Genomic DNA, 230,686 nt, shown 5'->3' with positions numbered 1-230,686 from the left:
TGTTGCCGTTGATCTTCACCAGGAAGTTACGGCCGATGATCATCGGTTCCAGTTCGGTGTGGTTGATGTTGGCGGGAATGATCGCGCGACCGCGGGCGATCTCTTCACGGACAAATTCGGGCGTGATGATTTTCGGCACGCTGGCGCCGAAGCTGTGACCGGCGTGTTGCTGGTCCAGCAAGCCAGCGGCGCGGGCCACTTCCAGCTTCATGTTTTCGCGGATGGCAACGTATTCCATCTCGGGCGTGATGATACCTTTGCGGGCGTAGTGCATCTGGGTGACGTTGCCACCGGCCTTGGCGCGACGCGGGTTGTTCACGTGAGCGAAGCGCAGCTTGGTCAGCTCCGGATCTGCGAGGCGTTCCTTGCCGAAGTTCGAGCTCAAACCCGGCAGACGCTCGGTGTCGCCACGGGCTTCGATCCACGGCGAACGCACGTCAGCGAGGCCTTTGCGCACGTCGATGATGACGTTGGGATCGGTATAGGGGCCCGAGGTGTCATACACCACCACCGGCGCGTTGATTTCGCCGCCGAAGTCGGTCGGGGTCACGTCCAGACTGATTTCGCGCATCGGCACAAGGATGTCGGGGCGAGAGCCCTGGACATAGATTTTTTGCGAGCGGGTAAACGGCTGAACCGATTGCTGATCGACCTTGGCCGAGTCACTCAGATTGGTTTCGATTTTTGATTTTGTAGTCATCACGGGCTCTCCAGACACACATCCAGGCAGTGGATTTTTGTCGGAGCGAACCTGTAAACGAATGGACGCACGGGCGCTGGGAAAACCAGCTGGTGCTGTGCTCGGTGCTCGAGGGGTGTTCGATTGTCGAACAACATCCCGGACGAAGCACAAGAGGACTCGCCGGGTGACGAGAAATCTTGTTCCCTACGCAGGCGCTAACCTGATCAGGTTCAACGGGATCCGAAATTATTCGATCTCAGCCTCATAGCAAGGCACCCCGACAAGAACCCGGCCAGTCTAGACACAACCGGCAAAGAACGCCAACTCCGCAGCAAACACCATGATGAATGGCGCAATTAACGGATTGTTGCCGTGCCTGCGTGCAACTACACTCGCTACGCCGTGCCGCGCCTTGACGCTGCAGGGCGCCGCGCCGTAGCCTTGGCGCTCAAATTATCAGCGTAATTTTTATGGATGGCCTCATGCTGCGCAAACTCTCACTGGCCCTTGCCGTGTCTTGTGCGTCCAATGGAATGGCCTGTGCAGCAGAAGCGCCTTTATCGACCAAGACTGACCTGGTCAGCGTCTATCAGGAAGCGGTGGACAACAACGCCGATATCGCCGCTGCCCGCGCCCAATACGGTGCTCAGAAGGAAGTCGTGCCCCAGGCCCGCGCCGGGCTGTTGCCCAACCTGTCAGCCGGTGCCGACCTGAACAACACCCGCACCTCGCTCGACCAGCCATCGCTGACCTCGACCCGCAGTGGCACGGTGTATCAGGCGACTCTCGCGCAGCCGATTTTCCGCGCCGATCGCTGGTTCCAGTTACAGGCCGCCAAGGACGTTAACGAACAGGCAGCCTTGCAACTTTCGGCCACTGAACAGAACCTGATTCTGCAAAGTGCCGAAAGCTACTTCAACGTGCTGCGCAGCCAGGACACTTTGGCCTCGACCAAGGCCGAAGAAGCGGCGTTCAAGCGTCAACTCGACCAGTCCAACGAGCGCTTCGACGTTGGCCTGTCAGACAAGACCGACGTGCTGCAATCCCAAGCCAGTTACGACACGGCGCGGGCCAACCGGATTCTTGCTCAACGTCAGGTGGATGATGCGTTCGAAGCGCTGATCACCCTGACCAACCGCCAGTACAACTCGATCCAGGGCATCGTCCACACCTTGCCGATCCTGCCGCCGGCACCGAACGATGCCAAAGCCTGGGTCGACACCGCCGCCAAGCAGAACCTGAATTTGCTGGCCAGCAACTATGCGGTGAGCGCCGCCGAGGAAACCCTCAAGCAGCGCAAGGCCGGGCACGCGCCCACCCTGGATGCGGTCGCGCAATACCAGAAAGGTGACAACGACGCCCTCGGTTTTACCAACCCGAACCCGAACGGCGTGCGTTACGGCGGCGATGTCGAGCAGCGCACGGTTGGCCTGCAACTGAGCATCCCGCTCTACAGCGGCGGGCTGACCAGCTCGCAGGTGCGTGAGTCCTACTCGCGGCTGACCCAGTCTGAGCAGCAACGCGAAGCGCTGCGTCGTCAGGTCGTGGAAAACACCCGCAACCTGCACCGCGCCGTCAACACCGACGTCGAGCAGGTACAGGCCCGCCGACAGTCGATCATCTCCAACCAGAGCGCGGTGGAAGCGACCGAAATCGGTTATCAGGTGGGAACGCGCAACATCGTTGACGTGCTCGATGCCCAGCGTCAGCTGTACACCTCGGTGCGTAATTACAACAACACCCGCTACGACTACATCCTCGACAACCTGCGCTTGAAGCAGGCCGCCGGCACCTTGAACCCGGGGGATTTGCAGGACCTGACGCGTTACCTCAAACCCGACTACAACCCGGACAAGGATTTCCTGCCACCGGATCTTGCCAAGGCGGCGGCGGAGCAGTTGAGGGCTAATCCGGCTCAATAAAAGCAAAAGATCAAAAGATCGCAGCCTTCGGCAGCTCCTACATTAGGATTGATGCACACCCTGTAGGAGCTGCCGAAGGCTGCGATCTTTGTTTTTTCTAACGCTCGATCAACCGCCCCAACCCATCCAGCAACCGCTGCAACGCCCCCTGATTGGTGCGCATCACTTTCAGCCCCGCCTCTGCCATCCGCTGCGCATCACTCGGCAATTCGAACAGCCGCTGCACTGCCAGCGCCAGACCTTCGGCATCATCGACCTCGGCCAACGCCCCGGCACTGCGCAACTGCGCGGCGATTTCGAGGAAGTTGAACAGGTGTGGCCCGCTGAGCACCGGTTTGGCCAAGGCCGCCGGTTCCAGCAGGTTATGACCGCCGTTGGGCACCAGGCTGCCGCCGACAAAAGCGCTGTCGGCCAAGGCATAGAGAAACAGCAACTCGCCCATGGTGTCGCCCAACAGCACCGAAGTGTCTGCGGTAACCGGCTCGCCCGTCGAACGCCGCACCGTGGCGAATCCCTGCTGCCGGCACAACTCGAACACCGGGTTGAAACGCTCCGGATGACGCGGCACCAGAATCAGCAAGGCATCGGGATGATTGGCCAGCAGCCGACGATGGGCAGCCAGCACCACGTCGTCTTCGCCTTCATGGGTACTCGCGGCGATCCATACCGGACGCTCTTGCGCCTGCCATTGCCCACGCAACTCGCCGGCACGCTGCAGCAGTTGCGGGTCTATGGTCAGGTCGAACTTGATCGAACCGGTCACTTCGACGGTTTCCGGGCGCGCGCCCAAATCGCGGAAGCGCTGTGCCTCGGCTTCGGTCTGCACCGCGAACAGGCTCATCTCGGCGAGCATCGGCCGGGTCAATTTAGGGAAGCGGCCATAGCCCTTGGCTGAGCGTTCGGACAGTCGTGCATTGGCCAGCGCCACGGGAATCCCGCGTTTGGCGCATTGGTGGATATGGTTGGGCCAGAGTTCGGTTTCCATGATCACCGCCAGTTTCGGGCGGGCTAGATCAAGGAATCGCGCCGCGGCGCAGGGCAAGTCGTAAGGCAGATAGCAGTGCTGAATGCGCGGCTCGTTGGCGAACAGTGCCTGGATGCGCTCGGACCCGGTCGGGGTCATGCAGGTGACGGTGATCGGCAGCGAAGGATAACGCTGCAGCAAGGCGCGGATCATCGGCGCGGCGGCGATGCTTTCGCCCACCGACACCGCGTGTACCCAGATACCGCCCGGCTTCATTGCCGGTAGCGCGAGGGAGAACCGTTCGCCAATACGCTTGGCGTACGCCGGTGCTTTGCGCGCCCGTAGCCAAAGCCGAATCGCCACCAATGGCAGCCCCAGGTAAAACAGCGCGGTGTAGAGAGTTCTATTCATGGCGGCGGAGTTTATCGGTTTTTTAGCCGATCGCCTGCAAGTGCACGGCAAAACGTTCAGCCAGCCAACGGGCCGCCGGGCCGAGGGGTTCGTCGCGGCGCCAGACCAGTTCGACAATCAACGCTGGCGGCGTCCATTCGCTGACCAGTTCGACCATCTGATTCTGATACGCCGGGTACTGCACCACATGTCGCGGCAACCAGGCCCAGCCAAGGCCGCGCATCACCCATTCAGCCATCACATAGAAACTGTCGGCGCGCCAGACCTGCGGGCTGGCCGGCTCACTGCCGGGATAGACGCTGGATTGCGTGGACATCAGCAACTGTCGATGCTGCGCCATTTGCTGGCAATCGACCTGCGCCTGCTTCGCCATGGGATGCCCGACGCCGCACACCGTCACCATTTCGACGCTACCCAGCACCCGCCGCTCGAGGGCTTCGGGAATTTGCTCATGATAAAACAGCAAGCCCAGATCAGCCCGGCGCTCCACCAATTTGCGCGCGACATCACCCTGGGCGGCGCTGGTCAGCTGCACTTCGAGGCTGGGAAATTTTTCTGCCAGGGCCTCGAAGCTTTCAACCACCGCTTGATAGGGCATTGCTTCGTCCTGAGCCACACGCAGACTCGCTTCCTGGCCGCGCATCATCGCCAGCGCCCGGCCATTGAGGCGCTCGCATTGGCGCAGCACTTCCCGCGCCTCCTCAAGCAGGGCGGTGCCGGCTTCGGTGAGTTTCGGCTGACGACCACTGCTGCGATCGAACAGGCTGACGCCCAGGTCCTCTTCCAGCAGCGCAATCGAACTGCTGACCGCCGACTGTGCCTTGCGCTGATCCCGCGCCACCGCGGAGAACGAACGCTGTTCCGCGACGCTGACAAACAAGCGCAGCTGTTCCAGATTCCATTGCATGTTCATGGCTCAACCCATCTTCAGAACAGATAGGTAATGACTTTACCGCATCTGGCGAATCTCTAGAATGCCGACCTCAGAAAGCAACGCTTCACACGAGGATTGACCCATGACCGCTTACTACTACCTGGCCATCGCCATCTGCGCCGAAGTGATCGCTACTGTTTCGATGAAAGCGGTCAAAGGTTTCAGCACGCCACTGCCGCTGCTGCTGGTCATCGTTGGTTACGGCATTGCTTTCTGGATGCTGACCCTGGTGGTGCGCAGCGTTCCGGTGGGCGTGGCCTACGCGGTGTGGGCCGGCATGGGCATCGTGATGGTCAGCGTTGCGGCGCTGTTTATCTACGGGCAGAAGCTGGATGTGCCGGCGATGCTGGGGATGGCGCTCATCGTATTGGGTGTCGTAGTCATCCAGCTTTTCTCCAAAACCGCCGGGCATTAAAACCCGAAGTGCGATCCATTGTGGGAGCGGGTTTGCTCGCGAAGAGGGGTTGTCAGTCGACATCTATGTTGCCTGACACACCGCTTTCGCGAGCAAGCCCGCTCCCACAGGTTTTGCATCCATCCGATTGATCACCAACAATCCCCTTTTCTTCGAGTCTGTATACTGCGCCCTCGTCTTGAACACTGAGGTCGCTGCATGCCATCCGTTATTTCCACCGACGTTCTGATTGTCGGCGCTGGTGTCGCCGGCCTCTGGCTGAATGCGCGTCTACGCCGTCAGGGTTTTTCGACCGTGCTGGTGGAAAGCGCCAGCCTCGGTGGCGGGCAGAGCGTGAAGTCCCAGGGCATCATCCACGGCGGCGCCAAGTACGCGTTGCACGGCGCCCTGACCGGCGCCTCGGAAGCCATTGCCGACATGCCGCGTCGCTGGCGTGAAGCGCTGGCCGGCGACGGTGAGCTGGACCTGTCTGGCGTGCGTCTGCTGTCCGACGCCCATTACCTCTGGTCCCCCGGCACCCTCGCCGGCAACCTCACCAGTTTCTTTGCCAGCAAAGCCGTGCGCGGTCGGGTCGATCAGGTCAAGGGCGAACAATTGCCGCCAGCCCTGCAAGACAAGCGTTTCAAGGGCAAGGTCTATCGCCTGGCGGAATTGGTGGTCGATGTGCCAAGCCTGATCCAGCGCCTGGCCGATCTGGCTGGCGACGGCTTGCTGGCCGGTCAGCACATCGAACCGTTGTTGGAAAACGGCGAACTGGTCGGCTTGAAAGTCGACGAGCGCGAGATTCGCGCCCAGCGCATCGTCCTCAGCGCCGGTGCCGGCACCGCCGATCTGCTCACGGCGCTGGGCCTGAGTCAGCCGGCCATGCAGCGCCGCCCCCTGCACATGATCATCGTCAAAGGCCCGGGCCTCAAACCGCTGTACGCCCATTGCCTGGGCGGCGGGCCGAAGCCGCGCATCACCGTGACCACCCACCCGGCCGCCGATGGCCAATGGGTCTGGTACCTGGGAGGCGATATCGCCGAAGCCGAAGGTGTGGCCCGCGATCCTGCGGCGCAAATCGCCACGGCGAAAAAAGAACTCGGCAACCTGCTACCGTGGATCGACTTGAGCACCGCGCAGTGGGCGACCTTGCGAGTGGAGCGTGCCGAGCCGCTGCAATCAGGCCTGACCCGCCCGGACAATGCCTTCCTCGCCGAGCAAGATCGCCTGCTGGTGGGTTGGCCGACCAAACTGGCCCTGGCTCCGGACTTCGCTGACCGCGTCCTCGCCGCACTGCAACGCGACGGCATCCAGCCGAGCCATCCGGCGCCGCTGCCGGAACTGCCAAAACCGCCGATGGGCGTCCCTGCCTGGGAGCAACTGCTGCCATGAGCCAACCCACCCTGCACGATCTGCATCGCCCTTTGGGCAGCACCGGCCTGCTGGTTTCGCCCTTGGGCCTGGGCACGGTGAAACTTGGCCGCGATCAAGGGGTGAAATACCCCAATGGCTTCCAGATCCCCGGCGATGACGAAGCGCGCATGCTGCTCAAACTCGCGCGCGACCTGGGCATCAACCTGATCGACACCGCGCCGGCCTATGGCCGCAGCGAAGAGCGTCTTGGCCCGTTGCTGCGGGGTCAACGTCAGGACTGGGTGATCGTCAGCAAGGTTGGCGAAGAATTTGCCGACGGCCAGTCGCACCACGACTTCAGCGCCGCCCATACGCGCCTCTCGGTGGAACGCAGCCTGCAACGCCTGGAAACGGATGTTATCGATCTGGTGTTGGTGCATTCCGACGGCAACGACCTGGCGATCCTCAATGGCAGCGAGGTCTATGCGACCCTCGCCGAGCTCAAGCGCGAAGGCAAGATTCGCGGCTTCGGTTTTTCCGGTAAAACCGTCGAAGGCGGCTTGAAGGCTCTGGAACAAGGTGATTGCGCGATGGTCACCTACAATCTGAACGAGCAGAACGAGAAGCCGGTCATTGACTATGCTGCTGCTCACGGCAAAGCGATCCTGGTCAAAAAAGCCTTGGCCAGTGGCCACGTCTGCTTGAGTCCGGGTGTGGACCCGGTGCGCGCCAGCTTCGAGTTGTTGTTTGAACACCCGGGTGTGGCCAGTGCTATTGTCGGGACCATCAATCCGCTGCACCTCGCCCACAACGTCGCGACCGTTGCCCAGGTCCTTCATAGGGTCTGTTGACGTTTGGTGACGACCGCGACGCCGGCCCTTCGGGTTGCGCGCCAAACGTCAACAGACCCTAGCCATTGATGCCGCCCACGCGGCCTTAAGCAGGAGCCGACATGCCGCGTACGCTGATAAGAAAGAACCCGAGCAACTTCAAGACCCTGCCGTTATTCGTCGAAGCGACACCCGAAGGCCTGAGTTACCAGAGCGTCGGGATGCCGCTGAATTTCTCCCAGACCCTGCAACGTCGCCGCCCGGTGACGGTGCCCGACAGCGAGCGGTTTGCCCTGGAACTGGCGAATCTTGGGGTTTCTGTGCGCCTGACTCTGCATTGGCAGAATCGCGATTACTGGGTGTTGGTGCGTCAGCGTCGGCAGGACCGCGGCGATGTGGTGCTCAAACTGATCTCGGGTTACGTGCCGGCCCATGAACTGACCCTGCCGCTGCACACGGCGACCCAGGAAATCGCCGAAGAGTGCCTTCTGGAAACCCCGGAAGGCTGGCTCAGCGGGCGTTTCAACGACACCTGGCTGCCCGCACCCTACTCATCCGCCCTGCATTACCGCGAAGCCCTGCCGTTTCGCCTGACACCGCTGTCCGGCTCGGCACGGCCGGTGCGCTGCGCCAACATGCCGCTGATCGAGCGTCCTCGGGCCTACGTGCATTTGCCGACCGCGTCGCTGCAATTGATCTACGACTTGCGCCTGGATGTGCCCAAGGAAGCCAAATCCCTAAGCCTGTTTCATGTCGACGAACGACTGGAAGGCGATCAACTGGTGGCCCGGCTCGATCGCAAACGTCCCGATTTGTATCTGATGCCACTGCAGGACGGCCAGCCGATGGCCGAGCTGTATACCCTGAAAAAAGATCAGTTGTACCCGGCGAGTACCCGCGGGCTATATCTGGCGGAGAGTTTTGCCCGGCAAGAAGGGTGGCTGGTGAAGGATGAGCGGATTCGCTGGAAGGACTGGGTGCGGCAACAGGGTTTGACCCCGCCGGGGAAGGATTCGGGTTTAGCCCGCCTGCATGGAAAAGCAAAGCAACTGCTGAAAAGAATCGTGCCGCGCAAGGCCGCACGATAAAGAAACCTGTGGCGAGGGAGCTTGCTCCCGCTCGGCTGCGTAGCAGTCGTAAAACTCGCGACGCGATCAATCTGAAAAACCGCGGTCTATGGCTTTGGGGCCGCTTCGCGACCCAGCGGGAGCAAGCTCCCTCGCCACAGTGACCGCGCCGTTTCAGTGATTGCGGATCTTCTCGACAATCGCCGTGGTCGAGCTGTTTTCCACCAGCCCCAGCACTTTCACAGTCCCGCCGTAAGCAGTGACGATGTCTGCGCCAACCACTTGCTCGATCCCGTAATCGCCGCCCTTGACCAACACATCCGGCTTGACCTCGCGCAACAGGTTTTCTGGCGTGCCCTCAGGGAAGCTGATGACCCAATCCACGGCGCCCAGACCGGCCAGTACGGCCATGCGACGGTCGACACTGTTGATCGGCCGACCCGGCCCTTTCAAGCGGCTCACCGACGCATCGTCGTTGACCGCCACGATCAGACGATCGCCTTGGGCACGCGCCTGTTCGAGGTAGGTCACGTGGCCGGCATGCAGGATGTCGAAGCAGCCATTGGTGAACACAATCTTCTCGTTGTGTGCACGTGCATCGTCGACTGCCAGCAACAGCTGCTCCAGCCCCAACACACCACGCTCGGAACCTTCTTCACGCTGGATCGCACGACGCAATTCCGGGGCACTGATGGCCGCGGTACCGAGCTTGCCGACCACGATGCCTGCCGCCAGATTGGCCAAGGCCACCGCGTGGGGCAGTTCTTCGCCAGCAGCGATCGCTGCCGCCAGGGTAGAAATCACCGTGTCACCGGCGCCGGTCACGTCGAACACTTCACGGGCACGGGCCGGCAGGTGCAGTGCCGGATGATCCGGGCGCAGCAAGGTCATGCCGTGCTCGCCACGGGTCACCAGCAAGGCGCCGAGGTCGAGGTCGTGCATCAGCTGTGCGCCCTTGCTCACCAGCTCGTGTTCATCGGCGCAACCACCGACGATGGTTTCGAATTCGCTGAGGTTCGGGGTGATCAGGCTCGCGCCGCGGTAGATCGAGAAATCCTTGCCCTTGGGATCGGCCAGCACCGGAATCCCACGAGCACGGGCAGCCTGGATCAGCACCTGATGGTTTTTCAGCGCGCCTTTGCCGTAGTCGGACAGCACCAGCACCTTGATGCCTTCGAGCAACTCGTCGACTTGCTCGCCCAGCGCCAGGGCGTCGGTTGCGAAAGGTTCTTCGAAGTCGATACGCAGCAATTGCTGGTGACGGCTCATCACCCGCAGCTTGACGATGGTCGGCTGGTGGGCGATGCGCTGGAACAACGCCCGCACGCCGGCGCCTTTGAGGCTGTTGACCAGGCTGTCGGCAGCCTCGTCGTCGCCGGTCACGCCGACCAGCGAGGCCGGCGCACCGAGCGCGGCAATGTTCAGGGCAACGTTGGCGGCACCGCCCGGGCGGTCCTCGATTTGCTCGACCTTGACTACCGGTACCGGCGCCTCAGGGGAAATCCGTGAGGTACCACCATGCCAGTAACGGTCGAGCATGACATCGCCGACCACCAGGACAGGGGCCTGATCGAATCGTGGCATGGATAACTTCATGGAAACTCCAGGGGCAATAAAAGCGTCGCGGATAATAACATAGCGAAAGAATGCGGCCGCACCCGAGCACACAGGCTCAGCGGCGGTCATTCTGTGGAGGGGCATCCAGCGGACGCACCCAGAAAAGTTCATGTCGGCGCACCGCTTTGCGGAAGAACTCGTCTTCACCTGTGCGGGGCCAGCAACGCCCGGCCAACAACCGCTGAATCACCCGGCGCAGACGTCTTTTGAGCGGTGGACGGCCCTGCAAGTCGTGCTGCATGCCTAAGGCCATGGCTTTGTCCATGCGGGTTGGCGCGTCCAGCAACGGACTCCATAGCCCATCAGCCGGCAACGGCTCGATGGTCGGCGGCAGGGCAATGCCATAACCCGCCGGGCCCATCGGCCAGCGGTCGTTGTCGTGCAGGTGATTGGCATAGAGCAGCAGGGTGCGCGGGCGCCAGGTACTGAGTTCAATCGCGTCCATCAAGGCGAGCGTGCTGGCGACATGATCGCTGTGGGGATCCAGTTCGGGATGGGGTGTCAGCACCGCGTCGGGACGGTGATGCTCAAGCAGATGCGCCAGATCAGCTACCAGGTTGCGCCAATGGGGCTGACCATCGACGTCACCCGGCAGGCGCAGGGCATTGTGCCGACGCACGTCACGTATATCGCTCTCCCCCGACTCCCGGGAACCGAAGCTTTGCTCCGGCTGCTGCGCCATCGCATTCAGTTGTAAGCAGTAATAGCCCAATTGCACACACTGTTGTTGCGCCACCCCACCCCACAGCGGCACTGCCAGGCTATCCCAACTGCGCAGGCGCCCCTTCAGACGGGCGGCCTGAGCGGTGTCGAGGCCCATATCGCGATAGTTTTCGGCCTCAATCTCGCCTTGGGTCAGTGTGACGATAGCCACCTCGGACGCCCGGCTATAAAGACCAAAAGCCGCCAGTTCAGCATCATCGGCATGGGGGGCGATGATTAGCAGACGCTGCTGAGCAAAATCCGGATTATTCAGGGCGTGCAAAGTTGCCTGTGGCGCCAGGCTGCAAAAGCGTCCACGTAAGGTCAGGGTCCCGGCAGCCAGCGCCGAACCTTGCCCGGACAGATTGAGAAAACGCTCTCCCGCAACACCTCGCTCCAGATCCTGACGGTCGTCACCGATCCATACCTGGGGGTCAAGAAAGCGACCCAGCCAATGGCTCTTGACCCGCACCTGCAAAACCAGGGTTTGCGCCACGCCAAAGTCCCCCGTCACCTGCAAGGCACCATTGACCAGGGTGGTGGGGAACTGCGGCGTATCCGCCGGGAAGTCATAGCGATAATCGTCGCCTGGGGCATAGAACAGATGGTCGGCGAACCAGGCTTCATGGGCGATCCAGCCCAACAGCAGGAACAGCGGCAACGGCCACCAGGCGACAAAAATGCCAAATAATAATGCAGCCAACAACGCACCGATCAGCACCACACGTTTGCGTTGGCGATGGCGTTTAAGCAATTGTTGCTTGCGTGCGCTCATGACTGCCTGTCCTCGCTCAAACCTGATAGACCGGAACCCGGTGACACCAGCGATCCTTGTATTCGCGATCGGCGCGGCCGAACGAGTAACGCAGCGGCTTGCCCACGGCGCGGGCCTGCTCCCATGCGGCTTGGGTGTTGACGAAACTGAGTACACTGCCAGGGCTGAACTCGCGGTTTTGCGGGTCGACACCGCCGTTAATGTATTCCAGGCTGACCCACTTGGGCGCCTCGACCCGGTACAGAATCTGGATCGCCACCGGTTCGTCGTTCAGGTAGATCAAGGACCCGGTCATAAACTCACGCAACAGGCTGAACACTTCAGAAAGACGCGCCTTGCCCGGTGCTTCAAAGTTCCAGCGGCGCTGGAACAGGTCAGCATAGATGGTGGCCTGTTCGCTGGCGCTCAGCTCCAGCATCGGTCGGATGATGCCACCCGCCTCTTCAAGCAAACGCTGGTCACGACGCTGGTTGTAGCGAAATTTCTTACTGTAGTCCTCTGGTTCACGAGCCAGCGCCAGGCCTTCAGGTTGCTCAGCGAGACCGGTGATGTTTGGGGCATTGAGCTCGGACACATAACGCGCGCGATGCCGCACACGAACCTGGACGTCTTCGGCAACCGGCAGGATGATCTCGGCATTGCCAAGATCGAGCAGGCCACGTTTGCCTTCACGCTTGAGCACTTCCTTGGACAAGGCCACATGACGGCCCCAGGTCGGCATCGCGGCGCACAACTCACCGTCGACGAACCAGCCCAGATAACGCACCGGGATGCCTACCAGCCCTGCCAGACGCTCAACCACCTCGGGATGAGTCGCCACGCTGCCGCCGAACTGTTGCCAGGCCTGGCTATAAGCCGTTGCATCGATGGGCGCCCAGCCGCTTTCTCTCCAGGCTCGCCAGTAACTCAAAATCAAACGTGGGACTCCGTCATCGCCTCGTCGGTGCTTTCGACGAAGTCCTTCTCGTGCAGGCGTGCGTAGTGACCGTTCAACGCCAACAACTCGGCGTGGGTGCCGCGTTCGACGATGCGGCCCTGATCCATCAACAGGATCAGGTCAGCCTTCTCGATAGTCGACAAGCGGTGAGCGATCACCAGCGTGGTACGGCCCTTCATTACTTGTTCCAGAGCCGCCTGAATGTGGCGCTCGGATTCGGTGTCGAGAGCCGAGGTAGCCTCATCGAGAATCAGCAATGGCGCATTCTTGAGCAGTGCCCGGGCAATCGCCAGACGCTGGCGCTGACCGCCGGAAAGCAGCACACCGTTTTCGCCCACAAGGGTGTCGTAGCCTTGAGGCATTTGCTCGATGAACTCGGCGGCGTAGGCATCTTCGGCTGCCTTGCGCACATCTTCAAACGGTGCGCCGGCGAGGTCGCCGTAGGCAATGTTGTTGGTGACACTGTCGTTGAACAGGGTGACCTGCTGGGTCACCAGGGCAATGTGACGACGCAGGTTGGTCAGCTTGTATTCCTCGACATCCATACCGTCGAGCAGGATCTGGCCCTTGTCGTGGTGATAGAAACGCGGAATCAGGTTGGCCAAGGTGGATTTGCCGCTGCCTGAACGCCCCACCAAAGCAACCATCTGGCCCTCTTCGGCGGTAAAGGAAATATCGTTGAGCACGAGTTTCTCGGTGCCCGGGTACTGGAAGCTCAGGTTACGCACTTCCAGGCGACCGCTGACGCGCACCATTTCCTTGGTGCCCGTATCGACTTCCGGTTCTTCGTCGAGCTGCTCGAAAATGCTCTCCGCACCGGCCAGTCCTTTCTGGATCGTGGCGCTGACTTCCGACAACTGACGAATCGGCTTGGGCAACAAACCGGCAGCGGTGATGTAAGCAACCAGTTCGCCAGCAGAGGCATCGCCGCGAAGGTAGAGCACCAGATACATCAACACGGCCATGCCGATGTAAATCACCAGTTGCAGCATTGGGGTGTAGATCGATTGGGTGCGGGTCATGCCCAGGCTGCGGTTCATGTTGTCGGCGCTGGCCTTGTGGAAACGCTCGATTTCGTAAGCCTCACCGCCAAAGCTGCGAACCACGCGGTAGCCCTGGATCGTCTCCGAAGCCACATGGGTCACATCGCCCATCGCCACCTGGATTTTCTTGCTTTGCTTGCGAAATTTTTTGCTGGCGCTACTCACCAGAATCGCGATGACCGGCAGGATCGCCAGCAATACCAGGGTCATTTTCCAGTTGCTGTACAGCAGGTAACCGAACAGGAACACCACCGTCAGGCCTTCACGGATCACCACTTTGATCGCATCGGTGGCGGCACCGGTGACCATGGTCACGTTATAGGTAATACGGGAAATCAGGTGACCGGAGTTGTTGTTGTCGAAGTAGCGGTTAGGCAGGGTCAACAGGTTGTCGAACAAGGCGCAACGCAGGTCGTGGACCACGCCACGGGCAACCTTGGCCAGGTAATAGTTACCCAGAAATGAGCCGATACCCTGGTAGACGGCAATCAGCACAATCAATAACGGTACGCCGAGTACCAGCGAGACACCCAGAAACTTGGTGTCATTGGGTTTTTGCAAGGCGTCGAGAAAATGTTTGAGCATATCCGCCAGCATCGGCTGGCTAGATGCGAATAGCACGAAGCCGACAATACTGAGGGCGAAAGCGCCCCAGTACGGGAGCACGTATTTCAGCAACCGCAGGTAAATCTTCATGCTTGATTGCTGGTCGGAATTGGCCATTCGGCACGCCTCGTACGTTTGAAAAAGACAGACAACCTGTGGATTGTAACAGCGAACGAATTACAACATAGGCTCAGCCCGGACGCGGTGCCGAAAACGCTTCAGCACTTCGCTACCGGGCCAGGAGTATCAGTAGCTGAAACACTCCAGAGGGAAGTTTTGGTTTGATTGCTGCCACGAGTGGCCAATACGATACTCAAGGCAATCGGTAACCAGGTGATCAACCAGTCCGCGTTGGGCTTGAGCCAGAGGCCGATGCCATCGGTCATCAACGACGTCCCGGAAAACACCCAGAGCGCCAGCAACACCTGCCCCAGTGGCTGCGCGCGCGAAACCCAGCCACGCCAGCCAACCACCAGCCACAGCCAGCCGAACAGCAGTAGGCCAGGCACACCGAGCCGCACACCGATATCCAGAAAAAGATTGTGGGGATGTTTGAATGCCTGTCCGATTTCAGGGACAGGAATCAGGTACTCATGAAATCCCAACCCCATCACCCAGTGGTCCAGCATCAATTGAACGCCACCGCGCCACAGCTCGGGACGAAAAGAAACGCCACGCTGCATGAGGATTTCCGGCTTGAATACAGCGATGGACGCCAACCCCAAAACCGTCAAAATCATCAGTCCGCTACCCAGGCGCGTCGGTCGCGCCACGCCCATCACGAACAGGCAGGCCAGCAAGCCGATCCATACACCACGGGTTTGGCTAAAGCCCAGGAATAACGCATACCCCAGCGCCGGAATCAGCAGCAACACCATCACCCAGGGATTGAAGCGCTTGGTCTGCAGCGTGAAAACGCCAAGAATCGCCAGAGCCCCCACCCCGTGCGCGGCCATGATCGCAGTGTCCCACAAGCCAATGGCAATCAGCCTGCCGCTAAACGGCTGAGCGGACGTTTCATAAAAGTAGACCCAGGAAGCCGCGGCAAAAAAACCGCCGATAATCGATGCGTACAACAACATGGATTCCAACCGCCACTTGCGGTTCTGGGCAGCCAGTAGCACGCCTAAGAGGGCAAGGGACACGTAGAGCGTCACCTTGCTTTTGCCGACGACGTTAGCGCCCCCCTCAACCATCAGCACCAATAATGTCCAAGCCACGAAAATGGCGAAGAGGATGCACTCCGGTTGCTTGAGCATCATCCGAAAATCCCGATGGAACAGCGCCAACATGGCGGGTAACCAGAGCAGGAAAATTATCATTTGGTGATAAAGCTTATTGTCCGGCAGTACCCATGCCCCGCACAGCAGCACGAGAAGACCGATAGACGCCCACGCCGCCAGGGCATTCCTATCGATAAGTTTTTTCATTCCTGTCAGCATTCGGCTTTACCCAGCATTCGATTGGCGACCCGCTGCAACTGGGCCTTGTCGGCGTTCTTCCAGCCCCCCTTGATGCAATAGTGCTCGGAGAGGTAGTGGAGAAAGTTACGCCTCAACCGCTCATCGAGTGGCCATTGCGGGAATGCACGCGCCAGTTCCATCACCTGCTCGGCGTTGTCGGCATGCATTACCAACCCCTCGATATTGAAAAACGCCTGACCCAGGGTCAGCACCGGCTTACCCAAAAGCAGGCTTTCCAGGCCGACCGTCGAGTTCAGCGTGATCACAAACTGGCTGGACTCGATCAACTGCTGAGTGGCATTACCGTTGGCGAACAACAGACGCTCGTGAGTACGCTCATGCAACTCAGGATACGTTTCGCGACTGGATGGATGCTCCTTGAACACCACTGTCAATCCAGTCTCTTTGGCCAAGCGCTCGCCCAAGGCGAACATCTCGCGCATGTTCTTGATCCAGGGAGAAAACAGCCGAACCTGACTATCGCGGTCGTCCTGGAACGGAATAAAGACGAACTGCTCCGGCAGCACAATCGGTGCCGGGCCACTGGTACGAGGCTGGCGTGGAATCAGCACGGGCGCTGCCTGATTTTCAGGAACCGGATAAGGATAGTTGAGATAAAAACCGGCCTCGCGCGGAACGGCGTTCAGGTAGTTCACGCCCCGCGGATCAACGGTTGTGGTATCGGGCAACAAGCCGTTCTCGAAAAAGAACGTCTTACAACCCGGCGGCGCCAAGGCCGTCAGCAATCGGCAGTAACGATGGGAACCATTCCAGAACACCAGCGCGTCGGGGCGCTCACGATCAAGCAAAGCCTGGGCACGCAGCGCCATCCAAATCAGCTCAAGACGTAACAACAGACGATACAAGCGACCATCGCTTTTGTTCTTGACGCGTCGCTCCTCGCATTTTTCTTCGATCAGGCTCAGCCAGTCGATTCGCGAAAGCACTCTGGAAGTCTGCGACAACCTTGGCCAAGGCATCTGTGGTGGGGTAACGACTTTACCTTGTAGCTCGGTCTCGTTGAGTAACCGATTGAAATAGAGGCCTTGATGCTTGGCCAAGGAAATGAACAGCATTGTCGTCATAGGGTGTCCAAAAAATAGGCCGCATCCACCCGCCAAAGCGCAATATAACCATGTGCGACAAGTCCGCAGACATCAACACCCTGTTATTCGCCCGTCCGCGTATGGAAGTATAAAACCAAGAATCAGAAGCAAGCACTCTGTGGTATTGCGCCAGGCACCCCCGTGAACGGGCAACTGCCTCTTAAAAAGTGCGGCGATTGTACCACAGCGGTTTTTTGCAGCATGCGCACTGCGGTAACATAGGCGGCTGCCCATCCCATCAGGCCAAGCCTTTGGAGCCTTGATGCAAACGCTCGACCATACCGCTTATCTCAACATGCGCGAGGGCGCCGACGTTCTCGAGGCCGATGGTAAAGGGGATAAAGTTTTGTGCCTGGCCGATGGCTCGATGCTCAAGCTGTTTCGCCGCAAACGCCTGCTGACATCTGCGCTTTGGGCGCCTTACGCCCGGCGCTTCGCCAACAACTGCCGAGCACTGCGCGAACGCAATATCGAATGCCCAACGGTACGCCAGGTTTATCGCATCCCCAGCATCGAGCGCGATGCCGTGCATTACGATCCTCTGCCAGGTCGCACGCTGCGTCAGTTACTAGGCACCGATAACAACGAATTTCTTCGAGCACAACTGGGTGAGTTCATTGCACGCCTGCATGAGGACGGCATCTACTTTCGCTCAGCGCACTTGGGCAATGTGGTATTGACGCCTGAAAACACGCTGGGGCTGATTGACATCGCCGACCTGCGCGCCTATCGCAAGCCCCTGCGCAAAGGCCTGCGCCTGCGCAATTTCAAGCATATGTTGCGCTATCGCCAGGATCGCGAGTGGCTACTCAAGGACAACCAGTTCCTTGAGCATTACCTGAACCACCAACGCGTGTGCAATGGACGGGAACTGAGCCTGGCGCTCACCCCTTAACCCTTCAAGCCATCAGTGTCAGCCGGCGGCAGACAGCCTGAAGGTCTCGAAGTCACGCGCAGGGTCTGTGCCTCGCAGCAAGTTATCAACCAGTTGAATGGTCTTTGCCAACCCCTGAGAACCGTATACCAGGTGGTAATCGGCAAAACGCCGGGCCTGGGCCACATGCCCCGGATAATCCTGCTCAAGCGCTTGTAGCTGGCGGGAAAACTCATACTCATCGCGCACTTGAGGCCCAAAAAACAGCGAGTGAGAGAAAATATCCACATCGCCGCCCGCATTCACATGGATGACCGGCCGGCCCGCCAGCCCTGCCTCGATACCAGCATTGGACATGATATTGACGACAACGCTGGCCTGCGCCAGAGCGTCCGCCAGTGAACACTTGCTGTCCAGCAAGTCGATGTTGGCTAACTGCGCAGCGGCATCGTTCCAGAATTGCGCCTTGCTGCGCGGATGACGCTTGAACAGCACGCGATAATGCGGATGCTGCTCGGCCCAGTCGCGCAGTAACTGATAGGTGCGCTGGTAGCCCGACTCTTTTTCCCGATCAGGGCCAACCCCCAGAATCAACAACGTATGGAGAGCAGGATCGGCAACTGGCAGATCATAGGTTTCATCGGCGAGGTAAGAACCGATCAACACCACCGTCGACTCACCGAACCGCAATGCTCTTTCTTGCAAGGCAACCAGCGAACTATGGCCAAAGACGCCGTAATAGTCGTAATCGTTCATCCCTAATCGCCGTGAAGATTCCAGCGTCGTGGCATGGGCCAGTTGCAGCAATCGGGCACCACGCGCAGCCAATGCCAAGCGCAGGAATGGCGCATGAAGACTACCGTTGCGTTCGTTGATCAGCACCTTGGGCGAATACGTCATCACCAACCACTGGGCATGGGCGGCGTACACCAGATAACGCAGCGGCACAGACTGCGGCGGCGCCAGGAGCATGCGCTGGGCGCAGGCGTCCGATGGAGAACGTAACGCGGCCTCTGTCAGGTGGTGCCCACGCTTGCGCAGGCCCTCGATCAGAATATTCTTGCGTTGCAACGCCATGGACTTTGGCGCCGAATGCAGCAACAGCACCTCACAGGGCGCAGAGACAACCGAACCACTCAAGCATGCTTTGGCGCGAATCCCGACCGCCACATCCACCAGCACATCACGAACCAGACGCAACAAGCTGCCACAGCGACCATGACGCTCGCGCAGCAGCTTCCAGCGATAACGATCCAGCTCACGCGCTTTTTGTGCCCAGCATCCCTCAGCCTGGAACACAATTGCGTCAGATGGCGGCGCACTCACTTGAACAACAACCGGATGGCCTTGCGGGTGTAGGACCAGCGTGTGAGCGAGCGCAGATCGGCGCGCACGGCGCGGGCGTAAAAAGCCTTGGCGTTGACATAATCGCCGGCACTGTAGCAATCGCGGAACAACGACAGGCAGCGCTGAGCCAGGAAAGCCTGGCGCAGGTCCTGCAGTTCTTGAGGCATGCGTACCGAGGAAAATACCTCGTCAACCATCCCCACGCCTGCCGCCAGGCTTTGCTTGAGGTCATGCCGCATGCTGTCGCCATGCTTGTAGATCAACGCCAGCGGCTGATCGAGCACACTGCACGGGAAACGCGCCAGCACCTGCGCAAACACCGGAATATCCTCAACGTTGCGCAAGTGCTCAGGATAGTTGCCCGGCGCGAACACTTCGCGATGCATGGCGCAGGCGCCGTTGGACAGCGATACCGTCTTGTCCAGCAAGTAGCCACGCACACGCTGGCGCGGGGTAGCTGGCAAGGGTTTGACGGCGTGCTGGACACGACGACCGTCGTCGAACACCGACCAGTGACCGCCAATGATCAAACGGCTGTCAGGGTTGCTGGAGATATGCCGGGTCAACGCAGCCAGCGCACCAGGCGCCATCTCATCATCGGCATCGAGGAAGATCAGGTATTGCCCCCGAGCCTCCTCGATCCCGCGATTACGCACCGAAGACAAACCGCCATTGGGTTTGCGCAGAGCTCTAAAGCGTCCCGCATGTTCAGCCAGGAGCTGCTCCAGAACTTGCGGCGTCGCGTCAGTGGACCCGTCATCGATTACCAGCAACTCAGCCTGGGCATCACCCAACTGCGCCAACACCGAATTCACCGCACGCGGCAAGGTTTTGGCGTAGTTATAAGCAGGAATAACGATACTGATCAGCACGTCAGTCAACCGCATACTCGTTCGCACCTTCTTTGACCACCAGAATGTCTTCCATGATCAGGTACTGCAGGTCGGAACCGAAGAACATGTTCAAGGCATCGGTCGGCGAACAGATCATCGGCTCGCCACGACGGTTGAGCGAGGTGTTCAGCGACACGCCGTTACCGGTCAGCACTTCCAGCGCCTTCATCATGTCGTAGTAGCGCGGGTTGTATTCGCGCTTCAACACCTGGGCCCGGGAGGTGCCGTCTTCGTGGACGACTTCCGGCACGCGGGTTTTCCACTCTTCAGCCACTTCGAAGGTGAAGGTCATGAACGGCGCGGGGTGATCGATCTTGATCATTTGCGGCGCAACGGTGTCGAGCATCGACGGGCAGAAAGGCCTCCAGCGCTCGCGGAACTTGATCTGGTGGTTGATGCGGTCAGCCACACCGGTCGCACTTGGGCAACCGATGATCGAACGACCGCCCAAGGCGCGCGGACCGAACTCCATGCGGCCCTGGAACCAGGCCACCGGGTTGCCGTCGACCATGATCTTGGCGATGCTTTCCGGCATATTCTCAAGCTTGCGCCATGCAGGCTTGCTCGGGTGACGGGCACAGGCGGCGAGTACGTCCTCGTTGCTGTAGGACGGGCCGAGGTAGACGTGTTCCATCTTCTCGACCGGTACACCACGGGCGTGGGACACGTAAGCCGCCGCGCCAACCGCGGTACCGGCATCACCGGAGGCAGGCTGAACGAACAACTCTTTGATGTCGTCGCGGGCAATGATTTTCTGGTTCAGCTTGACGTTCAACGCACAGCCACCGGCGAAGGCCAGTTTGCCGGTTTCCTTGAGCACATCGCCCAGGTAGTGGTCGATCATCTGCAACGCCAGTTTCTCGAACAGCGCCTGCATGCTCGCGGCGTAGTGAATGTACGGCTCGTCGGCGATGTCGCCTTCGCGCTTGGGCCCCAGCCACTCGATCAGCTTCGGCGAGAAGTAGAAACCTTTGCCCTTCTCTTTATAACGGCGCAGGCCGATGACGTTGGCGTAGTCGGTGTTGATCACCAACTCGCCGTTTTCGAACGAGGCCAGACGCGAGAAATCGTATTTGCTGGCGTCGCCGTACGGCGCCATGCCCATGACCTTGAACTCACCGTCGAGCATCTCGAAACCGAGGAACTCGGTGATCGCGCCGTACAGGCCGCCGAGGGAGTCCGGATCGAAGAATTCCTTGATCTTGTGGATCTTGCCGTTTTCGCCGTAACCGAAGAAAGTCGTGGCGTACTCACCCTTGCCATCAATCCCGAGGATCGCGGTTTTCTCTTTGAAACCGGAGCAGTGATAGGCACTGGAGGCGTGGGCAAGGTGGTGCTCGACCGGCTCGATCTTGATTTTCTTCGGATCGAAGCCCAGTTGCTCGAGGCACCAGACAATCTTGTTGCGATAGCGCTTGTAGCGACGGTTGCCCATCAGGATCGCGTCGAGGGCGCGGTCCGGGGCGTACCAGTAACGCTTGGCGTAGTGCCAGCGAGCCTTGCCGAACAAGCTGATCGGCGCGAATGGAATCGCTACCACATCAACGTCGGACGGCTTGATGCCAGCCTGCTCGAGGCAGAACTTCGCCGATTCGTAAGGCATGCGGTTCTTTGCATGTTTATCGCGCACGAAGCGCTCTTCTTCAGCCGCCGCGACCAGCTTGCCGTCGATATACAGGGCTGCGGAAGGATCATGGCTAAGGGCGCCGGACAGGCCAAGAATCGTCAATGCCACAGGGGTCTAGCCTCTTTAGTCTGCATGCAGGCGCAACGCGCCTCAAAAATTAATGTGCCCTCGCAAGGGGCGAGAGACAGCTAAAGGGCGGGATTATAGCTTAAACGTGCCGGGAATGACCCTGCCCTTATCAGCACCATGAAGATGACGTCGAGCCCACGCGCTCGCCTTCGCTTATCCGCGACCCGGACACCCGTAAATCCTGATATTGCCGTCGGTTGCCTGCCGGTTGGCTGACAGTTCCGGCCTCTTCGCGAGCAAGCCCGCTCCCACATTAGGTTTATGTTGAACACAAATTTTGTGTACGACCGAGAACCACTGTGGGAGCGGGCTTGCTCGCGAAAGGGGCGAAGCCCCGATTCAGGCAGCGCTGGAGATATCTTTGGGCAATCGCTGATCAATCACCCGATACAACGCACTACTCTCGGGCCAATTGCGCATGAACCGCGCCCGATCCCGCGCATACGCCGGGGCAAAGCTACTGAGCGAGCTATGCTGACACATCGAATCCAGGTCGATCAGCGCCCAGCGATCCTGCTGCCAGAACAGGTTATGGCCCTTGAAATCGCCATGGCTGATGCGCTCGCGAATCAGCTCGGCGAACAGGTGATCCAGGGCCTGCAGCTCGGCTTGCGGCGCTTCGCCGCTTTCCACGTAGGGTGCGAAGCGCTCGATGATGTCCGGCCCCGGCAAATATTCGGTCACCAGGTACGCCCGGCTGCGCAGCCAGAGAAAACGCTTCTCCAACAATGCCAGTGGCTTGGGCGTGGCGATGCCCAGGAATGCCAGGCGATTGCCTTCACGCCATGAGTGCCAGGCACGGCTCGGGCGCCAGAAACGTTTGAGCCAATGGGCAAAGCCCTTGATGTTGTAGCGTTTGACCAGCAATGTGCGACCCGCCACTTCGACCTTGCCGACGCTCGCGGCGCCGCCGGTCTTGTACAGATGGCCGTGATCGAGCAAGGCATCGGCCTGCTCCAGCACCGGCAACATCGCCGCCTCTTCTTCACGGCGAATCGCCCGCAAGCCGAACGCCCCGCGCTGGACGCAGAACAACGTGCATTCGCGGCCGACCTTGATCAGGAAATCCTTCAAACGCCAGCGACGGACCTTGTCGATCTGCTTCTGCAACGCTTCCATGGGCAAGGCATGCTCGCCGTTTCCCAACAAGTAATACACCAGCAATTCTTCGGTGAAAGGTTCCAGCGATTTGGGCAACTGGGCGAAAAACACCCCGAGGTTTTCCAGGACTTTGTGCTGCGACAGTGGCTTGCCAGCCGTCTCGGCACAGATGCCGGCGCCATCGATCAAATACAACTGACCGCCATGACGCAGCAGGTTGTCCAGATGCAGGTCTTCCTGCCACAGGCCTTTGCTGTGCAGATGCGCGATCGCACCCAACGCCTCGGCCAGCACGGCTGATTGTTCATCCGCCAGCACCGGCAAGTGTTCGACCTGTTTCCAGGCGTCCCCCAGGCTCTCGGCGCCCTCAAGGAAATCGAACAACAGCCAGCCGCCCTCGCCGTCCTTCAGGCCATCCGCCAATAACAACGGCGTGGTCAGCCCCTGAGCGGCGAGCAAACGCACGCCGTCCAGTTCACGCTGAAAATGCCGCGCCGCTTTACCGCCGACCAGCAATTTGGCCAGCACCGGCCGGCCGCGCCAGACGCCGGCGCCCACATAACGCTGCCCCGGCAACACCCGCAGCAGGCTCAGCAATTGCAACTCTGCAGGCCCCGCGGCATCGGCCAGTGGAATGTTCAGCGGCAGGCTCGGGCTGCGGCCGGCGTTTTTCAGTTCGGACAAACGCATCAACGCGTCTCCTTGTGACTGCGCCGCGCACTCAGGCGCGATACCCAACTGTCCACCAGCGAACTGTTCAAGGGTTGATCCAGATAAGCCGCCAACAACTCGCGCAGCTGACTTTCGCTCCATTCCGACGCCCGACGCAGCAACGGCTCCAGGTCCTTGACCCGATCACGTTGGCCAAACAGCAATGGCCGGGTTTTTTCCAGGTCGATCAACTGAGCCTGGTAACCGTCACCGGTGGCCTGGAGAAAAATATGCTTGGGATAGAAGCACCCGTGCAGTTGACGCACCTCATGCAGGCGTCGCGCCAGTTGCCCACAGGCTTTCAGAATTGCCGTGTGCTGCACCGCGCTCAGGTCGGACCAGCGCTGCAACAGTGAATCCAGATCATCCCAACCGTCCAGCGCACGGGTCAGCAGAATCGCCCGGACTTCGCCGCCGACTTTGCGCTCACCGAAGAACGCCGCCTGCAACGCCGGAATGCCCAGCTTCTGATAACGCCTGATGGTGCGAAACTCACGGGCAAAACTCGGCTCGCCAAAGGGAGAATGCAATGTACGTGTCAGGTAGTTGCACTGGCGCTTGAGGTAGTAACCATGACCTTCCAGCTCTAGCCGAAATACACTGCTCCAGCCACCACCGACGGTATTGGGTTCATCCACCGCCTCGAGCTGTTTGGCCCAGAGTGCGTCGAAGGTGCCAAGGCCATGACGCTCAAGCAGCGCACGGTCTTCAGCAGCCAGAAAATCAGTCATTCGCGCCCCTCGAAAAATCTCACCACGTGCCGAATCCGCTTCTTGTCGGCGGCATCGAGCCGGGTGCTTTGGCGGTATTGCAGATAGAAGCGCAGGCGCTGGGTGGCCGACAGATGATACTTGGCCACTTTGTCCAGACACGCCAGGTCCTTGGTGATCCGGTACTTGAGCCAGAAGCCGCGCCAGAAATCACCGTTGGGGCAGTCGATCAGAAACAGCCGCGCCTCATCGTCGATCAGCAGGTTGCGCCATTTCAAATCATTGTGGGTAAAACGATGATGGTGCATGGTCCGGGTATAGCCCGCCAGCTGCCGACTGATGTTGTCGACCCAGGCGCGGTCCGCCAGTTTCGGATCATGTCGACCTGCCAGGGCCGACAAGTCTTCGGTATTGGGCAGCTCGCGCGTGATCATCGCCCCACGGTCGTATGCCGCGCCGCGCCGTTCCAGCCCCCAGGCCACTACTTCGGCGGTGGGAATGCCCCATTTGGCGAAACGCTTGAGGTTCTGCCATTCGGCTTTCACCCGCGGCTTGCCCAGGTAACGGCGCAGGCCTTTACCTGCGCCTGTGTAGCGCTTGACGTAATAATTGACGCCATTGCGCTGGACGCGAATGACCTCGGACAGTGGATCACGGGTCAGTCGCTCGCCTTCGAGCGCGAACACCGCGTCAAGACTGCCGAAGTCTTCTGCCAGATCGCTGTAAGCAGGTTCCAGTGTCCAACCCGACATCAGAGCGCATCCCCGTATCGCTGCTTACGCTCGTAGAGCTTGTTGGCCTTGCCTTCGAGCCATGCCAGAAGTCCCGCTTCTTCAGCCAGAATCTGGCGCAGGGGCTGTTGGAAGTACCCCTTGAGGAAACGCAGTTTGTCGCGACGGGTCAGGCCAATGTCGAGCGCCGAAAAATACAGCGCCGCCAGGTCCTTGTTACGCCAGCGTTGGGTAATCGTCGGACGGGTCTGGGCACGGTGCAGATCGATCACCGACAGCTTGAAGTCGTCGGCTGTCACTGGTTTATCGGTGTGCAGCAGGAAGTGACAGATGTAGCAGTCGCGGTGGTTAACCCCGGCTCGGTGCATCATGCCGGTCATGCGCGCGACCTCGGCGATCAAGGCGCGCTTGAGTTTTGGCTCGGGCGGTTGCTTGACCCAGTCGATGCTGAAATCTTCGAGGCTGACGGTGGGCGCCAGCTCTTGCGTGACGATGAACGAATGCTGGTCCGCCGGATTGCTGCCCTTTTCGCCGTAAGCGACAGCGGTCATGGTCGGCACGCCGACTTCTTGCAGGCGCTGAATGGCCTTCCACTCCTGGCCCGCGCCAAGCACTGGCAGCTTGGCGGTCAGCAGGTTTTTGAAAATCTCGCCCCAGCCGATGCCACGGTGGATTTTCACGAAGAACCCGTGACCGTCTACTTCAGTACGCAGTGTCCGGCGCGCTTCAAGCTCGCGGTACACCTCGCCCTTGAGGGCCTCGACTTCGGCGAACGGATCGCGCCCGGCCCAGAGGCTCTTGAACGGTTCAGCCAGCATCAACTTCATTAAGCGTGCTCCGCCAGAATCACATCGGCCGCGTGCTGCGGCATGCTGTAGAGGTCGGCCGTCTCGGCGAAAGCCAGACCGTTGCGGCTCCAGGCCGCCCGTGCATTTGCGTCATTCAACATGCCGGTCAGGTATTGCGTCAGTTGCGCCTGATCGAAGGGTTCGTCCAGCACCAGGCCTGCGTCGGCCTCGGCGATGTAATGGGCATAGCCGCACACCGCGCTCACCAGCACCGGCAAGCCGGCCACTACCGCTTCAAGCAGCACCGTCCCGGTGTTTTCGTTGTACGCCGGGTGGATCAACAGATCGGCACCGAGCAGGAAACGCGGGATATCGCTGCGCCCCTTGAGGAACTGCACGTTGTCGCCGAGCCCCAATGTGGCGCTCTGCAACTGGAATACTTTGGGGTCGTCCTGGCCAATTACAAACAGCCGGGTGCGCTTTCTCAGTTCGGCGGGCAAGGCGGCCAGCGCCTTGAGGCTGCGGTCCACGCCTTTGGTCTTGAACCCGGAGCCGATTTGCACCAGCAACAGTTCATCATCTTTCAGGTTGAATTCGCGACGAAACCCGGCACGGATCTCGGCGGCATTGGTCGGCGCGCGACGGTCCAGAGAAATGCCCGGCGGCAGTAAATGGAAACGCGCAAGCGGCGTGTCGTAATGCTTGATGAACAGCGGCTGCTGGACTTCGGAAATCATCAGCACTTCGGTTTTGGCGTCCTTGGCGAACACCGCGCGCTCGTACTCGGCGAAGTGCCGGTAGCGGCCCCAACGACGGTACAGCGAGTTGCGCAGGTTTTGCGCCTTGTCTTCGAAGCAGCCGTCGGCAGCGTAGTAAACGTCCAGGCCGGGCATCTTGTTGAAACCGATCAGGCGGTCCACCGGACGTTTGACCAGATCGGCCTCCATCCACTCAGTGAGCTTCTCATTGCGTCGATGATTGAAGAACGCCTTGACCGGTGCCACCAGTACTTCGAAACCTGGTGGAATGTCGCCTTCCCAGATCAGCGTATAGACGCGAATCTGATGGCCGCGTTGCTGACACTCCAGGGCGATGCGCATGAAGTCGCGCTGCAAACCGCCAAAGGGAAAGTACTTGTACAGGACAAATGCCAATTGCATCAGCGCAGCTCCTCAGCCAGTAACAACGTGCTCAGTCGGCTCGCGACACGCTCGGGATTCAGACGCGTGAAGCACAGGGGCCACTCGCGTTTCAGGTCGAACCGACGGGCATCGTCGGCCGTCGGTTGATAGGTGCATTTCTTTTGCAGGCACGGTGCGCAGGGGAAGTCGCTGGCCATGTGAATCTGCGACTTGCCGTACGCGCCGGTCAGGCCCGGGTTGGTCGGGCCGAACAGCGACAGGGTCGGCACGTCCAGCGCCGCAGCGAGGTGACCGAGACCGGTGTCCACCGCTACGCAGGCTTGCGCTCCGGCCAGGACTTTGCCTACACCCGCCAGGTTCAGTTTGGGCAGCACCTCGACATGTCTCATATCTTTGGCGATGCGCTCGGCGCGGGCCTTTTCGACCGGATTACCCCACGGCAGCTTGACCGCTACGCCAAGGTAACCCACCCGCTCGGCCAACTCGCGCCAATAGGCTTCGGGCCAATGCTTGGTGTCCCAAGTGGTGCCATGGAGAAACACCACGTACGGATTCTTGCGCGGCAATTCCACCAGTCGTTCGATGTTCAGGCCATAGTCGCCCAGGCCTTTAGGCAGGTCGTAACCCAGTGCCACTGCGAACAGCTGGCGCACTCGCTCTACCGCGTGCTGCCCACGGGCCACGGCCAGACGTCGGGAATAGAAGCGCGCAGCGATGGGTTCGCGGGCCGAGTTTTTGTCCAGCCCGGCCACTGGTGCTTTGGCGTAGCGAGTCAGCAACGCGCTTTTCAGCAAGCCCTGGGCATCGATCACCAAGTCATATTTGGTCGCACGAATGCTTTGCTTGAAGCGCTTCCACTCGCCACTCTTGATGGTCTGCCAGATGTTCTTGCGCCAGCGACGGATCGCCACCGGAATCACCTTGCCCACGGCCGGGTGCCAGGTCGGAATCTCGGCGAAGCCTTCTTCCACCACCCAGTCGAACGTGATGCCGGGGATCGCCCGCGCCGCGTCGGTCAACGCTGGCAACGCGTGAATCACATCGCCCAGCGAAGAAGTCTTGATCAACAGTACCCGCAAACTATTTGACCTCGACCACAGTGCCCAGCAACCGCTGCAAGGCTTCGTTCACCGCTTTGGGCATGAGTTGGCGCAAGCAATTGTAATGACCGAAACGGCAGGTGCGATCGAAGCACGGACTGCATTCGATGCCCAGGCGCACGATCTCGACGTGCTCGGCCAACGGTGGTGTGAAACCCGGCGACGTCGAGCCGTACACCGCCACCAACGGGCGGTTCAGCGCGGCAGCCACGTGCATCAGGCCGGAGTCGTTGGAGACCACCGCATCGGCGCAGGACAGCAGATCGATGGCCTCGGCCAGGGACGTGTCGCCACTGAGGTTCACCGACTCTTCACGCAAACCCGGAATCAGCCGCGCACGAATGTCTTCGCCCACCGCATGATCGTTTTTCGAGCCGAACAGCCAGACCTGCCAGCCTTCACGGATCTTCGCTTCGGCGACCTTGGCATAGTGCTCGGACGGCCAGCGCTTGGACTCGCCGAACTCGGCGCCAGGGCATAGCGCCAACACCGGACGGTCGAGGGCCAGACCGAACTTGGCCAGCGCGCCGTCGCGGGTCACCGGGTCGATCTGCAGGCTCGGCCGTGGATACGGCTTCGGCAATTCGACGCCGGGCTCGAAGGCCAGGGCCATGAAGCGTTCGATCATCAGCGGGTAACGTTCTTTGTCGAGCGTGCGCACGTCATTGAGCAGGCCGTAGCGGAATTCGCCACGCCAGCCGGTGCGTTTCGGGATACCGGCAAAAAAGGGCACCAGCGCCGACTTCAAGGAATTGGGCAGCAGGATGGCCTGGTCGTACTGACCGGCCAGGGATTTACCGATGCGCCGACGCGTCGCCAGCTCCAGCACGCCGTGGCCGAGCGGGAAGCTCAAGGCCTGGCGTACTTCGGGCATGCGTTCGAGAATCGGCCGGCTCCACTCGGGGGCCAGCACGTCGATTTCGCACTGCGGGTGGCGCTGCTTGAGACACTGGAAAAGTGTCTGCGCCATCACCATGTCACCGACCCAACTGGGCCCAACGATCAGAATTTTCATGTGGTTTCCAAAAACGAGCCGGGGAGGCATACGCCTCCCCGCCTCGAGAATCCAGCACCTTCGGGGTGAACCGTCAGGTCATTTGGACGAGCCGATTGGGGCTCGTCGGATCAATTTTTGTGCACATCCATGCGATACAGCTTAGCTGTCCCAATCTACCAGCCACTGCAGATCTACTGTGGGAGCGGGCTTGCTCGCGAAGAGGCCGTCACATCCAGCATAAATGGTGACTGACACTCCGCTTTCGCGAGCAAGCCCGCTCCCACATTTGAATCTCGTTGCCTGCTCAGCTTAACCCCAGCTCGCGCCAGATCCGCATGACCTGCCGTCGTTCATCTACGAACTGGTCGCCCGGTATGACGCCGGAGTCCTTCTGCAAGGCCTCCCGGTGAGCGGCGGAGCGGAAGGCCTTATAGGCTTCACGCAACAGGCTGGCGTCTTCGGCGGGCATCAGCCCGACCTCCTCCAACCCTTCCAGAATGCGGATATTGTCGGTATAGCGCAGCAATGACGGATGCGCTTCAGACCATGCCAGAGCCGCGTATTGCACCATAAATTCAATATCGACGATACCTCCGGCATCCTGCTTGAGATCGAACGGCGCCGTGGCGTCAAAGGCATTTGCCGCGGTGCCCGCCGCCGTGCTCTTGCTGCCGAGATTATCGCGCATCTTGGCGCGCATTTCGCTGACCTCCTGGCGCAAGGTCGGCAGGTCCCGCGGCTTGGCCAATACTGCGGCGCGAACCTTCTCGAAGGCCTGGCCGACATCCTGACTGCCCACCAGCACCCGTGCCCGCACCAACGCCTGGTGTTCCCAGGTCCAGGCTTCGTTTTCCTGATACCGGGCAAACGCCCCCAGGGAACTCACCAGCAAACCAGACGCACCGGACGGCCGCAGGCGCATGTCCACTTCATACAGCTGGCCGGAGTTGGTCTGCGCCGTCAGCAAATGAATGATGCGCTGCCCGAGCCGGGTAAAAAACTGTGCGCCATCGATCGGCTTCGGCCCGTCGGTTTCCGCCTGCGGATCGCCGTCGTGGATGAACACCAGATCCAGGTCCGAACTATGCCCCAGCTCCAGGCCGCCGACTTTCCCATAACCGACAATGATGAAACCAGGGTCGCACAAGCTGCCGTCGGTGCGCAGCGGCGTGCCGTACTTGGCCACGGTCTGGCGCCAGGCCAGGGCCAGCACTTGTTCGAGGATCGCTTCGGCGAGCCAGGTCAGGTAATCACTGACCTTCATCAAGGGCAGGCTGCCGGCGATTTCCGAGGCGGCGACGCGCAAGCGGTGCGCCAGTTTGAAATGCCGCAGGGCTTCCATTTGTTGCTCGAGGTCATCTTCGGGAATCCGCGTCAGACGCTCGCGCAATTCAGCGGCCAATTCCGGCGCCAGCGGCGGCTTGAACAACCGGCCTTCGTTGAGCAATTCGTCGAGCAGCAGCGGAAAGCGCGTGATCTGCTCGGCAATCCATGGGCTCGCGGCACACAGCGTCAGCAGGCGGCGCAGGGCTCCGGGGTTCTCGGTCAACAACACCAGATAGGCGGAACGACGCGCGACAGCTTCCACCAGCGGCAGCACCCGCTCCAGCACCAGATCGGGATTGGCATGTTCCACAGCCTGAGCCAGCAAGCGCGGAATAAAAGCATCGAGGCGTTCCCGCCCCAGGCGCTGCATGGCGCGCAATTGAGGGCTGCCGCGCAGACTGGCCAAGGCTTTCAGCGCCTTGGAGGCGTCGGCGAAACCACCCTCTTCCAACTGACGGCACGCGGCCTCCTCATCCTGCGCCTCCTCCCACAGCGGCAGCCATTCCCCGCCGACCACCACTTCGCTCTCGGCGCCGTCCTCTTCATCAGGATCGGCGATCACCTGAGCAAAGTGCCAGGCCACCCGGCCACGCCAGTACATCAGCTGTTCATGGAACGCCGTCCAGTTGGCAAACCCGAGCATAAAGGCAATGCGCGCCTGATCCTGTTCGCCCTCCGGCAGCATCTGGGTCTGGCGGTCGGCAATGGCCTGGATCGCGTGTTCGGTGTAACGCAGAAATTCGTAGGCTTCGCGTAACTCGCTGACCACCGCTGGCGGCAGGTAACCCTGACCTTCGAGGGTGCTCAGTACTTTTAATAGAGGACGCTGCTGCAGACTCAGGTCGCGGCCACCGTGAATCAGCTGGAAGGCCTGGGCGATAAATTCGATTTCACGAATGCCGCCGGAACCGAGTTTGATGTTGTCGGCCATGCCCTTGCGCCGGACTTCCTGCTGGATCAGCTGCTTCATGGTGCGCAGCGCTTCGATCGCCGAGAAGTCCAGGTAACGCCGGTAAACGAACGGACGCAGCATCTCTTGCAGTTGCGCGCCCGCCACCTGATCGCCGGCCACCACGCGCGATTTGATCATCGCGTAGCGTTCCCAGTCGCGGCCCTGATCCTGGTAATACTGCTCCAGCGCATTGAAGCTCAGCACCAGCGCGCCGGACGAACCGTAAGGCCGCAAGCGCATGTCGACGCGGAACACAAAACCGTCGACGGTCATCGGGTCCAGGGCCTTGATCAGACGCTGGCCGAGACGAATGAAAAATTCCTGGTTATCCAACGACCGCTTCACACCCACAGTTTCGCCGCCCTCGGGGTAGGCGAAAATCAGGTCGATATCCGACGACAGATTCAGCTCCACGGCGCCGAGCTTGCCCATGCCGAGGACGACCATCTGCTGCGGCTCGCCGCTGCGCCGCCCGGTAGGCGTGCCGAATTGCTGGCAATGGCGCTGATACAACCACTGGTAGGCCTGATCGATGCTGGCATCGGCCATGTCCGAGAGGTCGCGGCAGGTCTGGATCAGATCAGCCTGGCGGGTCAGGTCGAGCCAGATGATCCGCACTTGGTGGCGTGCGCGCTGACGACGCAAGGCGCGGCCGAGCTGGTCGTCGGTTTCGGCAGCGCTCACTGCCGTCGCAATCTGTGCGCACAATTCGCCCGGCGCAAAGCCACGGTCCAGCTCGCCGGACTGCACCAGTTCCAGCAACATCAAAGGGTCACGCACACTCTGTTCGATGACAAAGTCGCTGGCCGCGGTGACGCGGGCAAATTGCGCCCAACGCTCAGGCGTCCAGGCAGACAGGCCATGATCGTCGGGAAGAAGCGCGACGGCCGTACGGAACGACTGCTCGGCACGGGTGACAAAGGGCAGGAGTACGCCGGGCAGTTCGGCAAGCGAAGGGAGGCTCATGGTCTATCCTTGATCGGCGTGTGAAGGGCTGCATGTAGTGATTTGTGAAAATGCGCTACCCGACCGACTGTCGAACAAAGGTTAGAAATAGCTGAAATTTGTTTATTTTTGGCAGCGATCATCAAGCCTTCACCTTTTTTGGTTGGCAAAAGACCAACCTTAACGATTATTCTCACAACGCAGCCGGAGGCCACAAGCCGATCTTCTGTAGTTTTACTACTCGTCTATACATTCGAAAGGCTGAAATGCCCGATGATTTGTAGTAAAACTACACGCCGCCGGAACATACCTCTCGGCAATCCAAGAATTTATATCGTCTGCCCACAAGGCCAGTCGCAAACTCAGGCAACCGATTCTGGAAGCCTTTCCGCCCTGGAGCAAGCCATGCAAGACCTCGATCCCGTCGAAACCCAGGAATGGCTGGACGCCCTGGAATCGGTTCTCGACAAAGAAGGCGAAGACCGTGCTCACTATCTGATGACCCGTATGGGCGAACTCGCGACCCGTAGCGGTTCGCAGCTCCCTTACGCCATCACCACGCCGTACCGCAACACGATTCCCGTCACCCACGAAGCACGCATGCCTGGCGACCTGTTCATGGAACGCCGCATTCGCTCGTTGGTACGCTGGAACGCGATGGCCATGGTAATGCGTACGAACCTGAAAGATTCTGACCTGGGTGGTCACATCTCCAGCTTCGCCTCCAGTGCGACCCTGTATGACATCGGCTTCAACTACTTCTTCCAGGCTCCGAGCGACGAACACGGCGGCGACCTGATCTACTTCCAGGGCCACACCTCGCCAGGCGTCTACGCCCGCGCATTCATGGAAGGCCGCATCACCGAAGACCAGATGAACAACTTCCGCCAGGAAGTCGACGGTCAGGGCCTGTCGTCCTACCCGCACCCTTGGCTGATGCCTGACTTCTGGCAGTTCCCGACCGTATCCATGGGTCTGGGTCCGATCCAGGCGATCTACCAGGCTCGCTTCATGAAGTACCTGGAACACCGTGGCTTCATCCAGCCGGGCAAACAGAAAGTCTGGTGCTTCCTGGGCGACGGCGAGTGCGACGAGCCGGAATCCCTGGGCGCGATCTCCCTGGCCGGCCGCGAGAAGCTGGACAACCTGATCTTCGTCATCAACTGCAACCTGCAGCGCCTCGACGGCCCGGTTCGCGGCAACGGCAAGATCATCCAGGAACTCGAAGGCGTGTTCCGCGGTGCTCAGTGGAACGTGACCAAAGTCATCTGGGGCCGTTTCTGGGACCCACTGCTGGCCAAAGACGTCGACGGTATCCTGCAACGCCGCATGGACGAAGTCATCGACGGCGAGTACCAGAACTACAAAGCCAAAGACGGCGCGTTCGTGCGTGAACACTTCTTCAACACGCCAGAACTCAAGGCGATGGTTGCAGACTTGTCCGACGACGAGATCTGGAAGCTCAACCGTGGCGGCCACGACCCGTACAAGGTCTACGCGGCGTACCACGAAGCGGTCAACCACAAAGAACAACCGACCGTCATCCTGGCCAAGACCATCAAGGGTTATGGCACCGGTGCCGGCGAAGCGAAAAACACTGCGCACAACACCAAGAAAGTCGATGTCGACAGCCTGAAGTTGTTCCGTGATCGTTTCGATATCCCGGTCAAAGACGACGAACTCGAAAACCTGCCGTTCTTCAAACCGGAAGAAGGCAGCGCCGAAGCCCGTTACCTGAGCGAGCGTCGTACCGCACTGGGCGGTTTCGTGCCTCAGCGTCGCGCCAAGAGCTTCAACATCCCGACCCCGCCACTGGACACCCTCAAGGCGATCCTGGACGGCTCGGGCGACCGTGAAATTTCCACCACCATGGCCTTCGTGCGGATCCTCGCGCAACTGGTCAAGGACAAGGAAATCGGTCCGCGCATCGTACCGATCATCCCGGACGAAGCCCGTACCTTCGGTATGGAAGGCATGTTCCGTCAGCTGGGCATCTACTCGTCCGTCGGCCAGCTCTACGAGCCAGTCGATAAAGACCAGGTGATGTTCTACAAGGAAGACCAGAAAGGTCAGATCCTCGAAGAAGGCATCAACGAAGCGGGCGCCATGAGCTCCTTCATCGCTGCCGGTACTTCGTACTCCAGCCACAACCAGCCAATGCTGCCGTTCTACATCTTCTACTCGATGTTCGGCTTCCAGCGTATCGGCGACCTGGCCTGGGCCGCTGGCGACAGCCGCACCCGTGGCTTCCTGATCGGCGGTACCGCCGGCCGGACCACGCTGAACGGCGAAGGCCTGCAACACGAAGACGGACACAGCCACATCCTGGCTGCCACCATCCCGAACTGCCGCACCTACGATCCAACCTACGGCTACGAGCTGGCGGTGATCATTCAGGACGGCATGAAGAAGATGACCGAAGAGCAACAGGACGTCTTCTACTACATCACCGTAATGAACGAATCCTACCAGCAGCCCGCCATGCCGGCCGGTGCCGAAGAAGGCATCAAGAAAGGCATGTACCTGCTCGAGGAAGACACCCGCGAAGCGGCGCATCACGTTCAGCTGATGGGCTCCGGCACCATCCTGCGTGAAGTCCGTGAAGCGGCGAAGATCCTGCGTGAACAGTTCAACGTCGGCGCCGACGTGTGGAGCGTTACCAGCTTCAACGAACTGCGTCGCGACGGCCTGGCCGTCGAGCGCACCAACCGTCTGCACCCGGGCCAGAAGCCTAAGCTGAGCTATGTGGAAGAGTGCCTGAACGGCCGTAAAGGTCCGGTCATCGCCTCTACCGACTACATGAAGCTGTTCGCTGAGCAAATTCGTCAGTGGGTCCCGTCCAAGGAATTCAAAGTCCTGGGCACCGATGGTTTCGGCCGCAGTGACAGCCGCAAGAAGCTGCGTCACTTCTTCGAAGTCGACCGTCATTTCGTGGTGTTGGCAGCCCTGGAAGCCTTGGCTGACCGTGGTGATATCGAACCTAAAGTGGTGGCTGAAGCCATCGCCAAGTTCGGTATCAACCCGGAAAAACGCAACCCACTGGACTGCTGAGGAGACACTCTGTGAGCGAACTCATTCGCGTACCTGACATCGGCAGCGGTGAAGGTGAAGTAATTGAACTGTTTGTGAAGGTCGGCGACCGTATCGAAGCCGACCAGAGCATCCTGACACTTGAGTCGGACAAGGCGAGCATGGAAGTGCCTGCGCCGAAGGCCGGTATCATCAAGAGCCTGAAAGTGAAGCTGGGCGATCGCCTGAAAGAAGGCGACGAGCTGCTGGAACTAGAAGTCGAAGGTGCCGCTGCGCCGGCTCCTGCACCTGCCGCTGCGCCAGCTGCCAAGGCTGAAGCTGCGCCTGCTGCCGCCAAAGCGCCGGCCGCTCCAGCGGCAGCGCCTGCTGCTGCCAGCGTTCAGCAAGTACACGTGCCGGACATCGGTTCGTCGGGCAAGGCCCAGATCATCGAGATCCAGGTCAAGGTCGGCGACACGGTCGAGGCTGATCAGTCTCTGATCACCCTGGAATCCGACAAGGCCAGCATGGAAATTCCATCGCCTGCCGCTGGCGTGGTCAAGGCCATCAGCGTCAAGCTCAACGACGAAGTCGGCACCGGCGACCTGATTCTGGACCTGGAAGTGGCGGGTGCTGCTGCACCGGCCGCGGCCGCGCCAGCCCAGGCTGCTGCGCCTGCTGCCGCTGCTCCAGCGCCAGCCGCGGCGGCTCCGGCGGCTCCGGTTGCCGACACTGTTCAGGACATTCACGTCCCGGACATCGGCTCGTCGGGCAAGGCCAAGATCATCGAAGTTCTGGTCAAGGCTGGCGACACCGTCGTTGCCGACCAGTCGCTGATCACTCTGGAATCCGACAAGGCGAGCATGGAAATTCCATCGCCTGCCGCTGGCGTGGTGGAAAGCGTTTCCATCAAGCTGGATGACGAAGTCGGTACCGGCGACCTGATCCTGAAGCTGAAAGTCAAAGGCGCGGCACCTGCTGCGGCTCCGGCTCCAGCCGCTGCTGCTCCGAGCGCTCCTGCCGCTGCACCTGCTGCTCAGGCCTCGGTCGCACCTGCTGCTGCACCTGCTGCTGCGCCTGCCGCTGCTCCAGCCAAGCCTGGCGCAAAAGTTCACGCTGGCCCTGCCGTGCGTCAACTGGCCCGCGAATTCGGCGTCGAGCTGAGCGCCGTTGGCGCCAGTGGTCCGCACGGTCGCATCCTGAAAGAAGACGTGCAGGTTTACGTCAAGGCCATGATGCAGAAGGCCAAGGAAGCACCGGCCGCTGCGGCTGGCGCAACCGGTGGCGCGGGCATCCCGCCGATTCCGGTCGTGGACTTCAGCCGCTTCGGTGAAATCGAAGAAGTGCCGATGACTCGCCTGATGCAAATCGGCGCGTCGAGCCTGCATCGCAGCTGGCTGAACATTCCGCACGTGACTCAGTTCGATTCGGCTGATATCACCGAGCTGGAAGCGTTCCGTATCGCTCAGAAAGCCGTTGCAGAGAAGGCTGGCGTCAAGCTGACCATCCTGCCGCTGCTGCTCAAATCCTGCGCGCACCTGCTCAAGGAACTGCCGGACTTCAACAGCTCGCTGGCGCCAAGCGGCAAGGCGATCATCCGCAAGAAGTACGTGAACATCGGCTTCGCGGTCGACACCCCTGAAGGCCTGCTGGTACCGGTCATCAAGAACGTCGACCAGAAGAGCCTGTTGCAACTGGCAGCCGAAGCCGCTGCGCTGGCCGCCAAAGCCCGCGACAAAAAGCTCACCGCTGACGACATGCAAGGCGCCTGCTTCACCATTTCCAGCCTCGGCCACATTGGCGGCACCGGCTTCACGCCGATCGTCAACGCGCCGGAAGTGGCGATCCTCGGTGTTTCCAAGGCAACCATCCAGCCAGTCTGGGACGGCAAAGCCTTCCAGCCAAAACTGATGCTGCCGCTGTCGCTGTCCTACGATCACCGTGTGATCAACGGCGCCGCTGCTGCACGCTTCACCAAGCGTCTGAGCGACCTGCTGGCGGACATCCGCACCATCCTGCTGTAACACCGGCCGGCCCTCCTTAACCGGAGGGCCAGTCGCGTTCAATGTTTTCCGAGCGCCACGCTCGTACCTCAACCCCGTCAATTTGGCGGGGCTTTTTTTGCCCTGAAGAAAGCCATGCCCGATTCAGCATTCCAGGTAGCAGCTGTCGAGCTTGCGAGGCTGCGTTCGGCTGCGAAGCAGTCGTCAGATCAGAACTTGCGGTGCATCAGGTAGAGCGCGTTAGCCGGTTTCACGACGGCTACGCCGCCGAACGCAGCCTCACAGGCTCGGCAGCTGCTACAGATCGCATTAGGGCTGAACTGACTGGCACTGGGCCCTCTTCCGAGTTTTATTCCTACACTCAGGGCTTACACCGCCTACAACTCGAGTCCACTTCCGCCCGATATTTTTTGCGAACCAATAACTAGTCTTAGTTAGGAGAGTTTCTAATAGAAACTTCGATAACTTATTCCGCTTAGTTAGCATTACTTCGAATGGACTCGAACATGTTCAAACCGACTGTTGGCCCTATTGTTGGCCACACTACAACTAATCACACCCGTATTTTCTTGCGCGGCGAATTGCAGAATGACGCCTTGGTATTTGCAGGTATTCGTTATCGACGCGCCGGTGAGGAACAGTGGTCCAAGGGCGTATTTGCAAAACTGACCATCTTGCGCGACATGTCCGATGTGATTGCCCTCAACGATCTCATCACTGATACCGCCTATGAATACCAGGCGGGCTGGTTCAGCCCCATGAGCCCGGTGCATACCGTGGAGACGATCCAGGAACTGCCACTGCAATGGCCGCGAGAGATCTACCGCTTTCGCACGCAGTCCAGCAAAACCACCACGCCACGGGCCTATATCGCAGGCTCATGTCGTTACCTGCGAATGACCGCCGGCATTGCGTTCGCTCCACATTTGGGCGATCGGATCTTTGCCTCGATCACAAGCCTGGCGGAACGCGCCGAGCCGCCGATCAGCGCCATGCTGATGACTGGCGACCAAATCTACGTCGATGACCTGAACCTCGTGGCCCCCGACCGGGAATACAAAGACATCCTCAGCAAATACCGCACCGCTTTTTCTCAGCCGCACATTTCGAAGTTAATGTCCGGCGTGCCGACTTACATGATCCTCGATGACCATGAAATTGAAGACAACTGGCCCGCCAATGAAAGCAAGGCCGATGCTTACTTATACGAAAACGCCATGGCGGCGTATGAGTTATATCAAGCCAGCCACAGCCCTGCTTATGAGTTGCTTGCCAACGGGCAAGTAAGCAAGAAACTGCAACGGTATTGGTATCAATTCTCCGATGGCGATATCGAATGGTTTATCACCGACAGCCGAACCCGACGCAATCTGTCGGTCAGCGACCGGCGCATCCTTGATGAAGAACAGGAACAGGCGCTGCTCAAATGGTTGATCAACAGCACGGCCAGGGTCAAATTCGTGGTCACCAGCGTCATGTTCTACCCCGACCGCAAACTTAACGGCGATGACGCCTGGAAAGCCTTCCCGGAACAACGACTACGGCTGCTGGAGACGATTCGTACACGCGGCATCAAAAACGTCTTGTTCATTTCCGGCGATGTCCACGGCTCACTGACCAGTCGCCTGACTCACAGCGCCGACCCGGATTTTGAAGTTCACACCATCGTGTCTTCACCGCTGTACAACAGCAAACTGCTGCCGTATGCCAAGGCATCGACCTTCATCCTCGACCAGGCGTTGGCCCGAACGGCCGCGGGAGATTATCGGCATGAGCTGAACAGTGAAGTGATCAGCCAGGATAACTTCGCGCATCTGGTCGTCGATGCTGAACAGGTCCGCATCAATTATCACGATCGGGATGGCAAGTTTCTGCAGTCGATAAGCATCAGGTTGCGTTGACTAACGGAAAAGGTCGTAGCCTTGCAGGAGCTGCCGAAGGCTGCGATCTTTTGACTCACAACATTACTTTTCGACGCCTCGCTGGAGAAATCTTCGCGCCTGCCGACATATTCTTATAGCACTTGGCCTTCATGTCTCTTGTCAGTCGGTGTCGCAATGATGCAACCTTGCCGTAGACAACAGTAAAGAGGGCGAGAGCCCGGCGCGATCAGCATATTCGAAGCGAGTTTCCCTCCATATGAAGAGCCAACCCGATGCCGCCAGCCGTATGGTGGCCGAGGTAGTGACGCAGTTGCCAGTGCCCTCGCGGCTCGGCATGCTGCGTTTCGAACGGCTGAATGAACCGAGCTGGGCGCTGCTGTTTCTCGACCCCAATTGCGAACGACAGTTCGGCTTGCCGGCAGTGGAGCTCTGCGCCCTGGTCGGCTCGCCTTACGCCAGCCTGATGGAGCCCGAAGCGCGCTATCAACTGCATGACACGATCCAGCAGCAACTCACCGAAAGCCCGCATTACCTGATCCGCTACACTTTGCACACCGCCGCAGGCGTACTCAGCCTGCTGGAACTGGGCGAAGCTTACAAACAACACAATCGACACCTGCTGCGCGGCTATCTGATGGTAGTGGACGGCCTGTTCATCGATGAGCCGCTGCTGCCGGTACTGGATCTGGAAACCCAGAACTCACGCCTGCAAATCGCCCTGGAACTCAATCAGCGCGCCCAGCAGGAACAACTGCAGCACCTGGACCGGGTGCGTGCCCAGCAAGATCTGATTCTGCTGCTGACCCGCCAGCGCTACAGCACCAACAATTCCCTGCAAGAAGCCGCCGAGCTGATCACCCGCAGCGCCTGCGACATCTATGAGATCGACTGCGCCAGCCTGTGGAACCTCGACGGCTCACTACTGACGCCGATTTCAGCCTATCACCGCGCCACCCGCAATCACCGACTGCCGGAGCCGATCGATGCCAGTGGTTTCCCCGATTACCTCGAAGCCTTGCACACCGGCCGTGCCATCGACGCCCACAACGCCATGCGCGACCCGCGCACCCGGGAAATAGCCGAAAGCCTGCGCCCGCGCGACGTCAATGCCATGCTCGACGCCAGCATCCGCGTCGATGGCCAAGTGGTCGGCGTGCTCTGCCTGGAGCAGATCGGTGCGACGCGCGCCTGGCAGTCGGACGAAATCGCCTTTGCCGGTGAGCTGGCGGATCAGTTCGCCCAGGTCATCAACAACCACAACCGCCGCACCGCCACCAGCGCTCTGCACCTGTTCCAACGTGCGGTAGAGCAAAGCGCCAACGCCTTTCTGCTGGTCAATTGCGATGGCGTGGTGGAATACGTCAACCCAAGCTTTACCGCGATTACCCAGTACACCACCGAGGAAGTCCACGGCCAACGGCTGTCGGAACTGCCGGCACTGGAAAACCTCAGCGAACTGTTGTTCGACGCGCCGTCGGCGCTGGCCAAGAGCAACAGCTGGCAGGGCGAGTTCAAGAGCCGACGCAAAAACCTCGAACCCTACTGGGGCCAGCTGTCGATTTCCAAGGTCTACGGCGACAACCGTGAGCTGACGCACTACATCGGCATCTACGAAGACATCACCCAGACCAAGCTCGCCCAGCAGCGCATCGAGCGCCTGGCTTACACCGACAATCTGACCAACCTCGGCAACCGCCCGGCGTTCATCCGCAACCTTGATGAACGCTTCGCCCGAGACAGCGACACGCCGATCAGCCTGCTGCTGGTGGACATCGACAACTTCAAACGCATCAACGACAGCCTCGGCCACCAGACCGGCGACAAACTACTGATCAGCCTGGCCCGGCGCCTACGCAACAGCCTGAGCCCGAGCGGCAGTCTGGCGCGTTTCGCCAGCAACGAATTCGCAGTGCTGCTGGACGACACTGACCTCTTGGCTGGCCAACAGGTCGCCAACCAATTGCTGGCGACCCTCGACAAACCGATGTTCGTCGACAACCAGCTGATCAGCGTCACCGGCTCCGTGGGCCTGGCCTGCGCGCCGCTGCACGGCCGTGATCCCCAGACGCTGATGCGCAACGCCGGCCTGGCGCTGCACAAGGCCAAGGCCAACGGCAAACATCAGGTTCAAGTATTCACCGAAGCGCTGAATGCCGAGGCCAGCTACAAGCTGTTCGTCGAGAACAACCTGCGCCGCGCCCTGACCCAGAACGAGCTGGATGTGTTCTACCAGCCCAAGCTGTGCCTGCGCAGCGGTCGCTTGCTGGGCATGGAAGCGCTGCTGCGCTGGAACCATCCGGAAAAAGGCATGATCCGCCCGGACCAGTTCATCAGCGTTGCCGAAGAAACCGGGCTGATCATCCCGATCGGCAAATGGATCGCCCGCCAGGCCTGCCGCATGAGCAAAGAACTGACCGCCGCCGGCCTGGGTAATCTGCAAGTGGCGATCAACCTGTCGCCCAAACAGTTCTCCGACCCGGACCTGGTGGCGTCCATCGCCAACATCCTCAAGGAAGAAGAACTGCCGGCGAATCTGCTGGAACTGGAGCTGACCGAAGGCCTGCTGCTGGAAGCCACCGAAGACACCCACTTACAGCTCGACCAGCTCAAGCGCCTGGGCCTGACCCTGGCCATGGATGACTTCGGCACCGGTTACTCGTCGCTCAGTTACTTGAAAAAATTCCCGATCGACATCATCAAGATCGATCGAAGCTTCATCCACGAAATCCCGGACAACCAGGACGACATGGAAATCACCTCCGCGGTGATCGCCATGGCCCACAACCTGAAACTCAAGGTCGTGGCTGAAGGCATCGAGACGGCCGAGCAGTTGGCCTTCCTGCGCCGCCACCGCTGCGACGTCGGCCAGGGCTACCTGTTCGACCGACCGATCCCCGGTTCCGAGCTGATTGAAAAGCTCAAACGCTACCCGCGCGGCCCGATCGCCTGAGTAAGGCTGAATGCTCTTTCTGCCTGGACACAAAACCCTGTGGGAGCGGGCTTGCTCGCGAAAGCGGCGTGACAGTCGACATCATTGTTGCCTGACACACCGCCTTCGCGAGCAAGCCCGCTCCCACAGAGGTAGTGATTAACTTGGCATCATTGGGCACACTGGCAGTCTGTTTATTTACATCTCAACCTGACTGAGAGGACTGATCATGGTTCTGCGCTCGGAAATCCTGGTGAACAAAAACGTGCTCCCAACTAAAGAACAAGCTCTGCCCGGCCGCGAAACCCCAATGACCGTGCCGGAAAAACACTTTGTCCACGACGCCCCGCTGCTGGGCCCGTTCGCAATGGACGTGGATTTCGCGATCTTCGGCCTGGGCTGCTTCTGGGGCGCGGAGCGCAAGTTCTGGCAGCGCGAAGGCGTGGTCAGTACGGCGGTGGGTTACGCCGGCGGCTTTACCCCGAACCCGACGTATGAAGAAGTCTGCTCGGGCCTGACCGGCCACAGCGAAGTGGTACTGGTGGTCTACGAGCCGGCAAAAGTCAGCTATGAAGAATTGCTGAAGATGTTCTGGGAACTGCACAACCCGACCCAGGGCATGCGCCAGGGCAATGACATCGGCACCCAGTACCGCTCGGTGATCTACGCCACCAACCCGGCTCAGTTGGCCGCCGCCAAGCACAGCGAGCAAGTGTTCCAGGCCGAGCTGACCAAGGCTGGCAAAGGCACCATCACCACCGAAATCGAAGAAGCGCCGACGTTCTACTTCGCCGAGGCGTATCACCAGCAGTACCTGGCGAAAAACCCTGAAGGGTATTGCGGGATTGGCGGTACAGGCGTGACCTGCCCGATCTGATTTTCGGGCCCTGAAAAGCTTCGCGAGCAAGCCCGCTCCCACACTGGATCTGTGCCTGACCACACTCTTGTGATCGACATAGCCCCCCTGTGGGAGCGGGCTTGCTCGCGAAGGCGTCCTTTCAGACGCCATCAATCCATCTGATCAGCAATCAACTCTCAGCAATCAACCAATCCATCTGCCACCCACCCTGGGTCTGCCCAAGCTTCTTGGACAACCACGGCAGCAACTCACGCAATTCCTCTTCAAGCCCCCACGGCGGATTGGCAATCGCCAACCCCGAACCATTCAAGCTGTTGGGCGTATCCAGCGGATGCACCAACAACTCAACCCGCAACAACTTCGGCGCGCCCGTACCCGCCAAATCCTGATAGAACCGACGCAACATGCGCTGATCCTTCACCGGGTACCAAATCGCCGCCACCGTCTGGCGCATCCGGCCAATCGCCTCTTTCAGCGACGCAGCACAACGCTGCATCTCATCAAGCTGCTCGAACGGCGGATCAATCAACATCACCGCCCGCTTCTCCTGCACCGGTAACATCGCCCGCGGCACATGCCAGCCTTCGCCCAAGTGCACCTTCACCCGACGATCACCAGCCATGTTGTCCTTGAGCAGCAAGCCATCTTCGGGGTGCTTCTCGTTGAGCATCACCCGATCCTGCGGCCGCGTCAGACGCCGCGCCAACTCCGGCGACCCCGGGTAATAGCGCAACTGGCCATCCGGGTTCATGTCGTGCAGCACCTTCATGTAATCGGCAGTCAACGCCGGCAAATCCGGCTGATCCCACAACCGCGCGATCCCTTCCAGGTACTCACCGGTACGGCTCGCCTGATCGCCCTGCAGGTCATACAGACCAATACCGGCGTGAGTGTCGAGATAGGCAAACGGCTGCTCCTTGCGCGACATCAGGGCGATGAGGCGGGTCAAAGTCAGGTGTTTGAACACATCGGCGTGATTGCCGGCATGGAAGGCGTGACGATAATTCATGATTGCTCCTGCGAAGGCCGGGAAGTTTACCTTGTACGGCGCAGAACGTCAGGACCTCACAGCCGAGCGGACAATCTGCGCGGCAATCATCCCAACGCAAGAGCAAGGGCGTGATCACAACCCCCTGTAGGAGCTGCCGAAGGCTGCGATCTTTTGATCTTGATCTTGATCTTGATCTTGATCTTGATCTTGATCTCGATCTCGATCTTGCTCTTGCTCTTGCTCTTGCTCTTGTGGCGAGGGAGCTTGCTCCCGCTGGGCTGCGGAGCAGCCCCAAGAAACCTGAAACCACCACAAACCTCCGTGGCGAGGGGACTCACCCCCGTTCGACTGCGCAACAGTCGCCAAACCAAACACCGCGGTGTACCTGACAAAACCGGAATGCAGGTTTTGGGGCCGCTCCGCAGCCCAACGGGAGCAAACCTCCTCGCCACAAAAGCAGCCAGTCGCTATTGCGAAGACATCGCCCGCAACCGCCGCCCAATCACATCCAGCACATCACACCCATCGCGCAATGGAATGGCACAGAGCAAAGCGAAGTCACTAAGAATGAACGACTCACACTCAACCGAACCACGCATCGACATGTTCTCCAGCACCTGCGTGACGGCGCGAATTCGATAGTTGGCAGCGTCGTATAAAACATCGAGCGGCGCGTGGGTATCGACGAACAGGGTGGGCATGTCGGTGCAGTTGCCGGTCAATGCCATGAAGCGGTTTTCGGGATGAGGGATTATTTTTTCGTAGGGTGGATCTGGGGTCAGTGTTTTCATTTTTTGAGACCTTTGGCGGATAAATTTAAGCTACCAACGGCCTTTCCTACGGGCTTGGGTGGCAGCCGTACGCGGGAGTAGGAAACTGAGGAATCCACCAAACTCAGCCACGCCGAAGCGTGCCCCGCGCACAGCCGCCGCGAACGATCTTACGGACACGAATTAAGTGCCGCAATCAAACGACAGCGCTGATGCACGGTGAATCCCAAGGGTTCCTACACCCTGCCACTGCATTTGCAGCGACAGCCAAAGACTATCCATGGATCTCACTTCGCACCAGTTCATGGAAACCGATACGGTTTGAAGGAAACTTCCGACGACATTGTCCGGAAATTTCGATGTCACAACATAGTTTTTAAACACCTTCCGATTAATCTGTGGTGCTGGCAATCAAAGCACTGAGAGTTTGACGCTTGGGATTCCAAATTGTCAGGCACCACACCCCCCACCATTCCAAGCCAGCATCAAAGTAGTCGCTCCAAGATTCGCGTCCAGGGATCGCATCCTCGTTATCGAGCCATTCCAGCTTAAAGCCTTTAACCCAGTTTATTACTACAACACCATCATGCTCTTCGAGCCCCAAAGTTTGGCGCCATTCATGGAACAGTTCCTGCGCTTCGAGCTCTCCGCCTTTAAATTCCGTACCATAGGGCGGCTCTCTAAAATGAGCATAAAGCGCTAGCCGCCCTCGAACATAATCATCCGTCAGAATCAGATTATGTATCTCTTCTTGATTCAAAACAGTAGCAACGGCTTTATCCAACTCCCAGCTGATAGCTGGACCTCCGGAACTTATATACTCTGGATTCTTTATTAAATCGTTGTGCCAATCCCACGCTTCTTTCATGAGCTTTTCGTGAAGCCCGACCAACGCATGCCGATGAATCGCTTCGTCAACCTTCACACCTTCATCAGGAGAAAGGACTACAAAATTAAAAACACAACCTGCGTCATCCATTCGATCAAGCAATGACGCAGTCTTCTCTTCTTCAATAACTTTCAACACATATAAACCCTAATTAACTAAACCACTTAGCCATAAGAAAAAACGGGGCGAATTTGTTTTTCTTATTTCATCTCAGCCTGATATCGCAACAAACACGCCAAAAGGACGCGCATGAATTTACGCTGATCTTCAATCTCATCGTCAAAATAGGTTGTCAATTTCTCAAAAACGGAATCAAAACTTTCCTCCCCTTCCAAATAGTAAATCAATGTATCGATATACCACGCGCGATCATCATCACTATAGATAGTGAATTCTGGCTTCATAAGAAGATCAAACAGCTCAGCCAACTCTGCCTCGTCATTAACATCCTTAGACACTATGATTTCTTCTCTTTCAACACTGTCAACATTGTCAATGTCGAACAGAAAAAGTAGACCACGCAAAATAGAAAGTTTAGGCGGGCGCTTCATAATCAAAAATCCGCGTACGTAGTTATAGGAGCACCAGCGTTATCCAGTATGGCGACAGCGTTTGTTTGCTTACCATAGACTACGCCCCCTCGCTTGTACCCTTCGCCTATCTGCTTACCCATATTCATTGGCTCCTTAGATGCCGCAAGACCATTTCGCCTGAATATCAGCTGAGCACGGTGAATGACGTTCAACTGATCTCTGTAACTAATAAAACGTGTCGCCGCACTAGGTATCTTTGGCTGGCCAGCCTTTCTTCCGCTTGTGTACCTTTCAATAATCCCCGTTGTTGGGTTGCGTCCGGTCATTGCCCGCTCACGTTGCGACGCCAAACTTGTCTGTTTGCCATGTTTTTCTAGAAAATGCGCTCCGGGAGTGGCCTTCTCCATCTCATCCAAACGACGGTACGCATTCGCCTCCGCCAACTCATCAATCCTCGCCCTCCGCTGCTCCGCCGTCATCTTCGGCAGTGCCGGCTCACCCTCATCAACCCTAGCGCCAGTCGTATCCCCCGGCACCGTACAACCTGATTGATTCGGCGGTGGGCAATTCCCGCTCAACCCCAACGGATCAACCCACCCCGTCGGATTCGGCGTGTACTGGTACTGGTTCAGCCCACCCGCCAACTTGATCGGATCCGGCGTCAGATACCGACCAACCTCCGGATCATAGTACCGATGCCGGTTGTAGTGCAGACCGCTCTCGGCGTCGAAGTATTGGCCCTGAAACCGTAACGGTTGCTCGAGCTGCTCGCCACCGCCGAACGCCAGACGAGTCACTTTGCCGTAGGCGTTGTACTTCGCCGACCAGACAATCTCGCCACCAAAATCAGTCAGTTCCTGCGGCGTGCCAAGGTGATCGAGTTGGTAGTAGAACGGGCAGGCCTTTTTCGGGCCTTTGCCGTCGAGCAGGGCCAGCGGGCGGAAGCTGCCGGGTTCGTAGACATAGCTGCGGTAATGCTCTTTGCTGCTTTCGGCGATGAGCTGGTCGCCCTGCCAGAAGAACTCGGTGGTTTTGCCGTCGACGGTTTTGGTGATGCGGCGGCCGAAGGCGTCGTAGCGGTAGCTGGTGCAACGTCCATTCGGGGTCGTTACGCCGACCAAGCGATGCTGGCAGTCGTAGCGGTATTCGGTGACGAGTTTCTGCCCTGTGCCGCGACGTTCGCGGATCAGGTTGCCGAAGGCGTCGTAGTCGTAGTGACGATCGCCCTGCATCAATAGGCGATTGCCTTTGACGGTCGCTGCACCGGGACGGTCCTGCATCAGCAGGTTGCCCGCCGGGTCGTGGGCAAAACTTTCCGGCGGATCGTCGCGGGTGTGGCGCACGCGGGTCAGGCGGTTGAGCGGGTCGTACTGGTAGTTGCGCTGGCCGTGGCGGGTGTCGGCGATGTGGTCGAGATTGCCGTTGGCGCTGTAGGCATAGTCGCGGCGGTAGAGGTTTTTTTGCTGTTGGCTGACGGCGTGGGCCTTCAGTCGGCCCTGGTCGTCGTAGGCATATTCGCTGAGCAGCAGGCCCTGTTGGCGGTTTTGTTCGCGACCGGCGAGGAAGTTGTGCGACGTAAGCCGCGCGCCATTAAGGTCGATGGCCGTCAGCGCGCCACCCTTGGCGTGGCGGTAGTCGAGTTTGCTGCCATCCGGCAGGCGCAGGCGGTTGAGCTGGCCGCAGGCGTCGTAGCCATAACGCAGCGTGCCCCAACCCTGGTGCTCGGTGATCAGCCGGTCCTGCTGGTCGTATTCGAATTCCAGCGGGTGGTCGTGACCGTCGTCGACGCCGATCAATCGGCCAAGGCTGTCGTAGCGATACTCGACCTGGATGCCGTCGGGCAGGGTTTTGACCAATAGGCGTCCGGCCGAGTCCCGCTGATAGCCGGTGATTAGCTGCGAGCCGTCATCGCCGAACTCGGTTTTTTCCCGCAGGTGGCCGTTGAGGTCGTAGGCGTACGCGGTGCGCTGGCCGTCGAAGCCGGTTTCCTGTCGGATCAATCCGCCGGGGGTGTAGTCCAGCCGATAGTGTTCGCCGGCTTCGTTTTCAATGTCCGTGAGCAGCAGCTGCGCGTTGTCGTAGCGGTATTGGAGCTGGGTGCCGTCGGGGTTGAGGCGGCGGCTGACCAGGTGCAGGTCGTCGGCGTATTCGTAGCGGGTGACGCGACCCAGTTCGTCGCGTTCGGCGGTGATCTGGCCGTAGGCGTTGTAGCTGAACCCGCGCGTGGCGCCGGTAGGCAAAGTCGTCTGGATCAGTCGGCCGACGGCGTCCCATTGGTAACGAGTAACGGCACCGTGTTCGTCCTGACGGGTAATCCTTCGGCCCAGTGCATCGTAGGAAAAGCGCCGCTGGCCGCCATCCGGCAGCGTTTCCTCAAGCAACTGGCCCAAGGCATTCCAGACGAACACATGCCGACTGGTGTCCGGGTAGCGGATCGACAGCAAACGCCCCTGAGCGTCGTAGTGATAATGGGTGACCTGGCCATCGGGATCGGTCGCTTCGGTGACATCCCCCTGGGCATTGCGCTGATATTTCCACACCGCTTTGCCGCGATAGCGCGCATGCAGGAAACCATTGCGATACTCGTAGGCCGTTGGCTCGTCTTCCGGTGGAATCAGCGCCGCCAAGCGTCCGACTTCGTCGTAACGGTATTCGGTGACGGCCCCGAGCGGATCCTGCTCGGCTATCAACCGCCCCTGTTCGTCATAGGCCTTGAGGTGTTCGCCGCCATCCAGCTCGACTTTGCGCACCAGCCGCGCCCGGTCGTCGTGGACATACACCTCCTCGCTGCCATCGAGGTTCTGGACGGTGACGCTGCCCTGGTCATCCCAGACATAACGCGTGTCCATCTGCGAAAACGACGCCCAGTGGCGAACACATCTGGCCGCTTTGCCGGACCTTTCCCACTCCCAAAAGAAACTCGCCCCACCGGCCAGTTGCCGCTGCAAAATCACGTGCTGATCGTCGTAGTCGTAGCGTTCGCTCTCGCCGGCGGCGTTGCTCGCCTCGATCAGTTGAGCGCATTCGTCGTAGCGGTAACTGACCAGCGTTTGCTCGGTATGCCAGGCCTCATCGAGGGTCTGCGCCGGGACAAACACCTGATAGTCGACGGCGATCAGATGGCTGCGCTCATAGCGCAACAGCAAGGCACGACCGGCGCCGTTGTCGAGGCGCTGGATGCGCTGCTGGCGGTCGCGGGTGATGCGCAAGCGGTTGTCGTACGCGTCGCTGATCGTGGTCAGAAAACCGTTGTGAAAGTGGTAGAAACGGGTTTCTTCGCCGGCTTGGGCGAGGATCAGTTCCTCGGGGTCAGCACCGAGATAAATCGCCGCGCGCGACAAACTGTTGTGGATCGTCGGGCGTTCGGTGTTCGGTAAGGGGAAGGAGGTGCGACGGTTTTCGTGATCGATCCAGATGACCGTGTCGCCGTCGATTTCCAGGCGATGGGATAACGAATGGCTCCAGCCGAAGCCGAGGCCGCCATCGATCTCGGCGGCGCTGGTGCGGTAGAGCCGGGTGAAGTCGAACGGCAGAATCCCGTCCAGCACACCGTCGGTGAGGGTCAGCAGTTCTTCGCCGGTGACCATCGACACCGGGCAACCGTTCTTGCAGGTGGACGGCACGCACGTGGCGCTGTCGTCGTTGGGGTTTTTCGCCTGATCCGGGACGTTATCGTGGTATTCGTTTTGCTTGAGCGTGGTGTTGCGCTGGGCATCCCAACGCAGTTGCATCCGGCCTTTTTTCAAGCCCGCCGCGATGCCACGCGCAGCGACTTTTTTGTAGCGGTCGACGTAGCTGATGAAGTTACTGATGATCGTGAAAACCGCCTTCACGAGACGCAAAACGGCACTGAGTAACTGCGCGGCTCGATCAGCCAAACGCATCGTCAAATAGGCGATGCCAGCGCCCGCCCCGGCGAACGTCAGGACGATGCCTATCAGGATGTCGATCAACAGCTGCACCACCACCATCGACACCGCCTCGGCGGTTTTTCCAGCGATTTCGCTCGGTGGCAGCATGTCCAACCAAAGGCTGGCGCTGCGCACCAGCAAACACAGCGCCGCTTCGTCACTGGCTAGCAGCTGGGCTTTTTCCATGACATCCGGTGCGGTTGTTGCGAGCTTCTCCAGTGCTGCGGCGCTTTCACCCAACCGCTCTGCGAACTTCGCCGGATCCTTGAGAATGTCCGAAAGCAGGCTGATGCCGTCCCACACACCTTCAATTGCCGCCCAACTTCCCGCGAGCAATCCATTGCCTACAGCAACCGAAGACGATTGCGACCACTTCGGCTTGAACGTCTTCCATTCATCACGCAGCCATTTCTCAAGTTCCTTCGTCAGGCCGTTGTAGGAAGAGAAAAGATCTTCAACGTGCTGCGGTGTGACTTCGTGGTGGACGTGAATGCGGTAGAACTTGCCCTCGTCCCCTCGGAACGTCCCCTTTCCGTTTTTATCGAGCGTGACCGGCGTCGACATCCCGCTCTCTTGCGCAACCACATCGACCTGAATATTGCCGACTGGAATGTCATAAACCGATTCAAACTTGCTTTCGATCTCGAGCTTTCCACCTTTCGGGCACTGCACGACGGTGGAGAAAAAGTCGTCATCGCCACTGCTCACGACGGTGCTGGCATTGCCAAACCGGATGATCCGCTCCATGCCCATCAGCGAAGGCAAATCGGCGGCATGACTGGCCTTATCCGCCACCCGACTGAACCAGTGTTTGAGCTGTTCGCGGTAGAGCGTCAGGGTGTCTGGAAAACTGTCGAGCTCCTGCTCGATGCGCACAATCTGATCCATCAGCTCAGCTCCGCCATCAGGTAATCCACCAACGCTTGTTTCGGTGCTTGGGGCAGGTCCGGCGCCTCAAGAAAACTCGCGGCCTTGCGCCGCAAAATACTTTCGGAAAACGCCTCATAAAGATCAGGGCGGTCCTCGCTCAACCACTTCAGCAAGTTGTTGATGCGAGTGGTGGCGGACTCAGTGGCGAGGTGTTTGAGCAGCGGCTCGGAAACTTCCCACCACGGAAAATCCCTGGCGGTTTTCAATGCACTGCCGCCGATATCGAGCGGTTGCCCATTGATCAAACAACGGTCAATGACAGGCATTAACTGCGTGGCGTTAACCTCGGCAGACCGAAGAATCGACAACAAATAACGCCCATCCCAGAAACGGAAAAACACCGCGTTGCCGTTGGGCAAAAGAACTTGAGTGAGGCTGCGCAAATGCTCGACCAGCACTTCTTGAGAGGCAGAAGAAACCGCCAGCCAACCCCAATCGCGGGACTCGGTCGTAGCGACCCACTCCAAAAACTCACCGCCGACAGCGACGATTCCGACATAGGGCATCACCGCTTCCCACTCGGCATACGCGGTATCAGCCCAAATCGGGCTCGGCGCTTGAGCTGAGATCGAGCGTTGCCAGGCTTTGAACGGTTCAGCCGCACTGGCACTGCTGAAAATCGCGAACAGCTGCTCCGACGGTTGCAGCGGCTGGCGCTCCAGCCAGGTGTGAGGTGACAAGGCATCAGGCGGCACAGACACCGTCCTTGCAGCGCTCACACTCTTCGCAAAATGGCGCGTCACTTTGCAGGCTAAGGATCTGTGCAGCACTGAGCAGCGCCGCCGGGGCGGCGGCGAGTTTCAACGGAACATCCGGCAAGCTCGGTGCAGCGGCCATGGCCGCCATCGGTGCACCACCGACCACAATCGGCACGCTACTGAAAATCCCGCCAGGGCCGATGTTGATCCACTGCCCGCCCGCCTGAATGGTCGCGCTGGCGCCGCCGTCGATGACCACTTGCTGGCCGGCGCTGACGTGGAATTGCTGGCTGGCGTTGAGGGCCTGACTGGTCACGCGAATGTGCCGGTCGCCGACCACCACCAAATGATCATCAAGTCGCACTTCGGTCTGGCGCTGACCGTGGGTGATGCGTTTTTCGTCAGCCTTGAGCTCATGGCGGGCGGTGCCGGTGACGACGATGCTGCGCTGGTTGTCGACCTGCACCTGCTGATCATTCAGTACATGCTGAGTCCAGTTTCGCTGGGCACGCAGGTAGATTTCCTCGGCGCCTTTGCGATCCTCGATGCGCAATTCGTTGTAACCACCGCCACCGGGACTACTTTGGCTACGGAGAATGCTGCGGGTCTTGTCCGCCGGCAGATCGAGCGGCACCGGGGTCGCGGCGTTGGGCAGGCACCCCATGACCAGCGGCTTGTCGGCATCGGCGTCGACGAACCCCACCAGCACTTCCATACCGACGCGCGGAATCATCACGCTGCCGTAGCGGTCGTGCGCCCAGCCAGTGGCGACACGCAGCCAGCAACTGGAATGCTCGTTGAGCTGACCGTCACGGTCCCAGGCCAGTTGAACCTTGACCCGACCGTACTCGTCGCAATGGATTTCGCTGTCAGTCGGGCCGGTGACCACGGCAGGTTGATAGCCGAGCATGCGTGGCTTTTCCGGCCCCAGCGCGGGGCGAAAAGCAACGTCCCACGGCGTCGCCAGAAAGGAATTGCGATAACCCTGGAAATCATCCGGGCTGTCGCTGGTGGCCGACTCTTCAAGGACCTGCGGCTGCCGACCACGGTGTTCAATTTCAGTGATCAACCACAGGTCATTCCACGTTTGACGCGGGTGTTCGGCGAGGTGTAGGAAATGCCCACTGACCAAAGCAGATTCGTCGCCGCGACCTTCGGCTTGGCGGTAATCCGTGCCGTGGCGTTCCAAGGCCCGTTGCGCCAGACGTTTGCCGCTTTCGCGGTCGGTGAATTGACCAGGGAAGTGGTAGTCCTCCAGCACCGGTCGCTGCTCGCTGTCGAGGCGGCTTTCGAGTTGCAGGCGTGGTTTACGGAAGTCGTAGTCCCGCCGAGTGACCGCCGTAGTACGGGTTTCCAGGCGCACGTTGAACCGCTTGATCGCTGGCGCATCCGCTGCCATCCCACTGCCTGGCAAGTACAGCGTCGGCTCGGGTAACCGGGGGAAAACCGTCTGGTCATCGCCGAATACCAGCAAGTGCCCGTCGGGGCTGTGCTGGAAGTGATAATGAATGCCGACCTCGGCACACAGACGCTGAATGAATGCCAGATCGCTTTCGGCGTACTGAACGCAGTACTCGCGCGCGGGGTAGTCGCTGCCGAGCCGGAACTCGAAGGCATCGCGCTGGATGCCGTGGTCTTTGAGGATTTGCGTGACGATGGTCGGCACGCTTTTGTGCTGGAAAATCCGCTGATTGATACGCTGACCGAGGTACGCCAGACGCGGTACGAGACTGATTTGATAGCCCGTCAGACGTTGGCCGGAATCGCTCTGGCCGACGCGAAAAATCTGACCGTGAATACCGGAACCTTGCGCATCGAAACTCAGAAACGCCTGACGATGCAGTAGGCTTTCGAGGTCAATGTCGGGCCGTTCGCTGACCAGTTCCAGGTCAAAGCGATAGGGTTGGCTGATGGCTTCCTTGCCCGTGAACTCAAGTACCTTGAGCTCATTCTGGACGCCGTCGAGGGTCAACGTGAAACGCGGTTGATTGGCAGGCGCGAACATCCGATGTGTCTCTGCAGAATGAAGGCGGGCGATTCTGCATGAGCGACAAGGGGTGTTGACGGAGGGACAAGGAAATCAGATTTCCCCTACTTTTTTAGGGATTTTTCCTTCAAAAATCGGGATATTTGGCTACAGACATTCCCTGCAAAAGTAGTGTGTTGCAGCGGATGACCTCTTCGCGGGCAAGCCTCGCTCCTACAGTGCTGCGGCGAACACAAATCCTGTAGGAGCGAGGCTTGCCCGCGAAGGCGGCATTAAAAACACCGACCCTTATCCTGCAAACCAAAAAAACGGCCCGCCTCCATCCAGGAAGCGGGCCGTTTTCATGTCGGCGAAAGGTCAGAGCATCAGCTCATCCCCATCACTTGTTCAGGCGGAAATCTGCCTCGGCAGCCGCAAAGCGCTGAAGCATGCCGTGAGTCGGCGTGCCCAGCTTGCTGACGATGTAGATCGCCAGGCTGGCGAAGATGAAACCAGGGATGATTTCGTACAGGCCCAGCAGTTCGAAGTGTTTCCAGACGATCACGGTGATCGCGCCGACCAGGATGCCGGCCAGTGCGCCGTTGCGGGTCATGTCTTTCCAGATCACGGAGATCAGGACAACCGGACCGAACGCAGCACCGAAACCAGCCCAAGCGTAGCTGACCAGACCCAGTACACGGTTTTCCGGGTTAGCCGCCATCGCGATGGCAATCAGGGCAACCAGCAGCACCATGGCGCGACCGACCCAGACCAGTTCAACCTGGGAAGCGCTTTTACGCAGGAAGGTTTTGTAGAAGTCTTCGGTCAGGGCGCTCGAGCACACCAGCAGCTGGCAGCTCAGCGTACTCATTACCGCCGCCAGAATGGCCGACAGCAGTACTCCGGCAACCCACGGGTTGAACAGGATTTTTGCCAGTTCGATGAATACACGCTCGTGGTTTTCACTCACTGGCATCGCCACGGCAGGGTTTGCCGAGAAGTAAGCGATACCGAAGAAACCTACCGCGACGGTGCCGCCCAGGCACAGGATCATCCAGGTCATGGAGATGCGACGGGCGTTGGCGATCGACTTGACCGAATCCGCCGCCATGAAACGCGCCAGGATGTGCGGCTGGCCGAAATAGCCCAGCCCCCAGCCCATCAGCGAGATGATGCCGATAAAGGTGGTGTTTTTCAGCATGTCGAAGTTGCTGGCGTCTTGCGCTTCGATGGCCAGGAACGTGGTATCGATGCCGCCGGTCGCCAGCAGCACGATGATCGGCGTCAGCAGCAGGGCGAAGATCATCAGTGTGGCTTGTACGGTGTCCGTCCAGCTCACTGCCAGAAAACCACCGACGAAGGTGTAGGCAATCGTCGCCGCAGCACCGGCCCACAGCGCTGTCTCGTAGGACATGCCGAAGGTACTTTCGAACAGACGGGCGCCGGCCACGATGCCGGAAGCGCAGTAGATGGTGAAGAACACCAGGATCACGACCGCAGAGATGATCCGCAGCAGGCCGCTTTTATCTTCAAAACGGCTAGAGAAGTAATCCGGCAGGGTCAGTGCATCGCCGTTGTGCTCGGTCTGCACACGCAGACGGCCGGCGACGAACAGCCAGTTCAGGTAAGCACCGATGATCAGGCCGATGGCGATCCAGCTTTCGGAAAGACCGGACATGTAGATAGCGCCCGGCAGGCCCATCAACAACCAGCCGCTCATGTCGGAAGCACCGGCAGAAAGCGCGGTCACGACGCTGCCCAGGCTACGACCGCCCAGAATGTAGTCAGAAAGGTTGTTGGTGGAGCGATAGGCCATGAAGCCGATCAGCACCATTGCTGCGATGTAGATCACGAACGTGATCAGGGTTGGATTGCTTACGCTCATTGAGTTACGCCCTGGCATTGTTTTTATGTAGCAGCGGCTGGTGAACCGCTCGCAAACGACGACGTTTGACGGACGATTCGGGGTCCCGCGCATTTATGACTGATGTTTCCCCAGGAAAGCCATCAGCCGGCACACCGATCTTTTTGACCGGTTGCACCTTGGCCGCGAATGCTATTCAACAAAGCAAATAAGGTGCAACCAGTTTCGTGCGAATAAGTTGCACCTAGTCGGATTTTCCTGAAAAGGGTCGGTTTTTGCTCCTTTTCAGGGCGTTTTTCGGGTTGCGCTAGAAGTAAAAGCACCAAGCAGGCGCGGGAGGGATGTACCAGAATCAGTTTCCTGACGAGCTGCTTATTATTCCGACAAAAAAAGGGTTGCACCCGGTTGCACCTCGACTGACGCACAGCTAATCTTGCCGCCAGCTGATGCCACGCGGTCGTGGCAAACATGAGGATAAAAATATGGCTACCACCACTCTTGGGGTCAAACTTGACGACCCGACCCGCGAACGCCTCAAGGCCGCCGCGACCTCGATTGATCGCACGCCGCACTGGCTGATCAAGCAGGCAATTTTCAATTACCTGGAAAAACTCGAGGGTGGTGCAACCCTGTCCGAGCTGAACGGTTTGAACGGCAAGGAAGTTGACGAAGCGGGCGAGATCCACGTCGATCACGCTCATCAATGCTTCCTGGAGTTCGCTGAAAGCATCCTCCCGCAATCGGTGCTGCGCGCGTCTATCACTGCCGCCTACCGTCGCCCGGAACCTGAAGTGGTGCCGATGCTGATCGAGCAGGCGCGCCTGCCGGCAGCGATGGCGGAAGCCACCAACAAGCTCGCCGCCTCGATTGCCGAGAAATTGCGCAATCAGAAAAGCGCCGGCGGCCGTGCCGGGATTGTTCAGGGCCTGTTGCAGGAATTTTCCCTGTCGTCCCAGGAAGGCGTAGCGCTGATGTGCCTGGCCGAAGCGCTGTTGCGTATTCCGGACAAAGGCACCCGTGACGCGCTGATCCGCGACAAAATCAGCACCGGCAACTGGCAGCCGCACCTGGGCAACAGCCCGTCGCTGTTCGTCAACGCCGCCACCTGGGGCTTGCTGCTGACCGGAAAACTGGTCGCCACCCACAACGAAGCGGGCCTGACCTCGTCCCTGAGCCGCATCATCGGCAAGAGCGGCGAGCCGATGATCCGCAAGGGCGTCGACATGGCCATGCGCCTGATGGGCGAGCAGTTCGTCACCGGCGAAACCATCGCCGAAGCCCTGGCCAACGCCAGCAAGTTCGAAGCCAAAGGCTTCCGCTATTCCTACGACATGCTGGGTGAAGCTGCACTCACCGAGCATGACGCCCAGAAATACCTGGCCTCGTACGAACAAGCCATTCACTCGATCGGCAAAGCCTCCCACGGTCGTGGGATTTATGAAGGCCCGGGCATTTCGATCAAACTGTCCGCACTGCACCCGCGTTACAGCCGCGCCCAGTACGAGCGCGTGATGGAAGAGCTGTACCCGCGCCTGCTTTCGCTGACCCTGCTAGCCAAGCAATACGACATCGGCCTGAACATCGACGCCGAAGAAGCCGACCGCCTCGAGCTGTCCCTGGATCTGCTGGAGCGCCTGTGCTTCGAGCCGCAACTGACCGGCTGGAACGGCATCGGTTTCGTGATCCAGGCTTACCAGAAGCGTTGCCCGTATGTGATCGACTACGTGATCGACCTGGCTCGCCGCAGCCGTCATCGCCTGATGATCCGTCTGGTGAAAGGCGCGTACTGGGACAGCGAAATCAAGCGCGCCCAGGTCGAAGGCCTGGAAGGCTATCCGGTCTACACCCGCAAGGTGTACACCGACGTTTCCTACATCGCCTGCGCCCGCAAGTTGCTGTCGGTGCCGGAAGTCATCTACCCGCAATTCGCCACGCACAACGCCCACACGCTGTCGGCCATTTACCACATTGCCGGTCAGAACTATTATCCGGGTCAGTACGAGTTCCAGTGCCTGCACGGCATGGGTGAACCGCTGTACGAACAGGTTGTAGGCAAAGTTTCCGAAGGCAAGCTGAACCGTCCGTGCCGCGTGTACGCTCCGGTTGGCACGCACGAAACACTGCTGGCGTACCTGGTGCGTCGTCTGCTGGAAAACGGTGCGAACACCTCGTTCGTCAACCGCATCGCCGACCAGTCCATTTCGATTCAGGAGCTGGTGGCCGATCCAGTGGCCAGCATCGAGCAGATGGCTACGCTGGAAGGCGGCTTCGGCCTGCCGCACCCGCGTATCCCGCTGCCGCGTGATCTTTATGGTGCCGAGCGCGCCAACTCCAGCGGCATCGACATGGCCAACGAACATCGTCTGGCTTCCTTGTCCTGCGCCCTGCTGGCAACCGCTCATAACAACTGGAAAGCGGCGCCGATGCTCGGTTGCGCGTCCAGCACTGAAACCCCTGCGCCAGTCCTGAACCCGTCGGATCTGCGTGACGTGGTGGGTCACGTGCAAGAAGCCACCGTCGAAGACGTCGACAACGCAATTCAGTGCGCCCTGAACGCCGCCCCGATCTGGCAGGCCACCCCGCCGGCCGAACGCGCCGCGATTCTGGAACGTGCCGCCGATTTGATGGAAGGCGAGATCCAGCCGTTGATGGGCCTGTTGGCTCGCGAAGCCGGCAAGACCTTCGCCAACGCCATCGCCGAAGTGCGTGAAGCCGTGGACTTCCTGCGTTATTACGCGGTGCAGGCGCGCAACGATTTCACCAACGACGCCCACCGCCCATTGGGTCCGGTGGTTTGCATCAGCCCGTGGAACTTCCCGTTGGCCATCTTCAGCGGCCAAGTCGCTGCGGCATTGGCTGCCGGTAACCCGGTACTGGCCAAGCCTGCGGAACAAACCCCGCTGGTAGCGGCTCAAGCCGTGCGTTTGCTGATCGAAGCCGGTATCCCGGAAGGCGTGCTGCAACTGCTGCCGGGCCGTGGCGAAACCGTCGGCGCCCGTCTGGTCGGCGACGATCGGGTCAAAGGCGTGATGTTCACCGGTTCCACCGAAGTCGCTCGTTTGCTGCAACGCAACGTCGCCGGTCGTCTGGACGCTCAGGGTCGTCCGATTCCGCTGATCGCCGAAACCGGTGGCCAGAACGCGATGATCGTCGACTCCTCGGCGCTGACCGAACAGGTGGTGATCGACGTGGTGTCCTCGGCCTTCGACAGCGCCGGTCAACGTTGCTCGGCGCTGCGGGTACTGTGCCTGCAGGAAGATTCCGCTGACCGTGTCATCGAAATGCTCAAGGGCGCCATGGCTGAATGCCGTCTCGGTAATCCAGAGCGCCTGTCCGTGGACATTGGCCCGGTGATCGACGCCGAAGCCAAGGCCGGCATCGAGAAGCACATCCAGGCCATGCGCGACAAAGGTCGCAACGTGTACCAGGTGGCCATCGCCAACAGCGAAGAAGTCAAACGCGGCACCTTCGTGATGCCGACCCTGATCGAGCTGGAAAGCTTCGACGAACTGCAAAGGGAGATCTTCGGCCCGGTGCTGCACGTGGTTCGCTACAAGCGCAAAGAGATCGATCAACTGATCGGCCAGATCAACGCTTCCGGCTACGGCCTGACCCTGGGCGTACACACTCGCATCGACGAGACCATCGCCAAGGTGATCGACAACGTCAACGCCGGTAACGTCTACGTGAACCGCAACATCGTCGGTGCTGTGGTTGGCGTGCAGCCGTTCGGCGGTGAAGGCCTGTCGGGTACTGGCCCGAAAGCCGGTGGTCCGTTGTACCTGTACCGCTTGCTGTCGACACGTCCTACCGATGCGATCGAACAATCCTTCGCTCGCGGCGATGCTATCGCTGCACCGGACGTCCGTCTGCGTGATGCCATGAGCAAACCGCTGACAGCGCTGAAAACCTGGGCCGACAGCAACAAGTTCGCTGACTTGAGCACCCTGTGCGTACAGTTCGCGGCGCAATCGCAAAGCGGGATCACCCGTGTTCTGGCTGGCCCGACCGGCGAGCGCAACAGCTACGCCATCCTGCCGCGCGAACACGTGCTGTGCCTGGCCGACGTCGAAGGCGATCTGCTGACTCAATTGGCTGCGGTATTGGCCGTGGGCGGCTCGGCGGTATGGCCGGACGCTGAACCGGGCAAGGCCCTGTTCGCACGCCTGCCGAAAGAAATTCAGGCGCGGATCAAGCGGGTTGCCGACTGGACCAAGGACGAAGTGGTGATTGATGCGGTTCTGCATCATGGCCATTCCGACCAGTTGCGTGCGGTGTGCCAGCAAGTGGCCAAGCGTGCCGGTGCGATTGTTGGGGTTCATGGTTTGTCGCAGGGCGAGACCAACATTGCGCTGGAGCGCCTGGTGATCGAGCGGGCGTTGAGCGTTAACACTGCTGCTGCGGGTGGTAATGCCAGTTTGATGACGATCGGTTAAATCGCAATAAGACCGGGCACCTGCAATGGGTGCCTGGTTTGCAAAATCCCTGTGGGAGCGGGCTTGCTCGCGAAGGCGGAGTGTCAGTCGACATCAACATTGACTGATCCACCGCATTCGCGAGCAAGCCCGCTCCCACATTTGATTAGCGGTGCCCGCACCACACCATCACGCTCATCAATCATCCTTTCAGCCCGCCCTCCCCACGCCTAGACTCGGTCCATTCCAAAAGAAGGTAGGCCGCCATGTCCGAGACGTTGCTCAGTTCCCGCAATTTGGCTTTCGAGCTGTATGAAGTCCTTGATGCCGAGGGCCTGACTCAGCGTGAGCGGTTCGCCGAGCACAACCGCGAGACCTTCGATGCGGCTATCGGCACCGCCCGCAGCATCGCCGAGAAGTTCTTCGCCCCGCACAACCGCAAGGGCGACGAGAACGAACCGCGCTATGAGGACGGTCAGGCCATTCTGATTCCGGAAGTGAAACCGGCGGTGGATGCGTTCCTCGAAGCCGGTTTCCTCAACGCCGCGCGCAGTTTCGACGCCGGCGGCATGCAACTTCCTACGTTGCTGTCGCAAGCGTGCTTTGCGCACTTTCAGTCGGCCAACGCGGCGTCGACTTCCTACCCGTTCCTGACCATGGGCGCGGCGAACCTGATTGAAAGCTTCGGCACCGATGAGCAGAAGCAGCGCTTCCTGCAACCAATGATCGACGGTCGTTTCTTCGGCACCATGGCTCTCACCGAGCCCCATGCCGGCTCGTCGTTGTCGGATATTCGTACCCGCGCCGAGCCTGCGTCCGACGGAACCTATCGACTCAAGGGCAACAAGATCTTCATCTCCGGCGGCGATCACCCGCTGTCGGAAAACATCGTGCACATGGTGCTGGCCAAACTGCCGGACGCACCGGCCGGGGTGAAAGGTATTTCGCTGTTTATCGTGCCCAAGTTCCTGGTCAACGATGACGGCAGCCTGGGCAAACGCAACGACGTGTTGCTGGCCGGGTTGTTCCACAAGATGGGCTGGCGCGGCACCACGTCTACCGCGCTGAACTTCGGCGACAACGGCGAATGTGTCGGCTATCTGGTGGGCAAGCCGCACCACGGTTTGAGCTACATGTTCCAGATGATGAATGAGGCGCGGATCGGCGTCGGTATGGGCGCGGTAATGCTGGGTTACGCCGGGTATCTGTACTCCCTGGAGTACGCTCGCGAGCGTCCGCAAGGTCGCGTCCCCGACAGTAAAGATCCGACCACCGCCCCCGTGGCGATCATTCAGCATGCCGACGTCAAACGCATGCTGCTGACCCAGAAGGCTTATGTAGAAGGCGCGTTCGACCTCGGGTTGTATGCGGCGCGACTGTTCGACGACACCACGACACTTGAGAACGAAGCCGAGCGCAAACAGGCTCATGAGCTATTGGACTTGCTGACACCGATCGTCAAATCCTGGCCATCGGAGTTCTGCCTGAAGGCCAACGAACTGGCGATCCAGATTCTCGGCGGCCACGGTTACACCCGTGAGTACCCGGTGGAGCAGTATTACCGCGACAACCGTCTGAACCCGATTCATGAAGGGACTCACGGCATTCAGTCGCTGGACTTGCTGGGTCGCAAACTGGCGCAGAACGGTGGTGCGGGGCTCAAGCAATTGATCCGTCTGATTGCCGACACCGCCGAGCGCGCTCAAGCGTATGAATCGTTAACCGCGCTGCGTGAGCCGCTGGAGAAATTGGTGGCGCGCCTGCAAACGGTGACCATCGGCCTGTTGACCGATCTGGCCCAAGGCAAGGTCAACAGCAGCCTGGCGAACTCGGCGCTGTACCTGAAAGTGTTCGGGCACACGGTGATTGGCTGGCGCTGGCTGGAACAGGCGATTCGTGCCGAAGAAGGGTTGGCCAAGGGCAATACGGCGGATGTGGGCTTCTATAAAGGCAAGCTACAGGCGGCGCGGTATTTCCTGACGTGGGAAGTACCGGGTTGCCACCATGAGCTGGCGATTCTTGAGGCGCGGGATGATGTGTGCCTGACGATGCGGGATGAGTGGTTTTGATCCTATCCTTGTGGTGTTGCTGAAATTCGCGAGCAAGCCCGCTCCCACACTGGTTCTGCGGTGAACATATTATTTATGAACACCGTTGATCGAATGTGGGAGCGGGCTTGCTCGCGAAGGCGTCAGTACAGGCAATATATTTATCAGCTCAACTTGAACCCACCCATCTGCCGTGCCAAATCATCCGCCAACCGCTGCAACATCTGACAGTCTTCCCGACAAGCCCTGACTTCCTCCGCTGTCGCTCGAGCCAAATCAGAGATCCCCTGGACGTTGCGGTTGATCTCTTCCGTCACCGCCGACTGCTCTTCCGTCGCCGTGGCCACCTGACGGTTCATGTCGCTGATGCGCTCGACCTGTCCGGTAATTGCCGTCAACGACGCCCCGGTGCGCTGGCTCGACTCAACACCGGTGCCGGTCGCCGCTTGCCCGGCGTGCATGGAAGACACCGCATTCTCCGCGCCCTGCTTGAGGCTGCCGATCATCTGCTGAATCTCGTCGGTGGACGACTGAGTCCGCCGCGCCAATGTCCGCACTTCATCGGCCACCACCGCAAACCCGCGCCCCATGTCCCCGGCCCGCGCCGCTTCGATGGCCGCATTCAAAGCCAAAAGGTTGGTTTGCTCGGAAATCCCGCGAATCACCGCCAACACCTGATCGATGGACGCCACTTGATGGGCCAACTCGCACACCGCACCGGCAGCAATACCAATCTCGTCGGACATGCTTTCGATATGCCGAATCGACCCACCCACCACTACCCGTGCCTGAAGTGCTTCATCCCGCGCGGTTTGCGAAGCGACGGCTGCATTGCCAGCGTTCTGCGCGATTTCCTGTACGGTCAGGCCCATCTCGTGGACAGCGGTGGCGACCATGTCGGTCATTTCCTGCTGACGGCCCGAGCGTTCGGCCGTGTTATCCACCACCCGCGCCACCTGGCCGACCGCCGTGCGCAAACGTTCACTGGCGGCCAAGACTTCGCCGATTATGTCGCGCTGACTCTCCAGGAACCGATTGAAGCCGCGAGCCAGATCACCGAGTTCATCGGCGCGGCTGGAATCTAACCTGTGGGTCAAATCTCCACCACCGCTACCGATGGCTACCAGCGCCGCTGTTACCTGACGAATCGGCCGTACCAATCCACGGGCCAGCAACACCACCAGCATCAGGCAAACCAGTGCCACCGCCAGGCCGATACCACTGCTCATCCACATCGCGCGGCGGGCTTCGGCGTAGATCTGCGACTGCGGCACTTCGGCCACTAGGGTCCAGCCCAGATCACGCAGCGGCAGGCTCAATGCCAGAAAATCTTCGCCATCGCGGACAAAACTGCTGGTGGCGAACGCGGTGGAGGTAGAGAGCTGCCCCATGACCGCTTGCGCCGCCGAGGCACCGATCTGCTCGACCAGCGTGCGTTTGCCGCTGAACTGCGTCTCGGGGTGAATCTGGATCAAACCGTCGGCGCGCACGAGATAGACCTTGCCGCGTTCACCGAAGTTGAAATTCTGGATCAGCTCCGACAGCTCTTTCATGCTCAGGCCCAGCCCGGCGACGCCCACGACCTTACCGGCTTGCTCGACCTTGAGGTCGATGAACAGCGCCAACTCACCGGTGGCGGTGTCATTGTCGATATTGAGGGTGCGCGGCTGATTGCTGTCGAGGAACGAATAGAACCAGGCGTCGTTGGGATTGGAACGGCTGAGCGTCCGGTCGAGGCCTTTTTCAGTGAAGTAATGGCTTGAAGCGGCCCCGATAATCAGCGCGGTAAAGACTTTATGTTCGGCGCGGATGCCTTCCAGATAGTTCACGAAGGTGTCGGTCTGGGCGCTGTTCTCGCCCCCGGCCAACCAGTCGCGCACCATGCTGTTACTGGCGATGTCTTTCGCGGCGGTAAGAGGTTGAACGAGGATTCGTTCGATGTCGTTGCGCATCGCTTCGATGCTCGACGGCAGCGCTTGTTCGACCAGATAGCGCTGGGCGAGGCGGTTGACCACGAGGGTATAAACGCCAACCACGATCAGAATACTGACCAGCAGGGCGGTGCCCATGCTCAGGATCAACTGCCATTGAATACTGCGTCGCCAGAACTGCATGGAGCACCCCCAAAGAATAAGAGGCTGAAACACTGCAACAGCCATGCCGATTGTATACAACTCAAGCGACAATTTATTCTTTGGTTGTGCGCAAACTGATCAGGCCTGATTGATTGTCTTGGCGATCACTTCAACCGTGGCGCTGACTTGCTCTTGGTAACGGTCGAGTTCTTGCTGGTGACGCTTTTGCATTTCGATCTGCTGCGAGCACAGATTCATCGCCGCCAGCACCAGCAAGCGGTCACCGATCAGCGTCGGGTATTTCTTTTTGGTCTCGGCCAGGGCGGCCTTCAACATTAATGCGGCGTCCAGCAGGGTCTGCTCTTCCCCGGCCGGCGCCTTGATCGAATAGTCTTCCCCCAGAATCGAGACGACTTTTACCCCTGCGGCGCCGTAACTCATGCGCTGACAGGGCCGGCGCTGACGCGCTCAACCAAGGCCTGAATGCGTGCGGCGGTGGCGCCTTGCTTCTCTTCCTGTTCCATCAGGCTCAGTTGCAGGCTTTCGTTTTCATCCTTGACCTGGGCCAGTTCCGCGCTCAGGGATTGATTGGTGCCGAGCAGAGTCTGATTCTGCTGCACCAGGTCGCTGACCAGTTGTTCCAATTGGCTTAGGGATGCTTCCAACATTTTGATTTTCCGGGCATTTTCAAAGGGCGCGTACGATAAAGAAAAGTCACCATTGACGCCAGGGTTATTCGGGCGCAAGGCCTTGATTTTGCTGGCGGGCGACCGTCCTCGCGAGTCTTAAAGACTGTGTTTGGCGGCTCTGGTTCCTGCACTTCGTCGCCGCGGTCCTTCTGCGACAAAAGCGCGCAGCGTCTCAAGACTTTAGTCGTATGACCGATAAGCCATGCATACAGCAGTCTCAGCCCCGCACGGATGCGCTCTTTTCGGTGAACACCATGTCTTTACGAAATATGAATATCGCACCGCGGGCGTTCCTCGGTTTTGCCTTGATTGGCAGCTTGATGCTGGTTCTGGGAGTGTTCGCGCTGAACCAGATGAGCAAGATTCGCGGCGCCGCCGAGGAAATCACCTCGAACAGCGTACCGAGCATCAAAAGCCTCGACGAGTTCACTCAGCTGACCTTGCGCCTGCGCGTCCTGTCTTACCGTTTGCTGGTGAACCGCGAGCCGGACGTCCAGCAGAAAACCATGGACCTGCTGGAAACCCGTAATCAGCAGATTCGATCGGCTCAAGCCGTCTACGAAAAACTGATCGCCAGCCCGCAGGAACGTGCGGCCTATGATCAGTATGTGCAGTTGCTGGGGCAGTATCGCCAGATCGAAGACCGGATGAAGAGCCTGTCGCGCGACAATCAGATCGACGAACTGCGTACGCTGCTCAATACCGATTTGCTGACGAACTCTGAAGCCGTCAACTCCGTGCTCAACCGTTTGCTGGAGATCAACACTCAGCAGACCCTCGACACCAATCAGCAAGCCGTCGACCAATACGCCTCGGCCTTCAACCTGACGGTGACCCTGCTGGTCATCGCCACCGGCCTGACCCTGCTGTTCGCCTGGCTGCTGACCAACAGCATCACCAAGCCAATCGCCAACGCCCTGAGCGCCGCCGAAGCAATCGCCGAAGGCAACCTGACGCGCCCGATCACGGTCGACGGTGAAGACGAAGCCGGTCGCCTGCTGGCCGCCATGGCGAAGATGCAGGAAAAACTGCGTGACACCCTGCAACGGATTTCCGGTTCGGCCACGCAACTGGCGTCCGCCGCGGAAGAGCTCAACAGCGTCACCGATGAAAGCGCCCGTGGCCTGACCCAGCAGAACAACGAAATCGAACAGGCCGCCACCGCCGTCAATGAAATGACCAGCGCCGTGGAAGAAGTCGCCCGCAACGCCGTGAGCACCTCCGAAGCCTCGAAAAATGCCACCACGTCGGCGGGTGACGGTCGTGACCTGGTGCAGGAAACCGTGAGTGCCATCGAGCGCATGAGCGCCGACGTACAGAGCACCGCCACCCTGATCGGTGATCTGGCCAACGAGTCGCGAGACATCGGCAAAGTGCTGGACGTGATTCGCGGTCTGGCGGACCAGACCAACCTGCTGGCGTTGAACGCAGCCATCGAAGCAGCCCGTGCCGGTGAAGCCGGTCGTGGTTTCGCAGTCGTTGCCGACGAAGTGCGTGCCCTGGCCCATCGCACCCAGCAGTCGACCAGCGAAATTGAACGCATGATCGGCAGCATCCAGAGCGGCACCGAACACGCCGTGGATTCGATGCGCAACAGCACCGAGCGCGCCGAGTCGACCTTGAATATTGCCCGTGGTGCAGGCATGTCGCTGGACACTATTAATAGTGCCATCGTCGAAATCAACGAACGCAACCTGGTGATCGCCAGCGCGGCCGAAGAGCAGGCACAGGTGGCCCGTGAAGTGGACCGCAATCTGGTGAACATTCGTGACCTGTCGGTGCAATCGGCCACGGGCGCCAACCAGACGAGCGCGGCCAGCAACGAGCTGTCGCGCCTGGCATTGGACCTGAACAACATGGTTGGGCGGTTTAGCCTGTAACCGAGTAAGGCCGAAACGATCGCAGCCTTCGTAGGAGCGAGGCTCGCCCGCGAAGGCGGTGTATCAGTAGACATAAATTGAGACTGACACACCGCCTTCGCGGGCAAGCCTCGCTCCTACGAAGAGCTGCAGCAGGCTGCGATCTTTTGATCTGCAAAAGCTTTTTGACAGCATCACATTTCAACAGGTTAGAATCGCTGGCACGCAGACTGCATGGTCAGTTTGTGCCCGCCTTTAGCTTTCTGGAGTACTGCCTTTGAATGCGACGACCATCAACAGCCTGTTCTTGATCGGCGCGTTGCTGGTAGGTGCGAGCATTCTGGTGAGCTCACTTTCATCGCGCCTCGGTATCCCGATTCTGGTGATCATCCTCGCGGTGGGCATGTCGGCCGGTGTCGACGGTGCCGGCATTATTTTCGATAACTATCCAACCGCTTATCTGGTCGGCAACCTCGCCCTGGCAGTGATCCTGCTCGACGGCGGCTTGCGCACCCGGGTGGCGAGTTTCCGCGTGGCGTTATGGCCGGCGCTGTCGCTGGCCACGGTGGGGGTATTGATTACCACTGGACTGACCGGAATGGCGGCGGCGTGGTTGTTCGACCTCAATATGATTCAGGGCCTGCTGATCGGCGCCATCGTCGGCTCCACCGACGCCGCGGCCGTGTTCTCGCTGCTGGGCGGCAAGGGCCTGAACGAACGGGTAAGCGCGAGCCTGGAAATCGAATCCGGCAGCAACGATCCGATGGCGGTGTTCCTCACCGTGACCCTGATCGACATGCTCGCCAGCGGCGAAACCGGCCTGCACTGGAGTCTGCTGGGGCATTTGGTGCGTGAGTTCGGCATCGGCGGCGTGATCGGCCTCGGCGGTGGTTGGCTCATGCTGCAACTGGTCAACCGTATCAATCTGGCCACCGGCCTTTATCCGATTCTGGTGATTGCTGGCGGTCTGGTGGTGTTTGCCCTGACCAACGCCCTGCACGGCAGCGGCTTTTTGGCGGTGTACCTGTGTGGCCTGGTGATCGGCAACCGCCCGGTGCGCAGTCGCCACGGCATTTTGCACATGCTCGACGGCATGGCCTGGCTGGCGCAGATCGGCATGTTCCTGGTGCTGGGGCTGTTGGTTACGCCCCATGACCTGCTGCCGATTGCCTTGCCTGCACTGGGCCTGGCGCTGTGGATGATTCTGTTTGCCCGCCCGCTGTCAGTGCTGGTCGGCCTGTTGCCCTTCAAGGCATTCCATGGCCGCGAAAAGGCATTCATTTCCTGGGTTGGCCTGCGCGGTGCCGTACCGATCATTCTGGCGGTGTTCCCGCTGATGGCGGGGCTGCCCAATGCTCAGCTCTACTTCAATCTGGCGTTCTTTATCGTCCTGGTGTCGCTGCTGGTGCAAGGCACGAGCCTGCCCTGGGTTGCCAAGCTTTTGAAAGTGACCGTCCCGCCAGAGCCTTTGCCGATCTCCCGATCGGCGCTGGAAGTGCATGTCACCAGCGAGTGGGAGCTGTTCGTGTATCGCCTCGGTGCCGAGAAATGGTGCATTGGATCCCCTCTTCGCGAGCTGAAAATGCCCGAAGGTACCCGTATCGCGGCCCTGTTTCGTGGCCAACAACTGCTCCATCCGTCGGGTAGTACGGTGCTCGAAGTCGATGATTTGCTCTGCGTCATCGGCCATGAACACAACCTTCCGGCCCTCGGAAAACTCTTCAGTCAGGCTCCGCAACGGGGGCTGGATTTGCGCTTCTTCGGCGACTTCGTACTCGAAGGAGACGCCCAGTTGGGCGCGGTTGCTGCCTTGTACGGGTTGAAAGTCGAAGGCATCGATCCGAACATGTCCCTGGGCCACTTCATTGCCCAGAAAGTAGGCGGTGCGCCGGTAGTCGGTGACCAGGTGGAATGGAACAACACCCTCTGGACCGTCGCTGTCATGGAAGGGAACAAGATTGGTAAGGTAGGCGTCAGATTCCCCGAAGGAAGTCGCCCCGGCCCCGGCCTGTTCCTCTAAACTCCACACTTCGTCTCGTTTTCGATCGGTCTTTATGTCAACTCTGCGTACCTTTTTCATCATGGCCCTGCTGGGCTTGAGTCTTTCCATCAGCACGCTGCAAGCCGCCGAACCGCCGTCCAGCGAAGCCGTGCAGGCGAGCCTGGACAAGATCGCCGAGCGCAAACTGCCGGAAGCCGATCAAAAGGCCCTGCAAGCGGTCTTGCAGAGCACGCTCACCCAGCTCAACAACCAGCGCGATTACGATCAGAAGCTGATTGATCTCAAGCAGCAGCTGACCAATGCGCCAAAGCAGAACATCGAGAACCAGCGCGAACTGACCCGCCTCAAGGCCACCAAAGTGGTGCCGGTGGCGCAACGCTATACCAAAGAGACCATTCAGCAGCTTGAGCAATTGCTGACCGAGCGCTCCACCCAGCAAAGCGATCTGCAGAAAGCCCTGGCCGAAGCGAACAGCCTGATCATCACCGCCCAGACTCGCCCCGAGCGCGCCCAGGCCGAAATATCTGCCAGCCAGACACGCATCCAGCAGATCAACAACATCCTCAAGCTCGGCAAGGACAGCGGCAAGACCTTGACCGCCGAGCAACGCGATCAGCTCAACGCCGAACTCGCGGCGCTGAACGCCTTGATCCCGCTGCGTCGCCAGGAACTGGCCGGCAACAGCCTGTTGCAGGATTTGGGCAACAGCCAGCATGACCTGCTCACGGAAAAATCCAATCGCCTGGATCAGGAGATCCAGGAACTGCAAACCCTGATCAACCAGAAGCGCCTGGCCCAGTCTCAAGAGACCGTCACCCAGCAGTCCATCGAAGCGCAGAAGGCCGGTGGCAGCAGCCTGCTGGCCACCGAAAGCGCGGCCAACCTGAAGCTCTCCGACTACCTGCTCAAAAGCACCGACCGCCTCAATGAAGTCACCCAACAGAACCTGCAGACCAAGCAGCAACTGGACAGCGTGACCCAGAGCGACTCGGCGCTGGACGAACAGATCAACGTGCTCAAGGGCAGCCTGCTGCTCTCCAAGATTCTGTACAAACAGAAACAGGCCCTGCCGCGTCTCAGGCTCGACCGCGACCTGGCGGATCAGATTGCCGACATTCGCCTGTACCAGTTTGAGGTCAGCCAGCAGCGGGAGCTGCTCAGCAACCCGACAACCTATGTCGACAACCTGCTGGCGACTCAACCGCCCGAGCAAGTTACCCCGCAACTGCGCAAGAGCCTGCTGGAACTGGCCACCACCCGTGCGGACCTGTTGGAGCGCTTGAATCGCGAATTGAGCGCTGTGCTCAACGAATCCATCACGTTGCAACTCAATCAGAAACAACTGCTCAGCACCGCGCAAAGTCTAAGGGCGACGCTGGATGAGCAAATGTTCTGGATTCCCAGCAACAAGCCGCTGGATCTTGAGTGGATACACGCCGTGCCGGAACGCCTGGAACGTCAGGTCACTACCCTGCCGTGGGCCTCAAGCGTGAGCGAGCTGACCGATGGCCTGACCCAGCGGCCGCTGCTGTTCCTGCCGCTGGCCTTTCTGATCGGGGCGCTGCTGTGGCGCCGAAAAAATCTGTATGCCCGCCTGAACAAAGTCCACCTGGATATCGGCCATTTCAAGCGCGACAGCCAGTGGCACACACCGCAAGCGATTCTGATCAACATCCTGCTGGCGATGCCGGTATCCCTGGGTTTGGCCTTGTGCGGCCTGGCGTTGCAGATCGACGCTCGCGGACAGAACGCCAATATGGGCGCGGCGCTGCTGCAAATGGCCCAGGCCTGGCTGGTGTTCTACACCGCCTACCGCATCCTCGCGCCGGGCGGCGTCGCCGAATTGCATTTCCGCTGGGAAAAACCTCAGGTCGAATTCCTTCAAGGCTGGATACGCCGACTCGGCCTGGTAGTGATGGCCCTGGTGGCGGTGGTGGCGGTCGCCGAGTTGCAACCAGCGATACTGGCCGATGACGTGCTCGGCATGCCGGTGGTGCTGACTTGCTACGCCTTGATGGCCTGGCTACTCAGTCGCCTGCTGGTCAGCAGCCCGACTCACCAGAACGCTTCACTGTTCCGCAAGGCCGTAGGTGTTCTGTTCACAGCCCTGCCAATCGCGCTGTTCGTCGCCGTGTGCTTTGGCTACTACTACACCGCGCTGAAACTCAGCGACCGGTTGATCAACACGCTGTACTTGCTGATGTTCTGGCTGGTGATCGAAGCGACCTTCGTCCGTGGTCTCAGCGTTGCGGCACGGCGCCTGGCCTATCAACGCGCCCTGGCCAAACGTCAGGCCGCCAAAGAGGCCGGCGACGGCGAAGCGGTGATCGAAGAGCCGACTCTGGACATCGAGAAGGTCAACGAGCAGTCCCTGCGCCTGATTCGCCTGGCCCTGCTCGGCGGTTTCATCGCGGCGCTGTATTGGGTCTGGTCGGACCTGATTTCGGTGTTCTCGTACCTGGACAACATCACTCTTTACGAATACACCAGCGGCACCGGCGCCAACATGAGCATGGTGCCGATCAGCATCGGCGACATGCTCGGCGCGTTGATCATCATCGGCATCACCTTTGCGCTGGCGCGCAACCTGCCGGGCTTGCTGGAAGTGTTTGTGCTGTCGAAGCTGAACCTGGCCCAAGGCAGTTCCTACGCCACGACCACGCTGCTGTCCTATGTGATTGCCGGCGTCGGTTTCGTCTCGACCCTGTCCACGCTCGGCGTGAGTTGGGACAAATTGCAATGGCTGGTGGCCGCACTGTCGGTCGGCCTCGGTTTCGGGATGCAGGAGATCTTCGCCAACTTCATCTCCGGCATCATGATCCTGTTCGAACGCCCGGTGCGGATCGGCGACACCATCACCATCGGCAACCTGTCGGGCACGGTGAGCAAGATCCGCATCCGCGCCACGACCATTACCGACTTCGACCGCAAGGACATCATCGTCCCGAACAAGACGTTCATCACCGGGCAACTGATCAACTGGTCCCTGACCGACACCATCACCCGGGTAACCCTCAAGCTCGGCGTCGACTACGGCTCGGACCTGGACCTGGTGAAAGAGCTGCTGCTCAAGGCTGCCCGGGATAACCCGCGCGTGCTGAAGGATCCGGAACCCCACGTGTATTTCCTGAACTTCGGCGAAAGCACCCTCGACCACGAGTTGCGTATGCATGTGCGCGACCTCGGCGACCGCAACCCGGTGCTCGATGAGGTCAACCGCTTCATCAATCGCGAGTTCAAGAAGCAGCACATCAACATCTCGTTCCGGCAGATGGAGGTCTACCTCAAGAACCTTCACGGCCAGGAATACAAGATGGTACCGATCGAGCCGGAAGCCAAAACCATCGTGCCGGTGGTCGACAGCAAACCGCGGCGCGAACCGCCACCTGTCGAACTCGACTAACCGCGCTATCCCTAGCAGAATGCTCGGACATTCTGCTGGAGATGGCCGTTGAAAGCCCTCGACGAACTGACCTTCGACAATCGCTTCGCCCGCCTGGGCGATGCGTTCTCAACCCATGTGCTGCCCGAGCCCATCGCCGCTCCGCGACTGGTGGTCGCCAGCCCCGCCGCCATGGCGTTGCTGGACCTGGACCCGGCCGTGGCCGAGACGCCGGTATTCGCCGAACTCTTCGGCGGCCACAAGCTCTGGGCCGAGGCCGAGCCGCGGGCAATGGTCTATTCCGGGCATCAGTTCGGCTCCTACAACCCGCAGTTGGGCGACGGTCGCGGCCTGTTACTGGGCGAGGTCTATAACAACGCCGGCGAGCATTGGGACCTGCACCTCAAGGGCGCCGGTCAGACGCCTTATTCGCGCATGGGCGATGGACGGGCGGTGCTGCGTTCGTCGATCCGCGAATTTCTCGCCTCCGAAGCCCTGCATGCCCTGAACATTCCCACCACTCGCGCGCTATGCGTGATCGGCTCCGACACGCCGGTCTGGCGTGAGAAACAGGAACGCGCGGCCATGGTCCTGCGTTTGGCACCCAGCCATGTGCGCTTCGGGCATTTCGAATTTTTCTACTACACCAAGCGCCCCGAGCAACAGAAAGAACTCGGCGAGCACGTGCTGGCCATGCATTTCCCGCACTGCCTGGAACAGCCGGAACCGTACCTGGCGATGTTCCGCGAAATCGTCGAGCGCAACGCCGAGCTGATCGCCAAATGGCAGGCCTATGGTTTCTGCCACGGCGTGATGAACACTGACAACATGTCGATCCTGGGCATCACCTTCGACTTCGGCCCGTTCGCCTTCCTCGACGACTTCGACGCCCACTTCATCTGCAACCACTCCGATGACCAGGGCCGTTACTCCTTCAGCAACCAGGTGCCGATCGGCCAGTGGAACCTCAGCGCCCTCGCCCAAGCCCTGACGCCGTTCATCAGCGTCGAAGCCCTGCGCGAAACCCTCGGCCTGTACCTGCCACTGTTCCAGGCCCACTACCTGGACCTGATGCGCCGCCGTCTCGGTCTAACCACTGCCGAAGACGACGACCAGAAACTGCTGGAACACCTGCTGCAACTGATGCAGAACAGCGGCGTCGACTACAGCCTGTTCTTCCGTCGCCTCGGCGACGAATCACCGGAGCAGGCCCTCGCCCGTTTACGCGATGACTTCGTCGACCTCAAGGGTTTCGATGCGTGGGGCGAGCTTTACATCGCCCGGGTTGCCCGTGAAGGCGTGGTTGACCAGGAACAGCGCCGCACGCGCATGCATGCGGTCAATCCGCTTTACATCCTGCGCAATTATTTGGCACAGAAAGCCATCGATGCGGCGGAAAGTGGCGACTACTCAGAAGCTCGTCGTTTGCACGCGGTATTGAGCAATCCGTTCGAGGAGCAGCCTGGAATGGAGCGCTACGCCGAACGGCCGCCGGAGTGGGGCAAGCATCTGGAGATCAGTTGTTCGTCGTGAGGCTGAACGACACCGATTATTCAGACGGCCGGCGCTCATGGTCATAGGCTTCGATGTGGTCGCCTATGATCTCTACTAGGTTTTCCAATGGATGTAATTCCTCACCGCTCATCATTGCTAGCAATGCATACCGCGACTCAGCCAGCAGGTTGTACTCAGCTTCCGATTCAGGTCGTTTTAATAGCCAGGCTACAGATGGCCAGTATTCGACTGCTTGCTTGACGATATCGCTCATTATTTGCCCCTATTTGGCGCTTCGATCTTGCTGCGTGAAAATAGGGTTCAAGACTAAGAGTTGAACCGCTCGCAGCCAATCAGTCGGGGGCACCAGCACTCGTAGGGTGTATCTCTAACCAAGGAAGGTTATTGCCTACAAACTTCTGTCTTGATAAACATCATTTCCGACTCCAGATCCGTGCCACAGATTGCCTACTCATCCGGAACCTGATCATGACCGACCCACTCCTCATCCCCTGCCCCCACTGCAACGGTCTGAACCGCATCCCCGCCGAGCGCCTCAACGATCATCCCAAATGCGGTCGCTGCAAGGCCGAGGTCTTGCTGAACAAACCGTTCGAATTGAAACAAGGCGATTACGCCAGTCAGATCAAGGGCGACCTGCCATTGCTGGTGGATGTGTGGGCGGACTGGTGCGGGCCATGCAAGTCGTTTGCGCCGGTGTTCGCGCAGGCGGCGGGGCAGTTGGCGGGCAAGTGTCGGCTGGCCAAGCTGGACAGCGAGGCGAATCAGCAATTGTCGGCGCAGTTGGGGATTCGCTCGATCCCGAGCCTGATTCTGTTCAAGAACGGCCGGGAAGTGGCTCGCCAGAGCGGGGCCTTCCCGTTACCGCAGTTGATGAGCTGGTTGCGTAGTCAGGGGATTTGAATACAACACGATGCCAAATGTGGGAGCGGGCTTGCTCGCGAAAGCGGTCTATCAATCAGCGATGACGTTGACTGTTATGACCTCTTCGCGAGCAAGCCCGCTCCCACATGGGTTCTGCGCCAACAACAGCGACTCAGGCATTTTCCAGAAGGTTGTGCAGATCGACAAATTGCAGAGTCAGTTTGTGCCGCGGGTCGAGGTGGATCAGCGGCGTGTTGGCCTGATGGGATTCGCGCATCCGCACCGAACTGGCCAGGTACACCGGCAACACCGGTAGCCCTTCGGCGATCAATTCATCGAGGATTTGCTGAGGCAAACTGGCGCGGGCCTGGAACTGGTTGACGACAATGCCTTCAACCTCCAGCCCTTCGTTGTGGTCCTCCTTCAATTCTTCGATTTCCGCCAGCAGGCCATATAGCGCCTGACGCGAGAAACTGTCGCAATCGAAGGGAATCAGCACACGATCAGCGGCGATCAACGCCGACACAGCATAGAAATTCAGCGCTGGCGGTGTATCGAGGTAGATTCGGTCGTAATCGCCGTCCAGTTCCTCGAGCAATTTTCGCAGCTTGTTGATCTTGTGCTTGGCCTCAAGCTTGGGCTGCAAGTCAGCCAGCTCGGCGGTGGCGGTAACGACGTGAAGGTTGTCGAATGGAGTTTCGTAAATATCGACCTGGTTTTTCTTCGAGAACGGCCCGGAAGACAGAGTCTGCTTGAAGAAGTCAGCGATCCCCATCGGGATATCGTCACCGGTGAGTCCCGTCAGGTATTGAGTGGAGTTGGCCTGGGCATCGAGATCCACCAACAGCGTGCGATAGCCTTCGCTGGCGCTGACCGCCGCCAGATTGCAGGCAATACTTGACTTGCCCACGCCACCTTTCTGATTGAACACCACGCGCCGCATGTCAAAACCTCCGTGTATCAAAGAATGACCGAGTGTAGTAGTCCACGGCGCTGCTTAGCTACCTCGCTGGCATCGGGACTACACAGTCATGGGTAATTTCCATCGGAAAACGCCGCCAACTCGCCCATCGACAGTAGATAGAGCTGACAGACATGTCCGGCGCAACGTGGATAATGGCCAAACGACAGCTTTTTCGCGAACCAGACGGTACATTTCGTTGCACAAAATGTAACCAGCATTTGCTACACGCCCGCCGCACCGGGATAATGCGCGCCACTCGGCGTTAAGCGCCACGTAAGGTCTGCCGTGATTTTTTGCGGTTCACCGCGTCAAAAGGAAGCCCGCAGGGGCGGGATGAATGTCTGTGATCAACTTCAACATCGCCCAATGGCGCGCGTGGGCCCCCGGGCTTGAAAGCGTGGATGATTGGCAGGCCTGGAGCCGGCAACCGATCGTGCTCGAGCGCAGTGATGCCGCCCCCGATGTGTCGTTTCTGCCGGCCATGCAGCGTCGGCGACTCAGCCGTCTCGCGCGGATGGCGTTCAGCGTCGGCTGGCCTTTGGCCGATGGTCGCCAGGACCTACCGTTGGTCTTTATTTCCCGCCATGGCGAAACCCCGCGCACCTTCGACATTCTCAGCGATCTGGCAACTGATCAACCGTTGTCGCCCACTCAGTTCAGCTTGTCGGTGCACAACGCGGTGATCGGCCTGTGGTCGATCATGCGTGGCGAAACCAGCGAAATGACCGCCCTCGCCGCGGCTGGCGATGGCCTTGAACACGGCATGCTAGAGGCGGCGGCACTGCTTGAGGAAGGCGCGCCCGCGGTACTGCTGGTGGTGACAGAAGAGCAACCGCCCGCAGCCTACTCGGCCTGGATCGACGATGTGCCATTCCCCTACGCGGTGGGCCTGTTGATTACGCCCGGCAATGAGTGGCAGCTGTCGCTGAACAGCACCTCGCAAGCGTTGTCCAAAACCCACTGGCCCCATGCCCTGAATCTGTTGCGTACCCTGCTCGGCCAGCAAACGACCTGCCAACATGCCTGGAAAAATCGTGTATGGACCTGGCAACGCAACCTGTGACCGATAAAAACCGCGACGCCTATTACTGGCGCCTGCTGGCCACTGCCGCAAGCTTCACCCTGTTCGGGTTGGGCGGGCTATGCCTGCGATTGGTGGTATTCCCGCTGCTGAGCTGCCTGCCGGGAGACGCTCAGGCCCATCGTCAGCGTGCCCGACAGACAGTGAGCCGCTGTTTCTGGTTTTTCATTCGGTTCATGGCTCGCACTGGCGTGCTGACTTATGACATCCAGGGCGCGGAAAAACTCGGACGGCCAGGGCAAATGATCGTTGCCAATCACCCCTCGTTGATCGATGTGGTGTTTTTGATCGGCCTGGTGGGCCACTCCAACTGTGTGGTCAAGAAAAGCCTCTGGGAAAACCCGTTCACCCGCGCCCCGCTACGCCGCACCGATTACATCAGCAACGATGGCAGCATGGATATGCTCGACGCCGCTGCCGACGCGTTGAAAAGCGGTCAGACCCTGATCATCTTTCCCGAGGGCACCCGCACCCAACCCGGTAAACCGCCGGCCTTTCATCGGGGGGGCGCGGCAATCGCCCTGCGCGGTGCGAGAATCCTCACCCCGGTGATCATCAAGGTCAGCCCGACCACATTGACCAAGGCCGAACCCTGGTATCGGATTCCCAAACGCCGCGTGCACTTCAGTTTTCGCGTTGGGGCCGATATAGACCCACAGGCCTTCGCTACGCAGGGGCCTGCACCTCAGGCCTCGCGCAAGCTCAATGACTATTTGCACCATTACTTTATTAAGGAGCTCGCCGAAGATGAGCGATCTGCACCGTGAGATAAAAGAACTGATCATCGATGCCCTGGGCCTCGAAGACATCAGCGTCGACGACATTGGCGATGACCAGACACTGTTCGGCGAAGGCTTGGGCCTGGACTCGGTAGACGCCCTGGAACTTGGCCTGGCCATCCAGAAAAAGTACGGCATCAAAATCGATGCCGACGCCAAGGACACCCGTAATCACTTCACCAACGTGGCGAGCCTTGCGGCGTTCGTCACTGCAAAACAGGCAGCTTGAGACCGGACCATGCAAACTCGTGACGATATTTTCAATACCCTGCGCGATGCTCTGGTCGAACTCTTCGAGCTGGAGCCCGAGCGCATCAGTCTGGGGTCCAACCTGTATCAGGATCTGGAAATCGACAGCATCGATGCGGTCGACCTGATCGATCACATCAAACGCCAGACCGGCAAGAAAATCGCCGCCGAAGAATTCAAATCGGTGCGTACCGTCAGCGACGTGGTCGAGGCGGTCTACCGCCTGGTTCAACCAGCCGCATGAGCCGACTGATCGGCCTCGGTCTGCTGCTGGCAGGCCTGTTGTACCCCTTTGCGGTGTATTTCGGCATGGAGCATTTTGCCCCGTGGCAGTTCGGTCTGCTGCTGGGTAGCCTGTGGCTGGCGCGGGCGCTGACTGGCGAGCGGCGGCCTGGCAGCCTGTGGATGGCCGTGGTCGCCATCGCGTTCTGCCTGTTGCTGGCGCTGTTCGACAGCCCGGTGCTGCTGCGCTGGTACCCGGTGCTGATCAGCGCATTCATGCTGGCGCTGTTCGGCCTGAGCCTGAAATATGGCCCGCCGATGATCGAACGCCTGGCCCGTCTGCGAGAGCCGGAGTTGCCGGCCAGGGCCATTCGCTACACCCGCCAGGTGACGATTGCCTGGAGCGTGTTTTTTCTCTGCAACGGCTTGTGCGCCGCTGCCCTGACCCTTTGGGCGCCGCTGAGCTGGTGGATGTTGTACACCGGCCTGATCTCCTATGGATTGATCGGCCTGATGTTTGCCATTGAATGGCTGATACGACAACGGGTAAGAGGCCGCCCATGAATTGGATAACACTTGAGCAACTGTTGCTCAAGGCTCAGCCGGACCGTGCCGTGACGGTGGAACCGGCGTTGAATCACGCGCAATTGTGCGAACAGGCCCTGAGCCTGGCTGCCGGCCTGCAAGCGCACGGCGTACAGCGCATCGCCGTGCACCTTGAGGACGCTGCCGACCTGGCCATTGCCCTGCTCGGCGCCTGGCGTGCCGGGGTCAGCGTACTGCTGCCCGCCGACCTGCAAGCGCAGACGCGCCAGCGCTGGTCGACCGAGGTCGATCTGTGGCTGACCGATCAGGCTACCGACGCGCACCTGAGCGATTATCGGCATCCACCGCTGCCGGCCAGCCCACTGGATCTGGATCGCTGTCAGCTGAGCCTGTGCACCTCCGGTTCCAGTGGTGAACCCAAGCGTATCGACAAAACCCTGCGCCAATTGGCCAATGAAGTCGAAGCGCTGGAGCACCTGTGGGGCGCAGATCTGGGCGAGGCCTGCATCATCGGCAGCGTTGCCACGCAGCACATCTACGGGTTGCTGTTTCGGGTGCTGTGGCCGTTGTGCGCCGGGCGCTCGTTCGTCCGCAAGCAATTGGCCTTCCCGGAAGACTTGCAGCGCGCCAGCCGCGAACACCCGGCCTTCGCCTGGGTCGCCAGCCCGGCGCTGCTCAAGCGCATGGGCGACAACCTCGACTGGCCAGCGCTGAGCGCGGTGCGCCGAGTGTTTTCCTCCGGTGGCGCGTTGCCCGCCGAAGCGGCGCAAAGCCTGCATGAACGCCTGCAACAATGGCCGACGGAGATCTTCGGCAGTTCGGAAACCGGCGGCATCGCCTGGCGTCAGGGCCAGTATCTCTGGCAGCCCTTCGCCGATGTTGCGCTGAGCCAGGACAGCGATAGCGCCCTGATTATCGCCTCACCGTACTTGCCGGCCGGCCATATTGAACACACCGCCGATGCCGCGCGCATCGCCGCCGACGGCCGTTTCGAGCTGTTGGGTCGGCTGGACCGAATCGTCAAACTGGAAGAAAAACGTATTTCGCTACCGATGCTTGAACAAGCACTGATGGCTCACGACTGGGTCGCCGAAGCGCGCCTCGGTGTGGTTCAGGAAAACCGCGCTTCATTAGGGGCGCTGCTGGTACTCAGCGAGCGAGGCCTGCGTGCCTTGCGCAATCAGGGTCGACGCAGCCTTACTCAAGCCTTGCGTCAGCATCTGAGTCAACATTGTGAAACGCTGGCCCTGCCACGCCGCTGGCGCTTGTTGCGGCAGCTACCGCTGAACGCGCAAGGCAAACTGCCCCAGGCCGAGGTGGAAGCCTTGCTGCTGGCACCCCGTCCAAAAGCGCCGGAAGTGCTGGAGCAGCTCGAAGTCGATGGCGAGTGGAGCCTGCAACTGGCAGTCCCGCCAGACCTGGCGTATTTCAGCGGCCACTTTCCCCGAGCGCCGGTATTGCCCGGTGTGGTGCAGGTGGATTGGGCATTGAGCCTGGGCCAGCAATTGATGGATCTGCCGGCAAAATTTTCCGGTATGGAAGTGCTGAAATTCCAGCAACTGGTACGCCCCGGTGATGAAATCCAGTTGCACCTGCGCTTCGACTCAGCGCGCAGCAAATTGTATTTCGCCTATCGCAATGAAACCGCCACCTGCTCCAGTGGGCGGATTTTGCTGGAGGCTGCCTGTGGATAAGTTGAGTTCCTCTGTAGCAGCTGCCGAAGGCTGCGTTCGAGTGCGAAGCGCTCGCATCTGGGCTACCACATTTATTCTGAAAGACCTCGAATACCGGTTTACGACCGCTTCGCGCTCGAACGCAGCCTTCGGCAGCTGCTACACGAGCGAGGGAATGAGCCAACATGCATAACCCCTGCGCAATCATCCCGGTCTACAACCACGAAACCGCAATCACCGCCGTGGTCGATGCGCTGCTTGCCAGCGGACTGCCCTGCATTCTGGTGGACGATGCCAGCAGTCCTGCCTGCGCCAAGGTGCTTGACCAACTGGCCCGGCGGGACCGGGTTCACCTGATCAGGCTCACCGTCAATCAAGGCAAGGGCGGCGCGGTGATGACCGGCTTGCGCGAAGCGTCGCGCCTGGGCTTCAGCCACGCCTTGCAGGTGGACGCCGACGGCCAGCACGACCTGCAAGACGTTAAAGTCTTCATCGAACATTCACGCGCCCACCCCGACGCGGTGATTTGCGGTTATCCGCAATACGACGCCAGCGTGCCGAAGGGCCGTTTATACGCCCGCTACCTGACCCATGTGATGGTCTGGATCAACACCCTGTCATTGCAGATTCGCGACTCCATGTGCGGCTTCCGTGTCTACCCATTGCCACCGACCCTGGCACTGATCGACTCGGCCAGGATCGGCAAGCGCATGGACTTCGACTCCGACATCCTGGTGCGCCTGGCCTGGCGCAATCAGCCGATGCAGTGGCTGAAAACCAGGGTTCATTACCCTCTGGATGGCGTCTCGCATTTCCGTCTGTTCCACGACAACGTACTGATTTCGAGCATGCACACCCGGCTGTTCTTCGGCATGTTGCTGCGGGCACCAGTGATCCTCTGGCGACGGTGGCGAGCATGAGCGACAACGCAGATAAACAGCACTGGGCCGACCGCCAGGAGCGCGGCAGCTTCTGGTTGATGAAGTTCACTGCGCTTTGCGCAAAAGTCTTGGGTCGCCGACTGCTGAGCCCGCTGCTGTACGGCATCGTGCTGTACTTTTTCCTGTTCGGACGCAGCGCCCGCCAAAGCGCCTGGCAGTACCAGCAGCGGCTTGCCGACTGGAGCGGTCGTAGCGAATTGCGCCCGACCCATTGGCGGGTGTTTGGCCAGTTCATGGCCTTCGCCGATTCCATGCTCGACAAACTCGATGTGTGGAACGGCAAGCTGAGCATCGACCAAATCGAAATCATCGACCCGGCGCTGCTGCGCAATAAACTGCGCGGCACACGCGGGCAAATGCTGGTAGGCGCGCACTTGGGCAATCTCGAAGTCTGCCGGGCGCTGGCCGAGATCGGTGAGAAAGTCACCATGAACGTGCTGGTGCACACCAAGCACGCCGAACAATTCAACCGTCTGCTGGGTGAAGCCGGAGCGACCAATCTGCGGCTGATCCAGGTCAGCGAGCTGGACCCGGTGATCATGCTGCAATTGCATGAACGCCTGGAGCGCGGCGAATGGCTGGCAATTGCCGGCGACCGCGTGCCGTTGCATGGCGGACGCAGCGTGAGCGTGGATTTCCTCGGTCATCAAGCCGCGTTCCCTCAGGGCCCATGGTTGCTGGCCGGTCTGCTGAAATGCCCGATCAACCTGATGCTGTGCCTGAAGAAACCCACTGGCGACTATCGACTGACCCTCGAACCGTTCGCCGACGCCATCGTGTGGAAACGCAGCGACCGCGAACAGGTCATTCATCAGTGGGCCTCCCGCTACGCCGAACGCCTGGGTCACTATTGCCTCGAAGCCCCCCAACAATGGTTCAACTTTTACCCTTTCTGGAAGACCGATGACGACGCCAACGCTTGAGCCGGTAACCTTCGGCGAACTCCCTTTGCGCATCGAACACGTGTTGGCCCTGGCCAACCGTCAGGTGCCGACGCAGTTGCAGGGCGACCCCGAGTTTCGCCAGCGCATCGCCAAGGGCCCGCAATTCCTTGACTCCCTGTTGGACAAGGAAGGCGTGATCTATGGCGTGACCACCGGTTATGGCGATTCCTGTGTGGTGGCGGTGCCGCTGCACCACGTCGAAGCCCTGCCCCGTCATCTGTATACCTTCCACGGTTGCGGCCTGGGCAAACTGCTCGACGCCCAAGCCACCCGTGCGGTGCTGGCGGCGCGTTTGCAATCGCTTTGCCAAGGCGTTTCCGGGGTACGCGTGGAACTGCTGGAGCGCCTGCAAGCCTTCCTCGAATACGACATTCTGCCGCTGATTCCGGAAGAAGGTTCGGTGGGCGCCAGTGGTGATCTGACGCCGCTGTCCTACGTCGCCGCGACCTTGTCCGGCGAGCGCGAAGTGATGTTCCGCGGTGAGCGTCGACAAGCCGCCGATGTGCACAGCGAATTGGGCTGGGAACCGCTGGTATTGCGCCCCAAAGAAGCGCTGGCGCTGATGAACGGCACCGCCGTGATGACCGGCCTCGCTTGCCTGGCTTACGCCCGCGCCGATTACCTGTTGCAACTGGCCACGCGCATTACCGCGCTGAACGTAGTCGCGTTGCAGGGCAACCCGGAGCACTTCGACGAGCGTCTGTTCGCCGCCAAACCCCATCCAGGGCAGATGCAAGTCGCTGCGTGGTTGCGCAAGGATCTGGCGATCGATGCGCCGACCGCGCCACTGCATCGCCTGCAAGACCGCTATTCCCTGCGTTGTGCGCCGCACGTGCTCGGGGTGCTGGCCGACAGCCTGAACTGGCTGCGCTCGTTCATCGAGATCGAACTCAACAGCGCCAACGACAACCCGATCATCGACGCCGAAGCCGAACGCGTGCTGCACGGCGGGCACTTCTACGGCGGCCACATTGCCTTCGCCATGGACAGTCTGAAAACCCTGGTGGCGAACGTCGCCGACTTGCTCGACCGCCAGCTCGCGCTGCTGGTGGACGAGCGTTACAACCATGGCTTGCCGAGCAACCTGTCTGGCGCCAGCGCCGACCGCGCGATGCTCAATCACGGCTTCAAGGCCGTGCAGATCGGCACCAGCGCCTGGACCGCCGAAGCCCTGAAAAACACCATGCCGGCCAGCGTCTTCTCGCGCTCCACCGAGTGCCACAACCAGGACAAGGTCAGCATGGGCACCATCTCTGCCCGCGACGCCATCCGCGTGCTGGAGCTGACCGAACAGGTCGCCGCCGCCACGCTGCTGGCCGCCAACCAAGGCGTCTGGCTACGCGGCCAGGCTGAAGATGCGCGGCCACTGCCACCGGCCCTGGCCGCGATGCACGAAGAGTTGGCCAAGGACTTCCCGCCGGTCATCGAAGACCGTGCGTTGGAAGGCGAATTGCGCCTGTGCCTGCAGCGCATCGCCGAACAACACTGGAGGCTGCATGCGTAGCAAGGGAGTGCTACACACCGACACGGAAATCCTCGTACCGTTCTTTGACGTCGACACCATGAACGTGGTCTGGCACGGCCATTACGTCAAATACCTGGAAGTCGCCCGCTGTGCGCTGCTGGACAAGATCGGCCACAACTACGACGCCATGGTGGCGTCGGGTTACGCGTGGCCGGTGATCGACTTGCAGCTGCGCTATGTGCGCGGCGCGGTGTTCGGCCAGAAGTTGAATGTGCGCGCCAGCCTGGTGGAGTGGGAAAACCGCCTGAAGATCAATTACCTGATCAGCGATCTGGCCACCGGCGAACGCCTGACCCGCGCCTGTTCCGTGCAGGTCGCCGTCGACATGAGCAGCCGTGAAATGCAGCTGGCGTCACCGAAAGTGTTCACCGATGCGGTTGAAAGGATGCTGCCATGAACTTGCGATCCCTTTGTAGCAGCTGGCGAAGCCTGCGTTCGGCTGCGCAGCAGTCGCCCTGCGATTTCCCTGAAGCTCCGCATGCGCAGGTTTTACGACGGCTTCGCCGCCGGACGCAGCCTCGCGGGCTCGGCAGCTGCTACATGTTTGTGGTGGCGCTGAGTTTTACTTCGCTGGCGCAGGCCTTCGATCTGCAACAGCTCAGCGATCAACTGGCCAAACCCGATGTGATCCACGGCAGCTTTATCCAGGAAAAACACCTGCGCGCCCTGCCCCAGCCGCTGACCAGCAAGGGCACCTTCGTTCTGGCAAAAAACCATGGTTTGCTCTGGCTGCTGAAAACCCCGCTGCAACAGGACTACCGCATCAGCGACAAAGGCATTGCCCGGCGTGATGCCAGCGGCTGGCAAATGCTGCCGAACAAGAGTGCCGGCGCCGAACAGAACCGCTTGTTCCTCGCGGTGCTGCAAGGCGACAGCAGCGGCCTGCAACGGGATTTCGAGCTTTCGCTGAGCGGCGATGCACAGCGCTGGGAGCTGACCCTGACCCCGCGCTCGATGCTGCTCAAGCAGGTGTTCAATCAGATCAACATTGACGGCGGCGAGCTGGTGCATAGCATCGAGCTGCTCGAAACCCAGGGAGACCGAACCCTGTTGCGCATGCAGGACAGCACCAGCGCACAACCATTGAGCGATGCGGAGCAACATGACTTTGCCGAGTGAACGGATGCTGCCGCGCCTGTTTCTGGTCCTGCTGCTGGCGGTGCTCGCGCTCGCCGGCTGGCAATGGCGTGACGGTGCACCGCTGTCGGCCAACCTGATGGAACTGGTGCCAGGCACCGCGCCGGACGCGCTGGAACTGCGCGCCGAACAACGCATGCAAGAACCGCTGAACCGGGAAATGCTGGTACTGGTCGGCCATCAAGACCGCCAGCAAGCCATCGCCACGGCGCAAAAACTCGGCGAGCAATGGCAGGCCAGCGGCGTCTTCGAAAAGGTCCAGTGGACCCTGCAAGCCGACTTGCCCGCATTGCGCAGCCAATTGCTGCAAGGCCGACTGGCGATGCTGTCCGCGGCCGACCGGCAGCAACTCATTGAACACCCTGACGCCTTTATCCAGCAACGGGTACAAGCCCTGTTCGACCCGTTCACCGGCTTCAGCCTGGTGCCGAGCCAGGACGACTGGCTCGGCCTGACCGGGCGCATCCAGAACAGCCAGCCACAACACGGCTCGGTGCAACTGGACATCGGCAGCGGTACGCTGGTTGCCGATGCCGACGGTAAGAGTTGGGTGATGCTGCGGGCGCGAACCGCCGGCAACGCGTTCGATATGAACCTGCCGCTGCAAGTGGCTGACCTGCTGCAACACAGTCGCGAAGAAGCCGCCCGATCGGATGTGCAACTGCTCGCCGCCAGTGGCTTGCTGTATGCCGCCAGCGGTCAACGGCAAGCCGCGCGCGAAATGACCTGGGTCGGCGGCGGCGCCACGGTCGGGATTCTGTTGCTGCTGTTGCTGGCCTTCCGGCGCTGGCGGGTGTTGTTGGCGTTCGTCCCGGTGCTGGTGGGCATGTTGTTCGGTGCTGTGGCCTGCGTGGCGCTGTTCGGCCACATGCATGTGATGACGCTGGTGCTGGGCTCAAGTCTGATCGGCGTGGCGGTGGATTACCCACTGCATTACCTCTCGAAAAGCTGGAGCCTGAAACCTTGGCACAGCTGGCCGGCGTTACGCCTGACCCTGCCGGGGCTGACCCTGAGCCTGATCACCAGTTGCATCGGCTACCTGGCCCTGGCCTGGACACCGTTCCCGGCCCTGACCCAAATTGCCGTGTTCTCCGCCGCCGGCCTGCTTGGCGCCTACCTGTCGGCAGTGTGCCTGTTGCCGGCGCTGCTCAAGGGCGTGGATCTGCGGCCAGCGCAGTGGCCGATGCGCATCGCCGAGAAGTTGCTGGAGCTGCGAGAATCGCTGCTGAAATACTTGCGCACGCCGGTCCTGCTGGCATTGCTGATCGCCTTCTGTGTCGGCGGCCTGTTGCAGTTGCAGAGCAAAAACGACATTCGCCAATGGGTCGGCACACCGCAGCAACTGACTGACGAAGCCCAGACCATCGCACGCATCACCGGCTATCAACCTACCAGCCAGTTTTTCCTGGTGCGCGCGGCCAATCAGCAGGCGTTGCTCGAACGCCTGACGGCACTGAGCGAGCGTCTGGATCAACTGGTCAATCTGGAAAAACTTCAGGGCTATCTATCGCTCAATCAACTGGTCAGCCAGCCAAGCGAACAGCGCAAAGTGCGTGAAGCACTGAACAAGCTGCCGCAGTTCTGGCAACCGTTGCTCGACCTCGGCGTGCCGGCCGCCGCGTTGCAGGCTGAGTTGGCAACGTTGCAGGCGCTGCCCACCGAAGACATCGACACAGCGCTGGCCGGCCCATTGGCCGAGCCCTACCGCACCCTGTGGCTGGGGCCGACCGATGATGGCGTGGCGGCGATGGTCAGCCTGCAAGGCTTGAACAATCCCACGCTGTTGCGGGTCCAGGCGCTGGACTTGCCGGGTGTGGAACTGGTGGATCGCCTCGGCGAACTGAACCAGGTTTTCGCCGCCACTCAAATCAGCGCCGCTGAATTGAAACTCGCCTCCTGCGTGTTGATCGTGCTGGTGCTGATCCTGCCATTCGGTTTCGGTGGCGCGCTGCGAATCGTCTCCCTGCCGCTGCTGGCGGCCCTGTGCAGCCTGGCAAGCCTCGGCTGGCTCGGTCAGCCACTGACATTGTTCAGCCTGTTCGGCCTGTTGCTGGTGACGGCCATCAGCGTCGATTATGCGATCCTCATGCGCGAACAGATCGGCGGCGCCGCGGCGAGTCTGCTGGGCACCTTGCTGGCGGCGGTGACCACTTGGCTGTCGTTCGGCCTGTTGGCGGTGTCCAGCACGCCAGCGGTGAGCAACTTCGGCCTGTCGGTGAGCCTCGGCCTGGCGTTCAGTTTCATCCTGGCGCCGTGGGCCGGACGCCAAGTCCATGCCGTCCCAGTTACGGAGCCGGCAGCATGATGGTCGCGGTGTTCTGGATGATGGCCCTGGTGTTGTTCGCCGTGGCCACTCGTATCGGTCGTCATTTCGGTCTGATTCCGATCGTCAGTCAGTTGCTGCTGGCGACCTTCGGCCTGCCGTTGCTGATGTACTTCTGGATCGAACCGGGCTGGCAACTGAGCGGTGCCGACCTGATCTCGCCGGGCTGGCTGAAGAACCTCTACAGCCTGAGTTTTGCCTTGCTGCTGGGGCACATTCTCAGCGACGTGATCGACCTGCGCCTGGAACGCCAGAGCCTGAAAATCGCCCTGCCGAGTTTCTGTATTCCGTTCGCCTGCGGGCTGGCGACAGCGTTCTGGCTGTTGCCACCGCAGCCGTGGATCAGCTCGCTGGCGGTCGGTCTGCTGTTCGCCATCACCGCAATTCCGGTGTTGTATCTGTACCTGCGACACATCAACTACCCGCCCGCCGCCACCCGGCGTCTGGTGCAAACCGCGATCCTGATCGACCTGACCTGCTGGACCCTGTTCGCGTTCGCCCAGGGCAGCCTGCACCTGAGTAGCCTCTTGCTGCCGCTGGCCGGCGCCTGTCTGCCGTTGTTGCTGCGCCTGCTCGGGTTGCGCCAACCGTTGCTGCACAGCGGCTGCTTCTTCGCGCTGCTGGTGGTCGCCGAACACTTCAAACTCAATGCGCTGATTTTCGGTATCGGCTATCTGCTGTGCATGGCCGCGCTCAAGGTGCCATTGGTGCTGCCATTGTCGGCGGCGTGGATGAGCCGTTTGCAGACCTGGATCGCCATCCCGCTGATCCTCACGTTCGGCATCGTGCAGATCAACGTGCACAGCGCCATCGACAGTCTCGGCGGGATGCAACTGACCGCGCTCCTGCTGTTGCCAATCGCCAGCAAACTGTTGGGCAACTGGCTGGGCCTCGGCTGGGCTGGCGCCTCGTTTGAAGGTGTCAGCCGCTGGCGGGAAAGCCTTTTACTGAATATTCGCGGCTTGAGCGAGATCGTCTTTCTCAACCTGCTGCTGCAACAACAGCTCATCAGCCCGGCGCTGTATTTCGCGCTGATGTTGATGGGCCTGATCGCAACCCTGCTGCCGGCGCTCGCCGGCATGCACCGAATCCCTTTGAACATCGCCGCCCCGGCAAGGAGCACCCGTGCCAACAGTTGAAATGGAACGTCGTCAGGTACTGGTGATCGGCGCCGGCCCCTCGGGCGCCATCGCCGCCGCGCTGCTCAAGCGTAAAGGCCATGATGTGCTGATGATCGAGCGTCAGCATTTCCCACGGTTTTCCATCGGTGAAAGCCTGCTGTCCCATTGCCTGGATTTCGTCGAAGAAGCGGGCATGCTCGAGGCGGTCAATGCGGCTGGTTTCCAGCGCAAAAACGGTGCGGCGTTCGCTTGGGGCGATCAATACAGCACCTTCGATTTCGGCGACACGTTCACCAATGGCAAGCCGACGACGTTCCAGGTCCAGCGCGCCGACTTCGACAAGCTGCTGGCCGATCAGGCTGAGCTGCAAGGTGTCGATGTCCGTTACGGCGAAGCCATCGTCAGCGCCGATTTCAGCCTGGCGAAACCGCAGCTCGATGTGCTTCGCGAAGACGGTAGCCAATACCGCGTCGAAGCCGACTTCGTGCTCGATGCCAGTGGCTACGGTCGCGTGCTGCCGCGCTTGCTGGACCTTGAAGCACCGTCGAACTTCCCGGTGCGCCAGGCCGTGTTCACCCACGTCGAAGACTGTATCGACAACCCGGCTTTCGACCGGGAGAAAATCCTCATCACCACCCATCCGACCCAGCGTGATATCTGGTTCTGGACCATCCCGTTCAGCAACGGCCGTTGCTCGGTGGGCGTGGTGGCAGCCGCCGAACATTTCGCAGGCCGCACCGAGAATCTGGACGACTGCCTGCGCGGCTTCATTGCTGAAACGCCGAGCCTGGCCGGTGTGCTGAACAATGCCCTGTGGGACACGCCCGCGCGGACCATCGGCGGTTATTCGGCCAACGTCAAAACCCTGCACGGCCCTGGTTTCGCCCTGTTAGGCAACGCGGCGGAGTTTCTCGACCCGGTGTTCTCCTCCGGTGTGACCATTGCCATGCGTTCGGCGAGCATGGCCGCCGGGGTGCTGCACCGCCAACTGCAAGGTGAAAGCGTCGACTGGCAGACCGAGTTCGCCGAACCGCTCAAGCGCGGCGTCGACACCTTCCGTTGCTACGTCGAGGGCTGGTACGCCGGGACCTTTCAGGATGTGATTTTCTATCAGGGAGGCGCAGCGGAAATCCGCCGCATGATCAGCTCGATCCTCGCGGGTTACGCCTGGGATGAGCGCAACCCGTTCGTCAGCGAACCCAAACGTCGGCTGCGGATGATTTCGGACCTGTGCGCACAGGACCCGACATGAGTTACTTGAGCGACAACTACGTCGAAGAAACCCGTTTCGGTTTCTGGTTTCTGCGCAGTCACACCTGGCAGCACCATGTACTGAGAGTGGCGATCAATGATTTGCGCGACCTGTTCAGCGCGCCATTGCCCGCCAACCCGGTATTGCTGGATGCCGGTTGCGGCCAGGGCAAGTCGTTCCAGTACCTGCGCCAGACCTTCGCGCCTCAACGCCTGATCGGGCTGGATGCCGATCCTCACAGCCTGAACCTGAGCGGTGAAGAAGCGACTCGTCAGGGCATGGATGTAGAACTGATCGGCAGTGACTGCGCGAGCATCAACGTGCCGGACGCCAGCGTCGATCTGCTGTTCTGTCATCAGACCTTCCATCACCTTGTCGAGCAGGACCGGGCCCTGGCCGAGTTCTATCGGGTGCTAAAACCGGGCGGCTATTTGCTGTTCGCCGAGTCCACCGAGGCTTACATTGATACGTGGGTGATTCGCTGGCTGTTCCGCCACCCGATGCACGTGCAGAAGAGCGCCGCCGGCTACCTGGACATGATTCGTCGGCAGGGTTTTGAATTCGGCCCGCAGAACGTGTCTTACCCTTACTTATGGTGGAGTCGCGCCAAGGATTTCGGCCTGCTCGAACGCTTCGGCTTGCGCCAGCCAAAACCCTTTGGCCAACGGGAAGAAACCCTGGTCAATGTAGTCGCGCGCAAGCCTCTTAAAGGGTGTGCCTGATGATCCGTTTTCTGCTGCTCTGCTGTGTCCTGTTGCTGAGCGCTTGCGCCAGCCGGGCACCGCTGCCCGAGCGAACCCCGAATCTGGCGTTGCCGCTGCAACTGCACATCGAACGGCAGATGGCCGAACAGCGTCAGGACTGGCTGCTGGTAATCCAGCGTGAAGGCCCGGGCATTCGCTGGTCGATGATGGACCCTTTGGGGATTCCCGTGGCACGGCAGAAACTGATCGATGGCCAATGGCAGGCCGACGGCCTGCTGCCGCCCAATCCGGAAGCCCGGGAGCTGTTCGCTGCCTTATTGTTTGCGTTGACCCCTGCGGGCGAGTTGCATCGCAACTATCCCGCCGCCCGGCAGGATGGCGGGCAACGATCCTTGTCACCACGCTGGAACATCCGCTATTCACAACCACTGAGCTTTGAATTGAACGTATCCCAAGGCCCGCACTATCGCGTCACTCCGTTAGGCGAGCACACGCCATGACAGCTTATCTGAACGCCCTCGGGGTGATCTGCGCCCTGGGCCGCGACAAGCAGGAAGTCGCCCGCAACCTGTTTGCCGGCGATTGCTCGGGCATGCGCAGCGAGGCCGGCTGGGTCGTGGAACGCTCGCTGCCGGTCGCGGCGGTGCGCGGCGAGCTGGCGCCGATTCCGCCTGAGCTGGCCCATCAAAGCAGTCGCAACAATCAATTGCTGCTGGAGGCTGCGCTGCAAATTCGCGAAGACATCGAGCAAGCAATCCAGACCTACGGCCGCGACCGTATCGGCGTCATTCTGGGCACCAGCACCTCGGGCATTCACGAGGCCAGCAGTGGCCTGGCCCATTACATCCGCGAGCATCAGTTCCCCGCCGACTATGACTATCAGCAACAGGAACTCGGCGCACCGGCGACGTTTCTCGCCGACTGGCTGCAATTGAGCGGCCCGGCCTATGTGATTTCCACCGCCTGCACCTCCAGCGCCCGCGCGCTGATGAGCGCCCAACGATTGCTCGATCTGGGCATGTGCGACGCCGTGTTGTGCGGCGGTGTCGACAGTTTGTGCAAGCTGACCCTCAACGGTTTCTCGGCCCTGGAAGCGGTGTCCGAGCAGCGCTGCAATCCATTTTCAGCCAACCGCAACGGCATCAATATCGGCGAAGCGGCGGTGCTGTTTCTGATGAGCAAAAGCGCCGGCAACCGCCAACCGATTGCCCTGCTGGGCAGTGGCGCCAGCTCCGACGCACACCATATTTCCGCGCCGGAACCGACCGGCCGTGGCGCCCTGCAAGCGATGCGCAAAGCCTTGAGCCGCGCAGGCCTGCAACCGCAGCAGATCGGTTACCTGAACCTGCACGGCACCGCCACGCAACACAACGACGCCATGGAAAGCCTGGCCGTGACGACGCTATTCCCGCAAGGCGTGCCCTGCTCATCGACCAAACCGATGACCGGTCATACCCTCGGCGCTGCCGGTGCCCTGGAAGCGGCGTTCTGCTGGTTGAGCCTGAGCGTGGACAACCGCGAGCACGCCCTGCCGCCCCACGTCTGGGACGGCCAGCCCGACCCCGAATTGCCGGCCCTGCACTGGGTGACCCCGACTGACCACCTGACGTCCATTGCACCTCGCTACCTGATGAGCAATTCCTTTGCCTTCGGTGGCAATAACGTCAGCCTGATTATCGGAGACGCCCCATGATTGCCTGGCCGCTCGCCGAACTGCTGCCGCATGCCGGCGACATGATCCTCATCGAGCAGATCCTGTCGTTCGATGACGAGCAGATTCACACCCGACTCACCGTCAAACCCGGCGGCCTGTTCAATCGCCCCGACGGCAGCCTGCCGGCCTGGGTCGGTATCGAGCTGATGGCCCAGAGCGTCGCCGCGTACGCCGGCTGCCATGCGCGCCAGAAAGGCAATGCGGTGGAGTTGGGTTTCCTGCTCGGCACCCGTAAATTCGAATGCAATGTGGAACACTTCCCCGCCGGTACCGAGTTGACCATCCATGGAATACGCTCGCTGGAAGACGACAACGGCATGGGTGTGTTCGAATGCCACCTCACCGCCCCCGGCATCCACGCCACCGCCCGGCTGAACGTGTTTCGCCCGCCTCAGGCCGCGCACTATCTTCAAGAACCCCAAGGAGTCGAGTGATGACTGAATCCGTACTGGTCACCGGCTCCAGCCGTGGTATTGGCCGCGCTATTGCGTTGCGTCTGGCCCGGGCCGGGCATGACATCGTGCTGCACTGCCGCAGCGGCCTTGCGGACGCCGAAGCCGTCAAGGCCGAAGTCGAGGCTCTGGGCCGCAACGCGCGCATCCTGCAATTTGACGTGTCCGACCGTGCCAGTTGCAAAGCTATTCTCGAAGCCGATGTCGAAACCCACGGCGCCTATTATGGCGTGGTACTCAACGCCGGCCTGACCCGCGACGGTGCTTTCCCGGCCCTGAGCGAGGAGGATTGGGATCTGGTTATGCGCACCAACCTCGACGGTTTCTACAATGTGTTGCACCCGGTGATGATGCCGATGATCCGTCGTCGCGCCGCCGGGCGGATTGTCTGCATCACCTCTGTTTCCGGCCTGATCGGCAATCGCGGGCAAGTCAATTACAGCGCGTCCAAGGCCGGTTTGATCGGCGCAGCCAAGGCGTTGGCGATCGAACTGGGCAAGCGCAAAATCACCGTCAACTGTGTCGCACCCGGCCTGATCGACACGGCGATGCTCGATGAAAACGTGCCGGTGGAAGAACTGATGAAAATGATCCCCGCACAACGCATGGGCACCCCTGAAGAAGTAGCCGGTGCAGTTAATTTCCTGATGTCGGCGGAAGCGTCGTACATCACCCGGCAGGTTCTGGCCGTCAATGGAGGCCTGTGCTGATGAAGCGCGTCGTCGTCACCGGCATGGCCGGCATCACCTCACTGGGCAGCGACTGGGACACCATCGCCGGCAACTTCGCCGCCAACCGCAGCGGCATCCGCCGCATGGACGAGTGGGATCGTTTTACCGAACTCAGCACGCGCCTGGCCGGGCCGATCGATGACTTCAAAGTGCCGGGCCACTGGACCCGCAAACAACTGCGCAGCATGGGCCGCGTCTCGCGGCTCGCTGTTGGTGCTGCCGAGCAAGCGTTGGCGGACGCCGGGCTGCTGGGTGACGAGTCGATCAAGGATGGGCGCATGGGCGTTTCCTGCGGCTCGTCCACCGGCAGCACCGACGAGATCAAGGCGTTCGGCAACATGCTGCTCAACTCGGTGGCCGAAGGCTTGAACGCCAACTCCTACGTGCGGATGATGCCGCACACCACAGCGGCCAATGTCAGCATCTTCTTTGGCCTCACCGGTCGACTGATCCCGACCTCCAGCGCCTGTACCAGTGGCAGCCAGGGCATCGGTTATGCCTATGAATCGATCAAGTTCGGCCGCCTGCCGCTGATGCTCGCCGGCGGCGCCGAAGAGCTGTGCCCGACCGAAGCCATGGTGTTTGATGCGCTCTACGCCACCAGCCTGAAAAACGACGCCCCGCAAACCAGCCCTCGCCCCTACGACACCGACCGCGATGGCCTGGTGATCGGTGAAGGCGGCGGCATGCTGGTGCTCGAAGAGCTCGAACACGCCCTGGCGCGCGGCGCCCGCATCCACGCCGAGATCGTCGGTTTCGGTAGCAACGCCGACGGTCAACACGCCACCCGCCCGGAGCAGCTCACCATGCGTCGAGCCATGGAGCTGGCACTGGAAGACGCCGGGCTGCAACCTTCCGACATCGGCTACGTGAACGGTCACGGCACCGCTACAGAACAGGGCGACATTGCCGAAACACTGGCCACCAGCGCGTTGTTCGGCGAACACATGCCAATCAGTTCGCAGAAGAGTTTCCTCGGCCACACCCTGGGAGCCTGCGGCGCGCTGGAGTCCTGGTTCAGCATCGAAATGATGAACCGCGATGTGTATGTGCACACCTTCAACCTCGACGAGGTCGATCCCCAGTGCGGCAAGCTCGACTACCTGCGCGGTGAATTCCGGCAGATGAGCAATGAGTACGTGATGAACAACAATTTCGCTTTTGGTGGGGTCAACACCTCGTTGATTTTCCGCCGCTGGTCGTAATCGAATAACTCAGGGTCAAGGAGACCTTCATGCACTTCAAGAAACTCGCTGCCGCCACCCTGCTGATCTGCGCATTGCCGAGCATCAGCCAGGCCCGTGACACCGCGGTGTATCTGCCTTTTGACAAAGCAGTCGCCGAAGCCACCCGCGCCGGCAAAATCGATGGCAGCGTGAAGTTCTACCTGGCAGGCAATACACCGACTGGCAACGTCACCGTCCTCAGCACCGGCGCCGTAACCAACAAGAAAACCAACGCCTTCAACAAGTCTGACGAAGTGGCCTGCGAATGGGTCGCGCAATCGGCAATCATCAGCCTGCACCAGGCCGCGAAGAACGCCGGTGCCAACGCCGTGACCAACATCGTCAGCTTCTACAAGAAAAATGAGCGCAAGGATGCCAAGACCTATGAGTGCCACGCTGGGGCGCTCATGGCGGGCGTTGCGCTGAAAGGGGATTTGGCGAAGGTTCAGTAACACCAGAAACGACAAAGGGCGCCTTTCGGCGCCCTTTCACAAACAGGTCGGCTTGTCATTGCCCTTTACCTGTCTGGCTCTGCGATGGCTGGTTGCCCAGGATCCTCAGAGTCTCACAAGCCCCTTTCGGGAACGTCAGCAGTATTGCTTTAAATTGAACGGACGACAACGGCTGGCAATTCGCCGGTCGCGCCATCTTTAGTGCCATCACAGACCCAGAGCGCTACGTACTGCGGCTTTGATTGCAAAAAATTCATCTGTTGCAAGTTGTGAAATGAGATAAACACGCTTTCCCTGACGATCCCGACTTTTGATCCGGTCCAGTCTGGAGAGACTTACCGTCGCAACCATGTCGCATTTTGCCCAGCAGGTCGGACTGGCTCCGTGCAGATGATTCGCAAGCTTCAGATGATGGTCAAGTACACAGTCCGGGGCGGTGGTGCTCAGGGGTACGACTGTCACCAACAAACTATTGGTCCTGTGTTTGCGTATGACGACAACAGGTCTGACCTTGATCATCTCCGGGACTTCATAACCCCTGAAGTCGCAAATCAGTACGCTGCCTTCCTTGGGTTGATATCGAAGTGGCATCCATGGCACTCATCGAAAAAAAACGATTCTGGGCAAGAACCGGGCAAATACCAAGGCAGATCCGTAACCTGAAATGTCCCTCTTTCGGGCGCTCGCAGTTATGGTGTTAACGGTTCAACCTTACGCGTCAACAACTCCACAAACGCCTTGGCCATCGGCGACTTCTGATCCTTGCGCTGCACCAGCCACACTGCCGACACCGCTTCCGGATCCAGCAACGGGCGGTAGACCACGCCATCAATACGCATCCGCTGATACGACGCCGGCAGTACCGACACCCCCAAACCTGCCGCCACCAGCCCGATGATGGTCATCGCCTCGCCAGCCTCTTGCGCGAAGTGCGGGCTGAAGCCGGCATCACGGGCCAGGCTGAGCAATTGTGCGTACAGACCACTGCCATAGCTGCGTGGGAAAAATACGAATGGTTCGAGGGCTAGCGCCGAGAGGAATAAACCTTCTTCGCTGCCATTCACCAGCGGATGCTTGGAGCTAAGCACCGCCACCAGTGGCTCGCGCATCAGTTCCACCACGCTGAGCGACTCCGGCAGCCCAAGCGGCCGCATGATGCCGACTTCGATCGACTCATCAACCAGTGCATCGGCCACTTGGGTGCTGCTCATTTCCCGCAGGTTCAGGTGCACTGCCGGGAAGCGCTGGCGAAACGAGAAAATCGCTTGGGGAATGGTCGAGTTGAACGGTGCCGACGAAGTGAAGCCGATCTTCAACTCACCCAGTTCACCGAGTTGTGCCCGCCGTGCAACATCGGCCGCTTTGTCGACCTGAGCCAGCACCAACCGCGCCTCTTCCAGAAACAACCGCCCCGCCTCACTGAGCTCGACCCGACGATTGGTACGCTCGAAAAGCCGCGCGCCGACCTCCTGCTCCAGCGCCTGAATCTGCTGGCTCAGCGGCGGTTGCGAGATGCCCAGCACTTGGGCGGCGCGGCCGAAATGCAATTCTTCGGCGACGGCAATGAAGTAGCGCAGGTGACGCAATTCCATGTGAACTCCATTAGGTCGCTAAACCTATCAAACAGGTCGAACAATATATTGGATAGAAACATTAGCCGGCTATATGATTTTTCCATTGCCTGACCGGGCTGCGCCCTCCGAGGTTCGAAGTGAAAACTGCTGTCGCCCCACTCGCCCATGAAATTCCGCCCACTGCGCTGGATGATGTCGTCGCCGAGCGAAGCGAGATCTACATCGAAAAAGGCACGCCGCTGTTCATGCGCACGGTGCTGGCGTTGTTCTCGGGCGGCTTCGCGACCTTCGCCCTGCTGTATTGCGTGCAGCCGATGATGCCGCTGCTGTCCCGCGAATTTTCCATCAACGCAGCCCAGAGCAGCCTGATCCTGTCGGTCGCCACCGGCATGCTCGCCATCGGCTTGCTGATCACCGGCCCCATCTCTGATCGCATCGGGCGTAAACCGGTGATGGTCGCCGCGTTGTTCGCCGCCGCTCTCTGCACCATGGCCAGCGCAATGATCCCGAGCTGGCAAGGCGTGCTGGTGATGCGGGCACTGGTGGGCCTGTCGTTGAGCGGTCTGGCGGCGGTGGCGATGACTTACCTGAGCGAAGAAATCCATCCGCAGCACCTTGGCCTGGCCATGGGCTTGTACATCGGAGGCAACGCTATTGGCGGCATGTGTGGGCGGTTGATCGTCGGGGTATTGATCGACTTCGTCAGCTGGCACACGGCGATGCTGGTCATCGGTGGCCTGGCGCTGATTGCCGCAGCGGTGTTCTGGAAGATTCTTCCCGAGTCGCGCAACTTTCGCGCCCGCTCGCTGCATCCGCGCAGCCTGCTCGATGGCTTCACCATGCACTTTCGCGATACAGGTCTACCACTGCTGTTCCTTGAGGCGTTCGTGCTGATGGGCGCGTTTGTCACGCTGTTCAACTACATCGGTTATCGCCTGCTGGCCGAGCCGTACCACATGGATCAGGCCTTCGTCGGGCTGCTCTCGGTGGTGTACCTGTCGGGCATCTACAGCTCGGCGAAAATCGGCGCCCTGGCCGACCAGCTCGGCCGGCGCAAAGTGCTCTGGGCAACCATCGTGCTGATGATCGCTGGCCTCGCCCTGACCATGCTCACGCCGTTGCCGGTGGTGATCATTGGCATGCTGATCTTCACCTTTGGCTTCTTCGGCGCGCATTCAGTGGCCAGTAGCTGGATTGGTCGTCGTGCGATCAAGGCTAGAGGACAGGCGTCATCGCTGTACCTGTTCAGCTATTACGCCGGGTCGAGTATCGCGGGTACAGCGGGCGGTGTGGCCTGGCACTTGGGTGGCTGGAACGGGATCGGGTTGTTTATTGGCGGGTTGTTGGTGATTGCGCTGTTGGTGGCATTGAAGCTGGCGAAGTTGCCGCCGTTGGGCGATGTGAAGGCTTGACACAAAACCTTGTGGGAGCGGGCTTGCTCGCGAAAGCGGTGGATCAGTCGACATCGATGTTGAATGTTCAACCGCTTTCGCGAGCAAGCCCGCTCCCACATTGACCGAGTACTACCTGATGTCTCATACAAAAACGCCCGGCAAAGCCGGGCGTTTTTTATTGGGCCACGATCACTCGTGATACTGCGCCGACAGTTCATGCACCGCGCGCAGGAAGGCGCCAGCATGTTCTGGGTCAACTTCCGGGGTGATGCCATGACCGAGGTTGAACACGTGGCCGCTGCCCTTGCCGTAGCTGGCGAGAATGCGACCAACTTCGGCGCGGATGGCTTCTGGCTTGGCGTAGAGCACGGTCGGGTCCATGTTGCCTTGCAGGGCGACTTTGTTGCCGACGCGTCGGCGGGCTTCACCAATGTCGCAGGTCCAGTCCAGGCCCAGCGCATCCGCGCCGGCGTCGGCGATGCTTTCCAGCCACAGGCCGCCGTTCTTGGTGAACAGGATGACCGGTACTTTGCGGCCTTCGTGCTCGCGGATCAGGCCGCTGACGATTTTACGCATGTAGGCCAGGGAGAATTCCTGGTAAGCCGCTGCGGAGAGGTTACCGCCCCAGGTGTCGAAGATCTGCACCGCTTGCGCGCCGGCCATGATCTGGCCGTTGAGGTACGAAGTGACCGACTGTGCGAGCTTATCCAGCAGCAAATGCATGGCTTGCGGGTTGTCGTAGAGCATGGCTTTGGTCTTGCGGAAGTCTTTCGACGAGCCGCCTTCAACCATGTAGGTCGCCAACGTCCATGGGCTACCGGAGAAGCCGATCAGCGGCACGCGGCCGTTCAGTTCGCGACGGATGGTGCTGACCGCATCCATGACGTAGCCGAGGTCTTTGTGCGGATCAGGAATCGGCAGGGCTTCGATGTCGGCCAGGGTGCTGATGACTTTCTTGAAGCGCGGACCTTCACCGGTCTCGAAGTACAGGCCCTGGCCCATGGCATCCGGGATGGTGAGGATGTCGGAGAACAGGATCGCCGCGTCCAGTTGCGGATAGCGGTCGAGCGGCTGCATCGTGACTTCGCAAGCGAACGCCGGGTTCATGCACAGGCTCATGAAGTCACCGGCCTTGGCACGGCTGGCGCGGTATTCAGGCAGGTAGCGACCGGCCTGACGCATCATCCACACAGGGGTGACGTCTACGGGTTGCTTGAGCAGGGCGCGAAGGAAACGGTCGTTCTTCAGGGCAGTCATGTCGGCATCCGGAAAAAAAGTGCGGGCATTTTCTCAGAGCCGGGCGCAAAAGGCACGGCAAGAGCCGCTCCTTTTGTCTATCGGGTCAATTTGTCGCGGTGGAACACTGTCTTCGCAACACCACAAAACGACTGTGGGAGCGGGCTTGCTCGCGAATGCGGTGAGTCAGTCGACATCAATATTGACTGTTACACCGCCTTCGCGAGCAAGCCCGCTCCCACATTTGATCGCATTCCAGTTTTGGAAAGTGATCAGACCCCCAGGTAATCCAGGATCCCTTCAGCGGCATTGCGGCCTTCGAAGATCGCCGTTACCACCAGGTCGGAACCGCGCACCATGTCGCCACCGGCGAAGATTTTCGGGTTGCTGGTCTGGTGTTTGTACTGGCCTTGTTCCGGCGCTACGACGCGGCCCTGGCTGTCGGTCTGGATACTGAACTGTTCGAACCACGATGCCGGGCTTGGACGGAAGCCGAAGGCGATGACCACGGCGTCGGCCGGGATGATCTCTTCGGAGCCCGGGATCGGCTCAGGGCTGCGACGGCCACGGGCGTCCGGTTCGCCGAGACGGGTCTCGACCACCTTCACGCCTTCGACACGGTCTTCACCGACGATCGCGATCGGCTGGCGGTTGTAGAGGAATTTCACGCCTTCTTCCTTGGCGTTCTTCACCTCTTTGCGCGAGCCCGGCATGTTCGCTTCGTCACGACGATAGGCACAGGTCACCGCTTTGGCGCCCTGGCGGATCGAAGTGCGGTTGCAGTCCATCGCCGTGTCGCCGCCACCCAGTACCACGACCTTCTTGCCTTTCATGTCGACGAAATCTTCCGGCGACTTTTCAAAGCCCAGGTTGCGGTTGACGTTGGCGATCAGGAAATCCAGCGCGTCATGCACACCCGGCAGATCCTCACCGGCAAAGCCGCCCTTCATGTAGGTGTAGGTGCCCATGCCCATGAACACGGCATCGTATTCTTCGAGCAGTTGCTCGATGGTCACGTCCTTGCCGATTTCGGTGTTCAGACGGAACTCGATGCCCATGCCGGTGAAGACTTCGCGGCGATTGCTCAGCACGGTCTTTTCCAGCTTGAACTCGGGGATGCCGAAGGTCAGCAGACCGCCGATTTCCGGGTTCTTGTCGAACACCACCGGGGTTACACCGCCACGTACCAGCACGTCGGCACAGCCCAGGCCCGCAGGGCCCGCGCCGATCACCGCAACACGCTTGCCGGTCGGTTTGACTTTGGACATGTCCGGGCGCCAGCCCATGGCGAACGCGGTATCGGTGATGTACTTCTCGACCGAGCCGATGGTCACCGCACCAAAACCGTCGTTGAGGGTGCAGGCACCCTCGCACAGACGATCCTGAGGACACACCCGGCCGCAGACTTCCGGCAGGGTGTTGGTCTGGTGCGACAGCTCGGCGGCCTGCAGGATGTTGCCCTCGGCCACCAGTTTCAGCCAGTTGGGAATGAAGTTGTGCACCGGGCACTTCCATTCGCAATACGGGTTACCGCAACCCAGGCAGCGGTGGGCCTGGTCGGCCGACTGCTGGGGTTTGAACGGTTCGTAGATTTCCACGAACTCTTTCTTGCGTTGACGCAACAGTTTCTTCTTCGGATCTTTGCGCCCGACATCGATGAACTGGAAGTCGTTATTCAGACGTTCAGCCATTGTTAAAACCTCATCAAACTCTTCAGGCGCATATCACTGCGGGTTGGCACGGGTGCTGGAAAGCAACGATTTCAGGTTGGCAGCCTTGGGCTTGACCAGCCAGAAACGACGCAGATAGTCATCGAGGTTTTCAGCGAGGTTACGACCCCACTCGCTGTCGGTTTCCTCGACGTATTCGTTCAGCACGCGTTGCAGGTGGCTGCGATAGGCTTCCATCGCCTCACCGCTGATCCGCTGGATTTCCACCAGTTCGTGGTTGACCCGGTCAACGAAGGTGTTGTCCTGGTCGAGCACGTAGGCGAAACCGCCGGTCATGCCTGAGCCGAAGTTGTAGCCAGTCTTGCCCAATACGCAGACAAAACCACCGGTCATGTACTCGCAGCAGTGATCGCCAGTGCCTTCCACAACAGTGTGAGCACCGGAGTTACGCACCGCGAAACGCTCGCCCGCGGTACCGGCGGCGAACAGCTTGCCCCCGGTGGCGCCATACAGGCAGGTGTTGCCGATAATGGCGCTGTCCTGAGTCTTGTAGATGCTGCCCTTCGGCGGAACGATGACCAGCTTGCCGCCGGTCATGCCTTTGCCGACGTAATCGTTGGCGTCGCCTTCCAGGTACATGTTCAGGCCGCCGGCGTTCCACACACCGAAGCTCTGACCCGCCGTGCCTTTGAAGCGGAAGGTGATCGGTGCGTTGGCCATGCCCTGGTTGCCGTGCTTGCGAGCAATTTCACCGGAGATCCGCGCGCCGATGGAACGGTCGCAGTTGCAGATATCCAGGGCGAAATCGGCGCCGCTCATGTCGTTGATGGCCGAGGTGGCCAGATCGACCATCTTCTCGGCCAGCAGGCCTTTGTCGAACGGCGGGTTGCGGTCGACCTGGCAGAACTGAGGCTTGTCTGCCGGGATGTGATCGCTGCCCAGCAACGGGGTCAGGTCCAGGTGATTCTGCTTGGCGGTCTGGCCTTCGAGGATTTCCAGCAGATCGGTACGGCCGATCAGCTCTTCGAGGGAGCGCACGCCCAGCTTGGCCAGCCACTCACGGGTTTCTTCGGCGACGTAGGTGAAGAAATTCACCACCATGTCGACGGTTCCGATGTAGTGATCCTTGCGCAGCTTCTCGTTTTGAGTCGCGACGCCGGTGGCGCAGTTGTTCAGGTGGCAAATACGCAGGTATTTGCAACCCAGGGCAATCATTGGCGCGGTGCCGAAGCCGAAGCTTTCAGCGCCGAGGATCGCTGCCTTGATCACGTCGAGGCCGGTTTTCAGGCCGCCGTCGGTCTGCACCCGGACCTTGCCGCGCAGGTCGTTGCCGCGCAGGGTCTGGTGGGTTTCGGCCAGGCCGAGTTCCCACGGAGCGCCCGCGTATTTGATCGAGGTCAGCGGCGATGCACCGGTGCCGCCGTCGTAGCCGGAAATGGTGATCAAGTCCGCGTAGGCCTTGGCCACACCGGCAGCGATGGTGCCGACGCCGGCTTCTGCAACCAGCTTCACCGAGACCAATGCCTTCGGGTTGACTTGTTTCAGGTCGAAAATCAGCTGCGACAAGTCTTCGATCGAATAGATGTCGTGGTGCGGCGGAGGCGAGATCAGGGTCACGCCCGGCACTGCGTAACGCAGCTTGGCGATCAGACCGTTGACCTTGCCACCTGGCAGCTGACCGCCTTCGCCGGGCTTGGCGCCCTGAGCGACCTTGATCTGCAGCACTTCAGCGTTGACCAGATATTCCGGGGTTACACCGAAACGACCCGTGGCGACCTGCTTGATTTTCGAGCTCTTGATGGTGCCGTAGCGCGCCGGGTCTTCGCCGCCTTCGCCGGAGTTGGAACGCGCACCGAGGCGGTTCATGGCTTCGGCCAGGGCTTCGTGAGCTTCCGGCGACAATGCGCCCAAAGAGATGCCCGCGGAGTCAAAGCGCTTGAGCACCGATTCCAACGGCTCGATCTCGCTGATGTCCAGCGGCGTGTCCAGGGTCTTGACCTTGAACAGATCGCGGATCATCGACACCGGACGGTTGTCCACCAGCGCCGTGTATTCCTTGAACTTGCTGTAGTCGCCCTGCTGCACAGCGGCTTGCAGGGTGCTGACCACGTCCGGGTTGTAAGCGTGATATTCGCCACCGTGGACGAACTTCAGCAGGCCGCCTTGCTGGATCGGCTTGCGCGGGCTCCAGGCTTCGGCCGCCAGGGCTTTCTGCTCGGCTTCGATGTCGACGAAACGCGCGCCCTTGATGCGGCTTGGCACACCACGGAAGCTCAGGTCGCAGACTTCCTCGGACAGGCCGATGGCTTCGAACAGTTGCGCTCCGCGGTACGAGGCGATGGTGGAGATACCCATCTTCGACAGGATCTTCAGCAGGCCTTTGGTGATGCCTTTACGGTAGTTCTTGAACACCTCATAGAGGTCGCCCAGCACTTCACCGGTGCGGATCAGATCGCCCAGCACTTCGTAGGCCAGGAACGGATAGACCGCCGAAGCACCGAAACCGATCAGCACCGCGAAGTGATGCGGGTCGCGAGCAGTCGCGGTTTCCACCAGGATGTTGGAGTCGCAACGCAGGCCTTTTTCGGTCAGGCGGTGATGCACCGCACCGGTCGCCAGCGAAGCGTGGATCGGCAACTTGCCCGGGGCGATGTGACGGTCACTCAGCACGATCTGGGTGCGACCGGCGCGAACGGCTTCTTCAGCCTGATCGGCAACATTGCGCACTGCGGCTTCAAGGCCGACGCTTTCGTCGTAGTTAAGGTCGATGATCTGGCGTTCGAAGCCCGGACGATCGAGGTTCATCAGCGAGCGCCACTTGGCCGGGGAAATGACCGGCGAGCTGAGGATCACGCGTGAGGCGTGTTCCGGCGACTCTTGGAAAATATTGCGCTCGGCACCGAGGCAGATTTCCAGCGACATGACGATAGCTTCACGCAGCGGGTCGATCGGCGGGTTGGTCACCTGCGCGAACTGCTGGCGGAAATAGTCGTACGGCGTGCGCACGCGCTGGGACAGCACGGCCATCGGCGTATCGTCGCCCATCGAGCCGACAGCTTCGTAGCCTTGTTCGCCGAGCGGACGCAGCACCTGGTCGCGCTCTTCGAACGTGACCTGATACATCTTCATGTACTGCTTGAGCTGATCGACGTCGTAGAACGCCGAACCATGGTCGTTGTCTTCCATGGTCGCCTGGATGCGCAGGGCATTCTTGCGCAGCCATTGCTTGTACGGATGACGGGACTTCAAACGGTTGTCGATGGCATCGGTGTCGAGGATCTGACCGGTTTCGGTGTCCACGGCAAAGATCTGGCCAGGACCAACGCGGCCCTTGGCGATCACGTCTTCAGGCTGGTAGTTCCAGACACCGATTTCCGAGGCCAGGGTAATGAAGCCGTTCTTGGTGGTGACCCAACGCGCCGGACGCAGACCGTTACGGTCGAGCAGGCACACCGCGTAACGACCGTCAGTCATTACCACGCCGGCCGGGCCGTCCCACGGTTCCATGTGCATCGAGTTGTATTCATAGAACGCGCGCAGATCCGGGTCCATGGTTTCGACGTTCTGCCACGCAGGCGGAATGATCATCCGCACGCCACGGAACAGGTCGATACCACCGGTGACCATCAACTCGAGCATGTTGTCCATGCTGGAGGAGTCGGAGCCTACGCGGTTCACCAGCGGGCCGAGCTCTTCCAGATCCATCAGATCGTTGGTGAACTTGGTGCGACGGGCCTGAGCCCAGTTGCGGTTGCCGGTGATGGTGTTGATCTCGCCGTTGTGGGCGAGGAAGCGGAACGGCTGAGCCAGCGGCCATTTCGGCAAGGTGTTGGTGGAGAAGCGCTGGTGGAACACGCAGATTGCGGTTTGCAGGCGCTGGTCGCTCAGGTCTGGATAGAAGGCGGTCAGGTCCGCCGGCATCATCAGGCCTTTATAAATGATGGTCTTGTGGGAAAAGCTGCAGATGTAGTGATCGACGTCGGCGGCGTTGGCCACGGACGAACGACGACGGGCACTGAACAGCTTGATCGCCATGTCCTGATCGCTCAGGCCTTCACCGCCGATGTAGACCTGCTCGATTTGCGGCAGGCGCTCAAGGGCCAGGCGGCCGAGGACGCTTGTGTCGATCGGCACTTTGCGCCAGCCGACCAGTTGCAGGCCTTCGGCCAGGATCTCGCGGTTCATGTTCTCGCGAGCGGCTTCGGCTTTCACCGGGTCCTGGTTGAAGAAGACCATGCCCACCGCATATTGCTTGGGCAGTTCGACACCGAAGGTTTCCTGGGCGATGGCTCGCAGGAATACATCCGGCTTTTGAATCAGCAGACCGCAACCGTCACCGGTCTTGCCGTCGGCGTTGATCCCACCGCGGTGGGTCATGCAGGTCAGGGCCTCAATGGCCGTTTGCAAAAGGGTATGACTGGGCTCGCCCTGCATATGGGCTATCAGGCCGAAACCGCAGTTATCCTTGAATTCATCTGGTTGGTACAGACCTGCTTTCATAGACACTTTCTCACCAGGCTGCCTCTTATCGAGGCAAATTTCTTTTCAATTCAGCCAGTTACCATCCACGCCGAACGTACGCCAGCTTTGCGGGGGCAAAAGGGAGGTCATTGTACACACCGACACAGAGGCTCACAAATTTGACGACGAAATGTCGCAAATCTATGTCGCATTTGTGAAAGGTTTAAAGCGATATGCTGTGCTAGTCAAAACTTTTTTAATTTTGACCGCAGCGACTCAAAGACTACTGTGACGCAGACACCACAAGGCACGCGGCCTGGAGAGGCGGCATGCGCTTGCAGAAATTTTGAGGTGCTTGGAGAGGCGGCCTGGGTAAGGCCGCCGAATCTTCAGCGAGTTGTTGCCAGTTCCTGTTGGACGCTGGCGACAGTGCGAGGCCAAGGTTTACCAGCCTGAACCTTCGCTGGCAAGGCTTTGATGGCGGTAACGGCTGCATCGCGGTTGGCGAAGCTACCGTAGGTGATGACGTAAAGCGGCTTGCCGTTGAGTACTTTCTTGAAATAACGGTACTCGCCGCCCTGCTCTTTGACGAAGCTTTGCGCGGCCGATTCGGAGCTGGTGCCGAGGATTTGCACCACGTAGTTACCCGGCGCCTGGCCTGCGTACCAGCTGCCACCGGCGGCTTTAGCCACGGCGACTGGCTTCTCGGCAGGTTTGGCGGCGGTGACCGGCTTGGCGGGCGCTGGAGCCGGTTTGGCAACAGGTGCAGGCGCTGGCTTGGCGGTCGCGACCTGAGTCGGCGCTGGAACCGGTTTGGCCGCAGGTGTTGGCGCCGGCTGGATGCCGGCAGGCGGCGCAGTCGTGGTCACGGTTGGCGGTGTAGCGCTGGAACCTTCGACCGGCACGCCGTCGTCGCCTTCGGTGATACCACCGGCCGCTTCGGCCAGCGGACCACGCATCACCGGTTGCGAGTTGCCGACCAACGGCAATGGCATCGGTTGTGAATTACCGGCGAACTCTACGGCGGGAGCGCCACTGCTGTCAGTTTGTGGCGCGCCCTGGCCCAATGGCAGTTGTGCCTGTTCATTGGCAGGCGCGCCGGTGGTCGGTGCTTTGCTGCGACCCGGCATCAACCAGGCGGCGGCTACCGCGACCACGACTACGGCGGAAATCGCCAATACGTGTTTCTTCGGCATGTTGAACCCCATACTTGGACGCTTCACCGCTGAGCGGCTGGCAATCATGGCTTCGATCATTGCATCGCGGGCGACCTGATTGATGTTGCCAGGCCAACCGTCGGAGCTTTCGTGAATATCAGAGATCTGATCCGCGGTGAAAAGTTCGATACCCCGGCCAGCGCCTTCGAGACGCTGATCCAGATATTCGCGGGTTTCTTCTTCGGTGTAAGGCTGCAATTCGATGACGTGGAAACGCTCTTCCTCAAGGCTCAGCGCGTCAAGCTGAGCAATCAGCGAGGACTCGCCGAACAGGAACACGTGGGGGCGACCTTCCGGCGCGCCCGCGGCTAAAGCCAGCAAGGCTTCCAGAGCGGATTCGTCGAGTTGCTCGGCATCATCCACCAGCAAATAGACTTCCTGCCCCGTGAGGGCAAGCTGTACCACCTGGGCCAGGATGGCGCCGATTTCGGCCTGTTCGACATTCAGCGCCTGAGCCACCTGACGCAGCACACCAGCCGCATCGCCGGCGCCACGGGCGGAAACCACCACGCTCTGCACTGACTGTTTGTTGGTGCTGGCCACCAGGGCCTGACGCAACAGAGTTTTGCCGCTGCCTTGAGGGCCAGTGACCACCAGCAACAACTGGCTGTAACGGGCCAGATGATGCAGTTGCCCCAGCACCGGTTTGCGCTGGGCCGGGAAAAATTTGAAGCCAGGCACCCGTGGAGCGAAAGGGTCATGACTTAACTGGTAATGGCCGAGGAAAGCCTCGTCGGCATGCAAACTAGTCATCGGGATCTTATTAACCTTTAAGCTGAGCCAGGGCGCGGTAATCCGCTCCCAGCGTGGCCTGTAAAACCTCTTTCGGATAATCGTCGGTCACCACTGCTTCGCCCATGTGGCGCAGCAGCACCAGGCGCAAACGACCGTCGATCACTTTCTTGTCAATTGCCATGTGCTCGAGAAAATCGGCTTCAGTCATCTCTTGCGGCGGGATGACCGGCAGGCCGGCCCGCTGGAACAGGCGAATACCGCGATCACGCTCCTGTTCGCTGATCCAGCCCAGGCGCGCGGACATCTCCAAAGCCATTACGGTGCCAGCAGCGACTGCTTCACCATGAAGCCAGACACCATAGCCCATATGGGTTTCGATCGCGTGGCCAAAGGTGTGGCCCAGGTTCAACGTGGCACGAACGCCCGTCTCTTTCTCGTCAGCACCCACCACCGCAGCCTTGGCCGCGCAGGAGCGTTCGATGGCATAAGTCAGGGCGGTCTGGTCCAGCGCTCGCAGGCGATCGACGTTATCTTCGAGCCAGGTCAGGAATGGCTCGTCGCAGATCAGCCCGTATTTGATGACTTCCGCCAGCCCGGCGGACAGTTCGCGGGGCGGCAGGGTGTTGAGGGTGGCGGTATCGATCAGCACCACGTTGGGCTGATAGAAGGCACCGACCATGTTCTTGCCCAGCGGGTGATTGATCCCGGTCTTGCCGCCCACCGAAGAGTCGACTTGCGACAACAACGTGGTCGGTATCTGGATGAAATCGACGCCTCGCTGGTAGCAGGCGGCCGCAAAACCGGCCATGTCACCGATTACACCGCCACCGAGGGCGATCACCGTGGTACGGCGATCGTGCCGTGCAGTCAGCAGGCCGTCGAAAATCAGTTGCAGGGTTTCCCAGGTCTTGAAGGCTTCGCCGTCGGGCAGCACCACGGAAATCACCGAGAACTGCGCGAGGCTGCGGGTCAGACGCTCCAGGTAGAGCGGCGCGACGGTCTCGTTGGAGATGATCGCTACTTGCCGCCCGCGGATATGCGGGGCCAGCAGCTCAGGCTGATCCAACAAACCTTCGCCAATATGAATCGGGTAGCTGCGCTCGCCTAGATCGACCTTGAGTGTCTGCATGTGTCCCCACAGTGAAGATGGAATCAGGCGTCCTGCCTTGAGTTTACGAATTCCATGGCGTCTGCTGGTGTGACGCCATTCGGTAGCCAGCCGCCACAACCTTGAGCGGCTGAGACAGGACGCCGAGGATAGCGCATTTCGCGCCGCGCATTAACGGGGCGGTAGCTGCTGCAAGCGTTCGAGGATATCGAGCACCACCATCCGCGGCGGCCGCTCATCGGTTTCAACCACCAGGTCGGCGATTTCCCGATACAGCGGATCACGGATCGCCAGCAAGTCCCGCAGGGTTTTCGCCGGGTCGGCGGTGCGCAGCAGTGGCCGATTGCGGTCGCGAGCTGTTCGGCCGACCTGCTGCTCGACCGACGCATGCAGATAGACCACCCGACCACCGGCGTGCAGCGCCCGGCGATTGGCTTCGCGCATCACTGCGCCGCCACCAGTCGCCAATACCACACCGTCGCACGCGCACAGCTCGGCGATCATTGCCTGCTCGCGGTCGCGAAAGCCCGGTTCGCCTTCCTTATCGAAAATCCACGGGATATTGGCGCCCGTGCGCAATTCAATTTCCTTATCGGAATCTTTGAACGGCAGGCGCAGCTCTTTGGCCAGCAACCGGCCGATGGTGCTTTTACCAGCCCCCATCGGTCCAACAAGAATCAAATTTCGCACAGAATCAATGACTCACAGCAATCGCCTGATTGTTCATGATACGCGGAGTGAGAAATACCAGCAGCTCGGATTTTTTCTCCGAAACCACGTCACGCCGGAAAAGGCGGCCAAGATACGGCACATCGCCAAGAAATGGCACCTTATCTACAACCTTGCTCTGAGTATTTGAGAAAACCCCACCAATGACGATGGTCTCGCCGTCGTTAACCAACACCTTGGCGTTGACCTCGTTTTTCTTGATCGGCGGTACGTCCTGCACTTTGTTCAGGTAATCCGGCTCATCCTTGGTGACCTTGACCTCCATGATAATGCGGTTGTCTGGCGTGATCTGCGGGGTCACTTCCAGGGACAGCGAAGCTTCCTTGAATGACACCGAGGTGGCGCCGCTGGAACTGGCTTCCTGATACGGAATCTCGGTGCCTTTGAGGATTTTCGCGGTTTCCTTGTCGGACGTGACCACTTTGGGTTGCGAGACGATTTCGCCGTTGCCGGTTTTCTCCATGGCCGAAAGCTCAAGGTCCAGCAGCACGTTGTCGGTAATGAAGGCGATGCCGATCCCCGAGGTATTGCCAGAGGTCCCCAGGTCGACGAACGGCGAGTTGGTACTGGTGCTGCCCGGCGTACCAATGGTGGTCGAAGAGCCGTTGACCCCGGAGGTGTTCCAGTTACCCTTCTGCGCCGAGCCACCCCAGCGTACGCCAAGGCTTTTGTCGTAATCGACGTTGGCCTCAACGATGCGCGCCTCGATCATCACCTGACGCACCGGAATATCCAGTTGCGCAACGATACGGCGCAGTTCGTCGAGGCGATCCTGGGTCTGGTAGGCGATGATGTTGTTGGTCCGCTCATCGACAGTGATCGAGCCACGCTCATCGGTTTTTGCGTCGTCACTAGTCACCGACTTGAACAGCTCAGCGATGTCCTTGGCCTTGGCGTAGTTGACTTGCAGCAGCTCACGACGCAGCGGCGCCAGTTCCGCGATCTGTTTTTGCGACTCCAACTCCTGACGCTCACGAGAGGCGATTTCAGAGGCGGGCGCCACAAGGAGCACGTTACCGATCTTGCGCTTGTCTAAATCTTTGGTTTTCAGCACCAGGTCCAGCGCTTGATCCCACGGCACATTCTGCAGACGCAACGTGATGCCGCCCTGCACCGTGTCGCTGGCCACCAGATTGAGGTTGGTGAAATCGGCGATCAGTTGCAGCACCGAGCGCACATCAATGTCCTGAAAATTCAGCGAGAGTTTTTCGCCGGTGTAGGCAAAGCGTTCAGTGTTGCGCTTGTGCAAGTCATCGACAGTCATCGGCCGGATGCTGACGGTCAGTTTGTTGTCGGTCTGATAGGTCGAATAATCGAAAGCACCACTGGGCTCGATACTGATGATGGCCCGATCGCCCGTGGCGCTGGCGTTGACGAACTGCACCGGCGTGGCGAAATCCTTGACGTCGAGGCGTACACGCAACCGTTCAGGCAATTGGGTCTTGGTGAAACCGACGATGATTTTGCCATCGCGTTCCTGGATGTCCGGGGCGATGGACGGATCCGACAGATCGATGACCACATTGCCCTCACCCTGAGTGCCACGCTGGAAATCCACGCCCCGGATGGCTTTGCCCACGGGCGCATTGACCCTGGCGGGCGCTGGCGTCGCAATGGCTGCACGCGGCGCACTGGCGGCAGGCCTGGACGCCTTGCTACCGGCCCCTTGCCCGACAACCACGAACAAATTGTTGCCTTCGACGCGAGCGTTGTATGGCGTCAATTGAGTCAGGCTGATGATCAGTCGCGTACGGTCCTTGGCCTCAACGACCGTGGCGCTGCGGGCGTTGCCGCCGCCCAGATCCCGATTCTTGTTCGCCAGCTGACTGGTGACCCCAGGCAGGTCCAGCGCAATCCGCGCAGGCTGCTCTGTCGTGTAACCGTGGGGCTGCGGTGGTGGCCCATCGAACGACAACTTCAACTCGACACGGTCACCGGGCAGCGCGGCGACATCCAGCGCTTTGAGGTTGGCCGCCAGTACCATCGGCGACAGAAACGCTATCCATAGCGAAATACCGAAGGTTGATAAAATCCTGTTCATTATTCGAGTTCCACTATGAGTGCTCTTTCAAAGGGATGGTCCGCGGCCGTTCCAGCCAGGCGCCTTCACCGTCAGGAACGATTTCGACCACGTCGACTTGCGAACCGCTGATGGCGACGATCCGCCCATCGTTACGCCCCAGGTAATCGCCGACTTTCAGCCGATGCACGCCGCCCGCCCCGCGCAACAGCGCAAAGGAGCCGGTTGCATTGGAGAGGGTGCCGACCATTTCAAACTGTTCGATGTTGAAACCTTCGAGGTACTGCTTGACCCGGTTGGGGTCGGGTTTGACGTTACGCGAGCCGTGCTTCTGACCGGCCAGATCGACTCTGACCTGCCGGGAGAACGGGCTACGCAGGTTGGCAGCGTTATAGGTGAATGTCGGGTAAGACCGGAATGTTGGCGTTGGTTCAATTTTGCCGGGGGCACGCAGGCGCACTTCGTTCAGGTAGGCGTCCAGGTCGCTGAAATCATTGTCGCCGCCACAACCGGCCAGGATGACCAGACACATAACCATCGACAGGCAACGAATCGGGCTCATTTCTGCAACCCCTTGTCGTTGTAGCGATAGGTCTTGGCCAGGATGCTCATGCGCAACTTCGGACCGCCATCGGGATTAGCCGGCGCCAGGTCGAAGTCATGCAGGGTGACGATCCGTGGCAGCCCGGCCACGCCGCTGACAAAAGTGGCCAGGTCGTGATAAGCGCCGGTGACGGTGATCTGGATAGGGAGCTCGATGTAGAATTGCTGGGTGACCTCCGGGAGCAGCTTGATTTCTTCGAAGTCCAGGCCGCTGCCCAGGCCGGTGCGGGTGATGTCCTCCAGCAAGCCGGGCACTTCGGTGTCGCTGGGCAATTGCCGCAACAGCATGCCGAAGGAGTTTTCCATTTCCTTCATCTGCTGGGTATACAGCTCCAGATTCGCCGCCATATGGGCTTTGGTCGCGAATTGCTCCCTGAGCGTCGATTCTTCCTCTCGCCTGAGTTCCAGGTGGTTTTGCAGGTCACTGATCAAGAAGCTGTAGCCAAGGGTTAGCACCAGGATCATCAGCAGGACACTTGCCAGGACCTTGATCGCCGGTGGCCAGGAACCCATGTTGTTGGTGTCCAGATCGTTGATGTCGATCTGGCGTAAGCCTTCGAACCATTCGGATGGTTTCATTTAGCGCCCCCCACAATCGCGGGCTGGGTCTGACGGACGGTCAACTGAAAAACATTGGCCTGATCCAGCTGACCGGCGGTGGTCGCCTTGACTTCCGTGAGGTTGGGCGCATCGAACCAATCGGAGGCATCAAGATTGCGCATCAGATCCGAAACCCGGTTGTTGGATTCCGCCGCGCCGGTGATGGACACGGTTTTGCCGACCATTTTCACTTCGGTGAAATAAACACCGTCCGGCAAGGTACGCGCCAATTGATCGAAAATCCTCCCGCTGATCGGCCGGTTGCCTTGCAGGTCCTGAATAATGCGCATGCGTTCGACGAGTTGCTGTCGGCGGGCCTTCAGATCGCTGATCTGTTTGATCCGCTCGTCGACCACAGCAATCTGCTTGCCAATGTAATCGTTACGGGCGACTTGCCGATTAATGGCGCTGTTAATGACCTGGTCCGCAATCAGCAGCGCTGCCACCGACCCCACCAGCACACCGACCAATGCCAGTAAAAAGCGTTTGCGACGCCCTTCGCGCAACTCTTCACGCCAGGGTAAAAGATTGATCCGCGCCATCAGTCGAAACTCCTGAGGGCCAGCCCGCAAGCAATCATCAGTGCCGGGGCATCGCTCGCCAGGGCACCGGCGTTGACCTTGCTGCTCAAGGTCATGTTGGAGAATGGATTGGCGACCTGGGTCGGCGTACCCAGTCGCTGCTCGATCAATCGCTCCAGCCCGGGGACCGAGGCGGTGCCGCCGGCCAGGAGGATGTGATCGACCGAGTTGTACTGGCCAGAAGCAAAGAAAAACTGCAATGAACGCGACACTTGCTGCACCAACGCATCACGAAATGGCTGCAAGACCTCGCTGACGTAATCGTCCGGCAAACCGCCCTGCTTCTTCGCCAGCCCCGCCTGTTCGACCGTCAAGCCATAACGACGCTGGATCTCTTCCGTCAGTTGACGCCCGCCGAACAATTGTTCGCGGGTGTAGATGATCCGCCCGTTGTGCAACACGCTCAGGGTGGTCATGGTGGCCCCGATATCGACCACCGCCACGGTCAGGCGCTCCTGAGAGGCGGCCAACTGGGTTGCCAGCAGGCCGAACGATCGCTCCAGGGCATAGGCTTCGACGTCGACCACGCGCGCGGTCAGCCCGGCCAGAGCCAGGGCCGCTTCACGGACCTCGACGTTTTCCTTGCGACACGCCGCCAGCAGCACATTGACCCGCTCGGGGTTGCGCGCCGACACGCCTTGCACTTCGAAGTCGATCGCCACTTCATCCAGTGGATAAGGGATGTACTGATCGGCCTCGATCTTCAGTTGGTTTTCCATCTCGTCGTCGGAAAGACCGGCGTCCATCTCGATGGTCTTGGTGATCACCGCCGAACCGGCCACCGCCACGGCAACGTTCCTGAGGCTGGTTTTGGCCTTGGATAGCACCCGCGCAAGCGCCTGCCCCACCCCTTCGAGCTCGGCGATATTTTTCTCGACCACGGCGCTGGCAGGCAGCGGCTCGACCGCATAGGCCTCGACCCGGTACCGGTCGCCTTGACGACTTAGCTCCAGTAGCTTCACCGACGTAGAGCTGATGTCGATCCCCAGAAGCGTATTGGCTTTTTTATTGAAGAGTCCTAGCACTACCAATTCCCTATGACTATCCGTGAGTTACGGACTCTGTAATATCCATTGCGTTCAATACCCTCCGTCTTGACAGAAGCGCAAATGACGCTCCCGACGGAAAAATGCTTATAATGCTGAGCGTTTTTTCCGCTTTCACTGCAAGCGCGGGTCATTCTCTGTATAGCCTGAACCCCTGATGCCTAATTCATTTTTTACCCTGGATATCCAAAAGCCTTGATTCGTCTGCTGAAATTTTTCGGTTGGTCCATCGTCGCCGTTTTCTGCGGACTGCTCCTGGGTCTGAGCGGCGCTTTTCTTTACCTTAGCCCCGGATTGCCATCCGTGGAGGCGCTGAGAAGTATTCAGTTGCAGATTCCTTTGCGGGTGTACAGCAGCGACAACAAGTTGATCGCAGAATTTGGCGAAATGCGCCGCACGCCAATCCGTTTCGCCGACATTCCCCCCAATTTCATTAATGCGTTACTAAGTGCTGAAGACGACAATTTCGCCAACCACTATGGCGTCGATCCCAGCAGCCTGATGCGTGCCGCCACCCAGCTGGTAAAAAGCGGACATATTCAGTCCGGCGGCAGCACCATCACCATGCAGGTAGCGAAGAACTTCTTCCTGACCAGCGAACGCAGCTTCTCGCGCAAAACCACCGAAATCCTCCTGGCCCTGCAGATCGAACGACAGTTGACCAAGGACGAGATCCTCGAGCTGTACGTCAACAAGATCTATCTGGGCAACCGCGCCTACGGCATCGAAGCAGCGGCGCAGGTTTATTACGGCAAGTCGATTCGTGACGTGAGCCTGGCGCAGATGGCGATGATCGCCGGCCTGCCAAAAGCCCCGTCGCGCTTCAACCCGCTGGCCAACCCGACCCGCAGCAAAGAGCGTCGCGACTGGATCCTGGGACGCATGTATAAGCTCGGCAAAATTACCGAAGCCGACTACACCACTGCGATCAATGAGCCGCTGAACGCCAGCTACCATGTGCCGACTCCGGAAGTGAACGCGCCATACGTCGCCGAAATGGCCCGTGCCGAAATGGTCGGCCGTTATGGCAGCGATGCGTATACCGAAGGTTTCCGTGTCACCACCACGGTGCCGAGCAATTTGCAGGAGATGGCCAACACCGCGGTTCATGAAGGCTTGATGACCTACGACCAACGGCACGGTTATCGCGGCCCCGAGTCACGCCTGCCGGGTAAAACCCGAGAGGCCTGGACTCAGGAGTTGACCAAACAGCGAATCATCAGCGGCCTGGAACCGGCGATCGTGACCCAGGTCGACAAGAACGGCGTGCAGGTGTTGACCCGCACGGGTACCGGCGAAGAGCACGTCGCCTGGGAAACCATGAAGTGGGCTCGTCCGTTCCTCAACACCAACAGCATGGGGGCCAATCCGAAGCAGCCGTCGGATGTCGCACAGGTCGGCGATCTGATTCGCGTGCAGCGTCAGCCAGATGGTTCGCTCAAATTCAGCCAGATTCCGCAGGCTCAAGGCGCGCTGGTTTCCCTCGACCCGCAGAACGGTGCCATTCGTTCGCTGGTCGGCGGTTTCGCCTTCGAGCAGAGCAACTACAACCGCGCCATGCAGGCCAAACGTCAGCCGGGTTCGAGCTTCAAACCGTTCGTCTACAGCGCAGCCCTGGACAACGGCTATACCGCCGCCAGCCTGGTGAACGACGCACCGATCGTGTTCGTCGACGAGTACCTGGACAAAGTCTGGCGTCCGAAGAACGACACCAACACCTTCCTCGGTCCGATCCGCATGCGTGAAGCGCTCTACAAGTCGCGCAACCTGGTATCGATCCGCCTGCTGCAAGCGCTGGGTGTCGACCGCACCATCGACTACATCAGCAAGTTCGGCTTCAACAAGCAGGACCTGCCGCGCAACCTGTCCCTGGCCCTGGGTACCGCGACCCTGACACCAATGGAAATCGCCACCGGCTGGGCCACCTTCGCCAATGGCGGCTACAAGATCACCCCGTACATCATCGACAAGATCGAAAGCCGCAACGGCGACACGCTATTCGTTGCCAACCCGCCGAGCGTTCCGAAAGGCGTCGTAGCCAGCGATGGCATCGCCATGCCGGCCTCTGACACCTTCACGGTCAACGCTACCCCAGGCGAAGCACCGAGCGCCCAGCCAATGCCACAAACGCCGGCCGTGGCCGAGCGCATCATCGACGGGCGCACTACTTACATCCTCAACAGCATGCTTGAGGATGTGATCAAACTCGGCACCGGCCGCCGTGCGCTGGCGTTGGGTCGCAGCGACATCGCGGGCAAGACCGGTACCACCAACGAATCCAAGGACGCCTGGTTCTCCGGCTACAACGCCGATTACGTGACCACCGTCTGGACCGGCTTCGACCAACCGGAAAGCCTGGGCAAACGCGAGTTCGGCGGCACCGTTGCCTTGCCGATCTGGATGAACTACATGGCGGCGGCCCTCAAAGACAAACCGCCCCACACCCAAGCGGAACCCGAAGGCATTCTCAGCCTGCGCGTCGACCCGATCAGCGGCCGCGCGGCCACCCCAAGTACGCCAGGTGCCTACTTCGAACTGTTCAAGGCCGAAGACACACCACCGTCGGTGAATGAGCTGAGCAACGGCAATGTGCCGGGCAGTCCGCTGCCAGCCGATGAGGCAGCGCCGATCGATTTGTTCTGATCGGATAGCGCAACGCAAAAGCCCCGCCTTCGGAAGAAGAGCGGGGTTTTTTGTTGCGTGCCAGTAATAAATGCATTTACCGGTAGGCCGCCTTCGCGAGCAAGCCCGCTCCCACATTGGAATGCGTTCCCCTGTGGGAGCGGGCTTGCTCGCGAAGAGGCCATCACAACCGCTGCAAAACTCTCAGGCAAAAAAAAGCCCCGACTCGCGAGAGCCGGGGCTTTTGGTTGATGCGCTACAACGGCTTAGCCGTTGAACACGTCATCCACGCTTTTCAGCGGGTAGTTCTTCGGATACGGCAGGGTCGCCACACCGGTCTCGATGGCGGCTTTGGCCACGGCATCGGAGATCAGGGTGATCAGACGGGCATCCATTGGTTTCGGAATAATGTACTCACGACCGAATTCCAGTTTGATGCCGCCGTAGGCGTCGCACACTTCCTGAGGTACTGGCAGCTTGGCCAGTTCACGCAGGGCATTGGCGGCAGCCACTTTCATTTCTTCGTTGATGCGCTTGGCGCGAACGTCCAGGGCACCACGGAAGATGAACGGGAAGCCCAGTACGTTGTTGACCTGGTTCGGGTAGTCCGAACGGCCGGTGGCCATGATCACGTCGTTACGGGTGGCGTGAGCCAGTTCCGGGGAGATTTCCGGATCCGGGTTCGAGCACGCGAACACGATCGGGTTGGCCGCCATGGATTTCAGGCCTTCAGCGCTCAGCAGGTTCGGGCCGGACAGACCAACGAACACGTCAGCGCCTTCCAGCGCGTCAGCCAGGGTGCGCTTCTCGGTCGCGTGAGCGAACACAGCCTTGTACTGGTTCAGGTCGTCACGGCCGGAGTGGATCACGCCGGTACGGTCAACCATGTAGATGTTTTCGATGTTGGCGCCCATGCTCACCAGCAGTTTCATGCAGGAGATGGCGGCAGCACCGGCGCCCAGGCAGACGATCTTGGCGTCAGCCAGGGTTTTGCCAGCGATTTCCAGGGCGTTGATCATGCCGGCCGCAGTAACGATTGCGGTGCCGTGCTGGTCATCGTGGAATACCGGAATGTCACACTGCTCGATCAGAGCGCGTTCGATCTCAAAGCACTCAGGTGCCTTGATGTCTTCCAGGTTGATGCCGCCGAAGGTAATGGAGATACGCTTGACGGTGTCGATGAAGGCTTGCGGGCTTTCGGAGTCGACTTCGATGTCAAACACGTCGATGCCGGCGAAGCGCTTGAACAGCACGCCTTTACCTTCCATAACTGGCTTGGAAGCCAATGGGCCAAGGTTACCCAGGCCGAGAATCGCGGTGCCATCGGAAATGACTGCAACCAGGTTGCCCTTGCCGGTGTATTTGTAGGCCAGTTCAGGATCGCGGGCGATTTCGCGTACTGGTTCGGCTACGCCGGGGCTGTAGGCCAGCGACAGATCGCGGGCGGTAGCGGTGGCCTTGGTGAGCTCGACACTCAGCTTCCCTGGACGGGGATGGGCGTGATATTCGAGAGCGGCAGTTTTCAGATCAGACATAGGGGCATTCCGCTTTTTACTGTTGGACAGACGGACCGCCGAGGATACTCGCCTCGCAAAGTCCTCACAAGACTGACCAGTCACCCCTGTCAAGCGCCCGGCCCTACGACTTTGGGCCAAGAGCCACGGAACACAAGGGATAGACTGTTCACAATCGACAGAAAAAATGTCTACAACTTTTTCTTACGGCGCCGCCTGCAACATCGCCGGATCGGTCAGCGGCAGAAGCCAGCGCGCCTGCCCCGGTTGCAACCCACCGCGGCGCGAACGATCCACCACCCAGCCACGAGCCTCGATTTGCTTGCCTTTGAGCTTTTCAAGCGATGCGACATCGAATTGCTCCAGCAGATTGGGTGCAACCCGCAATACAACCGAATCCTGCAACTCGATCCAAACCCCGCCGCGATTGCGCTGAACCTTGCTCACACGACCACTGAGCATGGCGAAACCGGACGCGCTGATCTGCTCCGCTTTCAATACAGGTGATTGTCGCCACAGCCCGAGACCGGCCCGACGAGCACTGCGTTCGGCCGCTTGCTGGCAGGCAACCAAATCGACGTTCGGTGCCACCGCCACCTGAAAACCGAGGCCCTCGGCGAGCATCTGCGCTTCGAGGTTGGCCCCATCGACACTGTAGACATGAGCCAGGGTGCGGCCGTAATGGTCCCTGCTTTCTTTACCCGGCAACAAACCGACTCGCCCATCGCTGGCAGCCACCAGCGCTTCAAGGCGTTTGCGCGCGGCCACGGCAAACGGTTCGTCGGAGCGACCCTGTTTGCCCAGCTCCGGCGTATTCAAACCGATCATGCGCACACTGCGGCCATCGCTCAGACGCAAGGTGTCGCCATCCACCACCCGTTGCACCGCGACCGGCGTCAGCCCGCTCGGCGCCGGGCAGAAGGCCTGAGCACTGGAAAGCCAAATCGCGGACACAAAAAAGGCGCCCGCGAGGGACGCCTTTTTCATCAGCAAGGAAAAGCCCACGGGGCTTTCGACCTTACTCTGCAGCAGCAGGAGCTTTCTTGCCGAAAGCGCCGAAACGGTCTGCGAAGCGCTGTACACGACCGCCAGTATCCAGAGTCTTCTGCTTACCGGTGTAGAACGGGTGGCACTCGTTGCATACGTCGATCGCCAGAGGCTTGGCCAGGTTCGAACGAGTTTCGAACTTGTTGCCACAGCTGCAGGTAACTGCGGTGATTTCGTATGTTGGATGGATATCGGCTTTCATGATGTATTCCTCAGGCTAGCGTGCCGCCACTCAACACCATTGTTGAATACCGCACGTAATTAGGCCGCGGATTCTACCAGACAATGCCATTCACGCAAGCTGTCGCTTAAACCAGTCGTCTGCTAGGCTCCCGACCTCAAGAGCAATCCCTGTGGGAGCGGGCTCGCTCGCGAAGAGTCCGTAACATTCAACATCTCAGGTGGCTGTTGCACCGCTTTCGCGAGCAAGCCCGCTCCCACAGGTCGCGCCCTGCTTTCTTTTTTGCCCGCTTATCGAGATCCCCCCGCGTGCCCAACGCCATTCTGCGCCTCGCCCTGCCTTCGCCTCTGCGCCGCCTGTTCGATTATCGTGCCCCGGCCGGTATCTTGCGTGCCCAGTTGCACCCCGGCATGCGCTTGCGGGTGCCGTTCGGTCGGCGGGAGATGATCGGGATTCTGGTGGAGGTCACCGACACCAGCGAAGTGCCGGCAGACAAACTCAAGCCGGCCCTGGCGCTGCTCGACGCCACGCCGCCGCTGCCGCCCGCACTGTTCAAACTGTGCCTATGGACCTCTCAGTATTACCAGCACAGCCTCGGCGACACGTTGAGCTGGGCACTACCGGTACTGTTGCGACAAGGCGAACTGGCCGAAGCACGCCAGGAACGCTTCTGGTCCGCCGCGCCCGGCGCCAGCCTTGATGACCCGCGCATCGCCCGCGCCCCCCGCCAGCGTGAAGCCCTGGCAACCCTGGCCCAGCATCCCCATGGCGTCGCCCATCAGTTACTGAGCAAACTGATGCTGAGCAAGGACAGCCTCGATCTGTTGCTGGCCAAGGATCTGGTGCAAGTCGAAATCCGCAAGCACGCCCCCGGCGCCCGCCACGAACACTGGCTGGCACAACCGGAATTGCCGCTCAACCCCGAGCAGCGCGCCGCTTATGAAGCGATTCGCGCCGGGTTCGACAGCTATCACGCGTTCCTGCTGGCCGGCGTTACCGGCAGCGGCAAGACCGAAGTCTATTTGCAGCTGATCCGCGAAACCCTCGAGGCCGGCAAGCAAGCCCTGGTGCTGATCCCGGAGATCAACCTCGGCCCGCAAACCCTGGCGCGCTTCGAGCAGCGCTTCAATGCGCGCATCGCGCTGATCCACTCCGCAGTCAATGACCGCGAACGCCTGGAAGCCTGGTTGGCGGCACGGGATGGCGAGGCCGACATTATTATCGGTACCCGTTCGGCACTGTTCACGCCGATGAAAAACCCTGGCCTGATCATCATCGATGAAGAGCACGACGGCTCTTATAAACAGCAGGAAGGCCTGCGCTACCACGCCCGCGACCTGGCACTGGTCCGCGCCCGGCAGGAAAACATCCCGATTGTCCTCGGATCCGCCACACCTTCGCTGGAAAGCCTGCAAAACGCCTACACCGGACGTTACGGCCTCCTACGCCTGAATGAGCGGGCCGGTGGCGCCAAGCAACCGCGTTTCCTGCGCCTGGACGTGAAAAGTCGTCCGCTGGACAGCGGCATTTCCGGGCCAATGCAGCAAGCCATCGGTCAGACCCTGGCCGCCGGCCAGCAGGTGCTGGTGTTCCTCAACCGCCGAGGGTTCGCCCCGACGCTGCTCTGCCACGACTGCGGCTGGATGTCTGAATGCCAGCGCTGCGACGCGCGAATGACCGTGCACCAGCGCTCCGGCGAACTGCGTTGCCACCATTGTGGCTACGTCGAACGAGTGCCCCGGCATTGCCCGAAGTGCGGCAAGGTCGATTTGCGGCCTGTGGGCGCCGGTACCGAGCGCGCCGAAGAACGCCTGGGGATTCTGTTTCCGGACGTCCCGGTGCTGCGGGTCGACCGCGACAGCACTTCACGCAAAGACGCGATGAATCAACTGTTCGCCACCATTCAAAAAGGCCAGCCGTGCATTCTGGTCGGCACACAGATGCTTGCCAAAGGGCACCACTTTCCACGGGTGACCCTGGTGTCGATTCTGGATGCCGACGGCGGGCTGTTCTCCGGCGATTTCCGCGCCAGCGAACGCATGGCGCAGTTGATCGTCCAAGTCGCCGGGCGCGCGGGGCGGGCCGAAGAACCGGGAAAAGTGATTATCCAGACGCACCTGGCGGACCATCCGCTGCTGGTGCAACTGACCGAACAGGGCTATTTCGCCTTTGCCGAACAGGCGTTGAGCGAACGCCGCTCCGCCGGTCTGCCGCCGTTTGCGCATCTCGCGTTGCTGCGGGCCGAAGCGCATAAACCGGGGCAGGCCGAAGGCTTCCTCGATGAAGCGTGCAGCGAGGCCGAGCGTTTGCTGGCCGAGCAGAATCTGACCGGTATCGAGTTGCTGGGGCCAGTGCCGGCGCCAATGGAGCGCCGAGCCGGAAGATATCGTGCACAGTTGTTGCTGCAAGCCACGGCCCGGGCGCCGCTGCATCGATTGCTGAGCAGTTGGTTGCTGGTTTTGGAGCAGATGCCGAGTGGCCGGGCGGTGCGCTGGTCTTTGGATGTCGATCCGGTCGATTTGTATTGATTGGAAGATGGCCTTCGCGGGCAAGCCTCGCTCCTACAGGGCAGTGCGCCGATCAAAAGATTGTAGGAGCGAGGCTTGCCCGCGAAGGCGGCCGATTTGTCACCACATATCCATAACCTGCCCGCTATAGTTGGCAAGCCCGTCTTCGCAACGGATAATGCCCAGTTTTTCCACCAGCGCATCGAAGCGCCGCCGCGCTAGCGGTCGAAAGAGAAGACCATGAAAGACACCATTCGCCAGCTGATCCAACAAGCCATCACCCAACTCGTCAACGAAGGTGTGTTGCCTGAAGGCCTGTCGCCGGCGATCCAGGTGGAAAACTCTCGCGACAAGAAAAACGGCGACTTCGCCAGCAACATCGCCATGATGCTGGCCAAGCCTGCGGGCATGAAGCCCCGTGACCTGGCCGAGAAAATCATCGCCGCGCTGCCGGCTGACGAGAACGTCTCCAAAGCCGAAATCGCCGGCCCTGGCTTCCTGAACTTCTTCCAGAACACTCAAGCCCTGGCGACCCGCCTGGACGCGGCACTGGCCGACGACCACATCGGCGTGCGCAAAGCCGGCCCGGTGCAGCGCACCGTGGTCGACCTGTCGGCCCCGAACCTGGCCAAAGAAATGCACGTCGGCCACTTGCGTTCGACCATCATCGGCGACGGCGTGGCCCGGGTTCTGGAGTTCCTCGGCGACGAAGTGATCCGCCAGAACCACGTTGGCGACTGGGGCACCCAGTTCGGCATGCTGATGGCTTACCTGCAGGAAAACCCGATCACCAGTGATGAGCTGTCGGACCTGGAAAACTTCTACCGCGCCGCCAAGCAACGCTTCGACGAATCCGAAGAATTCGCCGATCGCGCCCGCGGCCTGGTGGTCAAGCTGCAAGCCGGCGACCCGGACTGCCTGGCGCTGTGGACCAAGTTCAAAGACATCTCGCTGTCGCACTGCCAGAAAATCTACGAACTGCTGAACGTCAAACTGACCATGGCCGACGTAATGGGCGAAAGCGCCTACAACGACGACCTGATCAACGTGGTCAACGACCTCAAGGCCGCCGGCATGCTGGTCGAGAGCAACGGCGCGCAGTGCGTGTTCCTCGATGAGTTCAAGAACGCCGACGGCGACCCGCTGCCGGTGATCATCGTCAAGGCTGACGGCGGCTACCTCTACGCCACCACCGACCTGGCCGCCGTGCGCTACCGTAGCGGCAAGCTCAAGGCCGATCGCGCGCTGTACTTCGTCGACCAGCGCCAGGCCCTGCACTTCCAGCAAGTGTTCCAGGTCGCGCGCCTGGCCGGCTTCGTGACGCACCCGATGGAAATGGAACACATGGGCTTCGGCACCATGAACGGCGCCGACGGCCGTCCGTTCAAGACCCGCGATGGCGGCACCGTGAAACTGATCGACCTGCTGACCGAAGCCCAGGAACGCGCCTACACCCTGGTGAAGGAGAAGAACCCGGAGCTTGCCGAAGACGAGTTGCGCAACATCGCCAAGGTCGTGGGCATTGGCGCCGTGAAATACGCCGACCTGTCCAAGCACCGCACCAGCGATTACAGCTTCAACTTCGACCTGATGCTGAACTTCGAAGGCAACACCGCGCCATACCTGCTGTACGCCTACACCCGGGTGGCCGGCGTGTTCCGCAAACTCGGCAAGGATTTCAGCGAAGTCGAAGGTAAAATCAGTCTCGAAGCAACCCACGAACATGAGCTGGCCGCGAAACTGGCGCAGTTCGGCGAAATACTGAACAACGTGTCCGACAAAGGCACGCCGCACATCCTCTGCACCTACCTGTACGATGTCGCCGGCCTGTTCTCCAGCTTCTACGAGAACTGCCCGATCCTCGGCGCCGACACCCCGGCGCAAATGCAGAGCCGCCTGCGCCTCGCCGCGCTGACCGGCCGCACTCTCAAGCAAGGCCTGGAACTCTTGGGTCTGGAAACTCTGGAGCGTATGTAAGTTGGCTGCCAAGAAAAAACCTGCACCCAAGCGTGGCGCCAGCCGTTACCAAGCTCCTGCAAAGCAACCGATCCCGGGCTGGCTGTGGATGGCCATCGGCCTGACGGTCGGTGCGTTCATTGTGTTCCTGATGAAGCTGGAACCGGGCAAGGGCAGCGATACCGTCAAGCGCGAGAAGATCGAGCAGCAGAAAGCCACCAAGATCGCCGAGGCCAACAAGACTCCGCCGAGCCCGACGCAACCGGTGAAGCCGAAGTACGACTTCTACACTTTGCTGCCGGAATCGGAAGTCATCGTACCCCCGGACGCGGTGCCGGAGAAAACCCTGCCGACGCCACAAGTACCGGCCATTCCGACCACGCCGGTGACGCCAGAACAAGCGGCGAAGATCGACACGGCCCGGGCTCAAGCGGCATTGGCCGGCATCACCCCGCCGCCAGCGCCGCCCGTGGCGAAAGCTGCGCCGGTGACCAAGTTCTTCCTGCAGGCCGGTTCGTTCCGCAAGGAAGCCGATGCCGACAAGGTGCGGGCGCAGATCATTCTGCTGGGTCAGGCCGTGGCGGTTGAATCCGGCACGGTGAAGGACGAGACCTGGTATCGGGTGCTGGTTGGCCCGTTCAGTAACCGCGAACAGCTGACAACCGCTCAGAAGCAACTGGCCGGCAGCGGCTTCAGCAACCTGTTGTTACAACAACGCCAAAGCCGCTGATCTCCGCGGGGACACCGTGTCATCGTTCTTCGCGGGCAAGCCTCGCTCCTACAGAATCACGTAAATCTCTGTAGGAGCGAGGCTTGCCCGCGAAGGCGCCCGAACAGACAACACCCCCATCCCCGCCCTACACCGCTCGTCCCCTCTCCCTTCCTACAGTTGAAAAACGCTCCACCACCCCCATATGAGTTGACATAAGGCATTTTCGCCCCGCTGCGTGGAGACTCTCCCTTGACCACCATCGTTTCAGTTCGCCGCCACGGCAAAGTCGTCATGGGCGGCGACGGCCAGGTTTCGCTCGGCAATACCGTGATGAAAGGCAACGCGAAGAAAGTTCGCCGCCTTTACCACGGCCAGGTTATCGCCGGTTTTGCCGGGGCTACCGCTGACGCCTTCACCCTCTTCGAGCGTTTCGAAGGCCAGCTCGAGAAACATCAGGGCCACCTGGTTCGCGCCGCCGTCGAACTCGCCAAAGAATGGCGCACCGACCGCTCCCTGAGCCGCCTCGAAGCGATGCTCGCGGTCGCCAACAAAGATGCCTCCCTGATCATCACCGGCAACGGTGACGTGGTTGAGCCCGAAGAAGGCCTGATCGCCATGGGTTCCGGCGGCGGTTACGCCCAGGCTGCCGCGAGTGCCCTGTTGAAGAAAACCGATTTGTCGGCGCGGGAAATCGTCGAAACAGCGCTCGGCATCGCCGGCGACATCTGCGTATTCACCAACCACACCTTCACCATCGAGGAGCAGGATCTCGCTGAGTAAGCCTGTTTTGGCCTAGCGCCACGGCTCACTTCTGCTTGAGGACCGCCAATTACTATGCCCATGACCCCCCGTGAAATCGTCCACGAACTCAATCGCCATATCATCGGCCAGGACGATGCCAAACGCGCCGTCGCCATCGCCTTGCGTAACCGTTGGCGCCGGATGCAGCTGCCCGAAGAGCTGCGCGTCGAAGTCACCCCCAAGAACATCCTGATGATCGGCCCCACCGGTGTCGGTAAAACCGAGATTGCCCGTCGCCTGGCCAAGCTCGCCAACGCGCCGTTCATCAAAGTCGAAGCGACCAAGTTCACCGAAGTGGGCTACGTTGGCCGTGACGTCGAATCGATCATTCGTGATCTGGCCGACGCTGCGATCAAGCTGTTGCGCGAACAGGAAATGACCAAGGTTCGCCACCGCGCCGAAGACGCCGCCGAAGAACGCATCCTCGACGCCCTGCTGCCACCGGCACGCATGGGCTTCAGCAACGAGGACTCCGCACCGTCCCAGGATTCCAACACCCGTCAGCTGTTCCGCAAACGCCTGCGTGAAGGTCAGCTGGATGACAAGGAGATCGAAATCGAAGTGGCCGAAGTGTCCGGCGTCGATATCTCCGCGCCACCGGGCATGGAAGAAATGACCAACCAGTTGCAGAGCCTGTTCGCCAACATGGGCAAGGGCAAGCGCAAAAACCGCAAGCTCAAGGTCAAGGAAGCGCTGAAACTGGTACGCGACGAAGAAGCCGGTCGCCTCGTCAACGAAGAAGAATTGAAGGCCAAGGCCCTGGAAGCCGTCGAGCAGCACGGCATCGTGTTCATCGACGAAATCGACAAGGTCGCCAAGCGCGGTAATTCCGGGGGCGTCGACGTGTCCCGTGAGGGCGTACAGCGCGACTTGCTGCCGCTGATTGAAGGCTGCACCGTCAACACCAAACTGGGCATGGTCAAGACTGACCACATCCTGTTCATCGCTTCCGGCGCGTTCCACCTGAGCAAGCCGAGCGATCTGGTGCCGGAGCTGCAAGGTCGCCTGCCAATTCGGGTCGAACTCAAGGCCCTGAGCCCGGAAGATTTCGAGCGCATCCTCAGCGAACCGCATGCATCGCTCACCGAGCAATATTGTGCACTGCTGAAAACCGAAGGCCTGCTCATCGAATTCCTCCCGGACGGCATCAAGCGTCTCGCCGAGATCGCCTGGCAGGTCAACGAGAAAACCGAAAACATCGGCGCCCGTCGCCTGCATACCCTGCTCGAGCGCCTGCTCGAAGAGGTGTCGTTCAGCGCCGGTGATCTGGCCAGCACCCACGAGGACAAGCCGATCCTGATCGATGCCGATTACGTCAACAGCCACTTGGGCGAATTGGCGCAGAACGAAGACCTGTCCCGTTATATCCTGTAAGCCATACTTACAGCGGTAGCGGACCCTGTGGGAGCGGGCTTGCTCGCGAAGAGGCCGTAACATTCAACATCTGTGTTGACTGTTACACCGCTTTCGCGAGCAAGCCCGCTCCCACATTTGAACTGTGGTGTTTTGCAGATCAGGTTCCACCAGGTCTCCCACACAGACGGACTGCCAGCCATGACCCAACTCCCCACCGACATCAAACTCCACAAAGCCTCGAAAACCCTGTCGCTCAAATACGCGTCCGGCGAGGAATATCACCTGCCCGCCGAGTTTCTTCGCGTGCACTCTCCTTCCGCCGAAGTCCAGGGCCACGGCAAACCTATCCTGCAATTTGGCAAGATCGGCGTCGGCCTGAGCAAGGTCGAACCGGCCGGTCAGTACGCACTGAAATTGACCTTCGACGACGGCCACGACAGCGGCCTGTTCACTTGGGAGTATCTGTACCAGCTGGCAGTGCGCCAAGAAGATCTTTGGAACGATTATCTTGCGGAACTCAAAGCGGCTGGAAAGACCCGTGATCCGAATGAGTCGGTCGTCAAGCTGATGCTCTAATACAGGCCTCTGGCTGTTTAGAGGGCATTTTCTAATTCCATCTGTTTGAATGCTCCGCTGCGGTGTCAACGATTGGCCCGCTTGCGAAAAAAATTAAACTCGGGTAACCAATGGAGCTGGCAAGTTCCGTGCATTTGTAGCTATTCGCAATTAACGGTCACCCGAGCAGTAGTACCTGGCGTTTGCTGTGTGACTACACAGCTGAGCTCAGGTACTCGTCTCAGGACAATGGAGCGTCGTAGATGAGTAACAAGCTTAACGATGACTTGAAATTTCAGGCTTCGGAAAATACCTTGGGGCTGAATCCTGTTGTTGGACTACGTAGAAAGGATCTCTTGGGCTCTGCCCGCATGGTGCTGAGCCAGGCCATCAGGCAACCCATCCACAGTGCCAGGCATGTCGCTCATTTCGGCATCGAACTGAAGAACGTACTGTTTGGAAAATCCGAGCTTCAACCGCAAAGTGATGACCGTCGCTTCCTTGACCCGGCGTGGAGTCAGAACCCGCTCTACAAACGTTATTTGCAAACTTATCTGGCGTGGCGCAAGGAGCTTCACGCGTGGATCGATGACAGCAATCTTTCGCCCAAGGACGTCGCTCGCGGGCATTTCGTGATTAACCTCATGACCGAAGCCATGGCCCCGACCAACACGGCGGCCAATCCGGCGGCGGTCAAACGCTTCTTCGAAACCGGTGGCAAGAGCCTGCTCGACGGTCTCTCCCATCTGGCCAAGGATCTGGTGCACAACGGCGGTATGCCGAGCCAGGTCAACATGGGCGCGTTCGAAGTCGGCAAGAGCCTGGGCGTGACCGAAGGCGCAGTGGTGTTTCGCAACGATGTGCTGGAGTTGATCCAGTACCGACCGATCACCGAGCAGGTGCATGAACGCCCGCTGCTGGTGGTGCCGCCACAGATCAACAAGTTTTATGTTTTCGACCTGAGCCCGGACAAGAGTCTGGCGCGCTTCTGTCTGCGCAACAATGTGCAGACGTTCATCGTCAGCTGGCGTAACCCGACCAAGGAGCAGCGCGAGTGGGGTCTGTCGACCTACATCGAAGCGCTCAAGGAAGCGGTCGACGTGGTCACCGCAATCACCGGCAGCAAAGACGTGAACATGCTTGGCGCCTGCTCCGGCGGCATCACCTGTACCGCCCTGCTGGGTCACTACGCAGCGATCGGCGAGAAGAAGGTCAACGCCCTCACCCTGTTGGTCAGCGTGCTGGACACCACCCTGGACAGCGATGTGGCCCTGTTCGTCGACGAGCAGACCCTCGAAGCCGCCAAGCGCCATTCCTACCAGGCCGGCGTGCTGGAAGGTCGCGACATGGCGAAAGTTTTCGCCTGGATGCGCCCCAACGACCTGATCTGGAACTACTGGGTCAACAACTATCTGCTGGGTAATGAGCCGCCGGTTTTCGACATCCTGTTCTGGAACAACGACACCACCCGGTTGCCGGCAGCGTTCCATGGCGACCTGATCGAGATGTTCAAAAACAACCCACTGATCCGCCCCGATGCACTGGAAGTGTGCGGCACAGCGATCGACCTCAAGCAGGTGACCGCCGACATCTTTTCCCTGGCCGGCACCAACGATCACATCACTCCGTGGAAGTCCTGCTACAAATCCGCGCAGCTGTTCGGTGGCAAGGTCGAGTTCGTGCTGTCCAGCAGCGGGCATATCCAGAGCATTCTGAACCCTCCGGGCAATCCGAAAGCGCGCTATATGACCAGCACCGACATGCCGGTCAAGGCCGAAGAATGGATGGAAAACTCCACCAAGCACACCGACTCCTGGTGGTTGCATTGGCAGGCGTGGCAGGCCGAGCGTTCGGGCAAGCTGAAAAAATCCCCCGCCAACCTTGGCAACAAGGCCTATCCAGCGGGTGAGGCTTCGCCGGGTACCTACGTGCATGAACGTTGAGCTTCAAATAACTCGCAGTCCGCGGCACTGGGAGGTGCCGCGATCTCTATCGATTACTCTCGAGGCCAGCCTCGAACATTCTGCGACGGCCCGGGACGGCTCGATCAGCGTTTAAAACCTACAGGGCTTCGTGCATGCCGCAACCGTTCGTCTTTCGTACCGTCAACCTGGATGGCCAAACCCTCCGCACTGCGGTACGCCCCGGCAAGCCTCACTTGACGCCCTTGCTGATTTTCAACGGCATCGGCGCCAACCTGGAGCTGATATTCCCGTTCGTCCAGGCTCTGGATCCGGACCTGGAAGTCATTGCCTTCGACGTGCCCGGTGTCGGCGGCTCATCGACTCCCAATCGACCCTATCGCTTCTCGGGCCTGGCAAAACTCACGGCGCGAATGCTCGACTATCTCGATTACGGGCAAGTCAACGTGATTGGCGTTTCGTGGGGCGGCGCTCTGGCGCAGCAGTTCGCCCATGACTATCCCGAGCGCTGCAAGAAGCTGGTGCTGGCGGCCACGGCGGCGGGCACCGTGATGGTTCCGGGCAAGCCTAAAGTGCTGATGATGATGGCCAGCCCGCGACGCTATATCCAGCCCTCCCATGTGATCCGCATTGCACCGATGATCTACGGCGGCTCGTTCCGTCGCGATCCGACCCTGGCAGCCAGTCACGCCGCCAGGGTTCGTTCGGCAGGCAAGCTCGGTTACTACTGGCAACTGTTCGCCGGCCTCGGCTGGACCAGCATTCACTGGCTGCACAAAATCCATCAACCGACCCTGGTACTGGCCGGCGACGACGACCCACTGATCCCGCTGATCAACATGCGCATGCTGGCTTGGCGAATTCCCAACGCCCAACTGCACATCATCGACGACGGCCATCTGTTCTTGATTACCCGCGCCGAAGCGGTGGCACCGATCATCATGAAGTTTCTCGAGGAAGAACGTCAGCGCGCAGTAATGCATCCGCATCCGGCGCCATCGGGCGGTTAACCGACCCCGGCTTTCATTTATGAAAAGGAGTCGGCAGGAGGCCGTGCCGCGCAACAACCCGCAACAACGTCTATGGTGTTTTGTTCGGGTGTGTTTGTTTTTGGCCTGATGACGAAGGAGTGTTAACTCATGCGCGACAAACCAGCGAAGGGCTCTTTGCCCACTCCCGCTGCATTCATCAATGCTCAGAGTGCGGTTACCGGTCTGCGCGGCCGGGACCTGCTTTCGACCTTGCGCAGCCTGGCCACCCACGGCCTGCGCAACCCGGTGTATACGGCCCGGCATGCCTTGAAGCTGGGCGGCCAGTTGGGCCGCGTGTTGTTGGGTGAAACCCTGCATCCGACCAACCCGCAAGACAGTCGCTTTGCCGACCCGACGTGGAGCCTCAATCCCTTTTATCGCCGCAGCCTGCAGGCCTATCTGAGCTGGCAGAAAGAAGTCAAAAGCTGGATCGACGAAAGCAACATGAGCCCGGACGATCGTGCCCGCGCCCACTTTGCCTTTGCCTTGATCAATGACGCCGTGGCGCCGTCCAACACCCTGCTCAATCCGCTGGCGATCAAAGAGTTTTTCAACTCCGGCGGCAATAGTCTGGTGCGGGGTATCGGCCATCTGGTCGACGATGTCCTGCACAACAACGGCCTGCCAAGACAAGTCACCAAACAAGCATTCGAGGTGGGCAAAACGGTCGCCACCACTACCGGCTCGGTGGTGTTTCGCAATGAGCTGCTGGAGCTGATCCAGTACAAGCCGATGAGCGAAAAGCAGTATTCCAAGCCATTGCTGATCGTGCCGCCACAGATCAACAAGTACTACATTTTCGATTTGAGCCCCAACAACAGCTTCGTTCAGTTCGCCCTTAAAAACGGTTTGCAGACCTTCGTTATCAGCTGGCGCAATCCCGATGTGCGTCATCGCGAATGGGGATTGTCGTCTTACGTCGAAGCCGCTGAAGAAGCGATGAATGTGTGCCGGGCAATCACCGGCGCGCGCGAGGTCAACTTGATGGGGGCCTGTGCCGGTGGGCTGACCATTGCCGCATTGCAAGGGCATTTGCAGGCCAAGCGACAGCTACGACGAGTATCCAGCGCGACCTACCTGGTCAGCATGCTCGACAGTCAGATAGACAGCCCGGCTACCCTCTTCGCCGACGAACAAACGCTGGAAGCGGCCAAGCGCCGCTCGTATCAGAAGGGCGTTCTGGAAGGTAGTGACATGGCCAGGGTGTTTGCCTGGATGCGTCCCAACGACTTGATCTGGAATTACTTCGTCAATAACTACCTGATGGGCAAGGAGCCGCCGGCGTTCGACATCCTCTACTGGAACAATGACAACACGCGTCTGCCGGCAGCATTTCATGGTGATCTGCTGGACTTCTTCAAGCACAACCCGCTGAGTCATCCTGGCGGGCTGGAAGTGTGCGGCACGCCGATCGACCTGCAGAAAGTCACCGTCGACAGCTTCAGCGTGGCAGGCATGAATGATCACATCACCCCGTGGGATGCGGTGTATCGCTCGACATTACTGCTGGGGGGCGAGCGGCGCTTCGTGCTGTCCAACAGCGGTCATGTACAGAGCATTCTCAACCCGCCGAACAATCCGAAAGCCAACTACGTCGAGAATCCGAAACTGAGCAGCGACCCGCGGGCCTGGTATTACGACGCCAAACGCGTCGACGGTAGTTGGTGGACGCAATGGCTGGACTGGATTCAGGAACGCTCCGGCGCACAACACGAAACCCGGATGGCCCTCGGTAACCAGAACTATCCACCGATGGAGGCGGCACCCGGTACTTACGTGCGCGTGCGCTGACGTTTAACGAACCACGGCCACCAATGGCCGTGGCATGACTCGACCATTAAGAAGACTGGATGAAAACCCGCGACCGGATTCTCGAATGTGCCCTGCAGTTGTTCAATCAGAAGGGCGAACCGAATGTGTCCACCATGGAAGTGGCCAACGAAATGGGCATCAGCCCGGGTAACCTCTACTACCATTTCCACGGCAAGGAACCGCTGATCCTCGGGCTGTTCGAGCGCTTCCAGGCCGAGTTGACGCCCTTGCTCGACCCACCGTCCGATGTGGAATTGGCGCCTGAAGATTACTGGCTGTTCCTGCACCTGATCATCGAACGCCTGGCCCATTACCGGTTTCTGTTCCAGGACCTGTCGAACCTTGCCGGCCGCCTGCCGAAACTGGCCAAGGGGATACGCAACCTGCTCAATGCGTTGAAGCGCACACTGGCTTCATTGCTGGCGCAATTGAAAGCTCAAGGTCAGTTGGTCAGTGACACCCAGGCGCTGGGGCAACTGGTGGAACAAATCACCATGACGTTGCTGTTCTCACTGGACTATCAGCGAATTCTCGACCGTGAAGGTGAAGTGCGACTGGTGGTGTATCAGATCATGATGCTGGTGGCGCCGCACTTGCTGCCGCCTGTCAAGGTTGCGACCGAGCGGTTGGCATTGCAGTACCTCGAAGAGCACGACTAACCCTGTGGGAGCGGGCTTGCTCGCGAAAGCTACTCATCATTCAACATTGATGTCGATTGACCCACCGCTTTCGCGAGCAAGCCCGCTCCCACATTGGATGTGTGGTGCTTTCTGGAATCCATGCACAAACAAAAACGCCCGACCTTCGCAGGCCGGGCGTTTTTTTAGTCCTGAAATCAGGACTGACTGGTTGGCGTCGATGGAGCCGGCGCAGCAGTCGGGGTTACAGCAGGTGTCGGAGCAGTGGCGGAGTTCGCCGTGCTGACCGGGGTTACCGGTGGCTTGGCGGCAGCCACTACTGGTTTCGGTGCAGCCGCTTTCGGGGCGGCCGGTTTTTTCACTGCAGGCTTCTTGGCTGCCGGCTTTTTCGCAGCGGCGGGTTTGGCTGCTGCGGTTTTAGCTGCAGGTTTGGCCGCCGGTTTAGCGGCTGGTTTTGCGGCCGCTTTGGCTGCAGGTTTCGCCGCGGCAGTTTTGGTTGCCGGTTTGGCGGCAGCCTTGGCCAATGGTTTGGCTACGCTTTTGGCCGCTGGTTTGGCCGCCGCGGTTTTCGCCGCAACAGGCGCAACCTTGGCACCGGTGAGTTTTTCGATTTGCTTGGTCAGGGTATCGACCTTGCTGTGCAGTGCCTTGACCTCATTGCGGCTCGGTACACCCAGGCGCGAAATGGCGCTGTTCAGACGCTTGTCGAAAGCCCCTTCCAGCTCATCCCATTTGCCCAGTGCACGATCTTTCACGCCGCTGATGCGCGACTTGGCCGACGAAGCGGAGTCCTTGGCGGCATCGACTTTCTTGCCGACAGCGCTCTTGGTGAGCTTCTCGGCTTTCTCGCCGTCCTTAACCAATGTATCGAAGAGCTTGCTGCCGTCAGTGTCGATCTTCGAGTACACGCCTAAACCAGCCAGCCAGATCTTGCGGGAGTAGTCTTCGACCTTCCCGATCCACGAGCTGCCTTCTTTTTCAGTATTCTTTTTACCAGCCATCCCGTTCTCCTTAAGATTTACGCGCGACACGTTCGAGCAATGCCGTCAGCTCATCGAGCTTAGCAGAGAGTGTCTCAACGTCATGTTTAGACGGAATGCCGATACGATTCAAGGCACTTGCGATACGTGTATCGAAAGCCCTTTCGACTTTGTCGAGTTGAAGTTCGACTTTGCCTTTGAAAGTGCTCACTTCACTCTTGGCTTCATCGATCTCGGCATTGGCCGCTTCAAGTTTTTCAGTGACTACTTTTTTGCCTTTCTTTTCAACAGCTTGACCAGCCTTGATCAGCTCTTGAACGTACTCGCTACCCTCTTGGCCGACCTTGGTGTAAGCACCCAGGCCAGCGAGCCAGATCTTGCGGGCATACGATTTGACGTCGCCCAGAGCGTTAGTTTCAACGTCGACTTTTTTCTTCAAAATAACTTTGGCCATGGTGCACCTCACGCGCAGAAGGGTCGAGGAACTGCCCGCAGAGAGTCGGGCTCAGGCACAAAGTAGTGAGAATAATTAGAAACGGCACCCTAACAAGTGACATAAACAAGTAGGTACGCCGCCGAACCTGTGGGAGCGGGCTTGCTCGCGAATGCGGTGTGTCATTCAGCATTGATGTCGACTGACACACCGCATTCGCGAGCAAGCCCGCTCCCACATTAATCGTATTTCACACAACGACCGGATTATGCCAACGCTTTATCGAGCGCCCTTTCGATTTCCGATTTGATCGTGCCGCTCATGGCAGACATCAACAGGCCCAGTTCGACATCGACCTTGATCGAGTCCTCGCCCACATACACCGCCCCTTTTACGCCCGAGCGTCTGAGGTTCAGAGTGTCGCCAGACCACTGCGGCTCCAGGCCATATTGTTCGGACAGTTTCTGCGCCAACTTGTCGGCCTTCTCGCGGGCCGCTTCCTTACCCAGGCCGTGGGCACGCTCAACACTAATACGGGCCATCGAATGACTCCTGCTTTATCGTGACTTGCTCAAGACATCTTGACCCTGCATGCGTCAAAACGTCCCGGTAGTTGCCTATCTTACCTTCAGCCTTGCCAAGACAAAGCAGGCCACCAGGATTAGAATGTCCCGCATTCTCTTTTGGTGACAGCGATATGACTGATCAGCGCAAAGGCAGCGATGCCGAACCCACCACTCACTTCGGCTTCAAAAACGTTCCGGAAAGCCAGAAAGCGGAAAAAGTCGCTGAGGTTTTCCACTCGGTAGCCGCCAAGTACGACCTGATGAACGACCTCCTGTCGGGCGGCATGCACCGCCTGTGGAAGCGCTTCGCAATCGAACTGTCGGGCGTGCGCACCGGTAACCGCGTGCTGGACATCGCCGGCGGCACCGGCGACCTGACCAAAAAGTTTTCGCACCTCGTTGGCCCGACGGGCCAGGTCGTTCTGGCCGACATCAACGAATCCATGCTCAAGGTCGGTCGTGACCGCCTGCTGGATCTGGGTGTGTCCGGCAACGTCGAATTCGTCCAGGCCGACGCTGAAAAGCTGCCGTTCCCGGACAACCATTTCGATTGCGTGACCATCGCTTTCGGCCTGCGCAACGTTACCCATAAAGAAGACGCCCTGCGCTCGATGCTGCGCGTACTGAAACCGGGCGGCCGTTTGCTGGTGCTGGAATTCTCCAAACCGACCAACGCACTGATGTCCAAAGCCTACGACGCCTACTCGTTCGCCTTCATGCCGCTGATGGGCAAGCTGATCACCAACGACTCGGAAAGCTATCGCTACCTGGCCGAATCGATCCGCATGCACCCGAATCAGGAAACCCTGAAGTCGATGATGGTCGAGGCCGGTTTCGACCGCGTGACGTACCACAACATGACCGCAGGCATCGTCGCCCTGCACCGCGGCATCAAGCCCTGATGCTGCTGGCCGGCCTGCTTGCCAGCGTTGAGCTCGGCCTGAACCGGGTGCTGCGTCTCGACAGCACGGCGCTGCCGCGGCTGGCGCATTTGAGTGGTAGGGTGATTGCCGTCGACTGCCGCAGCCCGGCGCTGCAACTGTTCATCCTGCCCAGCGATGAAGGCCTGATGCTCGCCTCTCAGTGGGAAACCGGTGCCGACTGTACCTTGCGCGCACCGGCCTCAAGCCTGCTGAAACTGGCGACGAGCAAGGACAAGACTTCGGTTCTGCATGCGCCAGAAGTCGAACTCGACGGCGACAGCGGCGTGCTGCTGGAACTGGCGGCGATCCTTCAGGACCTCGAACTGGACTGGGAGTACGAACTCTCGCGCTGGCTGGGACCTGTGGCCACGCAACTGGTCGGCGGTCACCTGCGCAGTCGCGCACGCTGGTATCAACAAGGGTTCGCCAGCCTGAATCAGAACCTGGGTGAATACCTGGCCGAAGAATCGCGCGCCCTCGTCGGTCAGCGCGAAGCTGACGCCCGTTTTAATGAACTGGACCAGATCAAGCTCGATCTGGAACGTCTCGAGGCGCGTTTCGAGCGCCTTTTCCGATCCCTCGACCCAAGCGATAACGCATGAAGCTGCTTGCCGTCCGCCGTTTGTTGCGCATCCAGCGCGTTGTGATTCGCTACCGCCTCGATGACTTGCTGTTCGCCCTGCCACTGCCCTGGTTTTTGCTGGCGCTGCGCTATGCCTTGCCGTGGCGCTGGTTTCCGCGCAAGACGCTGGACCTGAGCCGTGGCGCGCGACTGCGCCTGGCGCTGCAGGACCTGGGGCCGATTTTCATCAAGTTCGGCCAAATCCTGTCCACACGCCGCGACCTGTTGCCCGAAGACATCGCCGATGAACTGATGAAGCTGCAGGACCGCGTGCCGCCGTTCGACTCGCAAGTGTCGATCCGGCTGATCGAAGAGCAGCTCGGCAAAAAAATCAGTGAAGTCTTCAGCCGTTTCGACGTCGAACCGCTGGCCTCGGCTTCGGTGGCGCAAGTGCATGCCGCGCAGCTGAAAACCGGCGAAGAAGTCGTCGTCAAGGTGATCCGCCCGGGTCTGAAACCGATCATTGCCCAAGACCTCGCGTGGCTGTTCATCCTCGCCCGCGCCGCGGAAAAACTCTCGGCCGACGCTCGCTTGCTGCACCCGGTAGACGTGGTCAGCGACTACGAAAAAACCATCTACGACGAACTCGACCTGCTGCGCGAGGCGGCTAACGCCAGCCAGCTGAAGCGCAATTTCGAGGGCTCGCCGCTGCTGTATGTGCCGCAAGTCTATTGGGACTGGTGCCGGCCGAAAGTGCTGGTGATGGAGCGCATCTACGGGATTCAGGTCACCGACCTCGCGACCCTGGCCGACCAGCGCACCGACATGAAAATGCTCGCCGAGCGGGGCGTGGAGATTTTCTTCACCCAAGTGTTCCGCGACAGCTTCTTTCACGCCGACATGCACCCCGGCAACATCTTCGTCAGCACCGTGCAACCGTGGAGCCCGCAGTACATTGCGATCGACTGCGGCATCGTCGGCAGCCTGACCCCGGAAGACCAGGACTATCTGGCGCGCAACCTGTTCGCGTTCTTCAAACGTGATTACCGGCGTGTCGCGCAGTTGCACATCGATTCGGGCTGGGTGCCGGCGGAAACCAAACTCAACGAATTCGAAGCAGCGATCCGTACCGTGTGCGAGCCGATCTTCGAAAAACCGTTAAAAGATATTTCCTTCGGTCAGGTGCTGATGCGCCTGTTCCAGACCGCTCGACGTTTCAACATGGAAGTGCAGCCGCAGTTGGTATTGTTGCAAAAAACCCTGTTGAACATCGAAGGTCTGGGCCGTCAGCTGTACCCGGACCTCGATCTGTGGAACACCGCCCAGCCGTTCCTCGAACGCTGGATGCGCGAGCGCGTCAGCCCCAAAGCCTTGTTAGGCAACGTGCAGAGCCAGTTCGAGCAGATCCCGCACCTGGCCAACATGGCCCGCGACCTGCTCGAGCGCATGTCCCAGCCCCACGCCAACGACCCGCCTCCCCCTTGGCACAAACGCAAGGATGACTGGTTCCTGCGGTTGCTCGGCACCGCTCACCTGGCGGGTGGCACGATACTCGCCGCCGGTGGCCCGTTGAACGAACTGGGGCACTGGCCCGCCGGAATCATGGTGGCGGTCGGCTTGTATCTGGTCGTTCGCCGATAGCCAGTTGGATGATCGGCTGGCACACTGTTTGAACGCTGAATTTGAACATTGGCCTCAACTATTGAAGTAGAGCCCGCGTCGGAGTCGAAGATGAAAAACTGGCTGGACGAGATCAAGTGGGACGCCGACGGCCTGGTGCCGGCGATTGCCCAGGATCACAAGACCGGACGCGTCCTGATGATGGCCTGGATGAACCGCGAAGCACTGGAATTGACCGCCGCCGAGAACCGTGCCATTTACTGGTCACGTTCCCGTGGCAAGCTGTGGCGCAAGGGCGAAGAGTCCGGCCACGTGCAAACCCTGCATGAGATGCGCCTGGACTGTGACGCTGACGTGATCATCCTGATGGTTGAGCAGATCGGCGACATCGCCTGCCATACAGGCCGTCAGAGCTGCTTCTATCGCGTCTTCGAAAACGGCGACTGGAAAACCGTCGACCCGGTGCTGAAAGACCCGCACGCTATCTATTCCGCAGGACACAAACATGAGTGACACTTTGACCCGTCTGGCTCAAGTACTGGAAGAGCGCAAAGGCGCCGCCGCCGACAGCTCGTATGTCGCCAGCCTGTACCACAAGGGTTTGAACAAGATTCTGGAAAAAGTCGGCGAAGAGTCGGTCGAAACCATCATTGCCGCCAAGGATGCCGCCATCAGCGGTGACTGCAGCGATGTGATCTACGAGACCGCCGATTTGTGGTTCCACAGCATGGTCATGCTCGCCCAGTTGGGGCAGCATCCACAGGCTGTGCTTGATGAACTGGACCGTCGCTTCGGTCTGTCCGGACACGTCGAGAAAGCCTCTCGCCCGTCCGCCTGAACAACTATTAGAGAGGAACGCAGCATGGGCATTTTTGACTGGAAACACTGGATCGTCATCCTGGTTGTCGTGGTGCTGGTGTTCGGCACCAAGAAGCTGAAAAACCTCGGCACTGACGTGGGCGAGTCGATCAAGGGCTTTCGTAAAGCCATGAACGACGACGAGAAAGCGGCCGACCCGACAGCGACCCCGGCCCAACCGGTTCCGCCAGCTCAACCACAGACCACACAGTCCGTGAACCCGACGCACACCATCGACGTGCAGGCGCAAAAAGTCGAAGAGCCGATCCGCAAAGACTCGTGAGCACTGACTAATGTTTGGTATCAGCTTCTCTGAACTGCTGCTCGTCGGCCTCGTCGCCCTGCTGGTGCTGGGCCCCGAGCGTCTGCCGGGTGCTGCGCGCACCGCCGGCCTGTGGGTCGGGCGGCTGAAGCGCAGCTTCAACGCGATCAAACAGGAAGTTGAACGTGAAATCGGTGCCGACGAGATTCGCCGGCAACTGCACAACGAGCACATTCTGTCCCTGGAGCAGGAGGCGCGGAAGATCTTCACGCCGACTCAACAGGAGCCGACGCCGGTGGAACCTGTGGCGACGCAGACAATTCATGCGCCTGCGACTGAGGCTACGCCGGTAGTTGCAGCCGCTGCACCTGCACCTGCACCTTCAGTAGAACCTGTTGCTCCTGCCGCCGCGCCGACAACGCCGGCGCCTCACGACACCACTTTGCCGCCGCGAGCCCCATGAGCGATCTCCCCGAAAACGACCAGCACATGCCGCTGGTTTCGCACCTCACCGAGTTGCGCACTCGCCTGCTGCGTTGTGTCGTGGCGGTGTTCATCATTTTTGCCGGGCTGTTCGCCTTCACCCAGCAGATCTACACCTTCGTCTCCACACCGCTGCGCCAGTACCTGCCGGCCGGCGCGACGATGATCGCCACCGACGTGTCGTCGCCGTTCCTGACGCCGCTGAAACTAACCATGATGGTCTCGCTGTTCCTGGCGATCCCGGTGATCCTGCACCAGATCTGGGGCTTTATCGCGCCAGGCCTGTACAAGCATGAGAAGCGCATCGCAGTGCCGTTGCTGGTCTCCAGCATTCTGCTGTTCTACACCGGCATGGCCTTCGCCTATTTCCTGGTGTTCCCGCTGATCTTCAAGTTCTTCGCCGCCGCCACCCCGGCCGGCGTGGAAATGATGACCGACATCACCAGCTACCTCGATTTCGTCATGACGCTGTTCTTCGCCTTCGGCGTGGCGTTCGAGATTCCGGTGGCTGTGGTGCTGCTGGTGTGGATCGGCGTGGTCAACGTCGCCTACCTGAAGAAAATCCGCCCGTATGTGATCATTGGCTGCTTCGTGGTCGGCATGATTCTGACGCCGCCGGACATCTTCTCGCAGACGTTGCTAGCTGTACCGATGTGGTTGCTGTTCGAAATCGGCATCCTGTTCGGCAGCCTGATCAGCAAGCGTGGCGAGCATCCGGACGACCAGCCAGCTGACGATCACAACGACCAGCCACCAGCGACCCAAGCGTGAACCTGCTGCTCCTCGAAGAGGCCGACTTCATTGCGGCCGACCGGGCGATCTTGCGCGATCGCCGGTTGACCCACATGCAGGAAGTCCACCGCTCGGTGGTTGGCGACAGCCTGCGGGTCGGGCGTATCGGCGGCTTGATGGGCTCAGCCGAGTTGCTGCGCCTGGACGCCGATGAAGCCGAGTTGCGCGTCACCCTCGACCAGCCGCCACCGGCCAAGCTGCCTCTGACTTTGGTGCTGGCTTTGCCGCGACCGAAAATGCTCCGCCGAGTGTTTCAGACCGTGGCCGCCATGGGTGTGCCGCGCATCGTGCTGGTGAACAGCTATCGCGTCGAGAAGAGTTTCTGGCAAACCCCGTTCCTGGAGCCCGAGGCGATTCGCGAGCAATTGATCCTGGGTCTTGAACAAGCCCGCGACAGCGTGCTGCCAGAGGTCGTCATCGAGAAGCGTTTCAAGCCCTTTGTCGAAGACCGTCTGCCGGCCATTACCGAAGGCACCCTCGGCCTGGTCGGTCATCCCGGTAACTACCCACCCTGCCCTCGCGGCCTGGACGAGCCAGTGACCCTGGCTATCGGCCCCGAAGGCGGCTGGATTCCCTACGAAATCGACTTGCTGGGCAAGGCTGGCCTGCAACCGGTGCAACTTGGTGACCGCATCCTGCGGGTTGAAACTGCCGTTACCGCGCTGCTCTCGCGGCTGTTTTAACGTCAAACATCACACCTGTGGCGACGGGGCAACCTGTAGGAGCGAGGCTTGCCCGCGAAGAACGATGACGCGTCATGCCTGAAAAACCGCGGTGCATTCTTCGCGGGCAAGCCTCGCTCCTACAGGATCTTCGTCGCTCAAATTTCTTAACATTAGGGCAAAACCCTCGCCGCCCGAACATTGCGCCGCGCCTACAGAACGCCGCTCGCCTGCCGATACAGCTCCCATAAAACCAATTAATGGTCCGAGGGAGTAGCAGCATGTACCGATGGCTGGCCGAGAAACTGGGAAATGTAAGCGTCAATCGCAAACTGGGTGTCGGCTTCGGTCTGGTGCTGCTTCTGACCTTGTTGATCACCTTTACCGGCTGGACCGGCCTGAGCGGTGTGATCAGCCGTGGCGATACGCTTGGGTTTATTTCCAGCCTCAATGAGCTGACCAAAGACCTGCGTCTCGCCCGTCTGGATTACGACATGCGCCGTGGCGAACAAGGCCCGGGCGCCGTCAACGAGCTGATCGGTCAACTCGATACCGGCCTGAAAACCGCCCGTACGCTGGTCGAACAGCCTGCCGACGTGGCAATGGTCGATCAACAGCTTGCCGCCGTCAGCGAGTACAAACGCGCCTTCGCTGATATGACTCAGGCTACCGCCACCCGCGAAGATGCTCGCAGCAAATTGGGCGCCACTGCCGATAACGCCGTGGCCCGGGTCGCTGAAGTCGAAAAATCCCTGCTGCAAGGCGACAGTGTCGCCCAGTTCAACAGCGTGATCGACCTGAGCAAGCTGATCCAGCAAGCGCGTTTCCAGGTCCGCGGTTACACCTACAGCGGCAAGCCCGAAGCCGAGCAGCCAGCGCTGGACGCCATCGGCAATGCTCTGAAAAACCTCGAAAGCCTGCCGTCTCAACTGCCGGAACAACACATCGCCAACCTGCAACAAGCGACCGACTCGCTCAAAGCCTATCGCGCGGCGGTCAGCCAATTCCGCGACTCCCAGGTCGCCAGCGCTGCCGCCCTCAAACGCATGAGCGCGCAAGGCGACATTCTGTTCGACGTCAGCAAAAAGCTCACCGTCTCGCAAACCGTCGTGCGTGACACCGATGCGGCACATGCAAAAAACCTGCTGCTGTTGGCCACCGTCCTGGCGTCAGCCTTTGGTTTGTTCGCGGCCTGGGCCATCACTCGCCAGATCGTCATTCCCCTGAGCCAGACCCTCAAAGTGGCCGAACGTGTTGCCGCGGGCGACCTGACTCACAATCTCATTTCAGAACGTCAGGACGAACTGGGTCAGCTACAGCGCGCCATGCAAAGCATGACCCTGGGCCTGCGAGAACTGATCGGTGGCATCAGCGATGGCGTGACCCAGATCGCCAGCGCCGCTGAAGAGCTGTCCGCCGTCACCGAGCAGACCAGCGCCGGGGTCAACAGCCAGAAGGTCGAGACCGATCAGGTGGCCACCGCCATGCATGAAATGACCGCCACGGTGCAAGAAGTCGCGCGCAATGCCGAGGAAGCGTCCGAAGCGGCCGTCGCCGCCGACCAACAAGCCCGCGAGGGTGACAGAGTGGTCGGCGAAGCCATCGCCCAGATCGAGCGCCTGGCCGTCGAAGTCGGCAACTCGACCGCCGCCATGGGCGATCTGAAACGCGAAAGCGACAAGATCGGCAGCGTGCTCGATGTGATCAAGTCCGTGGCCCAGCAAACCAACCTGCTGGCGCTCAACGCCGCCATCGAAGCCGCCCGCGCCGGTGAAGCCGGGCGCGGTTTTGCGGTGGTCGCCGACGAGGTCCGCAGCCTGGCTCAGCGCACACAGAAGTCCACCGAAGAAATCGAAGAGCTGATCGTCGGCCTGCAAACCGGCACTCAGCAGGTCGCGACCATCATGGACAACAGCCGCAGCCTGACTGACAGCAGTGTCGAACTGACCCGCCGCGCCGGTGGCTCGCTGGAAAGCATCACTCGAACCGTATCGGCGATCCAGTCAATGAACCAGCAGATCGCCGCCGCTGCCGAGCAACAGAGCGCCGTGGCTGAAGAGATCAACCGCAGCGTGCTGAACGTGCGTGATGTGTCCGAGCAGACCTCGGCCGCCAGTGAAGAGACCGCGGCCTCCAGCGTCGAGCTGGCACGGCTGGGGACGCATTTGCAGATGCTGGTGGGGCGGTTCAAGGTTTGAGCTGATGCGGGCATCCCGGTTCGCTTGAAACCGGGCTGATGCCATCGCGGGCAAGCCCGCTCCCACAGAATCCTGCCATCCATGTAGGAGCGAGGCTTGCCCGCGAAGGCTTCTCCCCGTTCTCACAGAATTTGCGCCCGCCCCAAAAAGCAGCAGGCGAAAAAAAGCCCCGCTTCCTTTCGAAAGCGGGGCTTTTCATCAGGCCAACTGAGGCTGCACGCTCACAGGCTTGAGCGGCAACAGCGGCGCATGGGGATCGGCATCCACCGATGTGCGCCAGGCTTGCAGCCACTCGGCGTGGCCTTCGTTCCAGACTTGCTCATGCAAGCGACCCAGTGCCACCGGATCACTCAGCAGGGCCACGCGCTCGTCGTTGGTCAGCCCGGCAGGCCCGACCTTCATCGCATGGCGAACCCGCTCGATACGCAGCCATTCGATTGGCTCGGCCTGACGGTGACGAGACGTCGCCAGCGCACACGCCAAAGCGTTCTGCTGAGGATCGACCACCGACCGGACGAAGCCGTCGTTCAGTGCATGCCAACGGTTTTCGTGGGTGTACTGATCGGTCGCCAGCAATTCCTGTGGCGGGGCATATTCCTCAGGAATCAGGAACAGGCTTTCGTCACGGGACTTCAGGCCCAGGCCGACGCGACTGGAGATCACCGATACCGGGATCGACAACATCAGCGAACCGACGATCGGCACCAGCCACCAGAGGAAGCTCGGGTTCAGCCAGATCACCAACAGCGCCCAGAAGAAGCCCAGCAAGGTTTGCGGACCGTGGCGTTTTACCGCTTCGCTCCATGGCGTCGAGTCATCGTCACGTTGTGGCGAGTTCCAGGTCGCGGCCCAGCCGAGGAACGCGGCGAGTACGAAACGGGTGTGGAAGATCATCCGCACCGGCGCCAGCAGCATGGAGAACAACATCTCCAGCAGCATCGACAGCGTCACCTTGAACTTGCCACCGAACTCTTTCGCGCCCTTGGCCCAGATCAGGATGATGCTCAGCAACTTCGGCAGGAACAGCAGCACGATGGTCGTCGAGAACAGCGCAATTGCCTTGTCCGGCTGCCATTGTGGCCACAGTGGATAGAGCTGACGCGGTTCCAGGAAGTATTGCGGCTCCATCAACGTGTTGACCGCCAGCAAGGCCGTCGACAACACCAGGAACAAGAACCACAACGGCGCAGACAGGTACGACATCACGCCGGTCAGGAACACCGCACGGTGCACCGGGTGCATGCCTTTTACCAGGAACAGCCGGAAGTTCATCAGGTTACCGTGGCACCAGCGACGGTCACGCTTGAGTTCGTCCAGCAGGTTCGGTGGCAGTTCTTCGTAGCTGCCGGGTAAGTCGTAGGCAATCCATACGCCCCAGCCGGCACGGCGCATCAGCGCAGCTTCGACGAAGTCGTGGGACAGAATCGCTCCGGCAAACGCGCCTTTACCGGGCAACGGCGCCAGGGCGCAGTGCTCGATGAACGGCTTCATGCGGATGATCGCGTTGTGACCCCAATAGTGGGATTCGCCCAACTGCCAGAAGTGCAGACCGGCGGTGAACAGCGGACCGTACACACGCGTGGCGAACTGCTGCATACGCGCATAAAGGGTGTCCATGCCCGACGCACGCGGCGCGGTCTGGATGATCCCGGCGTCCGGCGTGGCTTCCATCAGGCGCACCAGACTGCTCAGGCATTCGCCGCTCATCACGCTGTCGGCGTCGAGCACGACCATGTACTTGTAGTCACCACCCCAACGACGGCAGAAGTCGTCGAGGTTGCCGCTTTTACGTTTTACGCGGCGACGGCGGCGGCGATAGAAGATCTTGCCGAAGCCTTTGCCTTCACGGCAAACATCCAGCCAGGCCTGCTGCTCGGCAACGCAGATATCGGCGTCGTTACTGTCGCTGAGTACGAAAAAGTCGAAGCGATCCAGGTTACCCGAGGCCGCCACCGATTCGAAGGTCGCCCGCAAACCGGCGAACACCCGCGGCACGTCTTCGTTGCAGATCGGCATCACCAGTGCAGTGCGTGCGTCCTTCGCGATCGGCTCGTTGCCGGCGCTGGCGCCGGAAATGCGGTACTTGTCACGACCGGTGATCAGCTCAAGGAAGCCCATCAGCGCAGTCCAGAAACCGGCCGAGACCCAGCAGAACAGAATCCCGAACATAATCAGAATGCTGGTTTGCAAGGCATAGGGCAGCACTTGCGTGGCGGTTTGGCTCAGAGGTTGATGCAGGACTTCTTCAAGATCGACGAACGACCAGCCCTGGTACGGCATGATGCCTTTCATGTACCAGCCGGCGACGATCGTCTGACCGAGCATCAGCACCAGAAGGATGTAGCGTCGGATCGAACCGACGGTGCGCCAGCGAGCCGCCGGCAGCACGTTCTCATCCTTCGGCGGGGCCGGCGGATTGGTGCGACCGGTCAGCCGACGCCAGCCACGCACCAGAATGTTGGTGCGCCACGGCTCGGGCACGACTTTGGTCCGACGGATCGGTGGGGTTGCCTTCAGGCAAACCCGACCACTGGCGTCGAGCACCAGCATTTCCGCGTCCGCCAGTTCTTCGGCGGAGTTCAGGGTCAGGCGCCGGCCAACCGAGGCTTGAGCAGCCTCGGTTGGCGCGTCGAACGTCGAGGACGACAGACGTTCGTGCAGTTCACTGAAAGACTTGCAGCCCGCGAGTTCCGCGCGCTGCTCGTCGCTCATCGGCAAATGCGCCAGGTACTCGGCAAGCGTTTGTGGCTGTACGTGTGAATTACTCATCGGCGGGCAACTGATAGCTCCAGGTCTCGGTCAGGACTTGTTCAGTCGGTGCCGATTCCGTTGTGGCTGGGGCCGCTTGGGCAGCGACAGGCTGCTTGGCGTCTTTGTTGTCCTTGTCCTTGGTATCCTTGACTTGCAGGGCTTGTGATTCAGCCTGCTTGGCTTCCTTGTCCTTCTTCTCTTGCTGGCGGGCGGCAATCTTGTCGGCCTTGGCAACGGAAGAACTGGACGCTGGCGCAGCGGTCTTGAGCGCCTCGGCAGGCGTGATGTTCTTGACCAGCGCAGCGCGCATTTCGGTGGCCTTGCCCGGATCCTTGATCTTCATCCGCAAAGTCAGGCGCCAGCCCTTGGTTTCAGGGTTGTAACGGACGCTGTTCTCGACCAGTTCTGCGTTGTCGCCAACACTCACCTGGCTGCGCACTTCAGCATCTTCCGGCAGGACTTGCAGGGACGGGCCTTCGAAATCCACCAGATAGGCCACGCTGCCGTCCGGCTGACGAATCAGGTTCGACTGCTTGACGTCACCCGTGGAACGCAGGGTCTGTTGAACCCAGGCGCTGTCCGGCGAATGCAGGGAGGCTTCGTCGATGGTCCAGTGCATGCGGTAGGCAACGTCCAGGGACTGGCCAGGCTCAGGCAGTTTTTCCGGGCTCCAGAAAGCGACGATATTGTCGTTGGTTTCGTCGGCCGTAGGAATCTCTACCAGATCGACGGAGCCTTTGCCCCAATCGCCTTTCGGTTCGATCCAGGCACTTGGGCGCTTGTCGTAGCGGTCATCGAGGTCTTCGTAGTGACTGAAGTCACGGCCACGTTGCAGCAAGCCGAAACCGCGCGGGTTCTCGATCGAGAAGTTGCTCACCGCCAGGTGTTTCGGATTGTTCAGTGGGCGCCAGATCCATTCGCCGTTGCCGGCATGGATCGAAAGGCCGCTGGAATCGTGCAGCTCGCGACGGTAGTTCAGCACTTTCGACGGCTGGTTGGCGCCGAACAGGAACATGCTGGTCAACGGCGCAACGCCGAGTTTGGTGACTTTGTCACGCAGGAACATCTTGGCTTTGACGTCGACGACCGTGTCGCTGCCTGGACGCAGGGTCAGGCGATAGGCACCGGTGGCACGCGGTGAATCCAGCAGGGCGAAGATCACCAGATGCTTGTCGCCCGGCTTCGGCTGTTGAATCCAGAACTCGGTGAAGCGCGGGAACTCTTCGCCGGATGGCAACGCGGTATCAATGGCCATGCCGCGAGCGGAGAGCCCGTAGGTTTGCCCCTTGCCGATGACGCGGAAGTAGCTCGCGCCAAGCATGGTCATGATTTCGTCTTGCTTGTCGGCCTTGTTGATCGGGTACAGCACACGGAAACCGGCATAGCCCAGCTGTTCGGTGGCTTTAGGATCGAACTTCACGTCGCCGAAATCGAAACGACTTGGGTCGTATTTGATCTCTTCGACGGTGTTGGCCGTGATTTCGTTGATTTTCACCGGCGTATCGAAGTGCATGCCCTGGTGATAGAACGACAGCTTGAAGGGGGTTTTCTGGTTCGCCCATTCGGCTTTTTCCGTGAGGAACCGGATTTTTTGATAGTCCGCGAATTTCATCTCGCGAAATTCATTCGGCAGGTTACTGCGCGGGGCTTCGTACTTTTGCCCGGCCAGCTCTTTTGCCTTGACCGATACGTCATCCAGATTGAATGCCCAAAGTTGACCGGCGCTGAACAGGCAGAGCAGTGCAGAGCCTGCTACCAGAGCGCTTCGAAACCGTTTGGCAGACAATTTTGGTGCATTACAGGGACTAACAATCACGAGCAACCCTCGCCGAAAACAGATCAAAAAACCAACGGCCAGTTAAAGTGCCAGCACGGTGTGCGGTGGAAAAAAACCGACCCTGCGAACGACTCTTGCCAAGTTGGCGAGCATTGTTCCGACTCCTATGGGGCAAAATGATTCCCCAACAGGTCTCGGACAAGTCTCTACCTAAGTCAAAACGGACCAACGAACGCTGATCCCCGTAGCGCGCGATTATCTAGCAGGCCGCGTTACAACGCATCAGGGGGAACCAAGTATTTATCGGGAAAAGCCTCTGTTTTCAGTCGAAATGCACTTAAAAAGATGTTTCAAGCGCTTTCACGTCTGTAACAGGAAGGTTACCGGGCCATCATTGACCAGATGCACCTGCATATCCGCGCCGAATCTACCTGATGCCACAGTGCCATGCATCTGTTTCGCTTTACCTGTTAGATAGTCGAACAGTTCCTCACCCAAACCTGGAGGAGCCGCAGTCGAAAAACTTGGGCGCAACCCGTTTTTGGTGTCAGCGGCCAGGGTGAACTGCGAGACCAGCAGCAACCCGCCGCCTATGTCCGCCAAGGACAGATTCATCTTGCCCTCGGCGTCACTGAATACTCGATAGTTAAGCAGTTTATGCAGAAGTTTGTCGGCACTGGCCCGCGTATCGTCAGGCTCGACCGCCACCAGCACCAGCAACCCCTGATCTATCGCGCCAACCACCTCTCCCGCAACCTCGACTCGCGCGCCACGCACGCGTTGTAGCAGGCCCTTCATGCTTCGTCAGGCGACAAGTCGAGCATACGACGGGCCATCAGATCAGCGGCGCGTACCAAGGCATCCGTAATACCTGTTTCGGACGCCGCATGGCCGGCGTCGCGAATCACCTGCAACTCGCTGTTCGGCCAGGCCTGATGCAGTTCCCAGGCGTTGTCCAACGGACAGATCACGTCGTAGCGACCATGGACGATGACGCCGGGCAGGTGGGCGATCTTGGCCATGTCGCGAATCAACTGGTTCGGCTCGAGGAAAGCATTGTTGGTGAAGTAGTGGCACTCGATACGGGCGATGGACAACGCACGCTGAGGCTCGGAGAAGCGGTCGACCACCAGCGGATTCGGCCGCAGGGTGGCGGTGCGCCCTTCCCACATGGACCAGGCTTTGGCCGCGTGCATCTGGGCGATCTGATCGTTGCCGACCAGGCGTTTGTGGAACGCCGAGAGCAAGTCGTGGCGCTCATCCTGCGGGATCGGCGCGATGTAGTCCTGCCAGTAATCGGGAAACAGGCGACTGGCGCCACACTGGTAGAACCACTCGATTTCCTGGGGACGGCAGAGAAAAATCCCGCGCAGAATCAAACCGAGCACGCGTTCCGGATGGGTTTGCGCGTAGGCCAGGGCCAGGGTCGACCCCCAGGAGCCGCCGAACAGCACCCATTTGTCGATGCCCAGGTGCTTGCGAATCCGCTCGAGGTCGGCGACCAGATCCCAGGTGGTGTTGTTTTCCAGGCTGGCGTGGGGCGTGGAGCGACCGCAACCACGCTGGTCGAAAGTGACAATGCGATACAGGTTCGGATCAAAATACCGGCGGCTCTGGGCATCACACCCGGCGCCGGGACCGCCGTGGATGAACACCACCGGCAAACCTTCCGGCGAACCGCTTTCGTCGACATACAGCGTGTGGGTTTTATCGACGGCCAGATCGTGCCGGGCGTGGGGTTTGATCTGCGGGTACAAAGTCTGCATTGCGCGCTCCGTAAGGGGTCGAGGTCATCCCTGGGGGGACTTCTATTATTCTGCCGTCCGGCATCATAAACCCGAATTACGTCAATGAGCATGCCCCTTGCAGCGTCAGAGTTTGTCAGCCGTCGTCTCAGCCAAATAGCCGAGCAGGGTTTCATAGAGCCGGTCGACCTCGGCGACCTGCCCCCGCGCCCGCAAACAGCCGTGAACCAGTCCTTCCCCGTAATAAAGCGTTGCGCTCACGCCGGCGGCGTTGAGTCGCTCGGCGTAAAGCACGCCGTCATCGCGCAGCGGGTCGAACTGCGCCACGGCGATCAACGCCGGTGGCAGACCGCTGAAATCGTCGGCGAGCAAGGGCATCGCATAGGCACCCGGTTGTCGACTACCGCCCAAATACAACGCGAAATAACACTCCAGGTCGCTGCTGCTGAGCAATGGCGCATCGGTGCACTCGCTGCGCGACGGCAATCGGTGATCGCCGCCCAGTCCCGGATAGATCAGAACTTGCGCGCACGGCATAGGTTCGTCGGCATCGCGTAAAGCGAGGCACAACGCGGCGGCAAGGTTGCCGCCAGCGCTGTCGCCCACCACCAGGGTGCGTGCAGGGTCGAGCCGAAACGGTCCTGTACGCAGCGCGCGCCAGACACCCAGGCAGTCATCGAACGCCGCTGGAAATGGATGCTCCGGCGCCAACCGATAATCGACGGCGATCACCAGCACGCCGAGCACCGACGCCAGTTCGGCACAGATGAAGGCGTGGGAGTCCAGATCCCCCACCATCCAACCGCCACCGTGCAGATACACAATGCACGGCCAACCGTTGGTCGATGGCGTGACCGGCGGTTGCCAGGAGCGCACGGCAACGCCTGCCAATTGAAAGTCGGCCACCTCAAGCCCCGCAGGACACGGTGGGGTAAACGCCTGGCACATCTCGCTGTAGGCCTGACGCAAACCGGGGAGGCTGCTGTCGGTGCTGTTGAAGCTGAGGGTTTTCTCGACGAAAGCCGCCATCTGTTCAGAGAGTGGATAAGAAGTCATGAGTCTGCAGCCAAGAGGAGAAAATTGAGCGACGAAAATCCTGTAGGAGCGAGGCTTGCCCGCGAAGAACGATGACGCGCAATGCCTGAAAAACCACGGCGCATTCTTCGCGGGCAAGCCTCGCTCCTACAGCATCAGGGCAACCCCCTCGCCACAGTGATCCCGCTCGACCAGTCAGTTCTTCAAACTGGCCTGAACGGTTGCCACACCCTCCTTGCCATCAAAACTGCTGACCCCTGCCAGCCAGCGCTGAAGATCTTCAGGATGATCACGCAGCCATTGCCTGGCGACATCCTGCGGCGTCTTGCGCTCCATGATCGGCACCATCAACTGACTTTCCTGGGCGGCGGTGAAGGTCAGGTTTGCCAGCAAGCGGTTCACGTTCGGGCAGCGCTCGGCATAGTCCGGCGCGGTCACGGTGGAAACGGTCGCCGCTCCCTCGTTCGGCCCGTAGACGTCTTCGCTGCCGGTCAGGTAGGTGACGTTCATGTTGATGTTCATCGGATGTGGGGTCCAGCCGACGAACACCACGAACTCCTTGCGATTGACCGCCCGTTGTACGGCGGCGAGCATCCCGGCCTCACCGGACTCGATCAGTTTGAAGTCCTTCAAGCCAAATTGATTGCTCTCGATCATGGTTTTGATCGTGGTGTTGGCGCCGCTGCCCGGCTCGATGCCGTAGATCTTGCCGCCGAGCTGATCCTTGAATCTGGCGATGTCGGCGAAGGTTTTCAGGCCCGCCGCCGCAACATAGTCAGGCACGGCAAGGGTCGCCTGGGCATCCGAGAGGCTCGGTTTGTCCATGACCTTCACTTGATTGGCAGCCACAAACGGCGCGATGTTTTTGTCCATCGCCGGTTTCCAGTAACCGAGGAAGATATCGAGGCGTTTGTCGCGGATGCCGGCGAAGATGATTTGTTGCACGGCGCTGGTTTGCTTGCTTTCGTAGCCGAGGCCGTTGAGCAATACGTCAGCCATGCCACTGGTGGCGATGACGTCGGTCCAGTTGACCACGCCCATGCGTACGGTTTTGCAGGATGGCTCGTCACTGGCCAGAACGCTGGTGCTCAGAAAAGCCGTGCCGCAGAGGATTGAGAGACAGCGGGTGAACAGTCGTTTCATCGGGAGAGTCTCGTGCGGCAGATTATTGTGAGGGCCGGTATCTTCGTGCACCGTGCCCAGAACATTACGCAGCGTCGAGAGGGTAAAAGTGAACTGTGGCGACCGAGATTTGCACGGTGGCGACAGTTCCAGTCAGGTATCGAGGCGAGTGATGACCTGTAGCGTAGGGGTTAAGCGCAATCCATGTGGGAGCGGGCTTGCTCGCGAAGACGGTGTACCAGGCAACATAGATGTCGACTGACACTCCCTCTTCGCGAGCAAGCCCGCTCCCACAGGTGAATGGTTATGCCTGATATCGCTGTTGACCCCAAGCCAGCAACCCTTGCAGCAATTCCCTGAGCACCACTTGCGTCGGCGCTGCCAAATCCGGGCGATAACGGAACGGCTCGAACTCTTCCATGTACGTGCACTGACCCAACTCAAGTTGCACGGCATGGATGTTCTCGGCCGGGTTGCCATAGTGCCGGGTGATGTGCCCGCCCTTGAAGCGACCGTTCAGCACATGGCTGTAATCGCCGTGCCGTGCGCAGATGGCTTCCAGTTGGCTGGCCAGTTGTGGATCGCAACTGGCGCCGTTGAAGGTGCCGAGGTTGAAGTCCGGCAGTTTGCCGTCGAACAGGTGCGGGATGATCGAGCGGATCGAGTGTGCATCGAACAGCAGCGCGTAGCCGAATTCGGCTTTCAGTCGCGCCAGCTCTTCCTGCAAGGTGCGGTGGTACGGCGTCCAGATGTGCTCCAGATAATTCGCGCGTTCTGTGGCCGAGGGCTCCATACCCTCACGGAACAATGGAATACCGTCGAACAACGTCGCCGGGTACAAACCAGTGGTGGCGCCGACATATAAAGGCTTGTCATCGGACGGTCGGTTCAGGTCGATGACAAATCGCGAGTACTCGGCTGCCAAGGTGCTGGCGCCCAGCTCGGCGGCGAATTCGTACAGCCTGGGGATGTGCCAGTCGGTGTCCGGCAGGCTTTTCGCGTCGGGAATCAACCCGGCTTCGACCGCCGGGGTCAGTCGCAGGCCGGCGTGGGGCATGCTGATCAGCAGCGGCACGCGGCCTTGTTTGAAGTTCAGAACCTTATCCACAACTGCTCTCCTAAACGCTTGTTTCGACGCCGTGACGCACGACGCGTTTTTCCAGGTCGCCGCCCAGCCAGTACGACAGGTCGGCTGGTCGATCAATCTGCCAGGCGACGAAGTCTGCGACTTTGCCGGCTTCCAGCGAACCATGAGTCTCGGCCATGCCCAGCGCGGTGGCGGCATGAATCGTTGCGCCAGCCAGGGCCTCTTCCGGGGTCATGCGCAAACAGGTGCAGGCCATGTTCAACATCAAGCGCAACGACAGCGCCGGCGAAGTACCCGGGTTGAGGTCGCTGGCGATGGCGATTTTTACGCCGTGTTTGCGCAGGGCTTCCATCGGCGGCAATTGGGTTTCCCGCAGGAAGTAAAACGCGCCGGGCAGCAACACCGCGACCGTGCCGGACTTGGCCATGGCGATGGCGTCGTCTTCGGTCATGAATTCCAGATGATCGGCGGATAATGCGTGGTAACGCGCCGCCAGGCTCGAACCGTGCAGCGACGACAATTGCTCGGCATGCAGCTTCACCGGCAAACCGAGGTTCTGCGCGGCGACGAAAACCCGTTCGACCTGTTCCGGCGAAAACCCCAGGTATTCACAGAAAGCGTCCACTGCATCCACTAGCCCTTCGGCAGCCAGGGCCGGGAGCATTTCAGTGCAGATGTGATCGATGTAAGCATCGGCGCGGTCTGTGTATTCCGGCGGCAAGGCATGGGCCGCCAGGCAGGTGCTGCGCACGCTGACTGGCAGCTCGGCGCCGAGACGACGAACGACCCGAAGCATCTTGCGTTCGTTGGTCAGGTCCAGGCCATAACCGGACTTGATTTCAATGCTGGTGACGCCATCGCGCATCAGGCTTTTCAGACGCTTGGCGGCGCTGGCGAACAACTCGTCTTCGCTGGCAGCTCGGGTGGCGCGCACGGTGCTGGCGATACCGCCGCCGGCCGCTGCAATTTCCGCATAGCTGACGCCTTGCAGACGCTGCTCGAATTCACCGCTGCGGTTGCCACCGAACACCGTGTGAGTGTGGCAGTCGATCAGGCCCGGAGTGACCCAGGCCCCGTTGAGGTCATTGACGGCCGGGTACTCGCCCGACGGCAGTTCGCCGCGCGGACCAATCCACTCAATGTGCGCACCGGACGTCACGATGGCCGCATCCTCGATGATCGAGTAGACGCCTTGCGCCATGGTTGCGACGTGGCAGTGTTGCCAGAGAGTTTTCATCCGTGGCCTCCGTTAGGTTATCGATGAGAAAAAGAAGGTTCCCGCTCCACCGGTACTGCCTTGCCTGCCGCCGGTTTCACCCACGTCAGGTAGGCCAGCACCAGCAATACAATCCAGACCACGCCGACGACCAGAGCCGCCTGGGTGTCCGGGAAATAGCCCAGCACGCCAAAGATGAACAGCATGAAGGCAATCGCCGCCATCGGCGCATAGGGCCAGAACGGCACCGGGAATTTCAGTTGGGTGACCTGATCCGCGCTCATGGAGCGACGCATCGCCACCTGGGTGAACAGAATCATCAGCCAGACCCACACCGTGGCAAAGGTCGCAACGGAGGCGATTAACAGAAAGACGTTTTCCGGAATCAGGTAGTTCAGCAACACGCCCAGCAGCAGCGCGCTGCTCATCACCACCACTGTCAGCCACGGCACACCATTGCGCGACAAGCGGGCAAAGCCTTTGGGGGCGTGCCCTTGCTGAGCCAGGCCATACATCATGCGACCCGCGCCGAAGATGTCACTGTTAATCGCCGACACCGCCGCCGAGATCACCACGATATTGAGGATGGTCGCCGCCGAGCTGATACCCAGGTTGTCGAAAATCTGCACGAATGGGCTGCCTTGGCTGCCGATCTGCTGCCATGGAAAGATCGACATCAGCACCAGCATCGTCAGCACGTAGAACAACAAAATACGCAACGGTACGGCATTGATCGCCCGGGGCAGCACGCGCTGTGGGTCTTTGGCCTCACCAGCCGTTACGCCGATGATTTCAATGCCGCCAAACGCAAACATCACCACGGCGAACGAAGCGATCAGGCCACCCACGCCATTGGGCATGAAGCCGCCATGGCTCCAGAGATTGCTGATGTCAGTCGCCTGGGCGCCAGGCGCGGTGCTGATGCCGAACAACATGATGCCGAAGCCACCGAGGATCATCGCGACGATGGCCGCGACCTTGAGCAGCGACAGCCAGAACTCCATTTCGCCAAAGACTTTGACGTTACACAGGTTCAAGCCGCCGACCACCGAAACGATGCCCAGGACCCAGATCCAGCGATCGACTTCCGGAAACCAGAAGCCCATGTAAATGCCGAATGCGGTGACGTCGGCCATGCCGACGATGACCATTTCAAATGCGTAGGTCCAACCGAGGATGAAGCCCGCCATCGGCCCTAGATAGGTGCTGGCGTACTGGCCGAATGAGCCCGCCACCGGGTTGTGCACCGCCATCTCGCCGAGGGCGCGCATGACCATGAACACCGCCGCGCCACCGATCAGGTAAGCGAGCAGGACCGCAGGCCCGGCCATTTGGATGGCCGAGGCAGAACCGTAAAACAGCCCGGTGCCGATCGCCGACCCCAGCGCCATGAAGCGAATATGTCGGGCAGAGAGCCCGCGTTTCAAACCTTTTGTTGGCTGTTGCATTTTTCGTCCTTAATTATTCTTATCCGACGCAAAATCGAATCGCGAGCAGGCTCGCTCCCACAGGTTCAGCGCAATCCAATGTGGGAGCGGGCTTGCTCGCGAAGAGGCCATTACAGGCTAGGCAACAACTTCGCCGAAACCAGCTCGTTCAGACAACGAGTCGCCAGAAGCTCGCTAGCAGCATTGATGTCCGGCGCAAAGAACCGATCCTTCTCATAGAACGGCACTTCGGCACGCAGAATGGCACGAGCCTTTTCCAGTTTCGTCGAGGTCTTCAAACCCTCACGCAGATCCAGACCCTGGCAGGCCGCCAACCATTCCACCGCGAGAACGCCGCGAGTGTTTTCGGCCATTTCCCACAGACGCTTGCCCGCCGCCGGAGCCATGGACACGTGGTCTTCCTGGTTGGCCGACGTTGGCAGACTGTCCACCGAATGCGGATGAGACAGTGCCTTGTTCTCGCTAGCCAGTGCGGCAGCGGTCACCTGGGCGATCATGAAGCCGGAGTTCACGCCGCCATTGGCCACCAGGAATGGCGGCAGTTGCGACATGTGCTTGTCCATCATCAGCGAGATGCGGCGCTCGCTCAGAGAGCCGATTTCGGCGATGGCCAGGGCCATGTTGTCGGCGGCCATGGCCACCGGCTCGGCGTGGAAGTTACCGCCCGAGATCACATCACCTTCAGCGGCGAACACCAGCGGGTTGTCCGATACAGCGTTGGCTTCGACAGCGAGCACTTCGGCAGCCTGACGGAACTGGGTCAGGCAGGCGCCCATGACTTGCGGCTGGCAGCGCAGGGAGTACGGGTCCTGGACCTTTTCGCAGTTCTGGTGCGAGTCGGACACTTCGCTGCGCTCGCCCAGCAGATCGCGATAAGCGGCAGCGGCATCGATCTGGCCTTTCTGGCCACGAGCGGCGTGGATGCGGGCGTCGAACGGCGAGCGCGAGCCCAATACCGCTTCAACCGTCATACCACCAATAGCCAGGGCGCCAGCGAACAGGTCTTCACCTTCGAACAGACCACGCAACGCGTAAGCGGTGGACACCTGAGTACCGTTGAGCAGCGCCAGACCTTCTTTGGCAGCCAGGGTCAGCGGGGTCAGACCGGCAACTTTCAGCGCTTCGGTGGCTTCCATCCACTCGCCTTTGTAGCGCGCCTTGCCTTCGCCCAGCAGCACCAGCGACATGTGCGCCAAAGGCGCCAAGTCACCGGACGCACCTACCGAACCTTTCAATGGAATGTGCGGGTAAACCTCGGCATTGATCAGGGCGATCAGTGCATCGATTACCACGCGACGGATACCCGAGAAGCCACGGCTCAGGCTGTTGACCTTGAGCACCATGACCAAGCGAACCAGTGCGTCGCTGATCGGCTCGCCGACACCGGCGGCGTGGGATAAAACGAGCGAGCGCTGGAGGTTTTCCAGGTCTTCGCTGGCGATACGGGTCGAAGCCAGCAGGCCGAAACCGGTGTTGATGCCATAAGCGGTGCGGTTCTCGGCGAGGATCTGTTCCACGCAGGCAACGCTGGCTTCGATCTGGGCCGATGCACTGTTGTCGAGGGTGATTTTGACCGGGTGCTGATAAACATCACGCAGTTGGGCAAGGCTCAGTTGGCCGGGAATCAAATTAAGCGCAGTCATTTTATGCTCCTTTTGAGAGTTTGTTGTTAACTCACCAGACGCTCCGGAGATGTCCGTTGTCCGTCGCGTCTGCCTTTTGGGGAGCCGCGCCTTGGCACGCTGGTGTGGTGGAAATCAGTTCAGGTTTGGTAAAGCCTTGTGCAGCAAAATCGGGTCTTTCAATACGCTGGCAGCAGCGGCGATGTCCGGTGCCAGCCAGCGGTCCTGGTCGTAGGCCGGAACCCGCTCACGCAGCAGACGCCACGCGGTATCGGTGCCAGCGCCAAAGCGTTGCTCTTTGAGGAACTCAAAAGCCTGGGACGCCAGCAAATATTCAATGGCGAGGATCTGCGTGCAGTTTTCCAACGCGCGATGCAGCTTCAGCGCCGCATTGGTGCCCATGCTCAAGTGGTCTTCCTGCAAGCCCGAGGTGACGTAGTTGTCGAGCACCGCCGGTTGCGCCAGTTGACGATTTTCCGCACACAGGGACGCGGCAACGTACTGGACGATCATCATCCCGGAATTCACCCCGGGATTGGCCACCAGAAACGCCGGCAGACCGCTGACGTGCGGGTTGATCAAGCGGTCCAGCCGACGCTCGGCGATGGAGCCGATTTCGGCCATGGCAATCGCCAGCAAATCCGCCGCCAATGCCACTGACTGACCGTGCGGGTTGGCCTGGGACATCACCCGGAAGTTGTCCGGCGTGCCCAGCAGCATCGGGTTGTCGGTGACAGAGTTGAGTTCGGTTTCGATCTGCTGTTTCGCGTGTTCAAGTTGATCGCGAGCGGCGCCGTGGACTTGCGGGATCGAGCGGATGCTCAATGCATCTTGAGTGCGAATGCCCTTGCTGCCGGCAATCACTTCACTGCCGTCGAGCAACGCCCGCAGGTTGATGCCAACTTGCTGCATGCCCGGGTGAGGCTTGAGCGCGATGATCTCGGCATCGAACGCGGCAATCTGGCCACGCTGAGCTTCGAAGCTCATGGCACCGATCACATCGGCCCACTGCACCAGACGCGTCGCATCGGCAATTGCCAGACAGCTGAGACCGGTCATGCATGGCGTGCCATTGACCAGGCACAAACCATCTTTGGCGCCGAGCTGAACCGGTTGCAGACCTTCCTCGCTCAAGGCCTGCTGCGCGGAAATGATCTGCCCGCGATAGCTGACATTGCCGACACCCAACAGCGCAATGCTGATGTGGGCCATGTGGGTCAGGTAACCCACCGAGCCCTGGGAAGGTACTTGCGGGGTGATGCCGCGATTGAGCAGCGCCAACAGGGCTTCGACCACCCGCCGATGAATGCCGGATTTGCCGTGGCTGTAATTGACGATGGCGGCGCACATGATTGCGCGGGTCTGTTCGTCGGCCAAGGGTGCGCCGACGCCACAGGCGTGACTGAGCAAGGTATTGCGCGACAACTGGCTGAGTTGTTCGTCTTTGAGCGAGACGTTGCACAAGGCGCCCAAGCCGGTGTTGACGCCGTAGGCACGCTCGCCGCTGGCGACGATGCGCTGGACGATCGCCTGGGCATTCTCGATCCGCGCCCAGACCTGTGGTGACAGCTCAAGCTGTGCGCCATGGCGAGCGACGGCAACCACATCCTGCCAACGCAACGGGGCGTCGGCGATAACGATTTTTTCAGCCTGGGACATCTTCAACCTCGTGCGTACAACCTTGATATTGATGCAGCTTCACTGACGCCTTCGCGGGCAAGCCTCGCTCCTACAAGGTTTGTGTCGTTCCCACATCCGGATGGCAAACGCCAATTCTGTAGGAGCGAGGCTTGCCCGCGAAGAGGCCCGCCCGATCACCGCAAATCTCTCAAACTACCGCAGCCCGCCGCTGTACGAACCGGTCCACATACTCATCCGCCGGCGAATGCAGGATCTCTCGTGGCGTGCCGACCTGAATCAGGCGGCCATCCTTGAGGATCGCGATGCGGTTGCCGATGCGCACGGCCTCGTCGAGGTCGTGGGTGATGAAGACGATGGTCTTGTGCAGGGTCTTTTGCAGTTCCAGCAACTGATCCTGCATTTCGGCGCGGATCAGCGGGTCGAGGGCGCTGAAGGCTTCGTCCATCAAGATGATGTCGGTGTCCGCCGCCAGGGCGCGCGCCAGGCCCACACGCTGGCGCATACCGCCAGACAGCTGATGCGGGTATTTGTTTTCGTAGCCCTTCAGGCCCACGGTGTTGATCCAGTGCAGCGCGCGCTCGGCGCACATCTGCTTGCTCTCGCCACGCACTTTCAAGCCGTAGGCGACGTTATCCAGCACGGTCTTGTGCGGCAGCAGGCCGAAGCTCTGGAACACCATGCTGATCTTGTGTCGGCGAAATTCGCGCAGGGCTTCCATGTCGTATTGCAGGATGTCCACGCCGTCCACCAGGATCGCGCCGCTGGTAGGGTCGATCAGGCGATTGAAGTGGCGCACCAGGGTCGACTTGCCGGAACCCGACAGGCCCATGATCACGAAGATCTCGCCGGTGCCGATGCTCAGCGACAGGTCGTTCACGCCGACCACACAACCGGTTTCGGCCAAGACCTGGTCCTTGGTCTTTTTCTGGCGAATCATTTCCAGCGCGTCTTTGGAACGGTTGCCGAAAATCTTGAAGACGTTCTTGACTTCAATCTTGCTGATGGCTTCGTTGCTCATTTGCTCACCTCATGCCGTGGCCGACCATACGCCTGAGTAATGCGGTCGATGACCACTGCCAGAATCACGATCGCCAGACCGGCTTCAAGGCCACGTCCGACGTTGAGGGTCTGAATCCCCACCAACACATCTTCACCCAAGCCACGGGCACCGATCATCGAGGCGATTACCACCATCGACAGGGCCATCATGGTGGTCTGGTTGATCCCGGCCATGATGCTCGGCAGGGCCAGCGGCAGTTGCACGCCAAACAGTTGCTGCCAGCGATTGGCGCCGAAGGCGTTGATCGCTTCCATCACTTCACCGTCGACCTGACGAATACCCAGATCAGTCAGGCGGATCAGCGGCGGCGCGGCGTAGATCACTGTGGCGAAAATCGCCGGGACCTTGCCCAGGCCAAACAGCATCAATACCGGGATCAGGTACACGAAACTCGGCATGGTCTGCATGATGTCCAGCAGCGGCATCAGCACCGAACGCAGGCGATTGCTGCGTGCCGAGAGAATACCCAGCGGAATGCCGATCAGCACCGAGATGACCGTCGCCACCATCATCAGCGCCAGGGTCTGCATCAGCTTGTCCCAGAGGCCGACCGCCCCCACCAGGAACAGCAGACCGACGATGACCGACGTGGTCACGACTTTACGGGTCGCGTGCCAGGCAACGCCCGCCACGATCGCCAGCATCAGCCACCAGGGCGCAGCACGCAGCAGCCCTTCGAGATTGACGATGGCCCACAGCAGGGTGTCGGAGATGCTGCGAAACACATCGCCGTAGTTGGTGACCAGCGAATCGACCCAACTGTTGACCCAGTCGGCGATGGAAAAGGTAAAGCTTTCGGGAAACATAAAAAGACTCTCAATCAAGGGGTTGCGATCAAGCATCCGACTGCCGTTGCCGACAGTCGGAGACACTCGACCTACAAGGCCGCGTCGATCTTTTTGGCTGCGTCTTCGCTCACCCACGCGTGCCAGACTTCAGGATGTTCCTTCAAGAAGATCTTGGCCAGTTTTGGCGATTCGATCCGCTCTTTGGCCATGCGCCCGAGGTTCTGATTCAGCAGGTCGATTGGCAGGTTGACCTTTTCCAGCACGGCCACCAGTTCCGGGGCTTGCTCGTGGAAGGTCTTGGACAGGCCGACCTTGATGGTCACGCTCTTGTCCACGCCTGGCTTTTCTTCGAGTTTGACCAGGTCGACCTGGCCCATCAGTGGGGTTGGCGACCAGTAGTAGAACAGGATCGGCTCGCCACGCTTGTAGCTCGATAGCACTGCCGCATCCAGCGCCGGGCCGGTACCTGGGCGGAAGTTGGTGTAGGTGCTTTCCAGGCCGTAGCTTTTGAGCATTTCGCTGTTGTCCAGCTCACAGGTCCAGCCGGCCGGGCAGTTGTAGAAACGGCCCTTGGATGGCTCTTCCTGATCCTTGAACACGGCAGCGTATTTGCCCAGATCGGCGATCGCTTTCAGGTCCGGGGCTTTTGGCTCCAGCTTGCGCTTGGCATCGCCTTCGATCACGTAACGCGGCACGTACCAGCCTTCGATCGCGCCAACGACCGGAGCGCCGACACCGATAACCTTGCCGGCCTTCTCGGCCTTGTTCCAGACTTCACTACGACCGACCCACTCTTCGGCAAACACTTGAATGTCGTTGCTGCTCAGGGCGTTTTCCATGGTGATGGAGTTGCCTGGCAGGCTGTCAGTCTTGCAGTCGTAGCCTTTCTCCAAGACGATTTGCATCACGTCGGTCAGCAGCATGCCGCTTTCCCAGTTCAGGCCGGCGAACTTCACCGGTTTGCCCGATTCGCACCAGCCAGCCGCCTGGGTGGCGCCAGCACTGGCCAGCAGGCCCATGGAAAGCAATGTGGTCAGCAGGGTCTTGTTCGATTTCATTGTTTGACGCTCCTAATCATGAGTTGGCTTACGGCAGTCAAGAGGCATCCAGCCCTGTCCACGTCCAATCAGGCCTGCGCAGCAGCGCGACCGGCCCCGCTTGTTTCAGGTTGTACATCGCTGTCCTGCTCGACCGGCAGGATCAGGTGATCGGGTACTGCGCTGTGCCATTTTTTCGCGCACACGTAATACAGGCCTGCGGGAAGCACCAGACCGATGATCCAGGAAATATCCACACCGCCCAGAGCGTCCACCAGCGGACCGGTATAGAACTTGGTAGCGATGAACGGCAGTTGCACCAGCACACCGAAGACATAGACGCTGATACCGAGGGGGTTCCAACGGCCGTAGCGACCGTTCGGATCGGCCAGCGCCGGCACGTCATAGCGTTCGCGGGTGATGCAGTAGTAGTCCACCAGGTTGATCGCGCTCCATGGCGTGAAGAACGCCAGCAGGAACAGGATGAAGGACTTGAACGCACCGAGGAACGAGTGCTGACCGAGCAGCGCCATCAGGGTCGCAGCACCGACGATGACCAGCACGAAGACCAGACGCTGCAAGCGCGATACCTTCAGGTCACCACGGAAGCCGCTGATGATGGTCGCAATGCACATGAAGCTGCCGTAGGAGTTCAGCGTGGAGATGGTGACCTTGCCGAACGCGATGCTGAAATACAGCAGCGCAGCGGTGGCACCGGTACCGCCCAGACCGACGATGTAGGCGACTTCGTGACCGGCAAACTGGCCGTTGGCCGATGCGGCAGCGAACACGCCGAGGACCATCGCTACCTGCGCACCAATGACCGAACCCGCGCCTGCGGCAAAAAAAGTTTTCACCGAGGAAATCTTGCTCGGCAGGTAGCGTGAGTAGTCAGCCACGTAGGGGCCGAAGGCGATCTGCCAGGACGCCGCGAGCGACACCGCAAGCAGAAAGCTGCTCCAGCTGAAGTGGCGGATTTGCAGGAGTGCGCCAACGTCAGTCTGGCTCATCAGGCGACTGAACAGGTAAACGAAGGCAATCACGCCAATGACGCTGGCGACACGGCCGATGAAATGGATCACCCGATAACCGAGCACCGTGACCAGCACGATGACACTGGCGAAGATGAGGATACCGACGCTGTCGCTGACGCCAAACAACTGGCCCAACGCCTGGCCGGAAAGCACGGTGCCCGTTGCGGTGAAGCCCAGGTACATCAGGCACACCAGCACGATCGGGATGGCCGCGCCATACACGCCGAACTGTACCCGGCTGGAGATCATCTGCGGCAGGCCAAGCTTGGGCCCTTGCGCCGCATGCAACGCCATTACACCACCGCCGAGCAGTTGACCGATCAACAGACCAATCAACGACCAGAACACATCACCGCCCAGCACCACGGCCAGGGCCCCGGTCACAATTGCGGTGATTTGCAGGTTGGCACCCATCCACAGAGTGAACTGGCTCAACAGACGACCGTGTCTCTCCGCTTCCGGGATGTAGTCGATCGAACGTTTCTCGATCAACGGTTTACTGCCTGCACGATCGCTGTTAACAGCCATGATTCAACCTCTGTGGATTGTTATTCGATGTTGGTGATCCCTGTAGGAGCGAGGCTTGCCCGCGAAGAATGCACCGCGGTGTGTCAGTTAAGACGCCTTCGCGGGCAAGCCTCGCTCCTACAGGTATTTCTGCGTTATTTACCGGTAATCATCGGCAGGTTCAGACCCTGCTCCTTGGCGCAGTCGATTGCGATCTGGTAACCCGCATCGGCGTGACGCATGACACCGGTAGCCGGGTCGTTATGCAGTACGCGAGCGATACGCTCGGCCGCTTCGTCCGTACCGTCGCAGACAATCACCATGCCCGAGTGCTGGGAGAAGCCCATGCCGACGCCGCCGCCGTGATGCAGGGAAACCCAGGTCGCGCCGCTCGCGGTGTTGAGCAGAGCGTTGAGCAGTGGCCAGTCGGACACGGCGTCGGAACCGTCCTGCATCGATTCGGTTTCGCGGTTAGGGCTGGCAACAGAGCCGGAGTCCAGGTGATCGCGACCGATCACGATTGGCGCGGACAATTCACCGCTGCGAACCATTTCGTTGAACGCCAGACCCAGCTTGGCGCGCAGGCCCAGGCCAACCCAGCAGATACGTGCCGGCAGACCCTGGAAGCTGATGCGCTCGCGCGCCATGTCCAGCCAGTTGTGCAGGTGGGCGTCGTCCGGGATCAGTTCTTTTACTTTGGCGTCGGTCTTGTAGATGTCCTGCGGATCGCCCGACAGTGCAGCCCAACGGAACGGACCGATGCCGCGGCAGAACAGCGGACGGATGTAAGCCGGTACGAAGCCTGGGAAGTCGAACGCGTTTTCAACGCCTTCTTCTTGTGCCATCTGACGGATGTTGTTGCCGTAGTCGAAGGTCGGAATACCCATTTTCTGGAATTCGAGCATGGCTTTAACGTGTACGGCCATGGACTGCTTGGCGGCTTTGACCACGGCAGCCGGCTCGGTCTTGGCGCGAGCGCGGTACTCTTCCCAGGTCCAGCCGGCTGGCAGGTAGCCGTTGAGTGGGTCGTGGGCGCTGGTCTGGTCGGTGACCATGTCCGGGCGCACGCCACGCTTGACCAGTTCCGGCAGGATTTCAGCCGCGTTGCCCAGCAGAGCGATGGAAATCGCCTTGCCTTCCTTGGTGTATTTGGCGATGCGGGCCAGCGCGTCGTCGAGATCGGTGGCTTGCTCATCGACATAACGGCTGTTCAGGCGGAAATCGATGCTGACCTGCTGGCATTCGATGTTCAGCGAGCAAGCGCCGGCCAGGGTTGCAGCCAGAGGCTGAGCGCCGCCCATGCCGCCCAGGCCTGCGGTCAGGACCCAACGACCTTTGAGGTCATCGTTATAGTGTTGGCGACCGGCTTCGACGAAGGTTTCGTAGGTGCCCTGAACGATGCCCTGGCTGCCAATGTAGATCCAGCTGCCAGCGGTCATCTGGCCGTACATGGCCAGGCCTTTGGCGTCGAGTTCGTTGAAGTGTTCCCAGCTCGCCCAGTGTGGCACCAGGTTGGAGTTGGCGATCAGCACGCGTGGGGCGTTGCTGTGGGTCTTGAACACGCCGACCGGCTTGCCGGATTGCACCAGCAGGGTCTCGTCGTCGTTCAGGTTGGTCAGGCTTTCGACGATCTTGTCGTAGCATTCCCAATTACGTGCCGCACGACCGATGCCACCGTAAACCACCAGTTCTTTAGGGTTCTCGGCGACTTCCGGGTCGAGGTTGTTCATCAGCATGCGCAGCGGCGCTTCAGTCAGCCAGCTCTTGGCGGTCAGCTTGTTACCGCGGGCAGCGCGGATTTCGACGTTACGAAACTTAGTAGGCTTATTGTCAGTCACGAAAAAGACTCCTCATCAATCAATCCAAACCAGCCCTGGCGGTGGGCAAGCCAGCCTGTGCGCGTCAAAGCGCCACAAGCGAATCAGTGGACGTTGCGAGGAGTCTCGATCGACTCATACGCATACGTCTTTACTTGTACATACAAGCATATGCAATCAAGCGGCCAACTTGCTGGATGGGTGTTCAAGAAAAGTTTTAAAAATGGCTGGAGAGCGCCTGAATCAAGGGTTCTGGCGAAGATGAAATTTTTCTGGGGGATTTTGCGAAGGGCGTGGCAGCTGTTACTTGAGCGTGGTTTTGCGCCACGCTGGGGCGTTCGGTAACAAAGTGGTGCGCAATGGGAAACGGATTTGAACGGTGGAAAGCTTCGCGGGCAAGCCTCGCTCCTACAGGGTTTATGTTTGCCATCCCAACGTGAGAACGACAAAAAACCTGTAGGAGCGAGGCTTGCCCGCGAAAGGATTTTGGATCAGCGTGCGATCAGCTCGATCACGCAGCATGGGCCGTTGCTGGAGATATCCAGCAGGCCAACGTTACCGTCCAGTTGCAGACAATCATGGCGCCCTAGCTGAGAGGCGTTGTTACCCACCGTCACTTCAAGCTGTTCAGCCACGCTGAACACCAGCACGGTGCCGGCGGAACTGAAAAACCGCTGCTCACCCTCCAGCCACTGCAACCGCGCGCTGTAACGGTCCGGCGCATAAATCAGGTTGAAATCGCGAATCGGCCCGCCGAGCAATGTGCAGGACACATGACTCTCGCCACTGAAAGCAAAGGGGTCCAGTGGTAACAATGGCCGAGTGTCCTGACCATCAACCCGCAAGCTCATGCCGTCGCCTTGCAGCACGGTGATCACCCGCTCATAGCCGGCAAAGGTTGAAAAACCGCCCGACTCGCCAATATCGGCAATCGACAGGCGCCAGCCGAAACCCTCAAGGCCGGCACCTCCATCACGGGTGATTTCTTCGGTGCTGCCACCGCCGTTTTTCCACGGCATACGCGGGTAATCGGCCGCGCGTAAAACTTTCAACTGGCTCATTTATGGCTCTTTATTTATGGAACCGTCCTTCCAGACGATGACGGGAACCGGGGTGGATCAAACGGGCGGCGGTCACTGGCTGACGGCCGGACCAGGTGCGGCGACGAATCAGCAGGCACGGCTCGCCCTTTTCAATCTGCAGCAATTTGCATTCAGACGGCTCGGCAAGAATCGCTTCGACCACGTGCTCGCCTTCGGTCAGCGGCGCAACCTGGTTCAGATAGGCGTAAGGCGTTTGCAGGGTGAAGTCTTGCTTGAGGTACTCCGGCGCCACCAGCGCGTTGACGAAACGGTCTTCGATCTGCACCGGAATATCGTTTTCGAAATGCACGATCAGTGAGTGGAACACTTTCTGCCCTTCGCGCATGTCCAGCGCCAGGGCTCGCTCGGAACCGGCGGCCTCTTCTTCGAGGGTGATCACCTTGCATGTATGGCGATGGCCACGGGAGGCAATTTCGTCGGCGATGTTGTGCACTTCAAACAGGGCGGACTGGCTTTTCGGCTCGGCGACGAACGTTCCGACGCCTTGCATACGCACCAACAGGCCATCGGCGGTCATCTCGCGCAGGGCGCGGTTGATGGTCATGCGGCTGAAACCCAGCTGGCTGACCAACTCGCTTTCCGACGGAACGCGGTAATGCGGCGGCCAGTTTCCACTATCGATCTGCTGGGTGATCATCTGTTTGACGCGGGCGTACAAGGGCGCCGGACTGTCGCCCAGATTGGCGCTCAGATTGGCATTCGGCGGCAATGTGGCAGAGGGAGTCGGCACGGTTAATCCTTGTTCATCTGTTAGAGGTTGCTAGCTTGCCGGAGTTTACCGAGCAGGCAAACGTCTGTATATGTATATACAAATAACACACGATGGGGTGCTGAACCATGTCCGCCTTCTTTGCCGAACGCGCGCTGCTGCCTAGTGGATGGGCCAACAATGTACGTCTTGAGGTCAGCGCCGATGGCGTGCTGACCCATATCCAGGCCGATTCTCACGCAGATGACGCCGAACGGCTGAGCGGTCCGCTACTGCCGGGGATGCCGAATTTACACTCCCACGCCTTCCAGCGCGCCATGGCCGGGCTGGCGGAAGTGGCGGGTAATCCGAATGACAGTTTCTGGACCTGGCGCGATTTGATGTACCGGCTCGTCGGAAAAATCAGCCCGGACCAACTTGGCGTCATCGCCCGTCAGCTGTACATCGAAATGCTCAAGGCCGGTTACACCTCGGTCGCGGAATTTCATTATGTACACCACGATACGAGCGGCCAACCGTACGCAGACCCAGCCGAACTGGCGTTGCGCATCAGCCAGGCCGCCAGCTCCGCCGGTATCGGCTTGACCCTGCTGCCAGTGCTCTACAGCCACTCCGGTTTTGGTGGCCAGGCCCCGAACGAAGGTCAGCGCCGCTTTATCAACAGCACCGAAAACTACCTCAAACTCCAGTCGCGCTTGCAGCCGATCCTGGCGCAGCAACCGGCGCAGGTATTGGGTTTGTGTTTCCACTCGTTGCGCGCGGTCACCCCGCAGCAGATCAGTGAAGTGCTGGCGGCCAGCGACAAGCAGTGCCCGGTACACATTCACATTGCCGAACAACAGAAGGAAGTCGATGACTGCCTGAGCTGGAGCGGTCGCCGTCCACTGCAATGGCTGTACGAAAACACCGACGTCGATCAGCGCTGGTGCCTGGTCCACGCGACCCACGCCAACCCGGAAGAAGTCACCCTCATGGCCAAGAGCCGCGCCATCGCCGGCCTGTGCCTGACCACCGAAGCCAACCTCGGCGACGGGATTTTTCCGGCGGTGGATTTCCTGGCGCAGGGTGGGCGCATGGGCATCGGCTCCGACAGCCATGTGTCGTTAAGCGTGGTGGAAGAATTGCGCTGGCTGGAATACGGCCAGCGTCTGCGCGATCAGCGGCGAAATCGTTTGTATGGCGCGGATCAGCCGATGGTCGGCCGCACACTGTACGACGCCGCGCTGGATGGCGGTGCCCAGGCGCTGGGGCAACCGATTGGCGCCCTGGAAGTGGGCAAGCGTGCTGATTGGCTGGTGCTGGATGGTAACGATCCCTATCTGGCGACGGCCAGCGGCGACGGGATTCTCAATCGTTGGCTGTTTGCCGGAGGTGACCGTCAGGTGCGGGATGTGCTGGTCAACGGCCAGTGGGTTGTGCGTGATGGGCGGCATGCCGGGGAAGAAGAGAGTAATCGGGCGTTTACCCAGGTGCTGCGCGATCTCTTGGGCTGACCCAAAAAAAATGTGGGAGCGGGCTTGCTCGCGAAAGGGCCGTCACCATCAACACAATTGTTGACTGACAGACCGCTTTCGCGAGCAAGCCCGCTCCCACATTAGATCGCCGGTAACAGTTAGTTCGAAGTCTTGGCCATCTTGCTATCCGACGCGCGCCAGATCAGTCGCGTCGTGTCATAACCCTGCTGACGCGCCTTGCTCAGCAGCTCTTCTCGCACCACGCCATTGACCGTCGGGGTGCGTGACAGCAGCCAGAGGTGACGGCGGCTCGGGTCGCCGACAATCGCGGTCTTGTAATCATCGCTGACGTACAACACCCAGTACTCTCCCTTCGCCACACCGGGGATCAGTCGCGAGAACCAGGTATCGAACTCGACCCACAACTTGTCGGCCTTGCCGGGTACCTGTGGATAAGCCGTGCCTTTGGCCTCTTCCCATTGCCAGTCCGACGTCAGGCAGCGGTTCAGCACCGCCATGTCACCTTCAGGTTTGAGACTGTAATGGGCCTCGGATTGTGCGCAGTTGCGCTGGAAATACACCGGCAGACGCGCCAGTTCGTACCAGGTTCCCTGGTAGCGCTTGAGGTTGACCGTGTTGACGGTCTTGGGTGCCAACGGATCTACGCCAGAAGTGGCGCAGCCGGCCAATACCAGGCCGGCAAAAAGTACGATCAGTAACCGCTTCATTATTTTTTTCTCCCGTGGGCGAATAGCCCCGGTTTACTTCAGGCCTTGGCCAGAAAACATCAGCACTTTGTCACCGGCATACTGCACGCTGATAAAGCTGTTTTTGTCACCCCAGGTGCAACTGGACATGCCGAGTGCGCCGGAGCAATCGGTCGGTTTGCCCAGCAAGGTTTCAACCTCGGCCTTGGGCATGCCGGTCGACAGCTTCGAATAATTTTCCTGATTGATCTTGCCGCACGCTGCCAACAACACGCAGAACGAGAGCAAGGCGATAGATCGCAGCGACATGGTGTAACTCCTGGGGCGTAGGGAATGGCATGGCTGCCAAGCTGAAGCTTAGAAGAGAAAACCCTTGTCTGGTTCCCTGACCCTGCGGCTATTTGTTCGGCCATCCGTCTGCCCTTTACGATAAATCAGCCACTTTTTCGCGCCGTTGAGTATTTCGTCGGTTTTCCCGCAGGCCGCCTAATCTTTGGCGCCGGCCAGTCGACATAGAAGCAGTGTAAAGCCTTCCACTGTGGCAAATTGACACCCCTTGTTGACCAGCCCTTCGCGGTAGCTCATTTAATGACCAGAAACATGAAATTCAGCCACAAAATCCTGTTGGCCGCCGCCCTTGTGGTGGCCGTTGCATTCGCCTGTTTCATCCTGTTCAACGATTACCGCCAGCGGCAGACCCTGCTCAGCAGTACCGAGTCCTCGATGCAGGAACTCGGCAGCCTGACCACCAGCAACATTCAGACCTGGCTGGAAAGCCGCATTCAATTGCTGCAATCGCTGGCCCAGCAAATCGCCGTGGACGGCAGCGCCCAGGCCAATCTCAAGCGCGCCATCGATCTGCCGGCCTACACCGGCAACTTCCAGCTGAGCTACTTCGGCGGCACCGATGGCGTTATGTTCTCGGTCCCGGCCGGCAATCGCGCCGCGGACTACGACCCGCGCGCCCGTGGCTGGTACAAGGCGGCCAACAACGCGCAACAGACCATCGTCACCGAACCCTACATTGCGGCATCGTCGGGCAAACTGGTGATTACCGTTGCCACGCCGGTGAAGCACCAGAATCAAATGATTGGCGTCGCCGGTGCAGACATTGATCTGTCCAGCGTCAGCGCGATCATCAACTCGCTGAACTTCGGCGGTCATGGCCATGCATTTATCGTCAGCGCCGACGGCAAGATCCTGATCCACCCGGACAGCAAACTGGTGCTCAAGAACCTGGCTGACGCTTACCCCAACGGGGCGCCGAAAATCAGCCCGGGCCTGAAGGAAGTCGAACTGGACGGCAAAACCCGGTTCATTTCCTTCACTCACGTCAACGGCGTGCCGTCTGCAGACTGGTACGTGGCGCTGGTGCTGGATAAAGACACCGCGTTCTCGATGCTCAGCGAATTCCGCACCTCGGCGATCATCGCCATGGTCATCGCCGTGGTGATCATCATCGCGCTACTGAGCATGTTGATCCGCGTGCTGATGCAACCGCTGCTGACCATGGGTCGCGCCATGCATGACATCGCCGAGGGCGAAGGTGACCTGACCAAGCGCTTGACCATTCACGGCCAGGATGAATTCGGTGCGTTGGGCACCTCGTTCAACCGTTTTGTGGAACGTATTCATACCTCGATCCGTGAAGTGTCCTCGGCCACCGGTCAGGTCAATGAAGTCGCCTTGCGCGTCGTAGCTGCATCGAACTCATCGATGTTCAACTCCGATCAGCAAGCTTCACGCACCAGCAGCGTGGCTGCAGCCATCAACGAATTGGGTGCCGCCGCCCAGGAAATCGCCCAGAACGCCGCCCTCGCCTCGCAACATTCGAGCGACGCCCGTGCCTTGGCCGAAGACGGTCAGCAAGTGGTGGATAAAACCATCGCCGCCATGCAGCAGCTATCGGCAAAAATCAGTGATTCCTGCGGCAACATCGAAACCCTGAACAGCAACACAGTGAACATCGGCCAGATTCTGGAAGTGATCACCAGCATCTCGCAGCAAACCAACCTGCTGGCGCTCAACGCGGCCATCGAAGCGGCCCGTGCCGGTGAAGCCGGCCGTGGTTTTGCCGTGGTTGCCGATGAGGTGCGCAACCTCGCCCACCGTACTCAGGATTCGGCGCAGCAAGTGCAGAAGATGATCGAAGAACTGCAAGTCGGCGCCCGGGAAGCGGTCAGCACCATGACCGACAGCCAGCGCCAGAGCGAAAGCAGCGTCGGCATCGCCAACCAGGCCGGCGAACGCCTGGGCAGCGTGACGCAGCGCATCGGTGAAATCGACGGGATGAATCAGTCCGTGGCCACCGCGACCGAGGAGCAAACCGCTGTGGTTGAGTCGATCAACGTCGACATCACCGAGATCAACACGTTGAACCAGGAAGGTGTAGAGAACTTGCAATCGACTTTGCGTGCGTGCGCTGACCTTGAGCAGCAGGCGGCGCGGTTGAAGCAGTTGGTAGGTAGTTTCAGGATTTAGTGTTTTCAAGGGCCCCTTCGCGGGCAAGCCTCGCTCCTACAGGGACTGGCGCACCGCACAACCTGTAGGAGCGAGGCTTGCCCGCGAAGACGGCATTAGCCGCAAAGAAACTTTAGAAGCGAGATCCGGGGCCTGAAAGAAACTCCAACTCTTCAGCCGTAGACTCACGCCCCAACACCGCATTGCGATGGGGAAACCGTCCAAATCGCGCAATGATCTTCTGATGGCGCTCGGCATAATCCAGGTTGTCGGCAAACACCGTCCGATCCGCCTCGGGTTGCTGTTCGACCAGATCCAGAAACCGCGAAACCGCTTCGTTCTGCACCGCCAGATTTTCGCAGTGCTCGAACACCAGATAGACAAACACCCGCTGGATCGGCCGCAGTTGCCGATCGAAATCCGCAGCAATGCCTTGCGCTACCAGAGCCTGAGCCCTGAGATCGCCTGAAAAGGATTTGGGGGTATCGCGAAAGATCATGCGAGGAAGTTGATCGAGCAACAGCACCAGGGCCAGCCAACCTTCGGGGCGTTGCGCCCATTCGGTCAAACCGCCGGCCAGCGCCTGCTCGACCAGGCTCCCGAAACGCGTCCGCGCTTCGAGATCCTGGCTGTCGCGCTTGCCGAACCATAACTTGCCCTTGTCAGCCGCTATTTCGTTGGGTGATTCGAAAGATCCAAACCACCATTCGAGTAACGGCTGCCAGGGCGCGGTCATGGTTTATTCCTTGTGGTAAGCCGTGACGCGGGCAACTTCTTCCTTCGAACCGAGGAACACCGCAACACGCTGGTGCAGGCCTTCCGGCTGGATGTCGAGGATGCGCTGGTGGCCGTCAGTGGATGCGCCACCCGCTTGTTCCACCAGGAACGACATTGGGTTGGCTTCGTACATCAGACGCAGTTTGCCCGGCTTCGACGGCTCGCGGCTGTCGCGTGGGTACATGAACAGACCGCCGCGGGTCAGGATGCGGTGCACGTCCGCGACCATCGCCGCGACCCAGCGCATGTTGTAGTTCTTTTTCAACGGGCCTTCTTCGCCAGCCAGCAATTCGCTGACGTAGCGTTGTACCGGAGCTTCCCAGTGACGCTGGTTGGACGCGTTGATCGCGAACTCCTGAGTGGACTCCGGGATCTTGATGTCTTCATGGGTCAGCACGAAGCTGCCCATTTCGCGGTCCAGGGTGAAGCCTTTCACGCCGTCGCCCAGGGTCAGGATCAACATGGTCTGTGGACCATAGATGGCATAACCGGCGGCCACTTGCTGGGTACCTGGCTGCAGGAAAGCCTTTTCATTCAAGGGCTCGTTCTGGCTCAGGTATTCGTTCGGGCAACGCAGTACCGAGAAGATGGTGCCGACCGGCGCGTTGATGTCGATGTTCGACGAACCGTCCAGTGGGTCAAATACCAGCAGGTACGCGCCTTTCGGGTATTTGCCCGGGATCTGGTAGGCGTTGTCCATTTCTTCGGACGCCATGCCGGCCAGGTGACCGCCCCACTCGTTGGCTTCGAGCAGGATTTCGTTGGAGATCACGTCGAGTTTCTTCTGCACTTCGCCCTGGACGTTTTCAGTGCCCATGCTGCCCAGAACACCACCCAGGGCGCCTTTGGAGACGGCGTGGTTGATTTCCTTGCAGGCACGCGCCACCACTTCGATCAGGAAGCGCAGATCGGCAGGAGTGTTGTTGCTACGGGTCTGCTCAATCAAATAGCGACTCAAGGTAACGCGGGACATGGACGGCTCCGGTGGAATGGGGGGGGCTAAAAACCCGCGCAGTTTAACGCGAGTCGGGGCGCATTTCCTCCTATCAGACGTGATACACCCAATAGAGTTCATGTGCGGGGTTGAGCGTAGTTCGAAATGGGGCCGATGTGGCCTGCGGATCAGTGGCAGATTGAGGTTTTTTTGTGGCTGATAGACCGCTTTCGCGAGCAAGCCCGCTTCCACAGTAGATCTTCAGCGTGCACAACATTTGTGTGCGACCGAGATCCAGTGTGGGAGCGGGCTTGCTCGCGAATGGCGCATAGCACCAGCCATTCTCAGGACTTAGCAGCAGGCTTGCGCAGCAAGCTGAACGCCATGGCCCCCAAAAACAGCACACTGAGCAACAGCACCGCCCACAGCCCGAATTTCTTCCAGTTCGTGTCCGCCACCGTTGGCACGGTCGCCGCCGGCGTCACCACGACCCCAGCCTCCACCGTCGCCTTGCCCAACGCCGCCAGTTTCGCAGCGCTGTAATCGGGAATCAGCGTCGATAATGGCAAGCTCGCCGCCTTCACCGTCGCACTCCCCAACGCCAGCGTATAAGGCCCGGCACCGCGTGCCAGGAACACCAGTTGCGTGGAGCGCACGGCAAATCGCACGGTCGGCGCTTCGGCGCCCAGGCCACCGCCGCGCTCATCCACCGTCAGCTTCAATTGCTGCACGGTCTGGCCCGGCAGCTGCAATTCGTTCTGCACCACGTCCTGGCCATTCTGGGTCAAGCGGTAGAGCAAACCGCTGGTCAGCGTTTGCCACGGCAGGCTGGTTTCCCGGCGACCCGACAATGTCACCGGTGCCAGGCTGTTGGGCTGATTCAGCTCGATCTGCAAGCGCTGGACATTCAACCCCATCGGCAATTGCCAGATGTACTCACCGGCCTTCACGCTGGTGCCAGCCAACGGTTGTGACCAGACCAACGGCAGCGGCAAGGTGCGAGGGTTGGTGCTTTCCAGTTGCGCCGACGTCAGCGCTGGCGCCGATTGCGGTGAGCTCCACAGCAAACGCAGATAGCGCGCCGATTGCCCCGGCAGGCCGACCTCATGCTGTTCAACCCGTTCGTCGGCAAACGTCAGACGCGCCACTTGCCCTTCGCCCCACGACTGCCAATGCTGCAAATCGTCGCTGGCTTCGATGCTGAAACGCTGAAAGCCGTCGCGATCGCTGGTCCAATCGAGGATCAATTGCTGTAACGGCGCCTTGATTCGACTGGCATCGAGTAACCAGCCGCGCAGCTCTTCTTCGCCCGCCTCCAACTGGCTGGACGGCTGCACCTCGACCAACGTGCCGTTGGTGTTCGATTGCACGCGGACACTCGGCGCGCGTTCGGTGGCTTCCGCCGAGTTGTACAACGGGAACCACTTCACGTCGTGAAGTGTGCGGTTTTCGCGGGTCTGCGCGGGTTCTCGGGCCAGCGCATAAGCCTGAGGCTCACCGGCGGCGTTGAACACGCGTAGATCGCTGAGATCGGTTTGCCGCGCTTTCAGTTGCACGCCCAAGGGCAATTCCAGGCGATACCACGGGCCTTCGCCACTCACCGACAACGGCACCTGCGCGGCAAAGTCCGCCGGTTTTTCCTGCGCGCCGGCCGACAGCGTCACACCCAACACCACAGCCCCCCACCAGCCCAGGTTCAGTTTCTGACTCAAGACGACACTCCTTCGGTTTCAGGGGCCGGTTTTTCAACATCCGGCACAGCTTCGGCACGCTTGGGTGGCAATGGAGCGAAATAGCCCACCACCAACAGCAACACGCCAACGCCGATAAACGACACGATCCGCGCGAGCCCGCCGCGGTTACTCAATTCAACGAAGAACAGCTTGGCGACCACCAACGCGATCAGCGCCGCGCCGATCAGCCAGACTTCGCGGCGATGACGCAGATGCCCACCGATCATCAGACTCAGGGCCATCAGGGTCCAGACGATGGACAGGCCGGCCTGCACCAACATCGACCCAAGCAGCAGATCCAGCGCGTACGGCACGCCACCCCAATGGTGAGCCGCGCGCATCACCAGCGCGGTGAAGAAGACGAACAGCGAAACCCCGGCGATCACTTGCGTGGCGTTATCGGCGTACTCCTTGCGAATTGCCAGTTGCGCCACGGCGCTGCGAGACCAGATGTAAACGCCGAACAGGGCAAACAGCAGGCCCAGCTCCAGCGGGTTGATCAGTGGCACATACGGCAACGGCTCGGCGGTGCCGTCACTGGCGATGTTCGCCAACCAGAACCAGCCGAGCATCAACAGTGCCAACGGCGCAGCGGCATAGACCCGGTACTCGCGGGGATAAGCCGACACCGGCCATGGCCACGCACGCGGTGCAGCCATCAGCACCAGATACAGGCTCGGCAGAATCGCCCAGCCCAACCAGCGCCAGGCGTTGTACTGTTCCGACAACAGCAGCAGACCGTAACGCAGCTCCAGGGCCAACACGCCGATCAACAGCCAGCAGCCGAGCACATGGGCGGTGCTCAGGGCTGTTGCGGGCAGCGTCGGCGCCAGACGCCGCAGCGAGATGAAATGCACGACAAACACCGCGATCCAAACCAGCCAGCCGAAGTTGGCGGCCGGGTGATAACGCGAATGCCAGGCCGCGAGCAGCACCAAACCGGCAGCGGGAATCAGCAACGTGCAGAGCAAGCCCAGCGACGACCACTTCATGCGTAGCGCCAACACCGCCCACAGCGCGACACTCACGGCGGCGAAGGCCAGCAACAAAGTGGCTTGCAGATTCAACGGCGCAAAGCGCAGCACTTCGCTGACCCACGCCAGCGCCCACCAACCCGCGCCCCACACCAGCAATACTTCGGACAAGCGCTGCAGGCTCAACCCATCGAAGGCCGAGGCATGGTTGCCGAGCTGCAAACGCCAGGCCCCGACGAAGGCGGCCAGCCCTAGCACCAGCGGCGTCCAGAAACCGCTATGCGCCAACGGTCGCAACCCTTCGCTGAGCAGCGGGCCGAGCAGGTCTGGCCCGGCGAACAGGAACGCCGCGCCACCGATCACCTGCAACAGCAGACCAAAGACAAAACTCACGCGCTGCTTCAGGTACAGGCTCAACCAGATGATGAACAAACCACTGGCGGCCCACACCGCGCTCGCGGTTTGCCACGGCAACACGAACAGCACCGCGAGGTTGATCAGCACCAGGCCGGCCAGCAACACCACTGACAAGCCGCGCAGCAAACGCACGTCGCTGCGCACCATTTCGTCGCGGGCCGCCAGCAACATCCCGGCGATCAATGCCAGCCCGATCAGGGACGCGCTGAGCAAACCGCTCCAACCGGCGCTGAACACCGCGGCAGACTCGCCGCCCGCCCCTTGCAGCCGCAACAGGAACAACGCACCGCCAAGCAGTTGCACAGCGAACGCGGTGAACAGGAAGGTTCGCGATTGCAGGCGCAGGCCGACGAACAGCGTCGCCAACCCGGCCAGCGCCCAACTGATCGCCGTGCCGTGGGTGAAGAAAAACAGCGGCGCCAGCAGATAGAGGAACGTCAGCCCCAGACAGGCCAGCACCGGCAGTGCTTGGCGCTCCCACTGCGACGCCTGTTCAGGCAACGCTTTGCGCAACTGGTAGAAGCTGAACAGCAGCGCCACGCCGAGCATCAACGCTCCCAGCGGTGCGCCATCGAGCAGGCTGCTCTCACCAGTCCGCAGCTCACTGAGAAAGGCCAGTGCCGAGCCCAGCTGCAGCAGCAAGGCAAAGGCTCGCGCCAGCGGTCGTTGTTGACGCAGACCGAGCCAGAAAATCCCCGCGCCTTCCACCGCCCAGGCAGCTGCGGTCCAACGCGCGTCGAGCCCCAAGGGAATCGCCAGGCTGGCGAAAATCACCCCCAACGCCAGACAGGTTTCCGCCAACAACAATGCTCGACCGCCCATCAGCAATCGGGCCAGCCCCATGTAAATCATGCCCAGTGCCAAGGCGCTGAAGGCGGCGGCAAATTCCAGATGCTCCACCAGCGCGAACTGCAAACCGAAACCCACCAGCGGAGGGGCGAACAGCATCGTGCCGTCGACGTAATCGCCCTTGCGCGCCGACCAGTGCAGCAGCGCCTCGCGGCTGTCGTCCTCGGGCGCATCGCTCATTTCCAGCAGTTTGCGCCGGGCGAACAACAAGCCGATGGCCAGGTACATCAGGAAAAACAGAATCAGGAACGGCTCGGTACTCCACAGCAATTCCGGTGTATAGGAACGCAGACCCCAGGCCAACCCGATGCCGAAGGTGCCGACAAAACCGATCAGGTTAAGCAGCCGCCAGGCCTTGAACCACGCGATGGCGAGGATGCCGGCATTGAGCAAGGCGAAGTAGCTGAACAGCGCGACATGGTTGCCGGCGCCGGTGGAGGTCAGGATCGGCGCGGCGAAACCACCCAGGGCAGCTGCGGCGGCCAAGCCCAAGGCGTTTTGGGTAATGGCGAGAATTGCCGAGAACACCGTCACCACCACCAACAGCCCCAGTGCAGCCGTGGGGTCGAGCAATGGATGCAGACGCATCGCGGCAAATACGGTCAGGTACAACACCGCGATCCCGGTGCCTTGCAGCATCAACGCGTAATTGCTGTTGCGCAGACGCAGCCACCAGCCCAGCGCGAGCAAGCCCAAGGCCGCCGCCGCGACACCGGCGTAACGCAACTCGACCGGCACTACCATGCCTTCGGTGGCGTAGCGCAACAGGAAGGCCAGGCCGAGGAACAACAGCACCACGCCGACCCGCAACACGGTATTACCGCCGAACAACCAGTTGCGCGCGCCGCTGATGGCGCGCTCGATGAAGTTCGGGCCGCGAGGCGCCGCCGGCGGCTGTGGTTCACGGGCAACCGGTTCGGGTTTCCAGAGATCATCGGGTAGCGGACGACTGGTTTCGGTGGCGGCCGCCGTGATGGGTTCAAATTCAGGCGGCAGCTCCCAGATCAGCTCCGGGGATGCGAGAGGCGCTTGTTCAAGAATGATTTCAGGGGATGGAACCGGCTCGCTAGGCGCAGGTTCAATGGCTTCAGGTGTTTTGACGCCCGACACTTCCAGCAATGCCAATCGCTGCTCGACCGCATTCAGCGCAACTTGCGCCTGATCGAGCAAGCGTCGCTGCTCGGCGCTTTGAGTACTCAAGCGGCCGATGCGGATGGCTTGGCCAATACCCAGCCCGAGCAAAGCGCCCAACAGCGCATCGCTGAACGACTCGTCGAGTAGCCAGCCCAGCAGCAGCCCAATCAGCATGAACATCCATTGCATGGTCGATATCCCTAAGCGGCCCCGCGGCGGGGCGAATCCGGGCGATACAGCGTCAAAGCTCAGTCTAGTGAGCAGACACCCGGAGTCCAGTGTGAGAGCAGATTGCATCTGCACCACAAATCCAATGTGGGAGCGGGCTTGCTCGCGAAGAGGGCCTGACATTCGACAATGATGTTGAATGTCGGTCCGCTTTCGCGAGCAAGCCCGCTCCCACAAGGGTCAAGTTGGTGCTTAGTATATCGATCAGGCCCAACGGACGTTGGGCCTTGCGCACATTTGTTGCAGAAAGTTACTCCAAAGCCTTCCAGATATCCGTGGCGTACTCGCGAATGGTCCGGTCGGACGAGAACCAGCCCATCCGCGCGCTGCTCAATACCGCCGAGCGCCACCACTCTTTGGAGTCGTGCCAATGAGCCTCGACCCGCATCTGAGCGTTCCAGTAAGAGTCGAAATCGGCGCAGACCAGGAAGCGGTCATAGTCCACCAGCGAATCAATCAGTGTGGTGTAGCGGGACGGATCGTCTGGTGAGAACACCCCTCCGCGAATCGCTTGCAACACATCGTTGAGTCGATGGGAGGCGGCAATGTCCGGTGCCGCGCTGAACTCATGGTTGAGTTTGCGCGCTTCCACTTGCTCGGCGCTGAGGCCGAAGATGAACATGTGTTCGACACCAATGCGCTCGCTCATCTCCACGTTGGCCCCGTCCAGGGTGCCGATGGTCAGCGCGCCGTTGAGGCCGAACTTCATGTTGCTGGTGCCCGAGGCTTCGAAGCCTGCGGTGGAAATCTGTTCCGACAAATCCGCCGCTGGAATGATGCTTTCGGCCAGGCTGACGTTGTAGTTGGGCAAGAACACCACTTTAAGCAAACCACGCACGGTCGGGTCGTTGTTGACCACCCGGGCGATGTCGTTGGTCAGTTTGATGATCAATTTGGCCTGGTGATAACTGGCCGCCGCCTTGCCGGCGAAGATCTTCACCCGCGGCACCCAGTCGATTTCCGGTTCGGCACGAATCGCCTGGTACAGCGCAACGGTGTGCAGCAGGTTGAGCAACTGACGTTTGTATTCGTGGATCCGCTTGACCTGCACGTCGAACATCGCCGCCGGGTTGATCGCGACCCCCAGCCGTTCATGAATCAGGTATGCCAAGGCTTTCTTGCTGTGCAGCCGCTGTTCGGCGAACTGTTTGCGGAATGCAGTCTTCTCGGCAAACGGTTCCAGCCCTATCAGGCTTTCTTCGGGGTTATCCAGCATATCCGGGCCGAGGGCGTCGACCATCATCGAGGTCAGCTCGGGGTTGGCCTGGTAGAGCCAGCGGCGGAAAGTAATGCCGTTGGTCTTGTTGTTGATCCGCTCCGGATAGAGTTTATGTAACTCGGAAAACACGGTGCTGCGCATCAGTTGCGTATGCAGGCCGGACACGCCGTTGACGCTGTGAGAACCAAGGAATGCCAGATTGCCCATGCGCACGCGACGACCGTTGTCCTCCTCGATCAGCGACACCGCACGCAACACGTCGAAATCGTGAACGCCCTTGGCCCGCAATGAGTCGATGTGCTGGGCGTTGATCAAGTAAATGATCTGCATGTGCCGTGGCAGCATCCGCTCCATCAAACCGACCGGCCAGGTTTCCAGCGCCTCCGGCAACAGCGTGTGGTTGGTGTACGACAGCGTGTCGACCGTAACTTGCCACGCCGCATCCCACGCCACGTCATAAACGTCGACCAACTGACGCATCAGCTCGGCCACGGCAATCGAGGGGTGAGTGTCGTTGAGTTGAATGGCCGCGTGATCGCCCAGGGTCAGCACCGAGGTGTGCATGTTGCGATGGCGGCGCAACAAATCCTGCAGGGATGCAGCGACGAAGAAGTATTCCTGACGCAGACGCAGTTCCTGGCCGGCCTCGGTGCTGTCCGCCGGGTAGAGCACGCGGGAGATACTTTCGGCCCGGGCCACTTCTGCCACCGCGCCCAGGTGGTCGCCAGCGTTGAAGCGCTCCAGGTGCAACTCTTCCATGGCCCGGGCACGCCACAGTCGCAGCGTGTTGACACTCGCGCCGCGCCAACCGACCACCGGGGTGTCATAGGCAATGGCCCGCACGGTTTCCGCCGGGGACCAGACTTGCCTGGATTTGCCGTTTTCATCGGTCACGGTTTCGACACTGCCGCCGAAGCCGATCGGGTAGGCGACCTCCGGCCGTTCGAACTCCCACGGGTTGCCGAAATCCAGCCAGTGTTCGGTCTGCTCCTGCTGCCAGCCGTCGACGATGGCCTGACGGAACAAACCGTGTTCGTAACGAATGCCGTAACCATGGCCGGCGATGCCGAGGGTCGACATGCTTTCCATGAAGCACGCCGCCAGACGCCCGAGACCTCCGTTGCCCAGCGCCGCATCGGGTTCCAGCAGACGGATGCGTTCGATGTCGACGCCAAGTTCGGTCATGGCCTCGCGAGCCACATCGAGCAGGCCGAGATTGCTCAGGCTGTCATAGAGCAAGCGGCCGATCAGGAATTCAAGGGAGAGGTAATAGACCCGTTTCTGGCCTTTGCGGTAGATCTGCCGGGTGTGGTCCATCCAGTGCTCGACCATGTGATCGCGCGCCGCCAGGGCGATGGCTTCGAACCAGTCGTGGTCGAAGGCGTGATCAGGGTCTTTGCCCACCGCGTAGGTAAGCTTGGTCAAGACGGCGTCGCGGAATGCGGCCACCTCTGCTTCGCGAACAAGTGGTTCTTGAGTCATCGATAAGACCTCGAGCGAGCGTGAAGTTGTCTGAGCCTAGTCGGTCTGACAGACCATTGAGACTCTGGTTCGGCAGTTTTTCCTGTTAGTGCGAGATAGGTCGACATTACGTTGTCGCGTGCCAGAAACAATGCAGGGGCCGTGCCGGACACAGGGATTATTTTGCGCCAAGCGAAAAAATCTGGCGAAAGGTTGTTCAAAAATCCACCAGTCCCGGTATGATCGCGCGCCCTGATGCACACGCTGGTAACAACCGATGATGAAGCCCAACCTGATCGCCGCCGCGGAGATCGATCGCCTCGATACCTGGGCAAAATACTCTGCCCCGATGTGCGGTTCCTGCGTGTCCAGCTGCTGCACCTTGCCGGTCGAGGTCAAGATCAAGGATCTGATCCGTATCGGCATTGTCGACGAATTCGAGCGTGGCGATCCGCCGAAGAACATCGCCAAGCGTTTGCAGAAGGAAGGAATCGTCGAGCGCTATAACCAGAAGTCCGAGATCTTCACCCTTCAGCGCATGAGCAACAACGATTGCCTGTACCTGGATCGCAAGAGCCGTTTGTGCACTATTTATGATAAGCGCCCGGATACCTGCCGCAATCACCCGAAGATCGGACCGCGGCCGGGGTATTGCGCGTACAAGCCTAAAGAAGTGGTGCGCGAGAACAGCGCCAGCCGTAGGACGCTTGAGAAGTTCTGATCCGGAATCGCGCTGCCGGATAGATCGCCTTCGCGGGCAAGCCTCGCTCCTACGGGTTTTGCACGCGTCATAAGAACGGTGCATGACCTGTAGGAGCGAGGCTTGCCCGCGAAGGGGCCCGAATTGACACCGCACAAGCCCCAGACAAACAAAAACGCCCCCGACCTTGCGGTCGGGGGCGTTTTTTTAAGCGCTAACTAAGTCGAAACTCAGTTACCAGCTTTCTTGGCAGCGCGGGTACGCTCGCTTTCGCCCAGGATCTTCTTACGAAGACGGATGGACTTAGGAGTGACTTCGCACAATTCGTCTTCTTGAACGAATTCCAGAGCCTGCTCCAGGGTGAAGCGGATAGGCGGAACCAGAGCGATGGTTTCGTCTTTACCCGAAGCACGCATGTTGTCGAGCTTCTTGCCTTTGGTTGGGTTGACGCCCAGGTCGTTGTCGCGGCTGTTGATGCCGACGATTTGACCTTCGTACACGTCTTCACCGTGACCCAGGAACAGTTTGCCGCGAGCTTGCAGGGTTTCCAGCGAGTAAGTCAGCGCCTTACCGGTAGCAACCGAAACCAGCACGCCGTTCTGACGGCCGGACATGTCGCCGGACTTCATCACGTCGTAACGGTCGAAGATCGAGGTCAGGATGCCTGCACCGGAGGTCAGGGTCAGGAACTCGTTACGGAAACCGATCAAGCCACGAGCCGGGATGTTGTACTCAAGGCGCACACGGCCCTTGCCATCCGGAACCATGTTGGTCAGGTCGCCTTTACGGATACCGATCTGTTCCATGATCGAACCTTGCGATTCTTCCGGCAGGTCGATGGTCACGTTTTCGTACGGTTCGTGCTTGACGCCGTCAACCATGCGGATGATCACTTCCGGACGACCAACACCCATTTCGAAGCCTTCGCGACGCATGGTTTCGATCAGTACCGAGAGGTGCAGCTCACCACGGCCGGAGACTTTGAACTTGTCGGCGGTGTCGCCTTCTTCAACGCGCAGAGCAACGTTGTAGAGCAGTTCTTTATCCAGACGTTCCTTGATGTTACGGCTGGTGACGAACTTGCCTTCTTTACCGCAGAAAGGCGAGTCGTTTACCTGGAAGGTCATGGAAACGGTTGGCTCGTCAACGGTCAGCGGCTTCATCGCTTCGACGTTCAGTGGGTCGCACAGAGTGTCGGAGATGAACAGCTGGTCGAAGCCGCTGATGCAGACGATGTCGCCGGCAGCTGCTTCTTCAACGTCGATGCGGTGCAGGCCGTGGTGACCCATCAGCTTCAGGATACGACCGTTACGCTTCTTGCCGTCGGCGTCGATAGCAACAACCGGAGTGTTCGGCTTGATGCGACCACGAGCGATACGGCCAACGCCGATAACACCCAGGAAGCTGTTGTAGTCCAGAGCGGAGATTTGCATCTGGAACGGACCGTCACGGTCGACTTTCGGCGCAGGTACGTTGTCGACGATCGACTGGTACAGCGGAGTCATGTCTTCAGCCATGTCGGTGTGTTCCAGACCGGCAATGCCGTTCAGGGCCGAGGCGTAGACGACTTTGAAGTCCAGCTGTTCTTCGGTAGCACCGAGGTTGTCGAACAGGTCGAAGATCTGGTCCAGAACCCAGTCCGGACGCGCGCCTGGACGGTCAACCTTGTTGATCACCACGATTGGACGCAGGCCGGCTTCGAAAGCCTTCTTGGTCACGAAACGGGTTTGCGGCATAGGGCCGTCTTGAGCGTCAACCAGCAGCAGAACGGAGTCAACCATCGACATTACGCGTTCAACTTCGCCGCCGAAGTCGGCGTGGCCCGGGGTGTCCACGATGTTGATGTGGTAGCCGTTCCAGTTGATGGCGGTGTTTTTCGCCAGAATGGTAATACCGCGCTCTTTCTCCTGGTCGTTGGAGTCCATCACGCGCTCGTCGTTGAGCTCGTTGCGCTCCAGGGTGCCGGATTGACGCAAGAGTTTGTCTACCAGGGTGGTTTTACCATGGTCAACGTGAGCAATGATGGCGATGTTGCGTAGATTTTCGATCACTTGTGTATCTCGATCAGAGGATTCGGTGTGCTGACAAGTCTTGGCAGCGATTTACAGTAGAGTCCGGCAAAGCCGTTACAGCTTGACGGCGGCGTCGGGGGGCCGGTGACGCAGGCCACAGGCAAACAGCCCCGGGCACTTAGCTCGGTCGATAAACGCGCACATTGGCATGCCCCTCACTGAGCAAATGGTGGGCATGCAGGCGACTCATCACGCCTTTGTCGCAATACAGCAGGTACTGGCGAGTAGGGTCCAGTTCCTTGAAACGAGCGTTCAATGCATAAAACGGCATCGTCTGCACCTCAATGCCAGCAAGTTCCAGCGGCTCGTCTTCAGCGGCATCCGGGTGACGGATGTCGATGATGATCTGGCCCGCCAGAGCTTCGCTGACTTCTTCGATCTGCAAATCCTGGCCCAATTCGTCGATTACGCGATCGATCGGCACCAGTTTGGCGTTCTCGAGCGCACGCTCAAGGACCGCCATGTCGAATTCTTTCTCTTCATGCTCCACGCGCGGACGCTTGGCGTGGGTCTTTGGGTTCACCGAGATGACCCCGCAGTATTCCGGCATATGCTTGGCGAAATCGGCAGTACCGATTTCGTTGGCCAGGTCGATGATGTCCTGCTTGTGACTGGCGATCAGCGGGCGCAAGACCAGCTTGTCGGTCACGCAGTCGATCACGGACAGGTTCGGCAACGTCTGGCTCGACACCTGGGAAATCGCTTCGCCGGTGACCAGCGCTTCGATCTCCAGCCGATCGGCAATACGGGAAGCAGCGCGCAACATCATACGCTTCAAAACTACGCCCATATGACTGTTATCGACTTTCCCGAGAATTTCTCCCAGTACTTCCTCGAACGGCACACTGACAAATAACACGCGTTGGGAGCTGCCGTACTTCTTCCAGATGAAGTGCGCGACTTCCATGACGCCCAGTTCGTGGGCTCGTCCGCCCAGATTGAAGAAGCAGAAATGGCTCATCAGCCCGCGGCGCATGATCTGGTAGGCGGCGACGGTGGAATCGAAGCCACCGGACATCAGTACAAGCGTCTGTTCCAGGGCACCCAGCGGATAACCGCCGATGCTGTTGTGCTGGCTGTGGATCACGAACAACCGTTTGTCGCGAATTTCGATGCGAACTTCGATTTCCGGCGCTTTGAGCGAGATTCCGGCGGCGCCGCACTGACGACGCAGTTGGCTGCCGACGTATTTCTCGACGTCCATGGAGCTGAATTCGTGCTTGCCGGCACGCTTGCAGCGCACCGAAAAAATCTTCCCGGCCAGGGCGTCACCGAAATGCTGCTTGCACTTGGCGACGATGTCGTCGAAGTCGCCCAACGGGTATTCATCGACCTGCAGGAAATGCGCGATACCCGGCATGCAGCTCAGGCGCTCGGTCATCTCCTTCAGGGCTTTCGGCTCGCTGACGCGGGTTTCCAGCTCGAGATTGTCCCACACACCGTTGACCACCACAGCCGGGTCCAGATCGCGGAGCACGGTACGGATGTTTTTGGCCAACTGGCGGATGAAACGCATCCGTACCGGGCGGCTCTTGATGGTGATCTCGGGGAAGACTTTTACGATTAGTTTCATGAAAACAGCGCGCGCTGGGCCAGCCGAAAAAGGGGGGCGCGGATTATAGCGGAAATTGCTCAAGGTTTAACCAGTTAATGTGCAGAAGGTTTTGTGCGCACCAAAACAGGTCATTTATGGAATTCGACGCTACATTACAGGGCGAGGTTTGGCGCTTTTCGAGGCTTTGCACCTTTATAAGCGTGATATTGGGGCAAAAAACCCATGGTGGGGCACTGGCATGCAATTTGCTCCCTTGTGAGGCAGGTTGCCTTGGCAGAGTATTCGCGCCGGCATCACCCACATTCTAAGGGCATCCACTACTAAGCCCGAAGCCACCCGGAGGACACTATGTCGAAGTCGGTTCAACTCATCAAAGATCATGACGTCAAGTGGATTGATCTGCGCTTCACGGACACAAAAGGCACTCAGCACCACGTGACCATGCCGGCTCGCGATGGGCTGGATGAAGCTTTCTTCGAAGAAGGCAAAATGTTCGACGGTTCCTCCATCGCTGGCTGGAAAGGCATCGAAGCTTCCGACATGATCCTGATGCCGGACGACAGCACTGCCGTTCTCGACCCGTTCACCGAAGAGCCGACCCTGATCCTGGTTTGCGACGTGATCGAGCCTTCGACCATGCAAGGCTACGACCGTGACCCACGTGCGATCGCCAAGCGTGCCGAGGAATACCTGAAGTCGACCGGTATCGGCGACACCGTATTCGTTGGTCCAGAGCCTGAATTCTTCATCTTCGACGAAGTGAAGTTCAAGTCCGACATCTCCGGTTCGATGTTCAAAATCTTCTCCGAACAAGGTTCGTGGATGTCCGACCAGGACGTGGAAGGCGGCAACAAAGGCCACCGTCCAGGCGTCAAAGGCGGCTACTTCCCTGTTCCGCCGTTCGACCACGACCACGAAATCCGTACCTCCATGTGCAACGCCATGGAAGAAATGGGCCTGGTCATCGAAGTTCACCACCACGAAGTGGCGACTGCCGGTCAGAACGAAATCGGCGTGAAGTTCAACACCCTGGTTGCCAAGGCTGACGAAGTTCAGACCCTGAAGTACTGCGTACATAACGTTGCTGATGCATATGGCCGCACCGCGACCTTCATGCCTAAGCCTCTGTACGGCGACAACGGTTCGGGTATGCACGTTCACCTGTCCATCGCCAAAGATGGCAAGAACACCTTCGCTGGCGAAGGCTATGCCGGCCTGTCCGATACCGCTCTGTACTTCATCGGCGGCATCATCAAGCACGGTAAGGCTCTGAACGGCTTCACCAACCCGTCGACCAACTCCTACAAGCGTCTGGTCCCAGGTTTCGAAGCGCCAGTGATGCTGGCTTACTCGGCTCGCAACCGTTCGGCTTCGATCCGTATTCCTTACGTGTCCAGCCCTCGCGCTCGCCGTATCGAAGCTCGCTTCCCGGATCCGGCAGCTAACCCGTACCTGGGCTTCGCTGCACTGTTGATGGCTGGCCTGGACGGCATCCAGAACAAGATCCACCCTGGCGACGCAGCTGACAAAAACCTGTACGACCTGCCGCCTGAAGAGGCGAAAGAGATCCCACAAGTTTGCGGCAGCCTGAAAGAAGCCCTGGAAGAGCTGGACAAAGGTCGTGCGTTCCTGACCAAAGGCGGCGTTTTCAGCGACGACTTCATCGACGCTTACATCGCCCTGAAAAGCGAAGAAGAAATCAAGGTTCGCACCTTCGTACACCCACTGGAATATGAGCTGTACTACAGCTGCTGATCCGGTAGCGCCGCGCTACGCGGCGTGACAAAAGAGAGGCCTCCTTCGGGAGGCCTTTTTTATGGGCGACCGTCTGTCATCGGATGCCCGGTTGCGTGCATCATGGCTTTCATCCGATAAAGCCGAGATGCCCCATGCGCCTACGTCCATGCCTTGCCCTGCTCACCGCCCTGCTGGCCAACAGTGCTTTTGCCAGCCCGGCACCTGCCGCCCTCGCCCCGTTGCTTGGCACCATCGAAGAACGCCTGGCGATTGCCGATCAGGTCGCGCTGAGCAAATGGGACAGCGGCAAACCTGTCGAAGACCGGCAGCGCGAGCGCGAAGTCATTGCCGGTGCTGTCGCTCTGGCACCTGCCTATAAATTGAGCAACGAAGCCGTCGAACAGTTCTTCTCGGCGCAGATCGAGGCCAACAAACTGGTGCAATACGCGCACCTGTCTGACTGGCATGCCCAAGGCAAGGCGCCCAATGATCCTCGCCCCGATCTCATCGGGCAGATCCGCCCCCAACTTGATCAGTTACAAAAACGCCTGCTGCAACAACTGGCCGATTTCAGCCCTTATCGCAACGACCCGCAGTGCCCGTCATGGCTGGCCAAGGCCAATAAAACCGGCGCCCAAGCGCCACTGCGAAAACTCGCCCAGGTACGCGCCACCGCCGAGTTGTGCAGCGCCAGCCGCTGAGCCGGTCTGCCGGCGTGCGCTGAAGTGCTCTATGCTGTCGCCATGAACGGAACAGGGCCGGACACTTGCCCAACGGCCAATGGAAGCCTGCAATGCGCTCATTGTTGTTATGCCTGCTTGTGCTGATCGCCCTGCCCGCCGCCGCGCAGATCTACAAATACACCGACGCCAACGGCAACACCGCGTACAGCAATCAACCGCCCGATGGCGTAAAGGCTCAGCCCGTGGAGTTGCCACCGCTCAACAGCGTCGAGCTTCAACCTCCGAGCGAACCTGTAGCGCCTGCGCAAGCCAGTAGCCGCGAACAGCCCGGCAGCGCCTATCAAGTACTGGAGCTAACCGGCTTGCCCACCGAAGAAGCCCTGCGCGCCAACAACGGCACGTTCACGGTCAGCGCATTGATCCAACCGCGCCTGCAAGGCTCTCATCGATTCAGGCTGTTACTGGACGATCAACCCTACGGCCAACCGAGCAACGTGCCGATTCTGCAACTGGTGAACATCGACCGTGGCGAACACCGCCTCGCGGTTCAGGTGATCGATGGGCAAAACGTGGTGCAGCAGAGCCCCACCGTGACCTTCACCGTACAACGGGTGCATAAGCCTTGAGGTACTGGCTGTTGGTCGCATGCCTGATCGGCCTGCCGGCATTGGCCGAGGTTTTTACCTACATAGACGCCCAAGGCAATCGGGTCTTCACCGATCAGCCGGGCACCCGTAATGCCAAGCGTGTACCACTGGCGACCAGCAATCGGATGTCGGCCAACCCGAGCAGCACCGCGCCAATGACGGCCACGAAAGCCAAACCACTGTTTCATTACGACATGCTTCGTGTGCTGGTGCCGGACCCGGATGCCACGATCCGTAGCACTGCCGGTGAATTGATCGTCAGCGTTACCAGCGAACCCGGCCTGCAACAGGGCCATCGCTATCGCCTGCTACTGGATGGACAACCCACCGCCGAGCCTGGCCCGAGCCCGGTGTTCGCCCTGAGCAACATCGATCGCGGCAGCCACAACCTGTCGGTGGAAATCCTCGACGAACAGGGCCGTACCGTCGAACGCACGGCCAATCAACCCTTCCACATGCAGCGCATTTCCCTCGCGCAGAAACGTCAGGTCAAACCCTGCGTCCTTACCGACTACGGCCAACGGCCGGAATGCCCCCTCAAAGACAAACCCGAAGAAGAAAGCTCCTTCTGGCGCTAATGCCCGTGTAGGAGCCAGGCTTGCCGGCGAAAGCGCTCTTAAGGACGCCTTCGTCGGCAAGCCTGACTCCTACATGTCCGACCTTCCTGCGCTTCTTTTACTTCGTTCAGGTTTGCGCACTATATTGGTGCAATAGAGTGCACAGTACTCACAACACAACCCATTTTGGTTCGAAAGTACCCGCAAAAGCTGGCAGAACGCCACGCAAATGAGCGTTAAACGCCTGTTTCAGGCTCTAAACGCTTCTTTTCGGAGCCTTGGTTTGGTTTTTGCATTTTCCCCGTATCGGCGCGTTATTCATGCGCATGCCCTGCTCCAAAAGAGGTCCTGATGACCATTAGCGACGCACTACACCGCTTGCTACTCGACAACCTGACCACCGCAACCATTCTGCTCGACGCCGAACTGCGCCTTGAGTACATGAACCCGGCGGCGGAAATGCTGCTGGCCATCAGCGGCCAGCGTAGCCATGGACAGTTCATCAGCGAGTTGTTCACCGAATCCACCGAGGCGCTGAACTCCCTGCGCCAGGCAGTCCAGCAGGCGCACCCGTTCACCAAGCGCGAAGCGATGCTCACCGCCCTCACCGGCCAGACCCTGACCGTCGACTACGCCGTGACACCGATCCTGAGCAATGGCAATACGCTGCTGTTGCTGGAGGTTCACCCGCGTGACCGCTTGTTGCGGATCACCAAGGAAGAGGCGCAGCTGTCGAAGCAGGAGACCAGCAAGATGCTGGTACGCGGCCTCGCCCATGAAATCAAAAACCCGCTCGGCGGGATTCGTGGCGCGGCTCAGTTGCTCGCCCGTGAATTGCCGGAAGAAAGCCTGCGCGATTACACCAACGTCATCATTGAAGAAGCCGATCGCCTGCGCAATCTGGTGGATCGCATGCTCGGCTCCAACAAATTGCCGTCACTGGCCATGTGCAATGTCCATGAAGTGCTGGAGCGCGTGGGTCAGCTGGTAGAGGCCGAAAGTCAGGGCTGCATCACTTTGGTGCGTGACTACGACCCAAGCATTCCGGATGTGTTGATCGATCGCGAACAGATGATTCAGGCCGTCCTGAACATTGTGCGCAACGCGATGCAGGCCATCAGTAGCCAGAACGAGCTGCGCCTTGGCCGCATCAGCTTGCGTACCCGCGCCATGCGCCAGTTCACCATCGGTCACGTGCGCCACCGCCTGGTGACCAAGATCGAAATCATCGACAACGGCCCGGGGATCCCCGCCGAGCTGCAGGAAACCATCTTCTTTCCCATGGTCAGCGGTCGCCCGGACGGTACCGGGCTGGGCCTGGCCATTACCCAGAACATCATCAGCCAGCACCAGGGCCTGATCGAATGTGAAAGCCATCCAGGCCACACCACGTTCTCGATCTTTCTGCCACTGGAACAAGGAGCCACATCGACATGAGCCGTAGTGAAACCGTGTGGATCGTCGATGACGACCGTTCTATCCGTTGGGTCCTGGAAAAAGCCTTGCAGCAGGAAGGCATGACCACGCAAAGCTTCGACAGCGCCGACGGCGTGATGAGCCGCCTGGCGCGCCAGCAGCCGGACGTGATCATCTCCGACATCCGCATGCCGGGTGCCAGCGGCCTGGACCTTCTGGCACGGATTCGCGAACAGCACCCACGACTGCCGGTCATCATCATGACCGCGCACTCCGACCTGGACAGCGCTGTCGCGTCCTATCAGGGTGGCGCGTTCGAATACCTGCCCAAGCCGTTCGATGTCGACGAAGCGGTTTCACTGGTCAAGCGCGCCAACCAGCATGCTCAGGAACAGCAAGGCCTGGAAGTCCCGGTCGCCCTGACCCGTACGCCAGAAATCATCGGCGAAGCACCGGCGATGCAGGAAGTGTTTCGCGCCATCGGCCGCTTGAGCCACTCCAACATCACCGTGCTGATCAATGGCGAATCCGGTACCGGTAAAGAACTGGTGGCCCACGCCCTGCACCGTCACAGCCCACGGGCGGCCTCGCCGTTCATTGCGCTGAACATGGCGGCGATCCCCAAGGATCTGATGGAGTCCGAGCTATTCGGCCATGAAAAAGGCGCTTTTACCGGCGCGGCTAACCTGCGTCGCGGGCGTTTTGAGCAGGCTGATGGCGGCACACTGTTCCTCGATGAAATCGGCGATATGCCGGCGGACACTCAGACGCGCTTGCTGCGGGTATTGGCGGACGGTGAGTTCTACCGTGTCGGCGGTCATGTGCCGGTGAAGGTCGACGTGCGCATCATCGCCGCGACTCACCAGAATCTGGAAACCCTGGTGCATGCCGGAAAATTCCGTGAGGACTTGTTCCACCGCCTCAACGTGATCCGCATCCACATTCCACGGCTGTCGGACCGTCGCGAAGACATCCCGACCTTGGCCAAGCATTTCCTCAGCCGCGCCGCGCAAGAACTGGCAGTGGAACCGAAGCTGCTGAAAAGCGAAACCGAGGAATACCTGAAGAATCTGCCGTGGCCAGGCAACGTGCGTCAGCTGGAGAACACCTGCCGCTGGATCACGGTGATGGCTTCGGGTCGCGAAGTGCACATCAGCGATCTGCCGCCAGAGCTGCTGAGCCTGCCGCAGGATTCGGCACCGGTGACCAATTGGGAGCAAGCGTTGCGTCAGTGGGCTGATCAGGCGTTGGCTCGCGGCCAGTCGAGTCTTCTGGACAGTGCCGTGCCAGCCTTCGAGCGGATCATGATCGAAACCGCCCTCAAACATACCGCCGGCCGCCGCCGCGACGCTGCCGTGTTGCTGGGTTGGGGCCGCAATACCTTGACGCGCAAGATCAAGGAATTGGGGATGAAGGTTGATGGTGGGGATGATGATGAGGGGGATGAGGGCTAGTCAGGCCTTCGTCGTTCTCTGGATCCATTCGCGGGCAAGCCTCGCTCCTACAGGTTTTGTGCCAAGCCGTCTTTTGTGGCTGACATCAAACCCATGTGGGAGCGGGCTTGCTCGCGAAGAGGCCATCACATTCAACATTGATGTTGAATGACACACCGCTTTCGCGAGCAAGCCCGCTCCCACATTTAGAACTCAATGCACCGCGGCAATGCACCGTGAACCGCAATCGAGCACGACAACCGATCTGAAACCCCGCCTTCATTTGCAAAAAAAACCATAACGCAGAAACACAAAAACCCCGAATTACGGGGCTTTCAGCGCTGTTGGGCGGCTTTCTGTTGCAACTTGTTAAAAACTGGCACGCCCCCTGCAATAGTCCATTCAGTGATTCGATTCACTACCCAGTTTCGGGGACCTTGGTACAGGCAGGCCGGGGATTCCCCTCTTTACACCGGGCTCATACCGCAATTGCGACGAGCCCATCCCGTTTTGGGGTCCTTGGTACAGGCAGGCCGGGGATTCCCTCTTTACACCGGGCTCACGCCGCAATGCGCGAGCCCTACCGTTTTGGGAACCTTGGTACAGGCAGGCCGGGGATTCCCTCTTTTATTGCTCTCGGAGATGGATCTCCAGCCGCCAGCGGTCATCGACCTCGCTACCGGCCCACTCGCCCTGCAGCGGCCGGGCCGCCACCAGCGTCAGCAACAGTCCCCCATCACTCAAACGCGTTCGCCAGTTCACGTCCTTGCCGTTGAGCTTGAGCTGACCTTTCTGTGCCTTGCCTTGCGCCTCGAACAACAGCGCCACGCTGCCGTCGACTATCTCGCCGTGGGTTTTGGGTTCGTTGTTGAACCACACCACCAGTCCATCGTTCGTCACCTCGACTTGCTCTAAAACACTGGGGTCGGGCGCGGTCAGGCGACCGATCATCAGGCCCACCATCACCCCGACAATCGCCAGCGAAGCCATCACCCTTGGGAATAGTTTCGAACGAGGGTCCTTTGGCGGCGTAGAATGCCCGTCATCTTTACCTTCGGAGCCGTGCATGTTTCACGTCATCCTTTTCCAACCAGAAATTCCGCCGAATACCGGCAACGTTATCAGGCTGTGCGCCAACAGTGGCTGCCACCTGCATTTGATCGAACCGCTGGGCTTCGAGATGGACGACAAGCGTCTGCGCCGGGCCGGCCTCGATTACCATGAGTATGCCACCCTGCAACGCCACGCAGACCTCGCCAGCTGTCTGGAAAGCCTCGGCCATCCCCGGCTGTTCGCCTTTACCACCAAGGGCTCGCGGCCCTTTCACGACGCCAGTTTCGCCGAGGGCGATGCCTTCCTGTTCGGCCCGGAAAGTCGTGGCTTGCCGGCCGAGGTGCTCGATGCCCTGCCTAGCGAACAACGCCTGCGCCTGCCGATGCGCGAAGGCTGTCGCAGCCTGAACCTGTCCAACACCGTGGCCGTCGCGGTTTACGAAGGCTGGCGTCAACTCGGGTTCAAGTAACACCGCATAACAAATGTGGGAGCGGGCTTGCTCGCGAAGGGGCCATAACATTCAACATCTTCGTTGACTGTTACACCGCTTTCGCGAGCAAGCCCGCTCCCACATTGGACTTGCTTTGACGCACAGACCGCTTACTGAACGGTCGGAGTCTCGCCAGCCGCCTGCATACGTTGCAGCTCTTGTGCGTACAGCGCGTCGAAGTTCACCGGGGCCAGCATCAGGGCCGGGAACGAACCACGGGTCACCAGGCTGTCCAGGGTTTCGCGAGCGTACGGGAACAGGATGTTCGGGCAGAACGCACCGAGCGTGTGGCTCATCGAAGCATCGTCCAGGTTCTTGATCAGGAAGATCCCGGCCTGTTGAACTTCAGCGATGAACGCCACTTCTTCACCGTTTTTCACGGTGACCGACAGAGTCAGCACGACTTCGTGGAAGTCGCCTTCCAGAGCCTTCTGACGGGTGTTCAGATCCAGACCGACACTCGGCTCCCACTGCTGGCGAAAGATCGCCGGGCTTTTCGGGGCTTCGAAGGACAAGTCGCGTACGTAGATGCGCTGCAAGGAGAATTGCGGTGCGGTTTCTTCTTCGCTAGCTGCAGTGTTCTGTTGGTCAGTCATCTCAGATCCTTTCTGATCTCGGGTCTTGTAGGGTTGGCTATTTCAAGTAAGGCAGTCAGGCCTTGAGCAGGGCGTCGAGCTTGCCGGCGCGCTCCAGGGCAAACAAATCATCACAGCCGCCAACGTGGGTGCTGCCGATCCAGATCTGTGGCACGGACGTTCGTCCGGCTTTCTGAGCCATCGCGGCACGCACCTGCGGCTTGCCATCGACCTTGATCTCTTCGAAGGCTACGCCTTTGTTCTCGAGCAGGTACTTGGCTCGCGAGCAATAAGGGCAGTAATCGCTGGAATAGACGACGACGTTGTTCATATCACTTCACCAGCGGCAGATTGTCGGCTTTCCAGCTGGAAATACCGCCAGACAGCTTGGCGGCGGTGAAGCCGGCTTTCATCAGTTCGCGGGCATGAGTGCCGGCAGTCTGGCCCATGGCGTCGACCAGGATGATGGTCTTGGCCTTGTGCTTTTCCAGTTCGCCGACGCGAGCGGTCAGTTTGTCGTGAGGAATGTTCAACGCGCCAACAATGTGACCAGCGGTGAAATCCTTGGTCGAACGAATGTCGATCACAACGCCCGCGTCCTTGTTGACCAGCCCGGTCAGTTCACCGGTGCTCAGGCTGCGGCCGCCGCCTTGCATCTGATAAGCGATCAGCAACGCCAGCAGTACGACGAAGATACCGACGAGCAAATAGTGGTTAGTGGCAAATTCAATCAGGTGAGCAACCATCGAAGGAGGTTCCAGGGCGTTAAAATGTCGGCCAGTATACACAGCCACTATGGTGGGCCAAACCCCGTCCGGCGGTGACGGCGTCGGAACTTCGCTTTAAACTCCTACTCCCTTTTCCATCGCCCTCTTTTAATTCAGCCACGAGTGGAATCCATGACTACCACGCCTAAACCTTTGGTCCTGATTATTCTCGACGGCTTCGGTCACAGTGAGAGCCCTGAATCCAACGCCATCTATGCGGCGAAGAAGCCTGTACTGGACCGCCTGTGGGCTACCGTACCGAACGGCCTGATCTCGGGCAGCGGCATGGACGTCGGCTTGCCGGACGGCCAGATGGGCAACTCCGAAGTCGGCCACATGAACCTTGGCGCCGGCCGCGTGGTGTACCAGGACTTCACCCGCGTGACCAAAGCGATCCGCGACGGCGAGTTCTTCGAGAACCCGACCATCTGCGCCGCGGTGGATAAAGCCGTTGCTGCCGGCAAAGCCGTGCACTTCATGGGCCTGCTGTCCGATGGCGGCGTTCACAGCCACCAGGATCACCTGGTCGCCATGGCTGAACTGGCCTACAAGCGCGGCGCCGAGAAAATCTACCTGCACGCGTTCCTTGATGGCCGTGATACGCCACCGAAAAGCGCTCAGTCGTCGATCGAGTTGCTGGACGCGACCTTCGAAGCCCTCGGCAAAGGCCGGATCGCCAGCATCATTGGCCGTTACTACGCCATGGACCGCGACAACCGTTGGGATCGCGTGTCCCAGGCCTACAACCTGATTGTCGATGGCGCCAGCGAATTCAACGCCGCCACCGCACAGGAAGGCCTGCAAGCCGCGTACGAGCGTGGCGAGAGCGACGAATTCGTCAAAGCCACCAGCATCGGTGAACCGGTGAAAGTCGAAGACGACGACGCCGTAATCTTCATGAACTTCCGCGCCGACCGCGCTCGCGAGCTGACCCGCGTGTTCGTCGAAGACGATTTCAAGGAATTCGAACGCGCTCGCCAGCCAAAACTGGCCGGTTTCGTCATGCTGACCCAATACGCCGCCAGCATTCCCGCGCCGTCGGCCTTCGCCGCGAGCAGCCTGGACAACGTGCTGGGCGATTACCTGGCGAAAAACGGCAAGACGCAGCTGCGCATCGCCGAAACCGAGAAGTACGCCCACGTGACTTTCTTCTTCTCCGGCGGTCGCGAAGAACCGTTCCCGGGCGAAGAACGCATCCTGATCCCGTCGCCGAAAGTCGCCACCTATGACTTGCAGCCCGAGATGAGTGCCCCGGAAGTCACCGACCGCATCGTCGATGCCATTGAAAACCAGCGCTATGACGTGATCGTGGTCAACTACGCCAACGGCGACATGGTCGGCCATAGCGGCGTATTCGACGCGGCAGTCAAAGCGGTTGAATGCCTGGACCTGTGCGTCGGCCGTATCGTCGAGGCGCTGGAAAAAGTCGGCGGCGAAGCCCTGATTACCGCTGACCATGGCAACGTCGAGCAAATGTCCGACGAAACCACCGGCCAGGCGCACACTGCACATACCACCGAGCCGGTGCCGTTCATCTATGTCGGCAAGCGGGACTTCAAGGTCCGCGACGGCGGCGTGCTGGCGGACGTCGCGCCGACCATGCTGATGTTGCTGGGGCTTGAGAAGCCTGTGGAAATGACCGGGACTTCGATTCTGGTGTAATCCGCCCTATCAAACACCGCCAAAACCCTGTGGGAGCGGGCTTGCTCGCGAATGCGGTGTATCAGTCGACATCAACGTTGCCTGACACACCGCATTCGCGAGCAAGCCCGCTCCCACATTGGTTTTGCGGTGTTTTTTTGTCCAGTTATCACACAACCCCAATTGGGCATTTTTTTTGCTGCGCTTGGCGGGCATACTAGGCCGTCCCTTTCCCTGGTGTCGCCCGCCTCTATGCTTCGCGTCCTGATAGCCCTTGCCCTGACTTGCCTGCTTCAACCGGCCTTTGCCGACGAGCGCACGCAAACCCAACAACAGTTGGACGCCACGCGTCAGGACATTGCCGAGCTGAAAAAATTGCTGGGTAAACTCCAGGAAGAAAAATCCGGGGTGCAGAAAGACCTCAAGGGCACCGAAACCGAGATGGGCAAGCTCGAGAAGCAGGTCGAAGCCCTGCAAAAAGAGCTGAAGAAAAGCGAATCCGAGCTGCAGCGACTCGATGCTGAGAAAAAAAAACTCCAGAGCGCGCGCATTGAACAGCAACGACTGATCGCCATCCAGGCCCGCGCGGCCTATCAGAATGGGCGTCAGGAATACCTCAAGCTGCTGCTCAACCAGCAGAACCCGGAAAAATTCGCTCGCACCCTCACCTATTACGACTATCTGAGCCAAGCCCGCCTGGAGCAGCTGAAGAATTTCAACGAAACCCTGCGCCAACTCGCCAATGTCGAAAAAGACATCGCCATGCAGCAGGCGCAATTGCTGGTGCAGAAAAGCAGCCTCGACAGCCAGCGCGACGAACTCGACAAGGTCCGCAAGGAGCGCCAGCAAGTCCTGGCCAAACTCAGCGACGACGTGAAGGCCCGCGATCAGAAACTGGCGGCGCGCGAGCAGGATCAGGCAGATCTGTCTAAAGTCCTTAAAACCATCGAAGAAACCCTGGCCCGTCAGGCCCGAGAGGCAGAAGAAGCGCGGCAAAAAGCGCTGATCGCCCAGCAGGAAGCCGAAAAAAAGCGTTTACGTGAGGCTCAGGCTGAAGCAGATGCCACTGACGCCCCACGCAAAACCGTTAAATCGACACCCGGCGCATTGGTTTCAAGTTCAGGCGAAACCTTTGGCGGCCCCTTTGCTTCCACCCGCGGCAAACTTCCATGGCCGGTTGATGGTCGACTGCTGGCGCGCTTCGGTGAAAGCCGTGGTGACGATGCCCGCACCAAATGGGACGGCGTGATGATCAGCGCCTCCGCCGGCAGCCAGGTGCATGCCGTTCACGGCGGCCGCGTGGTGTTTGCCGATTGGTTACGAGGCGCCGGGTTGCTGGTGATCCTCGACCACGGCAACGGTTTCTTGAGTCTTTACGGTCACAACCAGACGCTGCTCAAGTCTGCGGGTGACGTGGTAAAAGCCGGTGAGTCCATCTCCACTGTCGGTAGCAGTGGCGGGCAGGACACACCAGCGCTGTATTTCGCTATTCGTCAGCAGGGTCACCCGAGTGATCCAGCGCAATGGTGTCGCGCGCAAGGATAGGCGTTGAGTCACCTACATTAGGAGTTCGTTCGACATGCTGTATTTGTCCCGCCTTACCTCGCTGGCCCTGACGATTGCCCTGGGGATCGGCGCACCGTTGGCGTTTGCCGCTGAGCCTGCCCCGGTGATCGCACCTGCGGGCACTGCTGCGACCACCAAGGCGCCATTGCCGCTGGACGAGTTGCGCACTTTTGCCGAAGTCATGGATCGGATCAAGGCCGCCTATGTGGAGCCGGTGGACGACAAGACCCTGCTGGAAAACGCCATCAAAGGCATGCTCAGCAACCTCGACCCGCACTCCGCGTACCTCGGCCCGGAAGACTTCGCTGAATTGCAGGAAAGCACCAGCGGCGAATTCGGCGGCCTGGGCATCGAAGTCGGCGCCGAAGACGGTTTCATCAAAGTGGTTTCGCCCATCGATGACACCCCGGCCTCCAAGGCGGGCATTCAGGCCGGCGACTTCATCGTCAAGATCAACGGCCAGCCGACTCGCGGCCAAAGCATGACCGAAGCCATCGACAAGATGCGCGGCAAGATCGGCCAGAAGATCACCCTGACCCTGGTACGCGATGGCGGTGCGCCGTTCGACGTGACCCTGGTCCGCGCCATCATTCAAGTGAAGAGCGTGAAGAGCCAGCTGCTGGAATCCGGCTACGGCTACATCCGCATCACCCAGTTCCAGGTCAAGACCGGCGAAGAGGTCTCCAAGGCCCTGGTCAAGCTGCGCAAGGACAACGGCAAGAAGCTCAGCGGCATCGTCCTCGACCTGCGTAACAACCCGGGCGGCGTGCTGCAATCGGCGGTGGAAGTGGTCGACCATTTCATCACCAAAGGCCTGATCGTCTACACCAAGGGCCGTATCGCCAACTCCGAATTGCGCTTCTCCGCCACCGGCAAGGACGAAAGCGAAGCCGTGCCAATGGTCGTGCTGATCAACGGCGGCAGTGCCTCGGCCTCGGAAATTGTTGCCGGCGCCCTGCAGGATCAGAAACGCGCCGTGGTCATGGGCACCACCAGTTTCGGCAAAGGCTCGGTGCAGACCGTGTTGCCGCTGAACAACGAGCGCGCACTGAAAATCACCACGGCGCTGTACTACACGCCGAACGGCCGCTCGATCCAGGCTCAGGGCATCGTCCCGGACATCGAAGTGCGCAGGGCCAAGATCACCAACGAGCAGGACGGCGAATACTTCAAGGAAGCCGATCTGCAAGGTCACTTGGGCAATGGCAACGGCGGCGCCGATAAACCGACCGGTTCCGGTGGCAAAGCCAAGGCCATGCCGCAGGATGACGATTACCAGTTGGCCCAGGCCCTGAGCCTGCTCAAAGGGCTGAGCATCACCTCCGGCCGCTGAGATGCGCCTGCGGTTGCTCCTCGGCCTGCTGTGCTGTCTGGCGGGTGTCGCTCACGCGGCGCCTGCCACGACGGCGGCCACACCGGCGAAGGCTTATCTGAGCCTGATCATCGATGACCTGGGGCAGAACCTGCTTCAGGATCGCCGCGTGCTGGCGCTGCCCGGCCCGGTCACTGCGGCGATCATGCCCGACACCCCCCACGCCACCGAGTTCGCCCGCGAAGCCCATCGCGCCGGCAAGATCGTCATCCTGCACATGCCCATGGCCCCGGCCACCGGGCCGTTCGCCTGGCATCCCGAATTGCCCATCGAAGAACTCGAGAAGCGCTTGAACGCGGCGTTCAAGGCTGTGCCGTATACCGCTGGTATCAACAACCACATGGGCAGCCGCATGACCGCCCAGCAACCGGCCATGGCCTGGCTGATGGCCGACTTGCAGCGTCGACACAAGTTCTTCGTCGACAGCCGCACCAGTGCACAAACCGTGGCCGCCGCCGAGGCGCAGAAGATCGGTTTGGCAAGCGTTTCGCGGGATGTGTTCCTCGATGACGAGCCCACTGAAGCCGCAATTTTCATTCAGCTACAAACGGCTATCAGCCTGGCGCGCAAGCAGGGTTCTGCGGTGATGATCGGGCATCCGTATCCGCAGACATTGGCGGTGCTTGAACGTGAATTGCCCAAGCTCAAGGCTCAGGGCATTGACTGGATCGATATCCAACAAATGATCAGCGTGCGTGGCAATCGCGCGACGGCGGCACATGGCAAGGATGGCCAGTACCGCCTCCCGACCGCCCGGTAATTGCTCGCAGCCCACTCCATTTCGCGATAACTATTTATACCTGTCGGCACACAGACGCGTGCCACGATAGCGCTCACCCCGAATTTCATCACCAAGGAATGGACATGAAATATCTCAGCTTGTTTTGCTTCACCGGCCTGATTGGCCTGCTGGCTATTTCCGCCGTGCAGGCCCGCGACCTGGGCGAAGGCGCTGTCAACGACTCGCCGTCAAGGGCACTGCAAAACAGCAAACATTTTTATGAAATCTGGAGCGGCGTGGGACGACTCAGTCTCCACTCGGGCGAGACTTGCAGCGCCGTTCTACTGGATACGCGAAACAGGCAAGGCCGAGCCACTGGCCCTGCTTACCTGCTCACCAGCGGTCATTGCGTATTCTTTGAGTACGGTTCGGCGCGGACCAATCTGCCTTTGAAAGCCAGCGTCACCTTCCGCTACTTTCATGACGTACCACAGCGTAAGCGCCAATACGCCATCCGAACTGCCCGATGGAGCAGTCTGGTCGGGACCGATCTTGCAGTACTGGAGGTAGACGCAACTTTGGCGTCGCTGATACAGGCCGGGATCAACCCGCTCAAGCTGGCCTCCCATCAAACCTACGAAAGTCAGAATGCGCTTAACGTTGGCGCGCCGGGCGGCTTTACCGAACAGGGGCTTCGATTGAGCGCCTGTGCTGAACAAACCGCCGGAACGTTTATCGATCACCCTGGGGTTTTCCCTTTGGCCATGAAAAACAGCTGCGATCTTCACGCCGGCAGCTCCGGTAGCCCGATGCTGAACCGCCGCACCAATGAAATCACCGGCATCGTCAGTAAAGTCGGGATCTCGCGCAATACCCCGGCGCCGCCCGATTGTGAGCACTCGACGTCTTGCAAGGCCGCCCGTTTCAACTACAGCTACTCGGCCAACTTCCTGCACAAGTGCTTTATTGACGGCGTTTTTACCCGCGATGGGGCTCAGTGTTCGTTGGAGCCGGTCGAGCTGACTGTCATGGAGCCCTGGAAGCTCAAGTCATACGTTTATAGAACGCAAAATGCGGATGAGCAGATCGTATTGCCTACGTGGGACTTCAGGTTCTCCCTCGAGGCGCCCTTCTACCGCTACAAAACGGTCCACAACGCTCGGGATTGTCAGGCGCCACGCAACTATAGCGCCGCCATCCGCGCTGAAGATGCTTACATCAATACTGAAATCGGGCCACAAAGCGGCGCCTATGCGCTCTGTATTATCGGTGTCGCCTCACGGGAACAGCAGCTGACAAGGGCGACATTGAATAACGTGTTTACAAGTGCCATGTACTTGAGCGCGACGCCGGACGCTGCGTTTCAGACCCCATCGAGGTAATGGCTACAGATAGCGCCCCATGATGTCATCAACAATGCCTTCCTTGCGCAGTTGATCCAGCGCGGCTTGCAGCTTGGCGACAGTTTCGTCCGGCACGTCCTTGTTCAGCGCCAGGTAGAGCTCGGCGCTGTTGAAGCGCAGCACGGTCTTGAGCCCGTTCACGCCTTCCTGGCGCGCCAGGTAGCGGCCTGCCGGGTCACCCGTGGCCCACAGATCAATCTGGCCGTTGACCAGTTTTTTTGCATTATCTTGATCGCGCAGCACAACAATCGGTTTCAATCCTTGCTTGGCCAGTGTCTCGGCAATCGCATCGCCCTTGTAGGCGCCGATCTTGTATTTGCGTGCCTGCTCCAGCGACTCGAGGGTGATCTTGCTATCGGCCTTGGCCAGCAGGATCCAGTCGTCCGGGCCGATAGGGCCGACCCACTTGAAGAGTTTCTCGCGGTCCGGCAACCGTGCCATCACGAACACGCCATAGCCAGGTTTTTCCAGAGCGAGTTTGTAGATTCGCTCCCAAGGGAAACGCAGTGTCAGGCTGTAGGTAATGTCGGCGCGTTTGAACATCTCGCGGACGATATCCACGGCGATGCCATTGATATTCTCGTCCTGAGCAAAATTCTTGCCGTTCTTCGCCATGTTGTACGGCGGGAAGTTTTCCGTCAGCAACACCAGACCGGTGCCGGGATTTTCTTCGGCGTGAACTCCGTTGATGAACAACAGAGAAGCGCTGGCGAGGACAAGAAGAAGACGTTTAAGCATGTCGGGCTACCGGAATCCATGGCGTGCCCAAGAGTGCCTTGAGCCCGCCATACTGTCCACTGGCCTGTTTAACGCATCACGATGCCGCGATGAGCCATGTAAGCCTTGGCTTCCTGCACGGTGTATTCGCCGAAGTGGAAAATACTCGCCGCCAGCACCGCGCTGGCGTGGCCTTCGAGGATGCCGTCGGCCAAGTGCTGCAAGTTGCCAACACCGCCGGACGCGATCACCGGAATCCCCAGCGCATCACTGATGGCGCGGGTGACGCCCAGGTCGAAGCCGTTTTTCATGCCGTCCTGGTCCATGCTGGTTAGCAGGATTTCGCCGGCGCCGAGGCCTTCCATCTTCTTCGCCCACTCAACGGCGTCGAGGCCGGTTGGCTTGCGACCGCCATGGGTGAAGATTTCCCAGCGCGGGGTTTCACCCGGACCGGACACTTTCTTCGCGTCGATGGCGACGACGATGCACTGCGAGCCGAAATGCTGGGCTGCTTCGCCGACGAATTCCGGGTTGAACACTGCTGCGGTGTTGATCGAGACCTTGTCCGCACCGGCATTGAGCAAGTTACGGATGTCCTGCACAGTACGCACGCCGCCGCCAACGGTCAGCGGGATGAACACCTGGCTGGCCATGCGTTCGACGGTATGCAGCGTGGTGTCGCGACCGTCGACGCTGGCGGTGATGTCGAGAAAGGTAATCTCGTCGGCACCTTGCTCGTCGTAACGACGGGCGATTTCCACCGGGTCGCCGGCGTCGCGAATATTCTCGAACTTGACGCCCTTGACCACCCGGCCGTTATCCACGTCCAGGCAAGGGATGATGCGTTTGGCCAGCGCCATGGTGAGTCCTCAGCCTTTGTACGAATCGCAGAAAGCTTGCGCTTCAGCGACATCGAGGGTGCCTTCGTAGATCGCCCGGCCGGTGATGGCGCCGATGATGCCTGGCGCCTTGGCGTCGAGCAGCGACTTGATGTCGCCCAGATTGTGGATACCGCCGGAAGCGATCACCGGAATCTTCGTCGCCGCGGCCAAAGCGGCGGTGTACGAAACGTTGCAGCCCTGCATCATGCCGTCTTTGGCGATGTCGGTATAAACGATCGCGGACACGCCGTCGGCCTCGAATTGCCTGGCCAGGTCGATCACCTGAACGGTGCTGATTTCAGCCCAGCCGTCGGTGGCGACAAAACCGTCTTTGGCATCCAGACCGACGATCACTTTGCCTGGGAACGCGCGGCAGGCCTCGGCAACGAAAGCCGGATCTTTCACGGCTTTGGTGCCGATGATCACGTAGCTCACGCCCGCTTTCACGTAGTGTTCGATGGTTTCCAGGGAGCGGATACCGCCGCCGATCTGAATCGGCAGGTTCGGGTAGCGCTTGGCGATGGCGGTGACTACTTCGCCGTTGACCGGCTGGCCTTCGAAAGCACCGTTCAGGTCGACCAGATGCAGACGGCGGCAACCGCCTTCCACCCACTTGGCAGCCATGCTCACCGGGTCATCGGAGAACACCGTGGAATCTTCCATGCGGCCCTGGCGCAGACGAACACAGGCACCGTCTTTGAGATCGATAGCGGGAATAATCAGCATCTGGCAAACCTTCAAATTCGAGTATTCAGCTTCGCTCGGAAATCAGTTTTTCTCGAGCGCCCACAGGTCGCTTTCGATGCTTTCGAACCTCTCTTTGAGGTGCGTCTGCACATCGAAAATCGCCCTGTTGTAATAGTGCGGAGCAATTTCGCGGGTAAACAGCTCAAGGATTTCAGCCGCTTCGAACGAACCCAGGTCCAGCTCGAAGCGATCCTCCATGAAGCGTTTGATCTTGTGATTGGCCTCATTCTCCTGCTCGGGAGTGAGGGTCAGGATCGGCGGCTTCTTTTTGGCAGCCATTTACCAGCGACCATCCCACGCAGCGAAGTTCTGCAGCAATTGCAGGCCATGGGTATGGCTCTTCTCCGGGTGGAACTGCACGGCGAAACGCGAGCCGTCGGCCAGCGCTGCGGCGAAATCGACCCCGTAGTGACCGCTACCCACCACCTGCCGCGCATTGCCGGCAGCGATGTAGTAGCTGTGCACGAAGTAGAAACGCGCCAGGTCCGGAATGTTGTGCCACAGCGGGTGTTCTACCGTCTGCTTCACTTCGTTCCAGCCCATGTGCGGCACTTTCAAGTGTTCGCCGTCTTCGTGCAAATCCTTGCCGAAGAACTTCACCTGACCCGGGAACAGGCCAATACAGTCCACGCCATCGTTCTCTTCGCTGCTGTCGAGCAGGGCTTGCATGCCCACGCAGATGCCGAGGAACGGACGGTCCTGGCTGACTTCACGCACCAGCGAGTCGAAGCCCAGGCGACGGATCTCCGCCATGCAATCGCGAATCGCACCGACGCCGGGAAATACCACGCGATCGGCTTCGCGAATCACATCGGCATCGCTGGTGATCAGCACCTTGCCGGCACCGACGTGCTCGAGGGCCTTGGCCACCGAGTGCAGGTTGCCCATGCCGTAATCGATAACCGCGACCGTCTGCATTACAGAACGCCTTTGGTCGACGGCATTTGCCCGGCCATGCGGTCATCCAGCTCCACAGCCATGCGCAGGGCGCGGCCGAAAGCCTTGAACACGGTTTCGATCTGGTGGTGGGTGTTGTGCCCACGCAGATTGTCGATGTGCAGGGTGACGTTGGCGTGGTTGACGAAGCCCTGGAAAAATTCCTGGAACAGGTCAACGTCGAAACCGCCGACGGTCGCGCGGGTATAAGGAACATGCATCTGCAGGCCAGGACGGCCGGAGAAGTCGATCACCACACGCGACAGCGCTTCATCGAGCGGCACGTAGGCGTGGCCGTAGCGACGAATGCCTTTCTTGTCGCCGATGGCTTTGGTGAAGGCTTGACCCAGGGTGATACCGACGTCTTCCACCGTGTGGTGGTCGTCGATATGCAGGTCGCCCTTGCTGACAATATCCAGGTCGATCAGCCCGTGACGGGCGATCTGGTCCAGCATGTGCTCAAGAAAAGGTACACCGATATCAAATCGGGCCTTTCCGGTGCCATCCAGGTTGATCGAGGCTTTGATCTGGGTTTCCAGAGTGTCGCGCTCGACAGACGCCATACGTTCGGCCATCACCAGCTCCGCAAAAATCATTGGGGCGAAAAAGGCAGCCATTATAGGGTCGCGGGCGCTAAACAGAAACACGAGAGGTGATATCACTGACGGAGTGAATCCCCTGCCGTCGGGGATAGACATGTCAGTACAAGCCGGCAAACACAAAATCTATGTCCACGGAGAGCAAATGTGGGAGCGGGCTTGCTCGCGAAAGCGGTGTGTCAGGCAACATTGATGTCGACTGACACACCCTCTTCGCGAGCAAGCCCGCTCCCACAGGGGTTTGCGTTAGTGGAAGAGAACCGCAGTCTTCTGCAGGGTCACCCAAACACCCCACGCCAACGGAATACCCACCACCAGCCATGCAGCCACAGCCAAAGGCTTGGTACCCGCATCCGCTTTCCACTCCAGCACAGTGCTGGCGTCAGCACCTTTGTCGTGGCCCAGCGCTTGTTCGGCGGCCAGTTCGGCCTCGGTCATGAAGTACTTGTCGGCCACCGGACGCACCAGCAGGTTGCAGATGAAACCCAGCACCAGCAGGCCCGCGAGGATGTACAGGGTGATGTCGTATGCCGCAGCGCGTTCAACGCCGATGCTCAGCTGATATTCACGCAGGTAGTTCACCAACACCGGCCCCAACACACCCGCCGCCGCCCACGCCGTCAGCAGACGACCGTGGATCGCACCAACCATTTGCGTACCGAACAAGTCAGCCAGGTAAGCCGGCACCGTCGCAAAACCACCGCCGTACATCGACAGAATGATGCAGAACGCCGCCACGAACAGCGCAACGTTGCCCAGATGACCGAGGTTCGGGATCAGCGCGTACAGCGCGAAACCGAGGGCGAAGAACACGAAATAAGTGTTTTTGCGACCCAGGTAGTCCGAGAACGAAGCCCAGAAGAACCGGCCACCAATGTTGAACAGACTCAGCAAACCGGTGAAACCGGCCGCAATCGCTGCGATCGAGGCCAGTTGCCCGGCGTCCAGCTGACCAAACGTCTGGTCGGTGCCCAGCAATTTACCGGCGAAGACTTCCTGCAACAGCGGCGAAGCCATGCCGAGGATGCCGATACCCGCCGAAACGTTCAGGCACAACACCAGCCACACCAGACGGAATTGCGGGGTCTTCCACGCCACATTCACGTGCACGTGACGGTGAGTGATCATCGCGTTCGAGGCTTTTTTTGCCGGAGCAGTCCAGCCTTCAGGCTTCCAGCCGGTTGGCGGAACGCGGTAGGACAGCGCACCACCGATCATGAACACGAAGTAGATCGCGGCCATTACCAGGAAGCTCTGCCATACGCCCACGCTGGTTGGCGAAGCGAAGTGCCCCATCAGCGCTGCTGCCAGTGGAGCACCCACCATCGCGCCTCCACCGAAGCCCATGATCGCCATGCCTGTGGCCATGCCGCGCTTGTCCGGGAACCACTTGATCAGGGTCGAGACCGGCGAGATGTAACCCAGCCCCAGGCCGATACCACCAATGACCCCGGAGCCGATCCACATCAGCCAGATCTGGTGGGTATAGACCCCCAGCGCCGAAATCAGCAGACCGCCACACCAGCACAGTGCCGACACCACACCGGCCTTGCGAGGACCTGCGTGTTCCAGCCAGCCGCCCCAGATCGCTGCCGAGCAGCCAAGGAAGATGAAGAACAAGGTGTAGATCCAGCCGAGCATCGAGATCGGCCAGTCGCATTGAGATGAAAAGACCTGAGCGATGAAGCTCATGTCTGGCGCGCAAGTCACGGCCTTGGTGACGCCCAGGGCTTTGGACAACGGCAACCAGAACACCGAAAAGCCGTAGGCCATGCCGATGCACAGGTGGATGGCCAGAGCGGCCGGTGGTACCAGCCAACGGTTGAAACCGGGCCTGGCGATGATGCGCTCCTTGGACAGGAACGCGGGCTGGTCGGCTTTGATGCCGTCCGCCGTGATGCTCGTAGTCATGGTGTTTCCCCCAATTATTAGTATTGTTCGCCAGCCGTACTTCACCCCCAGCCTTAATGCACGCAGGCATGACTTTTTTTAGGTGAAGCTCCATTTTGGTGCGACATCACGTCGCAGAAGGGACGGACGAACGGGCAGAGGTTACCATTTGCAGGTGACAGAAAAACCAAACTGATATCACCTTTTTGTATGTCGTCTGTTCTCGTACAACCGCAAAAAAATATTTTCACGCGGATTAACTTTTCAAAGGAAGAGCCATGCCGATCATTGTCGAGCTGCTGAACCAAGCCACTTATCAGGATCAGCAAGATCTGCAGAAGATCTACCGCGACGCACCGGACTGGCTGTTTGCGCCATTCACAGGGGACATACAGTTGATCGAAGACTGCCTGCAGGACGGTGCGCTGATCGCCGGACGCTTCAACGATCGGCTGTTGGGGGCGGCACGTTTGCAACAGCACCAGGACGTCTGGCATTTGTCCCATTTATGCGTACGAAAAATCACCCGTCGCCGTGGCGTTGCCGAGCGTCTGGTGAACGAAGCGCAGAAAATGGCGTCGCAATCGGGCGCGACATTGCGGCTGTTGGCGCCTGCCGGGCACCTCGAAGCTCAAGCGCTGGCGGCTAAGCTGAAGGTGCCGCTGGATGAGCTCCCGACGTGATCGCTGACCGGTCGGCCACTTCGGAGCGCTATACTCCCCGGCTAAATTTCGAATTCGACTAATACAAGGACTCGCCCATGAAAGCGTTCGGCAAAATCCTGGGTCTGGTACTTCTCGGGCTGTTGCTGATCATTGTGGCGCTGGGCTTTGCCCTGACCCACCTCTTCGATCCCAACGACTATAAAGACGAGATTCGCCAGATTGCCCGCGACAAGGCCCACATCGAGCTGACGCTCAATGGCGATATCGGCTGGAGCCTGTTTCCCTGGCTGGGCCTGGAATTGCACGAAGCCAGTGTTGCGACCCTGGCCAAGCCTACTGAACCGTTCGCCGACTTGCAGATGCTCGGCCTGTCGGTCCGCGTGATTCCGCTGCTGCGCCGCGAAGTGCAGATGAGCGATGTGCGCGTCGAAGGCTTGAACCTGCGCCTGAACCGCGACAAGGATGGCCACGGCAACTGGGAAGACATCGGCAAGGTCCCGGCGCCTGCCACCCCGAGTACCTCGGCCACGCCGCCCGCCGCCACCGGCGAACCCGCGCCAACGACTACCGCTCAAGCAGAAAAACCGGCCCAGCCGATCCGCCTGGACATCGACAGCCTGACCGTTAACAACGCCCGCGTTGAATACAGCGATGAGAAAACCGGCAAGCAGTTCAGCGCCGAAAGCATCCAGCTGAGCACCGGCCCCGTGCACGACTCGACCAACATCCCGGTCAAACTCACCGCATTTCTCGGTACCAACCAACCGGTTCTGCGGGTGCGGACCGAGCTGGCCGGCGAGTTACGTTTCGAGCGGGCGCTGCAGCGCTACAAATTCGAAGACATGAAACTCTCCGGTGAAGTCGCAGGCGATCCGCTGCAAGGCAAGACCATGACCTTCGCCGCTCAAGGTCAGTTGCTGCTGGACAAGGCCGCCAACGTCGCCGAGTGGACCGGCATCAAAATCTCCGCCAACCAGCTGCGCGCCTTGGGTGAACTGAAGGCCAACGACCTCGACAAGACCCCGCAAATCAGCGGCGGCCTGTCGATTGCCCAGTTCGATCTGGCGAAATTCGTCGACAGCATCGGCCAGAAACTCCCGGCGATGGCCGAAGGCAGCCTGAGCAAAGTCGAGCTGGCCAGCCAGGTTGCCGGCACGCCGACCAGTTTGTCCCTCGACAACCTCAACCTGAAACTCGACGACAGCACTTTCAGCGGCCGCATTGCTATCGAGGACTTCGCCAAGCAATCGCTGCGACTGAATCTCAAGGCTGACACCTTCAACGTCGATCGTTACTTGCCACCAAAATCCGCCGAAGCCAACAGCGCGAAGCAGGTGCGTCAGGCTGAAGTGGCCAACACCGAGAACGAGGCCATGGCCGGCGCAGGCAGCTCACCGCTGCCACCCTCACCGACCAAAGGCCCGTGGAGCACCGAACGTCTGTTGCCGGTGGAGCGCCTGAGCAAACTCGACGTGAACGCTGATCTGACCTTCGGCCAGCTGACCCTCGACAAACTGCCGATTCAGAATGCTGCCCTCAAGGCCACAGGCCTTGGCGGCCTGCTGACGCTGGAGAACCTGCGCGGTGACCTGTACGACGGTAACTTCGAAGCCAAAGGTACCCTGGACGTGCGCCAGCAAGTGCCGGCGCTGAACATGCAGACGCGCATCAGCAAAGTGCCTGTAGAAAAAATCCTCGAAAGCCAGGGGAAAAATCCCCCGGTTCAAGGCCTGGTTACGCTCGATAGCGCGCTGACCAGCAGCGGCAATAGCCAGAGCGTGCTGATCGATAACCTCAACGGCAATGCCAGTTTCGTTATCAACAATGGCGTACTGCTCAATGCCAATCTTGAGCAGCAACTGTGCAAAGGCATCGCCACCCTGAATCGCAAAACCCTCACCGGCGAGCCACGGGGCAAGGACACACCGTTCGAAGAGCTCAAGGGCAACCTGACCTTCCACAACGGCGTGGCCAGCAACCCCGACCTGAAAGTGCGCATCCCGGGCATGACTGTCAACGGCAACGGCGACATCGACCTGCGAGTGCTGGGCATGGACTACCGCGTCGGCGTGATCGTCGAAGGCGACAAGAGCGATATGCCGGACCCGGCCTGCCAGGTCAGCGAGCGCTTCGTCGGCATCGAGTGGCCACTGCGCTGCCGTGGCCCGCTGGAACTGGGCGCGAAGGCTTGCCGTCTCGACAACGAACGCATGGGACAAGTCGCGAGCAAACTGGCTGGCGAGCGGATCAGCGAAAAAATCGACGAGAAGCTTGGCGATAAAGTCAGCCCGGAACTGAAAAACGCGCTCAAGGGGCTGTTCAAGCGATGAGAGCCGAACAGTTTTCAACGGCGGTGCTGGATTGGTACGACCGCCACGGCCGCCACGATTTGCCTTGGCAACAGGGCATCACCCCTTACCGGGTATGGGTCTCGGAAATCATGCTGCAGCAGACCCAGGTCAGCACTGTGCTGAACTACTTCGACCGTTTCATGGCCTCGCTGCCGACGGTCGAAGCCCTGGCCGCCGCGCCGGAAGACGAAGTGCTGCACCTGTGGACCGGCCTCGGTTACTACACCCGCGCGCGCAACTTGCAGAAGACCGCGAAGATTGTCGTTGCCGAATATGGCGGCGAGTTTCCTCGTGATGTGGAAAAGCTCACCGATCTGCCGGGTATCGGCCTGTCCACCGCTGGCGCGATTGCCAGCCTGAGCATGGGCCTGCGGGCGCCGATCCTCGATGGCAACGTCAAACGGGTGCTGGCGCGCTTTACCGCGCAAGAGGGTTATCCGGGCGAGCCCAAGGTTGCCAAACAGCTGTGGGCCAACGCTGAGCGCTTTACTCCATATGATCGGGTCAATGCCTACACCCAGGCGATGATGGACCTGGGCGCTACGCTCTGTACCCGCAGCAAACCGAGTTGCCTGCTCTGCCCGCTGGAAAAGGGCTGCGAGGCGCACATGCTTGGCCTGGAAACCCGCTACCCGATCCCCAAGCCGCGCAAAGCCGTGCCACAGAAGCGCACGCTGATGCCGATGCTCGCCAACGGTGAAGGGGCAATTCTGCTTTACCGTCGCCCTTCCACGGGCCTGTGGGGCGGTCTCTGGAGCCTGCCGGAACTCGACGACCTCGACGACCTGCAACATCTGGCTTCGCAGCACTCGCTGGAACTGGGCAGCCAACAGGCACTGCCGAGCCTGGTGCACACCTTCAGTCACTTTCAGTTATCCATCGAACCCTGGCTGGTTCAGGTCCAGGAGGCAGGCCATCACGTGGCCGAGGCCGACTGGCTCTGGTATAACCTCGCCACCCCGCCGCGCCTGGGCCTTGCCGCCCCGGTCAAAACCTTGCTCGAACGCGCGGCCGCCGTATTGAACGCAGGAGAGTCGTCATGACCCGCACCATCATGTGCCGCAAGTACAAAGAAGAACTGCCCGCCCTGGAACGCGCTCCATTTCCGGGTGCAAAAGGTCAGGACATTTTTGACCACGTCTCGGCCAAGGCCTGGGCCGACTGGCAGAAACACCAGACCCTGCTGATCAACGAAAAGCGCCTGAACATGATGAACGCCGAAGATCGCAAATATCTGCAGGGCGAGATGGACAAGTTCTTTTCCGGCGAGGAATACGCCAAGGCTGAAGGCTACGTTCCGCCCGCTGAATAACCCCGCTTTTTCGGGGGGTGGATCGTAAGCGACGGTAATAATTAAAATTTTTTTGAAAACTTTCTTGACGACCCCCTGAAAAACCAGTTTAATGCGCCCCGTTGCCCAGATAGCTCAGTCGGTAGAGCAGGGGATTGAAAATCCCCGTGTCGGCGGTTCGATTCCGTCTCTGGGCACCAAATACCGAAAACCCTGAATCGCAAGATTCAGGGTTTTTTTATGCCCGCGATTTGATCAGACGTCGCGCAAGTCGTCTCTCTTCGGCTAGTTTTCAGTCCCCCAGTGGAAGACCAGATTGCGAGCGGCACCGCTGCCTACATCCGCCGTATCACGCCGCACCTCACCCTTATGTGTCGCGACAACGGTGTACTTGCCGGCAGGCAGCTGAACGTAAACCAGCGGCCCAGCCTCACTCAGCGTCAGCACGGGTTGTCCTGCGGCTTTTTCAATGACCACATCCACATCGGGAACGTATTCATCCTTAGGCCCGGTAGAAAAGGTCATGTGCAGGTTGTAGCCCTGCGTTTGTTGGATAGCTTTAGCCTCATCCTCTCCGATACCGCCGGACAGGTAGGTAATCCCGTTTTGCTGTTGCTGCTGGACTTGCACGCCTGAGGGATCGATCGGTTCAAGACTGGCGGCGTTAAGCACGACTGGAAACATCAGTACGCCGACGGCGGCGATGGGCAGCATGAATGAATGGACGTTCTTCATGATGGCGACTCCCGGGTTGCTCAGAACCCAATCGTTACTCTTTTTAGATTTGTTACCGAATGTTCAAGTTTTAGATCGATTAGCACTTGAGCTCACTGCGAATCGGACTACGTGACGCGCTCCTCCTGCATGGGCTTCCGTCGGCCCGGTCCTGCAAAGCAAATTCGCCTTTCCTTCCGATTTACCAGCAACGCCCGGCATCGCGGACTATCACTCTCTTGCCATTCTCTTCCGCCTGTTTCCTTCAGCCGCGGAAAATCTCATGAATCCTCTCAAACCCGGTAACACTCAAGATCCACAGATCACTTCACTGCTCGGCAATCTTGGCGAGTTGATCCGTGAAGCGCGTCAGAAGGTGCTGCGAGCGGTCGATACCGCTCAGGTGCAAACCTGTTGGCAGATCGGACGGCATATTGTGGAGTTCGAGCAGGAAGGCGCTCGGCGGGCGGTGTATGGCAAGCAGTTGCTGTCGACGCTGGCGAAAGTTCTGACGTCGGAGTTTGGGAAAGGCTTCGACGCTTCCAACCTTCGCTACATGCGCCAGTTCTATCAAGCATTCCCAATTCGTGACGCACTGCGTCACGAATTGAGCTGGACCCACTACCGCAGACTGTTACGAGTCGACAACGACAACGCTCGCCACTGGTACATGAACGAATCTGCTCTGCAGAACTGGTCAAGTCGCGCCCTTGAGCGCCAAATCAATACCCTCTATTACGAACGCTTGCTGGCGAGCCGCGATCGGGCTGCCGTCAAACAGGAAGCCGACACCAATATCCAGCAAATGAACGCCAGCCCTCGGGATTTCATCCGGGACCCCGTGCTACTGGAGTTTCTGGGTATGCCTAACGCGGGCTTGATCCAGGAAAGCGAACTTGAACAAGCCTTGATCGATCAACTCCAGGGTTTCCTGCTCGAACTGGGCAAAGGCTTCGCCTTCATCGCTCGCCAGCAACGCATCAGTACCGAGAGCAAAGACTTCTACATCGACCTGGTGTTCTACAACTATCTGCTCAAGTGCTTCGTCATCTTCGACCTCAAGCGCGGCGTACTGACCCACCAGGATGTCGGCCAGATGGACATGTACGTGCGCATGTACGACGACCTCAAGCGCGGACCGGAGGATAGCCCCACCGTCGGCCTTATTCTCTGCGCGCAAAAAGATGAATCGGTGGTGCGCTATTCAGTGCTGCAAGGCAACGAACAACTGTTCGCCAGTACCTACAGACTGGTGCTGCCGAGCGAGGAGGAACTTCGCACAGAACTGGATCGGGAATGGGCGGTGCTTGAGGAGCGGTTACTCAAGCAGAGGCTCCGATAAGCACCGGTGGATTGTTCATAAACGGCGTGAAGACTATGGTGGTTGGCTAGCCGCAAAGGTTCAACGCCGATGAATTTGCAGGACATGCCCTCACTGGCCCCGACGCAACTTGAATTGCCGTTACCCACCGGCACACCTGGTGAATCTTTCAACGAACCCGCCGCCGACGGCTTCATCCTTGGCGGCTTCACCTGGCGGCATGCGAATCAAGACCCAACCCGTCCAGTGGTGATCATCAACGCCGCTACTTCAGTCCGTTGCCGACACTACTCGCGCTTCGCCGATTACCTGTTCGCCAATGGCTTCGACGTGATCACCTATGACTACCGCGGCATCGGCGAGTCGCGCCCTGTGTCGCTGAAGGGGCTTGAGGCCTCATGGTCCGACTGGGGCGCGCTGGATTTCGAGGCGATGCTGCAAAGGGCGCAACGCGAGTTTGCAGAACAACCCATCAATGTCGTCGGCCATAGCTTCGGCGGTTGTGCGGCAGGGTTGGGCGCCTCGGGGCATGTGATCCGACGCCTGGTGACGGTGGGTGCGCAGTTCGCTTACTGGCGCGACTATGCCCCCGCCCATCGCTGGCGAATGTTTGGGAAGTGGCACGTGACGATGCCATTGATGACCCTGCTTTATGGCTATTTTCCCGGCAAACGCCTCGGCTGGCTCGAAGACACCCCGGCCGGTGTAGTCCGCGACTGGAGCATGCCCACCGCCCGATACGAGAAACGCCCCAGCGGTCGTGTCATCCACGCCAAAAACGGTCAGCTGCCCTTCGCCAATGTCACCGCCCAAACCCTGGCGATCAGCCTCAGCGACGATCCCTATGGCACCATTGCGGCCATCGAACGCCTGCTCGACTACTTCACTGGCAGTACAAACACCCACCTGCGAATCACCCCCGAAGACATCGGCGAAGAAGAAGTCGGACATTTCGCCTTTTTTCGTAGCGCATACCAAGCCACACTATGGCCCATTGCATTGTCCTGGCTGCAGACCGGCGAGCTGGCCCCCGATACACCCGGGCGGCGAGTGCCACGCAGTTGATGGATGCGCCCCCTCAATGAATTACGGAACGACGCCCATGGCCTCCGCCAACAAGCAGAACAAACGCGCCTCCCGCGCCAAAGCCAAGGCCAAGCAGAACCGCACCCAGCGAGCTGCCGCGCCGGTCGAGCTGGACCCGAACGACGATCGCATCGACTTCGAATCGGTGGACCTGACCGAACTGTTCAAGAAAATGATCGACGCCGAAAAAATCAGTCAGCAAGCGATGTGCGCAGCCTTCCTCGAAGACCCGCTGCTGGAACTGGTGTACGAGCAGGAAGGCGAAGAAGGCGCAATGGACTTCATCCTCGCGGCACTGATCGAATACCGCCAATGGTCCACCGAGACTGACGAAGCCGGCGCCCTGGCGTGGATCGAATCTGCGGCCTTCCAGGCTGACTACGTGGCGGCGTCCGACACTATCGCAGCCCAAACCCAACAGAAACCAGACTGAGTTCCCATGGCATCCCTGAACAAGCAACAGAAACGCGCCAAACGCGCCAAAATCAAAGCCAAGCAAATCAATATCCACGGCAGAAAACCCGCCGCACTGGACGATGATCTGGGCGACATCGGTGAGCCGATCCCGGAATACACCTTGGCGATGTTCAGCAAAATGCGTGACGCCGAGGCTACCAGCCGCAACGACATGCTGCTGACCCTGCTGTCAGACCTCGCCGAAATCATCAGCGACCATCCAGAACTGCTGGACATGGAAAACGCCGACAACGAAGCCATGGCCGCCACACATTTGGCCGCCGACATGCTGATCGACTACCGCATGTGGGCTGATGGTATGGACCGCGACGCCGCCCAGGCCTGGCTGACCGACCCGCAGTTCATCACTGACTTTGGCGATGCGCTGGACAGTTATCGCCAGTCGCTGGATGTCCAGGAAGAAAAGGCCGAGTAAACGCCGGCGTTAAGCCGTAACACGATCTGTAGCAGCTGGCGAAGCCTGCGTTCGGCTGCGCAGCAGTCGTGAAGTCAGGCGACGCGGTTTATCAGGATGACCTCGCGAGCAGGTTTTTACGACTGCTGCGCAGCCGAACGCAGGCTTCGCCAGCTGCTACAAGTTTTGCGCTGTTGCTTGATTGGAAACAAAAACGGCCGCTTGTCATCACTGACAGCGGCCGTTTTGCGTTACGCGGAACGGATCAGTTCAGCACCACCGCGCCCACTTTCTGCAGCTTACGACGGCGAGCTACCAGCAACCCCGCCGCCACCACGAGTGCGCTTAGCAGGCCGGTCGCGAGGATCTCCACGCGATGGGCTTCCTGGAACAGCATGATGGTCAGGGCCGCAACGATGAATACGATCACTGCGTAGGTCAGGCCCGGGAACAGCCACATGCTGAAGGCGATTTTTTCACCGCGAGCCATACGCTGCTTGCGCATACGCAGTTGCGAAATCGCAATTACCAGGTACACCAGCAACGCGATGGCGCCCGAGCTGGCCAGCAGGAATTCGAATACAGCGGCCGGGGCCACGTAGTTAGCGAACACTGCAAGAAACGCAGCTGCGGTCGACAGCATCACGGCCCAATAAGGTGTGCCGCTGCTATTGGTGCGCTGGGAAACGGCCGGCGCATCGCCGCGTTTGCCCAACGAGAACATCATGCGCGAAGCAGTGTAGAGCGCCGAGTTGAGGCAGCTGGTTACCGCAACCAGAACCACGATATCGACGATCAGCTTGGCATTCGGGATACCCATGCGCTCCAGCACAGTCTGGTAGGAACCGACACTGGCCAGAATCGGGTCATTCCATGGCACCAAGGCCACAACGATGAAGATGGAGACGAGGTAGAACAAGCCAATCCGCCAGATCACCGAGTTGGTAGCCTTGGAAATCTGCTGGCCAGGGTTCTTCGATTCCGCAGCCGCGATGGTCACGATCTCGGTACCCATGAAGGAGAACATGGTGGTCAGGATGGCACCCAGCACCGCGCCCATGCCGTTTGGCAGGAAGCCTTGAGTGTCAAACAAATGCGACACGCCGCTGACCTGGCTGGTCGGCAGGAAGCCGAAAATCGCCAGAATGCCGAGGCCGATGAAACCGATGATCGCGATGACTTTGACCAAGGCGAACCAAAATTCGAATTCACCATAGTTCTTCACGCTGAACAGGTTGGTCACCGTCAGCAATAATGTGATGACCAGTGTGAACGCCCAGATCGCCACGTTCGGGAACCAGGCATGCAAAATGGTCGCGGCAGCGTTAGCCTCCAGCGGGATGACCAAAACCCAGAACCACCAGTAGAGCCAGCCGATGGTGAAACCGGCCCAGTGACCAATCGCGCGATCGGCGTACGTCGAGAAGGACCCTGTGTCTGGCGATGCAACGGCCATCTCGCCGAGCATTCGCATGACCAGAACCACTAAGGCACCGGCGGCCGCGTAAGCCAACAGCACGGCCGGGCCAGCAGCGGCAATGGCGTGGCCGGAGCCGACGAACAGGCCGGCGCCGATAACCCCGGCGATCGACAGCATGGTCACATGACGCGGTTTTAGCCCCTGTTCAAGGCCATTGGAGGAGCTTTGGCTACTGCTCATTAAAACTACCTTTGCAAGTAAAGCGATGACGTCGGCCCGGCCTGAAATCCCTTCTCGTAAAAAGAATCCAACAGGGCGTTTCTTATTCTGCACGCAATAATTGCGCCAAAATGTTTCACGCGCCCGTTACACGGGGCCTGCACGCTGATCGAGCAGTTATCGCAAGTCATTGAGATTAATGGCATTTCGCCAGAGCGTTACTCTGCCACCCACTTCAGTAACGAATCTGCGCACCAAAAACACATCAAGAAATACAGGTACGCACAATAAAAGTGCAGTTCGGGTACGTTTGTCCGGTTGGCGCTTCCAACACCCCGCCAAAGCTGGCAACATCGCGCCTTTTTTTACGCGACAGCCACGTCCAGGCGTGTTCAAACGGCTGTTCGGTTGTTGATGGGGCGACAGTCTGCTGTGCCGATGCGACAACCTGCCACATGCCACCCGTTTACCGTCCATAGCGCTGTTGGCTGCCATTCGAACGCTATGCTAGCTTGGCCGCCTCGCCAGGAAGGCCGCCAATAGCAGGAGCGCAAAACACTATGAGGAACGCACATGGCTGAGGCCACGCCCGCGCTTGAAATCCGCAACTTGCACAAACGCTACGGACAGCTTGAGGTGCTCAAAGGCATCTCGCTGACCGCCCGCGACGGCGATGTGATCTCGATCCTGGGTTCCTCCGGTTCCGGCAAGTCCACGTTCCTGCGTTGCATCAACCTGCTGGAAAACCCGCATCAGGGCCAGATCCTGGTGGCCGGCGAAGAACTCAAGCTCAAAGCCGCCAAAAACGGCGAACTGATCGCTGCCGACGGCAAGCAGATCAATCGCCTGCGCAGCGAGATCGGTTTCGTATTTCAAAACTTTAATCTCTGGCCGCACATGAGCGTGCTCGACAACATCATTGAAGCCCCGCGCCGCGTACTCGGGCAGAGTAAGGCCGAAGCCATTGAAGTCGCCGAAGCCTTACTGGCCAAGGTCGGCATCGCTGACAAACGCCACGCTTACCCGGCGCAACTCTCCGGCGGCCAGCAGCAACGCGCAGCCATCGCCCGCACCCTGGCGATGCAGCCCAAGGTCATTCTGTTCGACGAACCCACCTCCGCCCTTGACCCGGAAATGGTCCAGGAAGTACTTAATGTCATCCGCGCATTGGCCGAAGAAGGCCGCACCATGCTGCTCGTGACCCATGAAATGGGCTTTGCCCGTCAGGTTTCCAGCGAAGTGGTGTTCCTCCACCAAGGCCTGGTAGAAGAACAAGGATCGCCGCAGCAGGTGTTTGAAAACCCGCTTTCGGCACGCTGCAAACAATTCATGTCCAGCAACCGCTAACGGAGCTACCCGCATGCAGAACTACAAAAAAATCTTCCTGGCCGCTGCTGTCACCCTGGCCTTCAGCGCCGGTGCCGCCGCCGAGACCTTGAAGATGGGCATCGAAGCGGCCTACCCGCCGTTCAACAACAAAGATGCCAGTGGCAATGTCGTCGGCTTCGACAAAGATATCGGCGATGCCCTGTGCGCCAAGATGAAAGTCGAGTGCACCGTGGTCACCTCCGACTGGGACGGCATCATCCCGGCCTTGAACGCCAAGAAATTCGACTTCCTGATCTCCTCGATGTCGATCACTGAAGAGCGCAAGCAAGCAGTGGACTTCACCGCCCCGTACTACTCCAACAAGCTGCAGTTCATCGCACCGAAAAACGTCGACTTCAAGACCGACAAGGCTTCGTTGCAAGGCAAGGTTATCGGCGCTCAACGCGCGACCCTGGCCGGCACCTGGCTGGAAGACAACATGGAAGGTGTCGAAATCAAACTCTACGACACCCAGGAAAACGCCTACCTGGACCTGACTTCGGGTCGTCTGGACGCCATCCTGGCCGACAAGTACGTCAACTACGAATGGCTGAAAAGCGACGCCGGTCGTGCTTACGAATTCAAGGGCGATCCGGTGGAAGAAAGCGACAAGATCGGTATCGCTGTGCGCAAGAACGACCCGATCCGCGAGAAGCTGGACGCTGCGCTGAAAGAAATCGTCGCTGACGGCACCTACAAAAAGATCAACGACAAGTACTTCCCGTTCAGCATCTACTGATTCTGACCTGCTTGGCCGACGCCGTTTTCTGACGGCGCCGGTCCTTCGCATTGCCTGCCGCGATTTGAAAAGAAATCCATGATTATCGACCTCTACGGATTCGGCCCGGCGCTCGCCGCTGGTGCGCTGATGACTGTGAAACTGGCACTCTCGGCCTTGTGCCTGGGGCTGGTGCTCGGTCTGCTCGGCGCCTTGGCCAAGACTTCCCCGTACAAGCCGCTGCAATGGCTTGGCGGCACTTATTCCACGCTGGTTCGCGGCATCCCGGAATTGCTCTGGGTGCTGTTGATCTACTTCGGCACAGTCAACCTGATGCGTGCCTTGGGCGAGTTCTTCGGCAACCCCGACCTCGAACTCAACGCCTTCGCCGCCGGCGTGATTGCGCTGGGGCTGTGCTTCGGCGCCTACGCCACGGAAGTGTTTCGCGGTGCAATTCTGGCAATCCCAAAGGGTCACCGTGAAGCCGGCGTGGCCCTGGGCCTGTCGAAATTTCGCATCTTTACCCGGCTGATCATGCCGCAGATGTGGCGCATCGCCCTTCCCGGCCTGGGCAACCTGTTCATGATCCTGATGAAAGACACTGCGCTGGTCTCCGTCATCGGCCTGGAAGAAATCATGCGTCACACACAAATCGGCGTGACCATATCCAAGCAACCGTTCACCTTCTATATGGTGGCCGCCTTCATGTATCTGGGTCTGACCATTCTGGCCATGACCGGCATGCACTTTATGGAGCGACGTGCCGCTCGCGGCTTCGCGAGGAGCACCCAATGAACTGGGAAGTCATCATCAAGTGGCTGCCAAAACTGGCTCAGGGCGCGACGCTGACCCTGGAACTGGTGGCTATCGCCGTGATCGCCGGGTTGCTGCTGGCGATTCCACTGGGCATCGCTCGTTCGTCGCGACTCTGGTACGTGCGGGCATTCCCCTACGGCTACATCTTCTTTTTCCGTGGTACACCGTTACTGGTTCAGCTGTTCCTGGTCTACTACGGCCTGGCGCAGTTCGACGCGGTGCGTAACAGCTCGATGTGGCCCTACCTACGCAGTCCGTTCTGGTGCGCCACGGCGACCATGACCCTGCACACCGCGGCCTATATCGCCGAGATCCTGCGCGGCGCGATCCAGGCCATTCCACCGGGCGAGATTGAAGCGGCGCGGGCGCTGGGCATGTCCCGGGCCAAAGCGCTGTTCTACATCATGCTGCCGCGTGCGGCGCGCATCGGCCTGCCGGCCTACAGCAACGAAGTGATCCTGATGCTCAAGGCCAGCGCCCTGGCCAGCACCGTGACCTTGCTGGAATTAACCGGCATGGCTCGCACCATCATCGCCCGCACCTACTTGCCGGTGGAGATCTTCTTCGCCGCGGGCATGTTCTATCTGCTGATGGCTTACGTGCTGGTTCGTGGCTTCAAGCTGCTGGAGCGCTGGCTGCGCGTCGATGCCTGCCAAGGGCGTTGATTCCTGCGTGCTGACGGGCGAGCCCCTGCTCGCCCGTTTCACCGCGCTGGATGCTTTTCTGATCGAGCATCAAGCGCTATGGAAACCTCGACCGTTTACCCACCTGCAACTGCCTTGGGAAGCGTCCTACCCGGAGTTGGCGCTTTGGCTACGCGGACGGTCACTGGAGGATGCGGAAAGCAGTCATAACCAACCTTGTTTGCTTGATGCGCCGGAGCCATTTGCCTCATTGGCGGCGATGTCTGCTGACCTGAGCACGGTGGGTGAATTACCAGCTCGTACACTTGAAGCGGCAGGTCATCGATTGAATGTGGATGTGCCGGGACGCAAATGGCAGCAGATTGAAGCGTTCGCCGGTCGCCTGCAGTTTGCTCATGCACCGACGCATTGGCTGGATTGGTGTTCGGGCAAGGGCCATTTGGGGCGACGCCTGTTGCAAACCGGGCAACAACTGACCTGCCTGGAGTTCGACCCGGCGCTCGTCGCCAGCGGCCAGGCACTCAGCCAGCGTCATCAGTTGCATGCGCTGCATGTCGAGCAGGATGTGCTCGCGCCAGGCACAGCCTCCTTATTGAAAGCCGATCACACGCCCGTAGCGCTGCACGCCTGCGGTGATCTGCATGTGCGGCTGATCCAGCTCGCCAGCGCCGCCGGTTGCAAACAACTGGCCATCGCACCGTGCTGCTACAACCGGATCAGTCTGGACACCTATCAGCCGCTTTCCTGTGCGGCTGAGCGCTCCCACCTACGTCTCTCCCTTGATGATCTTGCGCTGCCGATGAGCGAAACCGTCACCGCCGGCGCTCGCGTCCGACACCAGCGCGACACCTCCATGGCCCGGCGTCTGGCGTTCGACTTGCTGCAACGGCAACTGCGCGGCGTCGACGAATACCTGCCAACCCCTTCCCTGCCCAGCGCCTGGCTGGACAAGCCTTTCGCCGATTACTGCCGCGATCTGGCAGCACTCAGAGACTTATCCACAGTTGGTGCCCCAGATTGGACTACACTCGAAACCGCCGGTTGGCAGCGATTGGCCGAAGTGCGCAACCTGGAGCTGCTGCGAGGCCTTTTCCGACGGCCGCTGGAGCTGTGGCTGGTACTTGATCGGGCACTTTTCCTCATTGAACAGGGTTACGCCGTTCGTCTCGGCACCTTCTGTAAAACTCCACTCACGCCGCGCAATTTCCTACTCCTGGCAGAACGTCCTTAAATAGCCACAGCCTGTGGATAACTCTGTTGATGGAATTATCGTGGATCCAATATCCGCGCCGTTTTACGCCTTAAACACTGCTGGTCATTTTTTGTTCACACAAATAAAAAACCCGCAAAACAGGCATTTGCGGACAAATGAGAACGAGTCTACAAAATCGTAATGAACAGGCAATCGCCCCTAGCCCATTGTGCATAAGCATTTCATCAAAACGACATAACCGCCGAATACCGGACATCCATAGCGGAAAATTGCACCTTGCAACGTCCCTTGCTATACACGCATACAAGGACGCCGACAGTGCGGACATGAACAAGAAAAATCTGACCGACAGGATGCAACCGTGACGTTCATTTCTTACGCCCAGAATTTCGAAGACATCCGCCTGTGGCGCGCCCTCAAATACGTCGAAAATGGCTTTTATATCGATATCGGGGCCAACCACCCCACCCAAGACTCCGTCACCAAGGCCTTCTATGACCGCGGCTGGACCGGCATCAACGTCGAACCCATGCCAAATTATTACGACGCCCTGTGCGAGCAACGCCCCAACGACATCAACCTGCAATGCGTGGCCGGCGAAAGTGCCGACGACCTGACCTTTTACGGCATCGCCGGCACCGGCCTGTCGACCCTTGACCCGGCCCTGGCCCAGCAACACAAAGACGCCGGTATGGACGTGCGCAGCCAAACCGTCAAATCCCGCACCCTGGCCTCCATCTGCGAACAACACGCCGGGAACCGTCCGATTCATTTCTTGAAGATCGACGTCGAAGGCCACGAAGAAACCGTTCTGCGCGGCATGGACTTCACCCGATGGCGACCGTGGATCATCCTCATCGAAACCCCATGGGAACGCGACCAGACCTGGGAAACCCTCGTCACCGGCGCCGGCTACCAGTCCATCCTGTTCGACGGCATCAACACTTACTACCTCGCCGAAGAACACCTGGCCCTCAAACCCGCCTTCGACATCCCGCCCTGCAACCTGGACGAATTCCAGTTCTGCCGCGGCCACAACTTCAGCCACCCCATCACCGACGCTGAAAACCACCTCGCTGCCGCCCTGCAACGCGCCGAACACGCCGAAGCGCAGTTGCGGGCGATGCAAAACAGCCGAGCCTGGCGTGCCCTGCAGAAACTCAAGAAAGTGCTGGTTCGCGCCTGACCAAACGCCTGCGTAAAAATAGTCTGAATTCAGGGGTTTACAGAACCAACCCAATCGCTATAATCGTCGCCCTAACATGCCGGTATAGCTCAGTTGGTAGAGCAACTGACTTGTAATCAGTAGGTCCCGGGTTCGACTCCTGGTGCCGGCACCATACAAGGTTCCAGAGAAGGCTTTCAAAATCTCTGAAACCCCCGAAAAACCCGCCTTCTGGCGGGTTTTTTCGTTTTGGGGTTCCATCGGTTTCCGTCAGAAACTGGTGGATTCCAACCGTTTTAAGGGTAGAGTTTGGGATACAGGTCACTTCGATAAAAGGGAGTACCCTTATGTCGCGCACCACAGCTCCGCTCTCCGACGCAGCTTGCCGCTTGGCAAAACCTACAGACCGCGCCTACAAGCTTTTCGACGGCGATGGCCTCTATCTCCTAGTCCAACCCAATGGCCGCAAAGGCTGGCGGCTCCGTTACGTCAAACCTGACGGACGGGAAGGACTGACCTCGTTCGGCAACTACCCCGTCATTGGCCTCGCCGATGCGCGCCGCAAGCGCTTGGAGGTCAAGCGAATGCTGGCGGATGGCATTGATCCCATAGAGACCAAGCACCAAGCCAAGGCGGAAGCTGTGATCAAAGGCAGAACCTTTGAAAGCGTTGCGCTGGACTGGCACACGGAAATGTCGGCCAAGTGGGCACCAGGCCATTCCAAGACAGTGATGAGCCGCCTCAAAACCCACGTATTCCCGCTGATCGGCGCAAGCGCCATTGTTGATCTCGACACCCATGACCTTATGCAGCCCTTGGAAGCGATCAAGAAGCGCGGAACGATCGACGTTGCTTTAAGGGTACAAAACTACCTGCAGAGCATCATGCGCGAGGCAAAGCGCCTCCGGCTTATCACCATAAACCCTGCTTACGATCTCGAAGGCTCGATCAAAGCCCCGCGGGTGGTACATCGCCCCGCTCTACCCTTATCGCGACTGCCGGAACTGCAGGAGCGGATCGACACCTATAAAGGCCGGGCACTTACCCGTCTGACGGTGATGCTGTCGCTGCATGTGTTTGTACGCTCCAGCGAGCTGCGTTTCGCACGCTGGAGCGAGTTCGACCTCAAGCGCGGCACCTGGGAAATCCCAGACACTCGGCCAGCGCTGGAGGGAGTACCCTTTTCCACAAGGGGTACGAAGATGGCCGGGGACATCCACCTTGTACCCTTATCACCGCAAGCGGTGGCCTTGCTTGAACAGATCCACGCCCTCACCGGTAAGTTCGACCTGGTGTTTGCAGGCGATGCCAAGCCCTGGAAACCCATGTCCGAAAATACCGTGAACAACGCGTTACGGACGATGGGATACGACACCAAAACCGATATCTGCGGACATGGGTTTCGTTCGATGGCCTGCAGCGCACTGATCGAGTCAGGACTATGGTCCGAGACTGCCATTGAAAGGCAGATGAGCCACAAAGAACGCAACAACGTCCGCGCCGCTTACATCCACAAGGCCGAGTTCATCGAGGAACGCAGGCTGATCATGAACTGGTGGAGTCGGTATCTGGAGGCCAACCGGCAGGAGCATGTCACTCCACACGAATTCGCGAACCAGACCGGAGCGAACGTCACTCGCCTAAAAGCAAAACGTGGCGCAACCGAGTAAGCGCTCGGTCTTTATATCTCAGTGATTCGCTTGTCCACGCGGGTCCATCCAAACAGGGCTGCAAAGCCGCCCTGCTTGGATGGACCTCACTTAAAAAATCTAAAGCCCGCGCAACAGTCTGTGGAAAACCACTGATTTCCACCGGTGGATAATTTCATCCACAGCCGCAGAACTCCCGAAAATTCGAGTCTTGACCCGAATTATCCACAGGCGTAGAAAAGATAGGGCAAAGCGCTGTCGTCGACAGCAACCCCAGGTAGCCAGAACCTTTGAGGCTACGCCACACCGTGGTGGTTCTCCCAAAGTGCGATTAGCGTCCGGCGGCTCGCACGGTCACAGCGATGTGATGGATGCCTACTTTTACCAGCGTGCCCACTGCGGCAACTCATTCCCTTTCATAGCCGCCCTGCAGCAACCTATCCGCTTGGCCATTTCCTTGCGCCAACCTGCGCCCGTCTCTTTCTTCCGGAAAGAGACGGGCGCTCCTACCGCTGCTGCAGCCCAACTCGTCCAAGGCTTTGCGGCATTCCCCCTCGTGACAATCGGCGTGACAAATACCGAAATCACCAGTAACAGCGATGTAGATGATGGTGCCGCAGCCCACGGAATGGACTGCACCTGACTGACAGTCAGGCACGCCCCGGTCATCGCTTCACTGCCTTCACCCGACTCAGGATCTCGCGGCATTGGTCTCGTCAGCCAGTGCAGCCTCCACCCGCCCACTTCTTCGGGAGTGCTCAGGAGGCCAGATCATGAGATGCCCAAGCTCCCGGTCGTAAAGAGCCGCCAGTCCCGCGTTAGTGGACAACCCTCACAGGTCGCAGGGGCCTCGATCCCTGATAACACTCAACATTCGTGGCGGGATGACGTGGGGATTGGCTTTAAAGGTTTGGCTTCAAGAGGAGTTTGATCATGGCACTGGTGGGCAGGCGAAATGGGCGCAATTTTGGCTATGGGCGACAACTGAGTTACGCCGGACCGCAAGCGCTAAAAGATCTATTTGGCGACGGGCATTACGGCACGGTCAAGACGTACAGTGATCGCTGGCAGGCGTTTGTGCGCTGGTGTCGGTCGGAGGATGGGCCCGGGTTTAACGATGCGCGGCAGATTGATCGGCAGACCTTGTTAGACTACGCCGGACATCTACGTCAGCAAGTTGAACAAGGTGAGTTCGCCATCGCCACCGCGCAAAACCGATTGTCCAGCGTGAACCGGACCATGGCTGCGCTTCGCGGTGATCAGTATGTGAAGGTCGTGAGTCCGAGCAAGGCGTTAGGAATGCGGCGCACCAGTGTTCGTCACTCGGTGCCGCAAGGCCAAGACCGCGAACACGTCAAGCAGATCGTCGACGTGCTCTGCGAACACCAAATGCCGCGCACGGCGGCCATCGCTCAGTTGGCGCGAGCCACAGGCATGCGCTTACGCGAGGCCATTTTGGCGGACCTACCCCGTCTAAAACATGAAGCCAAGCAATTCGGCAAGATCAACATCCAAGACGGCACCAAAGGCGGCCGTTCAGGCGCGTCAGCACCTCGTTGGATTACGGTAGATGATCATATTCGTAACGCACTGAGGTTTGCCGAAAAGGTCTCGCCCGACGGTAGCCGCAACCTGCTTGCACCGAACGAACGCTACCTCGATTTCTTGCAGGGAATCGTCCGCCCGGCACGGGACATCATCCATCAGCACGACCTCAAAGGCTTCCACGAATTGCGGGCAGCCTATGCGTGCGAACGCTATGAGCAAATCACCCAGCATCCTGCGCCCATCAACGGTGGCAGCTACTACCAACTCGACCGACACCTCGATCAGAAGGCCCGAGCACAAATCAGCTATGAGCTGGGGCACGGTCGTATCGATGTAGTTTCTGCTTACATCGGGAGCCGAACATGAGCAAGCCATTCGATATGGAACTGTTCCTCGAAGGCGTCCTGACCGGATCGAATAGCACACGCCAACGTCATATACGCCAAGCTAGATTAATTCAGAACGCGATTGCAGGACGGTGGCAACGAGACAACCCTTGGACATGGCAGCGAAAGCACTTGGAATGGTTTCTAAGGTACATCCAGGCGCAGAAAGCCAAATCCACAAGGTATTACTACGAGTTAACCGTAACATTGGTAGCTCTGCGCTTGGGAAAACCGTGGGTTTTTGGTCATGTTACCAAGGTAAATAGGCCCCATCCCGACTGACGGTCCTAAGTGGAAATCCTGAACTGTGTGGCGTAAAATCAAATATCGCGGATCCCAGACACAAGGCCCATCACTGCTACCTACTCTGGTCAATGCCCCACCTTGCACCATGAAGAGTCGTATCCCATGCAACTCCACTCGACCTCCATCGACAGCATAGCGGTATCGAACCCAAAACTTTATAAAGATCCTAAATCGTCGAAAGAGTCAAGGATATTTCCGTACTACGCGGGCTACTCCAGCGAATTCTCAAATAATCTGCTATCAACACTCGGATTGAGCCAAAACTCCATTATTTTCGATCCTTGGAATGGGAGCGGAACGACCACACGCTCGGCATTTACTAATGGTTTTGATTCTATTGGTTTTGATTTAAACCCTTCCATGGTTTTGGTTGCTAAAGCACGATTGCTTTCGCCGCTTGAGCACCCGAGCCTAGTTGCTATAGCAAAATCACTAGTTGAACAAGCGCGCATCACTACTAGTTCGTACAAGGGCAGTACGAGCGATCCACTATTAAAATGGTTCTCCGCGTGCAGCGCGACACCAATTCGAAATTTAGAGTCAAAAATCAATAGCTTTCTTGTTTCAAATGACGCATATGTGAAACTAGATAATAATCTGGCGATGGATCTAGTTTCGCCGTTAGCCGCTTTTTTCTACGTATCACTATTCCGGACTGTGAGAAAACTGCTTATCGACTTCATCCCATCCAATCCAACATGGGTAAAGCATCCGAAAACAAAGCTTAATCGTAAGCGTCCTTCGCTGGACTCAATCTTCACGGCCTTTATAGAAGAAGTCAAAATTTTGATTTCTCGGGAAAGCTCTTTCGAAGCTATCTCCAGAGATGCGGAATCAAGCGTTAAGCTTCAGATTGGTAATGCGGAAAATATTACACTGCATGACAATTCAGTCGACGCCATCGTATCCTCACCTCCCTATTGCACTAGAATCGACTATGCCGTATCCACTACTATCGAATTGGCAGTAATTAGATGTGAGCAAAGGGAATTCGACCTACTTCGTAGAGGCCTTACAGGCACCTCAACTGTCGAACGAACCGCGAGCCCCGTTGATGGCAAATGGGGAACGACATGCGTTAATTTCCTAGACGCCTTATATAATCATCCTTCTAAAGCATCAAAAGGATATTATTTCAAAAACCACTTACAGTATTTCGCTTCTTTATCACGCTCGCTCAGCGAAATCTCCCGAGTTTTGAAACCAGGGAAGCTCTGCTTCTTGGTTGCACAAGATTCCTATTATAAAGAAGTCCATAACGATGTCCCAACGATAACATCTGAAATGGCAAGCGCGTTCGGATTGGAGATTGTCCGTCGTGAAGACTTTAAAACATCACGCTCCATGGTTGGCGTGAATCTAAAATCAAAAAAATACCTTAACAGTAGAAATACAACTGAAAGCGTGCTGTGTTTTCAAAAACATTAAAGTATTCCTGATATTTTTATGAAGCGCATCATCCAATTGCTGCAGTGATAGAGAGAAAACAGATGAACGATTCAAACATTGCAGACAACGATATTGTTGACATGGAACCAGAGGGAGAAGGGCTTTCAGGTTTCGAAAAAAAATATAAAGCTCAGATGCGCCAGATTGTCACCCAAAAACTTGACATCCCTATTTCTACTCTACCTTCAATGCTTGCAGACAACATAAAAATCAACCCTGAGTTCCAACGTCGTGATCGTTGGGATGAGGAGCGTCAATCCCGTCTAATTGAATCACTCCTAATGAACGTCCCGATTCCACCGGTGTTTTTGGGAGAGGATGAATATGGGTTTTATGTCGTTTTAGATGGCAGGCAGCGGCTTACTGCAATACAGAATTTTCTAGACAATACGTTAACCTTGAAGGGGCTGGACGTCTGGGATGACTTAAATGGACTCCGATTTAATGACCTCGTCAAAAGAGGGCTGGACAAACACCTCACGAGACGGTTCCTGTCAGCTATTGCCTTACTTAATGAATCCTCATCAGCCATTAAGTATGATGTCTTTGACCGCCTAAATACAGGTGGCGTCAAAGCTAACGAGATGGAAGTTAGGAATGCTGTTTTTAGGGGGCCATTCACTGACGCTCTACACAAGCTTTCACGACATCCCGAGTTCTGTAAAGCATGGGAAATTCCTGTTGACGCAATTGAGGCTCAATCGAACCCAATATATCAAAAAATGATCGATCTTTCGATTGTTTTGCGATTTTTCGCTTTGTCTGATCCCGAAAAAATGGATACTACATTCAAGGATTTCCTTAGCGAGTTCATGGAAGAGCGCAATAAGCTTTATATAGCGGATCCAGACTTAGCAGTAAAAGATGCAGAACGCTTCGAACGCGCTGTATTGAATAGTGTCACCGTTTTCGGAAAAAACTCTTTCAGAAACCCTTCAAAAATGATGAAAGGCCCTCCATCTCTTCCTATTGCTGAAGCGATAATGATTGGCCTCTCAGATTATGAGCCTGCCTTAATCACTGAAGAGATCGCCACAAATATAAAGGCCGACTTTTCAAAGCTATGCAATGACGCAGATTTCCTTAAAGCTATATCAAGCGGCACAAATGGCAAAGGCGCAATTAAAACACGAATCAATAAAGCAAGAGCGATGTTCAGCTCACACCTAAATAAGAAAGCATGAGCTATGACTAACTGCTTTGTTGCTACAGATGAATTTTTATCCTCTTTAGACACCATCGAGACAGTTGCCCAATCGCTCTCCTCTCCAGCAGCTCTGAAACCGAGCCAACTTGCCAGCACAAACGCAGTTAGCTGCTCCATTATCGTTCTGCTGTCCGGGTATTTTGAGAGCTACTTAAAGAATGTTATTAAAGAGCATATTGAGTCAATTAACGACCTCAATAAACCCCTGACTACAATACCGCTTAGCATGCAGCTAAAGCACTATTCCGGAGGGGCGGACGCCTTAGTTTCAGCGAGTAAAAAAGACAAAAAACTCAAATCAACATCGATATCCCAAGACCTCACCAGGCGGCTTGGTTCGCTTGACCAATCCAAATACTATCTTGCTTGGGAGTCTTTTGCTAATACAAAGTCCAATCCCGGAACGGATACAATTTCGATGTTGCTTTCAGGGCTTGAAATCGAAAAGGGATGGAATTTGATAAACGATTTAAATAAATCTCACGGTCGACTTGATATGTTTTTAACATCCTTCATCGAGATGCGAAATGTATGTGCTCATACCGGACGCCATCAGACACCGCCTTCCGGCGCCGACCTAATAGATTATATTGATAGGTTTAGAGCATTAGGCGAATGCATAGACATGACGATTGGCGTCCGCCTTGCGCAGTTCTCTTAATCATAAGAACCTCACTACAATAACTTCAAAAAGGGTATTTTTTGAGATAGTACGTAAATAAATAATAAAAAAAACCTTAATTTACCTTGTGTTAGCTAATTTTTCGACTCCTGGTGCCGCACCATACAAAACAAAGCCCTCGCAGAAATGCGAGGGCTTTGTTGTTTCTGGGGTTGGAGAATCTGCTTCCACCCGACCTTGATAGCCCCACCAAATTCGCCTGCGCGCCTGCCATTACACATTCGCTTCAGCATGACGTTGACGAGCGACTGCACCCACCTGAAATGCACACCAATACACCCACCAAGCCTAGGTTGGCATCGTCAGCATGCTCAAATCGTGCGGGTCTTTTTTGCTCGAACCAGGGATACGACGATTTCCATCTGGGAAAATAAAGTTGTCCCTTTTCCACTTCTCAGAGGTTGTTGTTCCCGGATGCCGCTCCTGCGTGGGTCCCTTTGCCGAGCAAGGGGGCGGTTTCCACTTCCAGCATCAGAAGCACCATTTCCGTCAACTCGGCGTCGGACTTCTGTCCGGCATAGAGGTCATGGAGTGCTTTGGCGAAGGGGATGCGCAGGTCTTGGTTTTCTTCGCGGGCGGTATCGCTGTATTGCATTAGTTCGCTGATGGCTCGCAGCACAGCCGCTTGCCACCGAGCGGTGGTCCTAAGACCATCGCTGGTGATTGCAATCAACTTATCCTTCGTCAGTTGGCGAAGGGCAGGTTCGCGCAACGGCTTAAGCGGCTTTGGGTTGCGAGTGATCTTTGACATACCGGACGATACTCAGCGTTTCCTGCCGGAACTGCTCATAATCGATCTGCTGGGCGTTAATAAAGGTGCTGCCCATCATGGTCAGCGAGCCCATAAAGCTGGCTTCGGAAATTTCCTCATCGCTCGCGCCAAACAAGCGCGCGGCTTCGGTATGGAACAGGGCGCAATACTTGCAACGGGTCGCCCCGGAAACCGCCAGACCTATCAACTCCTTGTACTTATTAGGAATCTTGGTATCCGCCAGCCAGAAGTCCCGGGCCACGCCCCAGAATCCGATCGCTCCGCCTTCCGGCATCTGCTTGATCCACTCCGGTACCAGACCCAGGGTTTGCTCAATTTCCTGATAGGTATCACGAATGGCCATTTGACACCTCCTTACCTCTGGAGAGACATCTGCTACAGAGATACAACTAGTTTAGTTCGCTGGCGGCCATGCCAGAGCCGGCAGCAGCACGACTCCAGCAATGAATTCTTAAACATCGTAGAAACAACAGGATGGATTTAGTTTTTTTGGACGCAATGACGTACCACTAAGAACCTGAAGTTATAGAACTTGGCGGGTTTGCTCTGAAC

At 59.5% G+C, this 230,686-nt stretch carries 189 protein-coding genes, 2 tRNA genes, 3 pseudogenes and 1 riboswitch (1 of these 195 running past the window's edge); of the genes and pseudogenes, 99 read left to right on the top strand and 95 right to left on the bottom strand.

Annotation, left to right across the window (positions count from 1 at the left end):
- On the bottom strand, positions 1 to 700 hold the 5' portion of the coding sequence (thiC, locus tag KW837_RS16095; RefSeq protein WP_192346009.1) for a phosphomethylpyrimidine synthase ThiC. 1,190 nt of this gene lie to the left of the window's left edge; only the first 700 of its 1,890 coding nucleotides appear in the window; the start codon lies at positions 698 to 700; the stop codon falls past the left edge of the window.
- Positions 701 to 866: 166 nt separating this feature from the next.
- A riboswitch (TPP riboswitch) is annotated at positions 867 to 972 on the bottom strand.
- 192 nt (positions 973 to 1,164) lie between these two features.
- Here thiC and KW837_RS16090 point away from each other — a divergent pair.
- Entirely contained in the window at positions 1,165 to 2,604 is a 1,440-nt protein-coding gene (locus tag KW837_RS16090) for a TolC family outer membrane protein (protein ID WP_218397163.1), read from the top strand.
- Positions 2,605 to 2,701: 97 nt separating this feature from the next.
- Here KW837_RS16090 and waaA read toward each other — a convergent pair whose 3' ends face one another.
- Positions 2,702 to 3,979: a lipid IV(A) 3-deoxy-D-manno-octulosonic acid transferase gene (gene waaA / locus KW837_RS16085; RefSeq protein WP_218397161.1), complete on the bottom strand. Its 1,278-nt coding sequence runs from the start codon at positions 3,977 to 3,979 to the stop codon at positions 2,702 to 2,704.
- Between the two features lie 22 nt (positions 3,980 to 4,001).
- A complete protein-coding gene (locus KW837_RS16080; RefSeq protein WP_218397159.1) occupies positions 4,002 to 4,892 on the bottom strand; it encodes a LysR family transcriptional regulator in 891 nt (296 codons plus the stop codon).
- A gap of 103 nt (positions 4,893 to 4,995) precedes the next feature.
- On the opposite strand from KW837_RS16080, the gene KW837_RS16075 reads away from it, so the two are divergent.
- The 4 genes from KW837_RS16075 (at position 4,996) to KW837_RS16060 (ending at position 8,581) form a co-directional block, all read left to right on the top strand.
- Positions 4,996 to 5,328 (top strand): multidrug efflux SMR transporter, encoded by a 333-nt coding sequence (locus KW837_RS16075; RefSeq protein WP_008004867.1) that lies wholly within the window; start codon positions 4,996 to 4,998, stop codon positions 5,326 to 5,328.
- Positions 5,329 to 5,526: 198 nt separating this feature from the next.
- Positions 5,527 to 6,702: an FAD-binding oxidoreductase gene (locus KW837_RS16070; protein WP_123500093.1), complete on the top strand. Its 1,176-nt coding sequence runs from the start codon at positions 5,527 to 5,529 to the stop codon at positions 6,700 to 6,702.
- On the top strand, positions 6,699 to 7,514 hold the full coding sequence (locus tag KW837_RS16065) for an aldo/keto reductase (RefSeq protein WP_218397157.1): 816 nt from the start codon (positions 6,699 to 6,701) through the stop codon (positions 7,512 to 7,514). Before KW837_RS16070 ends, KW837_RS16065 begins: the two co-directional genes overlap by 4 nt.
- A 101-nt stretch (positions 7,515 to 7,615) precedes the next feature.
- Complete coding sequence (locus KW837_RS16060) at positions 7,616 to 8,581, top strand: metal ABC transporter ATPase (RefSeq protein WP_218397155.1); 966 nt, start codon at positions 7,616 to 7,618, stop codon at positions 8,579 to 8,581.
- A gap of 153 nt (positions 8,582 to 8,734) precedes the next feature.
- On the opposite strand, the gene hldE is transcribed toward KW837_RS16060, so the two are convergent.
- The 6 genes from hldE to KW837_RS16030 all read right to left on the bottom strand — a co-directional run bounded on the left by hldE (position 8,735) and on the right by KW837_RS16030 (position 16,788).
- Positions 8,735 to 10,156, bottom strand: coding sequence for a bifunctional D-glycero-beta-D-manno-heptose-7-phosphate kinase/D-glycero-beta-D-manno-heptose 1-phosphate adenylyltransferase HldE (hldE, locus tag KW837_RS16055; protein ID WP_007902573.1), 1,422 nt, complete (start codon positions 10,154 to 10,156; stop codon positions 8,735 to 8,737).
- 76 nt (positions 10,157 to 10,232) lie between these two features.
- Positions 10,233 to 11,654, bottom strand: a complete 1,422-nt coding sequence (locus KW837_RS16050) for a PIG-L deacetylase family protein (RefSeq protein WP_218397152.1) — start codon at positions 11,652 to 11,654, stop codon at positions 10,233 to 10,235.
- A gap of 16 nt (positions 11,655 to 11,670) precedes the next feature.
- Positions 11,671 to 12,567, bottom strand: a complete 897-nt coding sequence (locus KW837_RS16045) for a GNAT family N-acetyltransferase (RefSeq protein ID WP_063343903.1) — start codon at positions 12,565 to 12,567, stop codon at positions 11,671 to 11,673.
- On the bottom strand, positions 12,567 to 14,357 hold the full coding sequence (gene msbA / locus KW837_RS16040) for a lipid A export permease/ATP-binding protein MsbA (protein ID WP_123500085.1): 1,791 nt from the start codon (positions 14,355 to 14,357) through the stop codon (positions 12,567 to 12,569). Before msbA ends, KW837_RS16045 begins: the two co-directional genes overlap by 1 nt.
- Before the next feature lie 101 nt (positions 14,358 to 14,458).
- Entirely contained in the window at positions 14,459 to 15,670 is a 1,212-nt protein-coding gene (locus KW837_RS16035) for an O-antigen ligase (RefSeq protein WP_148050160.1), read from the bottom strand.
- A gap of 5 nt (positions 15,671 to 15,675) precedes the next feature.
- A complete protein-coding gene (locus tag KW837_RS16030) occupies positions 15,676 to 16,788 on the bottom strand; it encodes a capsular biosynthesis protein (protein WP_218397150.1) in 1,113 nt (370 codons plus the stop codon).
- A 283-nt stretch (positions 16,789 to 17,071) separates the two neighbouring features.
- Here KW837_RS16030 and KW837_RS16025 point away from each other — a divergent pair, with 283 nt between their 5' ends.
- Positions 17,072 to 17,704 (top strand): toluene tolerance protein, encoded by a 633-nt coding sequence (locus tag KW837_RS16025; RefSeq protein WP_218397148.1) that lies wholly within the window; start codon positions 17,072 to 17,074, stop codon positions 17,702 to 17,704.
- 18 nt (positions 17,705 to 17,722) lie between these two features.
- Here KW837_RS16025 and KW837_RS16020 read toward each other — a convergent pair whose 3' ends face one another.
- The 11 genes from KW837_RS16020 to glnE all read right to left on the bottom strand — a co-directional run bounded on the left by KW837_RS16020 (position 17,723) and on the right by glnE (position 32,203).
- Positions 17,723 to 19,009, bottom strand: coding sequence for a capsule biosynthesis protein (locus tag KW837_RS16020; RefSeq protein WP_371317133.1), 1,287 nt, complete (start codon positions 19,007 to 19,009; stop codon positions 17,723 to 17,725).
- Positions 19,006 to 19,917, bottom strand: a complete 912-nt coding sequence (locus tag KW837_RS16015) for a glycosyltransferase family 2 protein (RefSeq protein WP_218397147.1) — start codon at positions 19,915 to 19,917, stop codon at positions 19,006 to 19,008. The genes KW837_RS16020 and KW837_RS16015 overlap by 4 nt, the downstream gene beginning before the upstream one ends.
- On the bottom strand, positions 19,904 to 21,658 hold the full coding sequence (locus KW837_RS16010) for a carbamoyltransferase (protein ID WP_123721527.1): 1,755 nt from the start codon (positions 21,656 to 21,658) through the stop codon (positions 19,904 to 19,906). Before KW837_RS16010 ends, KW837_RS16015 begins: the two co-directional genes overlap by 14 nt.
- Positions 21,659 to 22,018: 360 nt before the next feature.
- Positions 22,019 to 23,470, bottom strand: a complete 1,452-nt coding sequence (locus tag KW837_RS16005; RefSeq protein WP_218397146.1) for a lipopolysaccharide kinase InaA family protein — start codon at positions 23,468 to 23,470, stop codon at positions 22,019 to 22,021.
- Positions 23,470 to 24,222: a lipopolysaccharide kinase InaA family protein gene (locus tag KW837_RS16000; protein WP_218397145.1), complete on the bottom strand. Its 753-nt coding sequence runs from the start codon at positions 24,220 to 24,222 to the stop codon at positions 23,470 to 23,472. The genes KW837_RS16005 and KW837_RS16000 overlap by 1 nt, the downstream gene beginning before the upstream one ends.
- Positions 24,219 to 24,953, bottom strand: a complete 735-nt coding sequence (locus tag KW837_RS15995) for a lipopolysaccharide kinase InaA family protein (RefSeq protein ID WP_008074633.1) — start codon at positions 24,951 to 24,953, stop codon at positions 24,219 to 24,221. The genes KW837_RS16000 and KW837_RS15995 overlap by 4 nt, the downstream gene beginning before the upstream one ends.
- Complete coding sequence (gene rfaP / locus KW837_RS15990) at positions 24,953 to 25,759, bottom strand: lipopolysaccharide core heptose(I) kinase RfaP (protein WP_192346040.1); 807 nt, start codon at positions 25,757 to 25,759, stop codon at positions 24,953 to 24,955. The genes KW837_RS15995 and rfaP overlap by 1 nt, the downstream gene beginning before the upstream one ends.
- On the bottom strand, positions 25,759 to 26,880 hold the full coding sequence (locus KW837_RS15985; protein ID WP_218397141.1) for a glycosyltransferase family 4 protein: 1,122 nt from the start codon (positions 26,878 to 26,880) through the stop codon (positions 25,759 to 25,761). Before KW837_RS15985 ends, rfaP begins: the two co-directional genes overlap by 1 nt.
- On the bottom strand, positions 26,880 to 27,941 hold the full coding sequence (waaC, locus tag KW837_RS15980) for a lipopolysaccharide heptosyltransferase I (RefSeq protein ID WP_218397138.1): 1,062 nt from the start codon (positions 27,939 to 27,941) through the stop codon (positions 26,880 to 26,882). Before waaC ends, KW837_RS15985 begins: the two co-directional genes overlap by 1 nt.
- 1 nt (position 27,942) lies before the next feature.
- On the bottom strand, positions 27,943 to 28,977 hold the full coding sequence (waaF, locus tag KW837_RS15975; protein WP_218397135.1) for a lipopolysaccharide heptosyltransferase II: 1,035 nt from the start codon (positions 28,975 to 28,977) through the stop codon (positions 27,943 to 27,945).
- Between the two features lie 286 nt (positions 28,978 to 29,263).
- Positions 29,264 to 32,203 (bottom strand): bifunctional [glutamate--ammonia ligase]-adenylyl-L-tyrosine phosphorylase/[glutamate--ammonia-ligase] adenylyltransferase, encoded by a 2,940-nt coding sequence (gene glnE, locus KW837_RS15970; protein WP_218397131.1) that lies wholly within the window; start codon positions 32,201 to 32,203, stop codon positions 29,264 to 29,266.
- Between the two features lie 384 nt (positions 32,204 to 32,587).
- Between glnE and aceE the strand changes: the two genes are divergently transcribed.
- From aceE to msrA, 5 genes are all read left to right on the top strand, one after another.
- Entirely contained in the window at positions 32,588 to 35,233 is a 2,646-nt protein-coding gene (gene aceE, locus KW837_RS15965; protein ID WP_123500060.1) for a pyruvate dehydrogenase (acetyl-transferring), homodimeric type, read from the top strand.
- A gap of 11 nt (positions 35,234 to 35,244) precedes the next feature.
- A complete protein-coding gene (gene aceF, locus KW837_RS15960) occupies positions 35,245 to 37,215 on the top strand; it encodes a dihydrolipoyllysine-residue acetyltransferase (protein ID WP_218397126.1) in 1,971 nt (656 codons plus the stop codon).
- Between the two features lie 485 nt (positions 37,216 to 37,700).
- Entirely contained in the window at positions 37,701 to 39,095 is a 1,395-nt protein-coding gene (locus tag KW837_RS15955; protein ID WP_218397123.1) for an alkaline phosphatase D family protein, read from the top strand.
- Between the two features lie 238 nt (positions 39,096 to 39,333).
- The gene (locus KW837_RS15950) at positions 39,334 to 42,027 is read left to right on the top strand and encodes a bifunctional diguanylate cyclase/phosphodiesterase (protein ID WP_218397119.1); all 2,694 of its coding nucleotides are present in this window, start codon (positions 39,334 to 39,336) and stop codon (positions 42,025 to 42,027) included.
- Positions 42,028 to 42,235: 208 nt separating this feature from the next.
- Positions 42,236 to 42,883, top strand: a complete 648-nt coding sequence (gene msrA, locus KW837_RS15945; protein WP_007903246.1) for a peptide-methionine (S)-S-oxide reductase MsrA — start codon at positions 42,236 to 42,238, stop codon at positions 42,881 to 42,883.
- Between the two features lie 151 nt (positions 42,884 to 43,034).
- Here the strand turns inward: msrA and KW837_RS15940 are convergent, their stop codons facing one another.
- The 8 genes from KW837_RS15940 to putP form a co-directional block, all read right to left on the bottom strand.
- Positions 43,035 to 43,874, bottom strand: a complete 840-nt coding sequence (locus KW837_RS15940; protein WP_123500052.1) for a 23S rRNA (adenine(2030)-N(6))-methyltransferase RlmJ — start codon at positions 43,872 to 43,874, stop codon at positions 43,035 to 43,037.
- A gap of 449 nt (positions 43,875 to 44,323) precedes the next feature.
- The gene (locus KW837_RS15935; RefSeq protein ID WP_218397116.1) at positions 44,324 to 44,647 is read right to left on the bottom strand and encodes a hypothetical protein; all 324 of its coding nucleotides are present in this window, start codon (positions 44,645 to 44,647) and stop codon (positions 44,324 to 44,326) included.
- A gap of 370 nt (positions 44,648 to 45,017) precedes the next feature.
- Entirely contained in the window at positions 45,018 to 45,653 is a 636-nt protein-coding gene (locus tag KW837_RS15930; RefSeq protein WP_218397114.1) for a hypothetical protein, read from the bottom strand.
- 62 nt (positions 45,654 to 45,715) lie between these two features.
- Complete coding sequence (locus KW837_RS15925) at positions 45,716 to 46,066, bottom strand: hypothetical protein (RefSeq protein ID WP_218397112.1); 351 nt, start codon at positions 46,064 to 46,066, stop codon at positions 45,716 to 45,718.
- Between the two features lie 2 nt (positions 46,067 to 46,068).
- Complete coding sequence (locus KW837_RS15920; protein ID WP_218397110.1) at positions 46,069 to 50,847, bottom strand: RHS repeat-associated core domain-containing protein; 4,779 nt, start codon at positions 50,845 to 50,847, stop codon at positions 46,069 to 46,071.
- Entirely contained in the window at positions 50,847 to 51,584 is a 738-nt protein-coding gene (locus tag KW837_RS15915) for a DUF4123 domain-containing protein (protein ID WP_218397108.1), read from the bottom strand. Before KW837_RS15915 ends, KW837_RS15920 begins: the two co-directional genes overlap by 1 nt.
- The gene (locus KW837_RS15910) at positions 51,574 to 53,592 is read right to left on the bottom strand and encodes a type VI secretion system tip protein VgrG (RefSeq protein ID WP_218397106.1); all 2,019 of its coding nucleotides are present in this window, start codon (positions 53,590 to 53,592) and stop codon (positions 51,574 to 51,576) included. Before KW837_RS15910 ends, KW837_RS15915 begins: the two co-directional genes overlap by 11 nt.
- A 361-nt stretch (positions 53,593 to 53,953) precedes the next feature.
- Positions 53,954 to 55,438 (bottom strand): sodium/proline symporter PutP, encoded by a 1,485-nt coding sequence (putP, locus tag KW837_RS15905; protein WP_192346819.1) that lies wholly within the window; start codon positions 55,436 to 55,438, stop codon positions 53,954 to 53,956.
- A 461-nt stretch (positions 55,439 to 55,899) separates the two neighbouring features.
- Between putP and putA the strand changes: the two genes are divergently transcribed.
- On the top strand, positions 55,900 to 59,853 hold the full coding sequence (gene putA / locus KW837_RS15900) for a trifunctional transcriptional regulator/proline dehydrogenase/L-glutamate gamma-semialdehyde dehydrogenase (RefSeq protein ID WP_192346817.1): 3,954 nt from the start codon (positions 55,900 to 55,902) through the stop codon (positions 59,851 to 59,853).
- 245 nt (positions 59,854 to 60,098) lie between these two features.
- A complete protein-coding gene (locus KW837_RS15895; protein WP_218397097.1) occupies positions 60,099 to 61,901 on the top strand; it encodes an acyl-CoA dehydrogenase in 1,803 nt (600 codons plus the stop codon).
- A gap of 143 nt (positions 61,902 to 62,044) precedes the next feature.
- Here the strand turns inward: KW837_RS15895 and KW837_RS29110 are convergent, their stop codons facing one another.
- The 4 genes and pseudogenes from KW837_RS29110 to KW837_RS15880 form a co-directional block, all read right to left on the bottom strand.
- Positions 62,045 to 62,752: a methyl-accepting chemotaxis protein gene (locus KW837_RS29110; RefSeq protein ID WP_371317141.1), complete on the bottom strand. Its 708-nt coding sequence runs from the start codon at positions 62,750 to 62,752 to the stop codon at positions 62,045 to 62,047.
- Between the two features lie 207 nt (positions 62,753 to 62,959).
- Positions 62,960 to 63,832: pseudogene (locus KW837_RS29105) on the bottom strand (cache domain-containing protein); the annotation flags it as partial.
- A gap of 261 nt (positions 63,833 to 64,093) precedes the next feature.
- A complete protein-coding gene (locus KW837_RS15885) occupies positions 64,094 to 64,396 on the bottom strand; it encodes a cell division protein ZapA (protein ID WP_007903196.1) in 303 nt (100 codons plus the stop codon).
- Positions 64,393 to 64,623, bottom strand: coding sequence for a hypothetical protein (locus KW837_RS15880; RefSeq protein ID WP_007903194.1), 231 nt, complete (start codon positions 64,621 to 64,623; stop codon positions 64,393 to 64,395). Before KW837_RS15880 ends, KW837_RS15885 begins: the two co-directional genes overlap by 4 nt.
- A gap of 209 nt (positions 64,624 to 64,832) precedes the next feature.
- On the opposite strand from KW837_RS15880, the pseudogene KW837_RS29100 reads away from it, so the two are divergent.
- The 5 genes and pseudogenes from KW837_RS29100 to selO all read left to right on the top strand — a co-directional run.
- Positions 64,833 to 65,669: pseudogene (locus tag KW837_RS29100) on the top strand (MCP four helix bundle domain-containing protein); the annotation flags it as partial.
- Positions 65,652 to 66,524, top strand: a complete 873-nt coding sequence (locus KW837_RS29095) for a methyl-accepting chemotaxis protein (protein ID WP_371317140.1) — start codon at positions 65,652 to 65,654, stop codon at positions 66,522 to 66,524. The pseudogene KW837_RS29100 and the gene KW837_RS29095, both read left to right, overlap by 18 nt.
- A gap of 256 nt (positions 66,525 to 66,780) precedes the next feature.
- The gene (locus KW837_RS15870; RefSeq protein ID WP_007903190.1) at positions 66,781 to 68,523 is read left to right on the top strand and encodes a potassium/proton antiporter; all 1,743 of its coding nucleotides are present in this window, start codon (positions 66,781 to 66,783) and stop codon (positions 68,521 to 68,523) included.
- 34 nt (positions 68,524 to 68,557) lie between these two features.
- On the top strand, positions 68,558 to 71,908 hold the full coding sequence (gene mscK, locus KW837_RS15865) for a mechanosensitive channel MscK (RefSeq protein ID WP_218397091.1): 3,351 nt from the start codon (positions 68,558 to 68,560) through the stop codon (positions 71,906 to 71,908).
- Positions 71,909 to 71,956: 48 nt separating this feature from the next.
- Entirely contained in the window at positions 71,957 to 73,420 is a 1,464-nt protein-coding gene (gene selO, locus KW837_RS15860) for a protein adenylyltransferase SelO (protein ID WP_218397089.1), read from the top strand.
- Between the two features lie 16 nt (positions 73,421 to 73,436).
- Here selO and KW837_RS15855 read toward each other — a convergent pair whose 3' ends face one another.
- Entirely contained in the window at positions 73,437 to 73,655 is a 219-nt protein-coding gene (locus KW837_RS15855) for a hypothetical protein (protein WP_218397086.1), read from the bottom strand.
- A gap of 215 nt (positions 73,656 to 73,870) precedes the next feature.
- Between KW837_RS15855 and trxC the strand changes: the two genes are divergently transcribed.
- Positions 73,871 to 74,305 (top strand): thioredoxin TrxC, encoded by a 435-nt coding sequence (gene trxC / locus KW837_RS15850; RefSeq protein WP_218397084.1) that lies wholly within the window; start codon positions 73,871 to 73,873, stop codon positions 74,303 to 74,305.
- 133 nt (positions 74,306 to 74,438) lie between these two features.
- Here trxC and KW837_RS15845 read toward each other — a convergent pair whose 3' ends face one another.
- Complete coding sequence (locus tag KW837_RS15845) at positions 74,439 to 75,209, bottom strand: ParA family protein (protein WP_123499893.1); 771 nt, start codon at positions 75,207 to 75,209, stop codon at positions 74,439 to 74,441.
- A 358-nt stretch (positions 75,210 to 75,567) separates the two neighbouring features.
- On the opposite strand from KW837_RS15845, the gene KW837_RS15840 reads away from it, so the two are divergent.
- The 21 genes from KW837_RS15840 (at position 75,568) to KW837_RS15740 (ending at position 94,302) form a co-directional block, all read left to right on the top strand.
- Complete coding sequence (locus tag KW837_RS15840; protein ID WP_218397082.1) at positions 75,568 to 76,293, top strand: beta-ketoacyl synthase chain length factor; 726 nt, start codon at positions 75,568 to 75,570, stop codon at positions 76,291 to 76,293.
- Positions 76,269 to 77,078: a 1-acyl-sn-glycerol-3-phosphate acyltransferase gene (locus KW837_RS15835; RefSeq protein WP_063341795.1), complete on the top strand. Its 810-nt coding sequence runs from the start codon at positions 76,269 to 76,271 to the stop codon at positions 77,076 to 77,078. The genes KW837_RS15840 and KW837_RS15835 overlap by 25 nt, the downstream gene beginning before the upstream one ends.
- Entirely contained in the window at positions 77,059 to 77,319 is a 261-nt protein-coding gene (locus KW837_RS15830) for a phosphopantetheine-binding protein (RefSeq protein WP_123721556.1), read from the top strand. Before KW837_RS15835 ends, KW837_RS15830 begins: the two co-directional genes overlap by 20 nt.
- Positions 77,320 to 77,328: 9 nt before the next feature.
- A complete protein-coding gene (locus KW837_RS15825; protein WP_007903178.1) occupies positions 77,329 to 77,583 on the top strand; it encodes an acyl carrier protein in 255 nt (84 codons plus the stop codon).
- Positions 77,580 to 78,125, top strand: a complete 546-nt coding sequence (locus tag KW837_RS15820; RefSeq protein WP_007903177.1) for a hypothetical protein — start codon at positions 77,580 to 77,582, stop codon at positions 78,123 to 78,125. Before KW837_RS15825 ends, KW837_RS15820 begins: the two co-directional genes overlap by 4 nt.
- Positions 78,122 to 79,801, top strand: a complete 1,680-nt coding sequence (locus KW837_RS15815) for an acyl-CoA synthetase family protein (protein WP_218397080.1) — start codon at positions 78,122 to 78,124, stop codon at positions 79,799 to 79,801. Before KW837_RS15820 ends, KW837_RS15815 begins: the two co-directional genes overlap by 4 nt.
- Before the next feature lie 164 nt (positions 79,802 to 79,965).
- Positions 79,966 to 80,700: a glycosyltransferase family 2 protein gene (locus KW837_RS15810; RefSeq protein WP_192346795.1), complete on the top strand. Its 735-nt coding sequence runs from the start codon at positions 79,966 to 79,968 to the stop codon at positions 80,698 to 80,700.
- The gene (locus KW837_RS15805; RefSeq protein ID WP_218397078.1) at positions 80,697 to 81,644 is read left to right on the top strand and encodes a glycosyl transferase; all 948 of its coding nucleotides are present in this window, start codon (positions 80,697 to 80,699) and stop codon (positions 81,642 to 81,644) included. The genes KW837_RS15810 and KW837_RS15805 overlap by 4 nt, the downstream gene beginning before the upstream one ends.
- Positions 81,625 to 83,169: a histidine ammonia-lyase gene (gene hutH, locus KW837_RS15800; RefSeq protein WP_218397076.1), complete on the top strand. Its 1,545-nt coding sequence runs from the start codon at positions 81,625 to 81,627 to the stop codon at positions 83,167 to 83,169. The genes KW837_RS15805 and hutH (KW837_RS15800) overlap by 20 nt, the downstream gene beginning before the upstream one ends.
- Positions 83,162 to 83,587 (top strand): thioesterase family protein, encoded by a 426-nt coding sequence (locus tag KW837_RS15795; RefSeq protein WP_218397074.1) that lies wholly within the window; start codon positions 83,162 to 83,164, stop codon positions 83,585 to 83,587. Before hutH (KW837_RS15800) ends, KW837_RS15795 begins: the two co-directional genes overlap by 8 nt.
- A 143-nt stretch (positions 83,588 to 83,730) precedes the next feature.
- A complete protein-coding gene (locus KW837_RS15790) occupies positions 83,731 to 84,309 on the top strand; it encodes an outer membrane lipoprotein carrier protein LolA (protein WP_218397071.1) in 579 nt (192 codons plus the stop codon).
- A complete protein-coding gene (locus KW837_RS15785) occupies positions 84,293 to 86,632 on the top strand; it encodes an MMPL family transporter (RefSeq protein ID WP_218397069.1) in 2,340 nt (779 codons plus the stop codon). Before KW837_RS15790 ends, KW837_RS15785 begins: the two co-directional genes overlap by 17 nt.
- Positions 86,629 to 87,789: a sodium:proton antiporter gene (locus tag KW837_RS15780; RefSeq protein ID WP_218397067.1), complete on the top strand. Its 1,161-nt coding sequence runs from the start codon at positions 86,629 to 86,631 to the stop codon at positions 87,787 to 87,789. The genes KW837_RS15785 and KW837_RS15780 overlap by 4 nt, the downstream gene beginning before the upstream one ends.
- Positions 87,776 to 89,023 carry an NAD(P)/FAD-dependent oxidoreductase gene (locus KW837_RS15775; protein ID WP_218397065.1) on the top strand — a complete coding sequence of 416 codons (1,248 nt, stop codon included), beginning with the start codon at positions 87,776 to 87,778 and terminating at the stop codon, positions 89,021 to 89,023. Before KW837_RS15780 ends, KW837_RS15775 begins: the two co-directional genes overlap by 14 nt.
- The gene (locus KW837_RS15770) at positions 89,020 to 89,745 is read left to right on the top strand and encodes a class I SAM-dependent methyltransferase (protein ID WP_218397063.1); all 726 of its coding nucleotides are present in this window, start codon (positions 89,020 to 89,022) and stop codon (positions 89,743 to 89,745) included. Before KW837_RS15775 ends, KW837_RS15770 begins: the two co-directional genes overlap by 4 nt.
- Positions 89,745 to 90,227: a DUF3261 domain-containing protein gene (locus tag KW837_RS15765; RefSeq protein WP_218397061.1), complete on the top strand. Its 483-nt coding sequence runs from the start codon at positions 89,745 to 89,747 to the stop codon at positions 90,225 to 90,227. Before KW837_RS15770 ends, KW837_RS15765 begins: the two co-directional genes overlap by 1 nt.
- Positions 90,224 to 91,420 (top strand): beta-ketoacyl-[acyl-carrier-protein] synthase family protein, encoded by a 1,197-nt coding sequence (locus KW837_RS15760; protein WP_218397059.1) that lies wholly within the window; start codon positions 90,224 to 90,226, stop codon positions 91,418 to 91,420. Before KW837_RS15765 ends, KW837_RS15760 begins: the two co-directional genes overlap by 4 nt.
- Positions 91,417 to 91,875, top strand: a complete 459-nt coding sequence (locus KW837_RS15755) for a hotdog family protein (protein WP_123499920.1) — start codon at positions 91,417 to 91,419, stop codon at positions 91,873 to 91,875. The genes KW837_RS15760 and KW837_RS15755 overlap by 4 nt, the downstream gene beginning before the upstream one ends.
- Complete coding sequence (fabG, locus tag KW837_RS15750) at positions 91,875 to 92,603, top strand: 3-oxoacyl-ACP reductase FabG (protein WP_123499922.1); 729 nt, start codon at positions 91,875 to 91,877, stop codon at positions 92,601 to 92,603. Before KW837_RS15755 ends, fabG begins: the two co-directional genes overlap by 1 nt.
- Complete coding sequence (locus KW837_RS15745) at positions 92,603 to 93,829, top strand: beta-ketoacyl-ACP synthase (protein ID WP_192346771.1); 1,227 nt, start codon at positions 92,603 to 92,605, stop codon at positions 93,827 to 93,829. The genes fabG and KW837_RS15745 overlap by 1 nt, the downstream gene beginning before the upstream one ends.
- A 29-nt stretch (positions 93,830 to 93,858) precedes the next feature.
- Positions 93,859 to 94,302 (top strand): excinuclease, encoded by a 444-nt coding sequence (locus KW837_RS15740; RefSeq protein ID WP_218397057.1) that lies wholly within the window; start codon positions 93,859 to 93,861, stop codon positions 94,300 to 94,302.
- A gap of 207 nt (positions 94,303 to 94,509) precedes the next feature.
- Here KW837_RS15740 and KW837_RS15735 read toward each other — a convergent pair whose 3' ends face one another.
- Both KW837_RS15735 and KW837_RS15730 read right to left on the bottom strand, forming a co-directional pair.
- Complete coding sequence (locus KW837_RS15735) at positions 94,510 to 94,893, bottom strand: type II toxin-antitoxin system PemK/MazF family toxin (RefSeq protein WP_218397055.1); 384 nt, start codon at positions 94,891 to 94,893, stop codon at positions 94,510 to 94,512.
- A gap of 98 nt (positions 94,894 to 94,991) precedes the next feature.
- On the bottom strand, positions 94,992 to 95,894 hold the full coding sequence (locus tag KW837_RS15730; protein WP_218397053.1) for a LysR family transcriptional regulator: 903 nt from the start codon (positions 95,892 to 95,894) through the stop codon (positions 94,992 to 94,994).
- Positions 95,895 to 96,046: 152 nt separating this feature from the next.
- Here KW837_RS15730 and KW837_RS15725 point away from each other — a divergent pair, with 152 nt between their 5' ends.
- Entirely contained in the window at positions 96,047 to 97,288 is a 1,242-nt protein-coding gene (locus tag KW837_RS15725; protein ID WP_371317139.1) for an MFS transporter, read from the top strand.
- Positions 97,289 to 97,459: 171 nt separating this feature from the next.
- On the opposite strand, the gene hemE is transcribed toward KW837_RS15725, so the two are convergent.
- The 11 genes from hemE to KW837_RS15670 all read right to left on the bottom strand — a co-directional run bounded on the left by hemE (position 97,460) and on the right by KW837_RS15670 (position 113,255).
- Positions 97,460 to 98,527, bottom strand: a complete 1,068-nt coding sequence (hemE, locus tag KW837_RS15720) for a uroporphyrinogen decarboxylase (protein WP_218397048.1) — start codon at positions 98,525 to 98,527, stop codon at positions 97,460 to 97,462.
- 251 nt (positions 98,528 to 98,778) lie between these two features.
- Positions 98,779 to 100,197, bottom strand: coding sequence for an FAD-dependent oxidoreductase (locus tag KW837_RS15715; RefSeq protein ID WP_192346761.1), 1,419 nt, complete (start codon positions 100,195 to 100,197; stop codon positions 98,779 to 98,781).
- A 33-nt stretch (positions 100,198 to 100,230) separates the two neighbouring features.
- On the bottom strand, positions 100,231 to 104,676 hold the full coding sequence (gene gltB / locus KW837_RS15710) for a glutamate synthase large subunit (RefSeq protein ID WP_218397046.1): 4,446 nt from the start codon (positions 104,674 to 104,676) through the stop codon (positions 100,231 to 100,233).
- 350 nt (positions 104,677 to 105,026) lie between these two features.
- The gene (locus tag KW837_RS15705) at positions 105,027 to 106,607 is read right to left on the bottom strand and encodes an SPOR domain-containing protein (RefSeq protein WP_218397043.1); all 1,581 of its coding nucleotides are present in this window, start codon (positions 106,605 to 106,607) and stop codon (positions 105,027 to 105,029) included.
- A 10-nt stretch (positions 106,608 to 106,617) separates the two neighbouring features.
- Positions 106,618 to 107,718, bottom strand: a complete 1,101-nt coding sequence (aroB, locus tag KW837_RS15700; protein ID WP_192346755.1) for a 3-dehydroquinate synthase — start codon at positions 107,716 to 107,718, stop codon at positions 106,618 to 106,620.
- A gap of 150 nt (positions 107,719 to 107,868) precedes the next feature.
- Positions 107,869 to 108,387: a shikimate kinase AroK gene (gene aroK / locus KW837_RS15695; RefSeq protein WP_032830073.1), complete on the bottom strand. Its 519-nt coding sequence runs from the start codon at positions 108,385 to 108,387 to the stop codon at positions 107,869 to 107,871.
- A gap of 4 nt (positions 108,388 to 108,391) precedes the next feature.
- The gene (gene pilQ / locus KW837_RS15690; RefSeq protein ID WP_218397040.1) at positions 108,392 to 110,467 is read right to left on the bottom strand and encodes a type IV pilus secretin PilQ; all 2,076 of its coding nucleotides are present in this window, start codon (positions 110,465 to 110,467) and stop codon (positions 108,392 to 108,394) included.
- Positions 110,468 to 110,480: 13 nt separating this feature from the next.
- Entirely contained in the window at positions 110,481 to 111,008 is a 528-nt protein-coding gene (locus KW837_RS15685; RefSeq protein ID WP_123499940.1) for a pilus assembly protein PilP, read from the bottom strand.
- Complete coding sequence (pilO, locus tag KW837_RS15680; RefSeq protein WP_218397038.1) at positions 111,005 to 111,628, bottom strand: type 4a pilus biogenesis protein PilO; 624 nt, start codon at positions 111,626 to 111,628, stop codon at positions 111,005 to 111,007. The genes KW837_RS15685 and pilO overlap by 4 nt, the downstream gene beginning before the upstream one ends.
- Positions 111,625 to 112,191 (bottom strand): PilN domain-containing protein, encoded by a 567-nt coding sequence (locus tag KW837_RS15675; RefSeq protein ID WP_218397036.1) that lies wholly within the window; start codon positions 112,189 to 112,191, stop codon positions 111,625 to 111,627. The genes pilO and KW837_RS15675 overlap by 4 nt, the downstream gene beginning before the upstream one ends.
- Positions 112,191 to 113,255, bottom strand: a complete 1,065-nt coding sequence (locus tag KW837_RS15670; protein WP_123499947.1) for a pilus assembly protein PilM — start codon at positions 113,253 to 113,255, stop codon at positions 112,191 to 112,193. The genes KW837_RS15675 and KW837_RS15670 overlap by 1 nt, the downstream gene beginning before the upstream one ends.
- Before the next feature lie 219 nt (positions 113,256 to 113,474).
- Here KW837_RS15670 and KW837_RS15665 point away from each other — a divergent pair, with 219 nt between their 5' ends.
- Positions 113,475 to 115,919, top strand: coding sequence for a penicillin-binding protein 1A (locus tag KW837_RS15665; RefSeq protein WP_371317138.1), 2,445 nt, complete (start codon positions 113,475 to 113,477; stop codon positions 115,917 to 115,919).
- A gap of 245 nt (positions 115,920 to 116,164) precedes the next feature.
- Here the strand turns inward: KW837_RS15665 and KW837_RS15660 are convergent, their stop codons facing one another.
- The 3 genes from KW837_RS15660 to rpmE form a co-directional block, all read right to left on the bottom strand.
- Entirely contained in the window at positions 116,165 to 117,433 is a 1,269-nt protein-coding gene (locus KW837_RS15660; RefSeq protein ID WP_007899225.1) for a malic enzyme-like NAD(P)-binding protein, read from the bottom strand.
- Positions 117,434 to 117,616: 183 nt separating this feature from the next.
- Positions 117,617 to 118,405 (bottom strand): thermonuclease family protein, encoded by a 789-nt coding sequence (locus KW837_RS15655; RefSeq protein ID WP_218397397.1) that lies wholly within the window; start codon positions 118,403 to 118,405, stop codon positions 117,617 to 117,619.
- 25 nt (positions 118,406 to 118,430) lie between these two features.
- Complete coding sequence (rpmE, locus tag KW837_RS15650) at positions 118,431 to 118,661, bottom strand: 50S ribosomal protein L31 (RefSeq protein ID WP_007899231.1); 231 nt, start codon at positions 118,659 to 118,661, stop codon at positions 118,431 to 118,433.
- Between the two features lie 287 nt (positions 118,662 to 118,948).
- Between rpmE and KW837_RS15645 the strand changes: the two genes are divergently transcribed.
- The 10 genes from KW837_RS15645 (at position 118,949) to KW837_RS15600 (ending at position 131,951) form a co-directional block, all read left to right on the top strand.
- Entirely contained in the window at positions 118,949 to 121,168 is a 2,220-nt protein-coding gene (locus KW837_RS15645) for a primosomal protein N' (RefSeq protein ID WP_123499956.1), read from the top strand.
- 219 nt (positions 121,169 to 121,387) lie between these two features.
- Complete coding sequence (gene argS, locus KW837_RS15640; RefSeq protein WP_218397030.1) at positions 121,388 to 123,124, top strand: arginine--tRNA ligase; 1,737 nt, start codon at positions 121,388 to 121,390, stop codon at positions 123,122 to 123,124.
- A 1-nt stretch (position 123,125) separates the two neighbouring features.
- The gene (locus KW837_RS15635; protein WP_008009226.1) at positions 123,126 to 123,833 is read left to right on the top strand and encodes an SPOR domain-containing protein; all 708 of its coding nucleotides are present in this window, start codon (positions 123,126 to 123,128) and stop codon (positions 123,831 to 123,833) included.
- Positions 123,834 to 124,064: 231 nt separating this feature from the next.
- Entirely contained in the window at positions 124,065 to 124,595 is a 531-nt protein-coding gene (gene hslV / locus KW837_RS15630) for an ATP-dependent protease subunit HslV (protein WP_007899242.1), read from the top strand.
- 54 nt (positions 124,596 to 124,649) lie between these two features.
- A complete protein-coding gene (gene hslU, locus KW837_RS15625) occupies positions 124,650 to 125,990 on the top strand; it encodes an ATP-dependent protease ATPase subunit HslU (RefSeq protein WP_123499960.1) in 1,341 nt (446 codons plus the stop codon).
- A 180-nt stretch (positions 125,991 to 126,170) separates the two neighbouring features.
- Positions 126,171 to 126,548, top strand: a complete 378-nt coding sequence (locus KW837_RS15620) for a gamma-butyrobetaine hydroxylase-like domain-containing protein (RefSeq protein WP_008009230.1) — start codon at positions 126,171 to 126,173, stop codon at positions 126,546 to 126,548.
- A 242-nt stretch (positions 126,549 to 126,790) separates the two neighbouring features.
- On the top strand, positions 126,791 to 128,470 hold the full coding sequence (gene phaC / locus KW837_RS15615) for a class II poly(R)-hydroxyalkanoic acid synthase (RefSeq protein WP_218397027.1): 1,680 nt from the start codon (positions 126,791 to 126,793) through the stop codon (positions 128,468 to 128,470).
- Positions 128,471 to 128,604: 134 nt separating this feature from the next.
- On the top strand, positions 128,605 to 129,459 hold the full coding sequence (phaZ, locus tag KW837_RS15610; RefSeq protein WP_008067658.1) for a poly(3-hydroxyalkanoate) depolymerase: 855 nt from the start codon (positions 128,605 to 128,607) through the stop codon (positions 129,457 to 129,459).
- 129 nt (positions 129,460 to 129,588) lie between these two features.
- A complete protein-coding gene (gene phaC, locus KW837_RS15605; protein WP_218397024.1) occupies positions 129,589 to 131,271 on the top strand; it encodes a class II poly(R)-hydroxyalkanoic acid synthase in 1,683 nt (560 codons plus the stop codon).
- 59 nt (positions 131,272 to 131,330) lie between these two features.
- Positions 131,331 to 131,951, top strand: coding sequence for a TetR/AcrR family transcriptional regulator (locus KW837_RS15600; RefSeq protein WP_218397020.1), 621 nt, complete (start codon positions 131,331 to 131,333; stop codon positions 131,949 to 131,951).
- A gap of 176 nt (positions 131,952 to 132,127) precedes the next feature.
- On the opposite strand, the gene KW837_RS15595 is transcribed toward KW837_RS15600, so the two are convergent.
- The 3 genes from KW837_RS15595 to KW837_RS15585 all read right to left on the bottom strand — a co-directional run bounded on the left by KW837_RS15595 (position 132,128) and on the right by KW837_RS15585 (position 133,885).
- Entirely contained in the window at positions 132,128 to 132,931 is an 804-nt protein-coding gene (locus tag KW837_RS15595; protein ID WP_218397016.1) for a phasin family protein, read from the bottom strand.
- 10 nt (positions 132,932 to 132,941) lie between these two features.
- Complete coding sequence (locus KW837_RS15590; protein WP_007899266.1) at positions 132,942 to 133,364, bottom strand: phasin family protein; 423 nt, start codon at positions 133,362 to 133,364, stop codon at positions 132,942 to 132,944.
- A gap of 245 nt (positions 133,365 to 133,609) precedes the next feature.
- On the bottom strand, positions 133,610 to 133,885 hold the full coding sequence (locus tag KW837_RS15585) for a polyhydroxyalkanoic acid system family protein (RefSeq protein ID WP_007899268.1): 276 nt from the start codon (positions 133,883 to 133,885) through the stop codon (positions 133,610 to 133,612).
- 155 nt (positions 133,886 to 134,040) lie between these two features.
- Between KW837_RS15585 and ubiE the strand changes: the two genes are divergently transcribed.
- From ubiE to KW837_RS15535, 10 genes are all read left to right on the top strand, one after another.
- Positions 134,041 to 134,811 carry a bifunctional demethylmenaquinone methyltransferase/2-methoxy-6-polyprenyl-1,4-benzoquinol methylase UbiE gene (gene ubiE / locus KW837_RS15580; protein ID WP_123499969.1) on the top strand — a complete coding sequence of 257 codons (771 nt, stop codon included), beginning with the start codon at positions 134,041 to 134,043 and terminating at the stop codon, positions 134,809 to 134,811.
- On the top strand, positions 134,811 to 135,434 hold the full coding sequence (locus tag KW837_RS15575; protein ID WP_218397013.1) for an SCP2 domain-containing protein: 624 nt from the start codon (positions 134,811 to 134,813) through the stop codon (positions 135,432 to 135,434). The genes ubiE and KW837_RS15575 overlap by 1 nt, the downstream gene beginning before the upstream one ends.
- The gene (ubiB, locus tag KW837_RS15570) at positions 135,431 to 137,035 is read left to right on the top strand and encodes a ubiquinone biosynthesis regulatory protein kinase UbiB (protein WP_123358798.1); all 1,605 of its coding nucleotides are present in this window, start codon (positions 135,431 to 135,433) and stop codon (positions 137,033 to 137,035) included. The genes KW837_RS15575 and ubiB overlap by 4 nt, the downstream gene beginning before the upstream one ends.
- A gap of 90 nt (positions 137,036 to 137,125) precedes the next feature.
- On the top strand, positions 137,126 to 137,527 hold the full coding sequence (gene hisI / locus KW837_RS15565; protein ID WP_007909357.1) for a phosphoribosyl-AMP cyclohydrolase: 402 nt from the start codon (positions 137,126 to 137,128) through the stop codon (positions 137,525 to 137,527).
- Complete coding sequence (locus tag KW837_RS15560; protein WP_003220849.1) at positions 137,520 to 137,852, top strand: phosphoribosyl-ATP diphosphatase; 333 nt, start codon at positions 137,520 to 137,522, stop codon at positions 137,850 to 137,852. The genes hisI and KW837_RS15560 overlap by 8 nt, the downstream gene beginning before the upstream one ends.
- A gap of 24 nt (positions 137,853 to 137,876) precedes the next feature.
- Positions 137,877 to 138,155 carry a twin-arginine translocase TatA/TatE family subunit gene (locus KW837_RS15555; RefSeq protein WP_218397011.1) on the top strand — a complete coding sequence of 93 codons (279 nt, stop codon included), beginning with the start codon at positions 137,877 to 137,879 and terminating at the stop codon, positions 138,153 to 138,155.
- Positions 138,156 to 138,165: 10 nt separating this feature from the next.
- Entirely contained in the window at positions 138,166 to 138,597 is a 432-nt protein-coding gene (gene tatB / locus KW837_RS15550; protein WP_218397009.1) for a Sec-independent protein translocase protein TatB, read from the top strand.
- Positions 138,594 to 139,388, top strand: coding sequence for a twin-arginine translocase subunit TatC (tatC, locus tag KW837_RS15545; protein ID WP_007899282.1), 795 nt, complete (start codon positions 138,594 to 138,596; stop codon positions 139,386 to 139,388). The genes tatB and tatC overlap by 4 nt, the downstream gene beginning before the upstream one ends.
- Positions 139,385 to 140,092: a 16S rRNA (uracil(1498)-N(3))-methyltransferase gene (locus KW837_RS15540; protein WP_008005066.1), complete on the top strand. Its 708-nt coding sequence runs from the start codon at positions 139,385 to 139,387 to the stop codon at positions 140,090 to 140,092. The genes tatC and KW837_RS15540 overlap by 4 nt, the downstream gene beginning before the upstream one ends.
- Before the next feature lie 260 nt (positions 140,093 to 140,352).
- Positions 140,353 to 142,269, top strand: a complete 1,917-nt coding sequence (locus KW837_RS15535) for a methyl-accepting chemotaxis protein (RefSeq protein WP_218397007.1) — start codon at positions 140,353 to 140,355, stop codon at positions 142,267 to 142,269.
- 198 nt (positions 142,270 to 142,467) lie between these two features.
- Here KW837_RS15535 and mdoH read toward each other — a convergent pair whose 3' ends face one another.
- The 18 genes from mdoH to hutC form a co-directional block, all read right to left on the bottom strand.
- Positions 142,468 to 145,038, bottom strand: a complete 2,571-nt coding sequence (mdoH, locus tag KW837_RS15530; protein WP_218397005.1) for a glucans biosynthesis glucosyltransferase MdoH — start codon at positions 145,036 to 145,038, stop codon at positions 142,468 to 142,470.
- Positions 145,031 to 146,836 (bottom strand): glucan biosynthesis protein G, encoded by a 1,806-nt coding sequence (locus tag KW837_RS15525; protein ID WP_218397003.1) that lies wholly within the window; start codon positions 146,834 to 146,836, stop codon positions 145,031 to 145,033. The genes mdoH and KW837_RS15525 overlap by 8 nt, the downstream gene beginning before the upstream one ends.
- Before the next feature lie 321 nt (positions 146,837 to 147,157).
- The gene (gene dtd, locus KW837_RS15520; protein WP_218397001.1) at positions 147,158 to 147,595 is read right to left on the bottom strand and encodes a D-aminoacyl-tRNA deacylase; all 438 of its coding nucleotides are present in this window, start codon (positions 147,593 to 147,595) and stop codon (positions 147,158 to 147,160) included.
- The gene (pip, locus tag KW837_RS15515; protein WP_218396999.1) at positions 147,592 to 148,563 is read right to left on the bottom strand and encodes a prolyl aminopeptidase; all 972 of its coding nucleotides are present in this window, start codon (positions 148,561 to 148,563) and stop codon (positions 147,592 to 147,594) included. Before pip ends, dtd begins: the two co-directional genes overlap by 4 nt.
- Positions 148,564 to 148,668: 105 nt before the next feature.
- On the bottom strand, positions 148,669 to 149,598 hold the full coding sequence (locus KW837_RS15510) for an alpha/beta hydrolase (RefSeq protein ID WP_218396997.1): 930 nt from the start codon (positions 149,596 to 149,598) through the stop codon (positions 148,669 to 148,671).
- Positions 149,599 to 149,772: 174 nt separating this feature from the next.
- Complete coding sequence (locus KW837_RS15505) at positions 149,773 to 150,720, bottom strand: choline ABC transporter substrate-binding protein (RefSeq protein WP_218396995.1); 948 nt, start codon at positions 150,718 to 150,720, stop codon at positions 149,773 to 149,775.
- A 283-nt stretch (positions 150,721 to 151,003) separates the two neighbouring features.
- On the bottom strand, positions 151,004 to 151,807 hold the full coding sequence (gene hutG, locus KW837_RS15500; RefSeq protein WP_218396993.1) for an N-formylglutamate deformylase: 804 nt from the start codon (positions 151,805 to 151,807) through the stop codon (positions 151,004 to 151,006).
- A gap of 10 nt (positions 151,808 to 151,817) precedes the next feature.
- Positions 151,818 to 153,023, bottom strand: coding sequence for an imidazolonepropionase (gene hutI / locus KW837_RS15495; RefSeq protein WP_218396991.1), 1,206 nt, complete (start codon positions 153,021 to 153,023; stop codon positions 151,818 to 151,820).
- A 17-nt stretch (positions 153,024 to 153,040) separates the two neighbouring features.
- Positions 153,041 to 154,450 (bottom strand): amino acid permease, encoded by a 1,410-nt coding sequence (locus KW837_RS15490; RefSeq protein WP_218396989.1) that lies wholly within the window; start codon positions 154,448 to 154,450, stop codon positions 153,041 to 153,043.
- A gap of 110 nt (positions 154,451 to 154,560) precedes the next feature.
- Positions 154,561 to 156,093, bottom strand: a complete 1,533-nt coding sequence (gene hutH, locus KW837_RS15485; protein WP_218396987.1) for a histidine ammonia-lyase — start codon at positions 156,091 to 156,093, stop codon at positions 154,561 to 154,563.
- A gap of 114 nt (positions 156,094 to 156,207) precedes the next feature.
- Positions 156,208 to 157,731: a histidine ammonia-lyase gene (gene hutH, locus KW837_RS15480; RefSeq protein ID WP_218396986.1), complete on the bottom strand. Its 1,524-nt coding sequence runs from the start codon at positions 157,729 to 157,731 to the stop codon at positions 156,208 to 156,210.
- 169 nt (positions 157,732 to 157,900) lie between these two features.
- Positions 157,901 to 158,731 carry a glycine betaine/L-proline ABC transporter ATP-binding protein gene (locus KW837_RS15475; protein WP_007907824.1) on the bottom strand — a complete coding sequence of 277 codons (831 nt, stop codon included), beginning with the start codon at positions 158,729 to 158,731 and terminating at the stop codon, positions 157,901 to 157,903.
- Positions 158,728 to 159,579: a proline/glycine betaine ABC transporter permease gene (locus tag KW837_RS15470; protein WP_030129253.1), complete on the bottom strand. Its 852-nt coding sequence runs from the start codon at positions 159,577 to 159,579 to the stop codon at positions 158,728 to 158,730. Before KW837_RS15470 ends, KW837_RS15475 begins: the two co-directional genes overlap by 4 nt.
- A 71-nt stretch (positions 159,580 to 159,650) precedes the next feature.
- Entirely contained in the window at positions 159,651 to 160,619 is a 969-nt protein-coding gene (locus tag KW837_RS15465) for an ABC transporter substrate-binding protein (protein ID WP_123500000.1), read from the bottom strand.
- Positions 160,620 to 160,687: 68 nt separating this feature from the next.
- Positions 160,688 to 162,160 carry a cytosine permease gene (locus tag KW837_RS15460; protein WP_218396985.1) on the bottom strand — a complete coding sequence of 491 codons (1,473 nt, stop codon included), beginning with the start codon at positions 162,158 to 162,160 and terminating at the stop codon, positions 160,688 to 160,690.
- Between the two features lie 134 nt (positions 162,161 to 162,294).
- A complete protein-coding gene (hutU, locus tag KW837_RS15455; RefSeq protein ID WP_218396984.1) occupies positions 162,295 to 163,977 on the bottom strand; it encodes a urocanate hydratase in 1,683 nt (560 codons plus the stop codon).
- Positions 163,978 to 164,447: 470 nt separating this feature from the next.
- The gene (locus KW837_RS15450; protein ID WP_218396983.1) at positions 164,448 to 165,017 is read right to left on the bottom strand and encodes a HutD family protein; all 570 of its coding nucleotides are present in this window, start codon (positions 165,015 to 165,017) and stop codon (positions 164,448 to 164,450) included.
- A 10-nt stretch (positions 165,018 to 165,027) separates the two neighbouring features.
- Positions 165,028 to 165,696 carry a histidine utilization repressor gene (gene hutC, locus KW837_RS15445; protein ID WP_232252242.1) on the bottom strand — a complete coding sequence of 223 codons (669 nt, stop codon included), beginning with the start codon at positions 165,694 to 165,696 and terminating at the stop codon, positions 165,028 to 165,030.
- A 200-nt stretch (positions 165,697 to 165,896) separates the two neighbouring features.
- On the opposite strand from hutC, the gene KW837_RS15440 reads away from it, so the two are divergent.
- Positions 165,897 to 167,261 (top strand): formimidoylglutamate deiminase, encoded by a 1,365-nt coding sequence (locus tag KW837_RS15440; protein ID WP_218396981.1) that lies wholly within the window; start codon positions 165,897 to 165,899, stop codon positions 167,259 to 167,261.
- A 119-nt stretch (positions 167,262 to 167,380) separates the two neighbouring features.
- Here the strand turns inward: KW837_RS15440 and KW837_RS15435 are convergent, their stop codons facing one another.
- Positions 167,381 to 167,950: a lipocalin family protein gene (locus tag KW837_RS15435; RefSeq protein WP_008068806.1), complete on the bottom strand. Its 570-nt coding sequence runs from the start codon at positions 167,948 to 167,950 to the stop codon at positions 167,381 to 167,383.
- 33 nt (positions 167,951 to 167,983) lie between these two features.
- The gene (locus KW837_RS15430; protein ID WP_007907841.1) at positions 167,984 to 168,238 is read right to left on the bottom strand and encodes a hypothetical protein; all 255 of its coding nucleotides are present in this window, start codon (positions 168,236 to 168,238) and stop codon (positions 167,984 to 167,986) included.
- Positions 168,239 to 168,517: 279 nt separating this feature from the next.
- Here KW837_RS15430 and KW837_RS29090 point away from each other — a divergent pair.
- Positions 168,518 to 169,552: pseudogene (locus KW837_RS29090) on the top strand (cache domain-containing protein); the annotation flags it as partial.
- Positions 169,553 to 169,645: 93 nt separating this feature from the next.
- Positions 169,646 to 170,410, top strand: coding sequence for a methyl-accepting chemotaxis protein (locus tag KW837_RS29085; protein WP_370694726.1), 765 nt, complete (start codon positions 169,646 to 169,648; stop codon positions 170,408 to 170,410).
- A gap of 112 nt (positions 170,411 to 170,522) precedes the next feature.
- Here KW837_RS29085 and KW837_RS15420 read toward each other — a convergent pair whose 3' ends face one another.
- From KW837_RS15420 to KW837_RS15400, 5 genes are all read right to left on the bottom strand, one after another.
- Positions 170,523 to 171,125 carry a DUF924 family protein gene (locus tag KW837_RS15420; RefSeq protein ID WP_218396977.1) on the bottom strand — a complete coding sequence of 201 codons (603 nt, stop codon included), beginning with the start codon at positions 171,123 to 171,125 and terminating at the stop codon, positions 170,523 to 170,525.
- A gap of 3 nt (positions 171,126 to 171,128) precedes the next feature.
- On the bottom strand, positions 171,129 to 172,139 hold the full coding sequence (locus tag KW837_RS15415; RefSeq protein WP_063341843.1) for a class 1 fructose-bisphosphatase: 1,011 nt from the start codon (positions 172,137 to 172,139) through the stop codon (positions 171,129 to 171,131).
- A gap of 305 nt (positions 172,140 to 172,444) precedes the next feature.
- Positions 172,445 to 173,812 carry a DUF3999 domain-containing protein gene (locus tag KW837_RS15410; RefSeq protein ID WP_218396975.1) on the bottom strand — a complete coding sequence of 456 codons (1,368 nt, stop codon included), beginning with the start codon at positions 173,810 to 173,812 and terminating at the stop codon, positions 172,445 to 172,447.
- Complete coding sequence (locus KW837_RS15405; RefSeq protein WP_218396973.1) at positions 173,809 to 177,396, bottom strand: DUF2339 domain-containing protein; 3,588 nt, start codon at positions 177,394 to 177,396, stop codon at positions 173,809 to 173,811. Before KW837_RS15405 ends, KW837_RS15410 begins: the two co-directional genes overlap by 4 nt.
- A gap of 289 nt (positions 177,397 to 177,685) precedes the next feature.
- On the bottom strand, positions 177,686 to 180,136 hold the full coding sequence (locus KW837_RS15400; RefSeq protein WP_123500018.1) for a glycogen/starch/alpha-glucan phosphorylase: 2,451 nt from the start codon (positions 180,134 to 180,136) through the stop codon (positions 177,686 to 177,688).
- A 259-nt stretch (positions 180,137 to 180,395) separates the two neighbouring features.
- Between KW837_RS15400 and KW837_RS15395 the strand changes: the two genes are divergently transcribed.
- Positions 180,396 to 180,836 carry a YkgJ family cysteine cluster protein gene (locus tag KW837_RS15395; protein ID WP_218397395.1) on the top strand — a complete coding sequence of 147 codons (441 nt, stop codon included), beginning with the start codon at positions 180,396 to 180,398 and terminating at the stop codon, positions 180,834 to 180,836.
- Between the two features lie 209 nt (positions 180,837 to 181,045).
- On the opposite strand, the gene typA is transcribed toward KW837_RS15395, so the two are convergent.
- On the bottom strand, positions 181,046 to 182,866 hold the full coding sequence (gene typA, locus KW837_RS15390; protein WP_007907857.1) for a translational GTPase TypA: 1,821 nt from the start codon (positions 182,864 to 182,866) through the stop codon (positions 181,046 to 181,048).
- A gap of 139 nt (positions 182,867 to 183,005) precedes the next feature.
- Positions 183,006 to 184,460, bottom strand: a complete 1,455-nt coding sequence (gene thiI / locus KW837_RS15385; RefSeq protein WP_192346687.1) for a tRNA uracil 4-sulfurtransferase ThiI — start codon at positions 184,458 to 184,460, stop codon at positions 183,006 to 183,008.
- A 330-nt stretch (positions 184,461 to 184,790) separates the two neighbouring features.
- On the opposite strand from thiI, the gene glnA reads away from it, so the two are divergent.
- From glnA to ntrC, 6 genes are all read left to right on the top strand, one after another.
- On the top strand, positions 184,791 to 186,197 hold the full coding sequence (gene glnA / locus KW837_RS15380; RefSeq protein ID WP_007907861.1) for a glutamate--ammonia ligase: 1,407 nt from the start codon (positions 184,791 to 184,793) through the stop codon (positions 186,195 to 186,197).
- A 134-nt stretch (positions 186,198 to 186,331) separates the two neighbouring features.
- Positions 186,332 to 186,880, top strand: a complete 549-nt coding sequence (locus KW837_RS15375; RefSeq protein WP_218396971.1) for a chorismate mutase — start codon at positions 186,332 to 186,334, stop codon at positions 186,878 to 186,880.
- Positions 186,881 to 186,972: 92 nt separating this feature from the next.
- The gene (locus KW837_RS15370; RefSeq protein ID WP_218396970.1) at positions 186,973 to 187,488 is read left to right on the top strand and encodes a DUF4124 domain-containing protein; all 516 of its coding nucleotides are present in this window, start codon (positions 186,973 to 186,975) and stop codon (positions 187,486 to 187,488) included.
- A complete protein-coding gene (locus tag KW837_RS15365) occupies positions 187,485 to 188,087 on the top strand; it encodes a DUF4124 domain-containing protein (RefSeq protein WP_218396968.1) in 603 nt (200 codons plus the stop codon). The genes KW837_RS15370 and KW837_RS15365 overlap by 4 nt, the downstream gene beginning before the upstream one ends.
- Positions 188,088 to 188,417: 330 nt before the next feature.
- Entirely contained in the window at positions 188,418 to 189,503 is a 1,086-nt protein-coding gene (glnL, locus tag KW837_RS15360; RefSeq protein WP_008068785.1) for a nitrogen regulation protein NR(II), read from the top strand.
- Complete coding sequence (gene ntrC / locus KW837_RS15355; protein ID WP_007897405.1) at positions 189,500 to 190,936, top strand: nitrogen regulation protein NR(I); 1,437 nt, start codon at positions 189,500 to 189,502, stop codon at positions 190,934 to 190,936. The genes glnL and ntrC overlap by 4 nt, the downstream gene beginning before the upstream one ends.
- Positions 190,937 to 191,542: 606 nt before the next feature.
- On the opposite strand, the gene KW837_RS15350 is transcribed toward ntrC, so the two are convergent.
- A complete protein-coding gene (locus KW837_RS15350) occupies positions 191,543 to 191,983 on the bottom strand; it encodes a hypothetical protein (RefSeq protein ID WP_218396966.1) in 441 nt (146 codons plus the stop codon).
- On the opposite strand from KW837_RS15350, the gene KW837_RS15345 reads away from it, so the two are divergent.
- Complete coding sequence (locus tag KW837_RS15345; RefSeq protein ID WP_008068783.1) at positions 191,982 to 192,437, top strand: tRNA (cytidine(34)-2'-O)-methyltransferase; 456 nt, start codon at positions 191,982 to 191,984, stop codon at positions 192,435 to 192,437. The two genes, KW837_RS15350 and KW837_RS15345, sit on opposite strands and share 2 nt — an antisense overlap.
- 131 nt (positions 192,438 to 192,568) lie before the next feature.
- On the opposite strand, the gene secB is transcribed toward KW837_RS15345, so the two are convergent.
- The 3 genes from secB to KW837_RS15330 are packed head-to-tail and all read right to left on the bottom strand — an operon-like array spanning position 192,569 to position 193,779.
- On the bottom strand, positions 192,569 to 193,054 hold the full coding sequence (secB, locus tag KW837_RS15340) for a protein-export chaperone SecB (protein WP_007897410.1): 486 nt from the start codon (positions 193,052 to 193,054) through the stop codon (positions 192,569 to 192,571).
- Positions 193,055 to 193,109: 55 nt separating this feature from the next.
- Positions 193,110 to 193,364 (bottom strand): glutaredoxin 3, encoded by a 255-nt coding sequence (gene grxC, locus KW837_RS15335; RefSeq protein ID WP_053153180.1) that lies wholly within the window; start codon positions 193,362 to 193,364, stop codon positions 193,110 to 193,112.
- A 1-nt stretch (position 193,365) separates the two neighbouring features.
- On the bottom strand, positions 193,366 to 193,779 hold the full coding sequence (locus KW837_RS15330) for a rhodanese-like domain-containing protein (protein ID WP_007897412.1): 414 nt from the start codon (positions 193,777 to 193,779) through the stop codon (positions 193,366 to 193,368).
- A 153-nt stretch (positions 193,780 to 193,932) separates the two neighbouring features.
- Here KW837_RS15330 and gpmI point away from each other — a divergent pair, with 153 nt between their 5' ends.
- From gpmI to KW837_RS15305, 5 genes are all read left to right on the top strand, one after another.
- Positions 193,933 to 195,462 (top strand): 2,3-bisphosphoglycerate-independent phosphoglycerate mutase, encoded by a 1,530-nt coding sequence (gene gpmI / locus KW837_RS15325; protein ID WP_218396963.1) that lies wholly within the window; start codon positions 193,933 to 193,935, stop codon positions 195,460 to 195,462.
- A gap of 231 nt (positions 195,463 to 195,693) precedes the next feature.
- Positions 195,694 to 196,986 (top strand): murein hydrolase activator EnvC, encoded by a 1,293-nt coding sequence (locus KW837_RS15320; RefSeq protein ID WP_218396960.1) that lies wholly within the window; start codon positions 195,694 to 195,696, stop codon positions 196,984 to 196,986.
- Positions 196,987 to 197,020: 34 nt separating this feature from the next.
- A complete protein-coding gene (locus KW837_RS15315; RefSeq protein ID WP_218396957.1) occupies positions 197,021 to 198,340 on the top strand; it encodes a S41 family peptidase in 1,320 nt (439 codons plus the stop codon).
- Position 198,341: 1 nt separating this feature from the next.
- Complete coding sequence (locus tag KW837_RS15310; RefSeq protein WP_218396955.1) at positions 198,342 to 199,139, top strand: divergent polysaccharide deacetylase family protein; 798 nt, start codon at positions 198,342 to 198,344, stop codon at positions 199,137 to 199,139.
- Between the two features lie 104 nt (positions 199,140 to 199,243).
- A complete protein-coding gene (locus tag KW837_RS15305; protein WP_218396953.1) occupies positions 199,244 to 200,482 on the top strand; it encodes a serine protease in 1,239 nt (412 codons plus the stop codon).
- 3 nt (positions 200,483 to 200,485) lie between these two features.
- On the opposite strand, the gene KW837_RS15300 is transcribed toward KW837_RS15305, so the two are convergent.
- The 7 genes from KW837_RS15300 to KW837_RS15270 all read right to left on the bottom strand — a co-directional run bounded on the left by KW837_RS15300 (position 200,486) and on the right by KW837_RS15270 (position 206,294).
- On the bottom strand, positions 200,486 to 201,241 hold the full coding sequence (locus tag KW837_RS15300; RefSeq protein ID WP_123500040.1) for an ABC transporter substrate-binding protein: 756 nt from the start codon (positions 201,239 to 201,241) through the stop codon (positions 200,486 to 200,488).
- A 68-nt stretch (positions 201,242 to 201,309) separates the two neighbouring features.
- A complete protein-coding gene (gene hisF / locus KW837_RS15295) occupies positions 201,310 to 202,080 on the bottom strand; it encodes an imidazole glycerol phosphate synthase subunit HisF (protein WP_007897430.1) in 771 nt (256 codons plus the stop codon).
- 9 nt (positions 202,081 to 202,089) lie between these two features.
- Positions 202,090 to 202,827 carry a 1-(5-phosphoribosyl)-5-[(5-phosphoribosylamino)methylideneamino]imidazole-4-carboxamide isomerase gene (gene hisA / locus KW837_RS15290; RefSeq protein ID WP_007939449.1) on the bottom strand — a complete coding sequence of 246 codons (738 nt, stop codon included), beginning with the start codon at positions 202,825 to 202,827 and terminating at the stop codon, positions 202,090 to 202,092.
- A 42-nt stretch (positions 202,828 to 202,869) separates the two neighbouring features.
- Positions 202,870 to 203,127, bottom strand: a complete 258-nt coding sequence (locus KW837_RS15285; RefSeq protein ID WP_046045558.1) for a DUF2164 domain-containing protein — start codon at positions 203,125 to 203,127, stop codon at positions 202,870 to 202,872.
- Positions 203,128 to 203,766 carry an imidazole glycerol phosphate synthase subunit HisH gene (hisH, locus tag KW837_RS15280; RefSeq protein ID WP_123500044.1) on the bottom strand — a complete coding sequence of 213 codons (639 nt, stop codon included), beginning with the start codon at positions 203,764 to 203,766 and terminating at the stop codon, positions 203,128 to 203,130.
- Entirely contained in the window at positions 203,766 to 204,359 is a 594-nt protein-coding gene (gene hisB, locus KW837_RS15275; protein ID WP_007939452.1) for an imidazoleglycerol-phosphate dehydratase HisB, read from the bottom strand. Before hisB ends, hisH begins: the two co-directional genes overlap by 1 nt.
- A 270-nt stretch (positions 204,360 to 204,629) precedes the next feature.
- Positions 204,630 to 206,294, bottom strand: coding sequence for an OFA family MFS transporter (locus tag KW837_RS15270; RefSeq protein ID WP_008068773.1), 1,665 nt, complete (start codon positions 206,292 to 206,294; stop codon positions 204,630 to 204,632).
- A gap of 257 nt (positions 206,295 to 206,551) precedes the next feature.
- Here KW837_RS15270 and KW837_RS15265 point away from each other — a divergent pair, with 257 nt between their 5' ends.
- The 5 genes from KW837_RS15265 (at position 206,552) to KW837_RS15245 (ending at position 210,780) form a co-directional block, all read left to right on the top strand.
- Positions 206,552 to 206,956 (top strand): acetyl-CoA sensor PanZ family protein, encoded by a 405-nt coding sequence (locus KW837_RS15265; protein ID WP_218396951.1) that lies wholly within the window; start codon positions 206,552 to 206,554, stop codon positions 206,954 to 206,956.
- Positions 206,957 to 207,033: 77 nt separating this feature from the next.
- Complete coding sequence (locus KW837_RS15260) at positions 207,034 to 209,268, top strand: AsmA family protein (RefSeq protein ID WP_218396949.1); 2,235 nt, start codon at positions 207,034 to 207,036, stop codon at positions 209,266 to 209,268.
- Positions 209,265 to 210,332: an A/G-specific adenine glycosylase gene (mutY, locus tag KW837_RS15255; protein WP_218396947.1), complete on the top strand. Its 1,068-nt coding sequence runs from the start codon at positions 209,265 to 209,267 to the stop codon at positions 210,330 to 210,332. Before KW837_RS15260 ends, mutY begins: the two co-directional genes overlap by 4 nt.
- Positions 210,329 to 210,601: an oxidative damage protection protein gene (locus tag KW837_RS15250; protein ID WP_007897448.1), complete on the top strand. Its 273-nt coding sequence runs from the start codon at positions 210,329 to 210,331 to the stop codon at positions 210,599 to 210,601. Before mutY ends, KW837_RS15250 begins: the two co-directional genes overlap by 4 nt.
- A gap of 103 nt (positions 210,602 to 210,704) precedes the next feature.
- Positions 210,705 to 210,780, top strand: a tRNA-Phe gene (locus KW837_RS15245).
- 85 nt (positions 210,781 to 210,865) lie between these two features.
- Here KW837_RS15245 and KW837_RS15240 read toward each other — a convergent pair.
- A complete protein-coding gene (locus KW837_RS15240; protein ID WP_218396945.1) occupies positions 210,866 to 211,315 on the bottom strand; it encodes a carboxypeptidase regulatory-like domain-containing protein in 450 nt (149 codons plus the stop codon).
- Between the two features lie 262 nt (positions 211,316 to 211,577).
- Here KW837_RS15240 and KW837_RS15235 point away from each other — a divergent pair, with 262 nt between their 5' ends.
- The 4 genes from KW837_RS15235 (at position 211,578) to KW837_RS15220 (ending at position 214,593) form a co-directional block, all read left to right on the top strand.
- A complete protein-coding gene (locus KW837_RS15235; protein WP_218396944.1) occupies positions 211,578 to 212,636 on the top strand; it encodes a YhcG family protein in 1,059 nt (352 codons plus the stop codon).
- Between the two features lie 69 nt (positions 212,637 to 212,705).
- A complete protein-coding gene (locus KW837_RS15230; protein ID WP_218396942.1) occupies positions 212,706 to 213,680 on the top strand; it encodes an alpha/beta fold hydrolase in 975 nt (324 codons plus the stop codon).
- Between the two features lie 37 nt (positions 213,681 to 213,717).
- Entirely contained in the window at positions 213,718 to 214,134 is a 417-nt protein-coding gene (locus KW837_RS15225; protein WP_218396940.1) for a hypothetical protein, read from the top strand.
- Between the two features lie 6 nt (positions 214,135 to 214,140).
- On the top strand, positions 214,141 to 214,593 hold the full coding sequence (locus tag KW837_RS15220) for a hypothetical protein (protein ID WP_218396937.1): 453 nt from the start codon (positions 214,141 to 214,143) through the stop codon (positions 214,591 to 214,593).
- 244 nt (positions 214,594 to 214,837) lie between these two features.
- On the opposite strand, the gene gabP is transcribed toward KW837_RS15220, so the two are convergent.
- Positions 214,838 to 216,232, bottom strand: coding sequence for a GABA permease (gabP, locus tag KW837_RS15215; protein ID WP_218396935.1), 1,395 nt, complete (start codon positions 216,230 to 216,232; stop codon positions 214,838 to 214,840).
- A gap of 552 nt (positions 216,233 to 216,784) precedes the next feature.
- Between gabP and KW837_RS15210 the strand changes: the two genes are divergently transcribed.
- From KW837_RS15210 to KW837_RS15155, 12 genes are all read left to right on the top strand, one after another.
- On the top strand, positions 216,785 to 217,558 hold the full coding sequence (locus tag KW837_RS15210; protein WP_046045546.1) for an ABC transporter ATP-binding protein: 774 nt from the start codon (positions 216,785 to 216,787) through the stop codon (positions 217,556 to 217,558).
- A gap of 13 nt (positions 217,559 to 217,571) precedes the next feature.
- The gene (locus KW837_RS15205; protein WP_218396933.1) at positions 217,572 to 218,318 is read left to right on the top strand and encodes an ABC transporter substrate-binding protein; all 747 of its coding nucleotides are present in this window, start codon (positions 217,572 to 217,574) and stop codon (positions 218,316 to 218,318) included.
- A gap of 78 nt (positions 218,319 to 218,396) precedes the next feature.
- The gene (locus KW837_RS15200; protein WP_008068748.1) at positions 218,397 to 219,092 is read left to right on the top strand and encodes an ABC transporter permease; all 696 of its coding nucleotides are present in this window, start codon (positions 218,397 to 218,399) and stop codon (positions 219,090 to 219,092) included.
- A complete protein-coding gene (locus KW837_RS15195; RefSeq protein ID WP_123498398.1) occupies positions 219,089 to 219,778 on the top strand; it encodes an ABC transporter permease in 690 nt (229 codons plus the stop codon). The genes KW837_RS15200 and KW837_RS15195 overlap by 4 nt, the downstream gene beginning before the upstream one ends.
- Complete coding sequence (locus tag KW837_RS15190) at positions 219,759 to 220,988, top strand: methyltransferase (RefSeq protein ID WP_218396932.1); 1,230 nt, start codon at positions 219,759 to 219,761, stop codon at positions 220,986 to 220,988. The genes KW837_RS15195 and KW837_RS15190 overlap by 20 nt, the downstream gene beginning before the upstream one ends.
- Positions 220,989 to 221,331: 343 nt before the next feature.
- On the top strand, positions 221,332 to 222,156 hold the full coding sequence (locus tag KW837_RS15185) for an FkbM family methyltransferase (RefSeq protein ID WP_218396930.1): 825 nt from the start codon (positions 221,332 to 221,334) through the stop codon (positions 222,154 to 222,156).
- 78 nt (positions 222,157 to 222,234) lie between these two features.
- Positions 222,235 to 222,310 (top strand) — tRNA-Thr (locus KW837_RS15180).
- Between the two features lie 172 nt (positions 222,311 to 222,482).
- Positions 222,483 to 223,805, top strand: a complete 1,323-nt coding sequence (locus tag KW837_RS15175; protein WP_218396928.1) for an integrase arm-type DNA-binding domain-containing protein — start codon at positions 222,483 to 222,485, stop codon at positions 223,803 to 223,805.
- Between the two features lie 912 nt (positions 223,806 to 224,717).
- Entirely contained in the window at positions 224,718 to 225,698 is a 981-nt protein-coding gene (locus KW837_RS15170; protein ID WP_218396926.1) for an integrase domain-containing protein, read from the top strand.
- Between the two features lie 428 nt (positions 225,699 to 226,126).
- Positions 226,127 to 227,452: a DNA methylase gene (locus tag KW837_RS15165; protein WP_218396924.1), complete on the top strand. Its 1,326-nt coding sequence runs from the start codon at positions 226,127 to 226,129 to the stop codon at positions 227,450 to 227,452.
- Between the two features lie 62 nt (positions 227,453 to 227,514).
- Entirely contained in the window at positions 227,515 to 228,657 is a 1,143-nt protein-coding gene (locus KW837_RS15160) for a DUF262 domain-containing protein (RefSeq protein ID WP_218396922.1), read from the top strand.
- Positions 228,658 to 228,660: 3 nt separating this feature from the next.
- Positions 228,661 to 229,341, top strand: a complete 681-nt coding sequence (locus KW837_RS15155; RefSeq protein WP_218396920.1) for an MAE_28990/MAE_18760 family HEPN-like nuclease — start codon at positions 228,661 to 228,663, stop codon at positions 229,339 to 229,341.
- Positions 229,342 to 229,756: 415 nt separating this feature from the next.
- Here the strand turns inward: KW837_RS15155 and KW837_RS15150 are convergent, their stop codons facing one another.
- Together KW837_RS15150 and KW837_RS15145 are read right to left on the bottom strand one after the other, a co-directional pair.
- Positions 229,757 to 230,113 carry a hypothetical protein gene (locus tag KW837_RS15150; protein WP_256348806.1) on the bottom strand — a complete coding sequence of 119 codons (357 nt, stop codon included), beginning with the start codon at positions 230,111 to 230,113 and terminating at the stop codon, positions 229,757 to 229,759.
- Positions 230,079 to 230,477, bottom strand: coding sequence for a carboxymuconolactone decarboxylase family protein (locus KW837_RS15145; RefSeq protein ID WP_007939479.1), 399 nt, complete (start codon positions 230,475 to 230,477; stop codon positions 230,079 to 230,081). Before KW837_RS15145 ends, KW837_RS15150 begins: the two co-directional genes overlap by 35 nt.
- Positions 230,478 to 230,686 lie beyond the last annotated feature (209 nt).

The sequence above is a fragment of the Pseudomonas sp. PDM24 genome (assembly GCF_019218905.1).
In the GTDB taxonomy this organism is placed as follows: Bacteria; Pseudomonadota; Gammaproteobacteria; order Pseudomonadales; family Pseudomonadaceae; genus Aquipseudomonas.
Note: the sequence above shows the minus strand (reverse complement) of the source record. Positions and strands in the feature narration are given on the sequence as shown.

Coding starts and splice junctions, on each gene's coding strand:
- KW837_RS15305 (WP_218396953.1), top strand. CDS start 199,244: ATGAAATATCTCAGCTTGTTTTGCTTCACCGGCCTGATTGGCCTGCTG.
- KW837_RS29110 (WP_371317141.1), bottom strand. CDS start 62,752: ATGGGCCTGACCGTACAGGAAATCGCGCAGAACGCTGGCAATGCAGCC.
- KW837_RS15465 (WP_123500000.1), bottom strand. CDS start 160,619: ATGAAATCGAACAAGACCCTGCTGACCACATTGCTTTCCATGGGCCTG.
- KW837_RS15200 (WP_008068748.1), top strand. CDS start 218,397: ATGATTATCGACCTCTACGGATTCGGCCCGGCGCTCGCCGCTGGTGCG.
- mdoH (WP_218397005.1), bottom strand. CDS start 145,038: ATGAGTAATTCACACGTACAGCCACAAACGCTTGCCGAGTACCTGGCG.
- waaA (WP_218397161.1), bottom strand. CDS start 3,979: ATGAATAGAACTCTCTACACCGCGCTGTTTTACCTGGGGCTGCCATTG.
- KW837_RS15595 (WP_218397016.1), bottom strand. CDS start 132,931: ATGGCTGGTAAAAAGAATACTGAAAAAGAAGGCAGCTCGTGGATCGGG.
- hldE (WP_007902573.1), bottom strand. CDS start 10,156: ATGAAGTTATCCATGCCACGATTCGATCAGGCCCCTGTCCTGGTGGTC.
- KW837_RS15770 (WP_218397063.1), top strand. CDS start 89,020: ATGAGTTACTTGAGCGACAACTACGTCGAAGAAACCCGTTTCGGTTTC.
- KW837_RS15170 (WP_218396926.1), top strand. CDS start 224,718: ATGGCACTGGTGGGCAGGCGAAATGGGCGCAATTTTGGCTATGGGCGA.
- KW837_RS15740 (WP_218397057.1), top strand. CDS start 93,859: ATGCACTTCAAGAAACTCGCTGCCGCCACCCTGCTGATCTGCGCATTG.
- KW837_RS15935 (WP_218397116.1), bottom strand. CDS start 44,647: ATGAAAACACTGACCCCAGATCCACCCTACGAAAAAATAATCCCTCAT.
- KW837_RS15165 (WP_218396924.1), top strand. CDS start 226,127: ATGCAACTCCACTCGACCTCCATCGACAGCATAGCGGTATCGAACCCA.
- hutH (WP_218396986.1), bottom strand. CDS start 157,731: ATGTCCCAGGCTGAAAAAATCGTTATCGCCGACGCCCCGTTGCGTTGG.
- KW837_RS15765 (WP_218397061.1), top strand. CDS start 89,745: ATGATCCGTTTTCTGCTGCTCTGCTGTGTCCTGTTGCTGAGCGCTTGC.
- KW837_RS16000 (WP_218397145.1), bottom strand. CDS start 24,222: ATGACTGATTTTCTGGCTGCTGAAGACCGTGCGCTGCTTGAGCGTCAT.
- KW837_RS15855 (WP_218397086.1), bottom strand. CDS start 73,655: ATGAGCGATATCGTCAAGCAAGCAGTCGAATACTGGCCATCTGTAGCC.
- aceE (WP_123500060.1), top strand. CDS start 32,588: ATGCAAGACCTCGATCCCGTCGAAACCCAGGAATGGCTGGACGCCCTG.
- KW837_RS15505 (WP_218396995.1), bottom strand. CDS start 150,720: ATGAAACGACTGTTCACCCGCTGTCTCTCAATCCTCTGCGGCACGGCT.
- KW837_RS15795 (WP_218397074.1), top strand. CDS start 83,162: ATGCGTAGCAAGGGAGTGCTACACACCGACACGGAAATCCTCGTACCG.
- phaZ (WP_008067658.1), top strand. CDS start 128,605: ATGCCGCAACCGTTCGTCTTTCGTACCGTCAACCTGGATGGCCAAACC.
- KW837_RS16065 (WP_218397157.1), top strand. CDS start 6,699: ATGAGCCAACCCACCCTGCACGATCTGCATCGCCCTTTGGGCAGCACC.
- KW837_RS15920 (WP_218397110.1), bottom strand. CDS start 50,847: ATGGATCAGATTGTGCGCATCGAGCAGGAGCTCGACAGTTTTCCAGAC.
- KW837_RS16070 (WP_123500093.1), top strand. CDS start 5,527: ATGCCATCCGTTATTTCCACCGACGTTCTGATTGTCGGCGCTGGTGTC.
- phaC (WP_218397024.1), top strand. CDS start 129,589: ATGCGCGACAAACCAGCGAAGGGCTCTTTGCCCACTCCCGCTGCATTC.
- dtd (WP_218397001.1), bottom strand. CDS start 147,595: ATGAAGGGCCTGCTACAACGCGTGCGTGGCGCGCGAGTCGAGGTTGCG.
- ntrC (WP_007897405.1), top strand. CDS start 189,500: ATGAGCCGTAGTGAAACCGTGTGGATCGTCGATGACGACCGTTCTATC.
- KW837_RS15285 (WP_046045558.1), bottom strand. CDS start 203,127: ATGGCTGCCAAAAAGAAGCCGCCGATCCTGACCCTCACTCCCGAGCAG.
- KW837_RS15575 (WP_218397013.1), top strand. CDS start 134,811: ATGCTGCTGGCCGGCCTGCTTGCCAGCGTTGAGCTCGGCCTGAACCGG.
- KW837_RS15345 (WP_008068783.1), top strand. CDS start 191,982: ATGTTTCACGTCATCCTTTTCCAACCAGAAATTCCGCCGAATACCGGC.
- gltB (WP_218397046.1), bottom strand. CDS start 104,676: ATGAAAGCAGGTCTGTACCAACCAGATGAATTCAAGGATAACTGCGGT.
- KW837_RS15910 (WP_218397106.1), bottom strand. CDS start 53,592: ATGTTCGCGCCTGCCAATCAACCGCGTTTCACGTTGACCCTCGACGGC.
- KW837_RS15235 (WP_218396944.1), top strand. CDS start 211,578: ATGAATCCTCTCAAACCCGGTAACACTCAAGATCCACAGATCACTTCA.
- msrA (WP_007903246.1), top strand. CDS start 42,236: ATGGTTCTGCGCTCGGAAATCCTGGTGAACAAAAACGTGCTCCCAACT.
- ubiB (WP_123358798.1), top strand. CDS start 135,431: ATGAAGCTGCTTGCCGTCCGCCGTTTGTTGCGCATCCAGCGCGTTGTG.
- hslU (WP_123499960.1), top strand. CDS start 124,650: ATGCCCATGACCCCCCGTGAAATCGTCCACGAACTCAATCGCCATATC.
- KW837_RS29095 (WP_371317140.1), top strand. CDS start 65,652: ATGGCGAAGATGCAGGAAAAACTGCGTGACACCCTGCAACGGATTTCC.
- glnA (WP_007907861.1), top strand. CDS start 184,791: ATGTCGAAGTCGGTTCAACTCATCAAAGATCATGACGTCAAGTGGATT.
- KW837_RS15375 (WP_218396971.1), top strand. CDS start 186,332: ATGCGCCTACGTCCATGCCTTGCCCTGCTCACCGCCCTGCTGGCCAAC.
- rpmE (WP_007899231.1), bottom strand. CDS start 118,661: ATGAAAGCCGATATCCATCCAACATACGAAATCACCGCAGTTACCTGC.
- ubiE (WP_123499969.1), top strand. CDS start 134,041: ATGACTGATCAGCGCAAAGGCAGCGATGCCGAACCCACCACTCACTTC.
- KW837_RS15730 (WP_218397053.1), bottom strand. CDS start 95,894: ATGGAATTGCGTCACCTGCGCTACTTCATTGCCGTCGCCGAAGAATTG.
- hisB (WP_007939452.1), bottom strand. CDS start 204,359: ATGGCCGAACGTATGGCGTCTGTCGAGCGCGACACTCTGGAAACCCAG.
- KW837_RS15435 (WP_008068806.1), bottom strand. CDS start 167,950: ATGAAGCGGTTACTGATCGTACTTTTTGCCGGCCTGGTATTGGCCGGC.
- KW837_RS15845 (WP_123499893.1), bottom strand. CDS start 75,209: ATGCGGCGCGTGGTGTTCAATCAGAAAGGTGGCGTGGGCAAGTCAAGT.
- KW837_RS15230 (WP_218396942.1), top strand. CDS start 212,706: ATGAATTTGCAGGACATGCCCTCACTGGCCCCGACGCAACTTGAATTG.
- KW837_RS15985 (WP_218397141.1), bottom strand. CDS start 26,880: ATGCAATTGGCATTTGTCCTGTACAAGTACTTTCCCTTTGGCGGTTTG.
- KW837_RS15780 (WP_218397067.1), top strand. CDS start 86,629: ATGATGGTCGCGGTGTTCTGGATGATGGCCCTGGTGTTGTTCGCCGTG.
- hutI (WP_218396991.1), bottom strand. CDS start 153,023: ATGAAAACTCTCTGGCAACACTGCCACGTCGCAACCATGGCGCAAGGC.
- KW837_RS15210 (WP_046045546.1), top strand. CDS start 216,785: ATGGCTGAGGCCACGCCCGCGCTTGAAATCCGCAACTTGCACAAACGC.
- KW837_RS15330 (WP_007897412.1), bottom strand. CDS start 193,779: ATGGTTGCTCACCTGATTGAATTTGCCACTAACCACTATTTGCTCGTC.
- gabP (WP_218396935.1), bottom strand. CDS start 216,232: ATGAGCAGTAGCCAAAGCTCCTCCAATGGCCTTGAACAGGGGCTAAAA.
- KW837_RS15620 (WP_008009230.1), top strand. CDS start 126,171: ATGACCCAACTCCCCACCGACATCAAACTCCACAAAGCCTCGAAAACC.
- KW837_RS16060 (WP_218397155.1), top strand. CDS start 7,616: ATGCCGCGTACGCTGATAAGAAAGAACCCGAGCAACTTCAAGACCCTG.
- KW837_RS15450 (WP_218396983.1), bottom strand. CDS start 165,017: ATGAGCCAGTTGAAAGTTTTACGCGCGGCCGATTACCCGCGTATGCCG.
- putP (WP_192346819.1), bottom strand. CDS start 55,438: ATGAGCGTAAGCAATCCAACCCTGATCACGTTCGTGATCTACATCGCA.
- pip (WP_218396999.1), bottom strand. CDS start 148,563: ATGCAGACTTTGTACCCGCAGATCAAACCCCACGCCCGGCACGATCTG.
- pilO (WP_218397038.1), bottom strand. CDS start 111,628: ATGAAACCATCCGAATGGTTCGAAGGCTTACGCCAGATCGACATCAAC.
- KW837_RS15475 (WP_007907824.1), bottom strand. CDS start 158,731: ATGAGCAACGAAGCCATCAGCAAGATTGAAGTCAAGAACGTCTTCAAG.
- KW837_RS15395 (WP_218397395.1), top strand. CDS start 180,396: ATGAAGCCCAACCTGATCGCCGCCGCGGAGATCGATCGCCTCGATACC.
- KW837_RS16005 (WP_218397146.1), bottom strand. CDS start 23,470: ATGCGTTTGTCCGAACTGAAAAACGCCGGCCGCAGCCCGAGCCTGCCG.
- KW837_RS15535 (WP_218397007.1), top strand. CDS start 140,353: ATGTACCGATGGCTGGCCGAGAAACTGGGAAATGTAAGCGTCAATCGC.
- KW837_RS16090 (WP_218397163.1), top strand. CDS start 1,165: ATGCTGCGCAAACTCTCACTGGCCCTTGCCGTGTCTTGTGCGTCCAAT.
- hisI (WP_007909357.1), top strand. CDS start 137,126: ATGAAAAACTGGCTGGACGAGATCAAGTGGGACGCCGACGGCCTGGTG.
- KW837_RS15755 (WP_123499920.1), top strand. CDS start 91,417: ATGATTGCCTGGCCGCTCGCCGAACTGCTGCCGCATGCCGGCGACATG.
- KW837_RS15320 (WP_218396960.1), top strand. CDS start 195,694: ATGCTTCGCGTCCTGATAGCCCTTGCCCTGACTTGCCTGCTTCAACCG.
- grxC (WP_053153180.1), bottom strand. CDS start 193,364: ATGAACAACGTCGTCGTCTATTCCAGCGATTACTGCCCTTATTGCTCG.
- hutH (WP_218396987.1), bottom strand. CDS start 156,093: ATGACTGCGCTTAATTTGATTCCCGGCCAACTGAGCCTTGCCCAACTG.
- putA (WP_192346817.1), top strand. CDS start 55,900: ATGGCTACCACCACTCTTGGGGTCAAACTTGACGACCCGACCCGCGAA.
- pilQ (WP_218397040.1), bottom strand. CDS start 110,467: ATGAACAGGATTTTATCAACCTTCGGTATTTCGCTATGGATAGCGTTT.
- hutC (WP_232252242.1), bottom strand. CDS start 165,696: ATGATCACCCAGCAGATCGATAGTGGAAACTGGCCGCCGCATTACCGC.
- KW837_RS15225 (WP_218396940.1), top strand. CDS start 213,718: ATGGCCTCCGCCAACAAGCAGAACAAACGCGCCTCCCGCGCCAAAGCC.
- KW837_RS15155 (WP_218396920.1), top strand. CDS start 228,661: ATGACTAACTGCTTTGTTGCTACAGATGAATTTTTATCCTCTTTAGAC.
- KW837_RS15760 (WP_218397059.1), top strand. CDS start 90,224: ATGACAGCTTATCTGAACGCCCTCGGGGTGATCTGCGCCCTGGGCCGC.
- KW837_RS15785 (WP_218397069.1), top strand. CDS start 84,293: ATGACTTTGCCGAGTGAACGGATGCTGCCGCGCCTGTTTCTGGTCCTG.
- KW837_RS15940 (WP_123500052.1), bottom strand. CDS start 43,874: ATGAATTATCGTCACGCCTTCCATGCCGGCAATCACGCCGATGTGTTC.
- thiI (WP_192346687.1), bottom strand. CDS start 184,460: ATGAAACTAATCGTAAAAGTCTTCCCCGAGATCACCATCAAGAGCCGC.
- tatC (WP_007899282.1), top strand. CDS start 138,594: ATGAGCGATCTCCCCGAAAACGACCAGCACATGCCGCTGGTTTCGCAC.
- KW837_RS15250 (WP_007897448.1), top strand. CDS start 210,329: ATGACCCGCACCATCATGTGCCGCAAGTACAAAGAAGAACTGCCCGCC.
- KW837_RS16080 (WP_218397159.1), bottom strand. CDS start 4,892: ATGAACATGCAATGGAATCTGGAACAGCTGCGCTTGTTTGTCAGCGTC.
- KW837_RS15220 (WP_218396937.1), top strand. CDS start 214,141: ATGGCATCCCTGAACAAGCAACAGAAACGCGCCAAACGCGCCAAAATC.
- KW837_RS15175 (WP_218396928.1), top strand. CDS start 222,483: ATGTCGCGCACCACAGCTCCGCTCTCCGACGCAGCTTGCCGCTTGGCA.
- fabG (WP_123499922.1), top strand. CDS start 91,875: ATGACTGAATCCGTACTGGTCACCGGCTCCAGCCGTGGTATTGGCCGC.
- KW837_RS15885 (WP_007903196.1), bottom strand. CDS start 64,396: ATGAGTTACGGCGCCGCAGGGGTAAAAGTCGTCTCGATTCTGGGGGAA.
- KW837_RS15600 (WP_218397020.1), top strand. CDS start 131,331: ATGAAAACCCGCGACCGGATTCTCGAATGTGCCCTGCAGTTGTTCAAT.
- KW837_RS16050 (WP_218397152.1), bottom strand. CDS start 11,654: ATGAGCGCACGCAAGCAACAATTGCTTAAACGCCATCGCCAACGCAAA.
- hisA (WP_007939449.1), bottom strand. CDS start 202,827: ATGCTGATTATTCCCGCTATCGATCTCAAAGACGGTGCCTGTGTTCGT.
- KW837_RS15825 (WP_007903178.1), top strand. CDS start 77,329: ATGCAAACTCGTGACGATATTTTCAATACCCTGCGCGATGCTCTGGTC.
- hutH (WP_218397076.1), top strand. CDS start 81,625: ATGACGACGCCAACGCTTGAGCCGGTAACCTTCGGCGAACTCCCTTTG.
- hisH (WP_123500044.1), bottom strand. CDS start 203,766: ATGCAGACGGTCGCGGTTATCGATTACGGCATGGGCAACCTGCACTCG.
- KW837_RS15265 (WP_218396951.1), top strand. CDS start 206,552: ATGCCGATCATTGTCGAGCTGCTGAACCAAGCCACTTATCAGGATCAG.
- KW837_RS15310 (WP_218396955.1), top strand. CDS start 198,342: ATGCGCCTGCGGTTGCTCCTCGGCCTGCTGTGCTGTCTGGCGGGTGTC.
- KW837_RS29085 (WP_370694726.1), top strand. CDS start 169,646: ATGTTCAACTCCGATCAGCAAGCTTCACGCACCAGCAGCGTGGCTGCA.
- KW837_RS15460 (WP_218396985.1), bottom strand. CDS start 162,160: ATGGCTGTTAACAGCGATCGTGCAGGCAGTAAACCGTTGATCGAGAAA.
- KW837_RS15195 (WP_123498398.1), top strand. CDS start 219,089: ATGAACTGGGAAGTCATCATCAAGTGGCTGCCAAAACTGGCTCAGGGC.
- KW837_RS15660 (WP_007899225.1), bottom strand. CDS start 117,433: ATGTCTGATCTGAAAACTGCCGCTCTCGAATATCACGCCCATCCCCGT.
- KW837_RS15440 (WP_218396981.1), top strand. CDS start 165,897: ATGTCCGCCTTCTTTGCCGAACGCGCGCTGCTGCCTAGTGGATGGGCC.
- KW837_RS15240 (WP_218396945.1), bottom strand. CDS start 211,315: ATGAAGAACGTCCATTCATTCATGCTGCCCATCGCCGCCGTCGGCGTA.
- hemE (WP_218397048.1), bottom strand. CDS start 98,527: ATGACTGCCCTGAAGAACGACCGTTTCCTTCGCGCCCTGCTCAAGCAA.
- KW837_RS15315 (WP_218396957.1), top strand. CDS start 197,021: ATGCTGTATTTGTCCCGCCTTACCTCGCTGGCCCTGACGATTGCCCTG.
- KW837_RS15805 (WP_218397078.1), top strand. CDS start 80,697: ATGAGCGACAACGCAGATAAACAGCACTGGGCCGACCGCCAGGAGCGC.
- KW837_RS15350 (WP_218396966.1), bottom strand. CDS start 191,983: ATGCACGGCTCCGAAGGTAAAGATGACGGGCATTCTACGCCGCCAAAG.
- phaC (WP_218397027.1), top strand. CDS start 126,791: ATGAGTAACAAGCTTAACGATGACTTGAAATTTCAGGCTTCGGAAAAT.
- KW837_RS15895 (WP_218397097.1), top strand. CDS start 60,099: ATGTCCGAGACGTTGCTCAGTTCCCGCAATTTGGCTTTCGAGCTGTAT.
- KW837_RS15585 (WP_007899268.1), bottom strand. CDS start 133,885: ATGGCCCGTATTAGTGTTGAGCGTGCCCACGGCCTGGGTAAGGAAGCG.
- KW837_RS15560 (WP_003220849.1), top strand. CDS start 137,520: ATGAGTGACACTTTGACCCGTCTGGCTCAAGTACTGGAAGAGCGCAAA.
- KW837_RS15510 (WP_218396997.1), bottom strand. CDS start 149,598: ATGACTTCTTATCCACTCTCTGAACAGATGGCGGCTTTCGTCGAGAAA.
- KW837_RS15590 (WP_007899266.1), bottom strand. CDS start 133,364: ATGGCCAAAGTTATTTTGAAGAAAAAAGTCGACGTTGAAACTAACGCT.
- KW837_RS15790 (WP_218397071.1), top strand. CDS start 83,731: ATGTTTGTGGTGGCGCTGAGTTTTACTTCGCTGGCGCAGGCCTTCGAT.
- KW837_RS16015 (WP_218397147.1), bottom strand. CDS start 19,917: ATGCGGTTGACTGACGTGCTGATCAGTATCGTTATTCCTGCTTATAAC.
- KW837_RS15555 (WP_218397011.1), top strand. CDS start 137,877: ATGGGCATTTTTGACTGGAAACACTGGATCGTCATCCTGGTTGTCGTG.
- KW837_RS15685 (WP_123499940.1), bottom strand. CDS start 111,008: ATGAGCCCGATTCGTTGCCTGTCGATGGTTATGTGTCTGGTCATCCTG.
- KW837_RS15715 (WP_192346761.1), bottom strand. CDS start 100,197: ATGGCTGAACGTCTGAATAACGACTTCCAGTTCATCGATGTCGGGCGC.
- trxC (WP_218397084.1), top strand. CDS start 73,871: ATGACCGACCCACTCCTCATCCCCTGCCCCCACTGCAACGGTCTGAAC.
- KW837_RS15820 (WP_007903177.1), top strand. CDS start 77,580: ATGAGCCGACTGATCGGCCTCGGTCTGCTGCTGGCAGGCCTGTTGTAC.
- KW837_RS16075 (WP_008004867.1), top strand. CDS start 4,996: ATGACCGCTTACTACTACCTGGCCATCGCCATCTGCGCCGAAGTGATC.
- aroB (WP_192346755.1), bottom strand. CDS start 107,718: ATGCAGACACTCAAGGTCGATCTAGGCGAGCGCAGCTACCCGATTCAT.
- KW837_RS15150 (WP_256348806.1), bottom strand. CDS start 230,113: ATGTCAAAGATCACTCGCAACCCAAAGCCGCTTAAGCCGTTGCGCGAA.
- glnE (WP_218397131.1), bottom strand. CDS start 32,203: ATGAGCCTCCCTTCGCTTGCCGAACTGCCCGGCGTACTCCTGCCCTTT.
- glnL (WP_008068785.1), top strand. CDS start 188,418: ATGACCATTAGCGACGCACTACACCGCTTGCTACTCGACAACCTGACC.
- gpmI (WP_218396963.1), top strand. CDS start 193,933: ATGACTACCACGCCTAAACCTTTGGTCCTGATTATTCTCGACGGCTTC.
- KW837_RS15145 (WP_007939479.1), bottom strand. CDS start 230,477: ATGGCCATTCGTGATACCTATCAGGAAATTGAGCAAACCCTGGGTCTG.
- KW837_RS15735 (WP_218397055.1), bottom strand. CDS start 94,893: ATGCCACTTCGATATCAACCCAAGGAAGGCAGCGTACTGATTTGCGAC.
- KW837_RS15835 (WP_063341795.1), top strand. CDS start 76,269: ATGGACCTGGCAACGCAACCTGTGACCGATAAAAACCGCGACGCCTAT.
- KW837_RS15925 (WP_218397112.1), bottom strand. CDS start 46,066: ATGAAGCGCCCGCCTAAACTTTCTATTTTGCGTGGTCTACTTTTTCTG.
- KW837_RS15160 (WP_218396922.1), top strand. CDS start 227,515: ATGAACGATTCAAACATTGCAGACAACGATATTGTTGACATGGAACCA.
- msbA (WP_123500085.1), bottom strand. CDS start 14,357: ATGGCCAATTCCGACCAGCAATCAAGCATGAAGATTTACCTGCGGTTG.
- KW837_RS15415 (WP_063341843.1), bottom strand. CDS start 172,139: ATGTCCCGCGTTACCTTGAGTCGCTATTTGATTGAGCAGACCCGTAGC.
- KW837_RS15995 (WP_008074633.1), bottom strand. CDS start 24,953: ATGTCGGGTTGGACACTGGAACCTGCTTACAGCGATCTGGCAGAAGAC.
- KW837_RS15705 (WP_218397043.1), bottom strand. CDS start 106,607: ATGACTAGTTTGCATGCCGACGAGGCTTTCCTCGGCCATTACCAGTTA.
- hisF (WP_007897430.1), bottom strand. CDS start 202,080: ATGGCGCTGGCCAAACGCATCATCCCTTGCCTGGACGTGGATAACGGC.
- KW837_RS15815 (WP_218397080.1), top strand. CDS start 78,122: ATGAATTGGATAACACTTGAGCAACTGTTGCTCAAGGCTCAGCCGGAC.
- KW837_RS15470 (WP_030129253.1), bottom strand. CDS start 159,579: ATGTTTCCCGAAAGCTTTACCTTTTCCATCGCCGACTGGGTCAACAGT.
- KW837_RS15420 (WP_218396977.1), bottom strand. CDS start 171,125: ATGACCGCGCCCTGGCAGCCGTTACTCGAATGGTGGTTTGGATCTTTC.
- mutY (WP_218396947.1), top strand. CDS start 209,265: ATGAGAGCCGAACAGTTTTCAACGGCGGTGCTGGATTGGTACGACCGC.
- rfaP (WP_192346040.1), bottom strand. CDS start 25,759: ATGAAGTTGATGCTGGCTGAACCGTTCAAGAGCCTCTGGGCCGGGCGC.
- KW837_RS15955 (WP_218397123.1), top strand. CDS start 37,701: ATGTTCAAACCGACTGTTGGCCCTATTGTTGGCCACACTACAACTAAT.
- KW837_RS16030 (WP_218397150.1), bottom strand. CDS start 16,788: ATGACGACAATGCTGTTCATTTCCTTGGCCAAGCATCAAGGCCTCTAT.
- secB (WP_007897410.1), bottom strand. CDS start 193,054: ATGACTGACCAACAGAACACTGCAGCTAGCGAAGAAGAAACCGCACCG.
- KW837_RS15880 (WP_007903194.1), bottom strand. CDS start 64,623: ATGTTGGAAGCATCCCTAAGCCAATTGGAACAACTGGTCAGCGACCTG.
- KW837_RS15370 (WP_218396970.1), top strand. CDS start 186,973: ATGCGCTCATTGTTGTTATGCCTGCTTGTGCTGATCGCCCTGCCCGCC.
- KW837_RS15950 (WP_218397119.1), top strand. CDS start 39,334: ATGAAGAGCCAACCCGATGCCGCCAGCCGTATGGTGGCCGAGGTAGTG.
- KW837_RS15490 (WP_218396989.1), bottom strand. CDS start 154,450: ATGCAACAGCCAACAAAAGGTTTGAAACGCGGGCTCTCTGCCCGACAT.
- KW837_RS15840 (WP_218397082.1), top strand. CDS start 75,568: ATGTCTGTGATCAACTTCAACATCGCCCAATGGCGCGCGTGGGCCCCC.
- KW837_RS15300 (WP_123500040.1), bottom strand. CDS start 201,241: ATGCTTAAACGTCTTCTTCTTGTCCTCGCCAGCGCTTCTCTGTTGTTC.
- argS (WP_218397030.1), top strand. CDS start 121,388: ATGAAAGACACCATTCGCCAGCTGATCCAACAAGCCATCACCCAACTC.
- KW837_RS15810 (WP_192346795.1), top strand. CDS start 79,966: ATGCATAACCCCTGCGCAATCATCCCGGTCTACAACCACGAAACCGCA.
- KW837_RS15430 (WP_007907841.1), bottom strand. CDS start 168,238: ATGTCGCTGCGATCTATCGCCTTGCTCTCGTTCTGCGTGTTGTTGGCA.
- KW837_RS15830 (WP_123721556.1), top strand. CDS start 77,059: ATGAGCGATCTGCACCGTGAGATAAAAGAACTGATCATCGATGCCCTG.
- KW837_RS16025 (WP_218397148.1), top strand. CDS start 17,072: ATGCAAACGCTCGACCATACCGCTTATCTCAACATGCGCGAGGGCGCC.
- tatB (WP_218397009.1), top strand. CDS start 138,166: ATGTTTGGTATCAGCTTCTCTGAACTGCTGCTCGTCGGCCTCGTCGCC.
- KW837_RS16035 (WP_148050160.1), bottom strand. CDS start 15,670: ATGAAAAAACTTATCGATAGGAATGCCCTGGCGGCGTGGGCGTCTATC.
- mscK (WP_218397091.1), top strand. CDS start 68,558: ATGTCAACTCTGCGTACCTTTTTCATCATGGCCCTGCTGGGCTTGAGT.
- KW837_RS15675 (WP_218397036.1), bottom strand. CDS start 112,191: ATGGCGCGGATCAATCTTTTACCCTGGCGTGAAGAGTTGCGCGAAGGG.
- KW837_RS15205 (WP_218396933.1), top strand. CDS start 217,572: ATGCAGAACTACAAAAAAATCTTCCTGGCCGCTGCTGTCACCCTGGCC.
- KW837_RS15190 (WP_218396932.1), top strand. CDS start 219,759: ATGCCTGCCAAGGGCGTTGATTCCTGCGTGCTGACGGGCGAGCCCCTG.
- waaF (WP_218397135.1), bottom strand. CDS start 28,977: ATGAAAATTCTGATCGTTGGGCCCAGTTGGGTCGGTGACATGGTGATG.
- KW837_RS15745 (WP_192346771.1), top strand. CDS start 92,603: ATGAAGCGCGTCGTCGTCACCGGCATGGCCGGCATCACCTCACTGGGC.
- KW837_RS15270 (WP_008068773.1), bottom strand. CDS start 206,294: ATGACTACGAGCATCACGGCGGACGGCATCAAAGCCGACCAGCCCGCG.
- KW837_RS15400 (WP_123500018.1), bottom strand. CDS start 180,136: ATGACTCAAGAACCACTTGTTCGCGAAGCAGAGGTGGCCGCATTCCGC.
- KW837_RS15405 (WP_218396973.1), bottom strand. CDS start 177,396: ATGCAATGGATGTTCATGCTGATTGGGCTGCTGCTGGGCTGGCTACTC.
- KW837_RS15260 (WP_218396949.1), top strand. CDS start 207,034: ATGAAAGCGTTCGGCAAAATCCTGGGTCTGGTACTTCTCGGGCTGTTG.